The following is a 224,719-nucleotide window of genomic DNA, read 5'->3' on the forward strand; positions in this document are numbered from 1 at the left end:
TGCAGCAGTCCGGCCGCTTCGAGATCGGGCCCGAGCCGCTCGCCCGCATCCGCAGCGAGTTCGAGGCGACGGCGCTCAGCGAGAGCGAGATCGCCGCCGAGATCCGCCAGACCTGGACCGAGAGCGGCTACCTCGCCGATCCGCACACCGCCATCGGCATCGGCGCCGCCCGCCAGAAGCTCGCCCGCGACGCGGCAACGCCAACGATCGTGCTCGGCACCGCCCATCCGGCCAAGTTCCCGGCCGCCGTGAAAGCGGCCAGCGGCGTCGAGCCGGTGCTTCCGGCGCATCTCGCCGATCTGATGGAGCGCAAGGAGCGGGTTACGTTGCTGCCGAACGACCTCGCGGCGATCGAGACCTTCGTGCGCGAGCATGCCCGCGCCGTGCGGGGGGCCGCGGCGTGAGCGTGGCCGCGCCCGCCGAGCTGGCCGAGATCGTGGCTCCCGACGAAAGCCGCGGCGCGCATGATCCCGATGTCGGCCTGACCACCCTGCCCTCGGGTCTGCGGATCGTCTCGCAGCACATGGAGCATGCGGCGACCGTCTCGCTGGGCATCTGGATCGGGGCCGGCTCGCGCGACGAGCTGCCCCATGAGCATGGCCTCGCCCATCTTCTGGAGCATATGGCCTTCAAGGGCACGGCAAGGCGCAGCGCCTTGCAGATCGCCGAGGAGATCGAGAGCGTCGGCGGCGACCTCAACGCCGCGACCAGCGTGGAATACACCTGCTACACCGCCCGCGTGCTCGGCGCCGACCTTGCGCTCGCGGTCGACATCCTCGCCGACATCGTCACCGCGCCGGCCCTCACCGAGGAGGAGCTGAAGCGCGAGAAGGGCGTGATCCTGCAGGAGATCTCGGCGGTGCAGGATACGCCGGACGACCTCGTCTATGATCGCTTCCTGCAGGCCGCCTTCCCCGACCAGCCGATCGGCCGGCCGATCCTCGGCACGGCGAAGACGGTGAAGGGCTTCACGCCCGACGCCATCCGCGCCTATCTCGCCCGGAACTACCATGCCGGGAACATGGTGCTGGCCGCATCCGGCGCCGTCGACCATGACGAGCTCGTCGCGCTCGCCCGCAAGCATCTCTCCGCCCTGCCCGCGCGGCCGGCGGTGCCGCTCATCCGCGAGCCCGGCGAGTATCGCGGCGGCGAGGCGCGGATCGGCAGCGACGAGGAGCAGGTGCATCTCGTGCTCGGCCTGCCCGGCCTGCCCTTCGCGCAAGGAGCGCATTATCCGCTGCAGATCTTCGCTTCCGTGCTCGGCGGCGGGCTGTCCTCGCGGCTGTTCCAGGAGGTGCGCGAACAGCGCGGCCTCGCCTATGCCATCGACGCCTTCCATTGGCCCTTCTCCGATTGCGGCGTTTTCGGCATCGGCGCCGGCACCGCGCCGGAGGATGCCAACGAGCTGATTGAGGTCGCGCTCGGCTGCCTGCGGCAAGCGGCGGAAGACGTGACCGAGGTCGAGGTCGCCCGCGCCCGCGCCCAGATGAAGGTCGGGCTGCTGGCTTCGCTCGAGAGCCCGGGCGGCAAGCTCGAGCAGATGGCGCGGCAGGTGCTGCTGTTCGGCCGGGCGATCCCGCGCGAGGAGCTCGCGGCGCGGCTCGATGCGGTGACGCTGGCGGATGTGCGCAATGCCGGCCGCTCGCTGCTCGGCCACCAGCCGACCATCGCGGCGATCGGCCCCCTCCATGGATTGCCGCCGGCGAAGCGACTGCGCCAGGCGGCGCGAGCGGCGGACTGAGCGACGATGGCACTCTTCCGTTTCCCGAGCGAGCCGCAGAGCCGCCCGTTGATCCGGACGCCGAATCTCTACCTGCGCGCGCCCTCCATCGACGACTTCGCCACCTGGGCGGTGCTGCGCATGGAAAGCCGCGAATTCCTGGCGCCCTGGGAGCCGACCTGGAACGAGGACGACCTCACCCGCAACGCCTTCCGGCTGCGCGCCAAGCGCGCCGCGCGCGAGATCTCCACGGACGAGGCCTATTCGCTCTTCATCTTCGAGAGCCATAGCGAAACCCTGCTCGGCGGGCTGACGCTGGGGCTGATCCGGCGCGGCGTCGCGCAGGCCTGTACGCTCGGCTACTGGATGGGCCAGCGCCATGCCGGCAAAGGGCACATGACCGAGGCCGTGCGCGGGGCGCTGCGCTTCGCCTTTTCGGAGCTGGCGCTCCACCGCGTCGAGGCGGCCTGCCTGCCCAATAACGAGCCGTCGCGACGATTGCTGGAGCGTGTCGGCTTCCAGCCCGAAGGGCTGGCGCGGGCCTATCTCAAGATCAACGGCGCCTGGGCCGATCACCTGCTCTATGCCGCCCTTTCCAACGACCGCCTGCCGGGGGCAAGCCGTTGACCGCGGCAGTGGACGGCAGGCGCGCCCTGCCTTGCCCTCGCCACGAGCGGCCGATAGGACTTTTGCTTCAATATCGAACGATCATATCCCGCCTGGTAGCCGAGCGCAGCTTGTCCATCTCCGAGCGAATTCTCCGGATCGGCCTCGCCGTCGCCGGTCTGGCCTTGTGGTTCTGCTGCGCCGGCATCGGGCCGGCAAACGCCGTCGACGCCGTCCGCGTGCCGGTCGACGCGCCGGTCATCGACCTCACCCACATCGTCGAGCGCAACAAATCCGACGGCGACGTCATCCAGATCTCGACCGCGCCGGGGCCGGACGGCATCGTGCGCCGCATCGCGGTGAAGGCGCGCGAATCCGGCGCCAGGCCGGACTGGATCGTCTTCGCGCTGACCAATGATTCCGACGAGCAGATCGACCGGCTGCTGGTCGCGCCCTTCCACCGGCTGATCGGATCGGGCGTGGTCTGGCCCGATCTCGGCGACCGGCGCATCGAAGCGGTGACGGCGAGCCAGGGCCTCTCGCCCGACCGCGAGGCCAGCCCCGATGCCGATGTCTTCCTGATCACGCTCGATCCGGGAACGACCGTCACCTTCGTGGCCGAGCTGAAATCGCCCAACCTGCCGCAGCTCTATCTCTACGAGCCGGACGCCTATCGCCAGAAGACCAACGGGCTGACGCTCTACAAGGGCATCATCATCGGCATCGCCGGCCTGCTGGCGCTGTTCCTGACCATCATCTTCGTGGTCAAGGGCGCGGTGATCTTCCCGGCTGCGGCGGCGCTGGCCTGGGCGGTGCTGGCTTATGCCGGGCTCGATTTCGGCTTCTTCCAGCGGCTCTTCCCACTCACACCGGCCATCGAGCGGATCTACCGGGCCGGCGCCGAGGTGGTGCTGGCGGCGACGCTGCTCGTCTTCCTCTTCGCCTATCTCAACCTGTCGCGCTGGCATGTCCGCTACGGCCACGTCACCATCGTCTGGATCCTCGGCCTCGCAGGCCTCGTCGGGCTCGCCGTCTTCGACGCGCCGATGGCGGCCGGTATCGCGCGCATCTCGATCGCGGCCGTGGCTGCCGTCGGCTTCGTCCTCGTGGTGCATCTGGCGACCCATGGCTATGAGCGGGCGGTGATGCTGATCCCGACCTGGTTCCTGCTCGCCGTCTGGGTGACGGCGGCCGGCTTCACCGTGACCGGGCAGTTTCAACGCGATCTCGTCGCGCCCGCCTTGCTCGGCGGCCTCGTCCTGATCGTGCTGCTGATCGGCTTCACCGTGATCCAGCACGCCTTCGCCGGCGGCGCGATCTCGCACGGTCTGGTCTCCGACACCGAGCGGCGGGCGCTGGCGCTCTCGGGCTCGGGCGATCTCGTCTTCGACTGGGACGTCAGCGGCGACAAGATCTTCGTCTCGCCGCAGATCGAGGCCCTGCTCGGCCTGGCCAAGGGCTCGCTCGAAGGCTCGGCCGCCCGCTGGCTGGAACACATGCATGTCGCCGACCGCGACCGCTACCGCGTCACGCTCGACGCGGTGCTGGAACAGCGGCGCGGCAAGCTCAATCTCGACGTGCGCCTGCGCGCCGCGAACGGCACCTATCACTGGGTCAACATCAAGGCCCGTCCGGTGCTCGGCTCGGATGGCGAGGTCATCCGCGTCATCGGCACGCTGGCGGATGTCACCGACCAGCGCACGGCGCAGGAACGGATGCTGCACGACGCCGTGCACGACAACCTGACCGGCCTGCCCAACCGCAAGCTGTTCCAGGACCGGCTCGGGGCGATCTTCGGCTTCACCCGCGCCGACGACAATATCCGCCCGACCGTGCTGGTCATCGATGTCGATCGCTTCAAGCAGGTCAACGAATCGGTCGGCTTCTCGGCCGGCGACTCGATCCTGCTGACGCTGGCGCGCCGGCTCGGCCGGCTGCTCCGGGCGCAGGACACGCTGGCCCGCATCGGCGGCGACACCTTCGCGATGATCCTCGTCTCGGAGCGCGATCCCGAGCGCATCCTGGCGCTGGCCGAACTCGTGCGCCGCGCCGTCTCGACGCCGATCACCTATGCCGAGCGCGAGATCGTGCTGACGCCCTCGATCGGGCTCGCTTTGTTCGACGCCCCGTCCGCCGCGCGCAAGGACGACGCGCTGAAGAACGCCGAGCTCGCCATGGCCCATGCCAAGCGCCAGGGCGGCAACCGGATCGAGATCTTCGTCCCGGCGATGCGGACAGACCGCAACGACCGGCTCGCGCTCGAAAGCGACCTGCGCAAGGCGATCGAGCGCAACGAGATCCAGGTGATGTACCAGCCGATCGTCAGGCTGGAGGACCGGACCATCGCCGGCTTCGAGGCGCTGGTGCGCTGGGACCATCCGCGCGAAGGCCGGCTGATGCCGCAGGACTTCCTGGCCATCGCCGAGGAGACCGGGCTCATCGTCGATCTCGGCATCTACGTCATGGACAAGACCGCGCGCGAGCTCGAGGCCTGGCAGGCCGCGCTCGAGGTCGATCCGCCGATCTTCGCCAGCGTCAACGTGTCGAGCCGCCAGCTCCTGCGGCACGACCTGCTGCATGACGTGAAGACCGTGCTCGGGCGCCGGCGCGTGCTGCCCGGCACGCTCAAGCTCGAGATCACCGAGAGCCTCGTGATGGAGAACCCGGAATATGCGGCGCAGATGCTGCAGCGCATCCGCGATCTCGGCGCCGGCCTCTCGCTCGACGATTTCGGGACAGGCTATTCCTCGCTGTCCTATCTCCAGCGCTTCCCCTTCGACACGATCAAGATCGACCAGAGCTTCGTGCGGCAGATGGGCAATGGCCGCCCGCCCGTGATCCTGCGCTCGATCGTGCAGCTCGCCTCCGACCTCAACATGGATGTCGTCGCGGAAGGAGCCGAGAGCGAGTCCGACGCGATCGAGCTCTACCAGCTCGGCTGCCAGTATGCGCAGGGCTACATCTTCGGCCAGCCGATGACGGCGGCGGAAGCCCGCCGCCTGATGGGCGCGACGGCCGCAGCGACCGAAGCGGCGTAAAGCTGGAGCTGACGCCCCTCGGAAGAGACGACGAAGAAGCAGGGTCATCCCGGACGCAGCGAAGCGGAGATCCGGGATCCATGCCTGAGCATCAACCGGAAGAGTTCCGGCATGGATCCCGGGTCAAGCCCGGGATGGCTCCGTTGTTCCGTGGACTGCCAGGAGACGGTCAAGCCCGAGCATGACGCCGGACCTTCACGCGTGCCCGGCCTCGCGCGACAGGAAAGCCGGATCGATACCGATCTTGCCCAGCGCGCGCTGGTATTTCGTCTCGACGCTCTCGTCGAAGAGCAGCGCGGGATCGGCCTCGCAATGCAGCCAGCCATTGGACTGGATCTCGGCCTCGAGCTGCCCGGCCGCCCAGCCGGCATAGCCCAAGGCGAGCACCGCGCTCTCCGGCCCGGTGCCGACGGCGATGGCTCTGAGGATGTCGAGCGTCGCGGTGAGGCAGATGCCGTCGTCGATCGGCAAGGTCGCCGATTCCAGGAAGAAATCGGCGGTGTGCAGGACGAAGCCGCGCTTGGTCTCGACCGGGCCGCCGCGCAGCACCTGCATCTTCTCCGCCCGGCTCGGCAGGCGGATGATTTCCTCCGACGGGATCACGTCGAGCTGGACGAGAAGGTCCGGGAATTTCGTATCCGCAGCCGGCTTGTTGACGATGATGCCCATCGCCCCGTCCTCGGAATGGGCGCAGACATAGACGACGCTGCGGCTGAAGCGCGTGTCCGTCATGCCGGGCATCGCGATCAGGCACTGCCCGTCGAGATAGCTGCGGCTGCCGAGGCGCGTTTGGGGGCCGATCTTCATGCCGCCATGCTAGATCACTTCCCGCGCACGGGAAACGCCGATCGGGCATAAAAAGCCGGCATCGCGATTGCGCCCCATTCTTGGACGAAGATCCGGCCCCGGCGTGTCGTCGCAATCATGTGAGAGGCAGAGGTTTTGTTCGCTTTTCGGCTTGGCACTGGTTAAGGCAAAGCTGTGATCCGGATCCTTCCCCTGCTGGCCCTCGCCCTTCTCGCCTTCGGCACGGTCGCCCAGGCGCAGGACGCCACGACCGAAGCCGCCACGTCGCCCTGGTCGACTGGCGAGCATGCGAGGTTGCGTCTCATCGCCGGCCCGACCACGCCGACCGGCAAGCAGCGCGTCGGCGTCGAGATCGTGATGTCGCCGGGGTTCAAGACCTATTGGCGCACCCCCGGCGAGTTCGGCGTGCCGCCCGCCTTCGACTGGAGCGGATCGACCAATATCGGCGGGCTCGACGTGCGCTGGCCGGTGCCGGAGCGCTTCCAGGATTCCGCCGGCTACTCGATCGGCTATGTCGGCGAGGTCGTGATCCCGATCTCGGTCCAGCCGGTCGATCCGTCGCGGCCGGTCATGGTCGTGCTCAAGCTCGATTATGCGGTCTGCGAGAAGATCTGCATCCCCGCCAGGGGCGAGGCCAGCCTGTGGCTCGAACCGGGCGTGACGACCGTGACCTCGCCGCGCCTGGAGAGCTACGAAGCGCGCGTTCCCGTTCCGGTGAAGCCGGGGCCGCATAACGGCAAGCTCGCCCTCCTCGACGTCGGGCTCGACGACACCGTCGTCGATCCCGGTCTCAAGCTCGTGCTGCAGACGCCGCCCGGCGGCAAGGTCGAGGACATCTTCGTCGAAGGTCCCGGCATGTGGTCCTTCGGCAAAACCCATCTGACGCCGGAGGCCGACGGCACCGTCACGGCCAAGATCAGGATCAACGACCGGCCCAAGGGCGTCGCCGGGCCGATCCCGCTGATCTTCACCGTGCGCGGCTCGCCCAAGCCGGTGGAGACGCGGCTCGACCTCGACATCCCCGCCGCCAAGCCGTAAGCCCTGAACCGGGCGGCGTCGATGCCGCGGGCTTTCTGGAGAACAGGCGCATGACCATCAAGGTGGGTGACAAGCTTCCGCAGGCGACGTTCCGGATCATGACCGCAGACGGCCCCGCGGCTAGGACGACGGACGAGCTGTTCAAGGGCAAGAAGGTCGTTCTCTTCGCCGTGCCCGGCGCCTTCACCCCGACCTGCCATCGCAACCATCTGCCCGGCTATGTCGGCAAGGCGGCCGAAATCAAGGAGAAGGGCGTCGACGCCATCATGGTGACCTCGACCAACGACGTCTTCGTGATGGACGCCTGGTCGAAGGCCACCGGCGGCGCCGGCGTGATCGAGTTCCTCGCGGACGGCAACGCCGATTTCGCCAAGGAGATCGGCCTGTCGATGGACGGCTCGGGCTTCGGTCTCGGCACCCGCTCGCAGCGCTACTCGATGATCGTCGAGGACGGCGTGGTGAAGGCGCTCAATGTCGAGGAAGCCGCCGGCAAGGCCGAGGCCTCCGGCGCCGAGACGATGCTCGGCCAGCTCTGAGCGGTTTTACGACCGAAAATTATCGAGCCCGCACGATGCAATCGTGCGGGCTTTTTGTTGGGCGTCGGAGGTCAAGCCGTTCGGCGCGGCGAATGTCTGGGGCGGGATGGATGGCCGGGTTTCATGGAGCGCCGCTCGGATATCGCCATCGCACCAGGAACGGACCTCGGCTTTGGGCCCGAGGCCTTGCCGTAAACCCGGCTAACGGAGCTTGGCGATCCCAATTCCATCGAGTTTGGCGCGGTCCTTGATGGATTCCTCGCTACGGGTCATCGCTTTCGAAATCGCCTTCAGTGCCATGCCCTTCTTGGCGAGCAACTTTAGCTTCTCAAGTTCCTCATGTGTCCAGGGTTGGCGATGCCGTTCAAATCGCTCGGTCACAATGTGCTCCTGCTCTGCCGGGACATCTTCGACATTCGCGCCATCTATAGCAGCGATCGCGGCGAATTTGGTCGCAGGGATAGATGGTGCCGAATCCAGTGCCGCCAAGTCTGCGCCTCGCTTTCCCACAGCCGCACACCCTTCCGTTGATCCTTCCGATCTCGGCTTGTCATGAGACAAGGCACCAGGCAGGCGCTAGCTTCCTCCTTGGAGGAAGATGCCGATGCCTGAGATCACGATCCGCCCGCTTGCTGCCGCCGACCGCGCCGCCTGGACCCCGCTCTGGCATGGCTATCTGACCTTCTACAAATCGACGCTTCCCGCCGAACTCGACGACGTCACCTTCGGGCGATTGACCGGCGGCACGGAGCCGATGGGCGGCTTCATCGCCTTCCAGGGCGACAAGGCGCTGGGCATCACCCATTGGGTCATCCACCGCTCGACCTGGAGCGAACGGAACATCTGCTATCTGCAGGATCTCTTCACCGTTCCCGAGGCGCGCGGCACCGGCGTCGGCCGCAAGCTGATCGAGGCCGTGAACCAGATGGCCCGCGAGAAGAACTGCTTCCGCGTCTACTGGCAGACGCATGAAACCAATCTCCAGGCGCAGGAGCTCTACAACAAGGTCGCCGACAAATCGGGCTTCATCGTCTACCGGCAGCCGCTCGGCTGAGCGACGCCGCCGCTTGCAGGCGCGAGCATTTCGACTGCGCCGACGCAGAGCCATATTTGCGCCGGCGCAATCCCGATCTTCCACCGCTCGCCTATATGAGGGGCATGCTTTCCTGCGGCGCGTTGCGTAGCGTGTCGTCGGTCAATCCGCTCCCCGAACGCGGCATCGCCCGCGCTCCCTCAGAGGCGTGACGTCATGAAGAAGATCGGCTTCCTGTCCTTCGGCCACTGGACCCCCTCGCCCCAGTCGCAGACGCGCTCGGCCGGCGACACGCTGCTGCAATCGATCGATCTCGCCGTCGCAGCGGAGGAGCTCGGCGCGGACGGCGCCTATTTCCGCGTGCATCATTTCGCCCGGCAGCTCGCCTCCCCCTTCCCGCTGCTGGCGGCGGCCGGGGCGAAGACGAGCCGAATCGAGCTCGGCACCGCCGTGATCGACATGCGCTACGAGAACCCGCTCTACATGGCCGAGGATGCCGGCGCCGCCGATCTGATCGCCGGCGGGCGGCTCCAGCTCGGCATCAGCCGCGGCTCGCCGGAGCAGGTGATCGATGGCTTCCGCCATTTCGGCTACCAGCCCGCGGAAGGCCAGAGCGATGCCGATATGGGCCGCCGCCATGCCGAGGTCTTCCTCGACGTGCTGCGCGGCGAAGGCTTCGCTAAGCCCAATCCGCGCCCGATGTTCCCCAACCCGCCGGGGCTGCTCAGGCTCGAGCCGCATTCCGAGGGCTTGCGCGAGCGCATCTGGTGGGGCGCCGGTTCGAACGCCACCGCCATCTGGGCCGCCAAGCTCGGCATGAACCTGCAGAGCTCGACGCTGAAGAACGACGAGACCGGCGAGCCCTTCCACATCCAGCAGGCGAAGCAGATCCGCGCCTATCGCGAAGCCTGGAAGGAGGCCGGGCACAGCCGCACGCCGCGCGTCTCGGTAAGCCGCAGCATCTTCGCCCTGGTCGATGACCGCGACCGCGCCTATTTCGGCCGCGGCAATGAGGGCGACGATTCCATCGGCTTCATCGACGACACCACCCGCGCCATCTTCGGCCGCAGCTATGCGGCGGAGCCGGACAAGCTCGTCAAGGAGCTGGCACGGGACGAGGCGATCGCCGAGGCCGACACGCTGCTGCTCACCGTGCCGAACCAGCTCGGCGTCGATTACAACGCCCATGTGATCGAGGCGATCCTGAAGCATGTCGCGCCGCCGCTCGGCTGGCGCTGAGGCAAAAGCCACAGGCACCCCGCGCACGCACCTTCACCGCCCGCGCCGCCGCGTTCGTTCAAGAGTGAGGGCGTAGAACCGGCCGTTCGCAATGACGCCAGAACCAATCTTCGTGTGAAGCGTCATGATGCTTTCCTCGTGCGGGCGCCGATCAGCGGATCAGCGCCCTGACGCGGGACGAAACAAGGTCCGCCACCAGCACCATCGCCAGGATGACAAGGATGCAGGTCGCGGTGTCCTGGTACTTGAACAGCTTCATCGAGGAGACGAGCTCGAAGCCGATGCCGCCGGCACCGACCATGCCGAGGACCGTCGACTGCCGGACATTGGTCTCCAGCCGGTAGAAGATCGTCCCGAGCCAGGTCGGCAGGACCTGCGGCAGCACGCCGAAGAAGAAGGTCTTGAACGGGCCGACGCCAGCCGAACGGAAGGCCTCCAGCGGCCCCTCGTCGATATCCTCCATCGCCTCGGCGAAGAACTTGCCGAGCATGCCGGCGCCGTGGATGGCGAGCGCCAGGACGCCGGCGAAGGGGCCGAGACCGATGGCGGCGACGAAGATCAGCGCCAGGATGATCTCGTTGATGCCACGCAGGCAATTCAGCAGTTGCCGCGTCGCGTGGAAGATCGCCGGGCTCGGGCTGAGATTGCGCGCGGCGAAGAAGCAGATCGGCAGCGAGATGACGACGCCAAGCAGCGTGCCCCAGACCGCGACCTGCAGGCTCTCCAGCGCCGGTTTCCACAAGCGTTCGAGGAATTCCGGGTTGGGCGGCACCATCCGGACGAGGAAATCCCACATATAGGGGATGCCGTTCCAGAGGTTGCTGGCGTTGATCTGGGAGCCGACCGCGGCCCACCACAGGAAGACGAGGATAGCGAGCGCGATCGCGCCGACGCCCCACCAGCCGAAGCGACCCTGCGGCGGGCGAATGACGAGTTGCAGCGTTCCGAAGGACATGGGTCTAGCCTCCCGTCAGGCGATAGCAGGGGCGATGATCGGCGCCAGCACGGGCTGGCTCACCGGACGCGGCTTGAGCACGCGGCTGATGCCGGGATCTTCGAGGCCGGGATAGATCTGGTGGACGATCTCGGAGGTGAGGTGGTCGGGCGTATCGTCGAAGATCACCCGACCTCCGCTCAGGCCGACGATGCGCTCGCCGAACTCGACGGCGTAATCGACCTGGTGGAGGTTGCAGATCACGGCGATCCCCTCCGCCTTGCAGATCGCCTTGAGGTAACCGAGCACGATGCGCGAGGTCTTGGGATCGAGGCTCGCCACCGGTTCGTCGCAGAGAATCACCGCCGGCTGCTGCGCCAGCGCGCGGGCGATGCCGACGCGCTGCTGCTCGCCGCCGGAGAGCTGGTCGCCGCGCGCATTCGCCTTGTGGGCGAGCTCGACCCGCGCCAGGCAGTCCATCGCGATCGCGACGTCCTGCCGCGGGAAGAGCTGCAGCATGCTCAGGAAGGAGGACAGGCCGGCCATGCGGCCGACCAGCACGTTCTTCAGCACCGACAGGCGCTTCACCAGATTATGGTGCTGGAAGATCATCGCCACCCGGCGCTTGCCGGCTGCTCCGCGCTTGAGGTCGAGCACCTTGCCGTCGATGACGGTCCGCCCGGCATCGGGCTGCGCCAACCCGTTGATGCAGCGCAGCAGGGTCGACTTGCCGGCACCGCTGGGGCCGAGCACGACGAGGAACTCGCCGGCTTTGACGCTGAGGTCGATGCCCTGCAGCACCGGGCGGCCGGCATAGGACTTCTTCAGGCCTTCGATCTTGATCATGTCGCGTTCTCCGCCGGTCGCGTCCGCGACTACTTCATCTTGGTGAGATCGAGCTTCAGCACCTTCGCCGTCTCGCGAATGATGTCGTAGGCCTGATCGTTGGTCTCGACGAAGCGGTTGAGCTTGCCCTGGTCGGCCCAGGTGATGTCCCGGATGTTCAGGAAGGCGGATTTGATCTGCGCCTTCAGATCCTCGGGCAGGTTCTTGCGCCAGCAGGTCGGCGATTCCGGGATCGGGTCGGACTGCCAGACGACCTGGATGTCGGCCGGATCGACCAACTTCTTCTGCACGGCCGTATCGAAGATGCGGTCGGCGATCGTCGCCGCATCCACGCGCTTGTTGGCGACGGCGAGCGCATTGGCGTCGTGCGAACCGGTGAAGAGGACACGGCCGAAATCCTTCTCGGGATCGAAGCCCAGCTTCATCAATCCGGCCTTCGGGAAGAGATGCCCCGAGGTCGAGGAGGGATCGACGAAGGCGAAGGTGCGGCCCTTGAGGTCCTTGACCTCCTTGATGCCGCTATCCTTCCGCGTGATGATCAGGCTGCGATAGTAGCTGCGGCTGGATTTGGCCGTCTCGGCGGTCGCGAAGGCCTCGATCGCGGCGACCGTGGTGCCGAGCACATAGGAGAACGGGCCGAGATAGGCGACGTCGACATGGTTCGAGCGCATCGCTTCGATCACGCCGTTATAGTCCGAGGCGACGAAGCCCTGGACGGGGATGCCGAGGTTCTTCTGGAGGGCGTCAAGGAGCTGCTGGCTCGATTCCAGCATCGCCCGCGAATCCTCGGACGGGATCAGCCCGACGCGGACCTGTTTCGTCTCTGCTCGAACCAGAGCCGGCATCGCCAGCAGCGTGCCCCCGGCCAGCGAGCTCTTCAAAATCGTCCGACGCGTGATGGTCATGTCATCCTCCCAAGATGATCCGGCGATCTTTTGATCTGCCGGTGAACCGTTGCGGGCGCCGTTGCCCCTTGCTTGATCTCAGGCGGCCATGGCCGCCTGCCTTCCGATGAAGTTGCGACCGCGCTCGCCTTCGAGCGCCTTGCCGACGAGGCGGTTCCACTCGGGCGGCGAGACGCCGTAGGCGGTGGGGTCGGTCGGGACGCCGAGATTGCGCAGGAAGGCGCCGAGCCGCTCGGCGCCCGCTTCGAGGTCCGGGCCGAAGACGCGGCGCAGCGCGGCGTCGCATTGCGGCTCAGCGCCCATCGCCCAGCGCATCACGATCGGCAGCGAGAAGGAGCAGGCGATGCCGTGGATCGTGCCGCTCTTCAGCGTGATGTCGTAGGAGATATTGTGGGCGAGCGCGGTCTTGGTGTTGGAGAAGGCCAGCCCCGCCAGCAGGCTCGCCCGCATCTGCCGCGTCCGGAGTTCGACATCGTCGAGGCGCTCCAGCAGGCGCGGCAAGGTGTCGATGATCTCTCTGGCAGCCTCGACCGCATAATTGGCGGAGACCGGATTGCCATTGACGTTCCAGATGCTTTCCAAAGCATGCGAGAGCGCATCGAGCCCGGTCGCGAGCGTGAGGCCGCGCGGCGCGCCGACCGTCAGGGTGGGGTCGAGAACCGCCGTCTCCGGATAAAGCCGGGGATGGGCGAGCGAGTACTTGCTGCCATTGGCGGCGTCCCAGACCGTCGCCCAGGACGTGACCTCGCTGCCGGTGCCCGCCGTCGTCGGCACGGCGATGATCGGAAGGATCGCACTCTCGTCGAGCGGCTTCTTCTCGACGAGATGGCGGCGCACCGTCTCGAAATCGCCGCCGCTAGCCGCCAGCACTTTCGCGGCGTCGATCATCGAGCCGCCGCCGAGAGCAACGATCACCTCGGCCGGCTCGGCCGCTCCGAACTGCTGGCAAGACAGCGCGAGGTCGGCGCAGTCCGGGTTGGTCTCGATATTGGTGATCGACACGACAGGAGCACCGGCGACCGCCGTCAGGCGGGCGGAGAGTTCGCGGAAGATAGGCTGGTCATAGGTGACGAGGGCCCAGCGCCGGCTACCGATCAGGCTTGCGACCTCATCGAGCAGGCCGTTGCCGGACCGGATCTTCACGGGGTTCCAATACGCCCAGGTCATGCGTTTCCATCCTCGCGATGCGCCTTGCCGGCTTTGTTGCGAGGATGCTCTTCGAAGCCAGACCTTATGACAAATTGATTTTTTGATCAGATTGGATAGATTTTTGCTATGCGTTATACTCAGCTCAGATCATTCCATCTCGTGGCGGGCTCAGGCGGCTTCAACGCCGCCGCCGACGCCTTCCATATCAGCCAGCCGACCCTGACGGCGCAGGTCGGCGCGCTGGAGGAGGAGTTCGGCGTCGAGCTCTTCGTCAAGCGCGGCCGGCGGCGCGAGCTCAGCGATACCGGCCGGCAGCTTCTGGCCATCACCACCCGGCTTTTCGCCGAGGAAGCCGAGGTGCTCGCCTTCCTGACGGAAACGCGGGAATTGCGGACCGGGCGCCTTTCGATCAGCGCCGTCGGGCCGTTCCACGTCACGGAGATGCTGGCCGCCTTCAACCAGGCCTATCCGGAGATCGAGCTCGCCGTGAAGCTGGGGAACTCCGCCGAGGTCCTCGACGACCTCGCCAGTTACCGATGCGACGTGGCCGTCCTCGCCTATATCGACGAAGACGACCGCCTTCTGACCATGCCCTACAGGCGTCACCCCGTCGCCGTGTTCGTGCGCCGCGACCATCGCTTCGCCGAACGCGACACCATCCGGCTGACGGAGCTGGAGGGCGAGCCGATGATCGTGCGCGAACAGGGTTCGACAACGCGACGCGCCTTCGAGGATGCACTCTCCAGAACCGGCACGAAGCCGCGCTTGATGATGGAGATCGGCAGCCGCGAAGCCATTCGCGAGGCGGTGATCCATGGCCTCGGCATCAGCTATGTTTCCGAAGCCGAATTCGTGCCGGACGAGAACCTCAAACTGATCCGGATCGAAGGTGCCGAAGTCTACACTTACGCGCATGTGGTCGTGCTGAAACAGCGTGAATCCAGCCGGATCATCAAGGCGTTTCTCGATGTCGTGCAGAGCGCCCGCGACGCTTTCGACGCCGTCGCGGCCAAACAGTGACCATCGCGAAGGCGGAATGTTGGCTTCGGCTTCGTCGCATAAAGGACGGCCACGGAGACGCGGGCCCGCCCCAGGGCTTGCGAACCTCCGTTCTCGACGCCTCGCGACCTGTGAACGTTCTCGGTCTCGAACGGCCACTTTGGGCCGAACGAGACATTGATGGATTTCCTACCAACTGACGCGCAGGCCGGCCCGCCCGGTGATGCTGTGGCTGTCGGCGAAATGGGCCAGGCTGGTCTGGGCCTCGACCTCGCCATAGAGTGCATAGCGGCCCGTTTCGTATTTGGCGCCGAGGCCAAGCCCTCCCCAGAGCCGCTGCCCCCGGCTGGTCAACGGCGTGCCGGCGACCGTTACCGTCGTCCCGTCGAGGAATTCGTAATGCAGGTTGGCGATGCCGTAGAGCGAGGCATTGACCTGCCGCCCAGCGCTGTCGCGCCAGCTCTGCCGGTAATCCGCGGAGATGCCGAGCCGCCCGCGCAGGCTGTCGCCGTCGCCGAGCGCGACGCGGGCGCCGAATGGGTCGACGAAGCTGTCCGCATCGACATGTGAGTAAGTCAGTTGCGCCTGTGGCGTCAGCGACCAGGCACCTGACAGCGCGATGCGCTGCCCAATTTCCAGCCCCAGCGCATAGCCGAAGCCGCCCTTGCCCTTGGCGAGCTGACGCCCGGCCGTCGTGGAGGACAGGTCGCTGTCGAACCAGTTCAGCTTGGTCTGCGCATCGGCATAGAAGCCTGACGCGCCGTACCAGGTCAGCGCCCCGCCGAACCCGGTGCCGGAGGCCTTGATCTTGCCGCGCCCGAAGACCGACGAGATATCGGCCAGCGCTTCGCCATGATGCAGCGTCACGCCTCCGACGAGCGTGCCGGCATCGCCAGCGTAAACCTGCCCGTCGGCGCCGGCCTGCAGGCGCCAGCTATCGATCGCGTAGCTCGTGCCGGTGGTCGAGAAGCCCGGCGTGACGCGGCTGTGGGCTGCATCGATGCGGGCCCAGATCGCCCGGCCTGCCGCATTCGCCGTGTCGTCAGGCCGGCCGTCGAAGCGTTCGCCGACGCGCTGACGCAGCGTCTGCAGCTCGTTCAGGCTCTGCAGGACCTGGCCATAGGCTTCGTAGATGGGGGCTCCGGGCTGGTAGATCGGGCCGATCTCGGTCGGGCCGGTCGACGGTGAGGTAGGAGGCGGTGAAGTTGGAGGTGGTGAGGTGGGAGGCGGTGTCAGATAGGCGGAGCGCAGATACCAGTCGCCGTCGTTCGGTGTGCTGATGCCGTTCTTCTGCAGGGTGTAGGCGTAGGCGCCGGCGACGACGGCCGGCTGCCCCTGGAAGACATAGTTGCCCTGGAGCGTGAAGATGCCGTTCGAGGCCCCGCCGACATCGACGACCTTGATGCCCTCGATGGTCTGCGCGCCGGCACCACCCTGGTTCAGCACCGTGACGAGGGTCGAGCCTGCCGTGCTGCCGGTGATGACGAGGCGGTCGGACGGCGAGGCGTCGCCGCCGAGCACGGTCTCGATCTCGAGCCGGCCGCCATTGCCGAGATAGTTGCCGTTGATCGTCAGCGTGCCGATCGAATTGCCGGGCGCGATCGTGCCGCCCGGCTGGTTGATCGTGGAGCCGACCGTGCCGATGCCCTGCAAACGGCCGCCGATGACCTCCATCGTCCCGCCGAGGACGCCGTTCACGGCGAGCGTGCCCGCCAAGACGCTGCCGGCGCCGGTGTAGGTCGCGCCGCTGTTGCCGGTCAGCTCCAGCTTGCCTGCGCCATCCTTGATCAGCGCGCCCGCGCCGGTGAAGGTCGGGGAGATGCCGATATCATGGCCATCCGTGTCGATGACGAGGCCATTCGCGCCGATGGCGATGGTGCGGGTGTCGAAATTGTTGAAGAAGGTGGAATTGTTTCGCGTCGCGCGCAGGAGGCCGCCATCGAAGGTGGCGCTCGCGATCCCTGAGCCGCCCCGAATGCCGCCGGTTTCCAGAACGCCGCGATTGCTCGCCAAGCCCTGCACAAGCAGCGTCCCGCTGACTCCCGCGTTAACGCCGAGCAGAACACCGCCTTCGGCGCGAACCAGCCCGCCGTTCTCGACCGTCAGCGAACCGGCTCCGAAATTGCCGATGGTGAGGTTGAATGGCGACATCACCCATTTCGACCCCGCGCCTGTCACTGTGACCGTGCCGGTGTCATTGGCGCCGATATAGCCCTGGTTGCTGGTGACGACTGCGCCGGCTTCGATGCGCAAGGTGCCTGGGCCGAAGCTGCCGACGGTGAACTGTCCGATGGTGGTCCAGGTCGTGCCCACGCCGGTCAATACAGCGTCGCCGCGTGTATCACTGCCGATGACGCCGTCCGCGCTCGAAATGGTCGCACCGCCCTCGGCGCGCAAAGTTCCTGTCGAACCTACTGTGCCGTACTGGCCGACGGCCAGCCGGCCAGTGTTCTGCCAGGACGAGCCAAGCCCGCTAATCAAGGCGCTGCTGCCGCCACCGACGTTGCCGGCGGCGTTTGAAACCCGGCCGCCAGCCAGAATATTCAACGTTCCGGAACCGGAGTATCCGACATAAAGATCGCTGGCATTGGTCCATGTCGAGGCCGTGCCGTTGCTGCCGACGCCCGAAACCGTGACCGTGCCTTGGCTGCCGGAACTGTAACCGATGTAGCCGGCTAGGTTGCTGACCGCGCCGCCATTCATGATGCTCAGGGAGCCGGCCCCAGATTGGCCGACGACGAGGTCAAAATTGTTGGTCCAGCTGGATGCAATGCCGTTGCTGCCGACACCCGAGACCGTCACCGAGCCGTTGCTGTTCGTGCCATCGCCGATGGTGCCGTAATCATTGGTCACGGCGCCGCCAGCCGTGATGCTCAGGGAGCCGACACCAGATTGACCGACGACGAGGTCACCGTTGTTGGTCCAGCTGGATGCAATGCCGTTGCTGCCGACACCCGAGACAGTCACCGAGCCGTTGCTGTTCGTACCATCGCCGATGGTGCCGTAATCATTGGTCACGGCGCCGCCAGCCGTGATGTCGAGCTGGCCATCGCTGGTATTGCCGACCTGCAGGTCGCCAGTGATCATCCAGCTCGGTGCATCGGCAGGTTTAGGATTCAGATCGTTGTTGCCCGTGACCATTTGTGCGCGTGCCGGAAGGCCGGTGGCGCAGACCAGTGCGACGAGCGCTGTCGACAGCAGCAGGGCCTGGCGACAATCGCGAGCGGCAGCCACGCTCTTCATCGCTCGTCTCGTCAATGTTCAGCCCCCACCCGATGATGTCGCCCTTCGTCGAGATTCCCCGCACAGGCACGTGTTCACGCGGAGAATCATGCCGAGAGCGAATCGCTACCGCCGGTTGCAAAAGGCTAGCATTCAATGGTTAATCATAGTGGTAGGACGCTGCCTCTCCGGGACGGTTTTCGGTTCCAGAGAGCAACCGAACGACCTCACTTGGTGGTATAGCCACCGTTGACGAGAATCGTCTGCCCGGTCATCCACCAGCCATCCGAAACCAGAAAGCGGATGAAGGGCACGATGTCCTCGATGTCGGTCAGGCCTGTCTTGGTAAACTTCGACAGAGCTGCCGCCGCCTTGTGATAGGCTTGAGCATCAGCGGCTTCCGCCGGATAGAAGAACGGCGTGTCCATCGGGCCCGGGCCGATGGCGGTCACCGAGATGCCGCGCTCGCCGAACTCTTTCGAAGCTGCGCGGGTGAAGTGCTCGACCGGCGCCTTCGTGCCGGCATAGGCGGCATAGAAGGGGGTGTAGGCGCCGAGCAGCGAGGTCACGAGCGTGCAGATCTTGCCGTTGTCGTTGACGTGCTTGCCGGCCTCCTTGAGGAAGAAGAAGGCGGATTTCGAATTCACCGCAGTCATTTCGTCGTACTCGGCCTCGGTGATCTCGACGAAGGGCTTCTTCAGAACCTTGCCGACCGTATTGATGGCGATGTCCGGTTTACCGATGGCGGCGACGGTGTCGGCGAAGAGCTTCTCGACCGCGCCGGCCGTGGTCAGGTCGGACTGAAGGGCGACGGCCTTTGCACCGGCGGCCTTGATGGCTGCAACCGTCTCATCCGCCGCGGGTTTGGTCGCACTCGTGTTGTAGTGGATGGCTACGGCCTTCGCACCGTGCGCGGCAAGATCGCGGGCAAGCAGCCCGCCGAGGTTCTTCGCTCCCCCAGCAATGAGAACCGTCTTACCCTTGATGCCGTGATCGAGCATGTTCCGTCTCCACTGGTCGCAGCAGCCAAGGCGCGATCCTCGACGGAACTGAACGGGTTTTGGATACCTGACCAGAGCAGCGACAGTATCTGCTCCTGATGTCTCTTGACGGGATGCGTATTTTAAGCCGTGCGTCGGGCGCGGAAAGCTTCACGGCTTTCCGGCTTTCCGGCTTTCCGGCTCTTTCAAGGATCGATGCGAGTATCGGTCACCGCGAACCCGGCCTTGTCCAGGCCCTCCGCGATATGAGCGATGTAATCTTCCTGGAATTTGCGCCCGCGCCAATCGATATAGAATTCAGTGGCGTAGTTGGGCCTCAAATGGCGCAGGATTTGAAGATGCATCTCCGCTTTGGCTGTGGCGCCGAGCTGCCCGCAGATGGCGGCAAGCATAACGTGCAGGAAATAATATTTCTCATCAATGCTGAAATTTGAGGCAAGCTTAAAAGCGCCTTCGTAATCGCGCTTGCGATACAATTCCAGGATCGGGACGCCATATGCCATTGCAGGATGGTAATATCCGTGCGCGTTGGCTTGCCGCACAAGTTCGGCTCCCTCTTCATAGCGCCCCATGACATAGAGGCGATTGCCCAGCATCAATTGGTGTTCTCCGGATCCGGGATTCAAAGCTATGGCCTGCCGCCCCGCCCGCTCGAACTCCTCGAACTTCCCCATGGCGAACAGCACGGTCGAGCGCATGGTGTGCGCCAGAGCCGAGTGCGGTGCCGCGCGGATCGCTTGATCGGCCATGCCGAGAGCTTCTTGTAGTATCTTGCTGCTTTCAGTCAGTTTGGCGTAGAGCCCTCGAACCTCGTTCATGTGAATATAGGACAGCATCGCCCAAGCGTCCGAATAAAGCGGCTCTTTACTGACGGCGGACTCAAGACATTTTCGGATACTAATCTGCTCCGAATCCTCGAGCGTTGTCACATATGTAAAGGCGTGAACGACACAGCTATACGCATCCTGGTGCTTGTCGGGGTGGAGCTTGCGCTCATTCACATTGATGATGCCCCAGCGCTGCCCGATCTGCCTCGCGATGGCCTCGCCGACAGCCTTCTCCGCCGCCATCATCGAGGACGCTCCGGCGGATTCGATTTCCTCGCGCGACGCCAGAATGAGACCCGACCGGTGCTCGCTCAGCATCCAATGGCATCGCAGCACTCGATCCTCGACGTCGGCGGCAATGTCGAGGACATAGAGGCTGCCCGCCCCGCTGGGGCGCAGCGACGTGACGAGCTCCTCAAACGATTTGTGAGGCTCAAGACCGGCGATGCGCAGGCCGTGATAGGGAACGAGAGCCGCAACGACCGAGCGGATCATGCGAGACGATGCCTCGCCGGGGCCGCCGCCGGCCGCGGCCCTGACCACGATGATCGGGATCTTGTGCTCGGGGCCGCGCCGGGCTTCTTCCGGCCGCGCTTCCGCGGACATCGGCCGAAGTCCCGTCCTGACCAGGGTCTCGTTGCGGCCCGAAGACCCGCTCGCTTTCGCCTGGCGACGTTCGAAGCGCGGCACGTATCCGCCGACGGGCAGAAGAATCGCCACGCTCTCCGAGGCACCATCAACAGCGTAATAAAGGGCCAGCGCCGCGCGCAGGCGGGTTGCCTCGTTGCGAACGACGGCATCCTTGGCGGGGTCGAAATCGACGCCTCTGCCAAAGACGTCCACAGCGATCGTGTAGGCCTTCAGCTGGGCGCTTTTTCCTTCGATGGCCTTTTCGACGACATATCGGAGGAAGCGCGCGCCTCGTGCCGAAATCCGCGCGCCCGGCGCATTCAAGAGGTTGTCGAGCGCCGATGCGATTTCCCTCTCTTCAACGCCGTCGATGGGCATATCGCTGCTGGACCCACCCTGCCATGCACCCCGCGTGCGGGGAGCCGATTGCCACGGGGCGCAGTAATCTTTGCCTGACTGCGCGTTACTTCACTGCAGCATAGTGCTCCGCATTCAACAATTGTCCGCCCCTAAAATTTCCGAATATTTTGCTCAGGGTCCCAAATGCGCTCCAAATGGCGCGAGACCATTTCCGCCTTAAGGCGTGCAGCCTTATGCCCCAAGCTGAGGACAGCTTAGGGCTTATCTTCCACCGGGCTTGAACGGCGCCATGCCGGCGCGTGCCAGCGCGTCGGCGCGCTCGTTCATCTCGTCGCCGGCGTGGCCCTTGACCCATTTCCACTCGATCTTGTGGCGGCCCAACGCCGTTTCGAGGCGCTGCCAGAGCTCAGCGTTCTTGACCGGCTTGCGGTCGGCCGTCTTCCAGCCGTTCTTCTTCCAGCCATGTATCCAGCCGGTGATCCCCTGCCGCAGATACTGGCTGTCGGTGTGGAGCGCGACCGTGACGGGCCGCTTCAGCGCCTCCAGCGCAGCGATCGCCGCCATCAGCTCCATGCGGTTGTTGGTGGTCTGGGCCTCGCCGCCGGAGAGTTCCTTCTCGACGCCATTGAAGGTCAGGATCGCGCCCCAGCCGCCGGGGCCGGGATTGCCCGAGCAAGCGCCGTCCGTCCAGACTTCGACCGTATCGCTCATGGCAGGCCCCGCCGGTTTTTGGTCGCGCGAATGGGGCAAGCCCCAAGCGCGCCGGGGCCAGGGCTCCCGGAACAAGCGCCATCCGTCCAGACTTCGACCGTATCGCCGCTCACCGCTTAAGCCCGTATTCGCGCGCGTCGAGCACGCGCTGGTGGAAGACGAGCTTGCGGTCGTATTCGAGCGGATCGAGCGGCTTCACCAATGCATCGGGCGGCACGTTCAGCCAGTCGACGAGGCGGGTCAGCAGGAAGCGCAGCGCCGAGCCCCGGCAGAGCTGCGGCAGCGCCTCGACCTCCGCCTGCTCGAGCGGGCGGACGCTTTCATAGCCCGCCAGAAAGGCCTGCCCCTTGGTGAGGTTGAAGGAGCTGTCGGCCTCGAAGCACCAGGAGTTCAGGCAGATGGCAAGGTCGTAGGCGAAGGCATCGGTGCAGGCGAAATAGAAATCGATCAGCCCCGAGAGCCTGTCGCCGAGGAAGAAGACGTTGTTGGGAAAGAGATCGGCATGGATGACACCGCGCGGCAGGCCATTCGGCCAGCTCGCCTCATGCACCGCGATCTCGGCGGCGACGCGGCGCGCGAGGCCCGGCGAAACCTTGTCGGCCTCGGTGCCGGCCTGCTCGGCGAGCGGGCGCCAGCCCGGCACGGAGAGCGCATTGACGCGCTCCATGGCGAAGTCCGAGCCGGCGGCGTGGAGCTGCGCGAGGCCCCGGCCGAGCTCGTGGCAATGCGCGGCGGTCGGGCGGCGCACCGACAGCCCGTCGAGGAAGGTGACGATTGCCGCCGGGCGGCCAGCGAGACGCCCCAGCATCTCGCCGCGGCTGTCCTCGACCGGCTGCGGACAGATCAGTCCGCGCGCGGCGAGGTGCTGCATCAGCCCGAGGAAGAAGGGCAGATCGTCCGGGTTCACCCGCTTCTCGTAGAGGGTGAGGATATAGGCGCCTTGCGTGGTCCGGATCAGGTAGTTCGAGTTTTCGACGCCCTCGGCGATGCCCTTGGCGGACAGCAGCTCGCCAATGCCGTAGCGCGCCACGAAGGCAGCCATCTCGTCATCGGGCACTTCGGTATAGACGGCCAAGATCGGTCGCTTTCTGGTTGGATTTATTCGGCCGCGGCCGGTGCCGCATCGCCGCGCAATTCGCGCGGCAGCGGGAAGAACACGTCCTCGCTCGCCGTCGAGACCGTCTCGACGCGGACGTCGTAGCGCTCGGCGAAGGCGTCGATGATCTCCTCGACCAGCACCTCGGGCGCGCTGGCGCCGGCGGTGATGCCGAGGCTGCGGATATTCCCGAAGGCGGACCAGTCGATCTCGTCGGTGCGCAGGACGAGGCGCGCCACCGGGCAGCCGGCGCGCTCGGCGACCTCGCGCAGGCGCTGCGAATTCGAGGAATTGGGCGAGCCGACGACGATCAGCCCCTCGACCAGCGGCGCCACGCGCTTCACCGCCTCCTGGCGATTGGTCGTGGCGTAGCAGATGTCTTCCTTGTGCGGCGCGATCAGCTCCGGGAAGCGGAGTTGCAAGGCCTCGACGATCTCGCGGGTGTCGTCGACGGAGAGCGTCGTCTGGGTGACATAGGCCAGCGGCTTGCCCGGCAGAGGCTCGAGCGCGGCGACATCGGCGAGCGTCTCGATCAGCGTGATCGCGCCCTCGGGCAATTGCCCCATCGTGCCGATCACCTCCGGGTGGCCGGCATGGCCGACGAGCAGGATGTGGCGGCCCCGCTTGTGATGGACCTCGGCCTCGCGATGGACCTTGGTCACCAGCGGACAGGTCGCGTCGATGGCGAAGAGGTTGCGCGCCTTCGCCGCCGCCGGCACCGCCTTGGCGACGCCATGGGCGGAGAAGATCACCGGCCTCGTCTCGTCCGGCACCTCGTCGAGCTCGGCGACGAAGACTGCGCCCTTCCGCTTGAGGGATTCGACCACGTATTTGTTGTGCACGATCTCGTGGCGGACATAGACCGGCGCGCCATGCAGCGTCAGCGCCTTCTCGACCGCGTCGATGGCGCGCACGACGCCGGCGCAGAAGCCGCGCGGGGCACAGAGCAGAATGTCGAGCGGCGGCTTGGTCACGCGCGGGAAGATCTCCGGTCGGGTCAGCGTCTTCTTTCGGCGGGAAGACGGCGATGTCAAGGAAACGCGATGCAGGTTTGACATACAGGTTGATATAAACTTATTTTCCCGCACGCCCAACAGAAGCTCCTGCGAGGCGACCCGGCCTGCGCTGGCGATATCCGGCATCTGCCGGCGCAGCGCCCGATATCGCACTCGTCCACGCTTCGACCAAGGGCAGCCGCCGCCCGGCAGGAATGGGCGGCAACGACGAACAGGAGAAAACGCCATGACGATCCATGTCTCCGCCTTCCGCTGGGTGCCGCCCTTCGCCCAGGGCCATGTCCGCGATCTCAGGGTGCGCTGGGCGCTGGAAGAAGCCGGCCTGCCCTATCAGGCGGCGCTGATCGGCCCGGCCGACCAGAGTTCCGAGACCTATCGCGCCTGGCAGCCCTTCGGGCAGGTGCCGGCCTTCCGTGACGGCGAGGTCGAGCTGTTCGAATCCGGGGCGATCGTGCTCTATCTCTCGCGCCAGTCCCCGGCGCTGGCGCCGAAGGACGAGGCCGGCCGCGCCCGGGTCGCGACCTGGATCCTCGCGGCGCTCAACTCGCTCGAGCCGCATGTCGGCCAGCTTGCCCTCACCGATATCTTCCACAAGGGCGAGGCCTGGACGGTCGAGCGCCGGCCGCAGATCGTCGCGATGGTCGAGAAGCGCCTGCAGCAACTCGAGGCATGGCTCGACGGCAAGGACTATCTCGAAGGCCGCTTCACCGCCGGCGACCTCATCATGGCGAGCGTCCTGCGCGACGTGCCGGACGACATCCTGTCGCGTTTCCCGCGGCTTGAGGCCTACCGCGCCCGCTGCATCGCGCGGCCGGCCTTCGTGCGGGCGCTGGAGGCGCAGATGGCGCCCTTCCGCGAGAACGCTCCGGCCGCTTGAGGCCGCTACGCACCGAATGCATGGCGCGAGACAATTCCCCCTCGCGCTCTGCAAGGCGAGCGCCTAGATAAGGGCAGTCGGCCCCCCGAGCCGGCCGTGCCCCCTACAGCGTGAGCCGCCCATGGCCGATGCCGTTTCCCATGCGAGCTACCTGCCGCCGATCCTGACCTTCTGCACTGGTGCGGTGATTGCGGTGCCGCTGTTCCGCAAGCTCGGATTGTCGGCGGTGCTCGGCTATCTGGCGGCCGGCGTCGTGATCGGCCCCTCGCTGCTCGGTGTCATCAAGGATCCCGACGCCATCCGCGGCACGGCCGAGATCGGCGTGGTGCTGCTGCTGTTCCTGGTCGGCCTCGAGCTGCAACCCTCCCGCCTCTACTCGATGCGGCGGGACATTCTCGGTTCAGGACTGGCGCAGATGGCGGTGAGCGCGACCGTCATCGGCCTGGTCGGCTGGCGGTTCGGGCTTTCGGTCGGGGGCGCGATCGCGGTCGGCGTTGCGCTGGCGCTCTCGGCGACCTCCATCGCCCTGCAATTGCTGGAGGAGCGCGGCGACAGCAACGAGACCTATGGCCGGCGCACCTTCTCGATCCTGCTCTTCCAGGACATCGCGATCGCGCCGGTGCTGGCGTTGCTGCCCTTGCTCGCCACCACCGGCGCGGAATCCGGCAGTGCGATGCGGGCGCTGGCGAGCTTCGGCATCGCGATCGCGGCCGTCGTCGCGATCGTCTTCGCCGGCCGCTACCTGCTCAACCCGTTCTTCCGCATCCTCGCCAATAGCGGCGCCAAGGAGGTGATGACCGCGGCTGCCCTGCTCATCGTGCTAGGGGCAGCGCTGCTGATGGAGCATGTCGGGCTCTCCATGGCGATGGGCGCCTTCCTCGCCGGGCTGATGCTGGCCGACTCGCATTTCCGCCACGAGCTCGAAGCCGATATCGAACCGTTCCGCGGCGTGCTGCTCGGCCTGTTCTTCATGGCGGTCGGCATGTCGCTCGATCTCAAGCTGGTCGTCGAAAACGCATTGCTGCTCGCCATCGCGGCGCCGCTGCTCGTGCTATTCAAGATTGCCGTCGTCGCCTCGATCCTGCGGGCGTCCTGCTCGTCGACGCTGGAAGCCATCCGGGCCGGCGCCCTGCTCTCGCCGGCCGGTGAATTCGCCTTCGTGCTCCTGCCGCTCGGCGTGGCGCATGGGCTGCTCAACCCGCAGCAGGCGGCCATCGTCACCGCGCTCGCCGCGATCAGCATGCTGCTCGGCCCGATCGTCGCGAAGCTGATCGACAACGTCCTGCTCGCGCGCATCACGCCCGAGACGATGGACGAGGATTTCGACGGCGTCGGCGACAGCCAGGTGATGGTGATCGGCTTCGGCCGGTTCGGGCAGGTGGTGACGCAGGCGCTGCTGCTCCAGCACGTCAACATCACCGTCATCGATTCCGATGTGGAGCAGATCCGCGCCGCCGCGCGCTTCGGCTTCAAGGTCTATTACGGCGACGGGATGCGGCTCGACGTGCTGCGCGCCGCCGGCGCGGGCAAAGCCCGCGTCATCTGCATCTGCGTCGACGACAAGAACGCCGCCCTGCGCATCCTCGAAATGGTGAAGTCGGAGTTCCCCAATGTGCGGGTGCATGCCCGGGCCTTCGACCGCATCCATGCCATCGACCTGATGAAGGCGGATGTCGACTACCAGATGCGCGAGACCTTCGAATCGGCGCTGGGCTTCGGCCGCGTCACGCTGGAGGCGGTCGGGCTGACCCGCGACGAGGCCGATCTCGTGATCGACCATGTCCGCGACCGCGACGCGCAACGCATGGAAATCCAGTTCAACGAGGGCATTGCGGCCGCCCTCAACCGGGTCCCACGCGTGACGCCGGAGCCGCTGGTCAAGCCCAAGGGCAAGTCCAAGGCGCTCACGGCCGAGACGCAGGAGGTCATCGAGGATGGCGGGGCCGAGGTCGCTGTCGGCGGCGTCGGCGAACCGGAGCGCTGAGCGCCAGCCGGCGCCGCCGTCATGCCCGGGCTCGACCCGAGCATCTCAGGAAAGAAGGGCGCTTGCTCCTGTGAGAGGCGCCCTTTTCTGCAAGAGATTCCCAAGTCTACGCTTCGCTGCGCCCGAGAATGACGCGCCTCGTTCCCAAGGCGACTTGCCGGGGCCCCGCGCGCTGCTATCGTCGCGACAGAGCCAGCAACGGCCCGGGAGGCGTCCATGATGAACCTGTTCGAGATCATGCAATCGGCCCAGAATGGCCAAGCAATGCAGAATCTCGCCCGGCAATACGGGCTGAGCCAGCAGCAGACCCAGGCCGCGCTCGATGCGCTGCTGCCGGCTTTCTCCATGGGGCTGCAGCGCCAGACGCAGAATCCCTATGCCTTCGGCTCGCTGGCGCAGATGATGACCGCCTCGCCCTATGCGCGCTTCTTCGAGACCTCGGGCGGCAGCATCCCGCAAGGCGCGCAGATGGCCGGCAACGATGTGCTGGGCCAGCTCTTCGGTTCGACCGAGGTGAGCCAGGCGATTGCGGCGCAGGCTGCGGCGACGAGCGGCGTCAGCCAGGCCATCCTCAAGCAGATGCTGCCGGTGATCGCCTCGATCCTGATGGGCGGCCTGTTCAAATCCACCAACAACGAGGGGCTCGGCGGCATTCTCGGCCAGTTCGCCGAGATGATGCGCGGCCAGATGCCCGGCATGCAGCCGGCGCCGCAACCGCAGGCCCAGCCGCAGATGCCGGCCAATCCGATGGATGCGATCCTGCGCGGCATGTTCGGCCAGGGCGCGGGGGCAGGCCAGCCTCAGCCACAGCCGCAAGGAAACCCCGGCGCCGCGGCCAACGACCCGTTCGGCGGCATGCTCGGCCAGATCCTCGGCGGCATGTTCGGCGGCGCGGCCGCGCCCGAACCCGCCCCGCAGCAGCCATCTCAGCCCCGCAGCGCGCCGCAGCGCCCCGCGCCTGCCCCGGAGCCCGCGCCGGACGAGTCCGCGCCCTCCGCCTCCGCACCCGGGCCCGGTTCGATCGGCCTCGACGCGCTGAACCAGATGTTCGAGCATGGCCGGCAGATTCAGGACGACCACCAGAGCGCGCTGAAATCGATCCTCGACGCCATGCTCGGCGGCGGCCAGCGGCGCTGAAACGACAGACCGGACGCAGCAGCGTCCGGTCCTGCATTTCCCATCGGCGGTCTCAGACGAGCTTCCGCGGCTTGCGGGCGCTCAAGCCGGCCGGCGCTGCTGCCAGTTCTGGTCCGCCTGCACCATGACCGCGGCCATGCCGCGCAGCTCGGCCGCATCGTCGCGGGTGCGGAAGCTGGCGACGAGATCGTTGAGGCGCTGGATCTGGCTGGCCAGGGCCGTCGCCGAGGCGGCGCTCTGCTCGGCGAGCGCGGCGTTCTGCTGGGTCATCTCGTCCATATGGGCGACGGCCTGGCTCATCTCGTCGATGCCATTCGATTGCTCGGCCGCGGCCGAGGAGATGTCCGAGACCGTGGCGGACACCTTCTGCGAGGCTTCGACGATCCGCTCCAGGGCGGTGCCGGCCGAGCGCACGAGGCCGACGCCCTGCGCGACCTCCGCCCCGGATTCGGTGATGAGCGTCGTGATGCCCTTGGCGGCCTCGCTGGAGCGCTGGGCGAGCGTGCGCACTTCGGAGGCGACCACGGCGAAACCCCGGCCGGCATCGCCGGCACGCGCCGCCTCGACCGCCGCGTTGAGCGCCAGCAGATTGGTCTGGAAGGCGATCTCGTCGATGACGGTGGTGATGTCGGAGATCTTGCGCGAGGCGGTCTCGATTCGCGCCATGGCGTCCACGGCATCCTTGACGATGGCACCGCCCTTGCGCGCGACCTCCATCGCCTCGTCGGCGAGCGCGACCGCCTGCATCGAGGCCTGGGCCGAGGCTTTGACGGAAGCGGCGAGCTCCTCGGTCGTGGCGGCGGTCTCCTCCAGCGAGGAGGCCTGCTCCTCGGTGCGCTTGGAGAGGTCGTCGGCGCCGGTGTTGATCTCCTGGGCGGCGTTGCCGACATCGCCCGAGGTCGACTGGATGGTGCGGATCGTCTCCGCGAGATGGGCGACCGCCATGTTGAAATCGTCGCGCAGCTTCTCGTATTCGGCAGCGAGATCGGCCTCGATCCGGCAGGTGAGATCGCCGCGCGAAAGCCGGTCGAGCCCTTCGGCCAGCGCCTCCATCACCTTGGCCTGCTCGGCGGCGAGGAGCTCGTGCTCGCGGGCGCGGGCGGCGCGCTCCTGCTCGGCGAGGCGGCGCTGCGCCTCCGTCGCGTCGCGGCTCTCGGCCGTCTCCGCCTCGAGACGCCGGACCGCCAGCCCGTTCTCCTTGAAGACCTGCACGGCCCGCGCCATGGCGCCGACCTCGTCGTGCCGGTTCTGGCCGTCGATCTCGACCGTGTAATCGCCGGCGGCGAGATCGTCCATGCGCGCCTTGAGGGTGTCGAGCGGCCTGGTGATGGACTGCCGCGCGAGCAGAATCGCCCCGATCAGGCCGAGCAGGACCCCGGCGACGGAGAGCGCCAGCAGGATCAGGTTGAGCTGCTTCGCCTCCGCGTCAAGCGCCTGCCCGTCGGCTTGGGTCTGGCTCTTGATGTCGCCGTTGAGCTTGACCGCATCAGCGACGATGGCGCCGAAGGCGCGGTCCAGCTCCGACATCACCGACAGCGCCGCCAGATCCTCGTCGCGCGCGGCCTGGGCCAGCACGTCGTCGATCTTCGGCTTCAGCTCAGAAAGCGCCCGCGCGAGCTTGTCGAACTCGGCGTGGCGCTCGGGAAAGCTGATCTTGGCGTTGACGAGCTGCTGGAGCGCGAGATCGTAATCCTTGCGGACATCCGCGATGCTCGTGGTGTTCTGCTTCATGTATTCGGGATAGGCGATCGCCTTATACAGGTCGCGCAGCACATAGCTCGTCACGAGCGTCGACTGCGCCGAATCGAGGATCGCGGCGGAGCGCTGATCGATCAGATCGGAATAGCTCTTGTTGATGCGCTGATATTCGTGCCCGGCATAGATCGCAGTACCGATGCTGATCAGTCCGATCGCAATCAATGGAATGGCGATCTTGGTGCGAATCCTCAGATCCTTGAGGCGCAGAGAGAACTTCATGCCCGTGCCCACCCCGTCAGGCGGCCGGCCGGCCGCATCCGGCGGACACATTTCAGCCAAATGCATAAAATTGCGTTAGGACATGCCTCCGCTGCTCCGGCGCATAAAAAAGGGCGGAAGCACGAAGCTTCCGCCCACAGAGACGCTGACGCCAAGGGGTCAGGCGCAGCGTGCAACCATGAAATCTGCGTTCTTCGCCAGCACCGGCTCCGGCACGGTCGGCTGGGTGCCGGCATGACGGACGGCCTGCTCGCGCCGCGCCTTGGCGATATCGGCATTGGAGCGTGACCGCGCGGCCAGCACCGCGGAGGGATCGTTGAGCCAGGACGTCGCCAGCGCGCCGGCGATATCGGAGCGGACGAGGCCGATATCCTTGAGGCCGCGCTCATCAAGCTCGGCGAGGCGCATCACCTCGCGTCGATGGATCAGGGCGCGCAGGAGGAATACGGGCTTTTGGATTCCAGCGGCGGCGATGCGCACGACACCGGCCGGAACCGATGACAGCGTCTTCGTGGCAATGGTCATGAGCAGCATGACGGCCTCCAATGGAATGCGAGAACGGATCGACGTTCCCCTTCAGCCCGGACGCGCCAACTGGCTGAAATCCCGGAGAACGATTGAACGATAGCGAGACGCTGGCCATCAGCCAAACGAATGGTTATGATGCTTGACAGCACGGATATTGATGAACGCACGACGGGGGATCGCCATGGCCCATGTGCTCGACGCCGACCAGTTGAAGACCTTCGTCGCCATTGCCGACACCGGCTCCTTCACCCGCGCGGCGGAGATCGTGTTCAAGACGCAATCGGCCGTCTCGATGCAGATGAAGCGGCTGGAGGAGCGGGTCGGGCGGCCGCTCTTCGGGCGCGACGGACGCCACGCCAAGCTGACCGAGGATGGCGAGCGCCTGCTCGACTACGCCCGCCGGATCGTCAGGCTGAACCTGGAATGCGTCGCGACCTTCACCGATGCCGATCTGAAGGGGCGCATCCGGCTCGGCGTGCCCGACGATTATGCCGACCGCTACCTGCCCGAGATCCTCGCCCGCTTCGCGCGCTCGAACCCGCGCGCCGAGGTCACCGTCGTCTGCGAGCCGACGCCGATGCTGGCCGAGCGGATCGCCACCGGCGACATCGACCTCGCCATCATCACCCATGTCGAGAGCCGCGGCCAGGGCGAGATCATCCGCATCGAGCCGCTGCTCTGGGTCACCTCCGCCCGCCATACCGTGCATGAGGAAGACCCGCTGCCGCTGGCGCTGGGGCGGCCGACCTGCAACTGGCGGCAGGCGGCGGTCGATGCGCTGGAGGCCAAGGGCCGCCGGTTCCGCGTGCTCTATGCGAGCTGGAACTCGACGGCGGTCGGCGCCGCGGTGGTCGCAGGGCTCGCCGTCTCGGTGCTGCCGGAAAGCGCGGTGAGGCCGGGCATGCGGATTCTGGGACCGTCGGAGGGCTTCGCGACCTTGCCGTCCTGCAAGATCGGCCTGCTGCGCACGCGCTTCGACCCGTCCGTGCTCTCGAATGCGCTGGCCGAGCACATCATCCAGAGCCTCGACAATCTGGCGAGCTTCAAGACCGCGGCGGAGTGAGAGGAGCTTGCGCGACGCGAAGGGCGCGCAGGATCACGGAGAGGGAAAGGCGGCGGCGACCGACTGGAAGAAGCCGAGCACGGTCTGGCCGACTTGCGTCGCCCCGGCGACGATGGAGATTGAGATCAGGACGCCGATAAGGCCGTACTCGATCGCCGTCGCGCCGCGTTCGTCGCGCAGAAAAGCGTCAAGGTTGGGGCCGATCCGATTCATGACGATAGGTTATGGCGGCGAGCTGCGGCCAAATCGTTAATCCGGCCGCTGCAATGCGCCGAATATCGCTTTTTTCCGGCGCGTAAGGGCTTTACAGCGCCAGTTCCGTGAAGACCGGCTCGACCTTGCCACCCCATGAGCCGCGATAGCGCGCTTCCAGGCGCTGCGCGAGCGTCTGCCCGCTGGCCAGGATCTCCTGCAAGGGAGCGAGGTAGACGCTCTCGTCATCGCCAGCCGCGTCGCGGCGGGCCCGGCGGGCGAGGCCGGCACGCGACAATTCCAGCACGTCGCTCGCGATCTCGCCAAGCTTGCGCCCGGCGATGGAGGCATCCAGACCCAGCTTGGGCGCCGCATCGCGCAATCCCTGCCGCTGCTCGGCGCTCCAGCCCTTGACCAGATCCCAGGCGGCGTCGAGCGCGCCGCGGTCATAGAGCAACCCGACCCAGAAGGCGGGCAGCGCCGCCAGCATGTCGGCGGGGCCGGCATCGGCGCCGCGCATCTCGAGGAAGCGCTTCAGCCGGACCTCCGGGAACAGGGTCCCGAGATGGTTGACCCAGTCCGACATCGTGGCGCATTCGCCCGGCAGCTGTTTCAGCTTGCCCGCCATGAGGTCCCGGAAAGAGGCGCCGGCGACGTCGTGATAGGTCTCGCCGCGCTTGACGAAATACATGGGAACGTCGAGCGCCCAATCGACATAGGCCTCGTAGGACATGCCCTCGTCGAAGGCGAAGGCGAGCATGCCGGAGCGGTTATTGTCGGTATCGCGCCAGATCTCCGAGCGCATCGACTGGAAGCCGTTCAGCTTGCGCTCCAGGAAGGGCGAGGAGGCGAACAGGGCCGTCGCGAATGGCTGCAGCGCAAGCGAGACGCGCAGCTTGCGCACCATGTCGGCCTCGCTGGCGAAATCGAGATTGACCTGCACCGTGCAGGTCCGGAACATCATGTCGAGCCCCATCGTGCCGACCTTCGGCATATAGTTCGCCATGATCTTGTAGCGGCTCTTCGGCATCATCGGCGTCTGCGCCCGCGTCCAGAGCGGGGAGGCGCCGAGCGCGGCGAAGCCGATGCCGTGCGGTTCGGCGACCGCCTTGACGTCGGCGAGATGGGCAGCGAGCTCGGCCTGCGTCTGATGGATGGTCTCGAGCGGAGCGCCCGAGAGCTCGAACTGGCCGCCGGGCTCGAGCGAGATCGCCCCGCCCCCGTCGGGGCCGCCGAGACCGATGACGTTGCCGGCGTCGACGATCGGTTCCCAGCCGAGACGCTGCTGCATGCCTTCGAGCAAGGCGCGGATGCCGCCCGCCCCGGCACGGCCCTCATAAGGCACCGGAGCGAGGTCCTCCCGGTAAAACGGGAACTTCTCGTGCTCCGTCCCGATCCGGAAACGCGATTCCGGTTTCTCGCCGGCAGCGATCCAGGCAATCAGCTCCTCCTTGGAGCCGATCGGAGTCGAGTCGGACACATCGCGAGCCATGGGCGCTCCGGCAGAACAGGCAATAAAGCCAAGGCTCCCGGCGGCTGGGAGGCCGCGGGTTCAAGGCGTAGGGCGAACAGACATAGGCGAGAGCCCGGCGCGCGACAACGACCCGGACCTTGCATTCGTGAAAGGGCGGCAAGCGCTGGCGGCAGGTCCGGCGCCGGAACGCTCAGCGCCGCCCCGCCCAATCGCCGAGCACCGCCTGCACGACGGCGAGCGCCGCGACGGCGGCGGTATCGGCCCGCAGGATGCGCGGACCCAGCGAAATCGCCAGCGTCTGCGGGCGCGCGGCGATCAGCCGGCGCTCGGCCTCGTCGAAGCCGCCCTCCGGCCCGATCAGCACCGCGAGCGGGCCGGCGGCATGGGCCTGCAGTGCCGCAATCGGGCTGCCCTGCTCCAGCCCCTCATCGCAGAAGATCAGCAACCGGGCCGGGTCCAGCGCCGCGAGCGCGGCCTCGAGCGAGGTCTCGGCCTCGATGCGCGGCAGGCTGAGGATGCCACATTGCTCGGCGGCCTCGACGGCATTGGCCCGCATCCGGTCGAGGTTGAGCCGCGAGACCTGGGTGCGGCGGGTGATGACGGGCTGGAGCAGGCCCGCGCCCATCTCGACCGCCTTCTGCGCCATATAATCGAGCCGCGCATGCTTCAGCGGCGCGAAGAGATAATGCAGGTCCGAGGGCGGCGGCTGATCCTTCACCCGGCGGTCGAGAATCAGCCGCGCCGCCTTGCGCCCCTCCGGCGCGACGCGGGCCAGCCATTCGCCGTCGCGCCCGTTGAAGACGAGGACCGCCCCATCGGCCTTGAGCCGCAAGACGTTGAGCAGATAATTCGACTGATCCCGCTCCAGCGGCAGTTCACCGCCGGCAGCGAAAGCGGCATCGATGAAGAGCCGATGGCGTGCAAAATCGGGGATGGACATCGGCGAAGCCGCCTCCTGCATCTACAAATTTGTTGTGAGCAGCGCGAAAACCGCCACAATCCTCGCCTAACGGCAAGTGCTTCCTCCGAGATGGCAGATGGACTTGCAAGAGTCGTTGGCGTTAACAGCGCCTGCTGTTAAGGACATGTTCACAGATCGGCGCGACAGGCCGGCAAGCGGAGAAGGGAATCATGCGGCTCAGGACGGCTTCGGGATTGGCAGCGACATTGGGCCTCGCCATGGCATCGCTCGTGATCGCCTCCCCGGCCAGCGCGCAGGTTTCCGGCTGCGAGCCGCTGCAGAAGCTGCTGACGACGCGGCAGGCGATGGTGGCCAAGATCACCGCCGCGCAGAAGGCCAAGCGCAAGATGACGCCGCAGGAGGCATGCAGCACCTTCGGCTCGCTCGTGAACAACGGCAACGAGACGCTGAAATTCGCGTCCGCCAACCAGGACTGGTGCCAGATCCCGGCCACGTTCATCGAGGGGCTCAAGAACGACAACGCGCGAATCGGGACGTTTCGCGGCCAGGCCTGCAATGCGGTGAAGCAGCAGGCGGCGATGCAGCGGCGCGCGCAGCAGCAGGCCCAGAGCGCCAACCCCTTCGGCGGCGCGGATTCGATCACCAGCGGCGCCGGTGGCGGGCTGAAGGTCCCACAGGGCGCGCTCTAAGACGGAAGGCGGGCCGGCCATGGCGGACCCTGTCCACGCCGGTCCCACGCCGGGGCGCGACGCGCTCCATTCCGGCGCGTCCTTGCCGGATGCCCCCCTCCCCGACGCGCTGAGCGGTCACTGGGTCGACACGCGCGCGCCGCGCGCGATCAGGCCCTATCTCAAGCTCGCGCGGATCGAACGGCCGATCGGCTGGTGGCTCATTCTGCTTCCGTGCTGGTGGGCGGCCGGGCTGGCCGCGATCGCGGCGGGCCGGCCATATCCCAATCCCTGGCACTGCCTGCTCTTCCTGATCGGCGCCGTGCTGATGCGCGGAGCGGGCTGCACCTTCAACGACATCATCGATCGCAAGCTCGATGCCGAAGTCGCGCGCACGCGCGGCCGCCCGCTGCCCTCCGGGCAGGTCACGGTCGCGGCGGCAGTGCTGTTCATGGTCGCGCAGGCGCTCGCTGCCCTGCCGGTGCTGCTGCAGTTCAACCGCTTCACGGTCCTGCTAGGCATCGCCTCGCTCGCGATCGTGGCGATCTATCCGTTCATGAAGCGCATCACCAACATGCCGCAATTCGTGCTCGGCCTCGCCTTCTCCTGGGGCGCGCTGCTCGGCTGGAGCGCCGTGTTCGGCCGGCTCGACGCGCCGGCCTACCTCACCTATGCGGCCGCCATCGCCTGGACGGTCGGCTACGACACGATCTATGCGATGCAGGATATCGAGGACGACGCCATCGCCGGCATCAAATCGAGCGCGCGCTATTTCGGCGACCATACGCGCGAGGCCGTCGCGCTCTGCTTCGCCCTGACGGCTGTGCTCAGTGGCATCGCGATCTGGCTGGTCAATGGCGGGGCCTTCGCGTGGCTCGGCTTTGCCGCCTTCGTCGGCCATCTCGGCTGGCAGGTGACGCGGATCGAAGGAGCGAGCGCGGCGCAGGCGCTGATGCTGTTTCGCTCGAATCGGAATGCCGGGCTGCTGCTCGCCGCGGGGCTGGCGCTCGACGCGATCAGCCGGCACGCCTTCGCTTAATCGACCAAGCGCTCATTGGCGAGGACGACCGGCAGATCGGCCAGACGGCCGGGCTTGCGGCGCGTCAGGAAGCGCGGGCGACGCCCGTTCAGGAAGGCATGGCGGCGGCGGATCCGCACCGGCCCCAGCGCGACGCGGCCGATCTGCGGAAACGGCTCGCTCACCGTGCCGTCGACGGATTCGAGCAGCAGCGGCAAGCCGCTGCGGCGACCGCAATCGCGCCAGAGCGCGACGGCATCGGCCTGATCGACGCTGGCGATCACGATCGAGCGCCCGTCGCCGGCCGTCAAAGCGAGCTCGAAGCGCTCATCCTCGCCCGTCGGATTGGCGAGCCGCAGCGCAACGCCGCTCCACCCCGCCGAGGCGCGTAAAATCCGCACGGAGCCGACGCGCTCGATACCCGGCGCCGATGGCTGGCGCGGCATCGGGTTGCGGGGGACGATCGCTGTGGTGAACGGCCCACCGGAGAGATGCGGCACAAAACCGCTCTCTCCGGCGACCGGCGTGACGCTGGCCATCGGTAATAACGCCTTTCCTAATCCCTGCTGCAACGGAGTCCTCTGTCGGATGCGGGACTCTCGTGCTTGCCGGGTGAGGATGTGCCGCAGGCGTGTCCGAGCGCTTAAGGGGTTGGGTTAAAGGAGCGTGATTTCCGCTCTATCGGGGCCAGGATGGCCCCTTTTCTGCATGATGCTTGACGGAATCTTTCAACCCGATGGCGCATTTTCGGCTTGAAACCGCGGCATTCGCATTCGATAGGGAAGCCATGAGCGCATCCACGCTACCCATCGCCGCCGACCTCCTGAAGGCGGCGAGCGAGAGCTGCCTCGAAGCTGGAAGCCTCGCGCTGGATCTGTTCCGACCGGGAGAGCAGACCGCCGCGCGGACCTGGGCCAAGAGCGGCGGCTCACCGGTGACGGAAGCCGATATCGGCGTCGACACCTTCCTGCGCGTGCGCCTCTCGGCGCTGCTGCCCGAAGCCGCCTGGCTCTCCGAGGAAACGGTGGACGACGCGCTGCGCCTGACGCGCCGCTTCGTCTGGGTGGTCGACCCGATCGACGGCACGCGCGCCTATATGAGCGGCTCGCCGGACTGGGCCGTCTGCGTGGCGCTGCTCGACGAGGGCGTGCCGATCCTCGGCGTCGTGCATGCTCCGGCCTGCGCCGCAACCTATACTGCCATCGCCGGGAGCGGCGCGAAGCGCAATGGCGAAGCCATCCGGGCTTCGTCGGGCCGGACGCTCGCCGGCGCCAGGATCGCCGGGCCGAAGCCGATGCTCGACGCGCTGGCGCGGGTGCAGCCTTTCGAGGCGGTCGGCAAGATCCCCTCCCTCGCCTTGCGGCTCACCCGCATCGCCGACGGCACGATCGATGCCGGGTTGATCTCGCCCGATGCGCGCGACTGGGACCTCGCCGCGGCCGACCTCGTGCTGCGCGAGGCCGGCGGCCGGCTGAGCGGCGGCGATGGCGGGCCGGTGACCTATAACCGCCCCGTGCCGGTTCACGGCATGCTGGTCGCCAGTTCCGATGCGCTCGCGGCGCCCTTGCTCAATGCTCTCGAGCAATTGCGCGGTCAGCCGCAGCCGAGCTGAACTTTTTCATCGAAGACGCGGCCACCCGGCTCGCGCCCGCGCGCGGGATGGCTTATGGGGGCGCGGACCAATCCTGCTGGAGAGAACGATGAGCGCGGAACCGGACCAGAAGCAGCTTCTCCATCTCGTCTTCGGCGGCGAGCTCGACTCGCTCGACGGCGTCACCTTCAAGGACCTGTCGAAGCTCGACATCGTCGGTATTTTCCCGAACTACGCCAGTGCCCATATGGCCTGGAAGGCCAAGGCGCAGCAGACGGTCGACCAGGCGCAGACACGTTATTTCGTCGTGCATCTGCACCGCCTGCTCGATCCCGACGCGACCAAGGCCTGAGGCCGAGATACCGATTCCCGATTCCGCAACGGGCCGAAAGCCGAAAGCGTTTTTCGGCCCGGTGCATGAGACAAGAGGCAGATGGGTTTTTCGATCCTCAAGACACGCGTGGCGCAAGAAGCGCTCGGCCGGCTTCTGGCCGGCTATCTGCGCCTGGTGCGGCGCACGAACCGGATCGTATTCGAGCCTGCCGACATCTATGACCATGTCCGGCCGGAGCTGCCGGTCATCTATGCGATGTGGCACGGCCAGCACATCATGATCCCCTTCGCGCGGCCGGATTGGATGCCGGCGGCCTCGCTGGTTTCGCGCCATGGCGATGGCGGCTTCAACGCCGTGGCGCTGCGCGAACTCGGCATCGGCTCGATCCGCGGCTCGGGCGCGCGCGGCCGCCGGAAGGTGCGCGAGAAGGGCGGCGCCGGCGCCTTCCTCGCCATGGTGAAGCGGCTCGCAGCCGGCGTTTCGATGGTGCTGACGGCCGATATCCCGAAGCAGGCCCGCGTCGCCGGGCCTGGCATCGTGGCGCTGGCGCGCGCCTCCGGCCGGCCGATCCGCGCCGTCGCGGTGGTGACCAGCCGCCGCATCGATTTCAACAGCTGGGACCGTGCCTCGATCGGCCTGCCCTTCGGGCGCTGCGCCATCGTGGTGGGCGAACCGATCACGATCGCGCGCGATGCCGACGAGGCAACGCAGGAGGCGACGCGGCTCGCCGTGCAGGCCAGCCTCGACGCCGTCCATGCCCGCGCCTACGCGCTCGTCGGCAGCCGGGATCCCGGCGCCGGCCTGCGCGACGAGCAGGAAGCCCGGCGAACTCTGGCCGAGACGCCGGCATGAGCGGCAAGGGCGCCCTGATCCGAAGCTACCGGCTGGCGACCGCCCTGCTCGAACCGGCCGCGGCCGGACTGCTGCAATGGCGCCGCCGCCAGGGCAAGGAGGATGCGGAAAGGCTCTCCGAGCGGCGTGGCTACGCCACCGTCAAGCGTCCGAACCGCCCGCTGGTCTGGCTGCACGGGGCCAGCGTCGGCGAGACCGTGACGCTGCTGCCGCTGATCGCCAGGCTCCAGAAGCGCGGGCTCGCCGTGCTCGTGACCTCCGGCACGGTGACCTCGGCGCGGCTTCTCGCGGCGCGCCTGCCGGCCGGCGCCATCCACCAATATCTCCCGCTCGACGTGCCACGCTACATGCGTCGCTTCCTCGATCACTGGCAGCCGGAACTCTGCCTGATCTGCGAATCCGAGATCTGGCCGAACCTGCTGATCGAGGCGCAGCGCCGCAGCGTCCCGGTCGTGATGGTCAACGGGCGGATGTCGGAACGTTCCTTCGCGCGCTGGTACAAGCGGCCACGGGCGGCGCGCTTCCTGCTCTCCTGCTTCGAGGCGTGCCTGGCGCAGTCGCAGGCCGATGCGGAGCGGCTGGCGCAGCTCGGCGCGCCACGCGTCAGCGTCGCCGGCAACCTCAAATTCGACGTGCCCGCCCCGCCGGCCGACCCCGACACGCTCGCCATCCTCGACGGCATGACGACGGGGCGCCCGGTCTGGATCGCCGCCAGCACGCATCCGGGCGAGGACGAGCTCGTGCTCTCCGCCCATCTCGCGCTGAGATCCCACCTGCCGAAGCTGCTCACCATCGTCGCCCCGCGCCATCCGCAGCGCGGTGCCGAGATCGAGGCGCTGGCGCAGGCCAACGATGTCGGCGTCGCGCGCCGCGCCGCCGGCGAAAGCCCGGAACGCGATGTCGAATTCTACGTCGCCGATACGCTGAACGAGCTCGGCCTGCTCTACAGGCTCTCGCAGGTCGCCTTCCTCGGCGGCTCGCTGGTGGAAGGCATCGGCGGGCACAACCCGATCGAGCCGGCCAAGCTCGGCTGCGCGCTGCTGCACGGCCCTTACGTGCACAACAATGCCGAGATCTTCGCCGCCTTCGACAGCGACGGCGGTTCGCGCGAGGTCGCCGATGCGCAGGCGCTCGCCGGGGCGGTGCATCGCTGGCTGAGCGACCCGGCCAGCGCCCGGCAGGCGGCGCGCGCGGCGGCGCATACGGCGAGCGAGCTCGGCGGGGCGATCAACCGCACGCTGCAGGCCATCGAGCCGCTCCTGATGCGCGCCGCGCTCGGCCAGCGCGAGAGCGCGCCCTGATGTCTGGATCACAGGCGGGATCCAAGCGAAAAACCGGTTTCCACTTTTTCGCATCCCGCCTCAGTGCGCCGCGCTTCTGGTGGCGCGACCGGCCGGGGCTGCTGGCCCGGCTCTTCTCCCCGCTCGGGCTGGTCTATGGCGCGATCACGCTGCGGCGCATGCGCAAACCCGGCGCGGAAGCGGGCGTGCCGGTGATCTGCGTCGGCAATTTCATCGCTGGCGGCGCCGGCAAGACGCCGACCGCGATCGCGCTGGCCGGGCTGCTGCGCGCGCGCGGCGAGACGCCCTTCGTACTGATGCGCGGCTATGGCGGGAGCTTGCCCGGCCCGGTCGAGGTCGATCCCGCGCGGCATGGCCCCACCGAGGTCGGCGACGAGGCCGTGCTGATGGCAGGCCATGCCCGCACGGTCATCGCCCGCGACCGCATCGCCGGCGCGGCGCTGGCCCGTGCCCGTGGCGCGAGCGTGATCGTCATGGATGACGGCTTGCAGAATCCGGCGCTCGCCAAGCAGCTGCGACTGGCGGTCGTCGACGGCGCGAGCGGCGTCGGCAACGGCCTCAGCCTGCCGGCGGGGCCGCTGCGGGCACCGCTGGCGGGCCAGCTCGATTGTACCGATGCGGTGATCGTGATCGGACCGGGAGCGGCAGGCGCGCGCGTCGCCGAGGCGGCCGCAAGGCAGGGCAAGGCGGTCATCGCGGCGCGGCTCGAACCCGACGGGCAGATCGCCGGGACGCTGCGCGGACGGAAGGTCCTGGCGCTCACGGGCATCGGCCGGCCGGAGAAATTCCGGGCCACGCTGGAATCCATCGGCGCCATCATTGCGGTCGAACGGGCTTTCGGCGACCACCATGCCTATTCGGCAGCGGATGTCACGGGCGTTATCGCGCAAGCGCGGTCAGGCGACCTGCTTGTCGCCACCACCGAAAAGGACATGACCAAGTTGGCGGCGCTCTGGCCGCAGAGCGAAAGGCAGCGGCTCGTCGTGCTGCCCGTCAGGCTGGTCTTCGACGCGCCGGAGCGGATCGCAAAGCTATTGGAAACGCCCTCAGCCGCGGCCGGCGCGACGCAGCCTTAGCAGGGCCGCCTCGGGCGAGGCATAGGCTTCCTGCCACTCGACCGACCAGTAGCGCAGATCGTCCAGGCGGATCGGCGCGCCGGTGACGGCGCAGCGCACGAAGCCGCCCGGCTTGATCACGCGGAATTCGCCGTGACCGTAATCGACGACCGCTTCGGGAGCGGGAGTGGGAAGGCGCTCGCTGATATTCATCAAAATCGTATTAAATCATTGATTGCGAAACGGAAAGCCGGGATAATCACTGCGCGGTGTCATTTTCCGGTCGGCGATGTCCAGTGTCCTGCGCCTGTTGGCGCGTGTGGTGTGTCTCGTTCTGCTTGCAACCTCGGCGGTCCATGCCGGCGGCTATGAGCGTGTCTCCATCGCGATGGACGGCGGCCATCTCGACGGCGTTTTCTTCCGCCCGCCGGGGCCGGGGCCGTTTCCGGCGGTCGTCGCATTGCATGGTTGCGGCGGTCTGTGGCGCGAGCAAGGCAAGCTCTCGATACGCCATCTGGATTGGGGCGAACGGCTCTCCAATGCGGGCTTCGCCGTGCTGATGCCGGACAGCTATGGCTCGCGCGGGCTCGCCTCGCAATGCGGCGTGAAGGACCTCACCGTCCGGGCCGGGCGCGAGCGGGTCGCCGACACCATGGCCGCCCGCCTCTGGCTGCTGCAGCGCAACGACATCCGGCCCGGCCAGCTCTCCCTGATCGGCTGGTCCGGCGGTGGCTCGACGGTACTCACCGCCATCCGCAAGGACAGGCAGCCGGCAGACCAGATGCCGGATTTCACACGGGCGGTCGCTTTCTATCCGGGTTGCCGCATCCAGTCGGAATCGCCGAGCTTTGCCGTGCGGATGCCGCTGCTGATCCTGATGGGCGAGGCCGATGACTGGACGCCGGCCGCCCCTTGCGGCTACCTCGCCAAGGCGGCGCAGGCGCGCGGCGAGAAGGTCGAATTCGTGACCTATCCCGGCGCGGTCCATGATTTCGATCATCCCCGCCTCGAGGTGAAGGAGCGCGAGAACGTCGCCTTTTCCGCCAATGGCACCGGCAAGGTGATGGTCGGCACCAACCCGGCCGCGCGGGAGGATGCACTCAAGCGCGTCGACGCCTTCCTGAAGGCACCTTGATTCCCTTCAGCGAACCGCTCAACCCTCATGCTGAGGAGCCATTTCGCCGGAAATGGCTCCTCAGCATGAGGGCTCTAGGCTTTCCAACGGCCTGTCAGAACAAATCGCCCTGAGCGGATTTCGGCGGCTCCGATCGCGGCGCCTCCTTGCGCGCCGGACGGGGCTGCGGCCTCGGTGCGGTTCCGCCGCTCCCGGACACCACGGCGCCGAAGCGGCCGTCGCTGACCTCGACGGTCAAGGCCTGGCCCGCCTGCGCCTGGGTGACGCTGCGGATCAGTGCGCCGGCCTCGTCGCGGATCAGCGCATAGCCGCGGGCGAGCACCGCTTCGGGGCCGAGCGAACGGATCAGCGTCCAGAGCGAGTCGAGGCGGTCCTGCCGGCGATGCAGCCCCTGCGCGAAAGCGCGCGTGGCTCGGTCGGCGAGCAGGTTGCCGCGTTCGCGACGCTGGATCAGGCTCTGGCCGAAGGCGTTGCGCGCTCGCGCTTCGAGCGTCGCCAGCCGGTCGCGGGCATGGGCGATGCGGGTACGCTCGCTCGTGATCGCGTTGCCGCGCGCGGCGGCCAGCACGCGCGCGAAACCGTCGAGCTGGGCGCGCAGCCGGGCGAGCGCGATGCGCGGCGAGCGGGCCTCGAGCCGGCGCGCCAGACCTTGCAGGGCCTGTTCATGGGCGCGGGCGTTGCGGGCGAGCGCGGGAGCGAGCCGCGTGGCGGCGAGGTCGAGCCGCTGGCGCGGAGCGGAGAGCACCGCCTCCGGCCCCGGAAGCGCGCGCGCCAGGGCGCGCAAATCGCTGCGGCGCCGATCCGAGAGCCGGCGCATGGCGCCGCCATGCCGGCGGGCGAGGTCGGCGACCAGCGCCATCAATTCGGCGCGGACCGGCACGACCTTCTCGGCCGCGCCGGTCGGGGTGGGCGCACGCAGATCGGCGGCGAAATCGATCAGCGTCGTATCGGTCTCGTGACCGACGGCCGAGACCAGTGGGATGGTCGAGGCGGCGGCGGCGCGGACCACGGCCTCCTCGTTGAAGCCCATCAGGTCTTCGAGCGAGCCGCCGCCGCGCGCGACGATGATGACGTCGGGGCGCGGGATGCGTCCGCCTTCGGGGAGAGCGTTGAAGCCGGTAATGGCGTTGGCGACCTCGGCGGCGCTGGTCTCGCCCTGCACGCGCACCGGCCAGACCAGGACGTGGCGGGGAAAGCGGTCCTCCAGCCGGTGCAGGATGTCGCGGATGACCGCGCCGGTCGGCGAGGTGACGACGCCGATGACGCGCGGCAGATAGGGGATGAGCTGCTTGCGTTCCTCGGCGAAGAGGCCCTCGGCAGCGAGCCGCTTGCGCCGTTCCTCCAGCAGCGCCATCAGCGCGCCGATGCCGGCCGGCTCCAGCGAATCGATGACGATCTGGTAGCTCGACTTGCCGGCGAAGGTGGTGATCTTGCCGGTGGCGATGACCTCCAGCCCATCCTGCGGACGCGTCTTCAGCCGGCCGAAGACGCCTTTCCAGATCACCGCGTCGATCTTGGCGTTCGTGTCCTTCAGCGAGAAATAGACATGGCCCGAGGCGACCGGGCCGCGATAGCCGGAAATCTCGCCGCGCACGCGCACGAAGCCGAAGGAATCCTCGATGGTGCGCTTCAGCGCGCCGGAGAGGTCCGAGACGGTCCATTCGGGCGCATTGCCGGTGGGAACGGTCGATTCGCTGTTCATGGCCGGACCATAGCGGGCGGACCCGACGAGCAGAAGCGTTGCCGTCGCCGCGCCGGGCAGGTATTGCGCAAGGATCCTTTCGGCCGACCTCAGCCCTCATCCTGAGGAGCCGCGTCAGCGGCGTCTCGAAGGATGGTCCAGGGGGCGCTGGAGCATCTTTCGAGACGCGTTCCTCCGGAACGCTCCTCAGGATGAGGGCTCACAAACCCGCCAACGCGGATGGGAGCCAGCATGAAGATTCTTCTGATCGGTTCGGGGGGCCGCGAACACGCGCTCGCCTGGGCGATATCGGCCTCGCCGCTCTGCGAGCAGCTCTTCATCGCGCCGGGCAATCCCGGCACCGCGCAATGCGGCGAGAACGTCGCGGTCGATATCGCCGACCATGCCGCGGTCGTCGCTTTCTGCCATCTTCAGGCTATCGGCCTCGTCGTCGTCGGCCCGGAAGGGCCGCTGGTTGCCGGCATCGCCGACGATCTCAGGGCCGCCGGCATCAAGGTGTTCGGCCCCTCGAAGGCCGCCGCCCAGCTCGAGGGCTCGAAGGGCTTCACCAAGGAGCTCTGCGCCCAGTTCAATATCCCGACCGCCGCTTTCGGCCGCTTCACCAGCGCCGACACCGCCAAGGCCTATGCCGCCCGCCAGGGTGCGCCGATCGTGGTCAAGGCCGACGGCCTCGCCGCCGGCAAGGGCGTGGTGATGGCCGAGACGCTCGACCAGGCCAATGAAGCGATCGACATGATGTTCTCGGGCGGTCTCGGCAGCGCCGGCGCCGAGGTCGTCATTGAGGAATGGATGATCGGCGAGGAGGCGAGCTTCTTCGCCATCTGCGACGGCACCAATGCGCTGGCGCTGGCCTCGGCGCAGGACCACAAGCGCGTCGGCGACGGCGACACCGGGCCGAACACCGGCGGCATGGGCGCCTATTCGCCCGCTCCCGTGATGACGCCCGCCATGGAAGAGCGCGTCATGGCCGAGATCATCCGGCCGACGCTCGTCGGCATGGCCAAGCGCGGCATGCCGTTCCAGGGCGTGCTCTTCGCCGGGCTGATGATCACCGCCGAGGGGCCGAAGCTGATCGAATACAATGTCCGCTTCGGCGACCCCGAATGCGAGGTGCTGATGCCGCGCCTCAAGAGCGACATCGTGCCGGCCCTGCTCGCGGCCTGCGACGGCGTGCTCGGCTCCTTCGACCTGCGCTGGGCGGAAGAGGCGGCGCTGACCGTCGTGCTCGCGGCGAAGGGCTATCCCGGCAAGCCCGAGACCGGCAGCGTCATCCGCGGCGTCGAGAAGGCGGATGCGCTGGACGACGTCCTCGTCTTCCATGCCGGAACCACGCTCCGGGATGGTGATCTCGTCGCGCATGGCGGGCGCGTGCTCAATGTGGTCGGCCTCGGCAAGAGCGTGCGCGAGGCGCAGGCGAAAGCCTATCAGGCCGTCGACCTGATCGACTGGCCGGAGGGCTTCTGCCGCCGAGACATCGGCTGGCAGGCGGTGAAGCGCGAGCAAGGCTGACAAAACCGGGCACCCCGCGCGCCTCAATCTCGGCGATTGCTTCTCCTACGCTCTTGCCAAATCCTTGAACGCTCCCCTGCTTTACAAGGGAGAGGATTTCGGCCGGACGGACATCGTCTCCGCCGCCACGGCAAGGGCGCAGCCATGAGCAACATCGACAGCCTGTTTCCCGGTTTCAAGGCCCATTGGGTCGACGGTCCGGTCGGCAAGATCTTCGCCCGCGTCGGCGGTGAAGGGCCGCCGCTCGTGCTGATCCACGGTTTTCCGCAGACCCATGCCGAATGGCACAAGATCGCGCCGGAGCTGGCGAAGACGCATACCGTCGTCTGTCCTGACCTGCGCGGCTATGGCTGGTCGGCGGCACCGCATGGCGATGGCGGGGCAGCGACCTACACGAAGCGCGGCATGGGCGAGGATATCGTCGCCGTGATGCAGGCGCTCGGCTATCTGCGCTTCGGCGTGATCGGGCATGATCGCGGGGCGCGCGTCGCCTATCGCCTCGCGCTCGACCATCCCGGCCGGGTCGAGCGGCTCGCGCTGCTTGATATCCTGCCGACCGTCTCGATGTGGGAGGGCATGGACGCGGCGCGTGCCATGCAGGTCTATCACTGGACTTTCCTGGCCCAGCCCGAGCCGACGCCTGAAAATCTGCTCAAGGCCGATCCGGTCGGCTGGCTCGACCACACCATCGCGAGCTGGAGCCGGGCGAAGAAGCTCGACCTCTTCGACCCGCTGGCGCTGCGCTCCTACGCCGAATCCTTCAGCGACCCGACACGCATCCACGCGTCCTGCGAGGATTATCGCGCCGGCGCCACCACCGATATCGCGCATGACAAGGCCGATCTCGCCGCAGGCAAGCGCATCCTCTGCCCGACGCTGATCCTGTGGGGCGAGGCCGGCATCCCGGCCAAGGGCGCAAGCCCGCTCGAGATCTGGCACGAGACCTTCGCGCCGCAGGCCGAGGGGCAGGCCATCGACAGCGGTCATTTCCTGCCGGAGGAGAATCCGCAGGCGACGCTCGCCGCGCTGAAGCCGTTCCTCGCGCAGCCGCTTGCCTGAAACACCGGCAATGGCCAGATTCGGCTGATGTCGCCGCGCCACGCCGCCCATCGAACCGAAGCCGCGAAGCCTGCCGGCGAATTCGCGCTGGTACTCGGCGCCGGCGGCGCGCGGGGCTTGAGCCAGATTCCGGTCCTCGAAGCGCTCGACGAGCTCGGCGTGAAGCCTTCGCTGATCGCCGGCTGCTCGATCGGCGCGATCATCGGTGCCGCTTATGCGGCCGGCATCCCGGGCTCCGCCTTGCGCGAGCATGTGCTCGGCAGCTTCCGCGACCGGGCCCGGGTCGTGGCGAAGCTGCTCGATGCCCGCGTCGGCAAGCTCGCCGATCTGGTGCGCGGCCTCGGCAACCCCGCCCTGATCGATGGCGAACGCCTGCTCGACCTGTTCTGGCCGGAGGCGGTTCCCGACCGTTTCGATGAACTCGCCATCCCCTTCAGCGCGACGGCGGCCGACTACCACCGCCATGTCGAGGTGACGCTGTCGGAGGGGCCGCTGACGCCGGCGGTCGCCGCCTCGCTCGCCATTCCCGGGCTGGTGCGACCGGTCGCGCTCGGGGGGCATGTGCTGATCGATGGCGGGGCGATCAATCCCCTGCCCTATGAGCGCCTGATGGCGCCGGGCCGGATCGTGCTGGCGATCGATGTCAGCGCGGCGCCGCTTGCCACGAGCGACAGCCGCATTCCCGGTGCGATGGAGACGATCGTCGGCGCCTCGCAGATCCTGACCCGCACGCTGGTGCAGCGCATGGTCGAGCGGCAGCCGCCGGACATCCTGATCCGCAGCGGGCTCGACGGGATCGGCGGGCTCGACTTCTTCAAGGCGAAGGCGATCCTCGCCGCCGCCGAGCCGGTCAAGGACGAGGTCAAGCGAGCGCTGGAACGGGCTCTCGCCGCAGCGGGCTGACGGAAGGCTCGGGCGCATCGCAGCGGAAACCGGGCAAGGCGGCTTCGAGCATCGCGCGCCCCTCCTCCGTCAGCGTCACGGCGCGGCTGTCCTTGCGGCGGCGCGTCCAGCCCATCTCGAAGCAGCGGCAGGCCAGCGCAGCGGCGAGATGGCCGGCGAGATGCGGCCGGCGCTCGCTCCAGTCGAGGCAGGGGCGAAGCGCCGCGCGGCGGGTCTTGCCGCTCTGGCCGGGCTCGACGCCGAGCCGGGCGAAGACCGCCTTGCCCGAGGCTGTCAGCGCATAGCCTCCCTCGCTGGCAGCGAGATGGCCCCCCGTCATCAGCGCATCGTGGATGCCGATGCCGAGCCGGCCGGCGAAATGGTCGTAGCAGGTGCGGGCGAAGCTCAGTTCCGCGCCGACGCGGGACGGCAGGCGGCGCGTCGTTCCTTCCATATTCGCCAGCACCATCAGCCCTTCCAGCGCCGTCGCGACCTCCGGCCCGGCAAGGCGGTAATAGCGATGGCGCCCCTGTGCGGTGACGGCGAGCAGACCGCCCTGCATCAGCTTGGCGAGATGGCCGCTCGCCGTCTGCGGCGCGACGCCGGCGAGCCAGGCGAGTTCCTTCGCCGTCAGCGCCCGGCCATCCATCAGCGCGTGCAGCATGTTGGCGCGGGCCGGGTCGCCCATCAGATGGGCGATCTCCGCGAGATAGGGACCAGAGTAGGCATTTGGCGTGCTCATGGCACCATGATGCGCCGTTCGCGCGCTGCCGCAAGCCAGGACGCTACGGTCAGGGCCGTAGTATCGATCCGAGACAGACCTGCCTCGGAATGCCAGAAGCGGGACATGGACAACACGGCTCTCCTCCTCTTCGTCACCGCGACCTTCGTGCTCGCCGGCTTCGTCAAGGGCGTAATCGGGCTGGGGCTGCCGACCATCGCGGTCGGCATTCTCGGCGTCGTCATGGCTCCGGCCCAGGCCGCCGCGCTGCTGGTCGTCCCCAATCTCGTCACCAATGGCTGGCAGATCGCGACCGGGCCGAAGCTCGTCAAGACGCTGCGCAGGCTCTGGCCGATGCTCGCCACCATCTGCCTCGGCACCTGGGCCGGCGCCGGCCTGCTGCAGCAGCAGAAGGACGGCAGCGCGACGCTCTGGCTCGGCGCGGCGCTGATTCTCTACGCACTGGTCCTGGTCGGCCTCAAGGCGGCGAAGCTGCGGGTGCCGCCCGGCTGGGAGGTCTGGCTCGGGCCGGTCATCGGCTTCGTCACCGGCGTCGTCACGGCCGCGACCGGCGTCTTCGTTTTGCCGGCCGTGCCCTATCTGCAGGCGCTCGGCTTCGACAAGGACGAGCTGGTGCAGGCGCTCGGCATCTCCTTCATCGTCTCGACGCTGGCGCTCTCCTTCGGGCTGATCGGGGCCGGCGCGCTCAACGGCACCGTCGCCTGGCAATCGCTACTGGCCCTGCTGCCGGCCCTGCTCGGCATGGGCGCCGGCCAGTTCATCCGCAACCGCATCTCGCCCGCGACCTTCAAGATCTGCTTCTTCACAGGTTTGCTGGCGCTGGGCGCCTATCTCTGCTGGCGCAGTCTTGCCTGACGGCGCGGATCTTGCTTGGCTGTCCCTGCCGCTTCGCCTGCCGTTAACCGCTCGCTAACCCTATCAGCGCAGCCTCAACCCGAAGCGACAGGAGCATGCCCCGCTATGGATGCCTTCACCATGGTCATCATGGCCTGCGTCTCGGGAGAGCCGCACTGCACCACCTCACGCATCAGCGAGATGGACTTCACCACCGCGCAGGCCTGCGAGGCGCGCATCGACGACATCACGCGCACCATGACCAAGGAATTCGGCAAGCGCCCCGAGTTCAAGGGGCGGCAGGTGACCTATGACGTCTCCTGCATGGACCGCACCCAGCTCGCCCAGAAGTTCGGCATCACCTCGTCCGATACCTGAGCGGCGTTCAGCCATCCCATAGCCCGCATCCTTCGCGACGCCGCTGACGCGGCTCCTCAGGATGAGGGCTGGGCTGTTCCCAAGCCCTACCGCCGCTCGCGGAAGAACTCCCGCAGCAGCGCCGCCGCCTCGCTCTCGCGCAGGCCGCCATAGATTTCGGGCTGATGGTGGCAGGTCGGGCTCTCATAGAGCCTGACGCCGTTCTCGACGGCCCCGCCCTTGGGATCAGCCGCCCCGAAATAAAGCCGCCGGATGCGGGCAAACGAGATCGCCGCCGCGCACATCGGGCAAGGTTCGAGCGTGACGTAGAGATCGCAGCCGATCAGACGCTCGCTGCCGATCGCTTCGCAAGCCAGCCTGAGCGCCAGCATCTCGGCATGGGCGGTGGGGTCCTTCAGCTCCAGCGTGCGGTTGCCGGCGCGGGCCAGCACCGCGCCGTCGCGCATCACCACCGCGCCGACCGGCACCTCGCCACGCGCGGCGGCCGCGCGCGCCTCGTCGAAGGCCAGCGCCATGGCATCGGTCACGGAAGGTGCTTGCGACAGAGACATCGAAAAACCCCAGCTTTGGCGCTCGCGGCGAGGAAAAGCCTCTGCTACAAGCGCCGGTCATAGCGAATAAGCGAGCCAGGCCCTTCCCGCAAAGCGGATGTGCAAAGGCCGGGCTCAGGAGCAGTCATGAAAGACGACGACAACAGCAGAGGCCGCGGCCCCCGCAAGGGCGGCGGAGCCGGCGGCCGTGGCGACGGCAAAGGTTTCGGTGGCAAAGGTTTCGGCGGCAAGAGCTTCGGTGGCAAGGGCCCGGGAAGCAGGAGCCCGGCTGGCCGCAGCGGCGAGGGTCGCGCGCCGGCCCGCGACGGCGCCGAGCGCAAGAACTTTGGCGAAGCCGGCGAGCGCCGCTCGTTCCGCGGCCATTCGGAGGGGGCTGAGCGCCCTGCCCGCCGCTTCGACAAGCCGGCCGAGGGTCGCGCTCCGCGCGCCGAGCGCCCCGCAGGCGACAGGCCGGCGCGGTTCAGGCCCGAGGGTGGGGCCCGCCCCTTCCGCGAACGCACCGGCGAGGATCGCCCCCGTCGCAGCGAGCGCGACGGCGAACGTCACGCCGAACGCCCCTTCCGCGCGCGCGGCGAGGCGGGAGACCGGGCGGAGCGTCCGGCACGGGGCGGGTTCGGCCGCCCGCCGCGCCGCAACGAGACCGGCGACGGCGAAAGGCGCTTCGAGCGTCCGCGCCCGCAACGGGCAGAGCGCGAGCCCCATCGCGAGGACCGGCCACGCCGCCCGCGCGAGGAGGCGCCCACGGAAGGCAAGCTGATCGCGGCGCAGGAGCCGGAGCGGATCGCCAAGGTGATGGCGCGCGCCGGCGTCGCTTCGCGGCGCGACAGCGAGGCGATGATCGCCGAGGGCCGCGTCAGCGTGAACGGCACGGTGCTGGAAAGCCCCGCCCTCGACGTCAAGCCGACCGACGTCGTGCTGGTCGATGGCGAGCCGCTGCCGGCGCGCGAGCGCACCCGGCTCTGGCTCTACCACAAGCCGCGCGGCCTCGTGACCACCAACTTCGACCCGGAAGGCCGCCCGACCGTGTTCGAGGCGCTGCCGGAAGACCTGCCGCGCGTGCTCTCGATCGGCCGGCTCGACATCAACACCGAAGGGCTCCTGCTGCTCACCAATGATGGCGGGCTGGCACGGGTGCTGGAGCTGCCCGAGACCGGCTGGCTCCGGCGCTATCGCGTGCGCGCCTTCGGCGAAGTCACGCAGGACAAGCTCGACACGGTTCGGGACGGCGTCGAGATCGACGGCATCCATTATGGGCCGGTGATCGCCCGCTTCGAGCGCCAGCAGGGCTTCAACACCTGGCTGACCGTCGATCTGCGCGAGGGCAAGAACCGCGAGGTCAAGACCGTGCTCGAGCATCTCGGGCTCGCGGTGAACCGGCTGATCCGCATCTCCTTCGGGCCCTTCCAGCTCGGCGAGATCGCGGAAGGCGAGGTCGAGGAAATCCGCTCGCGCGTGCTGCAGGACCAGCTCGGGATCGAGCTCGCGGCCAAGGCCGGCGCCGATTTCGAGGCGCCGCGCCGCGACATGCTGCCGACCGCCCCGCCCCGCGCCCCGGCCGGGGACGATCGTCCCCGTCGACGCCGCGACGAAGCCCGCCGCGACGACGAGAGCCCACGCCAGCTCCCGCGCGGCGACAAGCCCTGGACCCGAACCGTCTGGCGCGACGCCGAGGCCGCGCCGCAGCGCGAGCGCAAGGCGCCGCCCCGGCGCGGCGCCGATCCGAAGCTGGAACGCGAGACCCGCGAGGCGACCGGCACGGTCGCTCGCAAGCGCGACAAGGCGATCGCCGACCCCAAGGGCCGGCGCGTGCTGGTCGAGCGCATCAGCGCCGCACCGCGCGAGGAAACCGCTCAACCGGAGAGCCGGCGCAGGCCGGACCGCAAGCCCCGCAACGAGCGCGGCAGCGAGGATCGCGCGCCGCGCTCCTTCGAGCGCAGCGGCGGCGACAGGCCGGCGCGGCGCCCGCGCGAGGATGCCGGCGGACGCGACCGCTCCGATGAGCGCCCCTGGCAGGACCGCGCGCCGCGCGGCGAACGCCCCGAGCGCGCGCCGCGTGACGGCACTGAGCGCCCTGCCCGCCGCTTCAGCGAACGGCCGGCCGGCGACAAGCCGCGCGGCCGCAGCTTCGGCGACAGGCCCGGTGGCGGCGAGAAGAGCTTCGGCGCCCGCTCCTCCGAACGCCCGGCCGGGCGCAGCAGCGGCGAGCGCGGCGGCGGCAAGCCGTTCGGCGCACGCCCGTTCGGCAGCAAGCCGGGCGGCGGCGGACGTCCTGGCGGCGGCAAGGGCCCGCGTCCCGGCGGCCCGCGAGGCAAGCGCGACTAAGCGATGCGGATCGTCGGCGGACGTCTCGGCGGCCGGCCATTGGCCGGCCCGAAACCGGGGATCGGCAGCATCAGGCCGACCTCGGACCGCCTACGCGAATCCCTCTTCAACGTGCTCGTCCATGCCTATGACGAGGCGGTCGAGGGTGCGCGCGTGCTCGACCTCTTCGCCGGCACGGGCGCGCTTGGCTTCGAGGCGCTCTCGCGCGGGGCGGGCTTCGCGCTGCTGGTCGATGACGGCACCGAAGCGCGCGGCCTGATCCGCGAAAACCAGATGGCGCTGGGGCTGGCCGGCTTCAGCCGGATCTTCCGCCGCGATGCGACGAAGCTCGGGCCGATCACCGGCATGGTGCCCTTCGGCCTCGTCTTCTGCGACCCGCCCTATCGCAAGGGGCTGGGCGAGAAGGCGCTGGCCTCGGCCCGCGATGGCGGCTGGCTGGAAAAGGACGCGCTCGTCGTGCTGGAAGAGGCCGCGGATGCCGAGCTTGTCTTGCCGGAGGGTTTCGAAGAGCTGGAGCGGCGAGCCTATGGCGAGACGCAGGTGGTGATGCTCCGGGCCTTGTAACCCGCGCGAAGCGCTGAGCGGGGATTGGCGGCGACTTTATCCCCGGCCCCGCTGACGTGCTTAAGCTCCGTATCCGTCGCGGAGATCACACGCACGGATGCCCCTTCTCTCATCGATACAAGACCGGGCGCGAGCCGCTCGGCTGCGCCAAAGCAGGATCGCCAGCAATCTCGCCGGTGAGCGCATGATACGTGCGCTCGCACGGCTGGGAACGCTCGTCGGAAAGGCGGGCTTCAACGAAGATCAGCCCCGCGTTCCCGGTGGCAATGGGCGCGACAGCGGACGATGGAGGTATGTCGAGGGCTACGCACAGAGCCGGCAGCCCGGCATCGGCGACAATGGCGGCCCGTCGCTCGATCCGCCCAAGGACCCAACGAAAGATCGGTCACCGAAGATCAAGGCCGCCAAGGCGCTGGCCAAGGCAATCGCGCGCCAGGCGCTGAGACGCGCCGGCCCGATCGGCGCCGTCGTCACGGCGATCGAAGCAGGGCACTGGCTCTATACGGAGTGGCCCTCGATCCGCTCCTACCAGGACCAGCCGAAATCGCTTGAAGAGCTCAAGGAACAGGCCGGTAAGAAGCGACCAGGCTATGACGACCATCATATCGTCGAGCAAGGCGCGGGCGGACGCGAAGGTTTTCCGCGCTCCGGCATCGACGGCGTCGACAACGTTGTCAGTATTCCGCGATACAAGCATCATGAGATCACGGGATGGTACAGTCGCCCCAATCTGGAATTCGGGATGCAAGCGCCGCGTGACTACCTTCTTGGTCGAGATTGGTCCGAGCATGTCCGGGTGGGTCACCAAGCGCTACGGCAGTTCAAGGTGCTGAAATGAGCCGAAAGCACGATCTCAAGTCGCTGTCGAATGCAGAAATCCTTCAACTCTTCGAGCAGCTCTGCATCGAGCAATATGACGCCATCGAAGGCAACGAGAACGCGCGAGCCAACCGCCTGATCACAAGTACTTTTGCCATGGAAAACGAGCTCAAGTCTCGCCCGGGTGACCAAAGGCGCATCCTCATGAAGCTGTTCGGCCACCCCAACATGCAGGTTCGCTTGGCTGCCGCACGTGCCAATCTCGCCGTGGATTACCTAGCCGCGCGACGTGAGCTTGAAGCCATCGTCGACGAGCAATGGTTTCCGCAGGCCGGCGACGCCGGCATGACACTTTGGAATCTCGACCGCGGCTTCTACCGCCCGACCTGACCCTCACCCCCGCCTTGCCGCCTCGATCGCCGCCACGTCGATCTTGCGCATGTCCATCATCGCGGTGAAGGCGCGCTTGGCTTCCTCGCCGCCGGCCGCCATGGCCTCGGTCAGCACGCGCGGCGTGATCTGCCAGTTGACGCCCCATTTGTCCTTGCACCAGCCGCAGGCGCTCTCCTGGCCGCCATTGCCGACGATGGCGTTCCAGTAGCGGTCGGTCTCGGCCTGGTCGTCCGTCGCGATCTGGAAGGAGAAGGCCTCGCTCTGCTTGAAGGCCGGCCCGCCATTGAGCCCGATGCAGGGGATGCCCGCGACGGTGAAATGGACGACCAGCACGTCGCCCGCCTTGCCGGAGGGGAAATCCGTCGGCGCACGATGCACGGCCTGCACGGCGCTGTCGGGAAAGGTCTCGGCGTAGAAGCGCGCCGCGGCTTCGGCATCCTTCTCGTACCAGACGCAGATCGTGTTCTTGGCGATGGCCATGGTTCGTCCCTTCGCGTTCGATTCGGTTCCGGCCGTCCACGGCCGGGGTGGCGTTCGGCCTCCCTCAGCATGCTCATGGAATGCGCAATCGCCCGCAGCGTTCCATGAGAAGCACGAAAGGTTGATATCATCATATTTACAACGGCGCTACCGCCGTCCGAACAGCCGCTCGATATCCGCCAGCTTGAGCTCGACATAGGTCGGCCGGCCGTGATTGCACTGGCCGGAATTGGGCGTGATTTCCATCTCGCGCAGCAGCGCGTCCATTTCCTCGGGGCGCATGCGCCGGCCGGCGCGGACGGAGTTGTGGCAGGCCATCGTCGCCAGCACATGGTCGAGCCGTCTTTCGAGCGAACCGGCCGTGCCGTGCTCGGCCAGCGCGTCGGCGACATCGCGGACGAGGCGCTGGAGATTGCCGCCGGCGAGCTGGCTGGGAGCCTCGCGGACCAGCACCGCGCCGGGGCCAAAGGGCTCGATGACGAGGCCGAGGCCTTCGAGCTCGCCAGCCGCCGTGTTGAGGCGGTCGGCATCGACCGGGTCGAGCTCGACCACCTCCGGCAGCAGCAGGGGCTGGCGGGCGATGCCGGAGCGGGCGCGCTCGGCCTTGAGCCGCTCATAGACCAGCCGCTCATGGGCCGCGTGCTGGTCGACGATGACGACGCCCTCGCGGGTCTGGGCGACGATATAGGTTTCGTGAAGCTGGGCCCGCGCCGCTCCGAGCGGCCGGTCGAGCGCATCCGCCGAGGGTTCGGCCAGATGCGCGCGGGCATCGGCCGAGGCCGCGGCGAAATCGGCGAAGCCGGCTTGCGGGGCTGAAAACGATGTCGGCTGCGGCGCGCTCCAGCCGGATGTCTCCGGGAAGGCCGGGCGCGGGATGGCGTTGCCGCTGCCACCCATCGAGAGCACCGCGCGGAAAGCGTCGAGCGTGCGGGCGCCGCCGGTCGTGGTGGCGCGGTGGCCGGCGGCGGCGAGCGCGGCCTTCAGCCCCGAGACGACGAGGCCGCGCACCAGGGCGGGATCGCGGAAGCGCACCTCGGTCTTGGCCGGGTGGACGTTGACGTCGACCGAGCGCGGATCGCAGCCGATATCGAGGAAGAGCACCGGGTGGCGGTCGGAGGGGACGACGTCGGCATAGGCGCCGCGCACCGCCGAGAGCAGGAGCTTGTCGCGCACCGGCCGGCCGTTGACGGAGAGGTGCACGCCGGCCGAGGTGCCGCGGTGGAAGGTCGGCAAGCCGGCGAAGCCGCTGATGCCGAAGCCTTCGCGCTCGGCTTCGATGCGCAAGGCGTTTTCCGGAAAGTCGCGGCCGAGCGCGCGGCCGAGGCGGCGCAGCAAACCCTCCTCGCCGATGGCTTCCGCCGGCCAGTCGAAATTCCCGGCATGCTCGCCTTCGAGCGAGAAGCGGATCTCGGGATGGGCGATGGCGAGGCGCCGCAGCATCTCGGAGACGGCCTGCGCCTCGGCCCGGTCGCTCTTCAGGAATTTGAGCCGTGCGGGGGTGAAGATGAAGAGGTCGCTGACCTCGATGCGCGTGCCGGGCGCGGCCGCGACGGGACGGACCACGCCCTTCTCGCCGGCCTCGACGACGAGGCCCGCGCCTTGCGGGGCATCGTGGCGGCGGGTCGCGATGGAGAGCCGCGCGACCGAGCCGATCGAGGGCAAGGCCTCGCCCCGGAAGCCAAGCGAGCGAATCGCGAAGAGGTCGCCATCCGGCAGTTTCGAGGTGGCGTGGCGCTCGACGGCGAGCGCGAGGTCGTCGGGCGTCATGCCGGCGCCGTCATCGACGACGCGGATCAATTCGCGCCCGCCGCCGGCGATGGTGACGGCGACCGAGCGCGCGCCGGCGTCGATGGCGTTTTCGACCAGCTCCTTCACGGCCGCAGCCGGGCGCTCGATCACCTCGCCGGCGGCGATGCGGTCGACGAGAACAGGGTCGAGGCGGCGAACGGTCATGATTTGCAGGCGATTCCAGCTCTGCCGCAGTCTAGCGCCGAACGGACCGCTCAGGCGAGCCCGACCGGCCGCCCGACCGCCTGGACCAGCAGATCCGGATGGCCGAACAGGCGCTGCGCCACCCGCTTCACATCGGCGAGGGTGACGGCGGCGAAGCGCTCGTTGCGGGTCGCGAGGAATTCCGGCGTGTCGCCGCGCAGGGCCAGATTCAGCAACTCGCCGGCGATCTTGGGCGAGGTGTCGAAGCGCAGCGGATAGGAGCCGATGATGTAGCGCTTGGCCTCCTCGACCTCGTGCTCCGTCGGTCCTTCGGTCGCGAGCTTCAGCATCTCCTCGCGGATCACGGTCATCGACTCGGCCGCGCGGTCGTTGCGGGTCGCGGTCCCGCCGACCAGCATGGCGCTCTCGCGCAGCGGCAGAAGGCTCGAGGAGACGCCATAGGCGAGGCCACGCTTTTCGCGCACCTCCATGAACAGGCGCGAGGTGAAGGCCGAGCCGCCGAGGATGTGGTTGAGCACGCTCGCGGAGACAAAGTCGGGATCGTGCCACATCAGGCCGGGTCCGACGAAGCGCAGCACGGTCTGCGGCACGTCGAGGTCGATGACATGGGTCTGGCCGAGGCCCTGGATCGGCAGCGGCTGCGCGATCTCCGGGCGCGGCTCGCCCTTCGGCAACGCACCGAACAGCGCGTCGAGCCGCCCGGCAAGCTCATCGGCGCCGATATCGCCGACGACGACGATCCTGAGTCCGCTCCGGTCGAGAAGCGTCGGGGTCAGGGCATGCAGCGCCGGGGCCTCCAGCCGTGAGACGCTGTCGATGTCGCCCTTCTCCGGGCGGCCATAGGCATGGCCGGGGAAGGCCGCCGCATAGAGCGCGTTGCGGCAGAGCGATTCCGGATTCTGCGCCTGGCGCTGCAGGCCGGCGATGACCTGCGCCTTGACGCGGGCAACCGCATCGGGATCGAAGCGCGGCTTGTTGAGCGCGAGGCCGAGCAGCTCGAAGGCGGTCTCGCGATGGCTGGAGAGCGTCTGGAGATAGCCGTGGAAATCGTCGCGGCGGGCGTCGAAGCCGAGATTGATCGCATGATCGGCCATGCGGCCCTGGAAGGCCTCGGCATCGAGATCGCCGGCGCCCTCGTCGAGCAGGCCGGAGACCAGATAGGCGCCGCCGGCGGCATCGGCCGGGTCGCGCGACGAGCCGCCGTCGAAGGCGAAATCGATGGCGATCAGCGGGAGGCTGTGTTCCTCGACCAGCCAGGCTTCGACGCCACCGGGCGAGCGCACGGTCTTGACGTCGATGGCGGGGCCGGCGGTGTTGAGCTTCGGAGTCGGAATGGGCGCGTTCATGGCGTTTCCTGTCGGCAGGGCTCGAAGCCCCACCCTTCTCGGCATCGGAGGAGCGACGTCAGGCCGGCAGCAGCAGGCCGGTGACGCTGCGGTCGGGCCTGAGATAGCGGCGCGCCGCCTCGACGACCGCCTCGCGCGGCACCGCCTCGATGCGCTGCGGCCAGGCGAGCACATCGGCGACGGTCTCGCCGACCGCCAGCGCCGAGCCGAAGATCCGGGCGAGCGAAGCCTGGTTGTCGCGGGCGAAGACCGTCTCGGCGACGAGGCGCGTGCGGGCGCGGGCAAGCTCCAGCTCGCTCGGACCGTCGGCGAGGAAGGCCGCGAGCGCGGTGTCGAGCCCGGCCTCCAGCACCGCCATCGCGACGCCCGGGCGCGGGCTCACCGAGAGCTGGAAGGCGGCGCGGTCGACCATCGAGCCCATGAAATAGGCGCTGGCGCCGGCCGCCAGCTCCTCCTCGACGCAGAGCCTGCGATAAAGCCGCGAGGTGGTGCCCCCGCCCAGGATCTCGGCGACGAGCTCGAGCGCGAAGACCTCCTCGGCATTGCCGCTGGTATAGGTGGGCGTCAGCCAGCCGCGGCGCAGGGAGGGCTGCTGCACGCGCGGATCGTTGAGCTGGACGCGGCGCGAGGCGCGCGGATCGGGCTCGATCGGGCGCTCACGCACGGGGGCAGCGCCCCGCGCGGCGATCCTGCCATAGGTCTCCTCCGCGAGGCGGCGCACCTCGGCGGCGTCGGTATCGCCGGCGACGACGAGGATCGCGTTCTCGGGCGTATAGAAGCGCTGGTAATAGGCGAAGGCGTCGTCGCGGTTCAGCCGCTCGATCTCGTGCTCCCAGCCGATGATCGGCGTGCCATAGGGATGATGGAAGAAGAGCGAGGCCGAGAATTCCTCGCCGAGCTGGGCGGCGGGGTCGGAATCGACACGCATGCGCCGCTCTTCCAGCACCACGTCGCGCTCGGGCGCCACCACGCTCTCGTCGAAGGAGAGACCGGTCATGCGGTCGGCCTCGTAATCCATCATCGCGCGCAGATGCTCCTTCGGCACGCGCTGGAAATAGGCGGTGTAGTCGTAGGAGGTGAAGGCGTTCTCCTGGCCGCCAAAGCCAGCGACGATCTTGGAGAACTCGCCCGCCGGCCAGCGCTGCGTGCCCTTGAACATCAGATGCTCGAGGAAATGCGCGATGCCGGACTTGCCCGCCGGATCATCGGCCGAGCCATTGCGGTACCAGACCATATGGGTGACCACCGGCGCGCGCCGATCCGTCACGACCACGACGTCGAGGCCGTTGCCGAGCCGGAAGGATTCGACGGGCTCGGCCAGCCCGGGCTGGCGCGCATGAATGTTCACCGGATGCCGTCTCCCCACTCGGACAGAAAAGGGCGGGCACGATGCGCCCGCCCTGAAAGGAACTTGGTCAGGCGATGCGGTTTCGGCAAGGGGTCCCCTGCCGATCCCGCAACTCGGCCTATTCGGGCTGGATTTGCATCACCGGGCCCTGGCCCGTCACGAACTCGCGCTGGCCGACGGCCTGCTTGTCCTCGACCGGGCCACCGCGGCCGGGGCCGAGCACGGCGGTGTCGGCAGGCCGGCGATACCCCATCGGCGGCTCGATGAGCGTGGTGCGCTGCGGCTCGCTGCCATAGGTGAGGTTGTCCTCGGCTGCCTGGTCGCGCCGCGCGGCAACCTCCTTGCCGACCCGGATCGGCTTGATCTGGTTGTCGTAGTTGCTGTTGTCGCCCTCACGGATCTCCGGCTGCTGCGGACCGCGCGCCGAGGTGCGGCCCTTGCGCAGTTCTTCCTGCGACAGCATCGGGTTGTTGCGCGCCTTCTCGGTCAGCACATAGGGGGTGACGTTCTTCGCGTTCCTGCGGCGCTCGACATCGGGATCGGTCGGCCAGGCGGCGTTGCGGGCGCTCCCGGCGTCCTGCGGACGCGGCAAGGCGGAGTTCGGCGGCACCACGAGCGGGGCGCGCTCGCGATAGTCGATGTCGTCGCCCGGCCCCTTGCCGCCGACGACACCTTCCAGCAGGTTCTTGAACAGCATGCCTTCCTGAGCGAGGGCAGGCTGGGCCGCAAGCACAAGCCCGCCGGCGAGCAGCAGATGCGTCACGCGGATGCGTTGCGCCATGTCATATCTCCCTTTGGACAATCTCACCCTCGCCTCAACCACAGACGAACGGCGAAAGGATGGCGAAATCGTCGTCAAGCCGTCTTTTCCGCAGCCGGCCGGAAGGACTCATACAGGAGACCCAGCACGCCGACAACGATCGCGACATCGGCGATGTTGAAGATATACCAGCTGAAATTGCCCCAGTGGAGATGCACGAAATCGACGACCGCCCCGTACCAGGCCCGGTCGAGCCCATTGCCGAGTGCGCCGCCGATGATCAGCGCCAGGCTGAAGACGGTGAAGCGGCTTTCAGTCCGCCACATCCAGCGCCAGAGCCAGATCGCGGCGACGAAGGAGATCGCCACCAGGAGCCAGCGTCCGAGATCCGTGCCCTGCTGGAAGAGCCCGTAGGAGATGCCGCGATTCCAGGCGAGCACGATCGTCAGGAACGGGGCGAGGTCGAACGGGCCGTTCTCCGCCAGCCCGACGCCGTAGAGCAGCCAGCATTTCAGGAGCTGATCCGAAATGAAGATGATCAGGACCGTGAGCAGGCCGAGGCGGCGGGCGGACGTCATCAGGCGCGCACCCCGAGTTCCTTGAGCGCCTTGGCGTCGCGCGGCGTCACCTCGGGATAGGCCGGATCGGCCGTCGCGGGATCGAAATACTTCCAGGAGCGGGCGCATTTGATGCCCTCGGCGCGATGCGGCACGACCGCGACGCCCGGCACCTCGGCGAGACGGAAGGCCTCCGCCGGCCCCTCCCCGCTCTCGATGCGGATGTCCGAGGTGATGCTGACTTCGGCGAGGTCGACGCCGGAGAGCGCCGCATAGAGATCGGCATCCGCAACGAAGACCTGCGGCGCAGCCTCCAGCGAGGAGCCGATGCGCTTGGCGGCGCGCTCCAGCTCCAGCGCGCCGGTGACGACGCGGCGGACGCGGCGGATCTTGGACCAGCGCTCGGCGAGTTCGGGATCGAGCCAGCCCGCCGGCGCCTCGGCGAAGAGCTCCAGATGCACCGAGCCGTCCTGCGCCTTGGTGTCGGGATAGCGCTCAAGCCAGGCTTCCTCGGCGGTGAAGACCAGGATCGGCGCGAGCCAGGTCGTCAGGCAGCGGAAAAGATGGTCGACCACGGTCAGCGCGCTGCGGCGGACATGGCTCGACCGGGGATCGCAGTAGAGCGCGTCCTTGCGCACGTCGAAATAGAAGGCCGAGAGCTCGGTGTTCATGAACTGCGAGAGCAGGAACACGACCTTCTTGTAGTCGTAGGTGCGGTAGGCTTCCTCGACCTGCGGGCCGAGCTCGGCGAGGCGGTGCAGCATCAGCCGCTCCAGCTCCGGCATGGTCTGCGGCTCGACGACGCGGATCTCCTCGCTGAAATGGGCGAGCGTGCCGAGCATCCAGCGCATGGTGTTGCGCAGCTTGCGATAGGTCTCGACGAAGGTCTTGAGGATCTCCTTGCCGATGCGCAGATCGTCGGAATAATCGGCCGCCGCGACCCACAGGCGCAGGATGTCGGCGCCGGAGTCCTTGATGATGTCCTGCGGCGCGGTGACGTTGCCCTTCGACTTCGACATCTTCTCGCCCTTCTCGTCCAGGCAGAAGCCATGGGTGAGGACAATGTCGAAGGGCGCGCGGCCGCGCGTGCCGCAGCTTTCCAGCAGGCTCGAATGGAACCAGCCGCGATGCTGGTCCGAGCCTTCAAGATACATCACCCGGTCCTTGCCGCCATCGACGATGCGATGGGTCTTGAGGTCGGCGCGCTTCTCCAGGGTGAAGGCATGGGTCGAGCCGGAATCGAACCAGACGTCGAGCACGTCGGTGACGCGCTCGTATTTCGCCGGATCGTAGCCGAAGGGCTTGAGGAAGCGGGCGCCGTCCGTGTCGGTGAACCAGGCGTCGGCGCCCTCGGCCTCGAAGGCCTCGGCGATGGCGGCGTTGACGGCCGGGTCGACAAGGATGTCCTTGCTCTCCTTCTCGACGAAGACGGTGATCGGCACGCCCCAGGCGCGCTGGCGCGAAACCACCCAGTCAGGCCGGTTGGCGATCATGCCGTTGATGCGGTTCTCGCCGGCGGCGGGCACCCATTCGGTCTGCTTGATCGCCTTCAGCGCGCGGTTGCGCAGCGTGTCGGCATTGCCGCCGGCAACCGGCTTCGGATCGGCCGCGTCCGGCACGCCGGCCTCGCCGATCGGCTTGTCCATGGCGATGAACCATTGCGGCGTGTTGCGGAAGATGACCGGCTTCTTCGAGCGCCAGCTATGCGGATACTGATGCTTCAGGCGGCCGCGCGCGACGATGTTGCCGGCCTCGACCAGCGCCTTGATGACGACATCGTTGGCGTTGCCCTTCTCGCCCTTGTCGGTGATGACCTGCGCGCCCTCGAAGCCCGGAGCCTCCTTGGTGAAACGGCCATCGGCGTCGACGGTGTAGGGGATGCGGGTCTCGATGCCGCGCTCGTGAAGCTGGCGGCCATTCGCGGTCCAGACATCGAAGTCCTCGCGGCCATGGCCCGGCGCGGTGTGGACGAAGCCCGTGCCGGCGTCGTCGGTAACGTGGTCGCCATCCAGGAGCGGGACATCGAAATCATAGCCGTGACCGCGCAGGGGATGGGCGGCGGTCAGACCGGCAAGCTGCTCGGCCGGGACATCCGCGACCAGCTCGAACGCCTCGACCTTGGCCGCCTTGAAGACGCTCTCGGCCAGGTTCTTGGCGAGGATGTAGGTCGCGCCGACCTTCGCCCAGTTGTTCTCGGCAGCCGCCGTGACCTTGTAGAGACCATAGGCGACCTTGTGGTGATAGGCGATCGCGCGGTTGCCGGGGATCGTCCAGGGCGTGGTCGTCCAGATGACAATCGCGGCGCCGGCAAGCGGCGCCGGCGCGTTCAGCACCGGAAAGGCTGCATAGACCGTATCGCTCGTATGCTCCTCATACTCGACCTCGGCCTCGGCGAGCGCGGTCTTCTCGACCACCGACCACATCACCGGCTTGGAGCCGCGATAGAGCTGGCCGGTCTCGGCGAACTTCATGATCTCGCGGGCGATCTGCGCCTCGGCCGGATAGGCCATCGTCAGATAGGGGTTGGCCCAGTCGCCCTCGACGCCGAGGCGCTTGAATTCCTCGCGCTGGATGTCGACCCATTTCTCGGCGAAGGCACGGCATTCCTTGCGGAACTCGACGACATCAACGTCGTCCTTGTTCAGGCCCTTGGCGCGATACTGCTCCTCGATCTTCCACTCGATCGGCAGGCCGTGGCAGTCCCAGCCCGGCACGTAGTTGGAATCATGACCGAGCATCTGCTGCGAGCGGGTGACGAGATCCTTCAGGACCTTGTTGAGCACGTGCCCGATATGGATGTTGCCATTGGCATAGGGCGGCCCGTCGTGGAGCACGAATCTGTCGCGCCCCTGCCCGGCTTCACGAAGCTTGCGATAGAGATCGATCCTCGCCCAGCGGGAGAGCAGCTCCGGCTCGCGCTGCGGCAGGCCCGCGCGCATCGGGAACTCGGTCTGGGGCAGGAACAGCGTCTGCGAATAATCGACGCTTGCGGCAGGCTGGGCGGTCTTCGTCTGTTCGGTCATGTTCCGGCTCGGGCCATCGGGACGGCGGGCCCTTCATCGGGCTCCGGCGCATCCTCGTTTGAAACGGGAAAAGCGGTCTTCAACCCGGACTGCGCAAGCGCCCGCGCCTTGGTTCAGCGCGAGGCGGCAGCCGGGCCCGTAATTCGCCGGGACAAATCGATCGACAGGGCGCGTTCAGCGAGCATGGGGGGCTTCTATAGCATCGGACCGAAAAGTGGAATCCACTTTTCGGAATCGATCCGATGCAATCGACATCCTGATCGAGCGCCTTTTTCGCGCCCTATTGGGCGCGCGGCGATCGAGCAGGCGGGGCTTACGGAAGGAAGGGCGGCGTTTTCGCCAAGATGTCGCGTGCGCGGGCGCTGTCGGCGTCCATCTGCGCGATCAGGGCCTCGAGCGAGTCGAATTTCGCTTCGCCGCGCAGCCAGTCGACGAAGGCGACATCGACCTGGCGGCCGTAGAGGTCGCCCGAGAAATCGAAGACGAAGGTCTCCAGCCGCGGCGCGCCGTCGTCGAAGGTCGGGCGGCGGCCGAAGCTCGCGACGCCGTCACGCCAGGTGCCGTCGATCCTTATCCGCACCGCGTAGATGCCGTGGCGGAGCTTGCAATCGCGGGCCAGATGCATGTTGGCGGTGGGGTAGCCGAGGTCGCGGCCGCGCTTGTCGCCATGGGAGACGAGGCCGCGCACGAACCAGGGATGGCCGAGGAATTCGGCGGCACGGGCGACATCGCCCTCCTCCAGCGCCACGCGAATCAGGGTCGAGGAGACAGGCTCGCCGTGCCAGGAATAGGGCGGGACGACCGTGACGGGGATGCCGGCGGCGAGTCCATGGGCCTGCAGCATCTCGGGCGAGCCGGTGCGGCCCTTGCCGAAATGGAAATCATAGCCGCAGACGAGGCCGGCAGCGCCGAGCCGGCCGACGAGCAGCTCATCGACGAAGCGCTCGGCCGGGATGGCCGCCGTATCGAGATCGAAGGGCAGGACAAAGGTCCGGGGAAGGCCGATCGCGGCGAGCAACTCGACCTTGAGCTGCGGCGGCGTCAGGCGGAAGACCGGCTGGTCCGGCCGGAAGACGCTGCGCGGATGCGGCTCGAAGGTGAAGGCGGCCGGCCGCGTGCCAAGGCCGTGTGCCATCGCGGCGGCGGTCCGCCCGAGTTCGGCATGGCCGCGATGCACGCCGTCGAAATTGCCCAGCGCGAGCACGGCGCCACGCAGGCTGCCGGGGAGCTGCTTGTCGAGGTCGAGGACCAGAGCCGCCGGCTCGTCGCGCGGCGCCGCCTCGGTTTCAGTTGTCATCGATCGCAAAAATCCAGCACCCGGCCGTAGCCGCGTCGTCACCGTCTTTGCGGCCAAGCCCGGTGGGCGTCAAGCGCGCGAACGAGATGTCGCCATGCCGGCAAGTCGCCCCGCAGGTCGTCGCCGCAGCTGCCGGCCGCCGCTCCCGTCAGCGCCTCGGCGTCGGCGGCATGGCCACCCAGGCCTCGCCTTCCATGACGGGCTTGCCGTCGACGAGGCACTCGCAGAACAGCCGGGCCCGGCGGCGCTCGGAGACAAGCTCGACCACCTCGACGCGGGCGGTCACCACATCGCCGATCCGCACCGGAGACAGGAAGGTCAGGGTCTGGGACAGATAGACCGCGCCCGGCCCCGGCAGCCGGGTTCCGAGCAAGGCCGAGATCAGGCTCGCGGTCAGCATGCCATGGGCGATGCGCTGGCCGAATTTGGTGCTGGCGGCGAATTGCTCGCAGAGATGGATCGGGTTGGCGTCGCCGGAAAGCTCCGCGAACAGCGCGATGTCGCGCTCCATCACGGTCCGCATCAGGCTTTCGCTCTGGCCGACCGCCAAATCCTCGAAGGCATGGACGGTGTAGAGCCCGCCCGGCACCGGCTGTACTGTCATGAGCTTTGTGCGACGCGGCGCAATCGCCGCCCCTTTCCCTGTGCGAATGCTAACCATCTCGCACTCGCAGCATTGCGGCAATTGGACTTTGGTGCCGGCTCCGCCGCCTCAAAAATGCCGGGTTGTCTGAGATCGGATTAACCGCTTCGCAACGCGCCCCGGCTATCACCGCTGAAACAGAGCTGTCTTCCCAAGGCAGCGCGTCGCCGGTATGTCCCGGCACGAAACCACTGTGCCGGAGCATTGCAATGGCGCTCGACCCGTCCATGCCGATCCTGGTCGTCGACGATTATCAGACCATGATCCGGATCATCCGCAACCTGCTGAAGCAGCTCGGCTTCGAGAATGTCGACGACGCCTCGGACGGCTCGGCCGCCATCGCGAAGATGCGGGACAAGCAATACGGGCTCGTCATCTCGGACTGGAACATGGAGCCGATGGGCGGCTTCGAGCTGCTGCAGCGCGTGCGCGAGGAGGCGAAGCTGGCGGAGACGCCCTTCATCATCGTCACCGCCGAATCGAAGACCGAGAACGTCATCGCCGCCAAGAAGGCCGGCGTCAGCAACTACATCGTCAAGCCGTTCAACGCCCAGACGCTGAAGACGAAGATCGAGTCCGTCTGCTCGGCGGCCTGACCCCCCGGTCTCTCGCGGCCCAGGCACGATGCCGGGGCCTCCCCGCTCGAAGCTTCGCTTCGCCTGGGAATGACGGCCCGTTTCACCAGACCAGGTGCGGAATGGCGTAGTCGGGCCGGTGCGTCTGCCGGCCGAACCAGCCGTGACGCTCCTCCCACGAAACCTGCATCAGATCCTGCGCATGGATGCCGGCCAGCACCATGATGCCGGCGGCGCCAAACGCGGCCGCTCCCGCGATATCGGTGCGGATCGCATCGCCGATGGCGCAGATCCGGTCGCGGGCGACGGCCCCGCCGCGCTTCTCCTCGGCGAGCCCGAGCGCGACCTCGTAGATCGGCCTATGCGGCTTGCCGGCATAGGTCACCGTGCCGCCGATCTCCTCATAGGCGAGCGCGACCGCCCCCGCGCAGGGGACGATATGGCCGCCGCGCTCGACGACCAGATCGGGATTGGCGCAGATCATGGGAAGATCGCGCGCCGCGAAACCCGCGAGCAGGTCGGCATAGGTCGCAGGCGTGTCGGCCTCGTCGTCGAAGAGGCCGGTGCAGAGCACATAGGAAGCCTGGTCGGGCCCGGTCTCCGGCGCATCGAGCCCGGCGATCAGCGGCAGGTCGCGGTCGGGCCCGAGCCGGAACATCGGCTGGCCGGCGCGCGCGCCGATCAGCGCGCGGCAGACATCGCCCGAGGTGACGATCGCATCCCAGGCGGCGCGCGGCACGCCGAAGCCGTCGAGCTGGCGGATGATCGCATCCCGCGGGCGCGGCGCATTGGTGATGAGGACGACGCTGGTGCCGCGTTCGCGCATCCGCGTCAGGGCCTCGATCGCTTCCGGAAAGGCGGCGACGCCGTTATGGACGACGCCCCAGACATCGCAGAAGCAGAGATCGAAACGATCGGCGATCTCGGAAAACCCCGAAAGGGCGGCAACCGGTTCGGAGCCCGTCATCGGCACAGTCATTCTCCTACGGATGAGGCGAGGTAGCGGCGCGCCACGCTCTAGACGGTATTCGCGCGGGGTGGAACCCTGCGTCCGCCATTCTTCGCGGTGCGTGGCGGCTCAGGCGCTGGCGCGGCGCAGCACGGCACGGAAGGGCAGCCGCTCAGGCCGCCGCGGCGCGTCCTCCGCCGGTGCGGCGGCAGGCTGCGGATAGCCCAGCACCTCGGCGGAGGGCCGGGGCGGCGGCGGCGCGGGTTCGGTCCGGGCAGCGGCTGCGGATTCGGGCGCAGGCTCGGCGAAGACCTCCGGCTTCACCGGGCGCGGCGGCGAAAAGGCATTGCCCTGCCCCATCGCGATACCGAGCTCGATCATGTCCGCCGCCATCGGATTGTCCTCGACGGTTTCCGCAACCAGCGTGATCGAGGCACGGGCGAGCATGGCGGCGAGATCGCCGGCCGCGATGTCGCTCGCGACGCGCCCTTCGGCATGAACCTGGAGGAGCGCCGCCCTGACCTTGATGAAACGCACGCCGCGATCGAACAGGGCCTGCGGATCGAAGCGCAGATCCGCGACCTGATCGAGCGCGAAGCGCACGCCGCTGGCCGACATCGCGCCGAGCAGGCCAAGGCTCGTCGGATCGAGCGCGCGGAAGACCGCCTGCGGCATCTCGATGACGAGGCGGCTGCTGTGCTCGCGATATTTGTCGAGGATGCGGGTCAACGCCGCCAGCGCCCGCGAAGCCCCCCAGGTCGCGGAGCTGAAGTTGCAGGTCACGAAGATGTCGCCGTCCCTCGAAGCGAGGTGACGGGCGATCGCCAGGGCTCGCGTGAGGACGAGCGCGTCCAGCGTCGGCCCGAAGCCGCGCTCCTCGACGATCTCCAGGAATTCATGCGGCAGCAGCAGCGTGTTCTCGTCGATGCGCAAGCCGACCACCGCCTCATAGCCACGGGTCCGGCGCTGCGGCAGCGAGACGATCGGCTGCAGATGCACCTCGATCCGCCCCTCGCGCAGGGCGGCGCTGATGATGCCCGCGCGCTCCGCCTCGGCCTCCTCCTGCGCGGCCCTGGCCGCCGCGGCACGCTCCGCTGCCAACTTTTCGGCGTGCTCGCGCCGCGCGGCCTCGGGGTCGATGCGGACCTCCGGTGCGGAGGCCCTGGCCGGCGCCGGTGCCTGCACGGGCGCCGCCGGCAGCTTCGCGAGCTTGTCGTCATGGTCGGCGAGCGTCGTCGCGACCTGGTGAATGAGATCACCGAGCAGGCCGACCTCGGCGGTCAGCTCGTTGATGGCAGCGCGGGCCGGCGCGGCATCGACGTCACGCATGGGCATCTGCTCGACACGCTGGGACAGCGCATCGATCCGGATGGCGTTGGTCGCGAGCCGGACCTTGACCTCGCCGAGCCCGGCCAGGAGCAATTCGCGCTGGCCCAGATTGCGTCGTTCCAGGGCCCAGAGGCTCGTCGCCAGCCCCGCACCGGCTGCGATCAGGCCCAATGCCGGCCCCAATGCTCCCGGCATCAGGATGGCGACGATGGCGCCAGCCGAAACACCGGTCACGGCACCGGCGAGGGGATGCAGGGCTTTCAGGCGCACAGGAGCCAAGGCAGCGCTCGCGCGTCGAGGGGTTGATCGGGGGTGGAAACGAATCACAACGCTGCGCGGTAGAGTACCTCCCGACAGGCAGACACGCGAGCGATACCGCTCGATTCATCGCCTCTCGCCCGGACTTCGCTCGAAAATGCTCTAGCGCCCGGCGATGCCGAGATCGCCGACGATCCGCTGTGTCACGTCCTCGCTGAAGCCCCTGCGCGCCAGATAAAGGCGAGGATCGCTTCCGAAGAGCGGAGAGCGCCTCGCAAGTTCGCTCAAGGCGAAGTCGCGCCGGGTGGAATCGCCGCTCATGCTCGCCTGCAAAGCCTGCCCCAGCAAACTGAACGGCGTGCCATCCGCTTCCAGAACCGCCGAATAGGTTTCCGACAGGCGCCTGGCGCCGGTCAGATAGGCCGCCAGGAAGGCATAGAAATCATACCAGGGGGGACGCCCGGCGCTGATCTCAATGGCGCGCTCCAACAAGGGCAGGCCCTCGGCGGGACGGTTGAGACGGACATAGAGCGAGCCGAGAGTGGCCATGATGTCCGGATCGTAGGGATTCCGATTCACGGCCTCGCGGCCGGCCCTGATCGCGTCGGCGGCACTGCCACGCAGGAACAGGATCTCCATCATCGCCTGCTGGGCACGGGCCCCGGAGGGCGCCAGCCTGATCGCGGTCAGGGTCGCCGCCATCGCCCGGTCGAGCGAGGCACTCCGGCCGGCATCGGGGGCCGCGGCATATTCGCCAGCCATGAGCAGCGCGAACTGCGCCCAGGCGGGATAAAATCCGGGGTCCCGCTCGACCAGCTGCTCCAGGCAGGTGCGGGCCGCGACCCGCTTCTCAGGCGTCATGAAGCGACGGTAATCGAAGGCCTGGAAGATGCACTGCATCGCCGGCGCGGATGAATTCTGCCGGAAATCGGCATGAATGACACCGAAAGGCTCGGCCAGCCGCGTTCCGACGCGCCGGGCGAGATCCACCAGATCCTGATCCTGCAACAATTCGCCGACAGGCCGGCTCGACGAGGCCGTCCAGACGATCCGGCCGTCCTTGGCGGCGCGCAGCCGGCCGAAGCCCTCCAGTGCCCCCTCGGTCGAGAGAATGCTGATCTCGAAGACGTAATCCACCCCTTCGGGCGGCGGCGCTCCGGGAGCCGGCGCCTTGATCACAAGGAGATCGTCGAAGCGCGCCGTCACGTCCACGAGCACTTCCGCGACACGGCGGACCGCCTCGGCGAGCTTGGGGTCGGTCGGCACGCGCGGGATGACGATCGCGACCGAGACGAGCTGGGCCGAGGGCGCGGTCGAACGGTCACGCGCCACCTCCGGCGGGGAGGTGTCCGCCGGGCGGCTGGTCTGCGTCACCAGATTGCTTTGCGGCGTCTCGCCGAACGGCTCCAGATACCAGACGAGAAGCGCGAGGAGCGCGCAGGCGAGCACCGCCAGGGCCACGAGGAGCCAGCGCCGGGCCGCCGCGTCCCGCTCAGCGATGTCCGCGCGCATATCCTGTCCGTCGACCGGGCCGCCCGGAGGAACGAACGGCTCCGGCCCGAGGCGATCGCCCGGCTCGACAAAGGCGAAGACCGGGGCATAGCCGCCGACCGGCATGGTCATCCGCACCGGATCGTCCTGTCCCTCTCCGGCATAGTACTGGGTCAAGGCGCGGCGCAGGCGGCCGGCCTCGACGCGCACGATCGGATCGGCCTGCGGATCGAAATCCGCCGGGCGGCCGAGTGCCTCGACGGCAATGGTGTAGCCCTTCAGCTCGGCGCGCCGGCCTTCGACCGCCCGCTCGACGACGAAGCTCAGGAAAGCGGAGAGTTGCGGCGCGGCGCTGAAGACATCCGACGCAAGGATGCGGGCGAGGCCAGCGCGAATCGACGCGACGGCCTGCTCATCCAGCCGTTCGTTGTCCTCGACACTATCGCCCATCGGGGTCCGTTCAGTTCATGCCCCAGAGGGTAAGCTACGCTATCGACGACCTAACGTCATCCGACAAATCGGGCTGCGGCAGCCATGTCGCGGCCCGCACTCATGCCTCGCTCGGCGGCGATTTACACCCTGCATCGACCTGCTAGGTTGAACGAACGTTAATCCACAGGATGCCCCGATGACCGCTGCCTCGTCGCCGATCGCCACGCCGAACGATCTCGAAGCCTATTGGATGCCGTTCACGGCGAACCGGTCGTTCAAGAAGAACCCGCGCATGGTCTCCCGCGCCGAGGGCATGTTCTACTACACGCCGGAGAACAAGCCGGTCATGGACGGCACGGCGGGCCTGTGGTGCTGCAATGCCGGCCATGCGCGCGAGCCGATCATCCAGGCGATCCAGGCCCAGGCGCGCGACCTCGACTACGCTCCCTCCTTCCAGTACGGCCATCCCAAGGTCTTCGCCGCCGCTGCCCGCATCGCGGCGCTGGCGCCGGGCGATCTCGACCATGTCTTCTTTGCCGGCTCGGGCTCGGAGGCCGCGGATTCGGCGCTCAAGATCGCGCTGGCCTATTGGAACGTCTCGGGCAAGGCCGCCAAGACCCGCCTCATCGGCCGCGAGCGCGGCTATCACGGCGTCGGCTTCGGCGGCATCTCGGTCGGCGGCATGTCGAACAACCGCAAGTTCTTCGGCTCGCTGCTCACCGGCGTCGACCATCTCGCCCATACCTATGACCGCGAGAAGCAGGCCTTCAGCAAGGGCGAGCCGGACTACGGCGCGCATTTCGCCGATGATCTTGAGCGCATCGTCGCGCTGCACGACGCCTCGACCATCGCCGCGGTGATCGTCGAGCCGATGGCGGGCTCGACGGGCGCGCTGCCGCCGCCGAAGGGTTATCTCAAGCGCCTGCGCGAGATCTGCGACAAGCACGGCATCCTCTTGATCTTCGACGAGGTCATCACGGGCTTCGGCCGCCTCGGCTTCGCCTTCGCGGCCGAGCGCTATGGCGTGATCCCCGACATGATCACCTTCGCCAAGGGCGTGACCTCCGGCACCGTGCCGATGGGCGGCGTGATCGTGCGCAAGCACATCTACGACGCCTTCATGGGCGGCCCGGACAATGTCATCGAGCTGTTCCACGGCTACACCTATTCCGGCCATCCGCTGGCGGCGGCCGCCGCGCTCGCCTCGCTCGACATCTATCGCGACGAGGGGCTGTTCGAGCGCGCCCGCGCCATGGAAGGCGCCTGGGCCGATGCGGTGATGAGCCTGAAGGGTGAGCCGAACGTCGTCGACATCCGCACGCTCGGCATGGTCGGCGCCGTCGATCTCGCGCCACGGGCGGAGGGCGCCGGCAAGCGCGGCTACGAGGCGATCGAGCGCGGCTTCCACGAGGAAGGGCTGATGATCCGCACCGCGGCCGACACCATCGCCTTCTCGCCGCCGCTGATCATCACGGAGTCGCAGGTCGAGGAGCTGATCGGCAAGCTGCGCCGGGTGATCCGGTCGGTCGCGAACTGAAGCGGCGAGCACGCGCGCCAGTATTTCCAGCGGCATAACGCCAAGGGCCGCCTCCCCGGGGAGGCGGCCCTTCACGCATCTGTCAGCGCGCGACGCGCCAGGCGACCAGCAGAGCGAGCAAGGCCGGCACGGCGAAGACCAGGACAAGGATCGGCAATTCCGCGCGCACGGAGTAGCCCGCCTTGGCGACGCCGACCCACATGTTGAGCAACGCCACGGCAAGCCAGACCGGCACGAAAAGCTTGGCAGCGAGAGCATAATCCGGCTCAGCCCCGCCCCACAGCTTTCCGAAGAGCAGGAACAGGCCCAGCAGCACCACGCCGCCGCCGATCACCATCGCCATATGCATATGCCTGCTCCTCACCGTCGAAAACAGATACAGATACTGCGAGCTTACGACGCCCGCACTCCAGCCGGGCGAAGGCAGGCAAAGCTCACCTGCGCTCAGCCGCGCCGCAGCTTGTTGTAGCGCGCAATCAGCCTGTCGCGCTTGAGCCGCGACAGGCGGTCGATCCAGAAGAGGCCATCGAGCTGGTCGATCTCGTGCTGATGGCAGACGGCGAGCAGCCCGTCCGCGTCCTCGACATGTTCGACGCCGTCGAGATCGCGGTAGCGCACGCGGACATGAGCATGGCGCTCCAGCTCGTCGGTCACACCCGGCATCGAGACGCTGCCCTCGACATGGCGGATGGTCTCGCGCGAGACATTGTCCAGCACGGGATTGACGTAGGTCCGGACATCGCCCGGCGTCAGCTCCAGCACCACCAGCCGCAAGAGCACGCCGACATGCGGCGCGGTGATGCCGATGCCGGGCGCCTCTCGCATCGTGTCGAGCAGGTCCGCCGCCAATTCCCGCAGGTCGGCATCGAAACGCGTGACGGACGCCGCCGCCACCCGCAGACGCGGGTCGGGAAAGTTCAGGATCGGCCTGGACGGCATATGCTCATTCCGACTTCTTGCGTGCAGTCGCGTTTCCGACCTTCCCGGAACCGGCGCCAACCAACAAACCGCTTCCCGATGTTATCGGGAAGCGCATCATGCGACCGAACGACGACAGCCGCTTCATCGGCCTGCGGCTGCATCAACGACACACTCACTTCGTCGTGTAGCCGCCGTTCACCAGGATCGTCTGGCCGGTCATCCACCAGCCGTCCGAGACGAGGAAGCGCAGCCAGGGCACGATGTCCTGAATGTCGGTCAGCCCCGTCTTCGAGAAGGGCGAGAGCGCCGCCGCGCTCTTGTGATAGGCGACCGCATCGGCGCCTTCCGCGGGATAGAAGAACGACGTATCCATCGGGCCCGGCCCGATCGCGGTCACCGAGATGCCGCGCGCGCCGAATTCCTTGGAAGCCGCGCGGGTATAGTGCTCCACCGGCGCCTTGGTACCGGCATAGCTCGCATAGAACGGCGTGAAGGCACCGAGCAGCGAGGTCACCAGCGTGCAGACCTTGCCGTTGTCGCTGACATGCTTGCCGGCTTCCTTGAGGAAGAAGAACGCCGTCTTCGAGTTGACCGCGCTCATCTCGTCGAACTCGGCCTCGCTGATCTCGACCATCGGCTTCTTCAGCACCTTGCCGACGGTATTCACGGCGATGTCGATCGCGCCCATCGCCGCCTTGGCGTCGGCAAAGAGCTTCTCCATCGCTGCCGCCGAGGTCAGGTCGGCCTGGAAAGCATAGGCTTGCGCGCCCGCAGCCTTGATCGCGGCCATCGTCTTCTCGGCTTCGGCCTTGGCCGGAGCGCTGTTGTAATGAATGGCGACGGCCTTTGCGCCCTGCGCCGCCAGGTCCTTCGCCAGCAGGCCGCCCAGATTCTTGGCGCCGCCGGCGATCAGAACCGTCTTACCCTTGATGCCGTGATCGGCCATCGCATGCTCCTGTTCGCTGCAATCGATGGCGACAAAATATCGTCCGAAAATCAGATATAAAGATTTTGATCAGGACATCACTGGTCAGAATTTCCGAACAATCTGGAGCGCCGATTTGGACCGCATCGACCTCTTCCGCATCTATGCCCGCGTCGTCGAGTGCGAGAGCTTCACCCAGGCGGCCAAGGCCCTCGGGCTGCCGCGCTCCTCGGTCTCGGCGGCGGTCGCGGCATTGGAGCAACGGATCGGCACAAGGCTGCTCCAGCGCACGACGCGGCGCGTCTCCGCCACGCAGGACGGCGCGGCCTTCTACGAGCATTGCGCCCGGCTCGTCGCCGATGTCGAGGAAACCGAGGCGCTGTTCCGTCACAGTGCCGCGCGCCCCGCCGGACGGCTCAGGATCGACGTGCCCGGCCGGATCGGGCGCCTGATCATCGCGCCCGCCCTGCCGGATTTCCTCATCCGCTATCCCGAGATCGACATCGATCTCAGCGTCACCGACCGGGCGAGCAATCTGATCGAGGACGGCATCGATTGCGTGCTGCGCGTCGGCGCGTTGAGCGATTCTGGTTTGATCGCGCGCTCGGTCGGGGAGTTGTCGCTGATCAATGTCGCCAGCCCCGGCTATCTCGCGGCACATGGCGTGCCCGGGCATCCCGGCGAACTCGATGGGCATAAGGCCGTCAACTACGCCTCGCCTTCGACGGGGCGGATCGAGCCTTGGGAATGGCTGGAGAATGGCACGCTGCACGACCGCGCCCTGCCCGGCCGCGTCACCGTCAACAGCGCGGAGGCCTATATCGCCTGCTGCCTCGCCGGGCTCGGCCTGATCCAGATCCCGGCCTATGACGTCGCCGAGCATCTCGCTGCGGGCGATCTCGTCGAGGTGATGCCCCGGCACCGGGCTGCGCCGATGCCGATGACCCTGCTCTACCCCCACCGCCGGCACCTGTCGCGCCGGCTGCAGGTCTTCGCGGACTGGCTCGTGGCGCTGCTGCGCACAAGGCTGGCGAACTGAGCGCTAAGGCTCAGGCCGCCTTCGTCTCGGCCGCGCCGTAGAAGCTCTCGCCGGTCTTGGCCATGCGCTTCAGCAGGCGGTTCGGCTTGAAGCGCTCGCCATGGCTCTTGGCCAGCTTCTCGCAGAGCTTCACGAAGGCGGCGGCGCCCATATTGTCGATATAGGACAGCGTGCCGCCGGTGAACGGCGCGAAGCCGAAGCCGATGATCGAGCCGACATCGGCCTCGCGCGGATCGGTGACGACGCCTTCCTCATAGGTCTTCGCGGCTTCCAGAGCCTGCGTCACCAGGAGGCGGTGCTTCAGCTCCTCCATATCGACTCTCTCGGGATCGAGGCGCTTGCCGACAAGATCGGCGAGGCCCGGCCAGAGCCGCTTCGGCCCGGCTTCCGGATAGTCGTAGAAGCCCTTGCGGTTCTTGCGGCCCAGCCGCCCATGCTTCTCGACCATGTCGGCGAGCAGCTTTTCCTGTGCCGGATCGACCGCGGCATCACCGAGCTGCGCCTTGGTCGCCTTCAGCACCTTCCAGGCGAGATCGACCGCGACCTCGTCATTGAGCGAGAGCGGACCGACCGGCATGCCGGCCTGCTTGCCGGCGGCCTCGATCATGGCCGGCGGCACGCCTTCCATCAGCATCAGGTGGCCTTCGCGGATATAGTTGCCGACGCAGCGATTGGCGTAGAAGCCGCGGGTGTCGTTGACGACGATCGGCGTCTTCTTGATGGCGCGGACGAAGTCCAGCGCCATGGCGAGAGCCTTCTTGCCGGTCTTCTTGGCCATGATGACCTCGACCAGCAGCATCTTCTCGACCGGCGAGAAGAAATGGATGCCGATGAAGTTCTTCGGCCGCTGGCTGGTCTCGGCTAGGCCGGTGATCGGCAGGGTCGAGGTGTTCGAGCCGAAGATGGTGCGCGGTCCGACGACCGCCTCGACCTTGGCGATGACCTCGGCCTTGACCTTCGGGTCCTCGAAGACGGCCTCGACGATCAGGTCGCAGCCCTTGAGATCGGCATAGTCGGCGGAAGCCTTGATGCGGCCGAGCAGTGCGTCGCGATCGGCGGTCTTGGCGCGGCCCTTCATGATCTGGTCGGAAACCAGCTTGTGCGAATAGGCCTTGCCCTTCTCGGCCGCCTCGACGTCCTTGTCGACCAGGACGACCTCCAGCCCCGCCTGCGCCGTCACGTAGGCGATGCCGGCGCCCATGAAGCCGGCGCCGATGACGCCGACCTTCTTGAGCTTGGACGGCGGCACGTCGGCCGGGCGGCGGGCGCCCTTGTTCAGCTCCTGCATCGAGACGAAGAGCGAGCGGATCATCGAGGCCGCCTCCTTCGTCCGGAGGATCTTGGCGAAGTAGCGGCTCTCAACCTTGAGGCCGAGATCGATCGGGAGCTGCAAGCCCTCATAGACCGCCGAGAGGATGGCGCGGGCGGCCGGGTAGTTGTCGTTGGTCTCGCGACGATAGATCGCGTTGGCCGGCGGCCAGATCTGCATGCCGGCCGGCGAATGCACCTTGTTGGAAGGCAGCTTGAAGCCCTTCTGGTCCCAGGGCTGGGTCGCCTGCGGGTTGGCCTTGAGCCAGTCCTTGGCGTTCTGGACGATGTCGGCGCGCGGGGCGACGGCATGGACGAGGCCGGAATTGCGCGCCGGCAGCGCCTTCACCTGCTCGCCCTTGAACATCATCTGGAGCGCGTCGCCGGTCTGCATCAGGCGCAAAACGCGCTGGGTGCCACCGGCGCCCGGAAACAGCCCAACCTTGATCTCGGGCAGGCCCACGCGGGTCGAGGCATCGTCCGAAACGACGCGATACTGGCAGGACAGCGAGAGCTCGAAGGCGCCGCCCAGGCAGACGCCATGGATCGCGGCGGCGAAGGGTTTTCCGCAGGTCTCGAGCTTGCGGTAGAGCAGCGAGAGCTTGCGGCTCTCGTCGAAGAAGCTCTGCATCGCGACGGCCTCGCCCTTCTCCTTGGCGAGCTTGACATACAGGTCGCGCAAGCCCTGGAGCATGGTGAGATCGGCGCCGCCGGAGAAGCTCTCCTTGCCGGAGGTGATGACGCAGCCCTTGATGGCTTCATCGCCCGCGACCTTGTCGACGATCTGGTTCAGCTCTTCCATCACCTCGGGGGTGATGACGTTCATCGAGCGGCCGGGCATGTCCCAGGTCGCGACGGCAATGCCGTCGGCGTCGGTCTCGAAGCGGAAATTGGTGAGGTTCATGATGTCTCTCCCTGCCCTTCCGCTCAGACGCGTTCGATGATGGTGGCGACGCCCATGCCGACGGCGACGCAGAGCGTCACCAGCGCGGTCTGCTTGTCCTGACGCTCCAGCTCGTCGAGCACGGTGCCCAGCACCATCGCGCCGGTCGCGCCGAGCGGGTGGCCCATGGCGATAGCGCCGCCATTGACGTTCAGGATCTCGTCGTCGATGTCGAGCGCCTGCTGGTAGCGCAGCACCACGGAGGAAAAGGCCTCGTTCAATTCGAAGAGGTCGATGTCCTTCATGGTCATGCCGGCCTTCTTCAGCACGAGCTGGGTCACGTCGATCGGACCGGTCAGCATCAGCGCGAGGTCGGAACCGACGGTCGCGAAGGCCTTGATGCGGGCGCGGGGCTTGAGGCCCGCCGCCTTGCCGGCCTTCTTCGAGCCGACGAGGACGGCAGCGGCACCATCGACGATGCCCGACGAGTTGCCGGCATGATGGACGTGGTTGATGAACTCGACGTCGGGATGCGCGGCGGTCCCGACCGCATCGAAGCCGCCCATCTCGCCCATCTGGACGAAAGAGGCCTTCAGCGCGGCCAATGCCTGCATGTTGGCGTCGGGGCGGATCGTCTCGTCATGGTCGAGGATGGTGAGGCCGTTGACGTCGGTGACGGGGATGACCGAGTTCTTGAAGCGGCCTTCCTTCCAGGCCTTGGCGGCGCGCTGGTGCGAGCGCACGGCGAAGGCATCGACATCATCGCGCGAGAAGCCGTATTTCGTCGCGATCAAATCGGCCGAGATGCCCTGCGGCATGAAATAGGTGTCGATGGCGACACTTGGGTCGACAGCGATGCCGAAGCCGGAGGCGCCCATGCCGACGCGGGACATGGATTCGACGCCGCCGCCAATCGCCATCTCCTTCTGGCCGGACATGACCTGCGCCGCGGCGAGATTCACCGCATCGAGGCCCGAGGCGCAGAAGCGGTTGATCTGCACGCCCGGCACTTCCTTGCCGTAGCCCGCCTTGAGCGCGACGGTGCGGGCGATGTCGGCCGCAGCCTCGCCGACCGGATCGACGCAACCCAAGACGACGTCCTCGACGAGGAGCGGATCGAGGTCGTTGCGCTCCTTGATGGCGCGCAGCGCCTGGGTGCCGAGCTCGATCGCCGTGACCTCGTGGAGCGAACCGTCGGCCTTGCCCTTGCCGCGCGGCGTGCGGACGTGGTCGTAGATGAATGCGTCTGCCATTTGGTGGCCTCCCGGGGCGCCGTCGGACGGCGCGTTCTGGTGCCGGACGTCATGGTCGGGCTTGACCCGACCATCTCGTCATCCAGCGGGTTCTGCAAGAGATGCCCGAGTCAAGCCCGGGCATGACGGCGTTTTCGTCAGAACTGCTCGACGCTCAGCGCCATGGTCGTGTCCGCGCCGGAGGTGATGCGCGCCAGATGGGCGGCAGTCTCGGGCAAGGTGCGCTCCATGAAGAAGCGGGCTGTGACGAGCTTGGCACTCATCCGCTCGTCGGCGCCGGCCTTGAGCTTCTCCTGCGCGGCCTTGGCCATCTTCACCCACATGTAGCCGAGCGAGACGAGGCCGAGCAGGTGCATGAAATCGCTGGCGCCGGCGCCGGCATTGTCCGGCTTGGCGAGTGCGTTGTTCATGAACCACATCGCCGCCTGCTGGAGATGGCCCAATGAAACCTGCAAAGGCCCGAGCAGGGGCTTCAGCGCCTCCTCCTCGGCGTTCTCCTTGAGGAAGCCGCCGACCTCGTTGAAGAAGGCCATGATGCCGCGGCCGCCATCGCGGCCGAGCTTGCGGCCGACGAGATCCATCGCCTGCACGCCGTTGGCGCCCTCGTAGATCATCGCGATGCGGGCATCGCGGACGAACTGCTCGACACCGGTCTCGGCGATGTAGCCGTGGCCGCCGAACATCTGCTGCGCCTTCACGGCGTTGTCGAAGCCGATATCGGTGAGCACGCCCTTGAGAACCGGGGTCATCAGGCCAAGCTGATCGTCGGCCGCCTGGCGCTCGGCCGCGTCGCCGGAGCGATGGGCGATGTCGGACTTCAGCGCGTTCCAGAGCACGAAAGCGCGGGCGGCCTCGTTGAAGGCCTTGATCGACATCAGCGTGCGGCGCACGTCCGGGTGGACGATGATCGGGTCGGCCGGCTTGGCGGGCTCCTTGGCGCCGGTCAGCGCGCGGCCCTGTAGACGCTCCTTGGCGTAGGCGACAGCGTTCTGATAGGCGACATCGGACTGGGCGAGCCCCTGGATCGCGACGCCGAGGCGGGCCTCGTTCATCATCACGAACATGGCGTTGAGGCCGCGATTCTCCTCGCCGACCAGCCAGCCCTGCGCCCCGTCGTAGTTCATCACGCAGGTGGCGTTGCCGTGGATGCCCATCTTGTGCTCGATCGAGCCGCAGGACACGCCGTTATTGGCGCCGACCGAGCCGTCCGCACCCAGCTTGTTGCGCGGCACGACAAAGAGCGAGATGCCCTTCACGCCGGCCGGCGCGCCCTCGATCCGGGCGAGCACGAGGTGGATGATGTTCCCGGTGATGTCCTGCTCGCCGGCCGAGATGAAGATCTTGGTGCCGGAGATGGCGTAGGAGCCGTCGCCATTCGGCACGGCCTTGGTCTTGAGCAGGCCGAGATCGGTGCCGCAATGCGGCTCGGTCAGGTTCATGGTGCCCGACCAGGTGCCGTCGATCATCTTCGGCAGATAAGTGCGCTTGATCTCGTCCGAGCCGTGGACATAGAGCGCGGCGATCGCGCCCATGGTCAGGCCCGGATACATGGCGAAGGCCATGTTCGCGGCCGAGGCATATTCGTTCATCACGGCGCCGAGTGTGTAGGGCAGGCCCTGGCCGCCATATTCCGGGTCCATGGCAAGGCCGATCCAGCCGCCGCCGGCATAGGCCTCATAAGCCTCCTTGAAGCCCTTCGGCGTGGTGACGCGGCCGTCTGGATGGCGGGTGCAGCCCTCCTGGTCGCCGGAATAGTTGATCGGCTGGAGCACTTCCTCGCAGAGCTTGGCGCCCTCGCCGAGCACGGCCTCGATCACGTCCGAGGACGCGTCGGCGAAGCCCGGCAGGTTGTTGTAGCGCTCGATATTGAAAACGTCGTTGAGCAGGAAAAGCGTATCGTCGACGGGCGCCTTGTAGACCGGCATCGTGGTCCTCCCTCACCTCGCGCGGCGGCGCTCATGGGTGCACCGCTTCAAGATAGTTCACATATAAACAATCTCACCCGGCATGCAATGGGTGTCCGGCGAATTTGTCCTCCCGCGCGTGACCGTTCGATGGCAAGGCAATAAAAAACCCCGGCAAAGCCGGGGTTCTGGGACAGAGCGTCGCGCATCCATCCGGAGACGGGAGGCGACCCGGCGCTTTTCGCCGGAAACCGGATCGGCCCGCGACGCGGCGCGGTCTCAGGCGGCGCTGAGCCGGGTGAGCGAGCCTTCGAGCTCCTTGATGGCGTCCTCGATCTCGGCACGCTGGCTGCGCAGCAGCTCGAGCTGCTCGACGATCTGATCGCGGCTGAGATGCAGGCCGCCGACCGAGGCCGACTTGCCCGCCGAGCCCGCCTTCTTCTCCTCATTGGCGAGCATGGCGCGAATCTCAACCAGGGTGAAGCCGAGCTGCTTGCCCTTGAGGATGAGCGCGAGCCGGGCACGATCACGCGCCGAATAGATGCGCGTCATGCCCGAGCGGGCCGGCGCAAGCAGGCCGCGGGATTCGTAGAAGCGCAGGGTTCGCAGCGTCACGCCGAAATCACGGGCGAGATCGCTGATGGTGAAGCCCCCGGCATCGGAATCCGCGACCGGGACATTGTCAGCGCGGGTCTCATGAATCGAGGAACCCGCCATAGCTGAGCTTTGGCGCGACATGAGCATTCATTCCTTGAAAGATGGACGGCGGCACCGGCACATATTGGCGGCATCGCCTTGCTGAGATGTCTTCTTACGGCACCCCCTCCCCTAGCGTCAGGTAATACGCCCCCAGGGTGGGGTAAGTTACGGTTATACGAACCCCGACAACGCGGCAGAAAAGCGGCGCTTCGGAAAAAATTAACGGATCGGTCGGAATTCTTAACCCGCTGTTTACCATGCCGGCGAAATCTCAGGGGCGCGGACCGGCGTTGCGACTTCGTCAACGTTCTTTTCACGGATCGCCGGATCGAGCGGAAGCGGCGGCGTCAGGGAGCTGCGCCTTCGTTAACAACGGGCCCTGGAGGCGAGCACAATCATGGCGAACAGCTTGCCCTGGAGCGTCAAGGGGGTCGACCCGAGGACGCGCGATGCGGCTAAGGCGGCGGCTCGCCGCGCCGGCATGACCTTGGGCGAATGGCTCGATCACAAGATTCGCGACGAGAGCGAGGAGGCGCAGCCGGCCATGGCCGCCACGGCGCCGCCGGAGCAGCTCGATATCGCCGCCCTCTCGGAGCGGCTCGCACGGCTCTCCCAGACGCAGACCGAAACCGCCGCGCGCGCACCGACCCCTCAGCCCTCGCGCAATGAGATCGACGTCCTGCTCCGCCAGGCGGCGGCGACCGAGAAGCTGACGCGCGAGACGAGCGCACGCACCGCCGGGGCGCTCGATTCGATCACGCGCTGGATCGAGAAGACCGAGGACCGCCTGTCCTCGGGCGAGCGGACGGCCGCCGAACGCCAGGAGCGGGCGACCAGCGTCATCGCCGAGGCCATCAAGTCGATCGGCGAGCGGATCGTCGAGATCGAGCGCCGCGCCGTCGAGCCCCGGCAGCAGGCCGGCGAGGATCGCTCTCCCCGGCTTGCGTTCAGTCGCGACGGACTCGCCGCCGCCGTCACCGATATCCGCACGCGCCAGCGCCTGCTCGATCGCGACGAGAGCGAGGCGCCTCGGCCGGCTCAAGCTTCGCAGGACCGCATCTCGGCGCTGCGCGAGGATCTGCGCGACCTCAGCGCGCGCCTCTCGCCGGATGCGCGGCGCGCGGCCGCGCCGCAGCAGCGGCCCGCGGCCCCCTTCGGCGGCGATCTCGCCCATACGATCGAGACCAAGATCGCCGCTCTCGGCGAGCGCCTCGACAGGCTCGCCGGCCGCGATCATTTCGAACCGGTACTGAAGCCGCTGGCCCGCCTCGAGGCGGAGGTTTCACGCCTGTCGCAAGATCGCTCGGGCGGTGGCTACCAGCATGTCCAGCGAGAGATCGCGCATCTGGCGAACAAGATCGACGCGCTCGCATCGGCTGGCGGCATCGATCCGACGCCGCTGGCGCGCGATATCGCCGAGCTGCGCGAGCTGGTCGCGCAGAACGGCAACGACCACCGGCTGGAAGAGCTCTCGCAGCAGATCGCCTCGCTCGGCTTCGAGATCAGCCGGCTGCGCGAGATCGAACCCGACATGCGCGAGATGCGCAACCTGTCCTCGGCCATCGAGGATGTGCGCAGCGCCGTGCTTTCGGGCCGCCCGCGCGAGTTCGAGCTGGGGCCGCTCTCGGCGCTGGCAGGCCAGATCGACCGGCTGTCGCAGCGTTTCGACGAAATCGCCGAGCGTCGCCCCGATAACCAGATCGACCATCGCCTCGACCTGCTCCAGCAGCATGTCGAGCGGCTCGCCGAGAACAGCCCGGTCGCCGTCACGCGCCAGATCGAAGCCCTGGCCGGGCGCATCGAGAGCCTCGCGGCCTCGAGCGAGCTTGTCCGCATGACCGAGGGCGCGGACGGGCGCGTGCCGGCCGCTCTCAAGCCGATCGAAGACATGCTGCGCCACCTCGCCGAGAAGATCGACGAAGCTGGCGCGCCTGAAGCGAATTCGGAGTCCTTCGAGGCGCTCGAGCAGCAGATCTCGGGGATCGCCGCCCGGCTCGACGAGGCGGCCGCGACCCGCCACGCCGAGAGCGGCATCGAGCGGACGCTGCAGGATCTGGTCGTGCATCTGCGCTCGATGCGGGAGGAAACGGCAGCCGAGCGCGCCGCGCTCGTGCAGGCCACCAGCGCGGTGACGCCGGGCAAGGGCATCGTCGAGCTCTCCGGTCTGGTTTCCGGCATGCGGGACACCCAGATTTCCTCGGAACGGCAGACGCATGACGCGCTCGGCGCCCTCAACCAGACGCTCGAAGCGATCATGGGCCGCCTGTCGAACCTCGAAGGCGAATTGCTGGCGGAGCGTCATGGCGCTTCCGGCCGGCCAGCCGCGCCGCGGGCCCAGGAGCCGGCGACGCGCCAGGAGCCGACCAGGCGCTTCTCGACGTCTCGCGAGCCGCTCGTCGCGGCTCCCGCCGCTCAGGACCGGCCGGTTGCCGGCGAGGCGCCGCAGCGCACCGAGCCGACCCTCGCCATGCCGAGCGCGGCCTTCGACCTGCCGCTCGAGCCGGGCTCCGGTCGCCCCCGCCCCGAGGCGACCGCCAATGCCGGCCAGGATGCGCAATCGGTTCGCCAGAGCCTGATCGCCGCCGCGCGCCGCTCGGCCAAGGCCGCCAGCGAAGCCGCCGCGACCGCGCCCACCACGGCGGCCGAACCCGCCGCGAAAAGCCCGGGCCGGCTGCGCGAGATCATGGAGAAGCGCAAGCGCCCCCTCCTGCTCGGCCTCGCCGCCGTGATCCTCGCGCTGGGAACCGCCCAGGTCGTCACCAGCTCGCTGGGCGGCAAGGATACGAAGACGGCCAGCAACGAGAGCCAGAACCTGCTCGCTCCCCCGGCCGCCCTGCCGGAAACAGCGGCGGCATTGTCGCCGCCAGCGCCGGCGGAACAGGCTCCCTCCAAGGACCAGTCCTCGCTCGCTCTCTCATCTCCCGCCGCGAATGCGGGCGGCGCCATCAACGCGGATGCGGGCAATGCCCCCGCCCCGGCTCCGGCCACCGTATCCGCCGCCACGGAACCGGCGCAGGCCACGCCGGAAACGGCCAGCGCCACGCTGCCTGCCTCCGAGCCGGTGCAGGCCGTGACCGGCCTCGGCGATCTTCCGACCGGGCTGGGCAGCGCCGGGCTGCGCAAGGCCGCGCTCGATGGCGACGCACGCGCCGTCTACGAGCTGGCGACACGCGCCGCCGACGGCCCCACCGGCTCGCGCGACCCCAAGCTCGCCCTACGCCTGTTCGAGCGGGCGGCCGTCGCGGGGCTCGCGCCGGCACAGTTCCGCCTCGGCAACATGTTCGAGAAGGGCGTGGGAGCTCCGCGCGACCTGCCCCTCGCCCGGATCTGGTATCAGCGCGCCGCCGAGCGCGGCAACGCCAAGGCGATGCACAACCTCGCGGTGCTCTATGCCGAGGGTGCCGCCGGCAAGCCGGATTATGCCACCGCGAACACCTGGTTTGCGAAAGCGGCCGAGCTCGGCGTGCGCGACAGCCAGTACAATCTCGCCGTGCTGCTCGGCCGCGGGCTCGGCGCGCCGGCCGACCTGGCGCAGTCCTATGTCTGGTTCGCGATCGCGGCCGTGCAGGGCGATGAGGACGCCGCCCGCAAGCGCGACGAAGTCGCCCAACGCCTGAAGCCGGAAGAGCTCGCCGCCGCCAAGGCCCGGGCGACGGGCTGGAAGCCGAAAGTGCTCGACACCGCCGCCAACGAAGTCACCCCGCCGCCGAAGGGCTGGGATGCCGGCCCGACAGCCTCGATGGCGAAGCCCGGCAAGCCGAGCCGGAGCTGAAAGCCCTGAAACACGTCATGCTTACGACGTGTTGACGCGGCAGGAAGAATGACCGTCTCTGGGACGGGCCGGTGGAAGGCCCGTCCTTCGTCGTTTCGACAATTTGCCTTAACCCGGACCGCGTAGCCTGGGATCATCGGCGCAAGCGACTGCTCAAGCGCCGTCCATGAGGGGTAGAAGTGCAGATTTACCTGCCGATCGCCGAGCTTCCGATCAGCGTGCTGATGGTGCTGGGCTTGAGCGGCGCGGTCGGCTTCATCTCCGGGCTGTTCGGCGTGGGCGGCGGCTTCCTGCTGACGCCGCTGCTGATCTTCCTCGACATTCCGCCGGCGGTCGCGGTGGCGACGGTGGCGGCGCAGGTCGCCGGCTCCTCGATGACCGGCGTCCTGACCTATTTCCGGCGCAAGGCGCTCGATCTCAAGCTCGGCGGCGTCCTGGTTTCCGGCGGCATCGTCGGCACCGTGCTGGGCGTGGCGTTCTTCAACGCGATGCGCCGCCTCGGCCAGCTCGAGCTGGTCATCACCCTGTCCTACGTCACGCTGTTCTCGATCATCGGCGGGCTGATGCTCTACGACGCCGTGCGCGCGATGCTGCGCGTCAGGGCCGGCAAGCCGGCGCGGCGCAAGCGGCGCGGCGGCATGCATCCCTGGTGGATGGGGCTGCCGTTCCGCCAGCGCTTCTACCGCTCCGGCCTGTATTGCAGCATCATCCCGATCGCGCTGCTCGCGGTCGTGATCGGCTTCATCGGCGCGGTGCTCGGCGTCGGCGGCGGCTTCATCCTCGTGCCGGCGCTGATCTATTTCTTCCGCATCCCGCCCTCCGTCGTGGTCGGCACCTCGCTCTTCCAGATCCTGGTGACGATGACCGGCGCGACATTGCTGCACGCCATTACCAACCAGTCGGTCGACATCATCCTCGCCGCCCTGCTGCTGGTCGGCGGCGTCGTCGGCGCCCAGTTCGGCGGCCGCGCCGCGCGCAACCTCAACGTCGAATCCTTCCGGCTGCTGCTCGCCCTGCTGATCCTCTCGGTCGGGCTGCGCTTCGCGATCGAGCTGTTCATTCCGCCGAGCGAGCCCTTCTCGGTCGTCGTGCCGGAGAGCGCGCGATGAGAGGGGCCTGCCTCCACGCCGCCACCTTGCTGACCGCCCTGCTGGCCCTCGCCATGCCCGCGCGGGCCGAGACGCTGATTGCGGCGATGTCGAGCCACCAGATCCAGATCACCTCGAACTATACCGGCAGCCAGCTCACCGTCTTCGGCCTCGTCGAGCGCGACGGGCGCAGCGTCGCCCGCGGCGACCCGCACGACATCATCATCACCGTGCGCGGGCCGCGCCGCATGCTGCTGGTGCGCCAGAAGGAACGGTTCGGCCCGATCTGGATCAACCGCACGCAGCGGCGCTTCCCCGAGAGCCCGGTCTTCCTGCTGGTCGCGACCAACCGGCCGATCAGCGAGATGATGAGCGCGGAAACGGCGAGGCGCGACCGGGTCGGCCTCGCCAATGCCGAACGCCCGGCGCAGAACTGGTTCGACGACAGCAGCGTGGCGACGTTCCGCGACAGCCTCGTGCGCATCATGCAGGGCAAGGACCTCTATGCCTATCAGCAACGGGGCGTGACCTTTCTCTCGAACTCCCTGTTCAGCGCGCCGATCGACGTCCCCGCGACGGCGCCGACCGGCTCCTATACCGTCGATGTCGTGCTCTATGCCGGCGGCGTGCCGCTGGCGCGCCAGCAGACGAATTTCGAGGTGATCAAGACCGGGGCCGAGCAGCGCCTCGCCTCCGGCGCCTATGACTGGCCGTGGCTCTACGGGCTCGCCACCATCCTGCTCGCGCTGTTCCTCGGCTGGGGCGCCAGCGTCGTCTTCCGGCGGGATTGAGGCTCTCTTTTTCGATCCGTCGCGGCCTTGAACCGGCTGGCCCCTCAGCCGAGAAGCGCGGAATAGGGCAGGAAGGGCTGGATGCTGCCTTCCTCGGCCAGCGCCGGATCCTCGGCCAGCTCGACGAGCCCGTCGGACTGGGTCAGCGAGGCCAGCGAGCCCGCCCCCTCGCCCGGATGCCTGCGGGCCAGCGGAACGGCATCCGCCCCGGGCTCGACCGAGACGCGCAGGAATTCGCGCCGCCCCGGCTTGCCCCGATGCGAAAAGCCGAGCCGCACCGGCAGACGCAGAAGCGGGTCGCACGCCGTGCCAGCCAGCCGCGCGATCATCGGCCGCGCGACGAAGGCGAAGGTGACGAAGACCGCGACCGGATTGCCGGGCAGGCCGAGGAAAGGCGTCTCCGCGATCGTGCCGACGGCGACCGGCTTGCCGGGCTTGATCGCGATCTGCCAGAAATCGAGCGAGCCCAGCGTCGCCAGCGCCGCCCTGACGTGATCCTCCTCCCCGACCGAGACCCCGCCCGAGGTGATGACGAGGTCGCAATCGCGCGCGGCTTCCTTCAGCCGTGCCGCCAGACCGTCGCGGTCGTCGCGCAGGATGCCGAGATCGACAGGCTCCGCGCCGGCGCGCGCCAGCAGGGCGCGCAGCATGGGCCGGTTGGCGTCGTAGATCGCGGCCGGAGGCAGTGTCCCGCCGGGCTCGGTCAATTCGTCGCCGGTCGAGAACAGCGCGACGCGCGGGCGGCGCCGGAGCGTGACACGTTCCAGCCCGAGCGCTGCCAGCAGGCCGAGATCCTGCGGGCGCAGACGGTGCCCAGCCGCGAATGCGCGAGCGCCCCGGGCGACATCCTCGCCGGCCGGCCGCAGATTGGCGCCGCGCCTCAGCCCCGGCGGCAGCAGGACCGCGTCGCCCTCGCGCCTCACATCCTCCTGCATGACGACCGTATCGGCACCTGGCGGGATAGGGGCGCCGGTGAAGATGCGCAGCGCGCCGCGTCCGAACTCCGATGGCGCCGTCTCGCCCGCGGCGACGCGGCCGAGCACCGGCAGGCGGGTTTCGGCATCGGGCGCGAGGTCGTCGAAACGCAGCGCGTAGCCATCGACGGCCGAATTGGCGAAGGGCGGCAGGGGCAAGCCGGCGAAAACATCCCGCGCCAGGACACGGCCATCGGCTTGCGACAAAGGCAGCGCCTGCGTGCCGGCGACCGGAGCGACCAGGGAAACCGCCCGCGCGCCGGCCTCGGCGAGCGTCATCGGCGCATGGCCCGGCCCGATGCCTTTCAGGCGCGCCATGGCCGTTCCCGCCGCTCGCGGCCACCCGCTTCCATCGGTCTCCGCCTCTCCCCGGCTTCGCGGCATCGTCCGGGACGTTGCCGCGTTATCCCTCCCCCTTCTCCCTTGCCATGCGGGGATGGGTCAAGCGCATGGCTGCGGCGCAGGTTGCCCCTGCCCGAAAAGCCATCATATGAGACATGACGACGACAACGACCCGAGCGGGCGCGACCATGGACACCATTGCGCTCGATCTGCGCGGCCTGAAATGCCCCCTGCCCGTGCTGCATGTGCGCAAGGCGCTCGATGCGGCGGTGGCCGGCAGCCTCCTCGTCGTGCAGTGCACCGATCCGATGGCGGCGATCGACCTGCCGAATCTGGCGCGCGAGACGGGCGATGCGATCGAGCGGCAGGATGGCGCGGGGCGCATCCTCGTCTTCCACATCCGCAAGGCAAGCTGAAGCCCCAAGCAAGGAACGGAGACTTCCGACGTGAGCCTTTCCCAAGCCGACATCCTGCGGGCGCTGGAACTGGTGAAACTGCCGGCGAGCGGGCAATCGCTCGCAGCGTCCGGCCGGGTCGCGAACATCCTGATCGATGGCGGCAAGGTGATCTTCGCCATCGGCATCGACGCGACCGAAGCTGCAGCGATGGAGCCAGTGCGCAAGGCGGCGGAAAGCGCGGTTAGCGGCCTGCCGGGCGTAACCCAGGTACTCGTCGGGCTGACCGCCGACAAGGCCGCGCCTTCCGCCGGGATGCAGGCCCGCCAGCAGGCGCACCGCCCCGCGCCCGGCGGGCCGCCGCCGAAGCCGGCCGGCGTGCCCGGCGTGAAGCAGATCATCGCCGTGGCGAGCGGCAAGGGCGGCGTCGGCAAGTCGACCACCGCCGCCAATCTCGCCGTGGCGCTTTCGACCCTGGGGCTCAAGGTCGGCGTGCTCGATTCCGACATCTACGGCCCCTCGATGCCGAAGCTCTTCGGCATCACCGGCAAGCCGCAGATCGTCTCCGGCCGCACGCTCGGCCCCATGGAGGCCTATGGGCTGAAGGTGATGTCGATCGGCTTCCTCGTCGACGAGGAGACGCCGATGATCTGGCGCGGGCCGATGGTGATCTCGGCGATCACGCAGATGCTGCGCGAGGTCGCATGGGGCGAGCTCGACGTGCTCGTCGTCGACATGCCGCCCGGCACCGGCGACGCCCAGCTCACCATGGCCCAGCAGGTGCCGCTGGCGGGGGCGGTCATCGTCTCGACGCCGCAGGACCTCGCCCTGCTCGACGCAAGGCGCGGCGTGGCGATGTTCAGGAAGGTCGCGGTGCCGATCCTCGGGCTCGTCGAGAACATGAGCTATTTCATCTGCCCGGAATGCGGGCACCGCTCCGACATCTTCGCCCATGGCGGCGCGCGGCACGAGGCGGAACGGCTCGGCATCCCCTTCCTCGGCGAAATCCCGCTCGCCATGCCGATCCGCGAAACCTCGGACGGCGGGCGTCCGATCGTCGCCAGTGACCCTTCGAGCGCCCATGCCAAGGCCTATATCGCCCTGGCGCGGCAGGTCCAGGCGGCCTTGGGTGGCGCGACACGGGCGGCACCGCGCATCGTCATCGAGTAGAGCCCAGGCTCCGGCCGCAGGAAGCGGCTTGCATGGACGCCACTTGACATGGCGGTGATCATGTTCTTCTTTTGTTCTATATCGAACCTAGGAGGCATGTGATGGCCATCCATCGCGCCCGGCATATCGGCATCGGCGTCGCGCGCCCGGCCGAGGAGGTCTATGCCTTCCTCGCCGATCCCGTGAATTTTCCGCGATGGGCCGAAGGGCTCGGCCACAGCTTCGTCCATGTCGAGGGCATGACCTGGCGGGCGGAGACGCCGATGGGGCCGATGCGCATCCTGTTCAGCGAGCCGAACCAGCACGGCGTGCTCGACCATGCCGTCATCCCCGATCACGGCGCCGCCATGCACAATCCGATGCGGGTCGTGCCCAATGGCGACGGTGCCGAGGTGGTGTTCACCCTGTTCCAGCGCGACGGCATGTCCGACGACGACATGGCGGCCGATGCGGGCATGATCGCGCGCGACCTGGCCGCGCTGAAGGCGCTGCTGGAGCGCGGAGGAGCCTGAGGCGCCATTGCGAGCTAACCCAGGCGCCGGAGGATGTCCTGCGCCTCGGCCAGATCGTTCGGCGTGTTGATGTTGAAGAAGGGATCGACCGGCTCCGCCTGCCATTCGGCGACGGCGACCCCATGCTTCGCCGTCCAGTGGCCGAGCCGGCGTTCGCCGCCCGCCAGCGCTGCCCGCAAATCCTCCCGCAGCGCCACCGGCCAGAGCCCGATGGCGTGGTGCTGCCGGCCGGCCGATGCGGCACAGGCGAGCGGCGTTCCGGCGGCTGCGCGCGCCGCATGCAGGCGGGCGACCAGATCGGCCGGAATGAAGGGGGTATCGGCCGCGACGCTGACGAGCCAGCCATCGTTCGGCCGATGCGCGACAAGCCAGTCCAGCCCGGCGAGGATGCCCGCAAGGGGGCCGGCGAAATCGGGCACGGAATCGGCCACCACCGGCAGGCCATGGGCGGCGAAGCGGGCGGGATCGCCATTGGCGTTGAGCAGCAGGCCGTAGCACTGGCCGCGCAAGCGCTCGACGACATGGTCGAGCACGGACCTCCCGGCCAGGAGCCTGAGCGGCTTGTCGCCGCCGCCCATGCGCCGGGCGAGGCCGCCAGCAAGGATAAGCCCGAGGGGAGGCGCAGGCGGGGCGCTGCTCATGACGGTGCACGCGAGGACGCCATCAGCCCGTGCCGATCAGGCCGCAAGCCGCATCGCATCCACCACCCAGCGCTCGATCTGCTCCTCATCGACCGCCAATTCGATCCAATCATCACCGACGAAAGCGCGCCAGGCCGGCAGGACATCATGGCGCACCGCGAGCAGGACGGGCAGGCCGGCCATGACCGCCTTCGCGATCTCGTCGCGCAGCCCCCCGCCCAGCGCCTCCTGCTTGCCGAACTTGTTGACGACGACGAGATCGGCCCGCTCCGTCAGCGCGCCCGAAAACGCCGCCGCGGCGGCGGCCAGCCCGGCCGCGTCGAGCCGGCAGCCCTCGGCGGAAGGTCCGAGATCCTGGCTGATCGGAAAGCGGGTGCCGTTGGCAAGGTCCTCGAGCGACATCGCCATGCAGCGGTCTTCGCAAGCCTCGTCATTATGCTGGATGACGCCGCCGAGCCGCAGGCCGCGGCGCCTCAGCCGCGCGACGACGCCTTGCATGAAGCCGTCGATTCCGAAATTGCTCGCATAGGGGATGGCGGCCAGCCGGATCATGGCCGATTCATCTCACGAAGCCCCCTGTCGCGCCAGTGGTTCGCGGTGGCCGGCGGACTCGCAAGATGCCGGCGCAGTGTTGCGCCGCACCTACAGTCGCGCGCGCCCTCTCTCGCTAGGGTAGCGACGGCTCAATCCGGGCGGCCGGGCTGGCCGAAGGCCTGTCATCGATCCGGGACGCATGAACCGACCTCCTTCCAAGGCCCAGCTCGACCCCGCTACCGACGCAGCGAGACTGCTGCGACGCATCGGCTTCGCGACGCTCGCACTCGTGCTGCCGCTGGCCGCGCTGGTTTCGCGCCGCGCCGCCGTGGTGCTGGTGCCGATCGGCATCGCGCTGCTGATCATCGCCGCGCTCGTGGAGGAGCCACGCCATTTCCTCGGCGGGCTGAAGGCGGCGCTGCTCAGCCGCCCCGGGCTCATCCTGCTCGGGCTGATCGCCTGGGCGGCGCTGTCGCTGATCTGGAGCCCCTATCCCGGCACCGCCGCCGAGAAGGCCGGCAACCTGGCGCTCGCCGTCGCGCTCGGCTTCGTCGGCCTGTCGGCGCTGCCCGAGCGAATGCGTGCCTCCAACCTCAATCTCGTGGCGCTCGGCACCAGCGTCGCCGGCGTCTTCGCGCTGGGCCTCATCATCGTCGCGGCACTGCGCCATGCGGCAGCGCCGCCCGGCGCGGTCGAGCGCGGCGTCTCGATCATCCTGATCATGGCCTGGCCGGCACTGGCCTGGCTCTTGTCGCGCGAGCGCGGCATGACCGCGCTCGGGCTCGCGCTCATCGTCGGCCTGCTGGCGCTGACCCGCTTCGAGGATGGCGAGACGGTGGCGATGATCTTCGGCGCCGTCGCCTTCGGCGCGGTCACGGCCAGCCGCGAAGGCGCGACCAAGGTCATCGCCGCGATCATCGCCGGGCTGATGCTGTTCGCGCCGCTCCTGCCCTTCCTGCTCGCGCCGCTCGTCTCGGCCCTGCCGGACAGCAGCAGCGACTTCGCCCAGATGCTGTCGATCTGGGCCGACGTCATCCGGCAATCGCCGGTGGAGCTGATCACGGGCCATGGCCTCGACACCGTCCTGCGCGGCCAGATGACCGGCGTCCTGCCGCAGCCGGCGCCGGTGACCCTGCTGTTCGAGACCTGGTACGAGCTCGGACTGGTGGGGGCCGCCACGGCCGCCGCCTGCCTCTATTTCGCGATCCGCGCCGCGGGGCGCATGTCCGGCGCCCTCTCGGCAGGCGGCGTCGCGGCCTTCACCACCGCCTTCGCGCTCGGCACCTTCGGCTTCGCGCCGCTGCTGCCCTGGTGGCTGATGACGCTGACCGCCGTCGTGCTGATGTTCGGCGCGATCGCGCGCGGCCAGTACCGCACGGACCGCCCGGCCGTACCGCTGCCGATGCGCGCCACGAACCATACGCGGCCGAAGGCTGGAGAGCCGCCGGCGTCCGCGACTTAAGATCACCACAGAGGCAAGCTTCGCGGCGCGGCTCACTGCCCGCGGGCAGCGACCAGCTTCAGCTTCGGCGTGTTGGCGACGTCGACGGGTATCTCATACGCCTCCTTCGTCGCGTAGCTGAGCATCTGGTGGAACAGCGGCAGGTAGATCGTCTGGTTGCGCAGCTTCTGCCAGAGTTGCGCGATGAGCCCGGCGCGCCGGCTCCGGTCGATTTCCCCGGAGATCCTGTCGATCAGCGCATCGGTTTCCGCATCGCTGTACCCCGTGGCGTTGTAGGTGCCGCGTTGCCCGTCGCGGCTGTGATAGAGCGACGAGAAAAGGTATTCGCTGTCATAGGTCAGCGTCCCCCAGCCGGCGAGGAAGACATCGGGACCGGGCGTGCGCCGCAGCGCCTGGGACTGCGCCGCCTGCGGCTGGGCGACGAGCGTGACCCGGATTCCGATCCGGGCCAGCATCGGAACCAAAGCGCGACAGGTCTCCTCGTCGTAGACGTAGCGATCGTTCGGGCAGTAGAGCGTGGTCGAGAAGCCCTCGGAATAACCGGCTTCGGCCAGAAGCTGTCGGGCCTCCGGGAGCGAGAAAGGCGGCGGCATGTCGAGCTCGCGCGTCCAGCCATCGACGAATGGCGGGATGATGATGCCGCTCGGCAGCGCCTCGCCGCGCATGACGGCACGCCGGATATAGTCGCGATCGATGGCGAGGTTCATCGCGCGCCGGACGCGCAGATCGGCGAAGGGGTTGCGGCCGCCGGCATCGGTCCCGCGTGGCGCCGGCGAGGCGACGTCGAAGCCGAGGAAGATCGTCCGGTTCTCGACACCCGTCGTGACGGTGAGGCCGGGCCGGGCGCGCAGGCGCGGCAGATCCTGAATCGGCACGTCCTGCAGGAAATCGACCGTACCGGCGAGCAGGGCCGCGACGCGCGCGCTCGCCTGCGGCACCGGCAGATAGGTCAATTCCGCGATGCCGAGCGGGACGCCGCCGCGATTCCAGTAAGCCTCGTTGCGCTTCAGCACGGTCCTGACGAGCGGCTGCCGCGACACCAGCACGAAGGCACCGGTGCCGTTGGCATGGGCATTTGCGAAATTGGCGTCGGAGATCGGGCTGTCCGGGATCGTGGCTGTCCCGTGCTGCTCCGCCCAGGCCTTGCTCATGATCAGGATCGCCGGCGTATTGGCGATGAAAACCGGATTGGGCCTGCGCGTCCTGAACCTGACCGTGGTGTCGTCGACCTTCTCGATATCGGCAACCGAAGCGAGATGGTCGCGAAAACCGGAATTCGGCTGTAGCGCGCGCCGATAGGAGAAGACGACATCATCCGCCGAGAAGCGGCTGCCATCCTGGAAAACCACGCCTTGGCGCAGCTTGAACTCCCAGATCGTCGGGTCCTCCGGCAGCATCCGCCAGGACACCGCCAGAAGCGGGCCGAGGCGCCCTGTCCGATCGCGCTCGGTGAGACCTTCATAGATGTTCTGGACGAGAGCCGTGGTCGGCCCCTCATTGGCGACATGGGGGTCGAGCGTCAGCGCATCGCTCGAGCGCGCCCAGACAAAGGCCTGCGCAGCGGCCGGCAGCAGCAAAGCCAGCAGCGCGAACAGAAGAGCAGCGGCACGGCTGCGCGACATCCCTCCCCCCTCAGGGTCCCGACCCTCATCCCGCCGCGCCCGGCATCCTGCGGCGAGGCCTCTTCTTGGCGATCCGGGCATCGGCACACGCCGACTGCCCGAAAACCGCTTGCTCGCGAGCCGCCTCCTGCGGCCCACCCGATCCTCAGCGCGACAGATCCGCGATCAAGCCCCGGACGAAGCGCTCCCCCGCCTCGAGCTGCTCCACCGCGATGAACTCGTCCGGCTGATGCGCCTGCGCGATATCGCCCGGACCGCACACCACCGTCGACCAGCCGGCGCCCTGGAAGAGCCCGCCCTCCGTACCATAGGCGACGACATGCCGGCCATTGTCACCGGTCAGGCGCCGGCAGAGTGCCTCTGCCGCCCCATCCGTCTCCGGCCCCATGGCCGGCGTGCTGGAGGTGATCTCGAGAGCGATGCCGGTCTCCGGAGCCACCGCCTTCATCCCGGCCTCGACCTCGGCGAGCTTTGCCCTGTAGCGCTCGGCATAGGCCTCCTGCAATTCGCCGGGAATGCAGCGCACCTCATGGGCGAACGTGCAATGCTCAGCGGCGATGTTGACCGCCGTCCCGCCCTGCACGACGCCGACATGCAGCGTCGAATAGGGCGGCTCGAAGCCGTTTCCGGCCGGGGTGCGCGCCTTGTTCTCGGCCATCGTGGTGTTGTGCCAATGGATCAGCTCGCCCGCCACCATCACCGCCGAGACGCCGACATCGATGCGGCTGGAATGCACCGCATGGCCGCGAATCGTCGTGCGCATGCGCAGGCCGCCCTTGTGGCCGGTCACGACCTTCATCATCGAAGGCTCGCCGACGATCACGGCCGAGGGCTTCAGCCCCTCCTGCTGCATCGACGCGATCATGACGCGCGCGCCGAGGCAGCCGACCTCCTCGTCATAGGACAGCGCGATGTGGATCGGCCGCTCGAGCGGCGCGGCCAGCATCTCCGGCACCAGGGCCAGCGCGAGCGCGTCGAACCCCTTCATGTCGCAGGCGCCCCGGCCATAGAGCCTGCCGTCGCGCTCGGTCAGCGTCCAGGGATCTGAGGTCCAGTCCTGCCCTGCGACCGGCACGACATCGGTGTGGCCGGAGAGAACGACACCGCCCTCGCGCCTGGGGCCGATGGTCGCGTAGAGATTGGCCTTCTGCCCGTCCGGGCTCGGCGCGAGCCGGCTCTCGACGCCGAGCGAGGCGAGGTAGTCCCGGCAGAAATGGATCAGGTCGAGATTGCTGCGTTGCGATTCCGTGTTGAACGAAACCAGCTTCGCCAGCATCTCTTTCGGCGTCATCGTCACGAAGGCTTCTCCCAAAATCCCGCCAGACGCAGGTTCCATGCCGACAGGCTAAAGCGGTTTTCGATCCGAGTGAAACCCGAACCCGCCATTGCGAGGAGCGAAGCCACGACGCAACGCAGGAGCGGTGGCGTTCGACGCCCTGGATGGCTTCGCTACATCCGCAATGACGATTCAGCCGGGTCGAAAATCGCTCCCGAGCTCACTGTGATTCCGGACAAGCCGCGGCACTGACCATGCTTGACGCAGGATGCCGCGACGGGCTCTCGTGTCGCCCTGACCCGACGAAGCAGCACAGGATTGCCGCCATCATGGATTTCGATGTCACCCTCGCCGATGTGCAGGCGGCCGCGACGCGCATCGCCGGCAAGGTGCGCCGCACGCCGACCTATCACAGCGCCGGGCTTTCGGCCCGGCTCGGCGTCGAGACCTGGGTGAAGGTGGAGAGCCTGCAGCTCGGCGGCTCCTTCAAGGTGCGTGGCTGCTACAACCGGTTGATGGGGTTGAGCGAGGCGGAGCTGAAGCGCGGGGTCGTCACCGTCTCGGGCGGCAACCATGCCATCGCGGTTTCGCTGGTCGCCCATGCCATGGGTGCGCGTGCGCTCGTCCTGATGCCGAAGGCGACGCCGGAGCTCAACATCGCGCTGACGCGGCAGGCCGGAGGCGAGGTCGAGCTCTGCGAGGATTCGGTCGCAGCCTTCGCCAAGGCCGAGGACTACGCCGCGCAGGGCATGGTCCATGTCCATTCCTATGACGATCCGGCCATCATCGCCGGGCACGGCACGCTCGGCCTCGAACTCGCCAGCGACGCCGGCGGCCGGCTCGACCATGTCTTCATCTCGGTCGGTGGCGGCGGCTTCTCGGCCGGTGTCGGCGCGGCACTGAAAGGCCTCGACCCGGCCGTCAGGCTGCACGGCGTCGAGACCGAGGGCGCGACGACGATGACCCAGGCGCTGGAAGCCGGCAAACCGGTGCCTATCCGCCCGACCTCGATCGCACGCACGCTCGGCGCGCCCTTCGCGACCGAGCGGACCATGGCCGCCGCCCGGCAGTTTCTGGAGGAGATCGTGCTGGTGCCGGATGCGGAAGCCGTGCGCGAGCTCGTCTGGGTGCTCCAGAACGGGCGCGTGCTGCTGGAACCGGCGGCCGCCTGCGTGGTCGCCGCGGCACTGGCCCGCAAGGACAGCTTCAGGCCGGGGGAACGCATCTGCCTCGTGCTCTGCGGCTCCAACGTCGCGCTGGAGGACATCGCCCGCTGGCGGACGGAATTCGGGGTCTAGCCTGCGAGGCGGCGCGGCTCTAGAAGCCGCCCCATGAGCCAGTCCCCTGTTCCGACATTGCAGACGCTGCGCCTCACGCTGCGCCCCATGACCGAGGCGGATTTTCCTGCCTATGCGGCGTTTCTGGCGTCGCCCCGCTCCAGGTGGATGGGCGGCCCGCTGACGACGCGAGAGGCCTGGGGCATGTTCTGCCACGACATCGCCTGCTGGCCGCTGTTCGGGCATGGCGCGCTGATGATCGCGCTGAGCGCGAACGGGGCCTGTATCGGGCAGGTCGGCATCAATGCCGGCCCGCTCTTCCCCGAGAAGGAGCTCGGCTGGCTGCTCTATGACGGCCATGAAGGGCAGGGCTATGCCACGGAGGCCGCGCGCGCCATGCTGGACTGGGCGGCACGAACCCTCCAGCTCTCAAGCCTCGTGAGCTATGTCGAGCCCGGCAACGCCGCCTCGATCGCCGTTGCCGAACGGCTCGGGGCGGTCCGCGATGCGCGCGCCGAAAGGCCCGACCCGGAGGATCTGGTCTATCGGCACGCGCTGAGCGCTCTATCCGGCTGAACGCCGATCAGCCGCCGTTGCGGGCGAGCCTCGCATAGGGACCGCGCTTGGCGGCGGAGGCATAGCGGCTGCGCTTGTGACCGTACCAGGACGCCTCGCGCTGGCCGACATCGGCGTGGACGAGACCATTCGAATACGTGCCGACGCCACCGACGCTTGCCAGCGAACGGGCGGCGGCGGCCGCCTTGCGCGACGAGACCGCCAGCGGACGGAAGTCGATGGCGCGGCCGAGATAATGCTGGGAATGCCGGGCGTGGCGTCCGCCGCAGGTCGAGGTGATCTGGATGGGGCCGATCTTGTCGACGAGCGCCGTGATCATGGACCGGGTTTCCGGCTTCAGGCAGCCCAGGCCTTTGACCTGCGGCTGGAAGGATATTTTCTGGATCGGCTCATCAGCCAGAGCGACAGCAGGCAAGAACGCGGACACGCACGCAAGCAACATCAATCGACGCATAATCAACCAAACATGAAGGGGGATGTGAGCCAATTCAGATCGGCAAATGCAAACGATCTGAGCGGAGATGATGGCTCACTATTGCCTGTAAAAGGCGAAATCATGGCTGGTGTGATTTTCTTCTATTGATCGTTTCATTCGCAATCGATGAACGGCTCCTCGGACCACAAGGGCACCCCTTCCAGCCGGCCGCTGCCATGCCATCCGTGCCCACCGCCTGCGCGCCGGCCGGCTTGGACAGGCACCGGGCGACTGGTCTAGCTTGCGCACGGCACCCGCTTTCTGCGTGGTTGCTCAATTCATCTCAGAGGATACGATGCCCAAGACCGACATCATCGCGACGCTGACCCCCGAAATCACCGCGATCCGCCGCGACATCCATCGCCATCCCGAGCTGATGTACGACGTTCACAGGACCGCCGGTCTCGTCGCCGACAAGCTGAAGGAATGGGGCGTCGACGAGGTCGTGACCGGCATCGGCCAGACCGGCGTCGTCGGCGTGATCAAGGGCAAGGGCCAGGGCTCGGGCAAGGTCATCGCCATGCGCGCCGACATGGATGCGCTGCCGATCCATGAGGAGACCAATCTCGAGCACCGCTCGACCGTGCCGGGCAAGATGCACGCCTGCGGCCATGACGGCCACACCGCGATGCTGCTCGGCGCCGCCAAATACCTGACGCAGACCCGCGATTTCGACGGGACCGCCGTACTGATCTTCCAGCCGGCCGAGGAAGGTGGCGCCGGCGCCAAGGCGATGATCGACGACGGGTTGATCACTCGTTTCGGCATTCAGGAAGTCTACGGCATGCACAACAAGCCGGGCGTCCCGGTCGGCAAGTTCGAGATCACCAAGGGCCCGGCCATGGCCGCGGCCGACCGCATCCACATCAAGATCGAGGGCCTGGGCGGGCATGCGGCCGCGCCGCATCGGGTCAACGACCCGATCGTCGCTTCCTGCGCCCTGGTCAGCGCGCTGCAGACCGTCGCCTCGCGCAATGCCGACCCGCTCGAGTCGATCGTCGTCTCGGTGACCGCACTCAATGCCGGCGAGGCCTTCAACGTCATCCCGCAGACGGCGGAGATCAAGGGCTCGGTGCGGACGCTGACGCCGCAGACCCGCGAGCTCGCGCAGAAGCGCATCACCGAGATCGTCGACGGCGTGATGAAGGCCTTCGGCATGAAATACGATCTCGAATACCATCTCGGCTATCCCGTCACCTTCAACCATCACGGCCAGACCGACTTCGTGACCAGCGTGACCAAGGAAGCCTTCGGCTCCGACGCGATCACCACCGACGTCCCGCCGACGATGGGCTCGGAAGACTTCTCCTTCATGCTGGAGGAACGGCCGGGCGCCTTCATCAATATCGGCAACGGGGACTCGGCCGGGCTGCATCACCCCGCCTACGAATTCAACGACAAGGCGATCCCGGTCGGCGTGAACTACTGGGCGAGCCTGATCGAAATCTCGATGCCGCAGCGCAGCTGAGCGCAGCGAAGTCGGCTTTCGCCGATTTCGGCACCCAAAACTGCCCATCTCGGACGCGCCGAGATGGGCCGGAGAAGCGGTATGAGCGATATCGATTGCCTGGTTGTCGGGGCCGGCGTCGTCGGCCTCGCGGTGGCCCGCGAGCTTGCGCTCGGCGGTCGCGAGGTCGTCATCGCCGAGGCGGCCGAGGGCATCGGCACCCAGACCTCGGCGCGCAATTCCGAGGTCATCCATGCCGGGATCTATTATCCGCCCGGCTCGCTGAAGGCCCGCGTCTGCGTGGAAGGCCGCAAGAAGCTCTACGCCTATCTCGAAGGGCGCGGCCTGCCGCACAAGGCCTGCGGCAAGCTGATCGTCGCGACCTCCGAAAGCCAGAAGCCGGCGCTGGAGACGATCATGGCGCGCGCGAAAGCCTCAGGCGTCGACACGCTGCGCTGGCTCAGCGGTGCTGAGGCGAAGGCGCTGGAGCCGGAGGTGCGTTGCGAGATCGCCCTGCTCTCGCCGGAGACCGGCGTCGTCGACAGCCATGCGCTGATGCTGTCACTGCTCGGCGAATGCGAGGCGGCCGGCGGTTCGCTCGCGCTCAACACGCCGATCACGGGGTGGCGGCGCGAGGCGAGCGGCTTCAGCGTCGATTTCGGCGGGGCGGAGCCTGCGACCTATACGGTGCGAACCGTGATCAACTCGGCCGGCCACGGCGCGCCGAAGCTCATCGGCATGCTCGCGGGCTTTCCGGCCGAGCATGTGCCGGTGCAGCACTATGCCAAGGGCAACTACTTCGCCCTGACCGGCAAGCAGCCCTTCACGCATCTGGTCTATCCGGTGCCGGAAGCAGCGGGCCTGGGCATCCACGCCACCATCGACATGGGCGGACGGGTGAAGTTCGGCCCCGATGTCGAATGGGTCGAAAGCGACCAGGACCTGGTCGTCGATCCCGGTCGCGGAGATAAGTTCTACACCGCGATCCGAACCTATTGGCCGGCACTGCCGGCCGGGGCGCTGGTTGCCGATTATGCCGGCATCCGGCCCAAGCTCCACGGACCGACCGAGCCGATGCCGGATTTCCGCATCGACGGGCCGGAGGTGCATGGCGTAGCGGAGCTGGTCAATCTGCTCGGCATCGAGAGCCCGGGGCTGACGAGCTCTCTCGCGATTGCGGAGATCGTGCGGGAGAAGCTGCGGTAACCTCGTCCCCCGCGTCCTTCTCCCCTCGGGGGAGCAGGTGGCAGCGCGAAGCGCTGACGGATGAGGGAATGCAGGCGCCGAACCGCCCTCATCCGCCTGCCGGCTCCTTCTCCCCCAAGGGGAGAAGGGCGCAGGGGAACGCGGGCGCGCCCTACCCCCTGAACTTGAGGAACGCTTCCTTCGCCTCGCGCGCCAGCGTCTCGATCCGCTTCCAGTCCCCCGCAGCGATGGCATCGGCCGGGACGAGCCAGGAGCCGCCGACGCAGATGACCTGCGGCAAGGCCAGATAATCGCCGAGGTTCTTCAGGCCGACACCACCGGTGGGGCAGAAGCTCATCTGCGGGAAGGGGCCGGAGAGAGCCTTGAGCGCCGGCGGGCCGCCGGCCTGCTCGGCCGGGAAGAATTTCGCGGTGGTGCGGCCGGCCGCGACGGCGCGCATGCAGTCGGAGGCCGTGGCGACGCCCGGCAGCCAGGGCAAACCAGCCTTGCGCAGGGCCTCGTCGACGCTCTCGCTGAAGCCGGGGCTGACGACGGCCTGCGCGCCGGCATCCTTCACCTGCGAAACCTGGGCGGGGGTCACGACCGTGCCGGCGACGGCAAGCGCCTTCGGCACCGATCTGGCGATGGCGGCGAGCGCCTCGATCGCGGCGGGACGGCGCAGCGTGACCTCGACGACATCGATGCCGCCGGCGACCAGCGCATGGGCGAGATCGACGGCGCGCCCCGCATCCTCGATCACGACGACGGGGATGACCCCGCAGCTCTTCAGCCGGGCAATCGCGGCAGCTTCGTCCATGGTCTCATCTTTCAATCGATTTGGAGGCGGCGGAAGGGCTCTACTCCTTCGCCCAATAGACGTCGAGCCCTTGCGGGCGGCCGAGCAGCATGTCCACCGGCAGCGGCGCGGCGCGGGTTCCGGCATCCTTCAGCACCGCCTCCTTGGCGGCGCCGGAGACGAGCAGGCTCACCCAGCCGGCCTCGATCAGGCGCTTGGGCGAGAGCGAGAGCCGCGGCGGCAGGCCGGGCGGCCGCGCCACGACGATGCCGCTGTCAGGCACGGCGTTGAAGATCGCCTCCCCGCCCGGAAAGAGCGAGGCGATGTGGCCGTCCGGCCCCATGCCGCTGACGACGAGATCGAGCGGCGGCAATTCGGCGAGCTCGGCGCAGAGCAACGCCGCGGCAGCCTCGATGTCGCTGCCATGGCCGTGAAAGGACAGGAAGCGGACACGGCCCTGCGTGAGCGGAGCGAATTGCTCGCGCAGCATCCGTTCGTTGGAAGCCGCGTCGTCAGCCGCGACGAAGCGCTCGTCGGTCGGCAGCAGCGTGACCTTCTCCCAGGGCAGATCCTGCCGGCCGAGCGCCGCGAGAAAGCGCGCCGGCGTGGTGCCGCCGGGCACGACCAGCGAGGCATGCTCCTTCCCGGCGAGCAATTCCTTCAGCCGGATCGCGACCGCCTCCGCCAGCGCCTCGGAGGCGTCGGCCAAGGCGGCGAAGCGATGCCAGGCGACGGGCCCCGCCGCCATCAGACGAGATCCGGATCGGCCCAGGAACGGCCATCGCGCTCGATCAGCCCGATCGCCTGCGACGGCCCCCAGGAGCCGGCGGCATAGCGATGTGGATGCGGGCTGTAGTCCTGCCAGCCGGCGATGATCGGATCGACCCAGCTCCAGGCCTGCTCGACCTCGTCGCGATGCATGAACAAGGTCTGGTCGCCGCGGATGACATCGGTCAGCAGGCGCTCATAGGCGTCGGGCGTGCGCTCGTCGAAGGCGGTGGAGTAGCGCAGGTCGAGCTGGCGCGGCACGATCTTGAGCCGACCGGAACCCGGCACCTTCATCATCAGCTGGAGCTGGACGCCGTCATTCGGCTGCAGGCGGATGAACAGGCGGTTGGCGTCGAGCCGGTCGCAGGTGCCGTTGCCGAAGATCGAATGCGGTACCGGCTTGAAGGTGACGGCGATCTCGGAATAGCGCTGCGCCATGCGCTTGCCCGTGCGCAGATAGATCGGCACGCCGGCCCAGCGCCAGTTATCGACCTCGCAGCGGATGGCGACGAAGGTCTCGGTGTTGGAGGCGTGGCCGAGCTCCTCGGCATAGCCCCTGACACGCTGGCCGTCGATCTGGCCCGGCCCGTACTGGCCACGCACCGTGAAGCGCTGGACATCGGGGCCGACGATGGGCCTGAGCGCCTTCAGCACCTTGATCTTCTCGTCGCGGACCGCGCCGGCCTCGAGCATGTTCGGCGGCTCGATGGCGAAGAGGGTGAGGAGCTGCATGAGATGGTTCTGCACCATGTCGCGCATATGCCCGGCCTTGTCGTAATAGCCGGCGCGGCTTTCGAGACCGACGGTCTCGGCCACGGTGATCTGGACATGGTCGATGTCGCGGCTCGACCATGACCGCTCGAACAGGGTGTTGGCAAAGCGCAGGACGAGCAGGTTCTGCACCGTCTCCTTGCCGAGATAATGGTCGATCCGGTAGGTCCGGCTTTCCGGCAGGATGCGCGCGACGGCGTCGTTGATCTGGCGGGCCGAGGCGAGGTCGCGGCCGAGCGGCTTCTCCAGGATGACGCGCGAGGTCGGCGTCAGGATATGGGCCTTGGCGAGGTTCTCGCAGATCGGGATGAAGAGGTCCGGCGGCGTCGAGAGATAGAAGGAGCGCACGCGCTCGCTGTCGCCCAGCGTGGTCTTCAGCGCCTTGTAGGTCTCCGGCTTCAGCGCATCGAGCAGCACCATGGTGAGCCTGCGCAGGAAGGTCGCGACCTGATCCTTCGGAAGGCCTTCCTCATGGAGCCGCTGGGCGATCTGCTTGGGCAGGCCCTCGACGTCCTCCTCCTTGCGGACGACGGCGAGGATGCGGCTGTCCTCCGGCAGCACGCCTTCGCGGTTGCGCTGGGCCAGCGCCGGAAAGAGCTTGCGCAGCGCCAGATCGCCGCCGGCACCGAAGATCACCAGATCGAAGGGCGGAACCGGCGTGCGCTCGGGAATGGTCTCGGGGCGAAGCCCCTGATCGGCAATGGCGTCCATGACACTCGAAACTCCGTACGGCTCACCAGATTCGATTAGCCGATCGCTGCGACCAGAGTGAGACGGTTCGGAGCGCTTGCAAAGGGGAAACAGCGGGCAGCGGCCATGCCATGCCGCCGGCCTGCAACAGCCCAAGCCTTGGGCAACCGCTCGCCGCCCTGCCGTTTCCACGGGCAGGATGGCGCTTTGCGCTGGGGACAAGCGCCGTTAACCTGAATCTGCGGCGGTCTGTCCGCGGACGACTAGCAGGTGCCGAGCCTTGGCCATCATCGCCGCGCTGAACCACGTCACCCATTACAGCTATGATCGCCCGGTCACGCTCGGGCCGCAGATCATCCGGCTGAGACCGGCGCCGCATTGCCGGGCGGCGATCAAGAGCTATTCGCTCAAGGTGACGCCGGCGCAGCATTTCGTGAACTGGCAGCAGGACCCGGCCGGCAACTGGCTGGCGCGTTTCGTCTTTCCGGAGCCGGTCAGCGAATTTCGCATCGAGGTCGACGTCGTCACCGAGCTTTCGGTGATCAATCCCTTCGACTTCTTCGTCGAGGCCGAGGCCGAGACTTTTCCGTTCTCCTATGCGCCGGAGCTGCGCGACGAGCTCGCGCCCTATCTGGCGACGGAGCCCGCCGGCCCGCTTCTGGAAGCTTTCCTTGCCGCGCTGCCGAGGGAGCCTACCAACACCGTCAATTTCGTCGTCGATCTCAATGCGCGGCTGCAGGGGATGATCACCTACGGCATCCGCATGGAGCCGGGCGTGCAGGAGCCCGAGCATACGCTGTCGATCGGCTCCGGCTCCTGCCGCGACACGAGCTGGCTCTTGGTCCAGGCATTGCGGCATCTCGGCCTCGCAGCGCGCTTCGTCTCCGGCTACCTGATCCAGATGAAGGCCGATATCGACCCGCTGGAAGGGCCGCGCGGCACCGACAAGGACTTCACCGACCTGCATGCCTGGGCCGAGGTCTATATTCCCGGCGCGGGCTGGATCGGGCTCGACCCGACCTCGGGCCTGCTCACCGGCGAGGGCCATCTGCCGCTGGCGGCGACCGCGCATTACCGCTCGGCCGCGCCGGTCTCCGGCGTGGCGAGCTATGCCGAGACCACCTTCGACTTCCAGATGAGCGTGGCGCGGGTGCACGAGGTGCCGCGCATCACCCTGCCCTTCTCCGACGAATCCTGGCAGGCGCTCGATGCTCTCGGCGAGACCGTCGAGGCCGATCTCAAGGCGCAGGATGTGCGGCTCACCATGGGCGGCGAGCCGACCTTCGTCTCGATCGACGACCAGACCGGGGCGGAATGGAACATCGCCGCAGTCGGGCCGACCAAGCGCGAGCGCGCCGATGTCTTGATCCGCCGCTTGCGCGAACGCTTCGCGCCGGGCGGGATGCTGCATTACGGACAGGGCAAATGGTATCCGGGCGAGAGCCTGCCGCGCTGGGCCTTCGCGCTCTACTGGCGCCGGGACGGCGAGCCGATCTGGCGCAATGCCGAGCTGATCGCCCGCGAGCCCGGTGCCAAGACCGGCGGCGATCGCGAGCTGGAGGCGGGCGCGACGATCCAGGACGCGGAGTCGCTGGCGCGCGGATTGTCCGAAAAGCTCGGCCTCGGAGCCGATTACGTCCTCCCCGCCTATGAGGATACCGGCCACTGGCTGCTCAAGGAGGCGCAGCTTCCCGACAATGTCGACCCGCTCGATTCCCGCCTCGCCGACCCGGAGGAGCGGGCGCGGATGGCGCAGGTTTTCCAGCTCGGCCTCGGCCATCCCCGCGGCTTCGTCATCCCGGTTCAGCGCTGGCAGGCGGCGGCGAATGACCGGCGCTGGCGCTCGGAGAAATGGCGGCTGCGGCGCGGCAAGCTCTTTCTCGTGCCCGGCGATTCGCCGGTCGGCTACCGGCTGCCGCTCGGTTCCCTGCCCGACATCCCCAAGGCCGAATATCCGCATATCCATCCGCAGGACCCGATGGAGCCGCGCGGTCCGCTGCCGCCGGCGGGCAGCTCGCAGGCCGCTCCGGCGCCCGGCGCCGGAACTCCGCCATCGCCGGCGGCTCCGACCAGCTTCGGCGCACCTCCCCCGCAATTGGCGGTTTCTGCCGATCCAGGCGGCACGAGCACGGCCCAGCAGCGTACCGAGCAGGAGATCGGCGGCGAGCATGTGCGCACCGCGCTCAGCCTCGAGATCCGCGACAATGTGCTCTGCGTCTTCCTGCCGCCGGTCGAGCGGCTGGAAGATTATCTCGACCTCGTCGCCTCGGTGGAGGCCACGGCCGAGGAAACCGGCCTGCCCGTGCATATCGAGGGCTATGCCCCGCCCTCCGATCCGCGCCTCGACGTCATCAAGGTCACGCCCGATCCCGGCGTGATCGAGGTCAACATCCATCCGGCGACGGACTGGCGCGAGGCGGTGGCGATCACGCAGGGCGTCTATGAGGAGGCGCGGCTGTCGCGGCTCTGCGCCGAGAAGTTCATGGTCGACGGGCGCCATACCGGAACCGGCGGCGGCAACCATGTCGTGCTCGGCGGCGTGACGCCGGCCGATTCACCCTTCCTGCGCCGGCCGGACCTGCTCAAGAGCATCGTGCTCTACTGGAACAGGCACCCGTCCCTCTCCTATCTGTTCTCCGGCCTGTTCATCGGCCCGACCAGCCAGGCCCCGCGCATCGACGAAGCCCGGCAGGACCAGCTCTACGAGCTGGAGATCGCCATGGCGCAGGTGCCGAAGCCCGGCGAGGCGCCGATCCCGCTCTGGCTGGTCGACCGCTTGTTCCGCAACCTTCTGGTCGACGTCTCCGGCAACACGCACCGCACCGAGATCTGCATCGACAAGCTCTATTCGCCGGACGGGCCGACCGGGCGGCTCGGCCTGCTGGAGTTTCGCGGCTTCGAGATGCCGCCGGATTCGCGGATGTCGCTGGCACAGCAACTGCTGCTGAGGGCCCTGATCGCCTGGTTCTGGCGCGAGCCGCAAGGCGGCAAGCTGGTGCGCTGGGGCACCGCGCTGCATGACCGTTTCATGCTGCCGGAGCTGGTCTGGCAGGATTTTCGCGATGTGCTCGCGGATCTCGACCGCGCCGGCTATCCCTTCGATCCCGTCTGGTTCGAGGCGCAGGCCGAGTTCCGCTTCCCGTTCTTCGGCAAGGTCGAGCATGGCGGCGTCGAGATCGAGATCCGGCAGGCGCTCGAGCCCTGGCATGTGCTCGGCGAGGAGGGCGCGGCCGGCGGCACGGTGCGCTATGTCGACTCCTCGGTCGAGCGGCTGCAGGTCAAGGCGAAGGGCTTCGTGCCCGGGCGGCATCTCGTCACCTGCAATGGAAGGCGCCTGCCGATGACGGAGACGGGAACCTCCGGCGAGGCGATCGCGGCGGTGCGGTTCAAGGCGTGGCAGCCGGCCTCCGGCCTGCATCCGGCGCTTCCCGTGAATGCGCCGCTGACCTTCGACATCGTCGACACCTGGGTCGGGCGCTCGCTCGGGGGCTGCGTCTACCATGTCGCCCATCCCGGCGGTCGCAATTACGAGACACCGCCTGTGAATTCCTACGAGGCGGAGGCAAGACGGCTCGCGCGTTTCGAGGCGATCGGTCATAGTCCCGGCACTCTGGCGATTCCGCCTGAGGAACGCAGCGCCGAATTTCCGCTCACGCTGGATCTGAGGCGCCCGCTTTGATTTGCGCGGTTTCTCTTCGTTCGGCTGAGTCCGGCCGAGCGAATGGCGCGCCGGCAGGGGTCTAGAGCTTTTGGCAGTGCAGGGCCGCATCCGGTCTGGACGCACCAAGGCGGAGCGGCGCGCGGCGCTGCTCGCCGGCTATCGCCCCCTGCCCGGCGCCCGTGACGAGTTCGTCGACGCCGAGGGCGCCGTCCGGCCGCATTGGGAACCCTTCCTGCAGGAATGGTGCGCGCTGTCGCAGGATGAGCTGCTGCAACGCTTCGGCCTGGCCGACCGGCATGTCCACGACACCGGCGTCTCCTATCGCGTCCATGGCGACATCGACGAACGCGACCCGAGCGCGGGCGAGCGCCCCTGGCCGCTGAGCCATGTGCCGCTCGTCATCCCCGGCGCGGAATGGCAGACGATCGCCGCCGGCGTGGCGCAGCGGGCGCAACTGCTCTCGACCCTGCTCGACGACATCTACGGGCCGGGCGAGATCGTCGCGAAGGATCTGCTCCCGGCCGCGGTCGTCAGCGGCAGCCCCGATTATCTGCGCCCCCTGCACGGCGCCCCGGGCGGCGGCACGCTGCAGCTCTACGCCGCCGATCTCGGCCGGGGCCCGGACGGGCGCTGGTGGGTTCTGCAGGATCGCGCCCAGGCGCCTTCGGGCACGGGCTATGCGCTGGAAAACCGGCTGGCGCTGACGCGCGCCTTTCCGGACATGTTCCGCAGCATGAACATCGAGCGGCTGGCGGCTTTCTTCCAGAGCTTCCGGGCCGGGCTGGTCGCGCGCTCGAAGCGGATCGAGCCGCGCATCTGCCTGCTGACGCCAGGCCCGCTCAACGAGAGCTATTTCGAACAGGCCTATCTCGCGCGCTATCTCGGCTTCCTCCTGGTGGAGGGCGGCGACCTGCTGATGCGGGAAGGGCGCGTGCATGTGCGCACCATCGCGGGCTTAAAGCGCGCCGATGTGATCTGGCGGCGCATCGACGGCGACTTCGCCGATCCGCTCGAGCTCAACGCGCAATCGGCGCTCGGCGTCGCCGGCCTCGTCGAGGCGGTGCGGGAGGGCAATGTCCATATCGCCAACGGCCTCGGCTCGGGCGTCGTCGAGGCCCGCGCGCTGATGGGCTTCCTGCCGGCAGTGGCCCGCCAGCTCCTCGGCGAGGAGCTGATCCTGCCCAATATCGCGACCTGGTGGTGCGGCCAGCGGCGCGAGCGCGAGGCCGTGCTCGACCGCCTCGACGAGATGAGCATCGCGCCAGCCTTCCGCAGCGCCGGCGGCGGGCTCGACACCGGCCCCGTGCTCGCCGGCGATCTGCCGGCAGCGGAGCGCGAGGCGCTGCGCGCCCGCATCGCCGCACGCGGCATGGACTATGTCGGGCAGGAGATCGTCCGGCTCTCGACCATGCCGGTGTTCCAGAACGGCCGGCTCGAACCGCACCCGATGACGCTGCGCGTCTTCGCCGCCGCGACCCCCGACGGCTGGAAGGTGATGCCCGGCGGCTTCTGCCGGATCTCGGACGAGCCGGATGCGCGCGCCGTCAGCCTGCGCAACGGCGTGCGCTCCAGCGACGTCTGGGTCACGGCCGATGCGCCGGTCGAGCCTCTCACGCTGCTGCCGACGCCGGACCGCATCGCCATCCGCCGCATCACCGGCACCTTGCCGAGCCGCGCGGCGGACAATCTGTTCTGGCTCGGACGTTACCTGGAGCGCTGCGAGGCGACCTTGCGCCTCGTGCGCGCCTTGCTCGGCCGGCTGATCGATTCCGATCCCGCTCCGGGACGCAGCGGGACCGTGCGCCGGCTGGGTGATCTGCTCGTGGCCTGGGGCTCGGCTCAGCGCGGCCGCAGCCAGAGCCCGGCGACGCAAGCCTATTCGGCGCTCTACAGCCTCGACGATTACGGCTCCGCAGCAGCCTCGGTGCGCGAGGCCCGGCGCACCGCCTCCGTGATCCGCGAGCGGCTCTCGGTCGATGCCTGGCGGCTGTTCGGCGATCTGCAGAGCCAGCTCACACCGAAGGAAGGGCGCAAGCCCTCGGAGGGCGAGGCCTACGAGATCGCAGACCGCGCCCTGAAGACGCTCGCGGCCTTCTCCGGTCTCAGCCAGGAGAACATGGTGCGCGGAGCGGGCTGGCGCTTCCTCGATATCGGCCGGCGGCTGGAACGCGGCGTCGGCACCTGCCGCTTCGCCCGGCAATTCGCCGAGAACGACGCCTCGGTCGACTCGCTCGACGCCTTGCTCGACCTGACGGATTCGCAGATCACCTACCGCTCGCGCTATCTGCTCGGCGCAAGCCTCCAGCCCGTGCTCGATCTGGTGATGCTCGATCCCTACAATCCGCGCTCGGTCGCCTTCCAGATCGAGCGGCTCGAGGCCGAGATCGCGGATCTGCCCTCCCTGACGGAGGACGGCATGCTGGAGGCGCCGCGCCGGCTCATCCTGCGGCTCGCCGCCGATTGCCGCACCGCCGAGGCCAGCCGGCTCGACCGCACCAGCATCCTGCTGTTCGAGCAGTTGCTGATGGGGATATCCAGCGCCATCGCCGACCGCTACTTCCTCCAGAACAGCGGCCCCGAAGGGTCGCGACTGACAGGCATCGCGTGATCTACGACGTCCGCCACGTCACCACCTACGGCTACAGCCGGCAGGTGCCCTTCGCGCGCTGCATCATGCGGCTGCTGCCGCGCGACGGCTCCGGCCAGAGCGTGCAGAAGAGCGAGCTCTCGGTCATGCCGCGCCCGGCCGAACGCAACGATGCGGCCTGCTTCTTCGGCAACCGGATGACGACGGTGACGATCACCAAGCCGCATCGCGAGCTGAAGGTCGAGATGCGGGCGCGCCTCTCCGTCGAGCGCTCTGCCCCGCCGCATCCCGGGCTGACGCGCGGCTGGGAGGAGGTCGCAGCGCTGGCGCTCGCCTCCGACAGTCTCGCGCCGGCGTCGCCGACGCATCACATCTATCCCAGCCGGCTGGTGCCCGAGGTCGGCGCCGTCGTCGCCTATGCGCGTACGAGCTTCGGCAAGGGACGGCCGGTGCTGGAAGCCGCGAGCGAATTGATGGCGCGGATCCGACACGACTTCACCTACGACCCCGCCGCAACGGAGGTCTCGACCCCGCTGGCGGACGCTTTCGCCCAGCGCCACGGCGTCTGCCAGGATTTCGCGCATATCATGATCGCCGGGCTCAGGGGCCTGGGCCTGCCCGCGGCCTATGTCAGCGGCTATATCCGCACCATTCCGCCGCCGGGCCAGAAGCGGCTCGAAGGCGCCGATGCCAGCCATGCCTGGGCGCTGCTCTGGTGCGGCCCCGAGACGGGCTGGGTGGGGCTGGACCCGACCAACGACCTGATCGTCGCCGACGACCACATCGTCACAGCCATCGGCCGCGACTATGCCGATGTCGCACCGCTCGACGGGGTGCTGATCGGGCCGGGCTCGCAGAAGATCGGCGTTGCGGTGGACGTGATCCCGGTCGGCTGAAGAGCGCTCAGGCCGCTTCCTCGGACGGGTGAGCCGGCGCCGGCATCCGCGCATGCGCCTCGCCCCAGGCCTTCAACGCCATGATGACCGGCTCGAGCGTGCGGCCCCTGGCCGAGAGGCTGTATTCGACGCGCGGCGGCACTTGCGGATAGACCACGCGGACGATCAGCCCGTCCGCCTCCAGCTCGCGCAACTGATTGGTCAGCATGCGCTGCGTCGCGCCCGGCATGCGGCGGCGGATTTCGTTGAAGCGCAAGGTGCCGGCCGTCAGCAGGTGATAGAGCGCGATGCCCTTCCACTTGCCGCCGATGAAGCCGAGCGCCGCCTCGACGGGGCAGCCCGGCGAACAGTAAGGCTCCTGGAAACGCGGCGGCATGACAGTATCCTTTTCGACACTATGGGCTGAATTTGTGCGTTCTTGCGCTATTTGCAGGTTAAGCTCATCTGGCCTCCATCGCAACGCAGGAGAGACGCCATGCGCGCCGTCGGATACCGCCAGTCACTGCCCATCACCGCGGAAGACAGCCTGATCGACCTCGACCTGCCGAAGCCGGCCGCCGGGGCGCGCGACCTGCTCGTCGCGGTCAAGGCCATCTCGGTCAACCCGGTCGATACCAAGGTGCGGATGCGCAGCCAGCCTGCGGCGGGCGAAAGCGCCGTGCTCGGCTGGGACGCGGCGGGGATCGTCGAGGCGGTCGGCTCCGAGGTCACCGGGTTCAAGCCGGGAGATGCCGTGTTCTATGCCGGCGCGATCAACCGTCCCGGCAGCAACGCCGAATTCCACCTCGTCGACGCGCGCATCGCCGGGCCGAAGCCCGCCTCGCTCGGCTTCGCGGAAGCCGCCGCGCTGCCGCTGACCGCGATCACCGCCTGGGAGATGCTGTTCGACCGGCTGAAGATCCGCGATGCGGTGCCGGGCGCCGCGAACGCGCTTGTGATCGTCGGCGGCGCCGGCGGCGTCGGCTCGATCGCGATCCAGCTCGCGCGCCGGCTGACCGACGTCACGGTGATCGCCACCGCCTCCCGCCCCGAGACGCAAGCCTGGGCCAAGGAGCTCGGCGCCCATCATGTCGTCGACCACACCAAGGCGCTGCCGGAGCAGATCGCCGCGCTCGGCCTCGGCGCGCCGGCCTTCGTCTTCTCGACGACGCATACCGACACCCATCTCGCCGGTATCGTCGAGCTGCTGGCACCACAGGGGCGGCTCGGCCTGATCGATGATCCCAAGACGCTCGACGTCACCCTGCTGAAGCGCAAGAGCCTCTCGCTGCATTGGGAGTTCATGTTCACCCGCCCTGTGTTCCAGACGGCCGATATCGCAGAGCAAGGCAGGCTGCTGGCGGAGGTCTCGCGTCTCGTCGACGCCGGCACGATCCGCACGACGCTCGGCGAGCATTTCGGCGCGATCAACGCGGCCAATCTGAAACGCGCTCACGCGCTGATCGAGAGCAACCGCGCGAAGGGCAAGATCGTGCTGGAAGGCTTCTGACGACGCCCTTATCCGGCGCCCGGCACATCACCTGCGGTTTCCGAAGTCTCGCGACTGGAGTCCGGCGGCAGGGAATGCTAGCGAGCCCCGGTCACGCCGGGGCCCGCCTGTTCATGTTCATCCTGAAACCGCTGGGCGACAAGCGCATCGGCCTGCTCTGGTCTTCGCAGCTCCTCTCCGCCACCGGTGCGGAATTCTACATGGTGGCGGTGATCTGGATCGCCTCCTCGCTGATCGGCCGCGACGCCGGCTATGTCTCGGCGTTGCAATCGGGCGCCCTGCTTTTCGGCAGCCTGTTCGCCGGAGCCCTCACCGATCGCTGGCGGCATGCGACGACGATGGTCGGGGTCAGCCTGTTCCGGGCCGCGCTTCTCCTGTTGCTGGCGGCGGCGAGCGCCTTCGGCTTCATGAGCCTGCCCCTGCTCGCAGTGACCGCGGGCGCCGTCGCGCTCGCCACCTCAGTCTATGACCCCGCCTTGCAGGCGACGCTGCCGATCCTGGCGCCCGGCACCTCGATCCGCCACGCCGTCAACGGGCTGTTCGACGCGACGCGGCGCATGGCGCGTATCCTCGGCCCCAGCCTGATCGCCCTCGTCAACGGCCTCGTGCCGATCGGCCAGTTCTTCGCCATCACGGCCGGCGGGTTCCTGCTCTCGGCCCTCGGCGTCCGGGCCGCCCTGAAGGGGGCGCCGTTGCCCGCCCCACCCGAGACGCGCCGCGGCCTGTCATCGGTGCTCGACGCGATCATGGGCGGGTCGCGTGCCGTGCGGCATCACCGCCTGATGCATTTCGGCCTCATCGCCGACTTTGTCGGCAACGTCACCTGGTCGATGGGCGTGCTGCTCGGCATGGCGCTTTATCTGCGCATGACGAGCGCCGAGCCGCTGACCGCCTACAGCCTGATGATGACCGCCTATGGCGCCGGCAATCTCGCCGCGAACCTCGTCCTCGCCGGGATCACGCCGAAGCGGCCGCTGCTGTGGCTCGTGATGTCGAAGCTCACCTTCGGGCTGGGCGTGCTGCTGATGCCCTTCGCGCCGAATACGGCGGCCTTGATGGCCTGCGCGGCGCTGGCCGCGGTCAACGGCCCGTTCGAAAATCTGGCGCTTCTGCACATCATCCAGCACGATTTCCCGCCGCAGCGGATCGCACAGGTCTACCGCCTGCAGATGTGCGCCGTGTTCGGCGGTTCGCTCATCGGCTATCTCGCCGCGCCGAGCCTGTTCGCCGCCTTCGGCCTCGCGCCCATGATCGCCACGCTCGGCGCCGTCACGCTGGCGACGGGGCTGGTCGGGCTGGCGCTGTCGCGCCTGCTGCACGGGCCCAGGCCGACATGAAAACGGCCCCGTCCGAAGACGGGGCCGTATCGTTCCTGCCTGATGCAGCCGGTCAGGCCAGCGTGTAGGCCGTCTTGACGGTGGTGTAGAACTCCTTGGCGTAGGCGCCCTGCTCGCGCGGGCCGTAGCTGGAGCCCTTCCGGCCGCCGAACGGCACGTGATAGTCGACGCCGGCGGTCGGCAGGTTGACCATCACCATGCCGGCTTCGCTGTTGCGCTTGAAATGCGTCGCATACTTCAACGAGGTCGTGCAGATGCCCGAGGAGAGGCCGAACTCGGTGTCGTTGGCCACAGTCAGCGCCTCTTCGTAATCCTTGACGCGGACGATGTTGGCGACCGGGCCGAAGACCTCCTCGCGCGAGATGCGCATGGCGTTGGTGGTCTCGGTGAACAGCGCCGGCTGAAGGTAGAAGCCGGGGGTGTCGCGCTTCAAGAGCTCGCCGCCGAAGGCGAGCTTGCCGCCCTCGTCCTTGGCGATCTGGATGTATTTCAGGTTCTGGTCGAGCTGGCTCTGGTCGACCACCGGGCCGATATGCGTGCCGGCCTTGAGCGCGTCGTCGACATTGAGCCCCTTCAGCCGCTCGATGCAGGCCTCGACGAACCTGTCGTGGATGCCGGCCTGGACGATCAGGCGCGAGGACGCGGTGCAGCGCTGGCCGGTGGAGAAGAAGGCGCCGTTCACGGCGACCTCGACGGCGACCTTCAGGTCGGCGTCATCCAGCACGACGAGCGGGTTCTTGCCACCCATCTCGAGCTGGACCTTCTTCATCGGGTTGCCCGCGATGCAGGCGGCCGCGACCTTGCGGCCGGTCGCGACCGAGCCGGTGAAGGAGATGGCGGTGACGTCCTTGTGCTCGAGCAGCGCCTGGCCGACGACCGAGCCGCGGCCCATGACGAGGTTGAGCACGCCCTTGGGCAGGCCGGCGCGCTGGATGATGTCGACCAGCGCCCAGGCCGAGCCCGGCACCAGATCGGCCGGCTTGATGACGACGCAATTGCCCCAGGCGAGCGCAGGCGCGATCTTCCAGGCCGGGATCGCGATCGGGAAGTTCCAGGGCGTGATCATGCCGACGATGCCGAGCGGGTCGCGGGTGATCTCGACGCCGACGCCGGGGCGCACCGACGGGACCATCTCGCCGGAGAGGCGCAGGCATTCACCGGCGAAGAAGGCGAAGACCTGGCCGGCACGGCCCGCCTCGCCGATGCCCTCGGCCAGCGTCTTGCCCTCCTCCCGCGAGAGCAGCCGGCCGAGCTCGTCCTTGCGGGCGAGGATCTCGTCGGAGGCCTTCTTCAGGATGTCGTAGCGCTCCTGCGGCGTGGTGCGACTCCAGGCCGGGAACGCAGCCTTGGCGGCGGCGACGGCGTTGTTCAGATCCTCGACCGAGCCTTGAGCGTACTCGCCGACGACGTCGTTGGTGTTCGAGGGGTTGATGTTGCGCGAGGCGTTGACGCCGCCAGCCCATTCGCCGGCGATCAGGTTCTTGAAGGGCGCGTTCATCTGCATCTCTCCCGGGGCAATGAATCCTCGCGGGCGGTGTTAGCGCCTTTGCCCCCGGAAGGCCAATGCCCCCGCGACTGCCTGCCACCCGCCTGCCGCAAGGCGATCGAAAACGGCGCGCCTGCCTACTTCTTCTCGATCGAGAGACCGTTCTTTCCGAGATTGATCTCGACCCCTTCGGGCCGCTTCTTTTCCTGGTAGAGCGAATAGCCGGTCACCGCGAGGGCAGCGACGAGAACGACGACGAGAATGGCGAGCAGATTGCGCGATGCGGGCATATGTTTTCCTGAAACGGGCGGCGGAGGCCGCGGCGCAGGGCAAACCCCTGTTGCGGCGCAAAGGTTCCCTCGCGATGGAACGTCGCCCTCCTCCAGGCGTTTCCATCGGCCGCGCAGCATGAGATAGTCGCGTGGTGCAGGAGCGAGCGATGCCGGACACGGAATTGCAGGAGCGGATCTGGGCGGCGCTCGACGCGCACCCGGTCTATATGGTGTCGCTGATCGCGGAGGACGGGCTGAGGACGCGGCCGATGTCGGGGCATCTCGACCGGGAGCATCACCGCCTGCTGTTCATCACGCATCGTCATACCGGGATCATCGGCGAGGCGCTGCGATCGCCTTCGGTCTCGATCGCGATCAGCCATGAGGATCGCAACTTCTACGCGGCCATCGCCTGCACGGCCTCCGAGCTGCCGAGCCGCGATCTGCTGCGGCAGATCTGGACGCCGATGGCGAGCGCCTGGTTCCCGAACGGCCCGGACGATCCGGACGCCACGCTGCTGGCGTTGACGCCGGTCTCGGCCGAGATCTGGGAGGGGCCGTCCAGCGGCGTGCTGGTGGCCTTCAAGCTCGCCACCGCCAAGATCCTGGGCCGGACGCCCGATCTCGGCGTCAACGCCACCATCGACATGCGCTGAACGGAGCTGCCGGACGATCCCGCCGGCGATAGTCAGCCCGGATCGGAGGCCGCCGCCCAGCGGCCGATCCAGGCCGTGGCGACGCTCGACCAGACGACGCCGAGAGACCAGCCGCCGAGCACGTCGGTCGGCCAGTGGACGCCGAGATAGATGCGGCTGAGGCCGATCAGCAGGATCATCACCCAGGCGAGGACAAGGCACAGCAGGGCGATGTCATCGCGCCGCGAGGCGATGCCGACACAACCGGCGATGCTCAGCATCGTCGCGGCCGAGAGGAAGGCGTGGCCGCTGGGGAAGCTCGCCGTGAAGGTCAGCGCGGTGTGGGCGACGATGTCGGGCCTCTCCCGGCCGATCGCGATCTTCAGGCCGTTGCTGACCAGGAGTGCCGTCAACACGCTCAGGACCAGCCCGGCCGCGAGGCGGCGATAACCGCAGAGCCACAGCGCCAGCGCCGCAGCCGTCGTGATGAAGAAGAGCCCGACGAAGCTGCCGAACGCCGTCATGTCCCGCACCGCCTCCTGGAACCAGGCCGGGCCGAGCGGCTGGGCTGGATTGCCCGGCTCGCGGAACAGCAGGATCAGGCTCCGGTCGAAGGCGAAGCCGTGGCCAGACGCGATGAAGCCGGCCAGCGCGACGAAGACCAGGCCGGCGAGGACGGGAACGACCAGCCGCGGACGTAGCGGAGAAGGAATCTGGCCGGGTACGGGGCGGGACATCGGGGCGTCGATTCTCATAAATTCAGGACCGTTGCCTCGTCGCATTGCCTTCACGCGAGCCGGTTGCCCGCCTCGCTCGACAAGGCTCTCGAGGAGCGAGCGGCAATGACGCGAAAGGCCCGCGGCAGCAAGCGGTATGTCAGGGAGCCGGACCGGCGCTCGACCTCGCCATCGAAGGTGACGTGGCCACGGCGCTTGTCGCGCCGCCGCAGCACCACCTCGTCCCCGGTGAAGGAGGTGAGGTTCCGTGAGAAGCGCCAACGACCGGAGACGACCGAGAGCGCCGCCTTGCTGCGGGAATAGAGGCCGCCGGCGTTCAGCACATGGACCTCGAAGATGCCGGCATCGAGCCGCTCGCGGCGCCATTCCGCGCCGTCGAAGCGGTTGACGGTGACCAGCACCGCATCCGCATCGACGACGAGATGCTCGCTGCCGATGCGGATATCGACCGAGATCGGCCGGGTGAACAGGATCGAGCGCGTCGCCGCGACGCCGAAGGCAGCGACGCGGCTGAAGGGAAAGCGCCGGCGCGCATATTCGCGCTCGCGCGCCATCAGGCTGAAGAAGCCCAGGCCGGAGATCGAATGAAACAGCCTGTCATTGACCCGGCCGACATCCATCTCGACCGGCTCACCCTCGCACAGCGCCGCGACCTGCTGCTCCAGCGGGCCCAACAATCCGAGATCGCGCCCCAGCACATTGACCGTCCCCATCGGCAGGATGCCGACGGGGCAGGCCGCCTGGATCAGCACCGGCAGGACGCGGTTGATCGTGCCGTCGCCCCCGGCGATGACCGGGACGGCGTCGCTGGTTTGGACCGCGAGCGCCAGGGCGTCGTCCAATTCGCGCGGCGCGACGAGCTTGACCTCGGCGGTCGAGCCATGCGCCGCGAAGGCGGCTGTCAGCCGCTCGGAAAAAGCGTGGGCTCCGACTTCGAGGACGGTGCCCGCGCGGGCGTTGACGATCACCGTATGACGCATCGCCCGGTCGAGATGGGGCGCCCGGAGCCGTTCGCAAGGCGCCTCGGACGGGAGCGATGCCTCAGGCCGCGGCAGGGCGGGCATCGAACTGCGGCGGCATCGCCGGTGCGAGCGGCATGGGCAGTTCTTCGATTTCCTCGGTGACGACCTCGAAGCGCTGCACCGTATGCGTGCCGAAGGAGCTGATCATCGCCACATCCGTCGCGTCCCGGCCGCGCGCGATCACGATGCGGCCGATGCGCGGCTCATTGTGACGGGCATCGAAAGTATGCCAGCGACCGCCGAGGAAGACCTCGAACCAGGCATTGAAATCCATCGGCGCCGGATTCGCCGGCACGCCGATATCGCCGAGATAGCCGTTGCAGTAGCGCGCCGGGATGTTCATGCAGCGGCACAGGGCGACCGCCAGATGGGCGAAGTCGCGGCAGACACCGACCCGCTCCTCGAAAGCCTCGGCAGCGGTGCGGGTGCTGCGCGCGAAATCGTAGCCGAAGGTCAGGTGGTTGTGGACGAAATCGGTGATCGCCTGCACCCGGGCCCAGCCTGGAGGAACCTGGCCGAACAGGCGCCAGGCCTGATCGCAGAGCCTGTCGGTCTCGCAGTAGCGGCTGCCCAGCAGGTAGACGAGCGCCTCGTCCGGCAGCCGCGCCGGCGGCGTCTCCTGCACCGAGGGGCTCTGACGGTCGGGCTCGCCGGAATCATGGATGACGCCCTCTGATTCAAGCCGGATGCCGCCGGCCGGCGCCACCAGCCGCCGGCAGATGTTTCCGAAGGCGTCCCGATGCTGGCTGACAGCGATCTCGATGGACGGATCGCGCAAGGCCGTCGCCCGCATCTCATCGGGTCGCATCAGGTCATGGCGGCGGGAAGGATGGACATCGAGCAGCGTCATGAGTGGCATGTCGTGCTCGCAGACAAGTTCTATCCGATACCCGTAACGGATCTGCATATCGCTCTCCCGATTGAAGGGCGGCCTGTTGCGGGCCATGCACCGCTGCGGCTCTGCTGACTGAACCCTCTCTGATCAGACGCGGAGCGGGGGTGCCTGGTTCCGGGCCCGGCCGGAAAAATACGGTCCCCAAAAAAGGAAGATGCGGGCCTTTCGGCCCGCATCCCGCCGCCACGGCGGTTCGGCTGGGGGGATAGCAACCGCCGCGACCTGCGCCTGGGCTGCCTCTACATCATCCAGTAGGGCATCGTGCCGTAGTAATCGTGGACACGCTTGCCGTAAGCCTTGTCCTCCCAGTCGGGCTCGCCCTCGCTGTCATACATCGGGGCGGCCTCGAGCTTTTCCTTGGTCAGAGGCACGACATAGCCGCCACGCTGGGGGTCGTAGTCGAGAACGCTCCACGGGATGGGGTGGTACTTCTCGCCGAGCCCCAGAAAGCCGCCGAACGACATGATGGCGTAGGCGACCTTGCCGGTCTGCTTGTCCAGCATGATGTCGTAGATCTCGCCCAGATGATCGCCCGACGTGTTGTAGACATCCGTCCCGGCGACGCGGGCTCCGGCGATCAGCGGATTCGAGCTGGCAGAAACATGGGTCATGGTCATTGTTCACTCCATCCGGTTAGGCCGCACCGCCTGCATTGAAGCGGGGCACGGCTCTCAAGCTCGCTGGGTCAACTCGTCTCCGAGATGAAGGTTCCGCCGATTCCGGCCTCTCCGCGATCGCCTTGCGCGGCCGGCTCGCGGGCACGGGGGCGTTCCTGAAACGGTCTTATTTTGCGCGCCTTTCTCGTGCCGTCTCCCGGTCGATGCCACCAGCGCCGGAACATTTTCGATGCCGGGCCGTTGGGGCTGCGAGCGACAAGCGAACTCGACAATGGGACTCGAGAGGAGGGACTCGAATGAAAAAGCTGATACTGATCGTCGCAATGGGCGCGGCCATTGGAGCGGGCGCCTGCACGCCCCGTGAGCAGAATGCCGGCACGGGCGCACTGATCGGCGCCGGGGCCGGCGCCATCATCGGCGGCGCGGCGACAGGCCGTGCGGGCGGTGCTCTGGCGGGCGCGGCGATCGGCGGCGCGAGCGGCGCCATCATCGGCGGCGCCGCGACTCCGCAACGCTGCTATGGCCGTGACGAGTGGGGCCGGCGCGTGGTCTACGACTGCTGATTTCGGTCCATCCCGGGACGGATACCCGTCTCATGAGACAAGGCCCGCCAGCCATGGCGGGCCTTTTTTATGACCGACGGCACCGACAAGGCCGCAGCGAATTCAACGCGTCCTAAACCTGGCCATAGGGGCCGAAACGCCCGACGAAGCGGTGCCTCGGCCCGGGATAGAGCAGGCGTACCGCTGTCACCGGCCGGTCCTGGTTCCAGGTCCGGCGCTCGACGAGCAGGCAGGGCTCGCCGACCGCGATCTCGAGCAAGACGGCCTCGTCGCCCTGCGCGCCAACGGCGCTGATCGCATGCTCGGCCTGCGACCAGAGGCTGTGCTTGAGCAGCCAGTCGCCCGGCGGCGTCTGCCCGAAATCCTCCTCCGCCAGCCCCGCCACGGAAGCCGCGTGGATGACGCGCTCCTCCAGCACATGCGGCTTGCCGCCGGCGCGATGCAGCACCACGAGATGGGTGACCTTGTCCGACCGCTTCAGGCCGAAACGCTCGGCGACCTCGGGGGCGGGCCGGCCATCGCTGCGCGAAAGAACGTCATGGGCATAAGCCTGTCCAAGCTGCTCCACCTCCTCCGGGATCGAGAGGATGTCGAGCATGGCGTGGCTGGCGGGCGGGCTCGCGACGACGGTGCCCGAGCGGCGCCGGCGGATGATCAAACCCTCGCGGGCGAGTTGCACGAGCGCGCGGTGCACCGTCATCCGCGAGGCGCCGAGCTGTTCCATCAGGGCGTGCTCCGGCGGCACGCCGGTGCCCGGCGGCCATTCGCCACTGACCACCAGATCGCGGATCGCGCGCCGGATCTGATCGTAGACCGGCCCGGTGCCGTCCAGCTTCACCGCATCGAGCCGGGTTTCCGTCATCCTGTCCCCTATGCGGCTGCGAGCAGGCGCCGCATCACGCCGGCAAAGCGCACGCGCACCGAATCGCGGGCGATGTGCCGTCCCTCGGCGACGACACTCCTGCCACCGACGACGACATCGCGCAAAGGCAGTGCGTTGGCCGCGAAGATCGCGCTGTCGACCGCCTCCGCGCCTGCCCGGCCGACAAGCGCCGGATGATCGGTGTCGAGCGTGATGAAATCGGCGCGGTGTCCGGGCGCGATCCGCCCGATGGCCCGGCCGCAGGCTTGAGCCCCTCCGGCGCAGGCCGCCTGCCAGAGCGCCAGGCCCGTCGAAGCCTCCTCCTCCGCGAACAGCGCACGGCGGCGGTCGCGCAGGCGCTGCGAATATTCGAGCTGGCGCAATTCGGAGCCGGCATCGATCTGGATGTTGGAATCGCTGCCGACGCCATAGGCGCCACCGGCTTGCGCGTAGCGGATGCCGTCGAAAATGCCGTCGCCGAGGCTGGATTCGGTGATCGGGCACAGGCCGGCCACCGCGCCGCTCAGGGCAATGCCGTCACGCTCGGTATCGGTCAGATGCGTCGCATGGATCAGGCACCAGCGCTGGTCGAGCGGGACCGTGTCCATCAGCAATTCGACCGGGCGCCTGCCGGTGATCTTCAGGCTGGCCTCGACCTCGGGCACCTGCTCGGCGACATGGATATGGACGGGATCGTTCGGGCGCAGCGACGAAACCCAACCGAGATCGTCGAGCGCGACCGCGCGCAGCGAATGCGGGGCGACGCCGAGCCGCGCGTCCGGCAGGTCGCGGATCGCGGCAGCGCTGCCTTCCAGCAGGCGCTGATAGGCGTCGCGCTCGTTGACGAAGCGGCGCTGGCCATGGACCGCGGGCGCCTGCCCGAAATTGCCGAAACGATAGAGCACCGGCAGCAGGGTCAGGCCGAGGCCGGTTTCCGCCGCGGCTGAGGCAATCGCCTGCCCCATCGCCGCGATATTCGCATAGGGGCGGCCGTCCTTGTCGTGGTGCAGGTAGTGGAATTCCGCAAGCGCGGTGAAGCCGCCCTCCAGCATCTCGACGAAAGCCTGCGCCGCGATGGCCTGCACGTCATCGGGGTCGAGACGGTCGAGGAAGCGATACATCACCTCGCGCCAGGTCCAGAAGGAATCCTCCGGCGCGCCGCGCCGCTCGGACAGTCCGGCCATGCCGCGCTGGAAGGCGTGGCTGTGCAGGTTCGGCATCCCCGGCAGCGCGATGCCGCGGAAATTCCGGCCACCCGGCTCCGCCGCCGCCCCGGCCTCGACAGCCGTGATCACGCCCTGCTCCAGTGTCAATTTCACATGGCTGGCAAAGCCTTCAGGCAAAAGAGCCACGGCCAGATGCAGGGTCTCGGTCACCGCTTCGCTCCATCGGTCATTTGCATATGCAATTACACACTTGCCATTTGCATATGCAATTAGATAGCATACTCGCAGCCAAAGGATAGCGGGAGGACGCGACGTGGCGAAGGCGCCGGGCGAAACGCTGGCTTGCGACAAGCTCTGGACGAATGTGCGGCTGGCGACGATGTCGCTCAAGGTCAGCACACCCTACGGCGCCATCGAGGATGGCGTGATCGCGGCTCGCGACGGGCGCATCGTCTACGCAGGTTCGCGCAGCGAGGCACCGGTTTTCGATGCCGCCGTTTCCATCGATTGCGCGGGCCGCTGGATCACGCCGGGCCTGATCGATTGCCACACCCACCTCGTCTATGGCGGCGACCGGGCGCACGAGTTCGAACTGCGCCTGCAGGGCGCGACCTATGAGGAGATCGCGCGGGCCGGCGGCGGCATCCTCTCCACCGTCAAGGCGACGCGCGAGGCGAGCGAGGATACGCTCTTCGCCTCCGCCGACCGGCGCCTCGCCGCGCTGATGGCGGAGGGCGTCACCACCGTCGAGATCAAATCCGGCTACGGGCTGGAGCATCAGGCCGAACTGAAGCAGCTGCGCGTCGCGCGTCGCATCGGCCGCGAACGGCCGGTCACCGTGCGCACCACCTTCCTCGGCGCCCATGCCGTGCCGCCGGAATATAAGGGCCGCTCGGGCGATTACACCGCGCTCGTCGCAGGTCCCATGCTCGATGCCGTCGCGGCGGAAGGGCTGGCCGACGCCGTCGACGTCTTCTGCGAGGGCATCGCCTTCTCGCCCGAGGAAACCGGCCAGGTCTTCAGCGCCGCCAAGGCCAAGGGCCTCGCGATCAAGGTGCATGCCGAGCAGCTCTCCAACCTGCATGGCGCCAAGCTCGCCGCCGAGATGGGAGCGCTCTCCGCCGACCATCTCGAATATCTCGACGAGGACGGCGTCATCGCCATGGCCAAGGCCGGCACGGTCGCCGTCGTGCTGCCCGGCGCCTTCTATTTCCTGCGCGAGACGCAGAAGCCGCCGATCGAACTGATGCGCAAGCATGGCGCCGCGATCGCGCTGGCGACCGATGCCAATCCCGGCTCTTCGCCGCTGACCTCGCCTTTGCTCGTGCTCAACATGGCCTGCACGCTCTTCCGGATGACGCCGGAGGAGGCGCTGGCCGGCCTCACCCGAAATGCCGCGACCGCGCTCGGACTTCAGGACGAAATCGGCACGCTCGAAGCCGGCAAACGCTGCGATCTCGCGATCTGGGACATCGAACGCCCGGCCGAGCTCGCCTATCGCATCGGCTTCAACCCGCTTCACACCCGCATCTGGAACGGACAATGACCACGGTTTCGCTGAACCCGGGCGCAGCCCGCCTCACCGACTGGCGCGCCGTCCTCGACGGCGCCACGGCCGGCCTCGCCGGCGACAGCGCCAGCTCCATCGCGTCGGGGCAGAAGATCGTCGAGGAAATCGTCGCCGCCGGCACGGTGACCTATGGCGTCAACACCGGCTTCGGCAAGCTCGCCAGCGTGCGCATCGCCGATGCCGACCTCGCCAAGCTGCAGAGCAACCTGATCCTCTCCCATGCGGTCGGCACCGGCCCCGCCCTGCCCGACGGCGTCGTCCGCCTGCTGCTGGCGATGAAGGCGGCAAGCCTGGCGCGCGGCGCCTCCGGCGTGCGGCCGGTGGTGATCGCGGCGCTGACCGGCGCGCTCAAGGCCGACGCCATGCCCGTCATCCCGGCCAAGGGTTCGGTCGGCGCCTCCGGCGACCTCGCCCCGCTCGCCCATATGACCGCGGCCCTGATGGGCTTCGGCGAGATCCGCCTGAAGGGCGAGACCCTGCCGGCGGCCGAGGCGCTGAAGCGCATCGGCCAGGCCCCGCTCGCGCTCGGCGCCAAGGAGGGCCTCGCGCTGATCAACGGCACGCAGGTCTCGACCACGCTCGCCATGACCGGCCTTGCGGCCATCGCCCGCGTCTTCGACGCCGCGCTCGTCGCCGGCGCGCTCTCGGTCGATGCGCTGAAGGGCTCCGACACGCCCTTCGACCCGCGCATCCAGACCCTGCGCGGGCAGCCCGGCCAGATCCGCGTCGCCAGAATCCTGCTCGAGCTGATCGCCGGCAGCGCGATCCGCGAGAGCCATCGCCATGGCGACAGCAAGGTGCAGGACCCGTATTCGCTGCGCTGCCAGCCGCAGGTCATGGGCGCGGTGCACGGCCTGCTCGGCAGCGTCGCGGCGACGCTCGGCATCGAGGCCAATGCCGTCACCGACAACCCGCTGGTGCTGGGGCCGGGCGAGATCGTCTCGGGCGGCAATTTCCACGCCGAGCCCGTCGCCTTCGCCGCCGACATGCTGGCGATGGGCGTCTGCGAGATCGGCAACCTCTCCGAGCGGCGCATGGCGCTGCTGGTCGACCCCGTCATGAGCGGGCTGCCGCCCTTCCTCGCCCGCGATGCCGGCTTGAACTCCGGTTTCATGATCGCGCAGGTGACGGCCGCGGCGCTTGCCTCCGAGAACAAGCAGAAGGCCTACCCCGCTTCGGTCGACACCATCCCCACCTCCGCCAACCAGGAGGACCATGTCTCGATGGCGACGCATGGTGCCTTCCGCCTGCTCGACATGGCCCGCAACGCCGCCAGCATCATCGGCGTCGAATTGATGGCGGCGGCGGAAGCGATCGAGCATCATCGCCCGCTCAAGACCAGCGCGCGGCTGGAACCGGTGCTCGCCCTGCTCCGCGACAAGATCGCGCCGCTGACCGAGGACCGTTACCTCGCCCCCGATCTCGCGGCAGCGACCGAGCTCGTGCTCTCAGGCGCCATCGGCAAGGCCGCCGGCCTCGACAGCTTTGCGGAGTTCGAGGCGTGACCACCAACATCGTCACCGTCACGCGGGGTTCCTCCCCGCTCATCCTCTCGATGCCGCATCCCGGGACCGCCCTGCCGCCGGAAATCGCGGAGGCGCTGAACCCGCGCGGCCGGCTGGTCGAGGATACCGACTGGCATATGCGCCGGCTCTACGGCTTCGCCGCGCCCTTCCAGCCCACCATCGTCGAGGCGCAGCTCTCGCGCTTCGTCATCGACCTCAACCGCGACCCGGCCGGCGTCTCGCTCTATCCGGGTCAGGCGACGACCGAGCTCGTGCCGAGCACGACCTTCGACGGCGCGCCGATCTGGCAGAATGCGCCGGATGCGAACGAGATCGAGCGGCGCAAGGTGGCCTATTTCCAGCCCTATCATCAGGCGCTGGCTGCCGAGATCGCGCGGGTGAAGGCCGAGCACGGCTATTGCGTGCTCTGGGACTGCCACTCGATCAAATCGGAGATCCCGCGCCTGTTCGAAGGCACACTGCCGACGCTGAATCTCGGCACGAATTCCGGCGAAAGCTGCGCACCCGGTGTCGAGCGGGCGGCCGTCGCCGCCATGGCCGGCCAGCCCTTCACGCAAATCCTCAACGGCCGCTTCAAGGGCGGCTGGATCACCCGCCATTACGGACGCCCCTTCGCGGGCGTCCATGCGCTGCAGATGGAGATCGCGCTCTCGGCCTATCTCACCGAGGAAGCCGCGCCCTGGGCCTTCGACGCGACGAAGGCCGCGAGCCTGCAGATTGCCTTGTTCGCCATCATCGAAGCCGCCCTCGGCGCGGCCGCTGCCCTCGAACGGAGCCGCTCATGACCCGCCTCGACAACACCCGCACCATCCGCGCCGCGACCGGCACCGAGCTCACCGCCAAGAGCTGGCTGACCGAGTCGCCTTTGCGCATGTTGATGAACAATCTCGACCCGGACGTCGCCGAGAATCCGCATGAGCTGGTCGTCTATGGCGGCATCGGCCGGGCCGCCCGCTCCTGGGAGGATTTCGACCGCATCGTCGCGGCGCTGCGCCAGCTCGAAGCCGACGAGACCCTGCTCGTCCAGTCCGGCAAGCCGGTCGGCGTGTTCCGCACGCATAAGGACGCGCCGCGCGTGCTGATCGCCAATTCCAACCTCGTGCCACACTGGGCGAACTGGGACCATTTCAACGAGCTCGATAAGAAGGGGCTCGCGATGTACGGCCAGATGACGGCCGGCTCCTGGATCTATATCGGCACACAGGGCATCGTGCAGGGCACCTACGAGACCTTCGTCGAGGCCGGTCGCCAGCACTATGGCGGCAACCTCAAGGGCAAATGGGTGCTGACCGGCGGCCTCGGCGGCATGGGCGGCGCGCAGCCGCTCGCCGCGGTGATGGCCGGCGCCTCCTGCCTTGCCGTCGAGTGCAACCCGGACTCGATCGATTTCCGCCTGCGCACCCGCTATCTCGACGAGAAGGCCGAGACGCTCGACGAGGCGCTGGAGATGATCGCCCGCTGGACCAAGAACGGCGAGGCGAAGTCGGTCGGCCTGCTCGGCAACTGCGCCGAGATCCTGCCCGAGATGGTCCGCCGCGGCATCCGCCCGGACATGATCACCGACCAGACCTCGGCCCATGACCCGATCAATGGCTACCTGCCCAAGGGCTGGACCATGGGCCAGTGGAAGCAGGCGCGCGAAGCCAATCCGAAATCCGTCGAGAAAGCGGCGCGCGCCTCGATGCGCGAGCATGTCGAGGCGATGATCGCCTTCCAGGAGATGGGCTTGCCCGTCTTCGACTACGGCAACAACATCCGCCAGGTCGCCAAGGATGAGGGGCTGGAGAACGCCTTCGCCTTCCCGGGCTTCGTGCCGGCCTATATCCGCCCGCTGTTCTGCCGTGGCATCGGCCCGTTCCGCTGGGCCGCCCTCTCGGGCGATCCGGAAGATATCTACAAGACCGACGCCAAGGTGAAGGAGCTGCTGCCCGACAACAAGCACCTGCATAACTGGCTCGACATGGCGCGCGAGCGCATCGCGTTCCAGGGCGTGCCGGCGCGCATCTGCTGGGTCGGCCTCGGCGACCGCCACCGACTCGGCCTCGCCTTCAACGAGATGGTCAAGAACGGTGAACTGAAGGCGCCGGTTGTGATCGGCCGCGACCATCTCGATTCCGGCTCGGTCGCCTCGCCGAACCGCGAGACCGAGGCGATGAAGGACGGCTCGGACGCGGTTTCCGACTGGCCGCTGCTCAACGCCCTGCTCAACACGGCGTCCGGCGCGACCTGGGTCTCGCTGCACCATGGCGGCGGCGTTGGCATAGGCTTCTCGCAGCATGCGGGCGTGGTGATCTGCGCGGATGGCACCGACGACGCGGCCGCCCGCCTCTCGCGCGTGCTCTGGAACGACCCGGCCACCGGCGTGATGCGCCATGCCGATGCCGGCTACGACATCGCGCTGGACTGCGCCCGCGAGAAGGGGCTCAATCTGCCGGGTATCCTGGGCTGAGCCCACCCGTCATTGCGAGCGCAGCGAAGCAATCCAAGGGCGGCAGCGCTCTACGTCCCCCTGGATTGCTTCGTCGCTTCGCTCCTCGCAATGACGGCGGTTGCGACGCGCTCACCTGTCAAGGATCACCTCATGCGCATCATCCGCGCCACCAATTGCAAGGTCATGCCGTGGAAGAACGGCGGCGGGACCACGACCGAAATCGCGGTCGCGCCTGAAGGCGCCTCGCTCGGTGATTTCGACTGGCGGATATCGATGGCGCATGTGGGCGCAGATGGTCCGTTCTCGTCCTTTCCCGGTATCGACCGGACGCTCTCGGTGCTGACCGGCAACGGCATCCGGCTGGCCTTCGGCGACGGCGAGACGGTTTCGCTCGACCGCGCGACGGCGCCGTTCTTTTTCGCCGCCGACCGGGCGGTGGATGGCGTTCTGGTCGACGGGGCGATCGACGATCTCAACGTGATGAGCCGGCGCGGCCGCTGGCGGCACCGGGTCGAGCGCTTGTCGGGTGAAGGTTCGCTCCTCGCGAGCGAAGGCCTGCTGGTGCTGGTCGCCCGCAAGGGCGACTGGCTGGTGAACGGCATGAGCTTAGCAGCCGGCGACAGCGCGATCCTCGACGCGCCGGGGCATGTCGAACTTGAGGTGAGCGGCAGTGAGGCAGAACTCTACGCCGTGTGGCTGACCGCATCATAGATAAGCGCGGGATCCCCTCTCCCGGATGGGAGAGGGGTAGGGGTGAGGGACCGCCGCTCATTATCGGAAGGCAACGGCACCGCTGCGGCTTTATCCGCAAGGGCAGGCCCTCATCCCTGCCCTTCTCCCACACGGGAGAAGGGTTCCCCGCGCCCTACCTGAACCTACGCCGCCTGGCGCGGCTGCGGGCCGACATAGACCGATTGCGGGCGGATCAGACGGCCTCCGGCGATCTGCTCCTTGGCATGGGCGAGCCAGCCCGTCGTCCGCCCCAGCGCGAAGACGCAGGTGAAGGAATCCGGCGTGAAGCCGAGCGCCTCCAGCAGGAGCGCGGTGTAGAACTCGACATTGGTCTCCAGCGTGCGGTTGGGCTTGCGCTCGCGCAGGATGGCGAGCGCCGCCTGCTCGACCGCCTCGGCCAGCGCGAGGCGCCCGCTATCGGCGCCGAGCCGGCGGATCGCGCCCTTCAACGCGTCAGCGCGCGGATCGCGGACGCGGTAGATCCGGTGGCCGAAGCCCATCAGCCGGTCGCCGCGGTCGAGCGCGGATTCCAGCCAGGTGCGGGCATTGGCGGGCGTGCCGATCGCATCGAGCATCTCGATGACCGGGCCAGGCGCGCCGCCATGGAGCGGCCCCTTCAACGCCCCGATGCCGGCCAGCACCGCCGAGACCAGCCCGGCGCGTGTCGAGGCGACGACGCGGGAGGCGAAGGTCGAGGCGTTGAGGCCGTGATCGGCGACCGTGACGAGGTAGGTGTCGAGCGCGGCCGCCTGCTGCTTGGTCGGCGCCTTGCCGGTCAGCATGCGCAGTGTGTCTGCGGCCTGCGACAGCGCCGGATCGGGTGCGACCGGCGCGAGCCCTTGCCGCAGACGCAGCGAGGCGGCCGTGAACACGGCCGGCGCCGCCAGCAGCCGCAGGACCGTGCCGGCGTCCTCACCATCGGGGATCAGCGCCGTCATCGCCCGGATCATCTCTACCGGTCCGAGCGTCACTGGGACGGCTGCCTTCTGAACGACCGTCTCGAACAAGTCCTGACGCGCCGCGCCGAGCGCCGCCGGCAGATCCTTCATCGCAGGCAGGTCCGGCACGAAGCCGTCAAGCATCAGCGCGGCCATTTCCTCGAAGGAGGTATGGCCGGCGAGTTCATCGAGGCTGTGGCCGCGCATCACCAGCCGGCCCGCCGCTCCATCGACTTCCGAGAGCACGGTATGGGCGGCAACGACATCTTCAAGGCCATCGGACATGGCGGTTCCCCTCAACATCTGAGGCCTTGAAGATTGATAGCTTCACCAGTAGAATCAATCTTGAACAATATAATCAATGTATTTTTCGATGACCGACTGGCTGACGGCGCAACAGGTGATGCAGCGGCTCGGGCTGAAGCCGCAGACGCTCTATGCCTATGTCAGCCGCGGGCTGATCGAGGCGCGCGGCGATGCGGGCGACTCGCGCCGTCGGCTCTACCGAGCCGAGGATGTGGCGCGGTTGGAGCATCGCAAGGCGCGGGGGCGGAAACCGGCGGCCATCGCAGAGGATGCGATCGCCTTCGGCGAGCCGATCCTGGCCTCGGGCATCGCCACGATCCAGCGCGGCAAGCTCTGGTATCGCGGGCAGGATGCGGAAAAGCTGGCCGAGATGGCGAAGCTGGAGGATGTCGCGCGGCTGCTCTGGGATTGCGGCTCGCAGCGCTTTCCGCCGCTGTTCACGATCGTGCCGGAGGCGCCGGCCCGGCAGCGCATGTTCGCGGTGATCGCCGCCCGCGCCGCCAGCGACCCGGCCATGGCCGGCCGGACGAAGAAGGCGCTTTATCTCGAGGCTGCCTCCGTCATCGACTCGCTCGTCGACGCCATCGCCGGGCGGCCGGGACAGGGGCCGATCCATCACCGGCTGGCGCTGGCCTGGGGCTGCGACGAACGCGGCGCCGATCTGATCCGCCGCGCACTCGTGCTGCTGGCCGACCACGAGCTCAACGCCTCGACCTTCTCCGTCCGGGTCGCGGCCTCGACGCGCGCTTCGCTGGCCGCCTGCATCTTGGCGGGGCTCGCGACGCTGTCCGGGCCGCTGCATGGCGGGATGACGCCGCGCGTCCTCGGACTGATGCGCGAGATCGCAAGCGAAGGCGTGGAAATGGCGGTCTCGGCGCGGCTGGCGACCGGCATGCCCCTGCCCGGCTTCGGCCATCCTCTTTACCCCGATGGCGATGCGCGGGCGCGGGCGCTGCTCACGGCCTTCTCGCTACCACCGGCCTATGAGGAGACGCGCCGGGCCGTCACGGCGCTGACCGGCGAGGAGCCGAATATCGATTTCGTACTGACGGCGATTGCGAGCGAACTCGGACTCGCCCCGGATGTATCCTTCCAGATCTTCGCCGCCGCGCGCTGCGCCGGCTGGATCGCGCATGCGCTGGAACAGGGCGAGACCGGACGATTGATCCGGCCTCGCGCCCGCTATGTCGGGCCGGAGCTGGGCTAGGCCGGCTCGGCAACCTTCGCCTGCGCAGGCTTGCGCCCAAGCTCGCCCTCGCGCTCTTCGATATAGCCGCGCGTGATCGGCAGGCCGTCGAGCTTTTTCGCGAGCTGGAACTGGAACACCACCAGATCGTCGTGCCGGAAGCTCGCTTCGGAGGCGGCGAGATAGAACTCCCACATCCGGGCGAAGCGCTCGTCATACATCGCCACCGCCTCGTCGCGCCGGGCGAGGAAGTTCTCGCGCCACACCTTCAGCGTCTCGGCATAATGCAGGCGCAGCACCTCGACATCGGTGATGACGAGCCCTTCCTTCTCGACTGCGGCCGAAACCTCCGACATGGCGGGGATATAGCCGCCCGGAAAGATGTATTTGGCGATGAAGGGGTTGGTCGCGCCCGGCGGCGAGCTGCGGCCGATCGTGTGGATCAGCGCGACACCATCATCGGTCAGCAATTCGCGGACCTTGCGGAAATAGTCGCGGTAATAGCCGACGCCGACATGCTCGAACATGCCGACCGAAACGATGCGGTCGAAGCTCTCGGTCAGGTGACGATAGTCCTGCAAGCGGAACTCGACGGGCAGGCCGGATTCTGCGCCCCGATGCTTCGCGATGGCGAGCTGCTCCTCCGAGAGCGTGATGCCGGTGACGGAGGCGCCGGTTTCGCCGGCGATCGAGAGCGCCATGCCGCCCCAGCCGCAACCGATATCGAGCACGCGCTGGCCCGGCTGCAGATCGAGCTTGCCCATGATGTGGCGCTTCTTGGCAAGCTGCGCCTCGGCAAGCGTCATCTCCGGCCGCGCGAAATAGGCGCAGGAGTACTGCATGTCCGGATCGAGGAAGAGCTTGAAGAAATCGCTCTTCAGATCGTAGTGGTGCGCGACATTCCGCTTCGCCAGTGTCGGCGTATTGTGCTGGTGGAAGCGGCGCACTGCCGTCCGCAGGCCGTCGAGCGTCTTGCCCCAGCCTTGCGGGCGCGCCTTGTGCACCGCGGTCACCAGCGCATCGAGCAGATCGTAGAGCGAGCCCTGCTCGACGACGACGCGCCCGTCCATCACCGCCTCGCCCAAAGCGAGCTCGGGATTGAGCGCGAGCTTGAGTTCCGTAGGCGTGTCAACAATCCGCATCCGCAATCGCGGTGCGCAACCTCGCCCGACGGATTGCAACGTTCCATCGGGGAAAACCACATCGATCCGCGGCTCGATCGCCAGCCGCGACAGCATTCTTGCAACCAGTGAACGCATTGGCCCCACCATTGGCAGTGCCCCCTTGTTGTTCAAAAGATGGCAAGCGAAATTGTCGCCGTAACTCCATTTGCGCGCAAGGCTGCCCCTCGCCTGCGTCATGACAGCGCAGGCAAAGCACACACATCACGCAAGGAAAGCATAGCCACCTCAACCGCTGGTAGTGCTCTCGCTCAGGGATCGGCCGCGATGACCTCAGCCCGGATCTCCTCGACGAGTCGCTCCTTCAGCGCGACGAATTCCGGCGTCGTCTTGATGGTGTACGGCCTTGGATGCGGCAGATCGACCGCGATATCGGCCTTGATCCGCCCTGGCCGCGCGCTCATCACCACGACGCGCGAGCCGACGAAGATCGCCTCCTCGATGTCGTGGGTGACGAAGAGCACCGTCTTCCGCTCGCGCTCCCAGATGCCGAGCAGCATTTCCTGCATCAGGGCGCGGGTCTGGTTGTCGAGCGCGCCGAAGGGCTCGTCGAGCAGGAGGATTTTCGGATCGTTGGCGAGCGCGCGGGCAATCGCCGTGCGCTGCTGCATGCCGCCCGAGAGCTGCTTCGGGAAGTGGTCCACGAAACTAGAAAGCCCGACGCGCACCGCCCAGTCGCGCGCGATCTTCATGCGCTCCGCGACCGGCACGCCCTTCTCGCGCAGGCCGAAGGCGATGTTCTGCTGCACCGTCAGCCAGGGGAAGAGCGTGTAACTCTGGAAGACGAAGCCGCGATCGGCGCCCGGCCCCGCGACGGGCGCGCCATCGAGCAGGATGCGGCCCTCGCTCGCCGTCTCCAGCCCGCCGATGATGCGCAGCAAGGTCGACTTGCCGCAGCCGGAGGGGCCGAGGATGGTGATGAAGTCATTGTCGGCCACATTGAGCGAGGTGGGCATCAGCGCCCGCGTCGGCTCGCCTCCGCGCTGCGCGGGGAAGACCTTGCCGACCTTGTCGATGACGAGCTTGCTCACAGCTTGGCCCACGGAAACAGGCGCTGGTTGACCGCCTTGAACAGGAAATCCGAGATCAGGCCGATCAACCCGATGACGATGATGCCGAAGATGATCTGCCCGGTGTTGAGCAGTGCCTGGCTGTCGGTGATCATGTGGCCGATGCCGGAGGACGAGCCGATCAATTCGGCGACGATGACATAGGTCCAGGCCCAGCCGAGAACGAGGCGGAAGATCTCGGCGATCTGCGGCGCCGCGTTCGGCAGCAGCACGCGGCGCACCACCGAGCGGTCGCTGGCGCCGAGCGTATAGGCGGCATCGACCAGATCGCGCCGGACCCCGCCGACCGCCACCGCGATCATCAGGATGAGCTGGAAGACCGAGCCGAGGAAGATGACGAGGAGCTTCTGCGTTTCGCCGATGCCGGCCCAGAGGATGAGCAGCGGAATGAAGGCCGAGGCCGGCAGATAGCGCGCGAAGGAGACGAAGGGTTCGAGGAACGCCTCGATCGGCTTGTAGGCGCCCATCAGGATGCCGAGCGGCAGCGCCACCACCGCCGCGATGACGAAGCCACCGACGACGCGCCAGATCGTCATCATGATGTCGAAGCTGAAGCCGTAGCGCGTCATCAGGCTCCAGCCCTCGCCGACCATGGTCAGCGGATCGGCCAGGAAGAGCCGCTGGACATAGCCGCCGAAGGTCGCGACCGACCAGAGCGCGACGAAGAGCGCGAAGAAGGCGAGGCCGTAGCCGACGCGCGCGCCGCCTGAGACGGGTCTGAGCGGTTTCATGGGGTTTCGGTTCCGGTCATGGCGCGCGCCAGATCTTTCCAGGGTTCGATCGACCAGAAGCCGGCGGCCGCGCCGGAGGTCGAGGGCAGGATGAAAATGCCCGAACCGGCGAAGGTGCCGGGCTGCAGGCCATAGGCAATTGAACCGGCAGCCGCTCCCAGCGCCGCCTGCGCCGCACGCTTTCCGTTGAAGGCGACATAACGCGGGCGATGGGCGGCGATCCGCGCACGCAGCCCTTCTGCATCGAAATGGGCGCCGCGCAAGGCCGAATCCGGCCCCGATGTCAGCTTGGCGACATCGGTGAGGCCGATGCCGTAGCGCGGCAGCTCCCGGAAACGCTCCGGGGCGAGCCGTTCCGGAATCAGCCCGATCTCGTGGATGACGCTCCAGAACTTGTTGCCCGGCCCGGCATAGTAGGCACCGCGCGCCGCCGAGACGGCGCCGGCCTGCGTGCCGCAGAAGACGACGCGCAGATCGGGTTCGAGCACGTCGGGCAACACCGGCGGCATTCGTTGTTCAGGGCGTGATGTCTTCCGCGATAACCGCGCCGTCATTCCGGGCTTGCCCCGGAATCCATCCTAGAGCGCCGAGCCCTCCGATGGATTCCGGATCTGCGCTGCTGCGCAGCTTGTCCGGAATGACGGTCGTGGTTCCGCTTCATCCTTCACTTGCCTTCGACGAACTTCGTATCGACCAGCGTGGCCAGATCGGGCTTGGCCTTGATCAGGCCGATCTCCAACAGCAGATCTGCGGCCTTGGCGTTGAAGGCCTGCCAGTCGCCGGCGAAGAACTTCCGGTTCCCCTCGGCATCCGACCAGCGCAGATAGGCCGCCGATTTGCCGAACTGCTCGCCGGTCTGCTTCACATCCGCGCCCATGATCTCATAGGCCTTGGCCTGATCGCTCTTGATCATCGCCACGGCCTCGAAATAGCTCTTGGTCAGCGCAGCCGCAGCCTTCTCGTCGGCGAGGAAGGCCGGGGTGCAGCCGAAGGTGTCCATCACCATCGGATAGTCGAGGGTGGTGGCGATGATCTTGCCAGCATCGGGCTTGTCGCGCACGGCCGAGAGATAGGGCTCATAGGTCAGCGCCGCGTCGTTCTGGCCGGCGATGAAGGCCTGCGCCGCCGGACCCGGCTCCATGTTGACGACATTCACATCCTTCACGGAGAGGCCGTTCTCCTTGAGCATCCAGGCCAGGGCGAAATAGGGCGAGGTACCCGGCGCCGAGGCCGCGACCGTCTTGCCCTTCAGATCCTTGATCGAGGCCGTGGTGTTGCGCGTCACCATGCCGTCGGCGCCGTAGCTCTTGTCGAGCTGGAAGATCTGCTTCGTCTTGATGCCGGCGGCGTCCCAGACCAGCCAGGTCTCGACCGTGGTCGCGGCGCACTGGATGTCGCCGGAGGCGATGGCGAGGTGGCGGTCCTTCTGCGGGATCTTCTTGATGGTCACGTCGAGACCGTTCTTGGCGAAGATGCCGGCCTCCTTGGCGAGCACCAGCGGCGCGAAGCCGGTCCAGCCGGAAATGCCGATCGCGACCTTCGTCTGCGCCTGGGCCGCACCCGCCGCCAGGAGAGTAGCGAGGCCGAAGCCGAGGCCGGCACTGACGCGCTTGAAGACTGCCATGGTGGAAACCCTTCCCCTGCTTTTTGACTGACCCGTCATCCACGACGCCAGAGCTCGCGGCCGGATGCAACCTTCGTTCCAAATCAGGTTAAATGCCTATGCAAAACCGTCAAGCCGCCGATCACAGCCGCTTGGGGAAGCCATGACATTCTCTCGTTTGACACAGGCTGCGCAATTTCCTCCCCTCACCGTCCGAGGCACATCGCCTCTGTTCTCTTCCAGCCTTCGAGGTTTCCGGGATGAATGGCGCCGACCGCCTTTGCGACACGCTGCTGGTCAACGATGTCGATGTCTGTTTCGCCAATCCCGGCACCTCGGAGATGCATTTCGTGGCGGCGCTCGACCGCAAGCCGCAGATGCGCTGCGTGCTCGGCCTGTTCGAGGGCGTGGTGACCGGCGCCGCCGATGGCTATGCCCGCATGGCCGACAAGCCGGCCGCCACCTTGCTGCATTGCGGGCCGGGCATGGCGAATGCGCTCGCCAACATGCACAATGCCAGGCGCGCCCGCACGCCGATGATCAACGTCGTCGGCGACCACGCCACCTACCACCTCGTCCATGATGCGCCGCTGACCAGCGACATCGAATCGCTGGCGCATCCGATGTCGCATTTCGTGCGCCGCATCGCTTCGGCCGAGGATGTCGGCCCGGCGATCGAGGAAGCCTATGTCGCCTCGCTGACGCTGCCCGGCGTCACCACCGTCATCCTGCCGGCCGATTGCGCCTGGAACAGCGTCGAGCCCGCCGCGCTGAAGCCGGTTAAGCTGCCGGCGCTGAAGAGCGTCGATGCCGCCACGATCCGCGACATCGCCGCTGGCCTGCGCCAGCATGGCGCGCGCGCCGCGATCATGCTGACGGGCCTCGCCTTGCGCGAGAAGCCGATGGAAATGGCCGCCCGCATCTGCGCCGCGACGGGTGCGCAGATCTTCGCCCAGATGTCGAACGGGCGCATCCAGCGCGGCGCCGGCCGCGTCGCGATCCCCAAGATCCATTATCCCATCGACAAGGCGCTCGAGCAGCTCAAGGACGTCGATTATCTCGTGCTGGTCGGCGCGCAGACTCCCGTCGGCTTCTTCGCCTATCCGGGCAAGCCGGGCCGGCTCGTCCATGACGGTTGCGAGGTCACGGCGCTGGCGCAGCCCGGCGACGATCTGCCTGCCGCGATCACCGCTCTCGCCGAGGAGATGGGCGCGACGAAGACGGCGCCGGCCTTCATCGCGCCGCCGCGCAAGGAGCAGCCCGGCCTGCCGACCGGCCCGCTCGATGCCGACAAGGTCTGCAGCATCGTTTCGACGCTGTTGCCGGAGAACTGCATCATCTGCGACGAGTCGGTCTCCTCCGGCCGGATGTTCTATTTCGACTGCCACAGCGCGCCGCAGCACGACTATATCCAGCTCACCGGCGGGGCGATCGGCGAAGGCATTCCGCTCGCCGTCGGTGCCGCGGTGGCCTGCCCCGACCGCAAGGTCATCGGCATGCAGGCCGACGGCTCCGGCATGTACACGGTACAGGGGCTATGGACGCAGGCGCGCGAGAATCTCGACATCGTCACCGTGATCTTCGCCAACCGGACCTACCAGATCCTGCATGGCGAGATGCGCGCCGTCGGCGTCAATGATTTCGGCCGCAACGCCACGCAGATGCTCAATATCGACGAGCCGGCGCTGGATTGGGTGATGATGGCCAAGGGCATGGGCGTGGAAGCCGCCCGCGCCACCACGGCCGAGGAGTTCACCAGCCTGTTCAAGGCCGCGCTGGCCAAGAAGGGGCCGTTCCTGATCGAGGCGGCGATCTGAGAGGCCGTTCGAGAAACACGCCCTTCACCCCCAACAACAGGTCTCGGGGTGGAGGGCCATCTTTGCGCGAGCCATGAGGAGGGGCTTCCCGTTTCGTCCGGTCACCATCAATCTGTCGCAGTGCCCCTGCCAGAGTTGCGGCTGATTTCGAGAAGGAGCGACCAGCATGAATCGGGACGAGATCCTCAAAGCGCCGTCGATGCCGGTCTTCAGCCCGAGCTACCCGCATCCGCCGAACCGCTTCATCAAGCGCGAATACCTCATCATCACCTATGAAACCGACCCGGAGGTGATCCGCGCGGCGCTGCCCGAGCCGCTCGAGCCCGCGCCCGGCAACCTCGTCTTCTACGAGTGGATGAAAATGCCGGATTCGTCCGGTTTCGGCGATTACGAGGAAAGCGGCACCGGCATCCGCGCGCTCTACAAGGACGAGCCCTGCAACTTCTCCGTCCAGATGTATCTCGACGACGAGCCGCCCATCACCGGAGGACGCGAGATCTGGGGCTTTCCCAAGAAATACGGCGTGCCGCGGCTCAAGGTCATGAAGGACACGCTGACCGGCACGCTGCACTATGATGGCGAGCGCGTGGCCATGGGCACGATGACCTACAAGCACCGCAGCCTCGAGAACCAGCTCGACAAGGTTCGCGACGGCATCGCCGGCCTGAACGTCAACCTGAAGCTGCTTCCCGATGTCGACGGCTCGCCGAAAATCGCGCAGCTCGTCGGCTATAACCTCACCGACATCACCGTGCATGGTGCCTGGGAGGGCGAGGCAAGGCTACACCTCATCCCTCACGTCAATTGCCGGGTCGCCGATTTTCCGGTGCGCCGGATCGTGAGCGCCCGCCACCAGGTCGTCGACTTCACCTTGCCCTATGGCCGGGTGCTGCACGACTACCTGGCGACGTGACGCCGGCGCTTGGTCCTCAGGCATCGGCTTTTCCCGAAAACCGCATGCCACTTTTCGGGCCGATGCTCTAGCGAGCGAACTCGCCCAGGAACGCGTCGAGGCAGTCGCCGATCGCCTCGATGGCATAGCCGCCCTCCTGCACGACCAGCGTCGGCAGGCCGAAGCCTTTCACCTGCCGACCGATCGTGCCGAAATCGCTCGCTTCCAGCTTCAGCACGCCGATCGGGTCGTCCTTATGGGCGTCGTAGCCGAGCGCCACGACCAGCACCTCAGCCCCGAAATCGCGGATCGCCTTGCCGGCGCGGTCGACCGCCGCCTGCATCTCCGCCCCGCCCGCGCCATGCGCCAGCGGCAGGTTGAGGTTGAAGCCCTCGCCCGGGCCATTGCCGCGCTCATCGTCATAGCCGGTGTAGAAGGGGTAGTAATTCGCCGGGTCGGCATGGACCGAAATCGTCAGCACATCGTCGCGGCGATAGAAGATCTGCTGCGTGCCGTCGCCGTGATGGGCATCGACATCGAGGATTGCGACCTTGCCGAATGTCGAGCGCAGGCGCTGGGCGGCAATCGCCGTGTTGTTGACGTAGCAGAAGCCCGAGGCGCGATCGGCGCGGGCATGATGGCCGGACGGACGGCACAGCGAATAAACCGCGCGCTCGCCGGCAAGGATCGCGTCGGCGCCGGACACGGCGGTCTCGGACGAGCGCAGGGTCGAATGCCAGCAATGCTCGCCGATCGGCACGGAGAGATCGCCGAGATACCAGCCGAGCTGGCCGATGAAGCCGGTCGGGCGGCAAGGCGGGCGGACATCTTCGTCCGGACGCCCGCTCCAATAAGGGAAGGTGTTCGGCCAGACCTCCGGACCGCGCTCCGACGGAAGCTCCTGCCAGCGCCGCCAGGCACTCTGCAGGAAATCGACGAAGCCCTCGTCATGGACCTTCAGGATCGGCTCGACGCCATGCTCCGCCGGCCGCTCCGGCGTGATGCCATGCTTCGCCAGTGCGCCGAGCAGCTTTTCCGTCCGTTCCGGCAGGTCCTTGGGCGCGACGACCTTGCCGAAGCGCATATATTGCTGGGGATCATGGAGCGCCTGGTCGGGGTGGTAGAAGGCACGCATCGGCTGGCAAATCCTCTAGGCTGAGCCGCCTCGACAGCGGCGGTCACGCCGCCATCGTAGCAAGCTGCCCGGGCATCGCCAGTCGTTCCGCGCCGGCCGCCCCTGCGTTGGGGACGAAACGCTCAAGCGCCCGCAGGCGAGATCAGTGCCGCGAATTCGCGCGCCAGCGTCGCGATGTCGTGGCGCTCCGGCCGGTACCAATCCGTCGAGCCGTTGAGGGCGCCGAGCAGGAAATTGCGCAGCACATCCGGCGCACGTTCCGCCGGCAGCGCGCCGGCCTGTTGCAGTTCCGCGATCAGGCGCCGCCAGACCTCCTCATAGGATCGGCGCACGGCGCGCACGCTCTCCGGCGCAGGCACAGCGCCGAAATTGAAGACCTTGATGCTGGCGCTGGTGTAGTCGCCATGGCCATGCAGCGCCGCCAGATGCCCGCGGATCGCCGCCTCCAGCCGCACGCTGGGAGCCGCGCCTTCCGTCTCAGCCAATGCGGCGACGACACCCTCATGCACAAAGCGGACGCCGTCATTCACCACAGCCTCGACGATCTCCTCCTTCGAGGCGAAGTGGTAGTAGAGGCTCGCCTTGCGGATGCCGACCGCCTCGGCGATCTCGCGCAAGGTCGTCTGGTGGTAGCCGCCATTGCGCAGCAGCCGCGCGGCGTGGTCGAGGATCTGGCGGCGCGAGCCGCCCTCGGCCCGGGTCGCGTCCTTGTCCGCCGCGACACTCACAGCCGCTTCGCGACCTCTTCGAGCATCACCTCGGTGGCGCCGCCGCCGATGGACTGGACGCGGGCGTCGCGGGTCATGCGCTCGATCGCGCTTTCGCGCATATAGCCCATCCCACCGTGGAACTGCAGGCAGTCATACATGACCTCGTTGACCAGCTCGCCGCAGTAGGCCTTCACCATCGAGACTTCGCGGGTGGCGTCGAAGCCCTGCGCATCCAGCCAGGCGGCGTGGTAGACGAGCTGGCGCCCGGCCTCGACCTTGCCGGCGAGCTCGGCGAGGCGCTGGCGGATCGCCTGCTTCTCCCAAAGCGGCGCGCCAAACGCTTTTCGCGTCTTCACATAGTCCAGCGTCAGGTCGATCGCAGCCTGCGACTCGCCGATCGCCATGGCGCCGATGACCGTGCGCTCGTTCTGGAAGTTGCTCATGATCGCGTAGAAGCCGCGCCCCTCCTGCCCGAGCAGGTTTTCGGCCGGCACGCGGCAATCGACGAAGGAGAGCTCGGCTGTATCCGAGGAGCGCCAGCCATGCTTGTCGAGCGCACGCGAGACCGTGAAGCCGGGCGTGCCCTTCTCGACGAGGAAGATGGAGACCGATTGCGAGGGCTTAGCCGCCGGGTCGGTCTTGGCTGCAACGCAGTAGAGATCGGCATGGACGCCGTTGGTGATGAACATCTTGGCGCCGTTGAGGATGTATTGATCGCCCTCGCGCCGCGCGGTGGTGCGGATGCCCTTCACGTCGGAGCCGGCGTCCGGCTCGGTGACGGCGACCGCGACAATCTTCTCGCCGGCGATGATGGCCGGGAGGTACTTGTCCCGCTGCGCCTTCGAGCCGGCATTGGCGATATGGACCGAGGCCATGTCGGTGTGAACCAACGCGGTGATGGCGACGCCTGAGAAGGTCGAGCGTCCCAGCTCCTCCGCCAGCACCACCGTCGCGAGCGTGTCCATCTCCGAGCCGCCATACTCCGCCGGGTAGCGGATGCCGAAGAAGCCGAGCGCGCCCATCTTTCTAAGCACCTCGCGCGGGACGAAGCCGTCCTCTTCCCATTTCAGCGCATGCGGCTTGATCTCGACCTCGACGAAGCGGCGGACCTGATCGCGCAGCGCCTCGTGCTCCTCGGTGAAATAGGGCGAACGACGGGCGCCTTCGCCTGCAAGTTTCTCGACGGCCGACATGGCTTCCTCCCTGCTTGACCGCAGCGCCGCGATCTGACTACCTACCGGACGGTAGGTGAATGTCACGGCGAGATCAAGACGCGGCATTCACCTTGGATCGACGGCCCCGTCATTCCGGGCAAGCCGCGACAGCGGCGCCGATCCGGAATCCATCGTAGCGCACAATGCCCTTCGATGGATTCCGGGCCTCCGCTTCGCTGCGCCCGGAATGACGGCGACCTTTGGAGGAGTGCGCCCGTGCCTGAAACAGCATCGCAAACCGCGACGCCCCCTCCCCCGCTCTCAGCCATGCTGGAGACGTTGCGCCAGCGTCACGGCCTCGTCGCGCAGGGCGGCGGCGAAAAGTTGCGCGCGCGGCATGAATCCCGCGGCAAGATCATGGTGCGCGAGCGCATCGACCTCTTGCTCGACCCGCAGACGCCCTTCCTCGAACTCTCGCCGCTCGCGGCCTACGGGCTCTATGGCAACGAGGTGCCGGGCGCCGGCATCGTCACCGGCATCGGCATCGTGCAGGGCCGCGCCTGCATGCTGATCGCCAATGACGCGACGGTGAAGGGCGGCTCCTTCTTCGCCGAGACGGTGCGGAAGCACCTGCGAGCACAGGAGATCGCCGGGGAGCATCGCCTGCCCTGCCTCTATCTGGTCGATTGCGGCGGCGCCTTCCTGCCGGAGCAGGACCGCGTTTTCCCGGATCGCGACCATTTCGGCGGCTCCTTCTACAACCAGTGCCGGATGTCGGCGGCGGGCATCCCGCAGATCTCGATCGTCTTCGGCGGCGCGACGGCCGGCGGCGCCTATATTCCGGCGCTCTCCGACCAGGTGATCATGGTCAAGGGCACCGGCCGTATCCATCTCGGCGGCCCGCCGATCGTGAAGGCGGCGATCCACGAGGTCGTCGATGGCGAGACGCTGGGCGGAGCGGAGATGCACACGCTGGTCTCCGGCGTCAGCGACCACCTCGTCCAGACCGAGATGGAGGGGTTGGCGAAGCTGCGCGAGATCGTCAGGGCGTTGGGTGAGATCGGCAAGGTCACGCCGCCGCCGCAGGCTCCCGTCGCGCCGAGGCTCGACCCGGCTGAACTCATCGACATCGTGCCGACCGATCTGCGCCGGCCCTATGACGTCCGCGAGGTGATCGCGCGCATGGTCGACGACAGCGCCTTCAGCGCCTTCAAGCCGGATTACGGCGCAACCCTCGTCACCGGCTTCGCCCATATCCACGGCTATCCCGTGGGCATCCTCGCCAATAACGGCGTGCTGTTCTCGGAAAGCGCCATCAAGGGCGCGCATTTCATCGAACTCTGCGACCAGCGCCAGATCCCGCTCCTGTTCCTGCAGAACATCACCGGCTTCATGGTCGGCACCGAGGCCGAGCGCGGCGGCATCGCCAAGCATTCGGCCAAGCTCGTCTATGCCGTCTCGAATGCGCGGGTGCCGAAATACACCGTGCTGATCGGCGGTTCCTATGGCGCCGGCAATTACGGCATGTGCGGTCGCGGCTTCAGGCCCCGCTTCCTGTTCTCCTGGCCCAATGCCCGCATCGCGACGATGAGCCCGGAGGTGGCGGCGACCGTGGTGACGGAGCTGCGCCGGCAATCGCTCAAGGGCTCGGGCGACGAAGCGGCCATCGCCGATCTCGACAGGCGCACCCGCGCCCAGTTCGAGGAGCAGAGCGATCCCTATTACGCCACGGCCCGGCTCTGGGACGACGGCATCATCGAACCCCAGCAAACCCGCGACGTGCTCGGCCTGTGCCTCGCGCTCTCGGCTGGCGAGACGCGCGATACCGGCCCGCGGCCGGTCTACCGGATGTGAGCGGCGCCATGTTCGACACAATCCTCATCGCCAATCGCGGCGAGATCGCCTGCCGCATCATCCGCACCTGCCGCAAGCTCGGCATCCGCACCGTCGCGGTCTATTCCGACGCCGACAGCGACGCACTGCATGTGCGGCTCGCCGACACGGCCGTCCCGATCGGCCCGGCCCCGGCGCGTGATTCCTATCTGCGCGCCGACCGCATTATCGATGCCGCTCTGAAAACCGGCGCGCAAGCGATCCATCCGGGCTATGGCTTCCTGTCCGAGCGGCTCGACCTGATTGCCGCCTGCGAGGCCAACGGCATCGCCTTCATCGGCCCCTCCGCCGGTGCCATCGCGGCGATGGGCGACAAGATCCGCTCCAAGCAGATCGCGCGCGACGCCGGCGTGCCGGGCGTGCCCGGCTATGACGGCGCCGAACAATCGCCCGAGACATTGAAGCGCGAGGCGCTGCGCATCGGCCTGCCCGTCATGGTCAAGGCCTCGGCCGGCGGCGGCGGCAAGGGCATCCGCAAGGTCGAGGCGGAGGCCGATCTCGACGCTGCCATCGCGACCGCGAGCCGCGAAGCGGAGTCCGCCTTCGGCGATGGGCGTTTGCTGATCGAGAAATTCGTGACACGGCCGCGCCATGTCGAGGTGCAGGTCGCCGGCGACAGGCGCGGCAACATCGTCCATCTCTTCGAGCGCGACTGCTCGGTGCAGCGCTCGAACCAGAAGCTGCTGGAAGAGGCGCCGGCCCCCAATCTCAAGCCGGAAGCCCGCGCGGCGCTGCACGGTCACGCCCTGAAGCTTGCCCGCGCTATTTCCTATGACAATCTCGGCACCGTGGAGTTTCTCGTCGATGCTGTGACGCAGGAGGTGTTCTTCCTCGAGATGAACACCCGGCTTCAGGTCGAGCATCCCGTGACCGAGGCGATCACAGGGCTCGATCTGGTCGAATGGCAGATCAGGATCGCCGCCGGCGAAACACTGCCGCGCCGGCAGGACGAGATCACCTGCACCGGCCGCGCCATCGAGGCGCGGCTGACAGCAGAGCGGGCCGAGGAAGGCTTCCGCCCCGACACCGGGACGATCGCGCTGTGGCGGGAGCCCGAGGGCGTGCGCATCGACAGCGGTGTCGAGACCGGCAGCACGGTCTCGCCCTTCTACGATTCGATGCTCGCCAAAATCATCGCCCATGGCCCGGATCGCGATGCGGCGCGGCGCCGCCTTGCCGACAGCCTCGACCATATGACGGTGCTCGGCCCGGCGACGATCCGCCCCTTCCTGGTCGATGCGCTGCGCCAGCCGGTCTTCGCGCGGGGCGAGGCGACGACCTTGTTCATTGGCGAGTCTTGGCCGGGCGGCTGGCGACCGGGCGCCGAAGACAGGCCGTCGCGCGACGCGCTGGCTGCCGCGATCTGGCTCGCCGGTTTCAAACCAACAATGGCAGGCCCCTGGGGAGCGCTGGCCGATTTCCGATTGCTCGGAACGGCCGGAAAGCCCGGCGCGAGCCATCTCGCACTGACCCATGGCGAGCACAGCAAGCGGATCAAGATCGAGAGCCTGGGCGACGTCTTCCGCGTCGTCACGCAAGATGGGGCCACGGAGGTCTCGGTCGCGGTCGGCGCCGATCCGACCCGATGGAGGGTGACGCTCGACGGCCAGCGCCTGACGGTCGATGCGGTCCGGGACGAGGCCGGCGTTTCCTTGCGCTGGGGGGCGTTCGAGGGGCGTATCGGCATCGCGCTCGCAGTCGCCGCGGAGGCGGCAGCGCGCGAGGCTTCCGGCGGCGCCGGCGACGCAGTGCGCGCGACCATGCCGGGAACCGTCGCCGCGATTCATGTCCGCGAGGGTGACAGCGTCGCGGCGGGACAGGTCGTCGCCGTGCTCGAATCGATGAAGCTCTTCATGGATCTCAAGAGCCCGGCGGCAGGGATCGTGGCGCGGGTCGCGGCCAAGCCGGGCATGACGGCGGCGGCGGGCGAGCTTTTGATCGCGCTTACGCCGGGCTGACGCCGCGAATGGAGGAGGGACGGCTCTCCCTCCTCCCGAAGCGCGGCTCAGTTGCAGCCGCAGCCATGGCCGAGCCCACCGAGCAGGCCGCCGACGATGCCGTTCTTGCTGACGATCGCCTTGACCGGCGCGACGATGCCGACCTTGTTGCCGCTGGCGATCGGGCTGCCGCTCAGCACGCTGACATTGTTCAGCGCATTGACCTGAATGCCGGAGACGGCCGCCGTCACAGGGGCCAGGACGCCACCCAGCAAGGAGCCACCGCCGCGGCCGCCGGCCATGGCGGGCGAGATGCCGAAAGCTGCAACCGTAGCGAGTACAAGCGCGTATTTCATATCACTCTCCCAGTTGTCGCTCCGGGGATCGAAGCGATGAAACACGTATAAGTTGCATTTTATCGGAGCGGCAACCTTATCCATTCATTAACCATACTTGCTAGCGTTAACATTGCACCACACAGCGATGTCGTGAATACAATAAATACTAATTTCTTTCACCAAGCCCACTTCATACGCCGATCATTACGTATAAATTCACTCATATACACTTTATTAAGCATAATCATCTATCTATACGTCGAAAATTGAGGGCGATATGAAAAATATTGCGCTGTTTTCGATGATAATCCTACACCTATCGGGCGCGGGAGCGGCCCTTAGCGCAGAGAACACTGTGCAAAGCGCGGAGAGTTCGGTCGCGATCGTCGGGCTGCGCGGCGGTTTCGACAGCAATCCCTCCGGCGTCGAAGGCGAGAAGGGCAGCCCCGTCGCCACCGTCTTTGCAACCTGGGATTATCTCAACGGCACGATCCAGGACGGCTACGGCCTCAACCTGGCGTTGGTGGAGACGCAGTACGACCCACGCAACCTCGCCGCGGCACGCAGCCACTCCCTGACCCTGAAGCACGGCATCACCCTCGGCGAAGCGACGGTGATCCAGTCCTCGCTGGCCGCCAGCGCGGAGCAGAGCTGGTCACGCCGCAAGAGCAGCCTCGCCTGGCGCGAGCGCATCGACCACGCACTCGGCCCCTTCCGCCTCTTCGCCAGCGGCGAGGCCCGCGTCACGGCGCTGAACGAGCGCAACGTGTTCAATCTCGGCGATTTCCTGCCCTCGGACGAGAACTTTACGACGCTGTCGGGGACGACCGGCATCGCCTGGAAAACCGGTCAGACCGAGATCGGCGTCTCGTTCAGCGCGGCGCAGGCCCGTTATGTCAACGGCATGGATTATATCGGCTTCCGTCGCGACCATAACCGGCTGCAGCCGAACCTGTTCTTCTCGACCATGATCGGCGAGGCGTCGCTGGAGGGTTCGGTGTCGCCGTTCCGCGCGAGCTTCCCGGACAAGGATTTCGAGACGGTCGACAGCCTGCTCTATACCGCCAAGCTCCGGCTGCCCTGGCAGCGCTTCACCCTCGAGCTCGGCTCCAGCCGCAGTGTCGAGGACACGACGCTGCCCTTCACGGTCATCGACCTGGTGACGGCGCATGAGGCGAAGCTGACCGCGAGGATCGACGAGCGCAATGCGGTGAGCCTGGTCGCCCGCCGCAAGACCGACGACTATGTCGGCCTCGATGCCCGCTCGGACCAGAAGGGCATCGGCCTCGAATATCAACGCGCACTGGGCGAGGGCCTGATCGCGACCGCCTCAGGCGGCTGGCGCCGGACGAAGGAGACGGGGCTGACCCCGGTCGATTCCTTCAACCTGCTGCTCGGACTGCAGAAGCAGATCGACCTGAGCCGGAGCACACCCCTCGCCAAGCCCGACCAGCCGACGAAGGCGGGAAGCTGACAGGCAATGGCGCCGCTTTTCCGCCGCCTTCCGATCAGCCCCTGTTCACCTCGACGCTGCTAGAACCGCCCACAGGACTTCGCCCACGCGTCTCGTGCGTGAAGCAGCGGAAAGGAAGCGCCATGTCGCGTCACAAGCTCGCCCTCTCGGTTTTGCTCGGTGCCGTGTTGCTCTCCGCCATTCCGGTCCGGGCACAGTATTACGAGCCCTACCGGCCGGCGCCGCCATCCTATGACGATGAGGATGAGGCGCCGGTCCGCCCCTATGGCTACGGCTATGGCCGGCGCTATTACCGCCCGGCCTACGGCAATCTCTGCGTCACCGGTCGCGGCGAATGCCCGACGCCGCCGCTGCCTTACGGGTCGAGCTGCGGCTGCTACATCCCCGGCTTCGGCAACAAGCGCGGCATCGTCCAGTAAACGGCGCCGCCGCCGTCAGGCCTTGCGGCGGCTCTCGCTGCCAAGGTAGCAGATGCCCTCGCCCGGCTTCGCCTTCGGGTTCGGGAAGATGATGAAGCCGTCGCGCGGCATGGTGACGACGGTGCCGTCGGCGCGGCGTGCGATCGGCGTGCCCTGGGCCACGCGGTCGCCCGTCTTCCAGGTGCCCTCCACGCGGTCGCCCTCGGCCTCGCAGATGACGAGATCGTCCATATGGACGACGGTGCGCCTCGCGGGGGCGGGCGCCGCCTCGTCGGTCAGCCCGAGATGGGCGAGCACGTTGCGGATCGCCCTGTAGCCGACCTCGACGGACGCCGGATCCTCGTGCCGGCCGCATTCCAGCGTCACGCCGTAGCCGCCCGCGAAACGCATGAACTCCGTCGTGCCGAAGCCTTCGGTCACGGCGAGGCGCGGCAGGTTCAATCGCTCGCGCGCTGCGATCAGCCGGACATAGATGTCGAGCCAGCCATGGATCATCAGATCGACGCCGAGGCTGGCGGCGAAAGCCATTTCGGCAGCCGCATGGCGGAAGGGTTCGAGCGCGCCGCGATTATCCTCCGGCCCGAAGAAGACGAAGGGCACGCCCTCGCCGCTGAAGGAATGCACGTCGAGCAGCATGTCGTGCTGGCGCAGGATGCCGGAGAGCCGGTTGCCGATCCGATCCTCGTTGTCGCCGGGCTGCGGCCGCTCGCGCAGGTCGCGGTTGAGGTTGCGATCTCCCTCGCGGGTGTTCTGGCGATAGGCCTTGGGATTGGCGACGGGCAGGAAGGTGACCTCGCCGCGCCGGATCGCGACACGGCCGGCGCGGCAATCCTCGATCACCCGGGCGATGGCGTTCGGCCCGCAGGTCTCGTTGCCATGGACGGCGCCGAGGACGAGGAGCTTCGGCCCCGCCTTCAGGCCATGGAAGCGGATGGTCTCGAGCGGCGGGTCGATGAGGTCTTGAGCGGTCATAGGTCTATCGTCAGGCTTTGCGAAGTTGTGAGTGCGGATCGAGGATGTCGCGCAGGCCGTCGCCTAGCAGGTTGAGGCCGAGCACGGTCAGAAAAATCGCGAGTCCCGGAAAGATCGAGATCCAGGGCGCCGTCGAGATCTGGTCGCGCGCGTCCGAGAGCATCGAGCCCCAGCTCGGGAAGGGCGGGCGGATGCCCAGGCCCAGGAAGGAGAGCGAGGCTTCCGCCAGCACCGCGCCGCCCATGCCGAGCGTGCCGATAACGATGATCGGCCCCGCCACGTTTGGCAGGATCTGCGTCAGCATGATCCGGAAGGTGCCGTAGCCCAATGAACGCGCCGCCTCGATATAACCGAGCGACTTGACCGAGAGGGTCGCGGCGCGGGTCAGCCGGCAGGTGAAGGACCAGTTGGTCAGGCCCAGCGCGATCAGCAGGCTGGTGAGGCCGGGGCTTAGGATCGCCATGATCGCCAGCGCAAAGACGAGCGAGGGGATGGCGAGCATCATATTGGTCAGACCATTGACGAAATCATCCCACCAGCCGCCCCAATAGCCAGCCGTCAGGCCGAAGGCGACGCCGATCATGGTGTTAATGAGCTGCGAGACGATGCCGACGGTCAGCGAGATGCGGGCGCCGTAGAGCACGCGGCTGTAGATATCCCGGCCCTGCGCATCGGTGCCGAACCAGAACTCCGACCCCGGCGGGATTTCGGCGTTCATCAGATTGGCGTCCATCACCGGGTCGGTATGGGCGAACCAGGGGGCGAGGACGCCGCCGACGACTACGGCTGCGAAGCAGGCGCCGCCGATCCAGAGATTGGCACGGAACTTCATGCGGGCCGCCTAGCTGTATTTGATGCGTGGATCGACGACCGCGCAGAGCACGTCGACAGCGATGTTCACGACGAGGAAGAACAGGACGATCGTCAGGATGCAGCCCTGCACCACCGGGATATCGCGCCAGGTGACGCTATCGACCAGCAGCGAGCCGAGGCCCGGCCAGGCGAAGAGCTTCTCGACCACGACGGCTTGCCCCAGCACCGAACCGAATTGCAGGCCGAGCGTGGTGAGCACGATGACGAGCGCGTTGCGCGCGACGTGCCAGCGCAGGACGCGATAGGAGCCCGCGCCCTTGGCGCGGGCGGTGCGGACGAAATCGGCATGCATCACCTCCAGCACCGCGGCGCGAGCCGTGCGCGCCAGCAGGGCCAGCGGCGCGACGCCGAGCGCGATCGCCGGCAGCACGATGTAGCGCGGATTGCCGTCGCCATAGCCGAAGCTCGGAAACCAGCCGAGCGTCAGCGCGAAGGCGTACATCAGCAGCAGGCCGAGCCAGAACAGCGGCAATGACAGCCCGGAGACGGCGAAGACCATCGAGAGCGTGTCGAGCCAGCTTCCGGGCTTCAGCGCCGCGAGAAAGCCCAGCGGTACGCCGATCAGGACGGCGAAGAGCATGGCCGCGAGCGCGAGCTGCAGGCTCGGCCAGAGCCGCTCACCGATGACGCCAGTCACGGGCTGGCGGGTGCGGAAGGAATCGCCGAGATCGAAGACCGCGAGCCCCCCGACATATTTCGCGAAGCGCAGCGGCAGCGGGTCGTTGAGCCCGAACTGCTCGTTCATGCGCGCGATGGTCTCGGCGTCGACATTGCTGCGCCCGTCAGCCATCTGGCTGGTGGCGAAATTGCCGGGGATGACGCTGAACAGCACGAAGATCAGCGCCGCGACCGCCAGCAGGATGGGGATGGCCTGCAGCAGCCGGCGGAAGACATAGGGCAACATGAGGGACTCCTGACCGCCGCAGCACGAAACCGGCCGAACCACTCCAACCGAAGCCGGTCGATGATCAAACCCGGCCAGTGTGCTGCCGACCGCGAAAACCAGATCGTCGTTCCGGGCTTGACCCGGAATCCATCATCGAGCGCAGCGCCTAAGGATGGATTCCGGATCGGCGTCGCTTCGCGGCTCATCCGGAATGACGGAGGTATTCCGCCACCCGGCCCATGGACCGGGTGGCGAGGCTCGCTTACTTCGCCGCCGGCGAGGAGGCGTCGACCCAGAGATCCTCATAGCGCTGGAGCGCGAGCTCCGTCGCATTGGGCTGGAGCCCGTGCAGCCAGGGCTGATAGGCCAGCACCGCCTTGTTGTAGTTGAAGAACCAGACCGGCGCCTCATCCTGCAGCATGGCGTTCGCCTTCTTCAGGATATCGAGCTGCTTGGCCGCGTCGGTCTCGGCGGAAGCCGCGTCGATCAGCTTGTCATAGGCCGGGTTCTTGAAGGCGGTGTAGTTGCAGGAGGAGCGCGGCGTCGCCGAATAGAAGCATTTGAGCTGGGTCAGCGCGTCCGGGCCCGAGGTGTTCGACCAGATATAGGCCTGGAAGTCGCCCTTCGCGACCACGCCGCCGAGCGCCGAGGTCTCGACCGGCTTGACCTTCACCTTGATGCCGACCTTGGCAAGCATCGGGATCGTCGCCTCGACGATCGGAATGCCCCAGCTCTCGTTGGGCGTCGCGGTCCATTCGAACTCGAAGCCGTCGGGATAGCCGGCCTCGACGAGCAGCTTCTTAGCCTTTTCGGGATCGTAGGCGTAGGGCTTGGCATCCTTGTCGAAAGCCGGCACGGAGAGCGGCAGCCAGCTCACGGCGCGATAGGCCTTGTCGCGGACCAGCCGCTTGATGATGAGGTCGCTGTCGATCGCGTAGTTGATCGCCTGGCGCACCCGCTTGTCGGAGAAGGGCTTGAACTCGGGGTTCATGCCCATGTTGCGGGTGAAGACCTCGGCGACCTCGAGCAGCCCCTTGGACAGGTTGGCATCGGCCTTGTAGGCGACGTATTGCGACGAGCCGAGGATCGAGACGTCGATCTCCTTGTTGCGGAAGGCGACGTCACGCGCGGCCGCCTCGCCCATCGGCACGATCACCAGCTTGTCGGCATAGGGCCGGCCGGTCTTGTAGTACTTCTCCCACTTCTCGAAGGCCATGCGCGAGCCGGGAACGTGCTCGACGAATTTGAAGGGCCCGAGCCCGATCGGCTTGTTGAAGAAGTTCGGGTCCTGCGCCTCCTTGGCGGGCAGGATCGCGGTGTTGGCGCTGTAGAACAGGAAGCCCGGATCGGTCTTGTCCGTCAGCGTCATCTCCAGGGTGAAGTCGTCGATCTTCTTCAGCCCCGAGATTTCCTTGGCCTCGCCCTTCTGAACCGCGGTCGCGCCCTTGATGCGGGCGACATAGCGGGCGCCGGGGTAGTTCTTCGAGCCGTCCATGATCCGGTTGTAGGACCAGATGATGTCGTCCGCCGTCATCTTGCGGCCGTTGTGGAAGAGCGCGTCGTCACGCAGCTTGAAGGTGTAGACCAGCCCGTCCGGCGAGACCGAGACGCTCTTGGCGAGCTCCAGTGCCGGCTTGCCCGCGCTCGCGTCCCAGCGATAGAGCATGCCGTGCAGGGCATAGCCGTAGATCTCGTCCTGGATCTGGTTCGAGACATGGCTGTCATTGCTGACGAAGGACGCGCCATAGGGCGCCGTGAAGCGGATCGTTCCGCCATGGCGCGGCTCCTGGGCCTGCGCCGCAAAGGCGGCAAGCGTCAGCGCGGTCGCGAAGGCAAATCTCTTCAACACCGAAAATCCTCCCGTTTTTGTATTTCTGCGCTCCGGCTGAAACCGAAGTCGTTGCTTCCAGATGGAACCTTAACGGCTCTGCGCCGCTTGTCTGCCCAAAAATTCGGCCGTCCCTTCACTGCCCCGCGCGCTCATAGACGATGCGGCCCTCGAGGATAGTGAGGTCGCAGCGCGTGTCACCGAGGATGTCGCCCGGGCTCGCCGTCAGCAGGTCGCGCGAGAACACCGCGACATCGGCGAGGTAACCCGGCGCGAGGCGGCCCTTCACATTCTCCTGCTTCTGCGAGAAGGCGCCATATTCGGTATAGGCCTGCAGCGCCTCCTCGATCGAGACGCGCTGGCGCTCATCCATCACCGTGCCCTTCCAGGTCTGGCGGGTGAGCATGGTGTGGAAATTCGGGAAGGGGTTGGGATCGCAGACCGGCCCGTCGCTGCCGGTGGCAGGCTTCAGGCCGAGGTCGAACCAGGTGCGGAACGGATAGCTCGGCAGCGCCCGCTCCGGCCCGAGCACCTTGATATAGGCGTCGCCGAAATCATGGATGAAGACCTGCTGCGGGCAGGGATAGATGCCGGCCTTGACCATGCGCTCATGCTGGGCCGGGGTCGAGAAGCCGCAATGCTCGATGCGGTGGCGCCGGTCCGGATCGGGATGGGCGGCAAGCGCCTTCTCATAGGCCGTGATGAGCTGCTCGATCGCGGCATCGCCAATGGCGTGGCAGGCGAGCTGGTAACCCTTCACATGCGCGTCGAGCACCATGCGCTCGAGCTCGTCATCGCTCCACATCCAGACGCCGGTGGTCTTGTCCTCGCCGAGATAGGGCTCGCTCATCCAGGCGGTGCGCCCGCCGGCCGAGCCATCGAGGAAGAGCTTGACGGCGCCGACCATCAGCATCTCGTCGCCGGTGCCGGAGATCAGGCCAGCCTCGTAGCATTGCGGCACGATCGAGCGGCCATCGTCGCCGAGCAGGGTCAACCAGGTCCGGACCGGCAGGCGCCCGTCGCGCTTGGCCCGGTGATAGGCCGCGATCTCGCCGAAGCCGCCCTTCTGGCCGACGGCGGCGTCCATGCAGCTGGTGATGCCGAGCGAGAGCAGATATCGCCCGCCGCGCTCGATCGCCGCGACCAGCTCGTCCTCGGTCGGCGCCGGGATCGCCGCCTGCACCGGCGCGCGGGCATTCTCGGCGAGCAAGCCGGTGAGACGACCGTTCTGCTGCTCGATCAGCCCGCCCTGCGGCGTCGGCGAGGTTTCGTCGATGCCGCCGAGCCTCAGCGCCTGCGAGTTGCAGATCGCGATATGGCCGCAGGTGCGCACCAGCATGACCGGGTTGTTCGGCGCGGCCCGGTCGAGCTCCTCGCGCCAGGGATGGCGTCCGGTGTCGAGCTTGGTCTGGTCGTAGCCGCGCGACAGGATCCATTCACCGGGCTTCGCCGTCGCGGCACGGGCCGCGATCGCACCGAGCAGGGCGTCCAGCGTCGGCGCGGCCTCGGGCTTGGAATTGACCCAGCCCATGGTCATGCCGAGCGAGATCAGGTGCAGATGGGAATCGTTGAGGCCCGGGGTCGCCAGCCGCCCTTTCAGGTCGATGACCTGCGTCTTCGGTCCCACCAGCGGCGCGATCTCGTCGTCGCGGCCCGCAGCCAGCACCCTGCCCTGCCAAATCGCCAGCGCCTCGACCACGCCCTCCTCGCGACCGCACCAGATCGGCCCGTTGCGCAATACGATATCGGCCTGAACAGCCATGATGTCCTCCTGTTGTCCCCCGGCTTTGCTGCCTTCGCGGCGCGCGCCGAGCATCAGATGTCGTCGAGCGGGAAGATCGGCCGGCATGCCGTGCGGGAGGGCCGCTCCTCGACATTGCGGATCGAGCGCGCGCTGGCGTCGCCTCCCGGCACTTCGCGAGTGATGGAAGCACCGAAGGTGCTCCTCTCATACATGCCTTCGGCAATCAGCCCGCGCCGCGTCATCGGCCTTCCGCTCCCTGCTCAATTTTTTTGACAGTTTTGGCGAGTTGCCGCGTCATCGCCACTGATTTGCGCGCATGCGCACCCTTGGGCGCAGCCGCTTGTTCCCCAGCGGTGAATATGCTGAACTCGATGGAATTATCTCGGGTGCCGATCGCAACATTTGGCGGCGGACATTCCCGAACTCGCCCGACATTTTGCTGACAACGGACCGGCCGCCGAGATGCGCTGCGGCAGGAAAAGGCTTGACAGCCTCGACGCCGGAAATCCGAACTAATTTCGCCTAAATATTTGAATATAATCAGAAATTTATTTTTCGACTTTTGTGGAACCCATCTCCCTGATTCGACGTTCCCGCCTCTGAACCTTCACGGCGGAGAGGGAGTATGGACGAAGACAGAATCAAGCGGATCGCCCGGGCGATGTGCCGGGCGGCCCGGATCGACCCCGACAAGCCTGCCGGCAACAAGGGGCCTTTCACCATGTCGATGCAGGCGCCGGGGCATGAGAGCCCCCAGCCGGCCTGGATGCTGTTCCGACAGGAGGCGGCGCGCTTCGCGGCACGCAACCGCGATATCGCGCAGACGCTCTGACCCAACCATAGCGGCCACTCGCAGGCATGCGGCGGTGGTCATACGAAGGCCCGGCACTCCCGACGGAGGCCGGGCCTTCTCTTTTGGACGCGGCGCAGATGCGCCACACCGTTCACGGCGCAGGCCGTGCACCAACTGCAGGGCGGTCCGACCACCCCAATGCCAGGAGCGACCGCTCCAGCGCCTCATAGACGCGGGGCTCGCGCATCTGCGCGACGTTGAAGCGCATGAAATCGCCGGCCGTCTGCGCCACGCTGAAGACGTTGCCCGGCGCCAGCACCACGCCATCCGCCAGCGCCAGGCGCGACAGCTCGGCCGAATCCACCCCCTCCGGCAGCCGGCACCAGAGATAGAAGCCGCCGCGCGGCATGAGCCAGGGCCGGATGCCCAGCGCCTCGAGCCGGGGCGCCACCGTCCGCCTGGCCTGCGCGAGCCGGCGCCTGACCTCCTCCATATGCTTGCGGTAGCCGCCGCCGGCCAGCACATCGGCGATCAGGCCGCCGGCCAGCGGGCTCGGACCGCCGAAGCTCGTGGCGATCTGCAGATCGACGAGCCCCTCGACCCAGTCGGGGCGTGCCGCGATATAGCCGCAGCGGACCGAGGCCGAGAGCGTCTTGGAAAAGCTGCCGATCCGGATGACCCGGTCGAGACCGTCGAGGACGGCGAGGCGTGGTGACGGATCGGGCTCGAAATCGGCGAAGATCTCGTCCTCGACGATCGCCATGTCCTGCGCGGCCGCGATGCTGAGAACGCGATAGGCAGCCTGCGGCGACAGGCTCGCGCCCGTCGGATTGTGGAGCGCCGCATTGGTGATGTAGAGGCGCGGCCGCTCGGCCGCCACGATCGCCTCGAAAGCCTGGATATCGGGGCCGGTCGGCGTGAAGGGAACGCTCAGGAGGCGCAGGCGATGCGCCCGCAGGAGCGCCCTGAAGTTGAAATAGCAGGGGTCGTCCACCAGCACGGTGTCACACGGCTGGAGCAGGAAGCGGCAGACGAGATCGACGGCCTGCGTCCCCGAGCCGGTCAGCAGGAGCTGCTCCGGCGAGAGCTGCAGCCCCTCCTCCGCGAGGCGCCCGAGCAGCAGCCGGCGCAGGGGCAGCGATCCGCGCGTGCTGCCATACTCGGCGAGCATCTCGTCGCCACCCCGCGCCAAACTCCGCAGGCCGCGCCGCAGCGCCTCGTTCGGCATCCAGTCCGGCGGCAGCCAGCCACAGCCCGGCTTGAGCGTATCGGGCCCGGCATCGAGCGACTGGCGCGAGACCCAGAACGGATCGACCGCCCGCGGCGTCGCCGGCTGCGCCAGGCTGAGCGGCGGCAGGCCGTGGCCGGTGAGATAGAAGCCGGAGCCGGGACGGGCGCGGATCAGCCCTTCTGCGGCGAGCCGGTCATAGGCCTCGACCACGGTCGAAGGCGAAACCTTCATTGCCGCGGCGCAGCGGCGGATCGAGGGCAGCCGGTCGCCCGGCGCGAGTTGCCGCGCAGCAGCCCTGGCCTTGATCGCGGCCATGACCTCTTCCGTGCGCGTCTGCTGGCGATTGTCCATCCCGCTCTTCCCGTATGGGTTTTGATACCAATACAGTTTTCGCAAATCGTATTGAATCGTTTCTGTCACGGAGCCGGCGGATCGTCTAAGCCTGCTGCGAAAGCGAGGCAGGATGAGTTTTGCGGGCAAGGGCTGGGGCAGCGGGCTCCTGGGTGTGCTGATCTTCAGCGGTTCGCTGCCTGCGACGCGCGTCGCCGTGGCCGGTTTCTCGCCGCTGTTCCTGACCTCGGCGCGCGCCGTCATCGCCGCGCTGCTCGGCGGGATGTTCCTCTCCCTGCTCCGCCAGAAGCCGCCGGCGCGCAGCGATCTGCTCCCCCTCCTCATCGTCGCGCTCGGCGTCGTCGTCGGCTTTCCGCTGCTGACGGCGCTGGCGCTGCAGCACATCACGGCGGCACGGTCGATCGTCTTCATCGGGCTTCTGCCGCTGGCCACGGCGATCTTCGGCGTGCTGCGCGGCGGCGAGCGCCCCAAGCCGGCTTTCTGGCTGTTCTCGATCCTCGGCAGCGCGACCGTCGCGGGCTTCGCGCTGATCCATAGCGATGGCGGCTCGCTGGCGGGCGATCTGCTGATGATCGCCGCGGTCCTGCTCTGCGGGCTCGGCTACGCCGAGGGCGCGACGCTCTCGCGTCGTCTCGGCGGCTGGCAGGTGATCTCCTGGGCCCTGCTGTTGTCCCTCCCGGCGATGGCGCTCGTCGCGCTCCTCTATTGGCCGGCCTCATGGAACGGCATCGGCATGCCCGCCTGGCTCGGGCTCGGCTATGTCTCGGTGTTCAGCATGCTGATCGGCTTCGTGTTCTGGTATCGCGGACTGGCGCTGGGCGGCATTGCCGGCGTCGGCCAGCTCCAGCTGCTCCAGCCGTTTTTCGGGCTGCTGCTGGCCGGGCTTCTGCTGCACGAACCCGTCGCCTGGAGCATGGTCGCTGCGACCGGCATCGTCGTTCTCTCCGTGGCCGGGGCGAAGCGCTTCGCCTGAAAACCGAAGCACCGGCATGTCGCTTGCTTGGGGGCGATGCTACTCTGCCGCCCGCTAGGACGTGCAGAACCTCTCGCCCGGGAGACCGCCATGCCGACACGCCGTTCCTTCCTCGCAGGTGCCGCCGCGAGCTTGACCCTCTCTGCCCCCAATATCGGCCGAGGCGCCGACCGGAGCGTGATCAAATTCGTGCCGCAGGGCGATCTCGCCGTCGTCGACCCGATCTGGACCACCGCGACCGTCACCCGCAACCACGCCTTCCTGGTCTACGACACGCTCTTCGGGCAGGACGAAAGCTACAAGGCCCAGCCGCAGATGGCCGAGGGAGCGCTTGCCGAGGCCGACGGCAAGACATGGACCATCAAGCTGCGGGAAGGACTGAAATTCCACGACGGCAGCGCCGTGTTGGCGCGCGACTGCGTGGCCAGCCTGAACCGCTGGGGCAAGCGCGACTCCTTCGGGCAGACGCTGATGGCGCTGACCGACGAACTCGCGGCGACGGACGATCGCACCCTGCGCTTCAGGCTGAAAAGGCCCTTTCCGCTGCTGCCCGACGCCCTGGCCAAGATGACTGCCTTCGTCCCGGCGATCATGCCGGAGCGGCTGGCCGTCACGGACGCCTTCACCCAGATCACCGAGGTGGTCGGCAGCGGCCCCTTCCGCTTCGTCGCATCGGAGCGGCAGTCGGGCCATCTCGCCGTCTACGAGAAATTCGCCGATTACCGGCCGCGCGGCGACGGCAGGCCCGGCCGGACGGCCGGCCCGAAGATCGTCCATGTCGACCGGGTCGAGTGGCACACGCTGGCCGATCCGGCGACGGCGGGAGCCGCGCTCCAGAGCGGCGAGATCGACTGGGTGGAACAGCCCCTGCCTGACCTCCTGCCCCTGCTCTCGGAGAATCCGCGGCTCGAGGTCGCGATCAAGGAGACCACGGGCGCGATCGCGATCATGCGGATGAACCATCTGCACCCGCCCTTCGACAATCCGGCGATCCGCCGCGCCATGCTGCTGGCGATCGACCAGAAGGAATTCATGGAAGCGGTCGGCGGCTCGGATACGAAGCTCTGGCGCACCGGCGTCGGGGTGTTTCCGCCGGACACGCCTTTCGCGAACGACGCCGGCATGGAGGTGCTGAACGGGCCGCGCGACATCGGCAAGGTCAAGCAGGCGCTGGCGGCGGCCGGCTACAACGGCGAGAAGGTCGTGCTGCTCGGCGTCTCCGATCTCGCCAATCTGAAGGCGGAATGCGAGGTCGCCGGCGAAATGCTGAAGCGCATCGGCATGAATGTCGATTACCAAGTGATGGACTGGGGCACGGTGGTAACCCGGCGCGCCAAGAAGGAACCGCCGTCGCAGGGCGGCTGGAACTGCTTCTTCACCGGCTGGGCCGGCATCGATATCCTCGACCCCGTCGGCCATATCTCGCTGCGCGGCAACGGCTCTGCCGCCTGGCCGGGCTGGCCCACGGCGCCGAAGATCGAGGCGTTGCGCGATGCCTGGATCGATGCGCCGGACACCGAGACGAAGAAGCGCCTCGCCGCGGAGATCCAGTTGCAGGTCTTCGAGGACGTGCCCTATGCGCCGCTTGGCCAGTATTTCCAGCCGACGGCGTACAGCCGCAAGCTGGAAGGCATTCTGGCGAGCTTCCCGACCTTCTGGAACGTCAGGCGAACCAGCTAAAGCACGGCTTTTCCCGAAAACCGCGTTCCGTTTTTCGGGTCGATGCTCAAGGCCGGAACCGTGAGTCTTCGCCCCGGCTCAGGGGATGACGCTCAGCATCATCATGGTCTGGAACATCATCGTGCCGATCTGGCTATGCGTGTCGCCGCGCATGGTGTGCACGTTGCGGAAAGCGGACTGCGGCAGGTAGAGCCAGCCGATGCGCTTGCCCCAAGGCGGCGGCGACTGGGTCACCATCCAGTTCACCGCGCCGGGCAAGCTCGGCGCGAGCTTGTGCGCATTTCTCATGAAGGCGCTGTCGAAATCGATCTGCTCGCGGATCAGGCCGCTCCCGCCGAGCATCTCGGCGAAGCGAGCGAGATGGTTGACGCCGGAACTGAAGCTCGAGGTCCCGACCTGCTGGGCCGAGCCGCGCGGCGTCGTCTGGCCGAGCGTGATCTGGATCGCGGCGAGAATGTCGTCGAGCGTCTCGACGCCGCGATCGGCGAAGAGATTGGTGCGGGGCTGGTTCGAGCGCGAGGCATTTGTCATGAAGGGCACGATCAGCGGCATCGTCTTCATCGCGGCCATCTGCAGCCCCTGCCCGGCGACATAACGCTTCACCGTCGGCCAGCGGCCCGTGAACGTCGGATAGCCGGCATCGTCGCTCGCCGAGATCGTGTCGGGATGGAAATAGATGTAGGCCCGCGAGAAATCGATCGTGCCGGCCGGGATGCAGGCACCGACCCAGAAGATCGCGCCGTTCTTCTCGATCTTGAACAGGAATTCGGAGATCGTCCCCTCGGCACTGCCCTCGACCAGCGCCGCATCGCGGGCGACCGGCGCGAAGAGGAACGGCATCACGCTGCTCGGCACGATCGCGGGAATGCTGAAGGAACCCGGCACGGTCGGCAGCGTCTGCTGGAAGCGCAGGACCTTGAGGTCGATGAAGCCGGGCTGGTCTGGTTTCGGCGGGGTCGGGGCCGGCGGCCCGGCCGCTGCGAGGGCATCAAGCTTGCGCAGGCTGCGACCACCCGGATCGACGACGCCATCGGCCAGGTTAAGCTCGCCGCGCTCCACCCAGAACGTCTGGAAGGCCAGGATCGCCGCGGCGAGTGTCGTGTTGCAGCGCTTGAAGGCTCCTGCCGGGGGTGGCGGCGACACGCCCTTCATGCCGGCGTTGCCGGGATCGATGCCCCAGAGCAGCCGGATTATCTTCTGCTGGTCGACGGGCGCATTGGCGACTTGCGTCACGCCGTCGCGCACGCCCACCGGCCCCGACAGGATCGTCATGGCTCCCCTCCCCAGCATCGCCGGGACAGTCACGCAAACCACCAGCACAAGTCCGGAACGACCCACTGGCAGGCCAGTCATCGGGCACCAAACCGGCCGGCGGAATCGTCATCCAATTTGATGAGGAGAGCGCCGATTTCGCGCGCCGCAGCGCCCCGGTTCTCTGAGACAGCCCGGGTCTCGGCGGCGTGGGCGCTTCGGCCTGCCGATCCCCCAACTTGAGCCGCTTCGTCGGCGAAGCCCTCCCGGAAGAGGCTTTGCTGTTCGACCGCACAGTAGGCGGACTTGCTCGCAGAAGGAGAGATCGGGAAATATATCTACAGAAAACCACTACGCCGGAGGACCATTTTCTTATTTTTATGACGATATTGATCGCCTGAAATTCCCGAATACCATCGGTCAGGTCGATTTATCTCACGAACAACATGGAGACTAGGCCATGGCCGATGCGATCGTGCGTTCATCGCCGCTCGACGTTCAGGCGGAAGCTTTGCTGGAAGGGCTCATCGCCGAATATGACGGCCGCTATGGCGCCAACAGCCGGCCAGGCGGAGCACGGTCCGAGATCCTGCGCTATCCGCCGGAGGCCTTCGCGCCGCCGCTGGGCGAGTTCCTGCTTCTGCGCCGGGACGGCGAGACCATCGCCGGGGGCGCATTCATGAGCCATGACGACGAAACCGTCGAACTGAAGCGTATCTGGACGCGAGACGATCTGCGACGGCAGGGCTTGGCGCGTCGCATCGTGCAGGCGTTGGAAGAGGCGGCTGCGGATCTCGGCTACACGAGAGCCTATCTCACGACGGGCTTTCGCCAGCCCGAAGCGACGAACCTCTATCTGTCGCTGGGTTATCGACCGCTCTTCGACGTGGCGGTCGACCCGGCACTGTATCGTTCCCTGCCGTTCGAGAAGCATATCGGCGCCAAGGCAGGTACGGCCGGGCAGACGCCCGTCCATCCGCCTGCGGCATCCCTGGAAGAGGCGACAGCCCGCGTCGCTGTGGTCAAGGCCCAGCAGGAGGCGCGCATCGCGGCCCGGTTGGCGGCGCATCGGGCCGTTGCGGCGTGATGCCGAGCCAGCGCTTGCAGTTCCTCTGGTACATTCCCAACGACGTGAAGTCCGGTCACCGCGGCGATATCGTCAGCCAGGACCATAACAGCCTCGACACATTGACTGGCCACGCCAAGGCCCTCGAAGAACATGGCTGGGCCGGCGCCCTCATCGGCACGGGCTGGGGCCGGCCCGATACCTTCACGCTCGCCACGGCATTGGCGGCACGAACCGAGCGTTTCGAGCCGCTGGTCGCGATCCGCCCGGGTTACTGGCGCCCGGCCCAGTTCGCGACCGCTGCCGCGACGCTCGACCATCTGTCGAATGGCCGCCTGCGCGTGAACATCGTGTCCGGCCTCGACGATCTCGCAGCCTATGGCGACAGCGAAGGCGATCAGGCCGCGCGCTATGCCCGCACCAAGGAGTTCATGCGCCTGGTCCGTCGACTCTGGACCGAGGACAAAGTGAGCCATGCCGGAGAGCATTTCCAGCTCGCCAACTCCACCGTGATGCCGCGGATCACGCCGCGTGAAGGCCGTCCCCATCCGCCGCTCTACTTCGGCGGCGCGTCCGCTGCGGCCGAGCATGTGGCGGCAAGCGAAGCGGATGTTCAGCTCTTTTGGGGCGAGCCGCGCGAGGCGCTGGCGGAACGCATCGAGCGTCTCAGGCGTCTGAGCCGGACCCTCGACCGAGACCTGCCGCCTCTGCAGTTCGGGCTGCGCATCACCACGCTGATCCGGGATACATCCGAGCAGGCCTGGGCCGATGCCGAGGCAAGGGTCGCAGCCATGGCCGCGGGCCAAAGCGGCTCCTGGCAGGATCATCGCCGCGCCGTCGCCGTGGGCCAGCAACGGCTCTTCGATCTGCACCTGCGCGGCGAGGTGCTCGACGACAATCTCTATACCGCGCCGGGACGTGTGGGCGGAGGCGGAGCCGGTACGACCTGGCTCGTCGGCTCGCCACTCGAGGTGGCCCGCTCGCTGAACCAATACCGCGATCTTGGCATCACCCATTTCATCCTGTCCGACACGCCCTACCTCAGCGAGATCGCGCGGCAGGGCCGCCAGTTGCTCCCGCTGCTAAGCGCTTCGGGGGCTGGAGGACTTTGAGAGGTCCAGTCGAAAAAACTGCTCGTCAGCCATCGTCCTTTGGCGGATTGGCCTCCGCGAGCCGCCATCTTTGGAATGCGGTTTCATTGACGGAAACGGTTCCGAAGGGAAAGATGACAGTATTGATCGCGCCTCGGTTCGGTCATTCGCGGGATTTGCTGGAGCAGCTTGCACCGCGTCAACAATGCTAAAAGCACCACGAGACGATCGTGGGCTCCGCAACGGAGTCTGACCCATGTCTGCCATCGCTGAACGATGCGGAATATCTCGTCGATCGCGCCGATGTCTGGCGTAAGAGCGTCTCGCCGCCACCACTGATCCATCGAACACCATAGACAGATTGCAGCGCCGGCTCCCCGGCGAAGGGGGATTCATGTTCCCAGCGACGCCGATACGGGCCTGCGACAAGACCGCTGAGCCCCTCCTCTTCCCCGCCATCGCCGAGCCCGCACCCGCCCTTTCCGGCTCTGCTCGTTGGCCGACGTCGCCTGGTCCGGCCAGGGCGCAATCTTCTCGGAGTCCATTATGACGGTCGTCTCGCTTGTGCCGAAGGCCCCCGGCCCGAAGGATCTTCCGAGGGTCATCGCCTCCTCCACCGCGCCGGCGCACCCGGCCCCAGCTGATCCCCAGCTTTTCCGCCAGGCGCTTCGCCAGCTCGCCGGCGGCGTCAGCGTCGTCACGACGGGCCGAGGCGCCGCGCGGACCGGCCTGGTGGCGACCTCCGTCTCCTCGCTGTCGGCCGAGCCGCCGACGTTGATGTTCGGGCTCAACCTGGCATCGTCCAGCTTTCCGGTGCTGCGGGCGCATGGCGCCTTTGCCGTGAATCTTCTCGCCGCCGACCAGAAGCCCATCGCCGACCGGTTTGCCGGCCGCGGCGGCGAGAAGGGGCTCGCCCGCTATGCCGAGGCAAGCTGGACGGAGGGCGCATCGGGTTCTGCCCTGCTCGACGGCGCGCTCGCCAATCTCGACTGCGAGATCGAGGAGCTAATCGAGCGGCATTCCCACGCCATCGTCATCGGCCGGATCCGCGAGATCAGGATCGGGAGCGAGTCGGCGGCGCTCCTCTACTGGCGCGGTGCCTATGAGCGCCTTGGCTGGCTGCCCGACGAGGCTGCGAGCGCACTCGGCCTGCGAGCCTATTGAGGAACGACGATGAGCTACCGCCTGAGCCTCCTCGACAAGAGCCCGATCCCGGAAGGCGAGAACGCCGCCGGCGCGCTGCAACGGACGGTCGCGCTGGCACAGACGGCCGAACGGCTCGGATACACGCGCTTCTGGGTCGCCGAGCATCACGGCTTTCCCGGTCTGGCGAGCTCCGCTCCCGAAGTGCTGATCGCCTATCTCGCCGCGCGCACGCGCAGCATCCGGATCGGCTCCGGCGGTGTCCTCTTGCCGCATTACAGCCCCTACAAGGTCGCGGAGATCTTCAATGTCCTGGCGTCGCTCGCTCCGGGGCGGGTCGATCTCGGCATCGGGCGCGCGCCCGGCGGGTTGCCGGCGTCGACACGGGCGCTGCGCGTCCTCCACGCATCCGGTCCCGCCCACGACTTCAGCGCACAGTTGAGCGAGCTCGATACGTTCCTGAGCGTCCACAGCGCGGAGGAAGGGGCAGCGCGCGCTCTGCCGCAGCCGCCCGTTTCACCCGAACGCTTCCTGCTGGGCGGCAGCCCGGACAGCGCCAGGCTGGCCGGGGAGCGCGGCTGGAATTTCGTCTTCGCCGGCCAGCATAATGGCGACGAGAAGACGATAGAGGCGAGCTTCGAAGCCTATGCCGGCGCGGGCGGCAAAGGGCCGGTCCTGCTGGCCGTGACGGCTCTCGCCGCGCCATCGGCGGACGAGGCGCGCAGCCTCACCGATGCGCTGAAGATCGTGCGCGTGACGCTCGACGATGGCCACAGCGTCAATCTCGGCTCGGAAGAGCAGGCGGCGGAATATGCCCGGCAGGCCGGCGCCGTCGCCTACCACACCGAAATCCGCAAGCCGCAGATCGTTTCCGGCACGGCCGAGCAGGTTCGCCGCGAGCTGGAGCGGCTGCAGGCACGCTTCGGCGTCCGTGAATTCATCATCGATACACCGCCCGCCGCCGCCGAGAAGCGGCTCGCGTCCGTGATGCTGCTGGCCGGCGAAGCGCCGGCGCTCGCAGCCTGATCATTCGGAAAGGACGAGATCCATGGCCAAGAGCACCGTGACTCCCCGCCTGACCTTCGGCGTGATGCTGCAGGGCGCCGGCAGCCACATGAATGCGTGGCGTCATCCGAGCAATCCGCCGGATGCCAGCGTCAATCTGGACTTCTTCATCCGCAATGCCCGGAAAGCGGAGGAGAACGGCATCGCCTTCGCCTTCATCGCCGACGGGCTCTACATCAGCGAGAAGTCGATCCCGCATTTCCTCAACCGCTTCGAGCCGCTGACGATTCTCTCGGCGCTGGCGGTCGCGACCCGGAAACTCGGCCTCGTCGGAACGGTCTCGACCTCCTATAGCGACCCGTTCACGATCGCCCGGCAATTCGCCTCGCTCGATCTGATCAGCGGTGGACGCGCGGGTTGGAACGCCGTGACATCCCCGTTGGAAGGATCGGGCCGCAATTACAGCCGGCCCCATCCCGAACATGCTTTGCGCTACGAGATCGCGCATGAATATCTCGATATCGCCAAGGGCCTGTGGGATTCCTGGGATGACGACGCCTTCCCGCGCGACCGCGAGACCGGCCGCTTCTTCGACCGCGAGAAGCTGCATACGCTCGGCTACAAGGGCCGCTTCTTCCAGGTCGAGGGGCCGCTGAACATCCAGCGCTCGCCGCAGGGGCAGCCCGTGCTGTTCCAGGCCGGCGCCTCCGAAGCAGGCATCGGACTGGCGGGCAAGCATGCAGATGCGGTCTTCGCCAACCATGTCCCGCTGGAGGAGGCCCAGGCGCTGTATCGCGCCATCAAGACCAGCGCGGTGGCGCAGGGCCGCAGCGCCGACGAGGTGAAGCTGTTTCCGGGCGCGGGTCCGATCGTCGGCCGCACCCCGGCCGAAGCCGAGGAGAAATATCGCGCGATCCGGGCGCTGATCTCGATCGAGGACGCGCTCGCCTATCTCGGCCGCTTCTTCGACCATCACGACTTCAGCGCCTATCCGCTCGATGCCCCCTTCCCGGATCTCGGCGATATCGGCAAGAACAGCTTCCGCTCGACCACGGACCGCATCAAGCGCAACGCGGTGCTCAAGCGACAGACGTTGCGCGAGGCGGCGCTGGAAGCCGCGACGCCGCGCACGGACCTGATCGGCTCGGCAGAGGAGGTTGCCGGCCGCCTCATCGAGCGCGTCGAGAAGCGGGCGGCCGACGGCTTCGTGCTCGGCTTCCCGGTCCTCGGAGAAGGTCTCGACGACTTCATCGCGCTTGTCATTCCCGTCCTGGAAGAGCGCGGCGTCTATGACCGCAGCCTGCCGGGCCAGACCTTGCGCGATCATCTCGGCCTGCCGCGTCGCGAGAGCCGCCATGCGCGCAATGCCCCCGCGCAAACCGTGCGCAGAGCGGGCTGAGATCGCCGCCACCGCTTGTGAGAAAGGCTCCGGAGATGGCCGATCAGTTCGTCTACACCACCCCGCTCGACCCGCGCGCGCAGCCGCTCGTCGAGCAGCTGACCTGGGAATACGCAACCCGCTACGGCAGCTATTTCGGCGACCCGCCCGGCGCCGAGATGAGCCGCTACCCCGCCGCGCTTTTCGCTCCGCCGGACGGTAATTTCGTGCTGCTCCTGCGGGATGGCCGGGCGGTCGCCGGCGGCGCCTTCAAGCGCTACGACTCCCATACCGCCGAGCTCAAGCGGGTCTGGACCGATGCCGCGCTGCGCCGCCAGGGATTGGCCCGCCGCATCGTCGAAGAGCTGGAACAGCAGGCGGTCCGCCAAGGCTACGACAAAATCTATCTGACCACCGGCTTCCGCCAACCCGAGGCCAAGGCGCTTTATCTGGGCGCCGGCTATACGGCCCTGTTCGACCTGACCGTCGACCCCGAGACCTATGGCATCCTGCCATTCGAGAAGGCACTTTCGGTCACGCCGTCGAGACGGGCCCCGCCATCGGAAAGCCACCGATCGCTCGACGCGGCCTGACGGCCGCACCAACACACCGCCTTCAGCCCGAAAGATCCGACATGACCCTCGCCAGCGACTTCGCGGGCCTGCCCTCGCACGCCCATCAGCCAGCGCCCGGGCGCGACTTCAGCCGCTACCGGATCGTGCCGGCCCGCTATCCCGGGCGGATCATCGGCACGGTCTTCGCAGGCGTCGTGATCTTCGCGATCCTGAATTCGGTGCTGTCGAATCCGCGCTGGGGCTGGGACGTCTTCGCCGAGTGGTTCTTTGCCGAGCCCGTGCTGGTCGGCCTCGGACGCACACTCCTGCTGACGCTGCTCGGCACGGTGTTCGGCTTCCTGCTCGGGACGCTGCTGGCGCTGGCGCGGGTCTCGGGCTCGCCGTTGCTGGCGTCCCTGTCCTGGGGCTATGTCTGGCTCTTCCGCTCGATCCCGCTGATCGTGCTGCTGCTGATCCTGAACAATCTCGGCTATCTCTACAGCACGATCTGGCTGGGCATCCCCTTCACCGATATCAGCTTCGGCTCCTGGCAGACGACGCAGCTCATCACGCCGTTCCTCGCCGCCGTGCTGGGGCTCACGCTCAACGCCGCCGCCTTCTCATCCGAGATCGTGCGCGGCGGCATCCTGTCCGTCGATCAGGGCCAGCACGAGGCCGCCGCCGCGCTCGGCCTGCCGAGACGCCGCCAGATCTCGCGCATCGTGCTGCCGCAGGCGATGCGCTCGATCCTGCCGACCGCCTTCAACGAGATCATCAGCCTCGCGAAGGGCACCAGCCAGGTCTACATCCTCGCCCTGCCGGAGCTGTTCTACACCATCCAGGTCATCTACCGGCGCAATCTCGAGGTGATCCCGCTGCTGATGGTGGCGACGGTCTGGTACCTCGTCATCCTCAGCGTCCTCTCCTTCTTCCAGCGCCATATCGAGCGCCACTACGCCCGCGGCGCGCTGCGCAACCCACCGCCATCGGCGATCGATGGCGCCCTGCGCTGGCTCGGCCGCGGCCGAGACAACACGAGCACCGCCTTCGCCGCGCCGGCACCGGTCGCCAGCCGGCAGGACGCGGCCTCGCTCGCGACGCTGTCGCCGCGTCGCGGCGGCGAGATCCGCATCAGCCACGTCTCGAAGAGCTTCGGCCCGCTCAAGGTGCTCGACGATGTCGGCCTCGCGCTGAAGCCGGGCAGCGTCACCGCCATCATCGGCCAGTCCGGCTCGGGCAAATCGACGCTGCTGCGCGCGATCAACCATCTGGAGCGGGTCGACGAAGGCTTCATCGCCATCGACGGCGAATTGATCGGCTACCGGCAGGACGGCGAGACGCTCTACGAACTGAAGGAGAAGGACATCCTGAAGCGCCGCATCGACGTCGGCATGGTCTTCCAGAACTTCAACCTCTTCCCCCATCTCACCGCGATCGAGAACATCGCCGAGGCGCCGGTGACGGTGCGTGGCCTCTCCCGCGAACAGGCGCTGGCCGAGGCGCGGGAGCTGCTTGCCCGCGTCGGCCTCGCCGACAAGGTCGATGCCTATCCGCGCCAGCTCTCCGGCGGCCAGCAGCAGCGCGTCGCCATCGCCCGCGCGCTCGCCTTGAAACCCAAGGTCCTGCTCTTCGACGAACCGACCTCGGCGCTGGACCCCGAGCTCGTCGGCGAGGTGCTCGACGTCATCAAGGAACTCGCCCGCTCCGGCACGACGCTCGTCATCGTCACCCATGAGATCGGCTTCGCCCGCGAGGTCGCCGATCAGGTCGTCTTCATGGAGGCCGGCCGCATCCTCGAGACCGGCGCGCCGGCCAAGGTGCTGGGCGAGCCCGACCATCCCCGCACCCGCGAATTCCTCGCCAAGGTGCTCTGACGCTCAAAGTTTTCGGACAAGGAACACGATCATGCTGACCAGACGCGCTTCGCTCGCCCTTTTCGCCGGTGCGGCTTCTTCCGCGCTCATCCCCGCCGGGGCCTTCGCCCAGCAGGCAATCGACCTCTCGCCCGAACAGCCGGGCCGTCCCCGCGCCCAGCGCGACGAGGAGGCGATCAGGCTCATCGCCGGGGATGCCAAATTCGCCAAGGACGGCGTCTTCACCGTCGGCAACAATACCGGGCGCTTTCCCTTCAGCGGTTTCGCGACCGACAACAGGACGGTCATCGGCGCGGAGGCGGAGATCGCGCAGCTTGTTGCCGACGCCCTCGGCCGCAAGCTCGAGATCGTCACCACGGCCTGGGCCGACTGGCCGCTCGGCGTGGTCTCGGGCAAGTTCGACGCGGTCATCTCCAACGTCACGGTCACCGAGCAGCGCAAGGAGAAGTTCGACTTCTCGACCTACCGCAAGGACCTGCTCGGCTTCTATGTGAAGAAGGGCAACGAGATCGTCATCCGCGAGCCGCGTGACGTGGCGGGGCTGAAGGTCATCGTCTCCTCCGGCACCAACCAGGAGCAGATCCTGCTTCGCTGGAACGAGGCCAACACCAAGGCCGGGCTGAAGCCGGTCGATATCCAGTATTACGACGACGACGTCGTTCTCTATCTCGCGCTCGAATCCGGCCGCGCCGATGCCTATCTCGGCCCCAATGCCCTGCTGAGCTTCAAGGCCGCGCAGGAAGGCAAGACGCGGCTCGCCGGGAATTTCAGCGGCGGCTGGCCAGAACTGGCCGAGATCGCCGTCACGACGCGCAAGGGCGCGGGCCTCGCCGACGCGATCACCCGCGCGCTCAACACCCAGATCGGGAACGGCAACTACGCCAAGGTGCTCGCCCGCTGGAACCTGACGGCCGAGGCGATCGCTCAATCGCGCACCAATCCGCCCGGCCTGCCGAAGGCTTGAGCCGCGGCCAGCACCCCATCGATCTTTCAGGACTGGAGTTCATCATGATTCCGCGACGGACACTCCTGTCGCTTCTCGTCGGCGCGCTCAGCACCACGAGCCTGCCCGCCTTCGCCCAGCAGGCGCCCTTCGATCTCGGCCCGGAGCAGCCCGGTCGTATCCGTGCCGAGAAGGACCCGGCGGCCGTCGCGCGCATCCCGAACAACTATGCCTTCGCCGAGCCCGGTGTGCTCACCATCGGGATCAGCCCCGGCGGGCCCCCGCTCGCGACCTATGCCACCGATGCGAAGACGGTGATCGGAGCCGATCCCGACTTCGCGCTGCTCATCGCCGGCAGCCTCGGCCTGAAGCTGAATCTCGTCCCCGTGGCCTGGGCCGATTGGCCGCTCGGCCTCGCCTCCGGGAAATACGACGCGGTCATCTCCAATGTCGGCGTCACCGAGCAGCGCAAGGAGAAGTTCGACTTCTCGACCTACCGGCAAGGGCTGCACGGCTTCTTCGTCAAGGCCGACAGCAGGATCGCCGGCATCAGGGAGCCGAAAGACGCCGCCGGTCTCACCATCGCCGTCGGCGGCGGCACCAATCAGGAGCGCATCCTCGTCGAGTGGAGCAAGCAGAACGTCGCGGCCGGCCTGAAGCCGATCGAACTCCAGCTTTTCGATGACGAGGCAGCGCGCCTCGTCTCCCTGCGCTCCGGCAGGTCGGACGTCATCGTCCAGCCCCACGCGCAACTCGTCTTCATCGCCGCGCGCGACAAGGACATCAGGCGCATCGGCACCTTGAGCGCCGGCTGGCCGCTGAAATCCGATGTCGCGATCGCAACCCGCAAGGGCAGCGGGCTCGTCGACGCGCTGACGCTCGCGACCAACAACCTGATCGCGAACGGCAAGTACGGGCAGGCACTCGCCCGCTGGGGGCTGGAGGAGGAAGCCCTGCCGCGTTCCGAGACCAACCCGCCCGGCCTGCCGAAATACTGAAAAGCCATGACGCAGCTCTCGATCCGCAACATCGCCTTCCTGACGCCCGGCAACTACGACGACGCCGATCCACGCACCGGCCTGGAGGAGACGCTCTCGCTGTTCGAATATGGCGAGGCGCTCGGTTTCGAGAGCGCCTGGGTGCGCCAGCGCCATCTCGAACCGGGTGTCTCCTCGGCGGCGGCCTTTCTCGCCGCCGCGACCCAGCGCACCCGGCGCATCGGCCTCGGCAGCGCCGTCATCCAGATGGGCTACGAGAACCCGTTCCGGCTGGCGGAGGATCTGTCACTGGTCGATGTGCTCTCCGGCGGGCGGCTGAACATCGGCCTGAGCGCCGGGGCGCCGCCCTTCGGCAAGCTGCTGGGAGAACGCCTCTTCGACGGCGACCCGGCGGCCATCGACTTCTCCCATGCCCGCGTCGCGCGCCTGGCGGCCAATATCGCGGGCGACTGGCTGGGCGAGCCGCAGGCGCGCATCACCTCGGCAGCCGGCGAGCATCGCCCCCGGCTGCGGCCGCACGCGCAAGGCTTGCGCCAGCGGCTCTGGTATGGCGGCGGCTCGCTGCGCTCCGCCCGCTGGGCGTCCGAGAACGGCTTTCATCTCCTCCTCGGCAATATCAACACCGGCGAGGAGACCGACGATTTCTTCGAGACACAGCGGCGCCATGTCGAGACCTTCCGCACGCATTGGCGCGGACCGGCCGAGCCGCGCATCGCCATCGGCCGGGTGATCGTGCCGCTCGACGGCGCCGATGCCGGGACGCGGCAGCGCTATCGTGACTATGCCGCCAGCCGCCAGGCGCGCACGCTGGTGCCGCAGGGCGAGCGGCGGACGCTGATCGCGCCGGACATCGTCGGGCCGGCCGCGGACATCGTCGAAAGACTGGAAGCCGATCCGGTGCTGCGACTGGTCGACACGCTGCGGCTGGAACTACCGTACAATTTCAGCCTCGCCGACCATCGCCAGATCCTGACGGATTTCGTCGAGCTGGTCGCACCGCGACTTGGTTGGCGCGGGCAACGAGCATCCGCAGCCGAGAGCGCGCCCGCGGGAGGCGCCCACCTATCAGACGCCGCCATCGCGTATCATCGCTCGGCGTGAGAGCTGAAAAACCCTTCCCGTGCGACAGCCTCACCGTCTTTCCGGAGGGGCTGGCATTTCGAAGCGCAGGGTCGGTCGGGGCCATCTGTTGGCCTCGAATGTCGTCTGCGAACGCCAAACACGAAAAGACCGACCGGTTGGGTCGGTTCGTGAACGTCAGCGAAGAGGAAAATGGTGCCGCTTGAGGGATTCGAACCCCCGACCCCCTCATTACGAATGAGGTGCTCTACCAGCTGAGCTAAAGCGGCAACGGGTGGCGCTGTACCAGCAGGGGGGCTGCTTGGCAAGCCGCAAGCGGTGCCATGCACAGCACCGAAGCCCCGGCGATTCTCCGGCGCGATCCCGCCTCCCTTCAATCCTTGCGCAGCTTCTCCGTCTCCGGCTTCTCCTGGCCGAGCGCGACGATGCCGCGGCGGATGGCGCGGGTACGGGTGAAGTGCTTGTGCAAGGTCTCGCCGTCGCCATAGCGGATGGCGCGGGTGAGCAAAGCGAGGTCTTCGTTGAAGCGGCCGAGCATCTCCAGCACCGCTTCCTTGTTGTGCAGGAAGACGTCGCGCCACATCGTCGGGTCGGAGGCGGCGATGCGGGTGAAATCGCGGAAGCCGCCAGCCGAGAACTTGATGACTTCCGACTGCGTCACCGCCTCCAGATCCTCGGCCGTGCCGACGATGTTGTAGGCGATGAGATGCGGCAGGTGGCTGGTGACGGCGAGCACGAGGTCATGATGCTGCGCGCTCATCACCTCGACCAGCGCACCCATCCCCTCCCAGAACTGGCGGGTTTTCGCGATGGCAGCCGCATCGGTACCTTCCGGCGGCGTCAGGATGCACCAGCGATTGAGGAAGAGGCTCGGGAAGCCGGCATCGGGGCCGGAATTCTCGGTGCCCGCCACCGGGTGGGCCGGCACGAAGGACACGCCCTCGGGCAGATGCGGCAGGACGGCGTCGACGACCGAGCCCTTGACCGAGCCGACATCGGAGACGATCGCGCCCGCTTTGAGCGAAGGCGCGATTTCGGCCGCCACCGAACCGCAGGCGCCGACCGGCACGCAGAGGATGATGTGATCGGCGCCATCAGCCGCCTCGGCCGCCGTATCAGCGACGGCATGGCCGAGATCGAGCTCGCGCGCCCGCTGGCGCACGGCCACGTCCTGGTCGGCCAGCACGATCGTGCCGGCGAGGTTCAGCTCCTTCGCCGCCCGCGCGATCGAGGAGCCGATCAGCCCGATGCCGATGATAGCGAGGCGGGTGAAGACCGGTGTGGCGCGGCGCGGCGCGAAGCTCTCCGCCATCGGCGTCAGGCCTTGCCCGCGAGGAAGTCTGCGAGCGCGGCGACGACGAGGCGGTTCGCCTCCTCGGAGCCGATGGTCATGCGCAGCGCGTCCGGCAAGCCATAGCCGCCGACGGCGCGCAGGATGAGACCGCGCCGGGTCAGGAAGGCGTCGGCCTCCTTGGCGGTCTTGCCCGGCGTCTTCGGGAAATGGATCAGGATGAAGTTGCCGACCGAGGGCGTGACCGCGAGGCCGAGCTTCTCGATCTCGGCGGTCGCCCAGGCGAGCCATTTGTCGTTGTGCTCGATCGCGGCCGCGACATGGGCCTCGTCGGCGACGGCGGCGGCACCGGCCTCGATGGCGGCTCCGTTGACGTTGAAGGGGCCGCGGATGCGCTCCAGCGCGTCGATGACATGGGCAGGCCCGTAGAGCCAGCCGATGCGCAGATTGGCGAGGCCGTAGATCTTCGAGAAGGTCCGCGTCATCACGACGTTCTCGCTCTCGGCGACAAGCTCGAGGCCCGACGCATAGTCGTTGCGCCGGACATATTCGGCATAGGCCGCGTCGAGCACCAGCAGGACATGCGGCGGCAGGCCGGCCTGCAGGCGCTTCACCTGATCGAAGGGCAGATAGGTGCCGGTCGGATTGTTGGGATTGGCGAGGAAGACGATCTTCGTCTTCGGCGTCACCGCCGCGAGGATGGCGTCGACATCGGCCGTATAATTCTTCTCGGACACGACGACCGGCTTGCCGCCGGCGGCAAGGATCGCGATGCGATAGACCAGGAAGCCGTACTGGCTGTAGATGCCCTCATCGCCCTCGCCCAGATAGGCCTTGGTGACGAGTTCGAGCAGTTCGTCGGAGCCATTGCCGCAGATGATCCGCTGGGGATCGAGGCCGTAGCGGCCGGCGATCGCCTGCTTGAGCCGGCTCGACGAGCCATCGGGGTAGAGCTCCAGCTTGGCGGCGACGCCCTCGAAGGCCGCGATCGCCTTCGGGCTCGGACCCAGCGGGGTCTCGTTGGAGGAGAGCTTGTGCAGCTTCACGCCGGCGGGCGCGGCGGATTTGCCGGGAACATAAGCCTCGATCTCGAGGACGCCGGGACGGGGCACGGGGCGGGAGGCGGTCATCTATCGGTCTTTCGGTTCGATCCTTCCCCGTCATTCCGGGCGACCGGAGGGAGACCCGGAATCCATCGGAGGGCGATGCACTCTACGATGGATCCCGGGTCTGCGCTGCGCTTGCCCGGGATGACGACGGCGGATCAGAGGCGATACGTGAGAGCGTTCACGAACGGGCGGATTTGACGGCGAAACGGGCGGCGTGGCTGCCGACCTCCGAGAAGTCGCTGAGACCAGCGGGTGCGAGCGCAGCCCGGATCGCCGCCTGATCGACCTCGCCGGAGGCGGCGACCAGCAGCGACAGATGCGAGCCGTCGGCAGCCGAGGCCGAGACCTCGGCCAGATGCTCTGCAAGACCGTGGCGCAGCGCCTCCGACCAGCGCTCGACACGGGCGGCATAGAGCACGATCTCGCGCACCGCGGCGTCCGCCAGCGGCTTGGCGATGCAGTAGACCGGCGTGCCGGCCGGATGGTCCGGGCGCTCGACGAAGGGCAGACGCGCGATGATCTTCGGCGCATCCGGCCCGATCAGGTCGCGCCACCAGATGCCGGCGCTGGCGCCCTGATCCATGCGGAAGATGCCGAGATCGCCGGCGGATTCGGCGACGGCGCGGATCACGGCGCGGGCGTCCTCATGCGGGACGAAAGGCACCGTGAAGCCGAAATGGAAGCGGGCGGAATCACGCATCGCCGGGTCGCCGCCCGAAACATCGGCATGGACCGAATAAGGCGCCTGCACATAGGTGAAGGTGGCGATGATGATGCGCCAGACGCTCTCGACGGTGTCGAGCGGCAGGAGGCCCTTATGGCTGAGCGCGAGCCGCTTCATGATGTCGGCCTCGCGGCCGGGGCGGAAGGCGGAACCGGAGGCCTGCGTCTTCTTGATCGAGATCAGCGTCTCGATGATCTGCGAACGCTCCATCAGCAGCGCATGCATCGTGCTGTCGATGCGGTCGATTTCGCTGCGCAGATCGGCAAGGGTGGTCGGGGCGGCTTCGGTCATGGCAACGCGCTTTCCGGCAAGGCCACGCTCCTTAGCGCTCCCGCCGCGCCTTGGCAAAGCCGGCTGCGCAGTCCCGCGTTGACAGAGGCGTCTCGACACGGCATCGCTAGAGTTCGATTTTCCGAACGCTTGGACCGGCAAGACAAATAACACTGCCGAAACGGACGATATGAGCGATCTCTCCCCCAGCCTCGCCGACCCGCTGAAGGAAGCCAACGAGCCTTCGAGCCCGGTCGCGCGCTTCGGGCCTGAAGCGCCGCTATTGATGGATTGCGGCGTCGTGCTCGACCATTGGCAGATCGCCTACCAGACCTATGGCGAGCTCAACGCCGAGAAATCCAACGCGGTGTTGGTCTGCCACGCCCTGACCGGCGACCAATATGTCGCGAGCCGCAACCCGATCACCGGCAAGGGCGGCTGGTGGACCGCGATGATCGGACCGGGCAAGCCGATCGATACCGACCGCTTCTTCGTGATCTGCGCCAATGTCGTTGGCGGCTGCACGGGCACGACCGGCCCGGCCTCGACCAATCCGGCGACGGGCAAGCCCTGGGGCCTGTCCTTCCCGGTCGTCACCATCCGCGACATGGTGCGGGCGCAGGCGGCATTGATCGACTCGCTCGGCATCGAGACGCTGTTCTGCGTCGCCGGCGGCTCGATGGGCGGCATGCAGGTGCTGCAATGGGCGGCGAGCTATCCGGGCCGTGTGTTCTCGGCGCTGCCGCTGGCGACCGGCGCCAAGCATTCGGCGCAGAACATCGCCTTCCACGAGGTCGGCCGGCAGGCGGTGATGGCCGACCCGGACTGGCGCCAGGGACGCTATCTCGAAGAAGGCACCCGGCCTTCCAAAGGATTGTCGGTCGCCCGGATGGGAGCGCATATCACCTATCTCTCCGAGCAGGCGCTGCACCGCAAATTCGGCCGCAAGCTGCAGGACAGGGAGGCGCCGACCTTCTCCTTCGATGCCGACTTTCAGGTCGAGAGCTATCTGCGCCATCAGGGCCTGAGCTTCGTCGAGCGCTTCGACGCCAATTCCTATCTCTACGTCACGCGGGCGATGGATTATTTCGACCTCGCCGACGACCATGACGGAGTTCTGGCGCGCGCCTTCGCGGGGACGAAGACGCGCTTCTGCGTGGCCTCCTTCACCTCGGACTGGCTGTTCCCTACGGCGGATTCCCGCGCCATCGTGCATGCGCTCAACGCGGCCGGCGCTTCGGTCTCCTTCGTCGAGCTGGAGAGCGACAAGGGCCACGACGCCTTCCTGCTGGAAGAGCCCAATCTGTTCGCCACGACGCGCGGCTTCATCGGCGCGGCGGCACGGGCGCGGGGACTCTGAGCATGACCCTCCCGGACAATCAGACGAACCGCATCGACCTCAAGCTCGTCGCCGAGATGGTGCAGCCCGGCACGCGCGTGCTCGATGTCGGCTGCGGCGACGGGGCGCTGCTGGCACTGCTCGCGGAGACCCGCAACGTCGATGCGCGCGGGATCGAGCTCTCGCGCGAGGGCGTGGCCGATTGCGTGGCGCGCGGGCTCTCGGTGATCCAGGGCGACGCCGACACCGATCTCGCCGACTACCCCAACGACTCGTTCGACTATGTCATCCTGTCCCAGACGATTCAGGCGACGCGCAATCCGCGCCTCGTGCTGGAGCAGATGCTCAGGATCGGCCGTCGCGCCATCGTTTCCTTCCCGAATTTCGGGCATTGGCGGATGCGCTCGCAGGTGTTCTTCCAGGGGCATATGCCGGTGACCGAGGCCCTGCCCTATAGCTGGTGGGACACGCCCAACATCCATTTCTGCACGATCCGCGATTTCGTCGCGCTCTGCGACCTGATCGGCGCGGAGAAGGAACGCGCGGTGGCGCTCGACGCCGCCGGCGGCAAGGTCGGCGTCAAGGCGCCGTGGTGGTTCTGGAACCTGTTCGGCGCCCAGGCGGTGTTTCTGCTGAAGCGGGGGTGAATCCTTCTCCTCACCGGTCTCGGGCTTGCCCCAGACCGGCTTCTGGAGAGCGTATGTCGGAAACATCCGACATACGCGGAGAAGGTGGCAGCGCGCAGCGCTGACGGATGAGGGCGACGCAACAGGCAAAGAAAAGGGCCGCTTGCGCGACCCTTCCCTCATCCGCCTGCTCCCCAGACACCTTCTCCCCGAGGGGAGAAGGGCGCTCGCGATTTCAGTTCAGCGCCACACCCACGGGCCGCTTCTCCTTAACGGCCGCGACATGGCCCAGCATCAGCGAGCCCGGACCGACGGTGATCGGCACCGTCTCGCCATCGACGATCTCGCCGGCCAGGATGGCTTCCGCCAGCGGATCCTGAACGAACTTCTGGATCACGCGCTTCAGCGGGCGCGCGCCATAGGCGGGGTCATAACCCTTGTCGGCCAGCCACTCGCGCGCCTCCTTCGAGAGCTCGAGCGTGATCTTGCGATCGGTCAGCAGCTTCTGCAGCCGGGCCATCTGGATATCGACGATGGCGTCCATGTCCTTCCGCCGCAGGCGATGGAACAGGATGATGTCGTCGATCCGGTTCAGGAACTCGGGCCGGAAGGCGTGGCGAACCACGCCCATCACCTCGTCGCGCACCGCATCACTGTCCTGCCCCTCGGGCTGGTTCACCAGGAACTCCGAACCGAGATTCGAGGTCATGATGATCAACACGTTGCGGAAATCGACCGTGCGGCCCTGGCCATCGGTCAGGCGGCCATCGTCGAGAACCTGCAGCAGGACGTTGAACACGTCCGGATGCGCCTTCTCGATCTCGTCGAAGAGCACGACCTGATAGGGCCGGCGGCGGACCGCCTCCGTCAGCGCCCCGCCCTCCTCATAGCCGACATAGCCGGGAGGCGCGCCGATCAGCCGGGCGACCGAGTGCTTCTCCATGTACTCGGACATGTCGATGCGCAGGAGCGCGGTGTCGTCGTCGAACAGGAAGGATGCCAGCGCCTTGGTCAGCTCCGTCTTGCCGACGCCGGTCGGGCCGAGGAACATGAAGGAGCCGATCGGACGGTTGGGATCCTGCAGGCCGGCCCGCGCACGACGGACCGCGGTCGAGACCGCCTCCACCGCCTCGCGCTGCCCGACGACGCGGGAGCCCAGAACCTCCTCCATGCGGAGCAGCTTCTCCCTCTCGCCTTCGAGCATGCGATCGACCGGCACGCCGGTCCAGCGGCTGACGACCTGCGCGACATGGTCAGGCGTCACCGCCTCCTCGACCATGCCGGCGCCCTCGCCCTTCTCCTCGACCTCGGCGAGTTGCTTCTCGAGCCCGGGGATCTCGCCATAGGCAAGCTCGCCCGCCCGCTGATACTCGCCCTTGCGCTGCGCCTGGGCGAGTTCGTTGCGGGCGTTGTCGAGCTTGGTTTTCAGCTCGGCGGCGTGGCCGAGCTTGTCCTTCTCGGCTTTCCACTTGGCCGTGATGGTGTCGGAGCGCGACTCCAGATCGGCCAGTTCGGATTCGAGCCGCTTCAGCCGCTCCTTCGAGCCGGCGTCGTTCTCCTTCTTGAGCGCCTCCTGCTCGATCTTGAGACGGACGATCTCGCGGTCGATCGAATCCAGCTCCTCGGGCTTGGAATCGACCTGCATGCGCAGGCGCGCCGAGGCCTCGTCGACAAGGTCGATCGCCTTGTCCGGCAGGAAGCGGTCGGTGATGTAGCGGTTCGACAGGGTCGCCGCCGAGACCAGCGCCGAATCCGTGATGCGGACGCGGTGATGCTGCTCGTATTTCTCCTTCAGGCCGCGCAGGATCGAGATGGTGTCCTCGACCGTCGGCTCGTCGACGAAGACCGGCTGGAAGCGCCGCGCCAGCGCCGCATCCTTCTCGACATATTTGCGATACTCGTCGAGCGTGGTCGCGCCGATGCAGTGCAGTTCGCCGCGCGCGAGCGCCGGCTTCAGCAGGTTCGACGCATCCATCGCGCCGTCGGTCTTGCCGGCGCCGACGAGGGTGTGCATCTCGTCGATGAACAGGATGATGCCGCCATCCGAGGACGAAACCTCGGTCAGCACCGCCTTCAGCCGCTCCTCGAACTCGCCGCGATATTTCGCGCCGGCGATGAGCGAGCCCATGTCGAGGGCAAGCAGTTCCTTGTCCTTCAGGCTCTCGGGCACGTCGCCATTGACGATGCGCAAGGCGAGGCCCTCGGCGATGGCGGTCTTGCCGACGCCGGGCTCACCGATCAGGACGGGATTGTTCTTAGTCCGGCGCGAGAGGACCTGGATGGTGCGGCGGATCTCCTCGTCGCGGCCGATCACCGGGTCGAGCTTGCCCTCGCGCGCCGCGGCCGTGAGGTCACGGGCATATTTCTTCAGCGCGTCATAGGCCTGCTCGGCCGAAGCGGAATCGGCGTTGCGGCCCTTGCGGATCGCCTCGATCGCGGCATTCAGCGCCTGCGGGGTGACGCCGGCCTTCGACAGCGCCTTGCCGGCTTCGGTGTCCTTCTCGATCGCGAGCGCGAGCAAAAGCCGCTCGACCGTGACGAAACTGTCGCCGGCCTTCTCGGCCGCCTTCTCGGCGGTGTCGAAGACGCGGGCGAGACCCGGCGTCAGGTTGAGGCCGCCCGAGCCGCCCGAGACCTTCGGCAGCTTCGCCAGCGCCTGGTCGACAAGCTGCAGCGCGAGGCGCGACTGGCCGCCGGCCCGGTCGATGAGACCCGCCGCCATGCCTTCGTTGTCGTCGAGCAACGCCTTGAGCAGATGCTCGGGGGTGAATTGCTGGTTGCCCTCGCGCAGCGCGATCGTCTGCGCCGCCTGGAGGAAGCCCTTCGCCCGATCCGTATATTTTTCAATGTTCATTCAGATCACTCCGCCCGCAGGCCGCGCCCCGTAGCGACGCAAGACCCGCTGCCTTTCATCAGGATAGGGCGCCGCGATGGGCCGCCCTTCGCCTCCCAAGATAGTGTGACATTGGCGCAACGGAAGAGGGGGCGATGCAATTGACCTCGGCCTCGCGCCAGGCGCAGATCGGGCATGGCCGGGACCAAGCGACAGCAGGCGATTCGTCGGGCGTTGAGAGCGCTGGCACCGGGCATCCCGCTTTCCGACGCAGAGGCGGTGATCACCCTGGCGGAGCGGCGCCACATGAAGGACCTGCCGCCTTCGACGGCACTGTGGCTCGCGCTCGGCAGCCATGTCCGCCACGTCCATACCGATTACGAGCGTCTGCTGGGCGAGGGCTATGACCGCGATGCCGCCCGCTTCTTCGTCGCCGACGAAACCGATGCGGTGCTGACCGGCTGGGGCTGCCAGCGTTCGGTCGCGGATGGAGAAGACGATGCGGACGCTTGATCGAAACGGATACAGAATTTGATCTGTCAGGGCGCCTGAAGGCGGCTATCGTCCGGCAGATTGCAACGGCCGGACAGATCATGCGCATCGAGACGCTTTACCGCTATCCCGTGAAGGGGCTTTCGCCGGAGCGCCTGTCGCAGGCCACCCTGCCGGCAGGCGGCTATTTTCCGGGCGATCGGCTCTTCGCCATCGAGAACGGCCCTTCGGGTTTCGACCCGGCCGAGCCGGTGCATCAGCCGAAGATCAAATACCTCATGCTGATGCGCAACGAATCGCTGGCGCGGCTGCGCACGCGCTACGACGATGCCAGCGGCGATCTCGTCATCCGGCACGAGGGCAAGGAGGCTTTGCGTGCCCCCATGGCCACCGAAGAGGGCCACGCCGCGCTCGCCCGCTTCTTCGAGAGTTTCATGCCGGACGAGCTGCGCGGGGAGCCGAAACTGCTGACGGCGCCCTCAACCTATCGCTTCACCGATTCCCGCTCCGGCTTCGTCTCGATCATCAACCTCGCCAGCGTCGCCGATCTCGAAGGGCGGCTCGGACGGCCGGTCGATCCGCTGCGCTTCCGCGGCAACCTGATGGTGAGCGGGCTTTCGGCCTGGGGGGAAAACGACCTCGTCGGCCGCGACCTCGCCGGGCCGGACGGCCTGAAGCTACAGGTCATCAAGCGGATCGAGCGTTGCGCCGCGACCAATGTCGACCCGGATACCGGCGCCCGCGACATGCAGATCCCGAAGGCGCTGATGAAGAATTACGGCCATGTCGATTGCGGCATCTATTGCCGCATCATTGCTGGCGGAACGCTGCGGGAAGGCGACGCCCTCATGCCGTCCGAGGCGCCCGCGGAACTCGGCATCGCCTGACCACCCCGGAGAGCACCGCAGACAAGAAAAAGGGCCCTTGCGGGCCCTTTTTTATCTCTGATGGTCCGATGCTCCGAACTTACTCGGCAGAACCGTCCGTCTCGGAACCCAGCGCGTCCATGACCTCGCGCGGCGACCGGCGACGGCGCACCCGCTTGGCCGGAGTGGCCTCCTCGGCCGTATCGCCGACCGGGGCGGGCTCAGCAGGTTCCGCAGCCACCGGCTCGACCGGCGCCACGGTGCGGACCGGGTTCGTCAGGAAAGACGGCAGCGCGCTGGCGACGTCTTCCCCCTCGGGCTCGGGCTGCCGCTCGCGACGCGGGCGGCGCTCGGCGCGCTGCGGACGCTCGAAGGAGCGCTCGGCCTGCGGCTGCTCGGCAGCGACGGGCGCCACCGGCTCCCCGACATTGCCAACCGGAATGTCGGAACGCGGTGCGTCGGGACGCGGCGTGTAACCGCCCTGCCCGGCTTCGCCGTTGCGATCGAAGCGGCGTTCGCCACGATCCTGCCGGTCGAAGCGACGCTCGTTGTTATTGTTGTTGTTGTTGTTATTGTTGTTGTTGAAGCGCTCGCGGCGGTTCTGACGGTCGAAGCGCTGGCCGCCACCTTGCGACTGGCCGTCGCCGGCTTCGCCCTCGGCGCGCTGGCCACCATGCCCGTTATAGCCGTTGCCGTTCATCTGGCCGTTCTGACCACGGAAATCCGGCTGCGGGCCCGTGCCCGGCTGGAAGGAGCCGTCGTCGTCCCCCTCCTCCTCCATATCGTCCTCGACATCGACGAAGGCGCGATTGGGCGGGAAGGTATGGCCGAATTGCTGCGTCATCTGCTCCTGCGCTGCGAGCAGGATGCGATAATAGTGTTCGGCGTGCTGGAAGTAGCCCTCGGCAGCAACGGTATCACCCGAAGATTGCGCATCGCGAGCGAGCTGCAAATACTTCTCGGCGACGTGCTGAGCCGTGCCGCGAACCTTTACGTCCGGCCCGTTCGACTCGTAGCTACGCTGCAAAGGGTTGGGAGATTTACGATTGCCGTTATTGTTGCCGTTATTGCTACGGCCGCGCATACGCCGGTTCTGACCTGGTCTCATTCGCGTCTGTCTCGCGCTTCTTTGTTCAAAGCAACCGTGGCGTCGTCATGCGCGTTTCGACACACAGCGGGTTGCGACGCCGTGTCGGGCTGAGTGGACCTGAAGGGGCCTTGCGCCGTTTCTGGTCTTCACGCGCTCTTATTCCAAAAGGGGATCCATCCCCATGGGCCGAGGGGCGCCGCAGCGCCTTCGGAGTCCAATCTGGCAGGTCAGTTACATCGCTTCAGGAACACGCCCGTAAACAATGCTGATCTTGAGCAAGGCCTGCCGATGAAAGGGGCCGCCCAAGGCTCCGGCTCTGACGCCGCCAGCTTCGGCTGAAAGCTGCATAACCGCTTTTGGCTGCTTCTCCAAGCGAAATCGACCAAAAGCCTGTGCATGATCAGGCGGGCGCAAAGATCAGGGCCCGCTCATGCCCTCCGAGATCGTAACGACTCGCCTGCAATTCAAGGCCCCCGCCTGCCATGATCGAAGCGATATCCTGCTTCTGGCCGGCGCCGATTTCGAGAACGATAAAGCCTCCGGGCGCCAGAAGGGCCGGCAGGCTGCGGGCGAAGCATCGGTAAGGATCGAGCCCATCAGGCCCGCCATCGAGGGCGAGGCGCGGATCGTGCTCGCGCACCTCGACCGACAGCGTCGCGATGTCGGAGGACGGGATATAGGGCGGGTTCGAGACGATCAGGTCGAAAGGGCCACCCAGCCCTTCGGTCCAACGGCCCTGGCGGAAGGAAACCCGCCCGGCGACGCCGTTCCCTGCGGCGTTGCCGGCGGCGGTTTCGCAGGCTTCCGCTGAGAGATCGATGCCGAGCCCCGTCGCGTTCCGGCACTCGCTGAGCAGCGCGACGAGAAGGCAGCCCGTGCCGGTGCCCAGATCCAGGATCGACAGCGTCTCGTCCCGGCGTCCGCCCAACCGGTCCAATGCCGCCTCGACGATGGTCTCGCTGTCCGGCCGCGGCTCCAGCGTCGCCGGCGAGAGGCGGAAGGTAAGCCCCCAGAATTCACGCTCGCCGAGGACCCGCCAGACCGGCTCACCGGCGATCCGCCGATGCAGGAAACCGGCGAGCACCGCGGCGGTGGCGGGGTCGAGCGAACGATCCGGGTCGAGATGGCGCGTCTCCAGGGCCCCTTCGAGCAGAAGGCGCGCCTCGAGCCCGGCCGGCTCGATGCCGGCATGACGCAGGGCCCGGACGACAAGACGCCGCGCCTCCCTCACGGTCGGCACGGCGCCCTCCCCTAACCCCTCGACGGCCGCTCGGGCCGCTCGGTCAGTCGGGTTCAGCTGTTGCCCTGCATCTTCTGGTCGACGCACAGCTTCATCTTGGTGCGGAGCGAAGCCTTGCTCTCGCGAGCGCCCCTCATCTCCGTCTGGCAGGCCTTGCGGGCTTGAGCCTGGGTCATCGCTCCCTGAAGGGCCGCCGGCTTGCCGGACGTCACCTTGCGCATGGTCTGCTCCTGCGCCTGTGAAGCGCCGGACATGGCCAGAGCCATCAACCCGGCCATCGCGATCGTCGATACGGTCTTCATCATGGGAGGTTCCCCCGTTTGCTGGTGTCGATGCATCAGCAACGCGAGAAGGAGAATTTGGTTTCATCGCCGTCATTTTCCGGCGATTCCTTCTTCCAGAAGCAGCTTCGCCTGATGCTCGGCCGTCAGCGCATCGATGATCTCGTCGAGCACGAGCCCCTGCATCATCTCGTCGAGCTTGTAGAGGGTCAGGTTGATGCGGTGGTCGGTGACGCGCCCCTGCGGGAAGTTGTAGGTGCGGATGCGCTCGGAGCGGTCGCCGGAGCCGACCTGCGAACGTCGATCGGCCGAACGTTCGGCATCGATCCGCATCCGCTCCATGTCGTAGAGCTTGGCCCGCAGCAATTCATAGGCGCGCGCCTTGTTCTTGTGCTGCGAGCGCTCATCCTGGACCAGGACCACCGTGTTCGTCGGGATATGGGTCAGGCGGACGGCGGATTCGGTCTTGTTGACGTGCTGGCCGCCGGCGCCGCCCGAGCGCAAGGTGTCGATGCGGATATCGGCCTCGTTGAGCGCGATGTCGACCTCGCTCGCCAGCGGCAGCGTGGCGACGGTCGCGGCGGAGGTGTGGATGCGCCCGCTCCCCTCGGTATCGGGCACGCGCTGCACGCGGTGGACGCCGGATTCGAATTTCAGCCGGGCATAGACGCCGCGGCCGTTGATCTCGGCGATGACCTCCTTGTAGCCGCCCATCGTGCCTTCGCTCTCCGACAGGATCTCGACGCTCCAGCCCTTCTGCGCGGCGTGGCGCTGGTACATGCGCAGCAGGTCGCCGGCGAAGAGCGACGCCTCGTCGCCGCCGGTCCCGGCGCGGATCTCGATGATGACGCCACGCTCGTCGGCCGCGTCCTTCGGCAGCAGCGCGATCAGGATCTCGCGGGAGCGCGTCTCGATCTCGGCGCGGGCGGCATCGCGCTCCTCATAGGCCAGTTCGCGAAACTCAGGATCGGTCGCGGGGTCGGCGATCAGAGCCTCGGCCTCGGCCAGCGTCTCCTGAGCCTGGCGCCACGAGGCGATGGCGGCCACGACGGGATCGAGTTCCGACAGCTCCTTGGCAAGTTCGACCGTGCGCACCGGATCGGTGGCATGGTTGATCTCCTCGGTTGCGGCGGCGTGGCGAGCCACGATGCCGTCGAGACGATCCTGCGGAAGCTGTACGGACATGAGGGAACTCTGAAAACGATCTGAAAAGCGGGTCTCGCGGCGGGAAGCGACGCTAGACCGGCACCTTGAACTCGGAGGCGAAGGCCGCCAGCTGCGGGCGCAAATTGACCGCGCCTTCGGGTGAGGCGAGCATCCATTCGAGCCGCTCCCGGAGCTTGCCGGCATCGAGCCCGCGCAGCATCGCCTTGACCGGGCCGACCGAGGCCGCCGACATCGAGAAGGCGCGATAGCCCAGCCCGATCAACGCCATGGTCTCCAGCGGCTTGCCGCCCATCTCCCCGCAGACCGTGACCGGGCAACGCGCCTCGCTCGCCGCATCGACGATGCTCCGCAGGGCGCGCAGGGCGCCCACGCTGAGCGGATCGAAGCGGTCGGCGACGCGCTTGTTCTCGCGGTCGGCGGCGAAGAGGAACTGCATCAGGTCGTTGGTGCCGATCGAGAGGAAATCCGCCTCGCGGGCGATCTCGGGCAGTTCGAACAGCAGCGACGGCACCTCGACCATCACGCCAACGCGCAGATCACGCGGCGGCGCGACGCCCTGCTTCTCCAGCATGGCCTGCTCGCGGTGCAGGATCATGCGGGCCCGCCGGAATTCCTCGGTCGTCGCGACCATGGGCAGCATGATCTTGAGATCGCGACCGGCGCCGGCCCGCAACATCGCGCGCAACTGCGCCCGCAGCAGCCGCGGCTTGTCGAGGCCGATGCGGATCGCGCGCCAGCCCAGCGCCGGGTTCTCCTCCTCGATCCGCTCCATATAGGGCAGCACCTTGTCGCCACCGATATCGAGGGTGCGGAAGGTGACCGGGCGATGCTCGGCCGCATCGAGCACCGCGGCATAGAGCGCCTGCTGCTCGGCGGTGGTCGGCATGTGCTGCGCCACCATGAACTGCAATTCGGTGCGGAACAGCCCGATGCCGGAGGCGGCCGTCGCCGTGATGTTCGGCATGTCGACGATCAGCCCGGCATTGATCTGCAAGGTGATGCCGAGACCGTCCCTGGTGACGGCCGGCATCTCCTTCAGCTTCTCGTATTGCTTCTGCTTGCGCGCCCTCAGCCGGGCCTTGTCCTTGTAGGCGTTCTCGACATCGGGCTGCGGGCGGATCTGCACCTCGCCGGCCTGGCCGTCGACGATGATGGCATCGCCGGCCTGGACCAGCGCCGTGGCGTTGACGACCTCGCCGACAGCGGGGATGCCGAGCGCGCGGGCGACGATGGCGATGTGGCTGGTCGGCCCGCCCTCCTCCAGCAGGAGCCCGCGCAGACGGGAGCGGTCATAGTCGAGCAGGGCCGCCGGCCCCATCGAGCGTGCCACGAGGATGGCGTTCTCCGGCAGGTCCTCGCGCGCGACACCGTTGGCCTTGCCCGTCAATGTCCGCAGCAGGCGGTTGGCCAGATCGTCGAGATCGTGCAGGCGCTCGCGCAGATAGGGGTCGGTCTGGCGCAGCATCTTGGCGCGGGTGTCGGACTGGACGCGCTCGACCGCCGCCTCGGCGGTGAGGCCGGTCAGCACCACCTCGCGCATGCGGCGCAGCCAGCCCTGGTCATGGGCGAACATGCGGAAGGTTTCGAGCACGTCGCGATGCTCGCCGGTATGGGCGACGTCGCCGCGCTCGATCAATTCGTCGATCGAGGCCCGCATCTCGCCGATCGCCGCCTCCAGCCGCGTCACCTCGGCGGCAGGGTTCTCGGCGATGAGGTTGCTGATCGCGACGCGCGGCTCGTGCATCACGGCATGGCCGAGGCCGACGCCATCCGCCAGCGAGACACCGACGCCATGGATCGGCCGGTCGAGGCCAATCGAGGCGCCGGGCGCGGCCAGCGACTTCAGCCCGCCGGCCGCGATCATCTCCGCCATGATCATGGCGGTGGTCTGCAGCGTCTCGATCTCCTCCTCGGAATAGATCCGAGAGGCGCGATTCTGGATGACGAGCACGCCCATCACGGCGCCGCCACGCAGGATCGGCACACCCAGGAAGGAGCGATAGACTTCTTCGCCCGTCTCGGGGCGGTAGGAGAAGGCCGGATGCGCCTGCGCATCCGACAGGGCGAGCGCTTCGGCCTCGCTCGCGATCAGGCCGACGAGGCCTTCGCCGGCCCGCATCGTGGTGAGGTGGACCGCCTCGCGATTGAGGCCTTCGGTGGCATAGAGCTCGAGGGAGCCGTCCTCGCGCAGGACGTAGACCGAGCAGACTTCGGCGACGAGATTGCCGGCGATCAGGACGACGAGCCTGTCCAGCCGCTCCTGCGGGCTGATCGACGCCGCCATGACCTCGCGGAGGCGGCGCAAAAGGACGCCCGGTCCTCCGAGAGCGCCTCGCATCGATCTCAGCCCTCCGCCGCCTCCTCAGCCATCGACGATACGATGCCTGTCCAGACCCTGAGTCGCCCACCCGGATCACTGCGCCTTCTAGCGACCAAAGGCCGCCTTCGGCAAGGGCCGGTTGCGCCGGGCGCGGCACGATCAGCGATTCAGGCCAGATTTTCGCGATCGGCCCGGCAGGCAAGTCAGCGGACGGGCGTGGAATGCCCCGCATCGCCCGGATGCGGGCTCGCCTTGTGCCCGGCGGCGACCGCCCGACTCTTCGTATCCGTACGCCCGGGAACAGCGGCCCCCTTGGCGCGGCTCGCGCGCCTCGTCGCCGAATCACCCTTGGTCCTGGTCCCGGTCTTCCGGGGCGGCTCGACGGCGCCGGTGGACAGTGGCACGCCGGTGAGCGCTTCCAGATAGCGCCGCCGCCACCAGTCGATGTCGGTCGTCTCGATGACATGGTAGAGCTGCTCGAAGCGGCGGATGCGCTCGCTCTTCGGCATCGCCAACGCGGTGCGGATCGCCTCCGCCACCTCATGGGTGTCGTAGGGGTTGACGATCAGCGCCTCACCCATCTGCTGCGCGGCCCCGGCAAAGCGCGACAGCACCAGCACACCGGGATCCGCCGGGTCCTGCGCCGCGACATATTCCTTCGCGACGAGGTTCATGCCATCCCGCATCGGCGTGACCAGCCCGACCTGCGCGCGGCGATAGAAGCCGGCGAGCGCGGTGCGGGAATAGGCCTTCTTCACCACGCGGATCGGCGTCCAGTCGAATTCGCCGAGCTGGGCGTTGAGCCGCCCCGCCACCTCGTCGGACATCCGGTCGAGCTCGGCATATTCCGGCACGTCGCTGCGCGACGGCGGGGCGATCTGCAGCAGGCTGACATTGCCACGCTGCTCCGGATGGCTGCGCAGGAACTGGCCGAAGGCCTCCAGGCGCTGGACGATGCCCTTCGAGTAGTCGAGCCGGTCGACGCCGATCACCAGCTTGCGTTCGCCGAGCGATTCCCGCGTGGCCCTGAGCGGCGTCACCGCCCGGCGCACCGAGGCCGCGGCCAGGCGCCGGAAAGCCTCGACATCGATGCCGATCGGGAAGGCCTGCATCAGGGTCTCGCGCGCGCCGAGGCGCACACGCCGCCCTTCCTGGCGAGCGCCGCACAAATCGACGAGGCCGCCGATCAGATTGCGGACGTCGAGCTCGGTCTGCATGCCGATGAGATCGTAGGCGGCGAGCGTCCGGACCAGCGTGGCGCTGAACGGCAGGGCGCCCAGCACATCGGCGGAAGGCCAGGGAATGTGATGGAAATAGCCGATCCGGTTGGTGACACCGCGCCGGCGCAGCTCCGCCGCCAGCGGAATCAGGTGGTAGTCGTGAATCCAGATGACGTCGTCCGGCTGGATCAGCCCGGCCAGTGCCCGGGCGAAGCGGCGGTTGACGCCGAGATAGCCCATATAGTCGCTGCGCTGGAACTCGGTCAGCCCGAGCCGGTAATGCATGATCGGCCAGAGCGCGCGGTTGGAGAAGCCGAGATAATAGCTTTGGCGTTCGGCCTCGGTCAGATCGGTGACCGCGTAGGTCACGTTGCCGCGCTGGACCTGGCGGGTGTCCTCGCCGACTGCGCCGCTCCAGCCGAACCAGAGGCCGCCATATTTTTCGAGCGCCTCCCTCAGCGCGACCGCCAAGCCGCCCGCCGTCGCTTTTTCATAACGATCGGGGATGGTGACGCGGTTGGAAACGACGACAAGACGCATGGGCGACGAGTTCTCCGAGGAAGGCCGCCCGATTTTTGCCATGGGCGGCAGGAACAGAACGCCGCGAAAGGCGTAATGTTTCCGAGGTGCAGGGCCGGCTGCGTGACGCAGCGATGGCGGCCTTGCGGTGAAATCGTGTCCTGCATGTTAAGCATCCAGTACAGCGGCACAACCCCAAGGACGATTTTTCGGCGGCGGCGCTCCGCAAATTGTGAAAGAAAGGATTAGCGGATCGACTGGCCGTTCTTCTGCCTCCTTCTCCGCTCAGATACAGAACGATGACGACCTTGATCGAACCCGAATCTATCCATGAAATCCACGACATCGCTCAGACCGGGCAGCAGATCGCACTCTTTCTGGATTTCGACGGCACGCTCGTCGAGATCGCGCCTTCGCCGGAGGACGTGAAGCTCGACCGTCGCGTCGCGCCCGCGCTCGAGGCGCTGCGCCTCAAGCTCGGCGGCGCGCTGGCGCTGGTCTCCGGGCGCCCGATCGCGTTCCTCGACGAGATGCTGACTCCCTATCAGTTCGACATCGCCGGGTTGCATGGCGCCCAAATCCGGATGGGCGGCGCGCTTCGGGCGCAATCGGACGCGCCGGACAGCCTGCATGAAGCGCTGCGCGAGCTCGTCCGCTTCGCCAACAGCCATGTCGGCATCATCGTCGAGGACAAGCGGATCTCGGTGGCGCTGCACTGGCGGCTTGCCCCCACGCTCAAGGACGAGGCGCTCGACCTGATGCGCCGCACCGCCGCGAAGATGGGGCCGGGCGTGCGCCTGCAGGAAGGCAAATCGGTCGCCGAGATCGTCCCTGCGAATGCCAGCAAGGGCGGCGCCATCGCCTGGCTGATGGCGACGCCGACCTATGCCGCGCGCCTGCCGGTCTTCATCGGCGACGACATCACCGACGAGGACGGCTTCAAGACGGTGAACGCGATGGGTGGCCTGTCGGTGCGGATCGGCGCCGACCGCGAAAGCCATGCCATGCATCGCCTCGCCTCGCCGACGGCCTTGCACCGTATCCTTCTCGAAGCCGCCGAGAACGGCCACCTTTCCGCCGCCAGCTTCACCCAGGGCTGATCGGAGAATGTCCGCGTGTCCGAAGCGCGGACATTCTCCAGCTCTTCATTTCATTGCATTTTCTTCATGCGAACCGGTATCCGCGTCGCTTGAAAATGCTCTTGGACCGACCTGACGAGGACCGACCTGACCATGACCGTCACGACCACGGCCGCGGGGCAACACTCCGCCTCGCTCGACCTCGGTGTCATCGGCAACTGCTCGATCGCCGCGCTCATCGACCGGCGCGCCCGCATCGTCTGGGGCTGCTTCCCGCGCTTCGACCGCGATCCGGTCTTCTGCTCCCTGATCGACAACGAGGCGGACGATGGCGACGCGGAGCCGAAGAAGGGCTTCTTCGGCATCGAGCTCGTCGGCATGACGCGCTGCGAGCAGAGCTATCTCGACAACACCGCGATCCTCTCCTCCGTGCTGTCCGACGACCAGGGCAACGCCATCGAAATCCTCGATTTCGCGCCGCGCTTCGTGCGCTATGAGCGCTTCTTCCGGCCGCCGCAGATCGTGCGGCGGGTGCGGCGGGTGTCGGGACGGCCGCGCATCCGCGTCATGGTGAAGCCCTGCCTCGGCCTCGGCGAGCAGCCGGACGAGATCACGCGCGGTTCCAACCATGTCCGTTTCGTCGGCGCCGACCAGACCATCCGGCTGACGACGAACGCCCCGCTCTCCTATGTCGTGGAAGGCACGCCTTTCGCCGTCGACCAAGCCTATTCCTTCTTCATCGGCTCTGACGAGGCGCTGCGCGCCGAGATCGAGACCACGTCGCGCGAATTCCTCGACAAGACCACCGACTATTGGCGCGACTGGGTGCGCTCGCTCTCGATCCCCTTCGAGTACCAGCGCGAAGTGATCCGGGCCGCGATCACGCTGAAGCTCTGCGCTTTTGAGGAGACGGGCGCCATCGTCGCGGCGCTGACGACTTCGATTCCCGAGGCCCCCGGCACCCAGCGCAACTGGGACTACCGCTATTGCTGGCTGCGCGACGCCTACTTCGTCGTGCATGCGCTGAACCGCCTCGGCACGACGCGCACGATGGAGGACTATCTCGGCTTCATCACCAACATCGTCGACTCGTTCTCGGAGAGCGGCGCGGAGCACCTGCCGCCGCTCTATCCGATCACGCGCGGCGGGACGCTGACGGAGTTCGAGGCAACCAGCCTCTCCGGCTATCGCGGACACCGGCCGGTGCGCTTCGGCAATGGTGCGGCCGGGCAGATCCAGAACGACGGCTACGGTGCCGTGGTGCTGGCGGCGACGCATTCCTTCTTCGACCGGCGCCTGATCCAGCCCGGCAAGGACACGCTGTTCGAACAGCTCGAACGCATGGGAGCGCTGGCACTTGCCGTCTTCGACAAGCCCGATGCCGGCCCCTGGGAGCTGCGCGAGAAGGAAGCGGTGCACTCCTTCTCCAGCGTGATGTGCTGGGCGGCCTGCGATCGGCTGGCCCGCATCGCCGGCACGCTCGGCCGGGCCGACCGCAAGGAATACTGGAAGGGCGAGGCCAAGCGGCTCAAGAGCTTCATCGCCGAGCGGATCTGGAACGAGCAGAAGGGCCATTTCGTCTCGACCTTCGATGGCGAGGAGCTCGACGCGACACTGCTGCTCCTGGCCGAGCTCGGCTTCGTCAAGCCTGACGACGCCCGCTTCGTTGCCACCGTCGAAGCGATCGGGCGCGATCTCACGCGCGGCGATCTCCTGCTGCGCTACGCCACGCAGGACGATTTCGGCTATATGCACACCGGCTTCCTGATCTGCGCCTTCTGGTATGTCGATGCGCTGAACGCGATCGGACGCAGCGAGGAAGCCAAGGCGCTGTTCGAGCGCATCCTGCAGCGGCGCAACAGCTTCGGCCTGCTCTCCGAGGATGCCGACCTCAAGACCGGCGAGCTCTGGGGCAACTTCCCGCAGACCTATTCGATGGTCGGCATGATCAACTCGGCGATGCGGCTCAGCCGCAACTGGGAAGAGGCCTTCTGAGACGGCCCGCTCCCGGGACGGTCAGCGCGGCGCGCCGAAGCGAAAGGCGACCGGGATCACCCCATAGACCATCGCCAGCACCATGGGCGGCACGGCCAGCGCCGTGATGCCCAATGTGGGCCAGCCGGCGGTGAAGGGCGCCAGCACCGCCAGCACCAGATTGATGGCGGCATAGGCGCCGACGGTCGCGACGACCAGGAAGCGCAGGCGCGAGGCAAGGCGGGACGCGAAGGATGCGGTCATCGGCTTCTCCACATAACGGAACGTTCCGTTTCTATTGACCTTGAATTAAACGGTCCGTTTCGTTATGTCAAGAGGCCAAGCAGACGAGGTCAGACAGATGGAACCGAAGCCGAAGCGCCGTGCCTCGATCGGCGCCCGGCGTAGCCCGGAGACGGAAGCTGCCGTCAAGGCGGCTGCACGGGAACTGCTGGCGGAAAAGGGCTATGCCGGCTTCTCGATCGAGGAGGTCGCGCGCCGCGCCGGCGCCGGCAAGCCGACGATCTATCGCTGGTGGCCGAACAAGGCGGAGCTGTTCATCGCGATCTACGGTGTCGAGAAGGACGCCGCCATCCCGGTGCCGGATACCGGGTCGCTGCGCGAGGACCTGCTGCGCTACACCAGGGATCTCTGGCGCTTCTGGCGCGAGGATGCGGCAGGGCGCGTCTTCCGCGGGCTGATCGCCGAAGCACAGACCAGCGAGACGGCACTCGCCGCACTGCGCTTCAAGTTCATGCCGGAACGCCTCGCCTCGCCGCGCAGGATGTTCGTGCGTGCGGCAGAGCGAGGGGATATCGCGACCGACGAAATCGACGACCGGCTCGAACTCTGGGTCGGCTTCAACTGGCTGCACGTGCTGACCGACCGGCTGAGCGAGGAGGAGCCCTCGCTCAGCCGTAAGATCAATCTGCTCTGCCGCTGAGCCTCACTCCACCTTCGCCGCTGCGCGCATCACCGCGAGCGCCAGCACCTGCGCCGCCGGCACGAGGCTTTCGATCTCGAGGAACTCGTCCGGGGTGTGCGCCATGCCGCCGATCGGCCCGACGCTGCAGAGCGTCGGAGTGCCCTGCGCGGCCGTGAAGCCGGAATCGGCGCAGCCGCCGGTGAATTCCGCGGTGACGCCGATGCCGAAGGCGGCCGCCGCCTCGCGATAGGTGTCGTAGAGCGCAGCCGATTCCGAGGAGCGCTCCAGCGGCAGGAACTCGCCCTTGATCGAGAGCACGGCGCTGGTGCCGGCAACCTCCGGCGCTTCGATGATCGCCTTGATCTTGCCGACCATCTCGTCGCGCTGGGCGGCGGTGACGTAGCGCAGGTCGATCTCGCACCAGGCACTCGGAGCGATGGTGTTGACGGTCTGGCCGCCGCCGATCAGGCCGACATTGACGGTGATGCCCTTCTCCAGATCGGTGAGGCCCTGGAGCTTCGGGATCTTGTGGCCGAGATCGACGATGGCCGAGGCGCCCTTCTCGTAATTCGCGCCGGAATGGGCGGGCTTGCCGGTGAATTCGGCCCGCATGAAGACGCCGCCCTTGCGGCCGCTGGTGACCGACTGCTTGTGGTCCCTGGCGAAATCGGTACCGGCCGGCAGGCGGCTGGGCTCGGCATTGAAGACGCAGCGCGACTCGCGTGCGGCAGCCTCGATCACCGGCCGCGAGGACGGCGAGCCGATCTCCTCGTCGCTGGTCGTCAGCATCAGCAGAGGCGCGGCGAGCCCGCCCAATTCGGCGAAGGCGGCAGCCACGAAGGCCTCGATGACGAGGCCGCCCTTCATGTCGGCGACGCCCGGCCCATAGGCGCGCGCGCCCTTGATGGTGAAGGGGCGGCGCGTCGGCTCGCCCTGCGGAAAGACGGTGTCGCGATGGCCGAGCAGCAGGACGGGGCGCTGGTCATTGGCCGTCGGGTTGGGCAGGCGCGCCTTGACGGCATCGCCGAAGCGGCTGTCCGGCACGATCTCGACATCGAGCCCGTTGGCCTGATGGAAGCGGGCGATCACCTGCCCGGCCCGGTCGACGCCGGCCTTGTCGTAGGAGCCAGAGTCGGTGTCGACGAGCTCGCGCAACAGCGCGACCATGCCTTCCTTGCGGCTCGCCAGCCACTCGGTGACCTTCTTCTCTTCGGGGCTCAAGACGCTCATCGACTCACTCGCAATCGTTCCGAACGGGACAATGCCGGCAGCTTATCGGCTGAGCCGCCCGCGGCAACGGCAAACCGCGGTGGAGAGCCCCTTCATGCGGCGCATGCCGGGACCGCCCGGCCGCCGATCAATCGGCCCATTCGGGGTCGGTCGTGAAGGCGATGGTGAGCCAGCGGTCGGGCGTGTCGTCGCCGATCGCCTCGCCGACCTCGTCGCGAATGCGATCCCACTCCTCCAGCTTCTGCGCCGCTCCGCCCTTCGGCACGATGAAGAAGAGCTCGATCTGCCTGCCCCTGCCGACGCGCGCGACATAGGAGCGGTAGGAGGCGAAGCCGTAACGGCGGACGAAATCCTCTGCGACGGCATCGACATGCTGCTTCAGGTCGGACGGGGTCACCAGCAGGATGTCGGCGAAAGCCTGCTTGATCGTGCCGATCGGAACGGGAATCACCGCGATGCAGACCAGAGCCAGCGCCACCGGATCGACATAGGGCAGCATCCAGGCGAGCTTCGTGCCCTGGATCGCATAGCCGAAGCCGAAGGCGACGAGCAGCGCGCCGCTCAAGGCACCGGACATCAGCCAGGCCTTGGCGTCGAGCGCGACGAAATTCGACTGAAGGGTGCGGTTGGCCCGCGCGCCATAGATCGCCATGGCGAAGGCGATCAGCATCGTCAGCGCCGCGTAGATGATGGCGTAGTCGAAGGCGAGAAGCCGACCGCCGGCCATGATGCTGCCGATGGCATTGATCAGGGCGTAGATCGCCGCCCCGGTCAGCAGGACGCCATTGAGGCCGAGCACCATCGGCTCCAGATGCCAGAAGCCCATGGTGAAATGCTTGACCAGCTTGCTGCCGGCGGCTCCGTCCGCCGTCGAGGAGACGATCAGGGTCGAGACCAGCAGCGCGACGATCGTCATGATCGCGTCGGTCAGGGCGTAGACGCCGTCGAAGACGATCGCGAAGGAACCGGAGAGAAGGCCGAAGACGATGCCTGCGGCCGCCAGCAGGAAGGTGACGGCGATCGAGAGGCGCAGAACGCTTTGCTCGGTCTTCACGACAAGCCCCTTCTTCCGGCCCATCTGTACCACGCCCAGGCTGCCGCACGCCATTTGGCGCCCTGGCGGCAATCGGCCTGCCCGATCAGACGAAGCCGAGCGCCCAGGCGGTGGCGTAGACGACCGTGCCCGCCGCCATCGGGACGAGCGGGTTCACCTTGGACCGGTAGGTGACGATCGCGGTCGCGGCGGTGACCGCATAACCGAAGACACCGGCATCGGCCGCGATTGCCGCGACAAGGCCGCTCGCCAGCATGAGGCCGAGCGCAATCGGCACCAGCGCCAGCGTGACGATCCTGACGATGCGATTGTCGCGATAGCGCTGCAGGCCGCGGCTGCAGACGAAGGTCAACACGGACGATGGCAGCAGGATCGCAAGGGTCGCGACGAGCAGGCCCGCCGTCCCGGCCATGTGCCAGCCGACGACGCTCGCCAGCATGACGTTCGGCCCCGGCGCCGCCTGCGCGATGGCGAAGAGTCGGGCGAAGGTCGGCGCATCCATCCAGGCGAGGACATCGACGAGCTGGCGGTGGATCTCCGGCACCACCGCATTGGCGCCGCCGATCGCCATCAGCGAGATCGCGCCGAAGGTGATGGCGAGCTGGCCGAGGACACCGCGCTCCATCAGACCCGCCTCGCGCTCAACGATGCCGCGACCAGGCCGAGCGGCACCAGCACCAGCAGGGCCGGCAGCATCGGCAGCCTGAGAATACCGACGGCGAGAAAGGCGGCAGCGGCCATGATCCAGGCCCAGCGGGCAAGCCCGGCGCGGGTGAGGAGCCGGGCGGCGGTGCCGAGGATGAGCCCGGCCGCGCTTGCCGCCGCCCCGGTCAGGGCGATCTGCGCCAGCGGATGGTTCGAAACCGCGTCGTAGATGTTCGCGATGGCGACGAGCACCAGCAGCGGCATGGCCATCAGGGCGACAAGGCACGTCAGGGCGCCGATCGGTCCCCGGAAGCGATCCCCCAGCATCACGGCCACGTTGACCGTGTTCGCGCCTGGAAGCGCCTGGCAGATGCCCATCAACTCGGCATAGCCGCGATCGTCGAGCCAGCCGCGTTCGGCGACGATGATATGGCGCGCAATGGGTCCGACGCCGCCGAAGCCCATCAGCCCGATCTTGAGGAAGCCCGTGAAGAGCGCCGGCAATCCCGGCCGTAGAGCGGACGTGGACGCGCTTGCGGACATGCAGCCCTCGTCAGCGGCGCGCTTCCATCGCCATGCGCAGGGCGAAACCGGCCAGCACCGTGCCCATCAGCCAGCGCTGCACCAGCGACCAGAAGGGCCGCGTCCGCAGGAACAGCGCGATGCTGCCCGCCGCCGTCGCGATCAGGGCGTTGACGCTGCCGCTGATGGCGATCTGGATGAAACCGAGCACCATGGACTGGCCGAGGACATCGCCCGCGGCCGGGTCGATGAATTGCGGCAGCAGCGCGAGATAGAACATCGCGATCTTCGGATTGAGCAGGCTGGTCAGGAAGCCCATGGCGAAGAGCTTGCGAGGGCCGTCATGCGGCAGGTCGCGGACATGGAAGGGCGAGCGGCCACCGGGGCGCACCGCCTGCCAGGCAAGCCAGAGCAGATAGGCGGCGCCGCCGAGCCTCAGCGCGTCATAGGCATAGGGCACAGCGAAAAGCAGGGCCGTGATGCCGAAGGCCGCGCAGAACATGTAGACGAAGAAGCCGAGGATAACGCCGCCGAGCGAAATCAGCCCCGCCGCCCTGCCCTGCGCGATCGAGCGCGAGATCAGGTAGATCATGTTGGGGCCTGGGGTCAGCACCATGCCGAGCGCGATCAGGGCGAAGGTGAGGAGTGTGGTCGTCTCGGGCATGGGCGGGCGCTCCGGCGGGGTCCAGCGCTTGGAGCATGGATCGCCAGAGCCAGCAATCGCCGCGGCTGCCGGAGCGGCCATGCACGCTTTCGATACCCCGGAAGCCCCCCGCGACGGAACCGGCGGGGCTTGCCGCCCGTTGTCGCCCGCAAGCGGATTGGGGGAAGACATGACGCTGTTCAGCCGGCTGCTCTACACCATCATCGCCTTCGCGCTGCTCGGCGCCGCGATTATCCTGATCGGCGTCGCGGTCTGGCGCACCGCGCATGGCTTCTGGACCGGCGATGGCGGTCTCGACACGATGCTCGACGCGATCGGTCTCATCATCATCGCGGTCGCCGTCTCCGATGTGGGCAAGTTCCTGTTCGAGGAGGAGGTGGTGGCCGACCGCGAGATGCGCCACCCTGCCGAGGCGCGGGGATCGCTGACCAAGTTCATGTCGATCATCATCGTGGCGCTGGCGCTGGAAGCGCTGGTGCTGATCGCCAAGACCACCCGCGAGACGCTGAGCGAGATCGTCTATCCCGGCCTTGTGATGCTGCTCGCGATCTTCGCGCTGGTCGGCCTCGGCCTGTTCCAGAAACTCAGCCAGCATGCGACGGCTTCGGTTCCGCCCGATCATGAGGAGCGGGACGAGCGGTCGAAGCAGCGTGCAATGACGCCCCTTTCGGCGGAGAAAGCCGGCTGAGATCCAAGGCGGATGGAGGGGCCAAAAAGGGCGCACCGCGCTTATGCCATAGCGGCACCGCACAACAGCGCCTCTTCATCGACCTGTCGCCGCGCAGCCTAGCGTGCTTCGTCGACCAGAAGGAGATCGGTGTCCTCCGGCCTGGCTCCGGCGGCCGTCAGCATCGCATGGATCTGGCCGCGATGGTGGGTCTGGTGATTGAACATATGAGCGATGACGAAGGCACGCGGCTTGCCGATCTCACGGCCGGCGCGACCGAAGTACCAGATCAGCGTGCCGCGCAGCCAATCAGCCTCGACCGCATCCGTCCAGGCGAGGATGGCAGCGTCCCGTTCGCGGCGCCGGGCGCAGAATGCGCTCCAGTCATCGACATAGATTACGGAGTCGCGGCCGCTGATCGGCGGCTTGGCGGAACCTGTCAGGCGGCTGAGCCAGGTCTCATCGCCCCAGAGGAGATGATTGAAGGTGCCGTGGATCGACTTGAAGAAGGCGCCGCGGTCTAGCCGGCGCTCCGCGTCGGTCAGCCCGTCGGCGGCCGCCATCAGGCTCTCGTTCTGCCAGGCATTGTAGCGGGCCATGGTCCGGACGAAGGCGGGATCGACCATCGCGGCCTCCTTCTCAGGCGATCTTGCTCAGATGATGTTGGCCTCGGCGAGGGGCCTGCCGGCAACGATGCGCTCATGGCCGAGATCGGCAAGATCGAGCGAGCGATAACGGCCATGCGCGATGTGCTCGGCGATGCCGCGCCCCACGGCCGGGGATTGCTGCAGGCCATGGCCGGAGAAGCCATTGGCGAGATAGAGGTTCGGCAGGCCGACCGCCGGGCCGACAATGGCGTTATGGTCGAGCCCGCACATGTCGTAGGGGCCGGCCCAGGCACGGCCGGGCTTGATCTGCTCGAAGGCCGGGATGCGATGGGCCAGCGGGGCCCAGACCGCCTCCTCGAAGAAGGGCCAGTCGACATCCTCCACGCCCGGATCGGTTTCGACCCATTCGACATCCTGCTCGGGCGTCAGCGGCGAGCAGCTGCCGATGAAGAGTTGCCCTTCGGCCGTGCGCTGACCTTCCGGCCGGCACCAGGCGCCGTTCGTGTCGATCAGGAGCGGACAATTCCCGACATCGCCCTTGCAGGTGAAGGTGAAGACATAGCGCTTCATCGATTTGACGGGGATCGCGATGCCTGCCGTCGCCGCCAGCCTGGCGCCATGGGTGCCGCTGGCATTGACGACCGCGCCGCAGGCGATGCGGCTGCCATCGGCGAGCTCGACGCCGGTGACGCGACCGCCCTCCGTGAGATAGCTGATGACCTCGCCCTGGCGATATTCGATGCCGAGGCTGCGCGCCTTCTTGCGAAAGGCTTGCAGCAAGGCCCAGCCGTCGAACCAGCCCTCGCCGCTGACGCCATAGGTGCCGCAAGCGAGGTCGGAGGTGTTCAGCCAGGGGAATTTGCTGCGCAGCATTTCTGCAGCATAAAGCGCGATATCGGCGCCTTCCTTCTGCTGAAGCCTTTGATTCGCTTCGAGAATCCCTTTCCCCTCCTCGCCGGCGAGGTAGAGGTATCCGCCCTCGTGGAGATCGATCGCCGGCACCTCGCCATCGACCGAGAGATGGGTGCCGATGCTGCGCAAAAACGCGATGCCGTAGAGCGAGACGCGGATGTTCACCGCGCTCGAGAATTGCTGGCGGATCGAGGCTGCCGAGAGCGCCGAGGCGGAGTAGCGGTAGGTCGGGTCCTTCTCGACGACAACGACCTTGCCGGAGAAGCCGGGATCGGCCGCAAGATGATAGGCGACTGAGGAGCCGATCGCGGCACCGCCGCAAATCACGACATCGGCGGTCTCGGAGACGGACGGCATGGCGGGCCTCGCGCGACGACTCCGCAGGGAGCCGGGTTGGTGAATTCCGCGCATGAATGACGTGGCTGGGAGCGCTTGTCGAGAGGGGCGCTATCCCACAGGCGCGCACTCCGCCAACAGCCAGTCGCGGAAAGCGGTGACGGCCGGCAGGTTCGCCTTCTCCTCGGGATAGACCAGATAATAGCCTTCCTGCCCGATCAGCGAACGGTCGATCGGGATGACGAGCGCGCCCGAGCGCAACTCCTCCTCGACGAGGAAGCGCGGCACGATGGCGAGGCCGAGCCCCGCGACCGCCGCCTGCGAGACCATGGCGAACTGCTCGAAGCGCGGCCCCACCAGCGCGCGCTGCGGCGGCAGGCCCTGCTGCTCCAGCCAGTTGGCCCAGGCACGCGGCCGCGTCGATTGCTGCAGCAGCGGCGCCTTCAGCATGTCGGCCGGCTCGGCGATCCCGAAGCGGGCGACGAGAGCGGGCGAGGCGACCGGCACGATCTCCTCCCCCATCAGCCGGTGCAGCCGCGCCCCCGGCCAGACCGGATCCCCGAAATGGACGGCGGCGTCGAGCGGCTCGCGGCTGAAATCGAAGGGCACGAGCTTGGTGGCGAAGTTGATGGTGATGCCGGGATGGGCTTCGGTGAAGCGTGGCAGGCGCGGGATCAGCCAGCGCGTGCCGAAGGTCGGCAGAATGGCGAGGTTGAGCACACCGGCCGCGCCCCTGAAGGCCATGGCGGATACGGTGGCGGCAGCGAGCCGCGACAGCCCTTCGCGAACCTCCGCGGCATAGGCCGCGCCGGCGGCGGTGAGGCTGACACGCTTCTTGACGCGCTCGAACAGGCTGACGCCGAGAGCCCCTTCGAGCTGGGCGACCTGCCGGCTGACGGCGCCCTGCGTCAGGCTCAGCTCCTCGGCGGCACGGGTGAAGCTGCCATGCCGGGCCGCCGCCTCGAAGGCAGCGAGCGCCGAGAGCGAGGGCACCGACAGACGGCCGGGAATGAGGACATCATCCATGACTAGAACTCACCAAGTGGTGAGAACATATCGATTGCCCCAAGGATAAGAAAGAGGGCATTCTCCCGGCCTCAAGCGCGGCGCCTTCGGTTTCCGCGCCCCTCTGCCATGCGCCCCGGGGCCTCTCCCCTGCGGCACTGCGACCGTTTTGGAAGACAAAGATGGCCACATCCCTGCCGAAAGACACGCTCGCCCTGCTCAAGCGCCTCGGCGTCTCCGAGAGCGCCTATGCGGATGCCGGCCTGTCGGCGCGCTCGCCAATCACCGGCGAGACCGTCGTGACCCTGCGCGAGACCTCCCCGGCCGAGGCCGAGGCCGCGATCGGCCGGGCCCAGTCCGCCTATCTCGCCTGGCGCAAGGTGCCGGCGCCGCGCCGCGGCGAGTTCGTCCGCCTGCTCGGCGAAGAGCTGCGCGCCGCCAAGGCCGATCTCGGCCTGCTGGTGACGCTCGAAGCCGGCAAGGTCACCTCCGAGGGCCTCGGCGAGGTCCAGGAGATGATCGATATCTGCGACTTCGCCGTCGGCCTCTCGCGCCAGCTCTACGGCCTGACCATCGCGACCGAGCGCCCGAACCATCGCATGATGGAGACCTGGCATCCGATCGGCGTCGTCGGCGTCATCTCGGCCTTCAACTTCCCGGTGGCGGTCTGGTCCTGGAACGCGGCGCTCGCCTTCGTCTGCGGCGACAGCGTCGTCTGGAAGCCTTCCGAGAAGACCCCGCTCACCGCGCTGGCCGTGCAGGCCATCGTCGAGAAGACGATGAAGCGCTTCGGCCCGGAAGCTCCGATCGGCCTGTCGGAAATCCTGATTGGCGGCCGCGAGATCGGCGACATCCTGGTCCAGGATCACCGCGTTCCGGTCGTCTCGGCCACCGGCTCGACCCGCATGGGCAAGGAAGTCGGCCAGAAGCTCGCCGCGCGCTTCGCCCGCGCCATCCTGGAGCTCGGCGGCAACAACGCCGCGATCGTCGCCCCCTCGGCCGATCTCGACATCGCGCTGCGCGGCATCGCCTTCGCGGCGATGGGCACCGCCGGCCAGCGCTGCACCACGCTGCGCCGCCTGATCGTGCATGAAAGCATCTATGATGCGCTCGTGCCGAAGCTCGCCAAGGTCTATGCCAGCGTGAAGATCGGCGATCCCCGCGAGGCCGGTGTGCTGGTCGGCCCGCTGGTCGACGAGGCTGCTTATCAGGGCATGCAGAAGGCACTCTCCGAGGCCAAGGCCGAAGGCGGCAAGGTCCATGGCGGCGAGAAGGTCGATGTCGGCGCTGGCGGCTTCTACGTCCGTCCGGCGCTGGTCGAGATGCCCAGGCAGTGCGGCCCGGTCGAGCGCGAGACCTTCGCCCCGATCCTCTATGTGATGAAGTACAAGTCCATCGACGAGGCGATCGCGATCCAGAACGCCGTCGGCGCCGGCCTGTCCTCCTCGATCTTCACGCTGAACATGCGCGAGGCCGAGCTCTTCGTCTCGGACGAGGGTTCGGATTGCGGCATCGCCAACGTCAATATCGGCCCCTCGGGCGCCGAGATCGGCGGGGCGTTCGGCGGCGAAAAGGAGACGGGCGGCGGCCGCGAGGCGGGCTCCGACGCCTGGAAGGCCTATATGCGCCGCGCCACCAACACGCTGAACTACGGCACCACCTTGCCGCTGGCACAGGGCGTCAGCTTCGACGTGGATGCGTGATCGGTAGAACTGAACAGCAACCGTCATTGCGAGCGTAGCGAAGCAATCCAGGAGCGGCAGCGCTCTACGTCCCCCTGGATTGCTTCGTCGCTCCGCTCCTCGCAATGACGGTTATTGAGAACAAGACGGGAGACGAACACCATGGCCGGCAGCCACAAGCTCGCGAAGTTCACCTGGGACGATGCCTATCTGCTCGACGAGCAGCTGAACGAGGACGAGCGGCTGATCCGCGACACGGCCCGCGCCTATGCGCAGGAGAAGCTCCAGCCGCGCGTGAACGAAGCCTATCTCGACGAGAAGACCGACCGTTCGATCTTCAACGAAATGGGCGAGCTCGGCCTGCTCGGCGTCACCGTCCCCGAGGAGTATGGCTGCGCCGGCGCCAACTACGTCTCCTACGGGCTCGTCGCCCGCGAGGTCGAGCGCATCGACTCCGGCTATCGCTCGATGATGTCGGTGCAGTCCTCGCTGGTGATGTACCCGATCTATGCCTATGGCAGCGAAGAGCAGCGCAAGAAGTACCTGCCGAAGCTGGGCTCGGGCGAATGGGTCGGCTGCTTCGGCCTGACCGAGCCGGATGCCGGCTCCGATCCCGGCGGCATGAAGACCCGCGCCGAGAAGGTCGCCGACGGCTACAGGCTGACGGGATCGAAGATGTGGATATCGAACTCGCCGATCGCCGACGTCTTCGTCGTCTGGGCGAAATCATCAGCGCATGACAACCAGATCCGCGGCTTCATCCTCGAGAAGGGCATGAAGGGCCTGTCCGCGCCGAAGATCGGCGGCAAGCTTTCGCTCCGCGCCTCGATCACCGGCGAGGTCGTCATGGACGGCGTCATCGTGCCGGAAGAGAACCTGCTGCCGAACGTCTCGGGCCTGTCGGGCCCGTTCGGCTGCCTCAACCGCGCCCGCTACGGCATCTCCTGGGGCGTGATGGGCGCCGCCGAGGATTGCTTCCACCGCGCCCGCCAGTACGGGCTCGACCGCAAGCAGTTCAACAAGCCCCTCGCCCAGACGCAGCTCTACCAGAAGAAGCTCGCGGACATGCTGACCGAGATCACGCTCGGCCTGCAGGGTAGCTTGCGCGTCGGGCGCCTGCTCGACGAGGGCAAGATGGCCCCGGAGATGATCTCGCTGGTGAAGCGCAACAATTGCGGCAAGGCGCTCGACATTGCCCGCCAGGCCCGCGACATGCATGGCGGCAACGGCATCCAGATCGAGTATCAGGTGATGCGCCACGCCGCGAACCTCGAGACGGTGAACACCTATGAGGGCACGCATGACGTCCACGCGCTGATCCTTGGCCGGGCGATCACCGGCCTGCAGGCGTTCTTCTGAGCCCTTCCGCCCCCCTCCGCGTCATCCCGGGCGACCGCAGGTCGACCCGGGATCCATTCCGGAACATCGCCGATCGGCGGTCAGGCATGGATCCCGGGTCTGCGCTTCGCTCCGGCCGGGATGACGGCGCGGACATACGATGATGTCTCAATCCCCTCCCCTCGCCGGCCTGCGCGTCCTCGAACTGGCGCGCATCCTCGCAGGTCCCTGGATCGGCCAGTTGTTGGCCGATCTCGGCGCCGATGTCGTCAAGGTCGAGGCACCCGAGGGCGACGACACCCGCAAATGGGGCCCGCCCTTCGTCGAGGGTGCCGAGGGCGAGAACCTCTCGGCCGCCTATTTCCACTCGGCCAATCGCGGCAAGCGCTCGATCACGGCCGATTTCCGCACGGCGGAAGGGCAGGCGCTGGTCAAGCGGCTCGCCGCCCATGCCGATGTGGTGGTCGAGAATTTCAAGGTCGGCGGCCTCGAAAAATACGGGCTCGACGCCGCTTCGCTCCGCAAGGAATTCCCGCGCCTCGTCTATTGCTCCGTCACCGGCTTCGGGCAGGACGGCCCCTATGCGCCGCGCGCCGGCTACGACTTCCTCGTCCAGGGCATGGGCGGGCCGATGTCGGTCACCGGCGAGCCCGCGGGCGCGCCGATGAAGGCGGGCTATGCCGTCGCCGACATCTTCACCGGCCTCTATGCCTCCAACGGCATCCTCGCGGCGCTGCGCCGTCGCGACCTCACCGGCGAGGGCGCGACGCTCGACATGGCGCTGCTCGACACGCAGATCGCCGTGCTCGGCAACCAGGCGATGAACTATCTGGTCGGCGGCCAGCCCCCGGCGCGGCTCGGCAACGCCCATCCCAACATCGTCCCCTATGACGTGTTTCCGGTCGCGGACGGCCACATCATCATCGCCACCGGCAATGACGGGCAATGGCGCAAGCTCTGCGAGGTTCTGGGCGAACCGACGCTGGCCGAGGAGCCCGACTACATCGACAACCGCTCGCGGGTGAAGAACCGCGTCGCTCTGACCGAGCGTTTGCACCGGCTTTGCCAGCGTTATGCCAAGCTCGACCTGCTGGCGGCGCTGGAGAAGGTCGGCGTCCCGGCCGGACCGATCAACGACATCGGCGAAGTCTTCGCCGATCCACAAGTGATCGCGCGCGGCGTCAAGGTCGATCTGCCGAGCGCAGCCGCGAAGGCAGGCCATATTCCAACCGTCGCCTCGCCCATCGTCATGGATGGCGTGCGGCAAGTGGCTGAGCGCACGAGCCCACGGCTCGGCGAGCATGCCGACGAGATTCTGAACGATCCGGCCTGGGGAGGGCCGCAGCATGGCTAATCGTACTGGCGGGCAGATCCTCGTCGACCAGCTCATCCTCCACGGCGCCACAGACGCCTTCTGCGTGCCGGGCGAGAGCTATCTCGCCGTGCTCGACGCGCTGCACGACGCCTCGATGAAGGTCACCATCTGCCGGGCCGAGGGCGGCGCCTGCATGATGGCCGAGGCCGCCGGCAAGCTGACCGGCAAGCCCGGCATCTGCTTCGTCACGCGCGGTCCCGGCGCCACCAACGCCTCGCCCGGCGTCCATATCGCCGATCAGGATTCGACGCCGCTCATCCTCTTCGTCGGCCAGATCGACCAGAGCATGCGTGAGCGCGAGGCCTTTCAGGAGCTCGACTACCGCGCCGTCTTCGGCACCATGACGAAATGGGCGACCGAGATCGACGATGCCGCGCGCATCCCCGAGATCATCAGCCGCGCCTTCCATATCGCGACCTCGGGCCGCCCCGGCCCGGTGGTGATCGCCTTGCCCGAGAACATGCTGACCGACATCGCCGATGTCGCCGACGCCGAGCCCTATCAGGTCACGGAAACGCACCCCTCCCTGACCCAGACCATCGAATTGCAGAAGCGGCTCTGGGCGGCGAAGAAGCCGATCGCGATTCTCGGCGGCTCGCGCTGGAATCCGCAGGCGATCGAGCGCTTCCAGCGCTTCGCCGAACGCTTCGACCTGCCCGTCGCGGTCTCCTTCCGCCGGCAGATGCTGTTCCCGGCCGATCATCCGAACTTCGCCGGCGATCTCGGCATCGGCCCGAACCCTAAGCTGCTCGCCCGCATCAAGGAGAGCGACCTCGTCCTGCTGGTCGGCGGCCGCCTCTCGGAGATGCCGAGCCAGTCCTATACGCTGTTCGGCATTCCCAATCCCGGACGCCCGCTCGTCCATGTCCATCCGGACCCGGAGGAGCTCGGCCGCGTCTACCGGCCGACGCAGGCGATCAACGCCACGCCGACCGCCTTCTGCGCGGCGCTGGAGACCGTGCATCCGCCGCAAACGATCCCCTGGGCCGGCGCGGCTGCCGAAGCCCATGAGGCCTATCTCGCCTGGAGCGAGCAGCCCGCGCCCGTCGCGGGCGCCTTCCATCCCGGCGAGATGGTGCGCTGGTTGAGGAGCCGCCTGCCCGACGACGCGATCCTGTGCAACGGCGCCGGTAACTATGCGACCTGGGTGCACCGCTTCCATCGCTTCAACAAGTTCGCGACGCAGCTCGCCCCGACCTCGGGCTCGATGGGCTATGGCGTCCCGGCCGCGATCGGCGCCAAGCGGATCTTCCCGGAGCGAACCGTCGTCGCCTTCGCCGGCGATGGCTGCTTCCTGATGAACGGGCAGGATTTCGCCACCGCCGTGCAATACGACCTGCCCGTCATCGTCGTGGTGGTCGATAACGGCATGTACGGCACAATCCGCATGCATCAGGAACGGGAATATCCCGGCCGCGTCTCCGCGACGACGCTGAAGAACCCGGATTTCGCCGCCTATGCCAAGGCCTTCGGCGGCCATGGCGAGCGCGTCGAGAAAACCGAGGACTTCGCCGCCGCCTTCGAGCGCGCCGTCGCCTCGGGCAAGCCCGCGATCATCCACTGCCTGCTCGACCCCGAGGCGATCACCCCGGCGAAGTCGCTCTCGACCATCCGGGCGGAAGCGCTGGCAGCGCAGGGCAAGGCCTGAGATGAAACAGCGGCCCGCCACGCGATGCGGGCCGCTCCTGGCGGCGATGCCCGGGCAAGTTGAACCGGCGCGGAGTACGCAACCGCGACCGGGAGAGATTCAAGGCGACAGGATCAGGTAACCTCCGCTTAAGCGCGCGTGTGCCGCGCATCAGCCATGTCATTGAATTTTCGCGTAGATGGGCTAACTTCCTCTCGGGGGAAAGGCTACCGCTCATGGCATTTCGCGCGATCTCGCTTGCCGGCCTGGCTACGATTCTGAGTATCACCGCCTTGCCGGCCCATGCCGCCGGGTTTTTCGACGATCTCGCGCGAGCCTTTTTGGGAGCCCCTCCACGGCCCCAGGCCGTGGAGCCGTACAACCCGCTCAGCGTCACAGTGAAGCCGCGGCGGCAGAAGAGCGTTCGCGCCAAGGCTGCACCGGTCGAGGCTCGGTCGACACCGAAACCACCGGTGGTGCAGCTCGATCCCTCGAGCGACCCATACTGGTATCTCAAGGATCCCACGATGCGGCGCGGCGATATCGTGGTGACCGATCGCGGCGTGCTTGTCTACCAGGGCAGGAACGCGGACGCGATGCGCCGGTCCGATTTCGCCGGCCTCGGCAGCGGCGATGCGAAGAGCTGGAAACGGAAGCTGCAAGCCGCCGCCGCCGGAGCGCGCACCATGTTCAGCCCCGGAGCGACCAGAGTCAGAACCATGACGGCGGAAACCGTCGAGGAACTCAAGATCGTCGAACCCTAGACATCATACAGCTCTGGAAGCTGTCGGGCATGCCGATCAGGGAGAGGCAACCTGATCGGCAACGGGTTTCAGGTGCCGTTACGACCAGCGCCGGCCGAACCACATCCGGCCAAGCAGGCCGTCGCGCCAGAGCAGCATATGGACGGCAACCGCCGCCACATGCACGACGCCGAGCCCGATGAGGATATTGCCGAACTGGTCGTGCAGCCACAGCATCCGCCGGTAGACGGCCGGGTCGGGGCCGATCGGATGCGGCACCGGAAACAGCCCGAAATAGAGCGTGGGTATCTGGATCGGCGCCGCCGCCGCCATCAGCAGGCCGGTGACCGGCAAGGCGATGATGCAGAGATAGAGCGCGGCATGGACGAGCGATGCGGCGCCGCGCAGCCAGGGATTGTCGTTCTCCGGGCCGGGCTGGCGCAGGGCGACGCGCAGGAGGAGCCGCAGCAGGACGAAGGCCGCGACCGTCAGCCCGACCGATTTATGAAGCTGGTAGAGCTCGAAGCGCGAGAGAAGGTCGCGCTTCTCGTCCAGCATGGGGCCGGAAACCCAGAACTGAAACAGGATCAGCAGGAAGGTCAGCCAGTGCAAGGCGACGCTGGCCGGATGCCAGCGCAGCGGCTCGCCCGGCGTTCCCTTCGCCGCGTTGTCTCCACGCAAACCGGTATCCACTTCGCTCGAAAATGCTTCGGGCTTCGCATTCATCGCGCCAGCCGGCCCTGGATCTCGATGTCGATCTGGTCGTCGACGATGTTGACGTCCCGGCCGATATCGTAGGTCGGCCGCAGGAAGCTGCCGCTGGCCCGGAAGGGCAAGGCTTCGCCGCGCCGGGCCTTGCCGATATCGCCGTTTATCATGGCGCGCACGGTGAAGGGATGCGTCATGCCCTTGATGGTGAGCCGGCCCCGAATTTCGAGGTCGTGCTCGCCCGTCCGCGTCACGCTGTCCGAGACGAAGGTCGCGGTGGGATAGGCCGCACTGTCCAGCATGCTCGCCCCGGCAATGAAGCCGTCGACCAGCGGCGAGCCCGCCTTGATCGAACCCGTTTCCAGCGTGACCCGGATGCGGCTTTTCTCGGGATGGTCGAAATCGATCGAGAAGGTGCCGTCATAGCGCTCGAAGCGGCCATTGGTGACGACCGTGCCGAAGCGGTGGCCGATGAAGCTGATCTGCGTCGCCGCGCGGTCGAAATTCCAGCTCGACTGGGCCTCGGCCGGCAGGCCGAACAGGAGGGCGCCGAAGGCGAGGACAGCTGGCTTGATCATGACGCACCGGAGGCGGCTTGCGAGAATCGCGAAGTATCGTCTTTTCCATGGAAAAAACGTGGCGAAGCGCGCCGCAACACGCAAAGGTGAAGCGGCGCCGCAATTCGCGACCGGCACCGCTCAAGCGCGTTTGGTGATGACCCCGTCGAAGGTGGAGCGGATGGCGCGGGCAAGCGCGATCGCAGCCCAGCCCTGGAAGATCAGCTCGATGGCGAGGAAGGTGCCGAGCACCCAGAGGCTCGAGGCCGGCCATTGCATCAGGATCATGCCGCCGAGGATCAAGGACAGCAGCCCCGAGAGCGCAACCCAGGTCCAATAGGGCAATTCCCGGTTCTGGAAAGCGACGATGAGGCGCAGCACGCCCGTGGCGACCAGAGCCGCGCCGGCCAGCAGGGTCAGCGATGCCGTCGCGAGCAGCGGGTTGGCGAAAGTCATCACGCCGACGGCGACGTAGAGCACGCCGATCAGGACATGCAGCAGGCGGCTCTTCCAGCCCTGATGGCGAAAGGCGTCGATCAGCACGATGATGCCGCCGACGAAGATCATCGCCCCGAACCAGATCGCGCTGGCGACGCTGAGCAGGGCGACCGCGCCGAGCCCGAGCACGCCGAGGACGATCAGGGCGATGCCGGCCGCCATCAGCCAGCGCCAGTTGCGCCTGAGCGGAATGAGATGCGTGCCGAGCGATGGCGGGCGATGCGGGGAGGTTTCGGACGGCGTGCTGATTTCAGAGGGATTGCTCATGGCGACCGGCTCCGTTTGCGGCAGGCGCCGAAGACCGGAACCGCCTGTCAGACGAAAGCCATGAGAAACCCGACGGGCCGGCGCGTCAATCGCAGCCGGCTCCATCCTCCAAAGATCGCGCCCGCCGGAGAGGCCGAGCACCGGCCCGGCCAGGCGCCGCAGCACTCATCGAGCGCGCGGAGCCACCGGGCTGCGCATGTCTCAGCCGAGCTTTTCGGCCACGAGCTTGCGCAGGCTGCGCAGGTCCTTGACGAAGCCGCGGATGCCCTCCGCCAGCTTCTCCGTCGCCATCGCATCCTCGTTCATGGCGAAACGGAAGGCCTTCTCGTCGAGGACGATGCGCTTCGCCATCTCCGAGGAAGTCTGCGGCGAGGCGGCAGGCGACAACCGGCGCGGCAGATCGCCGGTCGCGGCGGCGAGCTCGTCGAGCAGGCTAGGCCCGATGGTCAGCCGGTCGCAGCCGGCCAGCGCCTCGATCTCGCCGGTGTTGCGGAAGGAGGCGCCCATCACGACCGTCTTGATGCCGAAGGTTTTGTAATAGGCATAGATGCTCTTCACCGAGACGACGCCGGGGTCGGTCTCGGCCGTGTAGGGGCCGCCGCCAGCCTTGACGTGCCAGTCGAGGATGCGCCCGACAAAGGGCGAGATCAGGAAGGCCCCGGCATCGGCGGCCGCGACAGCCTGCGGCAAGGCGAAGAGCAGCGTCAGGTTGCAATCGATGCCCTCGCCCTGCAGCACCTTGGCGGCCTGCAGGCCCTCCCAGGTCGAGGCGATCTTGATCAGGATGCGCTCGCGCGCGACGCCGCGCTCCTTGTAGGCGGCGATGATGGCGCGCGCCTTGTCGATCGTGGCCTTGCCGTCGAATGAGAGATCGGCATCGACCTCGGTCGAGACGCGGCCGGGCACGATCTTCGTGAGTTCCGTGCCGAAGCTGACGGCGAGACGGTCGCAGACGGCCTGGACCGCCTTCTCGCCACCGCCCTGCTTCTTGCCCCAGGCGATCGCCTCTTCGACGAGATGGGCATAGGCCGGCGTCTCCGCCGCCTTGAACAGCAGCGTCGGATTGGTGGTGCAGTCGACGGGCTTGAGCCGGCGCACCGCTTCGATATCGCCGGTGTCGGCGACGACGGTGGTCATCTCGCGGAGCTGGTCGAGCTTGGAAGCCATGATCTGTTCCCGGTGTCCTGATCCTTGGGCGGTCACCCGCAATGTGGCGCCTCTGCCCTGCCATTGCGAGCCCGCCATGGCAATCCGACCATGCGCGCGGGTGACACGCAACCACCGGCCATTTACGACACGGTCTTCACGGAACTGTCACGCGCAGGGTCTACCGGCAGCGCCATCCCGCGGTTGCGGCCAGAGATGGAGAGTTACATGCAGCGCAAGGCATTGAGCGCGTTCACCATTGCCGCCGGCCTGATCGTCTCGGCGCTGGGCGCGCAGGCGCAGGGCGTGGAAGGCAAGCTGGTGCTCTATACGAGCCAGCCGAACACCGACGCTCAGCAGACCGTCGATGCCTTCAAGGCGAAGTACCCGAAGGTCGACATCTCCTTCGTCCGCGACGGCACGCCGCGCGTCCTGGCGAAGCTCAGGGCCGAGTTCGAGGCAGGCAGCCCGCAGGCCGACGTGCTGCTGATCGCCGATTCCGTGACCATGGAAGGGCTGAAGAAGGAAGGCCGGCTGGAGGCTTATGACAAGGCCGACGTCTCGGCCTATCCGGCGGGGATCCACGACCCGGCCAAGTTCTGGTTCGCGACCAAGCTGATCACCACCGGCATCGTCTACAACACCAAGGCCACGATGAAGCCGACGAGCTGGCTCGACCTCACCAGGCCGGAGGCGAAGAACCAGATCGCCATGCCGAGCCCGCTGAATTCGGGCGCCGCGCTGATCCACACGATCACGCTGACCGGCAATCTCAAGGATGGCTGGAAATACTACGAGTCGCTGAAGGAGAACGGCACGCTGGCCGCCGGCGCCAATGGCGACATCCTGCGCCAGGTCGCCACGGGCGAGAAGCTCTACGGCATGATCGTCGACTTCATGCCGATCCGCGAGAAGGCCAAGGGCGCGCCGGTCGAGTTCGTCTTCCCGAGCGAGGGCGTCTCCTCGGTCAGCGAACCGGTCGCGATCCTCAAGGGCACGAAGAACGAAGCCGCGGCTCGTGCCTTCATCGACTTCGCCCTGTCGAAGGAGGGGCAGCAAGTCGCGCTGAAGCAGGGTTATGTCCCGGCGCGTCCCGATGTCGCGCTGCCGGCCGGCTACCCGGCCCGCGACGCCATCAAGCTGATGCCCTTCGACGCCGGCAAGGCGCTGGCCGAGTCGGACGCCGCCCGCAAGCGCTTCGGCGCCATCTTCGAGTGAGCGCGGTTTCGCCTCACGGACATACGGCGCGATGACGCTGGTCCTGCGCCCATCACGCAAGCGGGAGCCCGTTCCGGCGCTCCCGCTTCCGCCTTTGCGCCTGCCTGCCGAGCTAGGGTTGCCGGCGCTCATCATCCTGATTGCGCTGCTGCTCGGCGGCCTGCCCTTCCTGCGGCTCGTGCTGGCGGCCTTCGCGCCGGGCTGGCAGTTCGCGCCGGAGACCGCCTTTGCCGCGATGACGGGCCGCTCGGCCATCACGGCTACGCTGCATACGCTCGACACCTCCTTCTTCTCGGCGCTGGGCGCGCTCGCGATCGGCACCGTCGTCGCACTGGCGCTCGGCGTCAGCGATGTCCGCGGCAAGCGCCCGCTGGCCTTCGCCTTCGTCTTCTCGATGATGATCGCGCCGCAGGTGGTGGCGCTCGCCTTCCTCAGCCTGCTCGCACCGAATTCGCAGGTGCTGATGCTGCTCGGATTGGCGCCGGCGCCGGGCACGGCGAACCCGCTGCTCGGACGCGGCGGCATCATCTTGGTCATGGCGCTGCATCATGCGCCGCTGGTCGCGATCACCCTCTGGACCGGCTTGCGCAGCATTCCGCATTCGCTGGTCGAGGCGGCGCAGATGGAAGGCGCGGGCCCGGCGACCATCACCGCGCGAATCATCGTGCCGGTGCTGCGGCCGCAATTCATCGCGGCCGGGCTGATCGCCTTCGTTGCCGGCGTCGGCAATTTCGGCATTCCGGCCCTGCTCGGCCTGCCGGTGAACTATCTCACTTTGCCGACACTGATCTACCGCCGGTTGTCGAGCTTCGGCCCGGAAAGCCTGCCGGAGACGGCGGCGCTCGCCCTGCTCGTCGGCGCCGTTGCGGCGCTCGGCATCCTCGCCGGCATGGCGGTCGCGCGCCGCCAGGGCGGCAAGGTCGAGATCGAAAGGCCGCTCGAGCCATTCTGGCTGCTCGGGCCGGCACGCCCCTTCGTCGCGGCAGGCCTGTGGCTGCTGCTGCTCGTCAAGCTCGGCCTGCCCTTCTTCGCCCTGCTGAGCGAGGCATTGACGCCCGCGCTCGGCGTTCCGCTGTCCTGGCAGACGCTGACCTTCGACAAATTCGCCGAGGTGCTGTTCCGGCAGGCCGTAACCATCCGCGCCTTCTGGAATTCCTTCTGGTTCGCGGCGGTCGCGGCAGTCCTGCTCTCGCTCACCTCGATCGCCTTCGCCTACGGGCTCGAGCGGCGCATCGGCAGGCTCCGGCGCCCGGTCGAGCTCATCGTCGAATTGCCCTATGCGCTGCCGGGCGTGGTGCTCGCCATCGCCTGCATCCTGATCTTCCTGAGGCCGCTGCCGCTGATCGGCGTCAGCATCTACGGCACGCCCTTCATCATCCTCTTCGCCTATCTCGCGCGCTTCCTGCCGCTGGCGCTGAAGGCGCCGCTGGCGGCGATGGCGCAGATCGAGGCGCATCATGAAGAGGCGGCGAAGCTCGACGGCGCCGGTCTCTGGCAGATGCTGCGCTTCATCGTCGCGCCGATCCTGGCGCCGGCCGCCGCCGTCTCCGCCCTGATGGTCTTCCTCGTCGCCTTCAACGAACTCACCGTCTCGGCGCTGCTCTGGTCGTCAGGCACCGAGACGCTCGGCGTCGTGCTGTTCAGCCTGAAGGAAGCCGGGCTCGCGGGCGAGGCCGCCGCGATCGCCATCAGCGCCTCCGCCGTGATCCTCGCCGCCATGCTGCTCCTCGACCTCCTCGGCCGGCATCTGCCGCGCAACGTGCTGCCCTGGAGAATCTGAAGCGCGACATCAACGTCACGACCGACCTGAGACCGCGGGCGGAACGTCACGGAAAATTAAGCCTGACAGCGCCGTAGATGGAGCATGAATGCTCCATCTACGGCGGCTCTTGCCGATGATAAACCCGGGAAAGACGAGCGCGGCATCCTCGTCATCGAAGATTCGCGGACATTCGCGATCGCCTTGCGTCAGTTCCTCGAGGCGGAGACCGGGCTGCCCGTCACGACCTGCGCCTCGCTCAAGGACCTCAGCGAGCTGATCGTCGCGGCACCCGGCGCCTATGCGATCGCGGTGGTCGACCTCAACCTGCCGGACGCGCCGCGCGGCGAAGCGCTCGACTGGACCGTCGCCCACGGCATCCCGACCGTCGTCTTCACCGCGACCTTCGATCTCGCCACGCGCGGACGGATCATGGAGCGGGAGGTCATCGACTACGTTCTGAAGGACAACGAGTTCGCCCTTCCGAACCTCGTCGGCACGGTGAAGCGCGCGCTCGACAACCGCAACACGCGCATCCTCGTCGTGGACGACACCCGCACCACCCGCAAGGTGCTCGCCCGCATGCTGTCGATCCAGCAATATGTCGTGGTCGAGGCCGGCTCGGGCGCGGAAGCGCTCGCCCTGCTCGACGCCCATCCTGACCTGGAGCTCGTCGTCAGCGACTATTACATGCCGGACATGGACGGCTTCGAGCTGGCTCGCAAAATCCGGCGGAGCCATCCCAATGTCCGCCTCATCGGGATCTCCTCCTCGACCGACCGGAAGACCTCCGCCGGCTTCCTCAAGGCCGGGGCGCATGACTTCGTCGCGCGCCCCTTCGTCCTCGAAGAGCTGCAATGCCGCATCGCCTCGAATGTCGAGACGCTGACGCAGCTCAAGCGGCTGCAGGAGCTGGCCGCACGGGACTATCTCACCAACCTGTTCAACCGGCGCCATTTCTTCGAGCAGGGGCCGGCCCTGGTCGAGACGGCCCGGCAGGCCGGGTTGCCGGCCTCGATCGCGCTGCTCGACATCGACCATTTCAAGCAGCTGAATGACCGCCACGGCCATGACGGCGGCGACAGGGTGCTCGATGCGGTTGCGCGGAACCTCAGCCGTCTGGCCGAGGGCGGCACCAATCTGCTGGCGCGCGTCGGCGGCGAGGAATTCGCGATCCTGTTCCGGGGCGCGGATCTCGCGGAAGCCCTGCGGCTCTCGGAAACGATCCGCGAGGAGATCGCCCGCGAAGCGCTGCTGCTGGGAGGCGAGACGTTGGCGCTCACCGTCTCGATCGGCGTCACCGAGATCGGCGCCTCCGAGCGTCTCGATGCCAGCCTCGGCCGGGCCGACCAGGCGCTCTATACGGCCAAGCAGGCCGGCCGGAACCGGGTCTGCGCCGCCGCTCAAAGAAGCTAGGGCAGGCTCGCGCGCAGCCGGCTACTCCGCCGCCGCGCGCGGCTCCTGTCTCGGCTCGCCCATCAGAAGCGCGCGCGACACCTTGGCTTCGCGCACGACGAAGTCGACGATGGCGCGGACACGGGCGACGTCCTTGAGGTCGGCATGGACGAGCAGCCAGAAGGAGCGGGTGATCTGCACCGTCTCGGGCAGCACCGGCACGAGCCGCGGGTCGTTCTCCGCCATGAAATGATGGATGACGCCGACGCCGGCACCGGCGACGACCGCGTTCATCTGGGCGATGACGCTCGAACTCTGGACATGGGCGCGCAGGCCTTTGGCGACCTCGTCGAGATAGTCGAGCTCGGGCGAGAAGATCAGGTCGTCGATATAGCCGATGATACGGTGCTCGAAGAGATCGTCCGGCTTCGTCACCGAAGGCATATCCTTGAGATAGCCCGGCGCGGCGTAGAGGCCGAGGCGATAATCGGCGAGCTTGCGCGCCACCACCTTGCCCTCCTTCGGCGGGGCGAGCGTGATCGCGACATCGGCCTCGCGCTTCGACAGCGAGAGCAGGCGGGGCATGGCGATGAGCTGGATCTCCAGCCCCGGATAGGATTTCGCGAAGGCCGCGAGGCGCGGCGCCAGGAAGGCGGTGCCGAAGCCGTCCGGCGCGCCGATCCTGACCGTGCCGGACAAGGCCATGTCGGCGCCGCCGATATCGCTCTGGATGGCGAGCGCCTCGGTCTCCATCGTCTCCGCCTTGGCGAGCAGCCGCTCGCCATGCGCCGTCAGCGTGTAGCCCTGCGGACGGCGCTCGAAGAGCTTCGCCTTCAGCGCCTCCTCCAGCGAGGTGATGCGGCGCGAGACGGTGGCATGGTCGGCGCCGAGCCGGCGCGCGGCGGCGGTCAGCCGGCCGGAGCGGGCCACCGCCAGAAAGAAGCGGAGATCGTCCCAGTCGAAGCGCTCCAAGCCTCCCTCCTCATATTTGTGTTTTTGCACGACAAGCGTTCCACGCCCGCTATAGCCGTGCGCAAACGAGAATGGTAGTGAGTTGTCACGATCACCACACCACCAATTCGTAGGGAGGGCGCCATGCGTCAGGTCGGACATTTCATCGGCGGCAAGCAGGTCGCCGGCACCTCGGGACGCAGCGCCGACATCTTCCAGCCGATGGATGGCAGCGTGATCGGCAAGGTCGCGCTCGCCTCTGCGGCCGAACTCGACGCGGCCGTCAGGAACGCGGCCGAAGCGCAGCCGAAATGGGCCGCGACCAATCCGCAGCGCCGCGCCCGCGTGCTGATGAAGTTCCTCGACCTGATCGCCCAGAACAACGAGGAGCTGGCCGAGCTGCTCGCCCGCGAGCATGGCAAGACCATTCCCGACGCCAAGGGCGACATCCAGCGCGGCGTCGAGGTCGTGGAATTCTCGCTCGGCGCGCCCAACCTGATGAAGGGCGAGTTCACCGACGGTGCCGGCCCCGGCATCGACATCTATTCGCTGCGCCAGCCGCTCGGCGTGGTCGCCGGCATCACCCCGTTCAACTTCCCGGCGATGATCCCGCTCTGGAAGCTCGGCCCCGCGATCGCCTGCGGCAACGCCTTCATCCTGAAGCCCTCGGAGCGCGATCCCGGCGTGCCGATGCGCCTCGCCGAACTCTTCATCGAGGCCGGCGGCCCTCCCGGCATCCTCAACGTCGTCAATGGCGACAAGGAAGCGGTCGACGCCATCCTCGACCATCCCGAGATCAAGGCCGTCGGCTTCGTCGGCTCGACCCCGATCGCGGAGTACATCTACGCCCGGGGCTGCGCGAACGGTAAGCGCGTGCAGTGCTTCGGCGGCGCCAAGAACCATATGGTCATCATGCCCGACGCCGATATGGACCAGGCCGTCGACGCGCTGATCGGCGCCGGCTACGGCTCGGCCGGCGAGCGCTGCATGGCGATCTCGGTCGCGGTGCCCGTCGGCAAGGCCACGGCCGACGAGCTGGTCAGGCGCCTGATCCCGCGCGTCGAGAGCCTCAAGGTCGGCCCCTCTACCGATGTCACCGCCGATTACGGCCCGGTCGTCACCAAGGCGGCGATGGAGAAGATCAAGAACTACGTCGATATCGGCGTCGAGGAAGGCGCCAAGCTGGTGGTCGATGGCCGCGGCTTCAAGATGCAGGGCTACGAGAACGGCTTCTATGTCGGCGGCTGCCTGTTCGACAACGTCACCAAGGACATGCGCATCTACAAGGAAGAGATCTTCGGGCCGGTGCTCGCAGTCGTCCGCGCCGACAGCTATGACGAGGCGCTGAAGCTCACCAACGACCACGAATACGGCAACGGCACTGCGATCTTCACCCGCGACGGCGACGCCGCGCGCGACTTCGCCTCGAAGGTGCAGGTCGGCATGATCGGCATCAACGTGCCGATCCCGGTGCCGCTGGCCTATTACACCTTCGGCGGCTGGAAGCGCTCGGCCTTCGGCGACCTCAACCAGCACGGCCCGGACTCGATCCGCTTCTACACCAAGACCAAGACGGTGACGGCGCGCTGGCCGAGCGGCATCAAGGACGGTGCGAGCTTCGTCATTCCGACGATGAATTGACGCGGCACCGGCGAGGGGGCCATGGAGCGAACGCTGCGGACCCTCGCAACGTCGCTTCCGGCCTCCGCTGGCGCGGCTCGACCTGCCATGAATGCTGCCGGCGCATCGCGATCTGCCGGCCGCCCTTCCCCATCCCGATCCGACGCGAACAGGCCCGGCCTTTCGTCGCGATTGCGCGCGCCTGCGCCGCGGGACTATCTCACTGATCAGGAGGGCCAGCCATGAACGCCTTCGCTCTCACCGAAGACCAGATCGCCATCCGCGACATGGCGCAGGAATTCGCCGCCGAGACACTCGCCCCCCACGCCATGCGCTGGGACGAGGAGAAGCATTTCCCGGTCGAGGAGATGCGCGCTGCCGCCGCGCTCGGCATGGGCGGCATCTATATCCAGGACGATGTCGGCGGCTCCGGCCTGACCCGGCTCGATGCGGCGCTGATCTTCGAGGCGCTCTCGACCGGCTGCCCGACGGTCGCAGCCTATATCTCGATCCACAACATGTGCGCCTGGATGATCGACCGCTACGGCTCCGACGAGCAGCGCCGGCGCCTCCTGCCGAAGCTCTGCACGATGGAGCATCTGGCGAGCTATTGCCTGACCGAGCCCGGCGCCGGCTCGGACGCGGCCGCTCTGAAGACCAAGGCGGCGCTCGACGGCGACCATTACGTGCTCGACGGGCAGAAGCAGTTCATCTCCGGCGCCGGGGTTTCCGACATCTATGTCGTGATGGCCCGCACCGGCGAGGCCGGCCCCGGGGGCATCTCGACCATCGTGGTCGAGAAGGACACGCCCGGCCTCTCCTTCGGCGCCAACGAGAAGAAGATGGGCTGGAACGCCCAGCCGACGCGGGCGGTGATCTTCGAGAATTGCCGCGTGCCGGTGGCGAACCGGCTCGGCCCGGAAGGCATCGGCTTCAAGATCGCCATGGCCGGCCTCGATGGCGGGCGGCTCAATATCGGCGCCTGCTCGATCGGCGGCGCGCAAGGAGCGCTCGACCGTTCGCTCGCCTATGCCAAGGAACGCAAGGCGTTCGGCTCGGCCATCGCCGATTTCCAGGCGCTGCAGTTCAAGCTCGCCGACATGGCGACCGAACTGGAGGCGGCCCGCAGCCTGCTCTGGCGCGCGGCGGCGGCGCTCGATGCCAAGACGCCGGATGCGACCAAGCTCTGCGCCATGGCCAAGCGCATCGCCACCGACACCGGTTTCGAGGTCGCCAATGACGCGCTGCAGATCCATGGCGGCTACGGTTATCTGGCCGATTACGGCATCGAGAAGATCGTCCGCGACCTGCGCGTCCACCAGATCCTCGAAGGCACCAACGAGGTGATGCGGATGATCGTTGCGCGCGGGCTGGTGGGACGCGCGAAGGGGAATTGACGCCTATGCGGCGAGCGGTCTCACGCGCTTCTCGATCTCGCGGCCGGCGGCCTGCCGGGCGAGGCGCAGATCGTAGTCGCTCTGCAAAGCCATCCACATCTCCGGCGATGTTCCGAAAAACTGCGCAAGACGCAACGCGGTGTCGGCCGTGATCGCCCGCTCGCCCTTGACGATGCCAGCGATGCGGCTCACCGGCGCGTCGATGTCACGCGCGAGCCGGTTCTGGCTGACGCCGAGCGGCTTCATGAACTCCTCCAGCAGGATTTCCCCGGGAGGAACCGCAGCCAACGGGCTCTCATCGGAAGCCTCGCCGACTCGTGGATCAATGGTAGTCGACGATCTCGACATCATGCGCCTCCCCATCCCTCCAGACAAAGCAGACCCGCCACTGATCGTTCACCCGGATCGAGTGCTGTCCCGCACGATCTCCGCGAAGAGCTTCCAGCCTGTTGCCCGGCGGAACACGCAAATCGTCCAGCTTCGCAGCGGCGTGGAGCATCAAAAGCTTCCGGCGGATGATGCGTTCAATTGCCGCGAAACGCTTGACCGGCCTGTCGTTGAACAGAAGCTCGGCTTCGCGCTGCGCGAACGATCGGATCATGAGACAACAGACTATTCCGCGATAAGTATTCCGTCAACAGGAATGGAAGGAAACGCGACATGACCAGCATCGCCTTCATCGGCCTCGGCAATATGGGCGGCCCGATGGCCGGGAACCTCGTCAAGGCGGGCCATAGCGTCAAGGCCTTCGATCTCGTCGAGGCATCGCGCCATGCCGCCGCAGAGCTCGGCGTCGGTATCGCAGCCTCCGCCAAGGAGGCCGTCGCGGATGCCGAGATCGTCGTCACCATGCTGCCGGCCGGCAAGCATGTGCTCTCGGTCTGGGCGGACATCCTGCCGGCGGTTAAGCCCGGTACACTGCTGATCGATTCCTCGACCATCGACGTCGACAGCGCCCGCAAGGCGCATGCGCTGGCGGCCGAGCGCGGCTGCCTCTCGCTCGATGCCCCGGTCTCGGGCGGCACGGGCGGCGCCAAGGGCGCGACGCTGACCTTCATGGTCGGCGGCACGGCGGAAGCGTTCGACAAGGGCGAGCCCATCCTCGCCAAGATGGGCCGCAAGATCGTGCATTGCGGCGGCGCCGGAAACGGGCAGGCCGCGAAGATCTGCAACAACATGATCCTCGGCATCTCGATGATCGGCGTCTCCGAGGCTTTCGTGCTGGCCGAGAAGCTCGGGCTTTCGCATCAGGCGCTGTTCGACGTCGCCTCGACCTCGTCCGGCCAGTGCTGGTCGCTCACGACCTATTGTCCGGTGCCGGGGCCGGTGCCGACCTCGCCCGCCAACAACGACTACAAGCCCGGCTTCGCCTCGGCGCTGATGCTGAAAGACCTGAAATTGTCGCAGGAAGCGGCACAGGCGGTGGGCGCTTCGACCCCGCTGGGCGCGGCAGCGGCGCAGCTCTTCGGCCTGCACAATGCCTGGGGCGAAGGCGGCACGGATTTCTCCGGGATCATCCATCTTTTGCGCGGTCGCGGAGAGGCGTGAGAGACGCTTGCGCGGCAGGGTGTCGCGGGTCTAGGACGGACCCATGAACGACACGCCCCTCCGCCGCGAACGCTCCTCTCTCACCGGCTTCGCGGTCAACCGGCTCGACCGGCGCGAGGATTTGCGGAACAAGCCGGATGCGGTGACCGCGCTGCGCCACCGTTCGGACACGCTGATCGCCGCCGTGGCGGGCGAGACGCCGATCCTCAACCGAATCGAGGGCGAGACGCTCTCGGTCTGGTTCAGCCATGGCGAGACCGAAATGCTCGGCCCGGCGCAGGAGGAGATCTTCCTCGGCATGGCCGAGGACGGCTCGCCGCGCTTCGGGCGGCTGCTCGACCGGGCCCTGGCCGAGACCCTGAAGGAGCGCCCCGAGCTCGTCGTGACGGATCTGCGCTCGGTCGCGTTGAAGCGGCTCGTTCCCGAGGACGAGGTCGGGCCGCTCGGCGAGGCCAAGGCCGTGCTCGACTGGCATGCGCGCCACCGCTTCTGCGCGCAGTGCGGCGGGCCGACCAAGGCGGCCGCGTCCGGCTGGCGGCGCGAATGCAGCGTCTGCGGGGCGATGCATTTCCCGCGCACCGACCCGGTCGTGATCATGCTGGTGACGCGTGGCGACAAATGCCTGCTGGCACGTCAGGCGCGCTTCGCGCCGGGCATGTATTCCTGCATCGCGGGCTTCGTCGAGCCGGGCGAAACGATGGAAGACGCGGTGCGCCGCGAGAGCTGGGAGGAAGCGGGACTAAGGGTCGGCCCGGTCCGCTACCTCGCCTCGCAGCCCTGGCCCTTCCCGTCCTCGATCATGCTCGGCTGCATCGCCGAGGCGTTGGGCGACGAGATCACCCTCGACATGACCGAGCTCGAGGAAGGCCGCTGGTTCCCGCGCGAGGAGGTGCTGCAGATGCTGAACGGCACCCATCCGGACGGCCTCGCCTGCCCGCAGCATATCGCCATCGCCAACACGCTGCTCCGGGCCTGGGCCCTGGAGGGCGAGCGGGTCTAGGGTCTCCGCATCCTAGCGTCGCGACGAACGAACAGCCTTTTCGGAGCCTTGATGTCGACGGACCCCGTCAACGCCTTCGTACCGGGCCCGCGAGCCCGGATTCCCGGCAAGCCGGGCCTGCCGCTCTCAGGCCTGACCTTCGCGGCCAAGGATCTGTTCGATGTCGCGGGGATACCGACCGGCGGCGGCAATCACGACTGGGCCCGGGCCAACCCCGTGCCCGAACGCCATGCCTGGGCCGTGCAGAGGCTGCTCGACGCCGGCGCCGAACTGGTCGGCAAGACGATCACGGACGAGGTGTCGCTCGGCATCCTCGGCGAGAGCGCCTTCGACGGGACGCCGCTCAACAGCGCCGCACCCGAGCGCGTGCCGGGCGGCTCCTCCTCCGGCTCGGCCGCTGCCGTCGCCGCCGGCCTGTGCGATACCGCGCTCGGAACCGATACGGGCGGCTCGATGCGCGTGCCGGCGAGCTTCTGCGGCCTCTATGGCATCCGGCCGACGCATGGCCGGCTCGACCTGACCGGGCTGATGCCGCAGGCGCCGAGCTCCGACACCGCCGGGTGGTTCGCACGCGACGCGGCGACCTTCGCGCGCGTCGGCACGGTGATGCTGGGCGAGGAACCAGGTCGTTTGCCGACGAAGCTCCTCATCGCCGTGGACGCCTTCGGCTTCGCCGACCCGGAGGTCGCCGCCGCCTTGCAGCCCATGGTCGAGCGGCTGGCGCGGATCGTCGGTTCGCCGCCGCGTGAAGAGATCATGGCGCCGCAGGGGCTCTCGGTCTGGGCGCGGGCCCAGCGCAGCTTGCAACCGGCCGAAGCCTGGCAGACCTTCAAGCCCTGGATCGAGCAGCACAATCCGCGCATGGCCTTCAGCGTCGCCGCCGGACTGATCGCCGGCTCGCAGATTCCGGCGAGCGAGCGCAACTGGGCCGCGCTGATGCGCGAGGAGGCCCGGGCGCGGCTGCGTTATCTCCTGCCGGCCGGAACGATCCTCTGTCTGCCGACGACGCCGTTCCCGGCGCCGCTGCGCGGCCTGTCCCTGCCGGAGCTTCAACCGCTGCGCGACCGCATCACCTGCCTCTGCGCACAAGGCGGCCTGGCGGGCCATCCGCAGGTCAGCCTGCCCGGTGCCATCGTCGACGGGGCGCCTGTCGGCCTGTCCATCATCGGCGGGCGCGGCAGCGATGCCAGCCTGATCGCCGTCGCCAAAGCCATGGAGAATGCGGCGTGACCGACCTGACCCCGAACCTGCCCGACGTGGTCGCCGAGATCAGCGCGCTCTTCGAGGCCTATGAACAGGCGCTGATCGATAAGAACGTGGACGTTCTCGACGCGACCTTCTGGAACAGCCCGCACACCATCCGCTACGCTCTCGGCGAGAACGGCTATGGCTTTTCCGAGATCCACACGCACCGCGTCGCCCGCCCGCCGGGACCGGGCATCAAGGAGAAGCGGATCAGGCTGGAAATCCTGACGCTCGGCCGCGACTTCGCCACCGTGAACCTGGAGTTCAAGGTCCGGGGCCGCGACGTCATCGGGCGCCAGAGCCAGAGCTGGGTGCGCTTTCCCGATCTGGGCTGGAAGGTCGTCTCCGCCCATGTCTCGACGATGGAGCCGCGCCCCTGGTGAGACGCATGGCGGCGTCATGAAGATGGCTTGAAGACCGCGTTTCCTGTGCCGATCGGAACTGCTGGAGGATCACCGATGTCATTCTACCGGGGCATGACCTGCACGAACGTCACCATCGGCGGAGACAAGGGCGATCCGATCACCGCCTATGTCGCGAAGCCCGAGGGGCCGGGGCCCTTTCCGGCCGTGGTGCTGATCCATCATCTGCCGGGCTGGAGCGAGATCTATATCGAGACGACGCGGCGCTTCGCGCATCACGGCTACATCGCGATCTGTGCCAATCTCTATGAGCGGGCCGGCGCCGGCAATCCGGACGATGTCGCGGCCAGGGTGCGCGCCGAGGGCGGCGTTCCCGACGCGCAGGTCATCGGCGACACCGAGGGCGCAGTGAAATGGGTGCGGGCGCTCAAGGAGCACAACGGCAAGGTCGGTCTCTTCGGCTCCTGCTCGGGCGGCCGGCACGCTTTCCTCTATGCCTGCCAGAAGCACGACGTCGACGCCTGCGCGGAGCTCTGGGGCGGGCGTGTCGTGATGGCGCCGGAGGATCTCAACGCCAAGACGCCGGTCTCGCCGATCACGCTGACCGAGGGCTTGTCCTGCCCGCTCATCGGCATCTTCGGCAACGAGGACCGCGCGCCGAGCCCAGAGCAGGTGAACCAGCACGAGGCGGAGCTGAAGAAGCACGGCAAGGCTTACGAGTTCCACCGCTATGACGGCGCCGGCCACGGCTTCTTCTACTGGAATCGCCCGATCTACCGGCCCGAGCAGGCGATGGACGCCTGGGGCAAGATCTTCGCGTTCTTCGGAAAGCATCTGTCGTAAGATATTCCCGCGTTTCTCCAAAAACGCGGGAATATCTTACCTTTTTGTTTTTCGCATTTTCTTCACGCGAACCGGTATCCACTTCGCTCGAAAATGCTCCTATCGGAGGCCCATCATGTGCACGTCGATTGTCGAGATCGTCCCGGTCGAGGGCATGGCCAAGCGCGGCGATGACTGGTTTTCGCTGACCCAGGCCGTCGTCGCCTATGACCATGCCCGCCACGCGCCGCTGGCGGATGTCGTCACGCTGGACTTCATCAACGCTTCGCTCGATGTCGGCGCGCGGGCCGGCGTCGAATTGACGCTCGAGACTGCGAAGGCGCTGCATGCGGCGCTGGGGCGGGCGATCGCCGAGGCGGAATTCGAGGAGGCAGAGGTGCGCGGCAAGGGCGCGCCGGCGAGTTTGGTCAGGGCGGCCTGAGGCGGTTGTTTCCGCCTGGTTTTTCCGCCGCTGCACTCAGGGCGGAGCGGTCGAGAGCCACCAGCTCCCTGCGTCGAGCCAGCAGCTGTCGTCGGGCTCTCCATCGAAGCGGATCGACTGCACGCTCTCGATATCGCCCCGCTGGAAGGCGGCCACCAGATCGCGGCCGAGCTCGGCGTTCTGCTCGGTCTGGCAGGCGATGAAACTCGCCCGCGAGATGAAACGAGCAGGCCAGGACGATCCATCATCCTGTGGTTTCTCCACGAGAAGCATTCCACCGTGCGTCGTCTCGGCCTGGAGCGGGAACAGCAGCCGGCCGCCCGGGTGCAAGGCTTCGAGCCAGTTGACGCTGGGGTGGCTGATCCCGGCATTCACATAGACGATGTCGGCCTTCGGGAGGGGATCGGTCGTCCCGGACCGCGCCATCACCTTCGCCTGCGGCCAAGGGCCGAGATTGCTCGTCGCCCTCTCGGCAAGCGCGGGGTCGATCTCGTAGGCGTAGACCCGACCTTCGGGGCCGGCGAGCGTGGCGAGGATCGCCGTGTAATAGCCGCTCCCCGCACCGATCTGCAGGACGGTTTCGCCCGGCAGGACGCCGACGCAGTCGAGGCAGCGCGCATGCAGGCTGGGCTCGCCGATATTGATGCCCCGCGCCGGATCGAGTGCGATCAGGACATCCTGATAAAGAAAGGCGGGATCGGCATCCGGCGTCTCGATATAGCCGGAGCGCTCGGGACCCCGCCTCCACGGGCTGGCGACGCGGATGAACCACGGCCCCGGCCCGGCGAAGGGCTCGCGGGGCACGGATGCGAAGGCGGCTTCGATGCGCGGATCGCGAACGGCGCCCGTATACGCCACGTAGCGCGCGAAGAAAGCCCGCAGCTTCGCAATCCGCTGCGCCTCGGCGGTTGCCGATCGCTCATCTGCCATGCTCGCCCCCAAATGCACCGCCACCTGACGGTATCGCTTCGGAGGCGCGGATCAATCGCCGCGTGGCGACAGCGACCGATCCGCTGCCACGCGGCCGCTACTCCGCCGGCTCTTCGATGGTCGAGCGGAAATCGCTCGCCGGATAGACGCCCATGATCTTCATCTCCTTGGAGAAATAGGAGAGTTCATCGAGCGCGCGCCGCAGCGCCGGGTCGTCCGGATGCCCCTCGACATCGGCGTAGAACATCGTGGCGGCGAACAGGCCGTCGACCATGTAGCTTTCCAGCTTGGTCATGTTGATGCCGTTGGTCGCGAAGCCGCCCATCGCCTTGTAGAGCGCGGCCGGGATGTTGCGGACGCGGAACATCAGCGTCGTCACGGTCTTGCCCGCGCCCTGGCGGGCATATTCCGGGTATTTCGAGAGCACGACGAAGCGGGTGGTGTTGTGCTTCTCGTCCTCGATGTCCTCCATCAGGATGTTGAGGCCGTAGACCTCCGCCGCGATGCGCGGGGCGATGGCGGCGCGCGTTACGTCGCCGGTCTCGGCCACCTGCCGGGCGGAACCCGCCGTATCGGCCGCGACCTCGGCCTTGAGGCCGAGCTTGCGGATGATCTTGCGGCACTGGCCGAGCGCATGGATATGGCTCTGCACCACCTTGACCGTCGCCAGCGTCGCGCCCTCGACGCCCATCAGATGGAAGCGGATCGGCAGGAAATGCTCGCCGATGATGTGCAGGCCCGAGCGCGGCAGCAGATGATGGATGTCGGCGACGCGGCCGGCGATCGAATTGTCGATCGGGATCATGCCATAGCGGGCCTTGCCGTCGCTGACGGCTGAGAGCGCGTCCTCGAAGGTGGGACAGGGCAGGAGTTCGCAATCCGGAAACACCTGGAGAGCCGCCTGAGAGGAGAAGGCTCCGGGCTCACCCTGGTAGGACACGACGAAGGACATGGGGTCTCTCAGGCTCCTCAGCTTCTTGTCTTCGCCGTTCCAGCGAAGCCGCGATGCGGCTTCGCTGGAACGGCTTTAGCGGGACTTCAGGATCGCG

The 224,719-nt window shown here is 67.5% G+C and carries 206 protein-coding genes and 1 tRNA gene (2 of these 207 cut by a window edge); 100 read left to right on the forward strand and 107 right to left on the reverse strand.

Going from position 1 to position 224,719, the window contains the following annotated elements:
• The 4 genes from thrC to AB6806_RS12135 form a co-directional block, all read left to right on the forward strand.
• On the forward strand, nt 1-404 hold the end of the coding sequence (gene thrC, locus AB6806_RS12120) for a threonine synthase (RefSeq protein ID WP_142020147.1). The gene continues 1,012 nt to the left of window position 1, outside the view; the window shows 404 of its 1,416 coding nt (coding positions 1,013-1,416); its start codon lies beyond the left edge, outside the window; its stop codon occupies nt 402-404.
• Between the two features lie 32 nt (nt 405-436).
• Nucleotides 437-1,741 (forward strand): M16 family metallopeptidase, encoded by a 1,305-nt coding sequence (locus AB6806_RS12125; protein WP_038362286.1) that lies wholly within the window; start codon nt 437-439, stop codon nt 1,739-1,741.
• Nucleotides 1,742-1,747: 6 nt separating this feature from the next.
• Nucleotides 1,748-2,347 (forward strand): GNAT family N-acetyltransferase, encoded by a 600-nt coding sequence (locus tag AB6806_RS12130; RefSeq protein WP_142020146.1) that lies wholly within the window; start codon nt 1,748-1,750, stop codon nt 2,345-2,347.
• 116 nt (nt 2,348-2,463) lie between these two features.
• The gene (locus tag AB6806_RS12135; protein WP_038362283.1) at nt 2,464-5,364 is read left to right on the forward strand and encodes an EAL domain-containing protein; all 2,901 of its coding nucleotides are present in this window, start codon (nt 2,464-2,466) and stop codon (nt 5,362-5,364) included.
• Nucleotides 5,365-5,559: 195 nt separating this feature from the next.
• On the opposite strand, the gene AB6806_RS12140 is transcribed toward AB6806_RS12135, so the two are convergent.
• On the reverse strand, nt 5,560-6,171 hold the full coding sequence (locus tag AB6806_RS12140; protein WP_191124411.1) for a YqgE/AlgH family protein: 612 nt from the start codon (nt 6,169-6,171) through the stop codon (nt 5,560-5,562).
• 174 nt (nt 6,172-6,345) lie between these two features.
• On the opposite strand from AB6806_RS12140, the gene AB6806_RS12145 reads away from it, so the two are divergent.
• Nucleotides 6,346-7,209, forward strand: coding sequence for a protein-disulfide reductase DsbD domain-containing protein (locus AB6806_RS12145; RefSeq protein WP_051987684.1), 864 nt, complete (start codon nt 6,346-6,348; stop codon nt 7,207-7,209).
• A gap of 50 nt (nt 7,210-7,259) precedes the next feature.
• A complete protein-coding gene (locus AB6806_RS12150; protein WP_038360910.1) occupies nt 7,260-7,745 on the forward strand; it encodes a peroxiredoxin in 486 nt (161 codons plus the stop codon).
• A gap of 201 nt (nt 7,746-7,946) precedes the next feature.
• Here the strand turns inward: AB6806_RS12150 and AB6806_RS12155 are convergent, their stop codons facing one another.
• Nucleotides 7,947-8,234 (reverse strand): hypothetical protein, encoded by a 288-nt coding sequence (locus AB6806_RS12155; protein ID WP_370954676.1) that lies wholly within the window; start codon nt 8,232-8,234, stop codon nt 7,947-7,949.
• Nucleotides 8,235-8,349: 115 nt separating this feature from the next.
• Between AB6806_RS12155 and AB6806_RS12160 the strand changes: the two genes are divergently transcribed.
• Nucleotides 8,350-8,799 (forward strand): GNAT family N-acetyltransferase, encoded by a 450-nt coding sequence (locus AB6806_RS12160; RefSeq protein WP_038360907.1) that lies wholly within the window; start codon nt 8,350-8,352, stop codon nt 8,797-8,799.
• A gap of 195 nt (nt 8,800-8,994) precedes the next feature.
• Complete coding sequence (locus AB6806_RS12165; RefSeq protein WP_133562249.1) at nt 8,995-10,017, forward strand: LLM class flavin-dependent oxidoreductase; 1,023 nt, start codon at nt 8,995-8,997, stop codon at nt 10,015-10,017.
• A 151-nt stretch (nt 10,018-10,168) separates the two neighbouring features.
• Here the strand turns inward: AB6806_RS12165 and phnE are convergent, their stop codons facing one another.
• The 4 genes from phnE to psrA all read right to left on the reverse strand — a co-directional run bounded on the left by phnE (nt 10,169) and on the right by psrA (nt 13,869).
• Nucleotides 10,169-10,972, reverse strand: coding sequence for a phosphonate ABC transporter, permease protein PhnE (gene phnE / locus AB6806_RS12170; RefSeq protein WP_133562251.1), 804 nt, complete (start codon nt 10,970-10,972; stop codon nt 10,169-10,171).
• A 15-nt stretch (nt 10,973-10,987) separates the two neighbouring features.
• Nucleotides 10,988-11,797: a phosphonate ABC transporter ATP-binding protein gene (phnC, locus tag AB6806_RS12175; protein WP_112762913.1), complete on the reverse strand. Its 810-nt coding sequence runs from the start codon at nt 11,795-11,797 to the stop codon at nt 10,988-10,990.
• 29 nt (nt 11,798-11,826) lie between these two features.
• Nucleotides 11,827-12,702, reverse strand: coding sequence for a phosphonate ABC transporter substrate-binding protein (gene phnD / locus AB6806_RS12180; protein WP_038360899.1), 876 nt, complete (start codon nt 12,700-12,702; stop codon nt 11,827-11,829).
• 78 nt (nt 12,703-12,780) lie between these two features.
• Entirely contained in the window at nt 12,781-13,869 is a 1,089-nt protein-coding gene (gene psrA / locus AB6806_RS12185; RefSeq protein ID WP_370954677.1) for an iron-containing alcohol dehydrogenase PsrA, read from the reverse strand.
• A gap of 108 nt (nt 13,870-13,977) precedes the next feature.
• Here psrA and AB6806_RS12190 point away from each other — a divergent pair, with 108 nt between their 5' ends.
• A complete protein-coding gene (locus AB6806_RS12190) occupies nt 13,978-14,871 on the forward strand; it encodes a LysR substrate-binding domain-containing protein (protein ID WP_133562254.1) in 894 nt (297 codons plus the stop codon).
• Nucleotides 14,872-15,039: 168 nt separating this feature from the next.
• On the opposite strand, the gene AB6806_RS12195 is transcribed toward AB6806_RS12190, so the two are convergent.
• The 6 genes from AB6806_RS12195 to ispH all read right to left on the reverse strand — a co-directional run bounded on the left by AB6806_RS12195 (nt 15,040) and on the right by ispH (nt 23,731).
• Nucleotides 15,040-18,093 carry an autotransporter outer membrane beta-barrel domain-containing protein gene (locus AB6806_RS12195; protein WP_370954678.1) on the reverse strand — a complete coding sequence of 1,018 codons (3,054 nt, stop codon included), beginning with the start codon at nt 18,091-18,093 and terminating at the stop codon, nt 15,040-15,042.
• Nucleotides 18,094-18,299: 206 nt separating this feature from the next.
• On the reverse strand, nt 18,300-19,073 hold the full coding sequence (locus AB6806_RS12200; protein WP_038360892.1) for an SDR family oxidoreductase: 774 nt from the start codon (nt 19,071-19,073) through the stop codon (nt 18,300-18,302).
• Nucleotides 19,074-19,258: 185 nt separating this feature from the next.
• Nucleotides 19,259-20,908: a tetratricopeptide repeat protein gene (locus AB6806_RS12205; protein ID WP_142020140.1), complete on the reverse strand. Its 1,650-nt coding sequence runs from the start codon at nt 20,906-20,908 to the stop codon at nt 19,259-19,261.
• A gap of 243 nt (nt 20,909-21,151) precedes the next feature.
• Nucleotides 21,152-21,601 (reverse strand): ribonuclease HI, encoded by a 450-nt coding sequence (gene rnhA, locus AB6806_RS12210; RefSeq protein ID WP_142020139.1) that lies wholly within the window; start codon nt 21,599-21,601, stop codon nt 21,152-21,154.
• A 109-nt stretch (nt 21,602-21,710) separates the two neighbouring features.
• On the reverse strand, nt 21,711-22,676 hold the full coding sequence (locus tag AB6806_RS12215) for a homoserine kinase (protein WP_142020138.1): 966 nt from the start codon (nt 22,674-22,676) through the stop codon (nt 21,711-21,713).
• 23 nt (nt 22,677-22,699) lie between these two features.
• Entirely contained in the window at nt 22,700-23,731 is a 1,032-nt protein-coding gene (ispH, locus tag AB6806_RS12220; RefSeq protein WP_370954679.1) for a 4-hydroxy-3-methylbut-2-enyl diphosphate reductase, read from the reverse strand.
• Nucleotides 23,732-23,939: 208 nt separating this feature from the next.
• Here ispH and AB6806_RS12225 point away from each other — a divergent pair, with 208 nt between their 5' ends.
• From AB6806_RS12225 to AB6806_RS12235, 3 genes are all read left to right on the forward strand, one after another.
• Nucleotides 23,940-24,590, forward strand: a complete 651-nt coding sequence (locus tag AB6806_RS12225) for a glutathione S-transferase family protein (RefSeq protein WP_142020136.1) — start codon at nt 23,940-23,942, stop codon at nt 24,588-24,590.
• Between the two features lie 121 nt (nt 24,591-24,711).
• Nucleotides 24,712-26,574: a monovalent cation:proton antiporter-2 (CPA2) family protein gene (locus AB6806_RS12230; RefSeq protein ID WP_142020135.1), complete on the forward strand. Its 1,863-nt coding sequence runs from the start codon at nt 24,712-24,714 to the stop codon at nt 26,572-26,574.
• 216 nt (nt 26,575-26,790) lie between these two features.
• Nucleotides 26,791-27,711: a DUF937 domain-containing protein gene (locus tag AB6806_RS12235; RefSeq protein ID WP_112762923.1), complete on the forward strand. Its 921-nt coding sequence runs from the start codon at nt 26,791-26,793 to the stop codon at nt 27,709-27,711.
• A gap of 81 nt (nt 27,712-27,792) precedes the next feature.
• On the opposite strand, the gene AB6806_RS12240 is transcribed toward AB6806_RS12235, so the two are convergent.
• Both AB6806_RS12240 and AB6806_RS12245 read right to left on the reverse strand, forming a co-directional pair.
• A complete protein-coding gene (locus AB6806_RS12240) occupies nt 27,793-29,688 on the reverse strand; it encodes a methyl-accepting chemotaxis protein (protein ID WP_142020134.1) in 1,896 nt (631 codons plus the stop codon).
• A 159-nt stretch (nt 29,689-29,847) separates the two neighbouring features.
• A complete protein-coding gene (locus AB6806_RS12245) occupies nt 29,848-30,222 on the reverse strand; it encodes a DUF1127 domain-containing protein (protein ID WP_133562269.1) in 375 nt (124 codons plus the stop codon).
• 175 nt (nt 30,223-30,397) lie between these two features.
• On the opposite strand from AB6806_RS12245, the gene AB6806_RS12250 reads away from it, so the two are divergent.
• On the forward strand, nt 30,398-31,279 hold the full coding sequence (locus AB6806_RS12250) for a LysR substrate-binding domain-containing protein (RefSeq protein ID WP_038360870.1): 882 nt from the start codon (nt 30,398-30,400) through the stop codon (nt 31,277-31,279).
• A 33-nt stretch (nt 31,280-31,312) separates the two neighbouring features.
• Here the strand turns inward: AB6806_RS12250 and AB6806_RS12255 are convergent, their stop codons facing one another.
• The 3 genes from AB6806_RS12255 to AB6806_RS12265 all read right to left on the reverse strand — a co-directional run bounded on the left by AB6806_RS12255 (nt 31,313) and on the right by AB6806_RS12265 (nt 33,885).
• On the reverse strand, nt 31,313-31,492 hold the full coding sequence (locus AB6806_RS12255) for a Flp family type IVb pilin (RefSeq protein WP_112762925.1): 180 nt from the start codon (nt 31,490-31,492) through the stop codon (nt 31,313-31,315).
• A gap of 91 nt (nt 31,493-31,583) precedes the next feature.
• Complete coding sequence (locus AB6806_RS12260; protein ID WP_142020133.1) at nt 31,584-32,963, reverse strand: glutamate--cysteine ligase; 1,380 nt, start codon at nt 32,961-32,963, stop codon at nt 31,584-31,586.
• A gap of 172 nt (nt 32,964-33,135) precedes the next feature.
• Nucleotides 33,136-33,885 (reverse strand): 16S rRNA (uracil(1498)-N(3))-methyltransferase, encoded by a 750-nt coding sequence (locus tag AB6806_RS12265; protein ID WP_133562275.1) that lies wholly within the window; start codon nt 33,883-33,885, stop codon nt 33,136-33,138.
• A gap of 191 nt (nt 33,886-34,076) precedes the next feature.
• Between AB6806_RS12265 and AB6806_RS12270 the strand changes: the two genes are divergently transcribed.
• Both AB6806_RS12270 and ubiA read left to right on the forward strand, forming a co-directional pair.
• The gene (locus AB6806_RS12270) at nt 34,077-34,556 is read left to right on the forward strand and encodes a hypothetical protein (protein ID WP_133562277.1); all 480 of its coding nucleotides are present in this window, start codon (nt 34,077-34,079) and stop codon (nt 34,554-34,556) included.
• A gap of 19 nt (nt 34,557-34,575) precedes the next feature.
• Complete coding sequence (gene ubiA / locus AB6806_RS12275) at nt 34,576-35,574, forward strand: 4-hydroxybenzoate octaprenyltransferase (RefSeq protein ID WP_142020132.1); 999 nt, start codon at nt 34,576-34,578, stop codon at nt 35,572-35,574.
• Here the strand turns inward: ubiA and AB6806_RS12280 are convergent.
• Nucleotides 35,571-36,092, reverse strand: a complete 522-nt coding sequence (locus AB6806_RS12280) for a DUF6101 family protein (protein WP_112762929.1) — start codon at nt 36,090-36,092, stop codon at nt 35,571-35,573. The two genes, ubiA and AB6806_RS12280, sit on opposite strands and share 4 nt — an antisense overlap.
• A 248-nt stretch (nt 36,093-36,340) precedes the next feature.
• Between AB6806_RS12280 and AB6806_RS12285 the strand changes: the two genes are divergently transcribed.
• From AB6806_RS12285 to lpxK, 5 genes are all read left to right on the forward strand, one after another.
• Nucleotides 36,341-37,165, forward strand: a complete 825-nt coding sequence (locus tag AB6806_RS12285) for a 3'(2'),5'-bisphosphate nucleotidase CysQ (RefSeq protein ID WP_112762930.1) — start codon at nt 36,341-36,343, stop codon at nt 37,163-37,165.
• 88 nt (nt 37,166-37,253) lie between these two features.
• A complete protein-coding gene (locus tag AB6806_RS12290; protein WP_038360861.1) occupies nt 37,254-37,496 on the forward strand; it encodes a DUF4170 domain-containing protein in 243 nt (80 codons plus the stop codon).
• Nucleotides 37,497-37,577: 81 nt separating this feature from the next.
• Nucleotides 37,578-38,330, forward strand: coding sequence for a lysophospholipid acyltransferase family protein (locus AB6806_RS12295; RefSeq protein WP_038360858.1), 753 nt, complete (start codon nt 37,578-37,580; stop codon nt 38,328-38,330).
• Nucleotides 38,327-39,631 carry a 3-deoxy-D-manno-octulosonic acid transferase gene (locus AB6806_RS12300; protein ID WP_112762932.1) on the forward strand — a complete coding sequence of 435 codons (1,305 nt, stop codon included), beginning with the start codon at nt 38,327-38,329 and terminating at the stop codon, nt 39,629-39,631. The genes AB6806_RS12295 and AB6806_RS12300 overlap by 4 nt, the downstream gene beginning before the upstream one ends.
• Nucleotides 39,631-40,707 (forward strand): tetraacyldisaccharide 4'-kinase, encoded by a 1,077-nt coding sequence (gene lpxK / locus AB6806_RS12305; protein WP_142020131.1) that lies wholly within the window; start codon nt 39,631-39,633, stop codon nt 40,705-40,707. Before AB6806_RS12300 ends, lpxK begins: the two co-directional genes overlap by 1 nt.
• On the opposite strand, the gene AB6806_RS12310 is transcribed toward lpxK, so the two are convergent.
• Nucleotides 40,678-40,899, reverse strand: coding sequence for a DUF2093 domain-containing protein (locus AB6806_RS12310; RefSeq protein WP_038360852.1), 222 nt, complete (start codon nt 40,897-40,899; stop codon nt 40,678-40,680). The two genes, lpxK and AB6806_RS12310, sit on opposite strands and share 30 nt — an antisense overlap.
• Nucleotides 40,900-40,975: 76 nt before the next feature.
• On the opposite strand from AB6806_RS12310, the gene AB6806_RS12315 reads away from it, so the two are divergent.
• On the forward strand, nt 40,976-41,821 hold the full coding sequence (locus tag AB6806_RS12315; RefSeq protein WP_142020130.1) for a dienelactone hydrolase family protein: 846 nt from the start codon (nt 40,976-40,978) through the stop codon (nt 41,819-41,821).
• Nucleotides 41,822-41,915: 94 nt separating this feature from the next.
• Here AB6806_RS12315 and xseA read toward each other — a convergent pair whose 3' ends face one another.
• A complete protein-coding gene (gene xseA, locus AB6806_RS12320) occupies nt 41,916-43,523 on the reverse strand; it encodes an exodeoxyribonuclease VII large subunit (protein ID WP_142020129.1) in 1,608 nt (535 codons plus the stop codon).
• A 231-nt stretch (nt 43,524-43,754) separates the two neighbouring features.
• On the opposite strand from xseA, the gene purD reads away from it, so the two are divergent.
• The 3 genes from purD to AB6806_RS12335 all read left to right on the forward strand — a co-directional run bounded on the left by purD (nt 43,755) and on the right by AB6806_RS12335 (nt 46,994).
• Entirely contained in the window at nt 43,755-45,032 is a 1,278-nt protein-coding gene (gene purD / locus AB6806_RS12325) for a phosphoribosylamine--glycine ligase (protein ID WP_370954680.1), read from the forward strand.
• 144 nt (nt 45,033-45,176) lie between these two features.
• Nucleotides 45,177-46,091, forward strand: coding sequence for an alpha/beta fold hydrolase (locus tag AB6806_RS12330; protein WP_142020125.1), 915 nt, complete (start codon nt 45,177-45,179; stop codon nt 46,089-46,091).
• A 27-nt stretch (nt 46,092-46,118) separates the two neighbouring features.
• The gene (locus tag AB6806_RS12335) at nt 46,119-46,994 is read left to right on the forward strand and encodes a patatin-like phospholipase family protein (protein WP_142020123.1); all 876 of its coding nucleotides are present in this window, start codon (nt 46,119-46,121) and stop codon (nt 46,992-46,994) included.
• Here AB6806_RS12335 and AB6806_RS12340 read toward each other — a convergent pair.
• A complete protein-coding gene (locus tag AB6806_RS12340; protein ID WP_142020121.1) occupies nt 46,954-47,715 on the reverse strand; it encodes an ArsR/SmtB family transcription factor in 762 nt (253 codons plus the stop codon). The two genes, AB6806_RS12335 and AB6806_RS12340, sit on opposite strands and share 41 nt — an antisense overlap.
• Before the next feature lie 105 nt (nt 47,716-47,820).
• Between AB6806_RS12340 and AB6806_RS12345 the strand changes: the two genes are divergently transcribed.
• Both AB6806_RS12345 and AB6806_RS12350 read left to right on the forward strand, forming a co-directional pair.
• Complete coding sequence (locus AB6806_RS12345; protein WP_370954681.1) at nt 47,821-48,570, forward strand: sulfite exporter TauE/SafE family protein; 750 nt, start codon at nt 47,821-47,823, stop codon at nt 48,568-48,570.
• A gap of 105 nt (nt 48,571-48,675) precedes the next feature.
• Nucleotides 48,676-48,927 (forward strand): hypothetical protein, encoded by a 252-nt coding sequence (locus tag AB6806_RS12350; RefSeq protein ID WP_038360843.1) that lies wholly within the window; start codon nt 48,676-48,678, stop codon nt 48,925-48,927.
• Nucleotides 48,928-49,013: 86 nt separating this feature from the next.
• Here AB6806_RS12350 and AB6806_RS12355 read toward each other — a convergent pair whose 3' ends face one another.
• Nucleotides 49,014-49,442, reverse strand: coding sequence for a nucleoside deaminase (locus AB6806_RS12355; protein WP_185747805.1), 429 nt, complete (start codon nt 49,440-49,442; stop codon nt 49,014-49,016).
• 162 nt (nt 49,443-49,604) lie between these two features.
• Between AB6806_RS12355 and AB6806_RS12360 the strand changes: the two genes are divergently transcribed.
• From AB6806_RS12360 to AB6806_RS12375, 4 genes are all read left to right on the forward strand, one after another.
• A complete protein-coding gene (locus AB6806_RS12360) occupies nt 49,605-51,800 on the forward strand; it encodes a pseudouridine synthase (RefSeq protein WP_142020117.1) in 2,196 nt (731 codons plus the stop codon).
• Nucleotides 51,801-51,803: 3 nt separating this feature from the next.
• The gene (gene rsmD / locus AB6806_RS12365) at nt 51,804-52,364 is read left to right on the forward strand and encodes a 16S rRNA (guanine(966)-N(2))-methyltransferase RsmD (RefSeq protein ID WP_142020116.1); all 561 of its coding nucleotides are present in this window, start codon (nt 51,804-51,806) and stop codon (nt 52,362-52,364) included.
• Nucleotides 52,365-52,548: 184 nt separating this feature from the next.
• A complete protein-coding gene (locus tag AB6806_RS12370; protein ID WP_142020115.1) occupies nt 52,549-53,202 on the forward strand; it encodes a hypothetical protein in 654 nt (217 codons plus the stop codon).
• Complete coding sequence (locus tag AB6806_RS12375; protein WP_142020113.1) at nt 53,199-53,573, forward strand: DUF2019 domain-containing protein; 375 nt, start codon at nt 53,199-53,201, stop codon at nt 53,571-53,573. Before AB6806_RS12370 ends, AB6806_RS12375 begins: the two co-directional genes overlap by 4 nt.
• A gap of 3 nt (nt 53,574-53,576) precedes the next feature.
• On the opposite strand, the gene AB6806_RS12380 is transcribed toward AB6806_RS12375, so the two are convergent.
• The 9 genes from AB6806_RS12380 to AB6806_RS12420 all read right to left on the reverse strand — a co-directional run bounded on the left by AB6806_RS12380 (nt 53,577) and on the right by AB6806_RS12420 (nt 64,944).
• Nucleotides 53,577-54,056: a VOC family protein gene (locus tag AB6806_RS12380; protein WP_038360837.1), complete on the reverse strand. Its 480-nt coding sequence runs from the start codon at nt 54,054-54,056 to the stop codon at nt 53,577-53,579.
• Between the two features lie 147 nt (nt 54,057-54,203).
• Nucleotides 54,204-56,009 carry a DNA mismatch repair endonuclease MutL gene (mutL, locus tag AB6806_RS12385; protein WP_142020111.1) on the reverse strand — a complete coding sequence of 602 codons (1,806 nt, stop codon included), beginning with the start codon at nt 56,007-56,009 and terminating at the stop codon, nt 54,204-54,206.
• A 50-nt stretch (nt 56,010-56,059) separates the two neighbouring features.
• Nucleotides 56,060-57,355, reverse strand: coding sequence for a M16 family metallopeptidase (locus tag AB6806_RS12390; RefSeq protein ID WP_142020109.1), 1,296 nt, complete (start codon nt 57,353-57,355; stop codon nt 56,060-56,062).
• 58 nt (nt 57,356-57,413) lie between these two features.
• On the reverse strand, nt 57,414-58,703 hold the full coding sequence (locus tag AB6806_RS12395) for a M16 family metallopeptidase (RefSeq protein WP_051987673.1): 1,290 nt from the start codon (nt 58,701-58,703) through the stop codon (nt 57,414-57,416).
• A 118-nt stretch (nt 58,704-58,821) separates the two neighbouring features.
• On the reverse strand, nt 58,822-59,484 hold the full coding sequence (locus AB6806_RS12400) for a hypothetical protein (protein ID WP_038360834.1): 663 nt from the start codon (nt 59,482-59,484) through the stop codon (nt 58,822-58,824).
• A 74-nt stretch (nt 59,485-59,558) separates the two neighbouring features.
• A complete protein-coding gene (gene lspA, locus AB6806_RS12405) occupies nt 59,559-60,041 on the reverse strand; it encodes a signal peptidase II (protein ID WP_370954682.1) in 483 nt (160 codons plus the stop codon).
• Nucleotides 60,041-63,043: an isoleucine--tRNA ligase gene (gene ileS, locus AB6806_RS12410; RefSeq protein ID WP_142020107.1), complete on the reverse strand. Its 3,003-nt coding sequence runs from the start codon at nt 63,041-63,043 to the stop codon at nt 60,041-60,043. Before ileS ends, lspA begins: the two co-directional genes overlap by 1 nt.
• A gap of 313 nt (nt 63,044-63,356) precedes the next feature.
• Nucleotides 63,357-64,340: a bifunctional riboflavin kinase/FAD synthetase gene (locus AB6806_RS12415; RefSeq protein WP_142020104.1), complete on the reverse strand. Its 984-nt coding sequence runs from the start codon at nt 64,338-64,340 to the stop codon at nt 63,357-63,359.
• 148 nt (nt 64,341-64,488) lie between these two features.
• Nucleotides 64,489-64,944, reverse strand: a complete 456-nt coding sequence (locus tag AB6806_RS12420) for a MaoC family dehydratase (protein ID WP_051987672.1) — start codon at nt 64,942-64,944, stop codon at nt 64,489-64,491.
• A gap of 248 nt (nt 64,945-65,192) precedes the next feature.
• Here AB6806_RS12420 and AB6806_RS12425 point away from each other — a divergent pair, with 248 nt between their 5' ends.
• Nucleotides 65,193-65,579, forward strand: coding sequence for a response regulator (locus tag AB6806_RS12425; RefSeq protein ID WP_038360830.1), 387 nt, complete (start codon nt 65,193-65,195; stop codon nt 65,577-65,579).
• A gap of 82 nt (nt 65,580-65,661) precedes the next feature.
• Here AB6806_RS12425 and AB6806_RS12430 read toward each other — a convergent pair whose 3' ends face one another.
• The 3 genes from AB6806_RS12430 to AB6806_RS12440 form a co-directional block, all read right to left on the reverse strand.
• A complete protein-coding gene (locus tag AB6806_RS12430; protein WP_142020102.1) occupies nt 65,662-66,525 on the reverse strand; it encodes a TIGR01459 family HAD-type hydrolase in 864 nt (287 codons plus the stop codon).
• A gap of 111 nt (nt 66,526-66,636) precedes the next feature.
• Complete coding sequence (locus AB6806_RS12435) at nt 66,637-68,106, reverse strand: EAL domain-containing protein (protein WP_370954824.1); 1,470 nt, start codon at nt 68,104-68,106, stop codon at nt 66,637-66,639.
• A 150-nt stretch (nt 68,107-68,256) separates the two neighbouring features.
• Nucleotides 68,257-70,035 (reverse strand): tetratricopeptide repeat protein, encoded by a 1,779-nt coding sequence (locus tag AB6806_RS12440; protein WP_142020097.1) that lies wholly within the window; start codon nt 70,033-70,035, stop codon nt 68,257-68,259.
• Nucleotides 70,036-70,213: 178 nt separating this feature from the next.
• On the opposite strand from AB6806_RS12440, the gene aptA reads away from it, so the two are divergent.
• Nucleotides 70,214-71,554, forward strand: coding sequence for an omega-aminotransferase AptA (gene aptA, locus AB6806_RS12445; RefSeq protein WP_112762951.1), 1,341 nt, complete (start codon nt 70,214-70,216; stop codon nt 71,552-71,554).
• 82 nt (nt 71,555-71,636) lie between these two features.
• On the opposite strand, the gene AB6806_RS12450 is transcribed toward aptA, so the two are convergent.
• From AB6806_RS12450 to AB6806_RS12460, 3 genes are all read right to left on the reverse strand, one after another.
• Complete coding sequence (locus tag AB6806_RS12450; protein ID WP_113253945.1) at nt 71,637-71,903, reverse strand: hypothetical protein; 267 nt, start codon at nt 71,901-71,903, stop codon at nt 71,637-71,639.
• A 95-nt stretch (nt 71,904-71,998) separates the two neighbouring features.
• Complete coding sequence (locus AB6806_RS12455; protein ID WP_142020095.1) at nt 71,999-72,493, reverse strand: peptide deformylase; 495 nt, start codon at nt 72,491-72,493, stop codon at nt 71,999-72,001.
• A 154-nt stretch (nt 72,494-72,647) separates the two neighbouring features.
• Nucleotides 72,648-73,421 (reverse strand): SDR family oxidoreductase, encoded by a 774-nt coding sequence (locus AB6806_RS12460; RefSeq protein ID WP_112762953.1) that lies wholly within the window; start codon nt 73,419-73,421, stop codon nt 72,648-72,650.
• Between the two features lie 115 nt (nt 73,422-73,536).
• Between AB6806_RS12460 and AB6806_RS12465 the strand changes: the two genes are divergently transcribed.
• Nucleotides 73,537-74,439 (forward strand): LysR family transcriptional regulator, encoded by a 903-nt coding sequence (locus AB6806_RS12465; protein ID WP_370954683.1) that lies wholly within the window; start codon nt 73,537-73,539, stop codon nt 74,437-74,439.
• 10 nt (nt 74,440-74,449) lie between these two features.
• On the opposite strand, the gene AB6806_RS12470 is transcribed toward AB6806_RS12465, so the two are convergent.
• The 4 genes from AB6806_RS12470 to AB6806_RS12485 form a co-directional block, all read right to left on the reverse strand.
• On the reverse strand, nt 74,450-76,651 hold the full coding sequence (locus AB6806_RS12470) for an FAD-dependent oxidoreductase (protein WP_370954684.1): 2,202 nt from the start codon (nt 76,649-76,651) through the stop codon (nt 74,450-74,452).
• Nucleotides 76,652-76,674: 23 nt separating this feature from the next.
• The gene (locus AB6806_RS12475) at nt 76,675-77,883 is read right to left on the reverse strand and encodes an acetyl-CoA C-acetyltransferase (RefSeq protein ID WP_370954685.1); all 1,209 of its coding nucleotides are present in this window, start codon (nt 77,881-77,883) and stop codon (nt 76,675-76,677) included.
• A gap of 137 nt (nt 77,884-78,020) precedes the next feature.
• On the reverse strand, nt 78,021-79,808 hold the full coding sequence (locus AB6806_RS12480; protein WP_370954686.1) for an acyl-CoA dehydrogenase C-terminal domain-containing protein: 1,788 nt from the start codon (nt 79,806-79,808) through the stop codon (nt 78,021-78,023).
• Between the two features lie 258 nt (nt 79,809-80,066).
• Nucleotides 80,067-80,525, reverse strand: a complete 459-nt coding sequence (locus tag AB6806_RS12485; protein WP_248311125.1) for a MerR family transcriptional regulator — start codon at nt 80,523-80,525, stop codon at nt 80,067-80,069.
• A 358-nt stretch (nt 80,526-80,883) separates the two neighbouring features.
• On the opposite strand from AB6806_RS12485, the gene AB6806_RS12490 reads away from it, so the two are divergent.
• From AB6806_RS12490 to AB6806_RS12500, 3 genes are all read left to right on the forward strand, one after another.
• Complete coding sequence (locus AB6806_RS12490; RefSeq protein ID WP_370954687.1) at nt 80,884-84,258, forward strand: SEL1-like repeat protein; 3,375 nt, start codon at nt 80,884-80,886, stop codon at nt 84,256-84,258.
• Nucleotides 84,259-84,437: 179 nt separating this feature from the next.
• On the forward strand, nt 84,438-85,367 hold the full coding sequence (locus AB6806_RS12495; RefSeq protein ID WP_038360816.1) for a sulfite exporter TauE/SafE family protein: 930 nt from the start codon (nt 84,438-84,440) through the stop codon (nt 85,365-85,367).
• The gene (locus tag AB6806_RS12500) at nt 85,364-86,137 is read left to right on the forward strand and encodes a TIGR02186 family protein (RefSeq protein ID WP_142020080.1); all 774 of its coding nucleotides are present in this window, start codon (nt 85,364-85,366) and stop codon (nt 86,135-86,137) included. Before AB6806_RS12495 ends, AB6806_RS12500 begins: the two co-directional genes overlap by 4 nt.
• Nucleotides 86,138-86,181: 44 nt before the next feature.
• Here the strand turns inward: AB6806_RS12500 and AB6806_RS12505 are convergent, their stop codons facing one another.
• Entirely contained in the window at nt 86,182-87,429 is a 1,248-nt protein-coding gene (locus AB6806_RS12505) for a molybdopterin molybdotransferase MoeA (protein ID WP_370954688.1), read from the reverse strand.
• Between the two features lie 179 nt (nt 87,430-87,608).
• Between AB6806_RS12505 and AB6806_RS12510 the strand changes: the two genes are divergently transcribed.
• The 3 genes from AB6806_RS12510 (at nt 87,609) to AB6806_RS12520 (ending at nt 89,530) form a co-directional block, all read left to right on the forward strand.
• Nucleotides 87,609-87,869, forward strand: coding sequence for a sulfurtransferase TusA family protein (locus AB6806_RS12510; RefSeq protein ID WP_051987671.1), 261 nt, complete (start codon nt 87,609-87,611; stop codon nt 87,867-87,869).
• A gap of 30 nt (nt 87,870-87,899) precedes the next feature.
• Nucleotides 87,900-89,018, forward strand: coding sequence for an Mrp/NBP35 family ATP-binding protein (locus AB6806_RS12515; protein ID WP_112762962.1), 1,119 nt, complete (start codon nt 87,900-87,902; stop codon nt 89,016-89,018).
• Nucleotides 89,019-89,119: 101 nt separating this feature from the next.
• Nucleotides 89,120-89,530, forward strand: a complete 411-nt coding sequence (locus AB6806_RS12520) for an SRPBCC family protein (RefSeq protein WP_038360811.1) — start codon at nt 89,120-89,122, stop codon at nt 89,528-89,530.
• Nucleotides 89,531-89,544: 14 nt separating this feature from the next.
• Here the strand turns inward: AB6806_RS12520 and mobA are convergent, their stop codons facing one another.
• Nucleotides 89,545-90,171 (reverse strand): molybdenum cofactor guanylyltransferase MobA, encoded by a 627-nt coding sequence (mobA, locus tag AB6806_RS12525; RefSeq protein WP_142020076.1) that lies wholly within the window; start codon nt 90,169-90,171, stop codon nt 89,545-89,547.
• Nucleotides 90,172-90,207: 36 nt separating this feature from the next.
• Nucleotides 90,208-90,723, reverse strand: coding sequence for a DUF2478 domain-containing protein (locus tag AB6806_RS12530; RefSeq protein WP_142020074.1), 516 nt, complete (start codon nt 90,721-90,723; stop codon nt 90,208-90,210).
• Nucleotides 90,724-90,904: 181 nt separating this feature from the next.
• Here AB6806_RS12530 and AB6806_RS12535 point away from each other — a divergent pair, with 181 nt between their 5' ends.
• A complete protein-coding gene (locus tag AB6806_RS12535; protein ID WP_133562331.1) occupies nt 90,905-92,167 on the forward strand; it encodes a peptide ABC transporter permease in 1,263 nt (420 codons plus the stop codon).
• 32 nt (nt 92,168-92,199) lie between these two features.
• On the opposite strand, the gene AB6806_RS12540 is transcribed toward AB6806_RS12535, so the two are convergent.
• Together AB6806_RS12540 and argE are read right to left on the reverse strand one after the other, a co-directional pair.
• Nucleotides 92,200-93,789 carry an ABC transporter substrate-binding protein gene (locus AB6806_RS12540; protein WP_370954689.1) on the reverse strand — a complete coding sequence of 530 codons (1,590 nt, stop codon included), beginning with the start codon at nt 93,787-93,789 and terminating at the stop codon, nt 92,200-92,202.
• A gap of 145 nt (nt 93,790-93,934) precedes the next feature.
• On the reverse strand, nt 93,935-95,080 hold the full coding sequence (gene argE / locus AB6806_RS12545; RefSeq protein WP_370954825.1) for an acetylornithine deacetylase: 1,146 nt from the start codon (nt 95,078-95,080) through the stop codon (nt 93,935-93,937).
• Between the two features lie 314 nt (nt 95,081-95,394).
• Here argE and AB6806_RS12550 point away from each other — a divergent pair, with 314 nt between their 5' ends.
• Both AB6806_RS12550 and AB6806_RS12555 read left to right on the forward strand, forming a co-directional pair.
• Entirely contained in the window at nt 95,395-96,363 is a 969-nt protein-coding gene (locus AB6806_RS12550; protein WP_370954690.1) for a threonine ammonia-lyase, read from the forward strand.
• A 33-nt stretch (nt 96,364-96,396) separates the two neighbouring features.
• A complete protein-coding gene (locus AB6806_RS12555; RefSeq protein WP_370954691.1) occupies nt 96,397-96,918 on the forward strand; it encodes a GNAT family N-acetyltransferase in 522 nt (173 codons plus the stop codon).
• A 7-nt stretch (nt 96,919-96,925) separates the two neighbouring features.
• Here AB6806_RS12555 and AB6806_RS12560 read toward each other — a convergent pair whose 3' ends face one another.
• Nucleotides 96,926-97,237, reverse strand: coding sequence for a peptidoglycan L,D-endopeptidase MepK (locus AB6806_RS12560; RefSeq protein ID WP_370954692.1), 312 nt, complete (start codon nt 97,235-97,237; stop codon nt 96,926-96,928).
• A 451-nt stretch (nt 97,238-97,688) separates the two neighbouring features.
• Here AB6806_RS12560 and AB6806_RS12565 point away from each other — a divergent pair, with 451 nt between their 5' ends.
• Together AB6806_RS12565 and AB6806_RS12570 are read left to right on the forward strand one after the other, a co-directional pair.
• Nucleotides 97,689-98,861 (forward strand): M20 aminoacylase family protein, encoded by a 1,173-nt coding sequence (locus AB6806_RS12565; RefSeq protein ID WP_142020065.1) that lies wholly within the window; start codon nt 97,689-97,691, stop codon nt 98,859-98,861.
• 81 nt (nt 98,862-98,942) lie between these two features.
• Nucleotides 98,943-100,046: an NAD(P)/FAD-dependent oxidoreductase gene (locus tag AB6806_RS12570; RefSeq protein WP_142020062.1), complete on the forward strand. Its 1,104-nt coding sequence runs from the start codon at nt 98,943-98,945 to the stop codon at nt 100,044-100,046.
• 151 nt (nt 100,047-100,197) lie between these two features.
• On the opposite strand, the gene eda is transcribed toward AB6806_RS12570, so the two are convergent.
• From eda to zwf, 3 genes are read right to left on the reverse strand one after another with little or no spacing between them, the layout of a single operon-like run.
• Nucleotides 100,198-100,842, reverse strand: coding sequence for a bifunctional 4-hydroxy-2-oxoglutarate aldolase/2-dehydro-3-deoxy-phosphogluconate aldolase (eda, locus tag AB6806_RS12575; RefSeq protein ID WP_142020060.1), 645 nt, complete (start codon nt 100,840-100,842; stop codon nt 100,198-100,200).
• Between the two features lie 40 nt (nt 100,843-100,882).
• The gene (pgl, locus tag AB6806_RS12580) at nt 100,883-101,569 is read right to left on the reverse strand and encodes a 6-phosphogluconolactonase (protein ID WP_370954693.1); all 687 of its coding nucleotides are present in this window, start codon (nt 101,567-101,569) and stop codon (nt 100,883-100,885) included.
• Nucleotides 101,569-103,071, reverse strand: a complete 1,503-nt coding sequence (zwf, locus tag AB6806_RS12585; RefSeq protein WP_370954694.1) for a glucose-6-phosphate dehydrogenase — start codon at nt 103,069-103,071, stop codon at nt 101,569-101,571. The genes pgl and zwf overlap by 1 nt, the downstream gene beginning before the upstream one ends.
• 259 nt (nt 103,072-103,330) lie before the next feature.
• On the opposite strand from zwf, the gene AB6806_RS12590 reads away from it, so the two are divergent.
• The 3 genes from AB6806_RS12590 (at nt 103,331) to AB6806_RS12600 (ending at nt 110,194) form a co-directional block, all read left to right on the forward strand.
• Nucleotides 103,331-106,729, forward strand: coding sequence for a transglutaminase family protein (locus tag AB6806_RS12590; RefSeq protein ID WP_038360803.1), 3,399 nt, complete (start codon nt 103,331-103,333; stop codon nt 106,727-106,729).
• 76 nt (nt 106,730-106,805) lie between these two features.
• Nucleotides 106,806-109,319, forward strand: coding sequence for a circularly permuted type 2 ATP-grasp protein (locus AB6806_RS12595; RefSeq protein WP_191124461.1), 2,514 nt, complete (start codon nt 106,806-106,808; stop codon nt 109,317-109,319).
• Nucleotides 109,316-110,194 (forward strand): transglutaminase family protein, encoded by an 879-nt coding sequence (locus AB6806_RS12600; RefSeq protein ID WP_370954695.1) that lies wholly within the window; start codon nt 109,316-109,318, stop codon nt 110,192-110,194. The genes AB6806_RS12595 and AB6806_RS12600 overlap by 4 nt, the downstream gene beginning before the upstream one ends.
• Before the next feature lie 7 nt (nt 110,195-110,201).
• Here AB6806_RS12600 and AB6806_RS12605 read toward each other — a convergent pair whose 3' ends face one another.
• Nucleotides 110,202-110,570 carry a winged helix-turn-helix transcriptional regulator gene (locus AB6806_RS12605; protein WP_370954696.1) on the reverse strand — a complete coding sequence of 123 codons (369 nt, stop codon included), beginning with the start codon at nt 110,568-110,570 and terminating at the stop codon, nt 110,202-110,204.
• A gap of 99 nt (nt 110,571-110,669) precedes the next feature.
• Between AB6806_RS12605 and AB6806_RS12610 the strand changes: the two genes are divergently transcribed.
• Entirely contained in the window at nt 110,670-111,683 is a 1,014-nt protein-coding gene (locus AB6806_RS12610; RefSeq protein WP_370954697.1) for a zinc-binding alcohol dehydrogenase family protein, read from the forward strand.
• Between the two features lie 74 nt (nt 111,684-111,757).
• A complete protein-coding gene (locus AB6806_RS12615; protein ID WP_370954698.1) occupies nt 111,758-113,020 on the forward strand; it encodes an MFS transporter in 1,263 nt (420 codons plus the stop codon).
• A 52-nt stretch (nt 113,021-113,072) separates the two neighbouring features.
• On the opposite strand, the gene AB6806_RS12620 is transcribed toward AB6806_RS12615, so the two are convergent.
• Together AB6806_RS12620 and AB6806_RS12625 are read right to left on the reverse strand one after the other, a co-directional pair.
• Nucleotides 113,073-114,518, reverse strand: a complete 1,446-nt coding sequence (locus tag AB6806_RS12620) for an aldehyde dehydrogenase family protein (RefSeq protein WP_133562359.1) — start codon at nt 114,516-114,518, stop codon at nt 113,073-113,075.
• Nucleotides 114,519-114,643: 125 nt separating this feature from the next.
• Nucleotides 114,644-114,796, reverse strand: a complete 153-nt coding sequence (locus tag AB6806_RS12625; RefSeq protein ID WP_166652960.1) for a hypothetical protein — start codon at nt 114,794-114,796, stop codon at nt 114,644-114,646.
• A gap of 149 nt (nt 114,797-114,945) precedes the next feature.
• On the opposite strand from AB6806_RS12625, the gene AB6806_RS12630 reads away from it, so the two are divergent.
• The gene (locus AB6806_RS12630) at nt 114,946-115,434 is read left to right on the forward strand and encodes a pyridoxamine 5'-phosphate oxidase family protein (protein WP_133562361.1); all 489 of its coding nucleotides are present in this window, start codon (nt 114,946-114,948) and stop codon (nt 115,432-115,434) included.
• 32 nt (nt 115,435-115,466) lie between these two features.
• Here AB6806_RS12630 and AB6806_RS12635 read toward each other — a convergent pair whose 3' ends face one another.
• The 4 genes from AB6806_RS12635 to AB6806_RS12650 form a co-directional block, all read right to left on the reverse strand.
• The gene (locus tag AB6806_RS12635; protein WP_191124465.1) at nt 115,467-116,150 is read right to left on the reverse strand and encodes a phosphatase PAP2 family protein; all 684 of its coding nucleotides are present in this window, start codon (nt 116,148-116,150) and stop codon (nt 115,467-115,469) included.
• 50 nt (nt 116,151-116,200) lie between these two features.
• Nucleotides 116,201-117,130, reverse strand: a complete 930-nt coding sequence (locus AB6806_RS12640; RefSeq protein WP_370954699.1) for a diacylglycerol/lipid kinase family protein — start codon at nt 117,128-117,130, stop codon at nt 116,201-116,203.
• A gap of 61 nt (nt 117,131-117,191) precedes the next feature.
• Nucleotides 117,192-118,079: a transglutaminase-like domain-containing protein gene (locus AB6806_RS12645; protein WP_370954700.1), complete on the reverse strand. Its 888-nt coding sequence runs from the start codon at nt 118,077-118,079 to the stop codon at nt 117,192-117,194.
• 227 nt (nt 118,080-118,306) lie between these two features.
• Nucleotides 118,307-118,684 (reverse strand): PRC-barrel domain-containing protein, encoded by a 378-nt coding sequence (locus AB6806_RS12650; RefSeq protein ID WP_081925263.1) that lies wholly within the window; start codon nt 118,682-118,684, stop codon nt 118,307-118,309.
• A gap of 296 nt (nt 118,685-118,980) precedes the next feature.
• Between AB6806_RS12650 and AB6806_RS12655 the strand changes: the two genes are divergently transcribed.
• Nucleotides 118,981-119,247 (forward strand): glycine zipper domain-containing protein, encoded by a 267-nt coding sequence (locus AB6806_RS12655; RefSeq protein WP_038360784.1) that lies wholly within the window; start codon nt 118,981-118,983, stop codon nt 119,245-119,247.
• A gap of 112 nt (nt 119,248-119,359) precedes the next feature.
• Here AB6806_RS12655 and AB6806_RS12660 read toward each other — a convergent pair whose 3' ends face one another.
• Nucleotides 119,360-120,109, reverse strand: a complete 750-nt coding sequence (locus AB6806_RS12660) for a UTRA domain-containing protein (RefSeq protein WP_370954701.1) — start codon at nt 120,107-120,109, stop codon at nt 119,360-119,362.
• An 8-nt stretch (nt 120,110-120,117) separates the two neighbouring features.
• Nucleotides 120,118-121,485 carry a formimidoylglutamate deiminase gene (locus tag AB6806_RS12665; protein WP_370954702.1) on the reverse strand — a complete coding sequence of 456 codons (1,368 nt, stop codon included), beginning with the start codon at nt 121,483-121,485 and terminating at the stop codon, nt 120,118-120,120.
• Between the two features lie 127 nt (nt 121,486-121,612).
• Here AB6806_RS12665 and hutI point away from each other — a divergent pair, with 127 nt between their 5' ends.
• The 5 genes from hutI (at nt 121,613) to AB6806_RS12690 (ending at nt 127,513) form a co-directional block, all read left to right on the forward strand.
• Entirely contained in the window at nt 121,613-122,821 is a 1,209-nt protein-coding gene (hutI, locus tag AB6806_RS12670) for an imidazolonepropionase (protein ID WP_370954826.1), read from the forward strand.
• On the forward strand, nt 122,818-124,350 hold the full coding sequence (hutH, locus tag AB6806_RS12675) for a histidine ammonia-lyase (protein ID WP_112762983.1): 1,533 nt from the start codon (nt 122,818-122,820) through the stop codon (nt 124,348-124,350). Before hutI ends, hutH begins: the two co-directional genes overlap by 4 nt.
• The gene (gene hutG, locus AB6806_RS12680) at nt 124,347-125,156 is read left to right on the forward strand and encodes an N-formylglutamate deformylase (protein ID WP_210245550.1); all 810 of its coding nucleotides are present in this window, start codon (nt 124,347-124,349) and stop codon (nt 125,154-125,156) included. The genes hutH and hutG overlap by 4 nt, the downstream gene beginning before the upstream one ends.
• Nucleotides 125,153-126,820 carry a urocanate hydratase gene (gene hutU / locus AB6806_RS12685; protein ID WP_370954703.1) on the forward strand — a complete coding sequence of 556 codons (1,668 nt, stop codon included), beginning with the start codon at nt 125,153-125,155 and terminating at the stop codon, nt 126,818-126,820. Before hutG ends, hutU begins: the two co-directional genes overlap by 4 nt.
• A 132-nt stretch (nt 126,821-126,952) precedes the next feature.
• Nucleotides 126,953-127,513, forward strand: a complete 561-nt coding sequence (locus AB6806_RS12690; protein ID WP_142020039.1) for a HutD/Ves family protein — start codon at nt 126,953-126,955, stop codon at nt 127,511-127,513.
• Between the two features lie 164 nt (nt 127,514-127,677).
• Here the strand turns inward: AB6806_RS12690 and AB6806_RS12695 are convergent, their stop codons facing one another.
• A complete protein-coding gene (locus AB6806_RS12695; protein WP_142020037.1) occupies nt 127,678-128,757 on the reverse strand; it encodes a citrate synthase/methylcitrate synthase in 1,080 nt (359 codons plus the stop codon).
• A gap of 88 nt (nt 128,758-128,845) precedes the next feature.
• Between AB6806_RS12695 and AB6806_RS12700 the strand changes: the two genes are divergently transcribed.
• Entirely contained in the window at nt 128,846-129,985 is a 1,140-nt protein-coding gene (locus AB6806_RS12700) for a citrate synthase family protein (RefSeq protein WP_370954704.1), read from the forward strand.
• On the opposite strand, the gene AB6806_RS12705 is transcribed toward AB6806_RS12700, so the two are convergent.
• The 5 genes from AB6806_RS12705 to AB6806_RS12725 form a co-directional block, all read right to left on the reverse strand.
• A complete protein-coding gene (locus AB6806_RS12705) occupies nt 129,982-131,235 on the reverse strand; it encodes a class I SAM-dependent methyltransferase (RefSeq protein ID WP_465247210.1) in 1,254 nt (417 codons plus the stop codon). The genes AB6806_RS12700 and AB6806_RS12705 overlap by 4 nt on opposite strands.
• A 161-nt stretch (nt 131,236-131,396) precedes the next feature.
• Nucleotides 131,397-132,176 carry an ABC transporter ATP-binding protein gene (locus AB6806_RS12710; RefSeq protein WP_185747771.1) on the reverse strand — a complete coding sequence of 260 codons (780 nt, stop codon included), beginning with the start codon at nt 132,174-132,176 and terminating at the stop codon, nt 131,397-131,399.
• Nucleotides 132,173-132,946, reverse strand: a complete 774-nt coding sequence (locus tag AB6806_RS12715; RefSeq protein WP_038360769.1) for an ABC transporter permease — start codon at nt 132,944-132,946, stop codon at nt 132,173-132,175. Before AB6806_RS12715 ends, AB6806_RS12710 begins: the two co-directional genes overlap by 4 nt.
• Nucleotides 132,943-133,455, reverse strand: a complete 513-nt coding sequence (locus tag AB6806_RS12720; RefSeq protein WP_142020029.1) for a mismatch-specific DNA-glycosylase — start codon at nt 133,453-133,455, stop codon at nt 132,943-132,945. The genes AB6806_RS12715 and AB6806_RS12720 overlap by 4 nt, the downstream gene beginning before the upstream one ends.
• 155 nt (nt 133,456-133,610) lie before the next feature.
• Complete coding sequence (locus AB6806_RS12725) at nt 133,611-134,570, reverse strand: ABC transporter substrate-binding protein (RefSeq protein ID WP_210245549.1); 960 nt, start codon at nt 134,568-134,570, stop codon at nt 133,611-133,613.
• A gap of 239 nt (nt 134,571-134,809) precedes the next feature.
• On the opposite strand from AB6806_RS12725, the gene AB6806_RS12730 reads away from it, so the two are divergent.
• Entirely contained in the window at nt 134,810-136,366 is a 1,557-nt protein-coding gene (locus tag AB6806_RS12730; protein WP_370954706.1) for an acetolactate synthase large subunit, read from the forward strand.
• A gap of 166 nt (nt 136,367-136,532) precedes the next feature.
• Complete coding sequence (locus AB6806_RS12735) at nt 136,533-137,279, forward strand: acetoacetate decarboxylase (protein ID WP_038360763.1); 747 nt, start codon at nt 136,533-136,535, stop codon at nt 137,277-137,279.
• Nucleotides 137,280-137,346: 67 nt separating this feature from the next.
• Here AB6806_RS12735 and AB6806_RS12740 read toward each other — a convergent pair whose 3' ends face one another.
• The 3 genes from AB6806_RS12740 to AB6806_RS12750 form a co-directional block, all read right to left on the reverse strand.
• A complete protein-coding gene (locus AB6806_RS12740; RefSeq protein ID WP_370954707.1) occupies nt 137,347-138,393 on the reverse strand; it encodes a histone deacetylase family protein in 1,047 nt (348 codons plus the stop codon).
• A gap of 122 nt (nt 138,394-138,515) precedes the next feature.
• Nucleotides 138,516-139,121 carry a TetR/AcrR family transcriptional regulator gene (locus AB6806_RS12745; RefSeq protein WP_370954708.1) on the reverse strand — a complete coding sequence of 202 codons (606 nt, stop codon included), beginning with the start codon at nt 139,119-139,121 and terminating at the stop codon, nt 138,516-138,518.
• Nucleotides 139,118-140,296 (reverse strand): acyl-CoA dehydrogenase family protein, encoded by a 1,179-nt coding sequence (locus AB6806_RS12750; RefSeq protein WP_370954709.1) that lies wholly within the window; start codon nt 140,294-140,296, stop codon nt 139,118-139,120. The genes AB6806_RS12745 and AB6806_RS12750 overlap by 4 nt, the downstream gene beginning before the upstream one ends.
• A gap of 288 nt (nt 140,297-140,584) precedes the next feature.
• Between AB6806_RS12750 and AB6806_RS12755 the strand changes: the two genes are divergently transcribed.
• A complete protein-coding gene (locus tag AB6806_RS12755) occupies nt 140,585-142,111 on the forward strand; it encodes an acyl-CoA carboxylase subunit beta (protein ID WP_370954827.1) in 1,527 nt (508 codons plus the stop codon).
• Between the two features lie 8 nt (nt 142,112-142,119).
• Nucleotides 142,120-144,108, forward strand: coding sequence for an ATP-binding protein (locus AB6806_RS12760; RefSeq protein ID WP_142020015.1), 1,989 nt, complete (start codon nt 142,120-142,122; stop codon nt 144,106-144,108).
• A 47-nt stretch (nt 144,109-144,155) separates the two neighbouring features.
• Here AB6806_RS12760 and AB6806_RS12765 read toward each other — a convergent pair whose 3' ends face one another.
• Nucleotides 144,156-144,443 carry a hypothetical protein gene (locus AB6806_RS12765; RefSeq protein WP_038360749.1) on the reverse strand — a complete coding sequence of 96 codons (288 nt, stop codon included), beginning with the start codon at nt 144,441-144,443 and terminating at the stop codon, nt 144,156-144,158.
• Between the two features lie 337 nt (nt 144,444-144,780).
• Between AB6806_RS12765 and AB6806_RS12770 the strand changes: the two genes are divergently transcribed.
• Both AB6806_RS12770 and AB6806_RS12775 read left to right on the forward strand, forming a co-directional pair.
• Complete coding sequence (locus AB6806_RS12770) at nt 144,781-145,899, forward strand: porin family protein (protein WP_142020013.1); 1,119 nt, start codon at nt 144,781-144,783, stop codon at nt 145,897-145,899.
• Between the two features lie 122 nt (nt 145,900-146,021).
• Nucleotides 146,022-146,318 carry a hypothetical protein gene (locus AB6806_RS12775; protein ID WP_051987658.1) on the forward strand — a complete coding sequence of 99 codons (297 nt, stop codon included), beginning with the start codon at nt 146,022-146,024 and terminating at the stop codon, nt 146,316-146,318.
• Between the two features lie 15 nt (nt 146,319-146,333).
• Here the strand turns inward: AB6806_RS12775 and AB6806_RS12780 are convergent, their stop codons facing one another.
• The 6 genes from AB6806_RS12780 to AB6806_RS12805 all read right to left on the reverse strand — a co-directional run bounded on the left by AB6806_RS12780 (nt 146,334) and on the right by AB6806_RS12805 (nt 152,863).
• Nucleotides 146,334-147,290, reverse strand: coding sequence for a succinylglutamate desuccinylase/aspartoacylase family protein (locus tag AB6806_RS12780; protein WP_142020011.1), 957 nt, complete (start codon nt 147,288-147,290; stop codon nt 146,334-146,336).
• A gap of 10 nt (nt 147,291-147,300) precedes the next feature.
• A complete protein-coding gene (locus AB6806_RS12785; protein ID WP_038360741.1) occupies nt 147,301-148,122 on the reverse strand; it encodes an ABC transporter permease in 822 nt (273 codons plus the stop codon).
• Between the two features lie 9 nt (nt 148,123-148,131).
• Nucleotides 148,132-149,067, reverse strand: coding sequence for an ABC transporter permease (locus AB6806_RS12790; RefSeq protein WP_038360738.1), 936 nt, complete (start codon nt 149,065-149,067; stop codon nt 148,132-148,134).
• 244 nt (nt 149,068-149,311) lie between these two features.
• Complete coding sequence (locus tag AB6806_RS12795; protein WP_370954828.1) at nt 149,312-150,895, reverse strand: ABC transporter substrate-binding protein; 1,584 nt, start codon at nt 150,893-150,895, stop codon at nt 149,312-149,314.
• Between the two features lie 118 nt (nt 150,896-151,013).
• A complete protein-coding gene (locus tag AB6806_RS12800) occupies nt 151,014-152,639 on the reverse strand; it encodes an amidohydrolase (protein ID WP_370954710.1) in 1,626 nt (541 codons plus the stop codon).
• Between the two features lie 53 nt (nt 152,640-152,692).
• Nucleotides 152,693-152,863, reverse strand: coding sequence for a hypothetical protein (locus AB6806_RS12805; RefSeq protein ID WP_191124485.1), 171 nt, complete (start codon nt 152,861-152,863; stop codon nt 152,693-152,695).
• 383 nt (nt 152,864-153,246) lie between these two features.
• Between AB6806_RS12805 and AB6806_RS12810 the strand changes: the two genes are divergently transcribed.
• Nucleotides 153,247-153,453, forward strand: coding sequence for a hypothetical protein (locus tag AB6806_RS12810; RefSeq protein WP_038360733.1), 207 nt, complete (start codon nt 153,247-153,249; stop codon nt 153,451-153,453).
• Nucleotides 153,454-153,565: 112 nt separating this feature from the next.
• On the opposite strand, the gene AB6806_RS12815 is transcribed toward AB6806_RS12810, so the two are convergent.
• Entirely contained in the window at nt 153,566-154,996 is a 1,431-nt protein-coding gene (locus tag AB6806_RS12815) for an aminotransferase-like domain-containing protein (protein WP_370954711.1), read from the reverse strand.
• 112 nt (nt 154,997-155,108) lie between these two features.
• On the opposite strand from AB6806_RS12815, the gene AB6806_RS12820 reads away from it, so the two are divergent.
• Both AB6806_RS12820 and AB6806_RS12825 read left to right on the forward strand, forming a co-directional pair.
• Nucleotides 155,109-155,969 (forward strand): DMT family transporter, encoded by an 861-nt coding sequence (locus AB6806_RS12820; protein WP_113254176.1) that lies wholly within the window; start codon nt 155,109-155,111, stop codon nt 155,967-155,969.
• 90 nt (nt 155,970-156,059) lie between these two features.
• Nucleotides 156,060-157,649 (forward strand): ABC transporter substrate-binding protein, encoded by a 1,590-nt coding sequence (locus tag AB6806_RS12825; RefSeq protein ID WP_370954712.1) that lies wholly within the window; start codon nt 156,060-156,062, stop codon nt 157,647-157,649.
• Between the two features lie 78 nt (nt 157,650-157,727).
• Here AB6806_RS12825 and AB6806_RS12830 read toward each other — a convergent pair whose 3' ends face one another.
• Nucleotides 157,728-158,921, reverse strand: coding sequence for a hypothetical protein (locus tag AB6806_RS12830; protein ID WP_370954713.1), 1,194 nt, complete (start codon nt 158,919-158,921; stop codon nt 157,728-157,730).
• A 439-nt stretch (nt 158,922-159,360) separates the two neighbouring features.
• Between AB6806_RS12830 and AB6806_RS12835 the strand changes: the two genes are divergently transcribed.
• The 10 genes from AB6806_RS12835 to AB6806_RS12880 all read left to right on the forward strand — a co-directional run bounded on the left by AB6806_RS12835 (nt 159,361) and on the right by AB6806_RS12880 (nt 170,053).
• Nucleotides 159,361-159,987 carry a GNAT family N-acetyltransferase gene (locus AB6806_RS12835; protein WP_191124490.1) on the forward strand — a complete coding sequence of 209 codons (627 nt, stop codon included), beginning with the start codon at nt 159,361-159,363 and terminating at the stop codon, nt 159,985-159,987.
• Nucleotides 159,987-161,078 carry an LLM class flavin-dependent oxidoreductase gene (locus tag AB6806_RS12840; RefSeq protein WP_370954714.1) on the forward strand — a complete coding sequence of 364 codons (1,092 nt, stop codon included), beginning with the start codon at nt 159,987-159,989 and terminating at the stop codon, nt 161,076-161,078. Before AB6806_RS12835 ends, AB6806_RS12840 begins: the two co-directional genes overlap by 1 nt.
• A gap of 525 nt (nt 161,079-161,603) precedes the next feature.
• On the forward strand, nt 161,604-162,221 hold the full coding sequence (locus AB6806_RS12845; protein WP_142019995.1) for a flavin reductase family protein: 618 nt from the start codon (nt 161,604-161,606) through the stop codon (nt 162,219-162,221).
• Nucleotides 162,222-162,230: 9 nt separating this feature from the next.
• Nucleotides 162,231-163,226 carry an LLM class flavin-dependent oxidoreductase gene (locus AB6806_RS12850; RefSeq protein WP_370954715.1) on the forward strand — a complete coding sequence of 332 codons (996 nt, stop codon included), beginning with the start codon at nt 162,231-162,233 and terminating at the stop codon, nt 163,224-163,226.
• Nucleotides 163,227-163,248: 22 nt separating this feature from the next.
• Nucleotides 163,249-164,604 carry an LLM class flavin-dependent oxidoreductase gene (locus AB6806_RS12855; protein WP_370954716.1) on the forward strand — a complete coding sequence of 452 codons (1,356 nt, stop codon included), beginning with the start codon at nt 163,249-163,251 and terminating at the stop codon, nt 164,602-164,604.
• 35 nt (nt 164,605-164,639) lie between these two features.
• The gene (locus AB6806_RS12860; protein ID WP_038360707.1) at nt 164,640-165,176 is read left to right on the forward strand and encodes a GNAT family N-acetyltransferase; all 537 of its coding nucleotides are present in this window, start codon (nt 164,640-164,642) and stop codon (nt 165,174-165,176) included.
• A 41-nt stretch (nt 165,177-165,217) separates the two neighbouring features.
• Nucleotides 165,218-167,011, forward strand: a complete 1,794-nt coding sequence (locus tag AB6806_RS12865) for an amino acid ABC transporter permease/ATP-binding protein (protein WP_133562428.1) — start codon at nt 165,218-165,220, stop codon at nt 167,009-167,011.
• A 31-nt stretch (nt 167,012-167,042) separates the two neighbouring features.
• Complete coding sequence (locus AB6806_RS12870; protein ID WP_142019989.1) at nt 167,043-167,975, forward strand: ABC transporter substrate-binding protein; 933 nt, start codon at nt 167,043-167,045, stop codon at nt 167,973-167,975.
• 44 nt (nt 167,976-168,019) lie between these two features.
• Entirely contained in the window at nt 168,020-168,952 is a 933-nt protein-coding gene (locus AB6806_RS12875) for an ABC transporter substrate-binding protein (protein ID WP_142019985.1), read from the forward strand.
• Between the two features lie 6 nt (nt 168,953-168,958).
• Nucleotides 168,959-170,053 (forward strand): LLM class flavin-dependent oxidoreductase, encoded by a 1,095-nt coding sequence (locus AB6806_RS12880; protein ID WP_142019983.1) that lies wholly within the window; start codon nt 168,959-168,961, stop codon nt 170,051-170,053.
• Nucleotides 170,054-170,225: 172 nt separating this feature from the next.
• Here AB6806_RS12880 and AB6806_RS12885 read toward each other — a convergent pair.
• From AB6806_RS12885 to AB6806_RS12900, 4 genes are all read right to left on the reverse strand, one after another.
• Nucleotides 170,226-170,301: transfer RNA gene (locus tag AB6806_RS12885), tRNA-Thr, on the reverse strand.
• 104 nt (nt 170,302-170,405) lie between these two features.
• Nucleotides 170,406-171,344, reverse strand: coding sequence for a prephenate/arogenate dehydrogenase family protein (locus AB6806_RS12890; RefSeq protein WP_142019975.1), 939 nt, complete (start codon nt 171,342-171,344; stop codon nt 170,406-170,408).
• 5 nt (nt 171,345-171,349) lie between these two features.
• Nucleotides 171,350-172,453 (reverse strand): histidinol-phosphate transaminase, encoded by a 1,104-nt coding sequence (hisC, locus tag AB6806_RS12895; protein WP_142019972.1) that lies wholly within the window; start codon nt 172,451-172,453, stop codon nt 171,350-171,352.
• A 157-nt stretch (nt 172,454-172,610) separates the two neighbouring features.
• Nucleotides 172,611-173,447: a chorismate mutase gene (locus tag AB6806_RS12900; protein ID WP_038360693.1), complete on the reverse strand. Its 837-nt coding sequence runs from the start codon at nt 173,445-173,447 to the stop codon at nt 172,611-172,613.
• A 169-nt stretch (nt 173,448-173,616) separates the two neighbouring features.
• Here AB6806_RS12900 and metX point away from each other — a divergent pair, with 169 nt between their 5' ends.
• The gene (gene metX, locus AB6806_RS12905; RefSeq protein ID WP_142019970.1) at nt 173,617-174,786 is read left to right on the forward strand and encodes a homoserine O-acetyltransferase MetX; all 1,170 of its coding nucleotides are present in this window, start codon (nt 173,617-173,619) and stop codon (nt 174,784-174,786) included.
• A gap of 2 nt (nt 174,787-174,788) precedes the next feature.
• Nucleotides 174,789-175,412: a methionine biosynthesis protein MetW gene (gene metW, locus AB6806_RS12910; protein WP_142019968.1), complete on the forward strand. Its 624-nt coding sequence runs from the start codon at nt 174,789-174,791 to the stop codon at nt 175,410-175,412.
• Between the two features lie 214 nt (nt 175,413-175,626).
• Here the strand turns inward: metW and clpB are convergent, their stop codons facing one another.
• Entirely contained in the window at nt 175,627-178,245 is a 2,619-nt protein-coding gene (gene clpB / locus AB6806_RS12915; protein ID WP_142019966.1) for an ATP-dependent chaperone ClpB, read from the reverse strand.
• 174 nt (nt 178,246-178,419) lie between these two features.
• Here clpB and AB6806_RS12920 point away from each other — a divergent pair, with 174 nt between their 5' ends.
• Both AB6806_RS12920 and AB6806_RS12925 read left to right on the forward strand, forming a co-directional pair.
• Complete coding sequence (locus AB6806_RS12920) at nt 178,420-178,737, forward strand: DUF2293 domain-containing protein (protein ID WP_370954717.1); 318 nt, start codon at nt 178,420-178,422, stop codon at nt 178,735-178,737.
• An 80-nt stretch (nt 178,738-178,817) separates the two neighbouring features.
• The gene (locus AB6806_RS12925) at nt 178,818-179,603 is read left to right on the forward strand and encodes an MOSC domain-containing protein (protein ID WP_370954718.1); all 786 of its coding nucleotides are present in this window, start codon (nt 178,818-178,820) and stop codon (nt 179,601-179,603) included.
• Nucleotides 179,604-179,682: 79 nt separating this feature from the next.
• Here AB6806_RS12925 and AB6806_RS12930 read toward each other — a convergent pair whose 3' ends face one another.
• The 6 genes from AB6806_RS12930 to AB6806_RS12955 form a co-directional block, all read right to left on the reverse strand.
• Nucleotides 179,683-180,666, reverse strand: coding sequence for a DUF4167 domain-containing protein (locus AB6806_RS12930; RefSeq protein ID WP_370954719.1), 984 nt, complete (start codon nt 180,664-180,666; stop codon nt 179,683-179,685).
• A 406-nt stretch (nt 180,667-181,072) separates the two neighbouring features.
• Nucleotides 181,073-181,912 (reverse strand): peptide chain release factor N(5)-glutamine methyltransferase, encoded by an 840-nt coding sequence (prmC, locus tag AB6806_RS12935; protein ID WP_370954720.1) that lies wholly within the window; start codon nt 181,910-181,912, stop codon nt 181,073-181,075.
• A gap of 53 nt (nt 181,913-181,965) precedes the next feature.
• Complete coding sequence (locus AB6806_RS12940) at nt 181,966-182,217, reverse strand: hypothetical protein (RefSeq protein ID WP_038360676.1); 252 nt, start codon at nt 182,215-182,217, stop codon at nt 181,966-181,968.
• 69 nt (nt 182,218-182,286) lie between these two features.
• A complete protein-coding gene (gene prfA, locus AB6806_RS12945) occupies nt 182,287-183,378 on the reverse strand; it encodes a peptide chain release factor 1 (protein WP_112763017.1) in 1,092 nt (363 codons plus the stop codon).
• Nucleotides 183,379-183,430: 52 nt separating this feature from the next.
• On the reverse strand, nt 183,431-185,698 hold the full coding sequence (ptsP, locus tag AB6806_RS12950; RefSeq protein WP_038360671.1) for a phosphoenolpyruvate--protein phosphotransferase: 2,268 nt from the start codon (nt 185,696-185,698) through the stop codon (nt 183,431-183,433).
• A gap of 185 nt (nt 185,699-185,883) precedes the next feature.
• On the reverse strand, nt 185,884-187,440 hold the full coding sequence (locus AB6806_RS12955) for an alpha,alpha-trehalose-phosphate synthase (UDP-forming) (RefSeq protein WP_112763018.1): 1,557 nt from the start codon (nt 187,438-187,440) through the stop codon (nt 185,884-185,886).
• Nucleotides 187,441-187,718: 278 nt separating this feature from the next.
• Here AB6806_RS12955 and otsB point away from each other — a divergent pair, with 278 nt between their 5' ends.
• Nucleotides 187,719-188,519, forward strand: coding sequence for a trehalose-phosphatase (gene otsB / locus AB6806_RS12960; RefSeq protein WP_370954721.1), 801 nt, complete (start codon nt 187,719-187,721; stop codon nt 188,517-188,519).
• Between the two features lie 132 nt (nt 188,520-188,651).
• On the forward strand, nt 188,652-190,493 hold the full coding sequence (locus AB6806_RS12965; RefSeq protein ID WP_370954722.1) for a glycoside hydrolase family 15 protein: 1,842 nt from the start codon (nt 188,652-188,654) through the stop codon (nt 190,491-190,493).
• Nucleotides 190,494-190,514: 21 nt separating this feature from the next.
• Here AB6806_RS12965 and AB6806_RS12970 read toward each other — a convergent pair whose 3' ends face one another.
• On the reverse strand, nt 190,515-190,736 hold the full coding sequence (locus AB6806_RS12970; RefSeq protein ID WP_038360666.1) for a putative antibiotic biosynthesis monooxygenase: 222 nt from the start codon (nt 190,734-190,736) through the stop codon (nt 190,515-190,517).
• A 97-nt stretch (nt 190,737-190,833) separates the two neighbouring features.
• On the opposite strand from AB6806_RS12970, the gene AB6806_RS12975 reads away from it, so the two are divergent.
• A complete protein-coding gene (locus AB6806_RS12975) occupies nt 190,834-191,415 on the forward strand; it encodes a TetR/AcrR family transcriptional regulator (RefSeq protein WP_370954723.1) in 582 nt (193 codons plus the stop codon).
• 3 nt (nt 191,416-191,418) lie between these two features.
• Here AB6806_RS12975 and AB6806_RS12980 read toward each other — a convergent pair whose 3' ends face one another.
• The 5 genes from AB6806_RS12980 to AB6806_RS13000 form a co-directional block, all read right to left on the reverse strand.
• Nucleotides 191,419-192,627 (reverse strand): M20 family metallopeptidase, encoded by a 1,209-nt coding sequence (locus AB6806_RS12980; RefSeq protein WP_370954724.1) that lies wholly within the window; start codon nt 192,625-192,627, stop codon nt 191,419-191,421.
• Between the two features lie 127 nt (nt 192,628-192,754).
• On the reverse strand, nt 192,755-193,681 hold the full coding sequence (locus AB6806_RS12985; RefSeq protein ID WP_038362191.1) for a cation diffusion facilitator family transporter: 927 nt from the start codon (nt 193,679-193,681) through the stop codon (nt 192,755-192,757).
• Between the two features lie 85 nt (nt 193,682-193,766).
• On the reverse strand, nt 193,767-194,306 hold the full coding sequence (locus tag AB6806_RS12990) for a chromate transporter (RefSeq protein ID WP_112763024.1): 540 nt from the start codon (nt 194,304-194,306) through the stop codon (nt 193,767-193,769).
• On the reverse strand, nt 194,306-194,869 hold the full coding sequence (locus AB6806_RS12995; RefSeq protein ID WP_038360655.1) for a chromate transporter: 564 nt from the start codon (nt 194,867-194,869) through the stop codon (nt 194,306-194,308). Before AB6806_RS12995 ends, AB6806_RS12990 begins: the two co-directional genes overlap by 1 nt.
• Before the next feature lie 10 nt (nt 194,870-194,879).
• Nucleotides 194,880-195,512 (reverse strand): LysE family translocator, encoded by a 633-nt coding sequence (locus AB6806_RS13000; RefSeq protein ID WP_038360652.1) that lies wholly within the window; start codon nt 195,510-195,512, stop codon nt 194,880-194,882.
• Between the two features lie 169 nt (nt 195,513-195,681).
• Between AB6806_RS13000 and AB6806_RS13005 the strand changes: the two genes are divergently transcribed.
• On the forward strand, nt 195,682-196,200 hold the full coding sequence (locus AB6806_RS13005; RefSeq protein ID WP_038360649.1) for a hypothetical protein: 519 nt from the start codon (nt 195,682-195,684) through the stop codon (nt 196,198-196,200).
• A gap of 98 nt (nt 196,201-196,298) precedes the next feature.
• Here AB6806_RS13005 and AB6806_RS13010 read toward each other — a convergent pair whose 3' ends face one another.
• From AB6806_RS13010 to AB6806_RS13020, 3 genes are all read right to left on the reverse strand, one after another.
• The gene (locus AB6806_RS13010) at nt 196,299-196,805 is read right to left on the reverse strand and encodes a DinB family protein (protein ID WP_370954725.1); all 507 of its coding nucleotides are present in this window, start codon (nt 196,803-196,805) and stop codon (nt 196,299-196,301) included.
• A gap of 27 nt (nt 196,806-196,832) precedes the next feature.
• Nucleotides 196,833-198,056 carry an NAD(P)/FAD-dependent oxidoreductase gene (locus AB6806_RS13015; protein WP_191124508.1) on the reverse strand — a complete coding sequence of 408 codons (1,224 nt, stop codon included), beginning with the start codon at nt 198,054-198,056 and terminating at the stop codon, nt 196,833-196,835.
• A 90-nt stretch (nt 198,057-198,146) separates the two neighbouring features.
• Nucleotides 198,147-199,061, reverse strand: coding sequence for a LysR family transcriptional regulator (locus AB6806_RS13020; RefSeq protein ID WP_038360641.1), 915 nt, complete (start codon nt 199,059-199,061; stop codon nt 198,147-198,149).
• A 161-nt stretch (nt 199,062-199,222) separates the two neighbouring features.
• Here AB6806_RS13020 and amaB point away from each other — a divergent pair, with 161 nt between their 5' ends.
• From amaB to AB6806_RS13045, 5 genes are all read left to right on the forward strand, one after another.
• Nucleotides 199,223-200,743 (forward strand): L-piperidine-6-carboxylate dehydrogenase, encoded by a 1,521-nt coding sequence (gene amaB / locus AB6806_RS13025; RefSeq protein WP_142019943.1) that lies wholly within the window; start codon nt 199,223-199,225, stop codon nt 200,741-200,743.
• Between the two features lie 141 nt (nt 200,744-200,884).
• On the forward strand, nt 200,885-202,081 hold the full coding sequence (locus AB6806_RS13030) for an acyl-CoA dehydrogenase (RefSeq protein WP_112763029.1): 1,197 nt from the start codon (nt 200,885-200,887) through the stop codon (nt 202,079-202,081).
• Between the two features lie 139 nt (nt 202,082-202,220).
• Nucleotides 202,221-203,414: a CaiB/BaiF CoA transferase family protein gene (locus AB6806_RS13035; protein ID WP_370954726.1), complete on the forward strand. Its 1,194-nt coding sequence runs from the start codon at nt 202,221-202,223 to the stop codon at nt 203,412-203,414.
• Entirely contained in the window at nt 203,407-205,083 is a 1,677-nt protein-coding gene (locus tag AB6806_RS13040) for a thiamine pyrophosphate-binding protein (protein WP_113254202.1), read from the forward strand. The genes AB6806_RS13035 and AB6806_RS13040 overlap by 8 nt, the downstream gene beginning before the upstream one ends.
• Nucleotides 205,084-205,298: 215 nt before the next feature.
• The gene (locus AB6806_RS13045; RefSeq protein ID WP_142019940.1) at nt 205,299-205,826 is read left to right on the forward strand and encodes a hypothetical protein; all 528 of its coding nucleotides are present in this window, start codon (nt 205,299-205,301) and stop codon (nt 205,824-205,826) included.
• Between the two features lie 78 nt (nt 205,827-205,904).
• Here AB6806_RS13045 and AB6806_RS13050 read toward each other — a convergent pair whose 3' ends face one another.
• From AB6806_RS13050 to tal, 4 genes are all read right to left on the reverse strand, one after another.
• Nucleotides 205,905-206,486 carry a cytochrome b gene (locus AB6806_RS13050; RefSeq protein WP_185747768.1) on the reverse strand — a complete coding sequence of 194 codons (582 nt, stop codon included), beginning with the start codon at nt 206,484-206,486 and terminating at the stop codon, nt 205,905-205,907.
• A 41-nt stretch (nt 206,487-206,527) separates the two neighbouring features.
• Nucleotides 206,528-207,091, reverse strand: coding sequence for a YceI family protein (locus AB6806_RS13055; protein WP_142019936.1), 564 nt, complete (start codon nt 207,089-207,091; stop codon nt 206,528-206,530).
• A gap of 120 nt (nt 207,092-207,211) precedes the next feature.
• A complete protein-coding gene (locus AB6806_RS13060; RefSeq protein WP_142019934.1) occupies nt 207,212-207,835 on the reverse strand; it encodes an HdeD family acid-resistance protein in 624 nt (207 codons plus the stop codon).
• 201 nt (nt 207,836-208,036) lie between these two features.
• The gene (gene tal, locus AB6806_RS13065) at nt 208,037-209,002 is read right to left on the reverse strand and encodes a transaldolase (protein ID WP_142019932.1); all 966 of its coding nucleotides are present in this window, start codon (nt 209,000-209,002) and stop codon (nt 208,037-208,039) included.
• A gap of 207 nt (nt 209,003-209,209) precedes the next feature.
• Between tal and AB6806_RS13070 the strand changes: the two genes are divergently transcribed.
• From AB6806_RS13070 to AB6806_RS13080, 3 genes are all read left to right on the forward strand, one after another.
• Nucleotides 209,210-210,199, forward strand: coding sequence for an ABC transporter substrate-binding protein (locus tag AB6806_RS13070; protein WP_370954727.1), 990 nt, complete (start codon nt 209,210-209,212; stop codon nt 210,197-210,199).
• Between the two features lie 31 nt (nt 210,200-210,230).
• Nucleotides 210,231-211,979 carry an ABC transporter permease gene (locus tag AB6806_RS13075; RefSeq protein WP_370954728.1) on the forward strand — a complete coding sequence of 583 codons (1,749 nt, stop codon included), beginning with the start codon at nt 210,231-210,233 and terminating at the stop codon, nt 211,977-211,979.
• Nucleotides 211,980-212,063: 84 nt separating this feature from the next.
• Nucleotides 212,064-213,374, forward strand: coding sequence for a GGDEF domain-containing response regulator (locus tag AB6806_RS13080; RefSeq protein ID WP_051987655.1), 1,311 nt, complete (start codon nt 212,064-212,066; stop codon nt 213,372-213,374).
• A 21-nt stretch (nt 213,375-213,395) separates the two neighbouring features.
• Here the strand turns inward: AB6806_RS13080 and AB6806_RS13085 are convergent, their stop codons facing one another.
• A complete protein-coding gene (locus AB6806_RS13085) occupies nt 213,396-214,325 on the reverse strand; it encodes a LysR family transcriptional regulator (protein WP_142019926.1) in 930 nt (309 codons plus the stop codon).
• Nucleotides 214,326-214,448: 123 nt separating this feature from the next.
• On the opposite strand from AB6806_RS13085, the gene AB6806_RS13090 reads away from it, so the two are divergent.
• Together AB6806_RS13090 and AB6806_RS13095 are read left to right on the forward strand one after the other, a co-directional pair.
• The gene (locus AB6806_RS13090) at nt 214,449-215,945 is read left to right on the forward strand and encodes a CoA-acylating methylmalonate-semialdehyde dehydrogenase (RefSeq protein ID WP_142019924.1); all 1,497 of its coding nucleotides are present in this window, start codon (nt 214,449-214,451) and stop codon (nt 215,943-215,945) included.
• A gap of 221 nt (nt 215,946-216,166) precedes the next feature.
• Nucleotides 216,167-217,321, forward strand: a complete 1,155-nt coding sequence (locus AB6806_RS13095) for an isobutyryl-CoA dehydrogenase (protein WP_370954729.1) — start codon at nt 216,167-216,169, stop codon at nt 217,319-217,321.
• Nucleotides 217,322-217,324: 3 nt separating this feature from the next.
• On the opposite strand, the gene AB6806_RS13100 is transcribed toward AB6806_RS13095, so the two are convergent.
• A complete protein-coding gene (locus AB6806_RS13100) occupies nt 217,325-217,669 on the reverse strand; it encodes a HigA family addiction module antitoxin (RefSeq protein WP_210245562.1) in 345 nt (114 codons plus the stop codon).
• Nucleotides 217,644-217,922: a type II toxin-antitoxin system RelE/ParE family toxin gene (locus AB6806_RS13105; protein ID WP_113254214.1), complete on the reverse strand. Its 279-nt coding sequence runs from the start codon at nt 217,920-217,922 to the stop codon at nt 217,644-217,646. The genes AB6806_RS13100 and AB6806_RS13105 overlap by 26 nt, the downstream gene beginning before the upstream one ends.
• A 59-nt stretch (nt 217,923-217,981) precedes the next feature.
• On the opposite strand from AB6806_RS13105, the gene mmsB reads away from it, so the two are divergent.
• From mmsB to AB6806_RS13135, 6 genes are all read left to right on the forward strand, one after another.
• Entirely contained in the window at nt 217,982-218,869 is an 888-nt protein-coding gene (mmsB, locus tag AB6806_RS13110) for a 3-hydroxyisobutyrate dehydrogenase (RefSeq protein WP_038360605.1), read from the forward strand.
• A 43-nt stretch (nt 218,870-218,912) separates the two neighbouring features.
• A complete protein-coding gene (gene nudC / locus AB6806_RS13115; protein ID WP_038360602.1) occupies nt 218,913-219,869 on the forward strand; it encodes an NAD(+) diphosphatase in 957 nt (318 codons plus the stop codon).
• Between the two features lie 51 nt (nt 219,870-219,920).
• Complete coding sequence (locus AB6806_RS13120; RefSeq protein ID WP_370954730.1) at nt 219,921-221,099, forward strand: amidase; 1,179 nt, start codon at nt 219,921-219,923, stop codon at nt 221,097-221,099.
• Nucleotides 221,096-221,497 carry an oxalurate catabolism protein HpxZ gene (hpxZ, locus tag AB6806_RS13125; RefSeq protein WP_370954731.1) on the forward strand — a complete coding sequence of 134 codons (402 nt, stop codon included), beginning with the start codon at nt 221,096-221,098 and terminating at the stop codon, nt 221,495-221,497. The genes AB6806_RS13120 and hpxZ overlap by 4 nt, the downstream gene beginning before the upstream one ends.
• Nucleotides 221,498-221,572: 75 nt before the next feature.
• Nucleotides 221,573-222,319, forward strand: a complete 747-nt coding sequence (locus tag AB6806_RS13130) for a dienelactone hydrolase family protein (protein ID WP_370954732.1) — start codon at nt 221,573-221,575, stop codon at nt 222,317-222,319.
• A gap of 115 nt (nt 222,320-222,434) precedes the next feature.
• Nucleotides 222,435-222,740 (forward strand): DUF6295 family protein, encoded by a 306-nt coding sequence (locus AB6806_RS13135; protein WP_133562488.1) that lies wholly within the window; start codon nt 222,435-222,437, stop codon nt 222,738-222,740.
• 36 nt (nt 222,741-222,776) lie between these two features.
• Here AB6806_RS13135 and AB6806_RS13140 read toward each other — a convergent pair whose 3' ends face one another.
• From AB6806_RS13140 to AB6806_RS13150, 3 genes are all read right to left on the reverse strand, one after another.
• Entirely contained in the window at nt 222,777-223,670 is an 894-nt protein-coding gene (locus AB6806_RS13140; protein WP_370954733.1) for a protein-L-isoaspartate O-methyltransferase family protein, read from the reverse strand.
• A gap of 97 nt (nt 223,671-223,767) precedes the next feature.
• On the reverse strand, nt 223,768-224,622 hold the full coding sequence (locus tag AB6806_RS13145; protein ID WP_038360590.1) for a prephenate dehydratase: 855 nt from the start codon (nt 224,620-224,622) through the stop codon (nt 223,768-223,770).
• A gap of 75 nt (nt 224,623-224,697) precedes the next feature.
• Nucleotides 224,698-224,719, reverse strand: the 3' portion of a protein-coding gene (locus AB6806_RS13150; protein WP_038360587.1) for a 3-deoxy-manno-octulosonate cytidylyltransferase. It continues 713 nt past the right edge of the window; the window shows 22 of its 735 coding nt (coding positions 714-735); its start codon lies off the right edge, out of view; the stop codon is at nt 224,698-224,700.

Source organism: Allobosea sp. RCC_152_1 (assembly GCF_041360765.1).
GTDB lineage: Bacteria > Pseudomonadota > Alphaproteobacteria > Rhizobiales > Beijerinckiaceae > Allobosea > Allobosea spartocytisi.

What these genes read in the sequence shown, in the direction of transcription:
- AB6806_RS13120 (WP_370954730.1), top strand. Translation starts at nt 219,921, where the DNA reads ATGTCGACGGACCCCGTCAACGCCTTCGTACCGGGCCCGCGAGCCCGG.
- AB6806_RS12460 (WP_112762953.1), bottom strand. Translation starts at nt 73,421, where the DNA reads ATGGCCGATCACGGCATCAAGGGTAAGACGGTTCTGATCGCCGGCGGC.
- AB6806_RS12240 (WP_142020134.1), bottom strand. Translation starts at nt 29,688, where the DNA reads ATGAAGTTCTCTCTGCGCCTCAAGGATCTGAGGATTCGCACCAAGATC.
- AB6806_RS12840 (WP_370954714.1), top strand. Translation starts at nt 159,987, where the DNA reads ATGCCGAGCCAGCGCTTGCAGTTCCTCTGGTACATTCCCAACGACGTG.
- AB6806_RS12380 (WP_038360837.1), bottom strand. Translation starts at nt 54,056, where the DNA reads ATGGCCATCGCCAAGAACACGATCTGCGTCTGGTACGAGAAGGATGCC.
- AB6806_RS12780 (WP_142020011.1), bottom strand. Translation starts at nt 147,290, where the DNA reads ATGACCGCTCAAGACCTCATCGACCCGCCGCTCGAGACCATCCGCTTC.
- AB6806_RS12475 (WP_370954685.1), bottom strand. Translation starts at nt 77,883, where the DNA reads ATGGCAGACGCATTCATCTACGACCACGTCCGCACGCCGCGCGGCAAG.
- eda (WP_142020060.1), bottom strand. Translation starts at nt 100,842, where the DNA reads ATGGACGAAGCTGCCGCGATTGCCCGGCTGAAGAGCTGCGGGGTCATC.
- zwf (WP_370954694.1), bottom strand. Translation starts at nt 103,071, where the DNA reads ATGGACGCCATTGCCGATCAGGGGCTTCGCCCCGAGACCATTCCCGAG.
- AB6806_RS12900 (WP_038360693.1), bottom strand. Translation starts at nt 173,447, where the DNA reads ATGACCGAAGCCGCCCCGACCACCCTTGCCGATCTGCGCAGCGAAATC.
- AB6806_RS12570 (WP_142020062.1), top strand. Translation starts at nt 98,943, where the DNA reads ATGAGCGATATCGATTGCCTGGTTGTCGGGGCCGGCGTCGTCGGCCTC.
- pgl (WP_370954693.1), bottom strand. Translation starts at nt 101,569, where the DNA reads ATGGCGGCGGGGCCCGTCGCCTGGCATCGCTTCGCCGCCTTGGCCGAC.
- AB6806_RS12805 (WP_191124485.1), bottom strand. Translation starts at nt 152,863, where the DNA reads ATGACGCGGCGCGGGCTGATTGCCGAAGGCATGTATGAGAGGAGCACC.
- AB6806_RS12260 (WP_142020133.1), bottom strand. Translation starts at nt 32,963, where the DNA reads ATGGCTCGCGATGTGTCCGACTCGACTCCGATCGGCTCCAAGGAGGAG.
- AB6806_RS12765 (WP_038360749.1), bottom strand. Translation starts at nt 144,443, where the DNA reads ATGAAATACGCGCTTGTACTCGCTACGGTTGCAGCTTTCGGCATCTCG.
- AB6806_RS12375 (WP_142020113.1), top strand. Translation starts at nt 53,199, where the DNA reads ATGAGCCGAAAGCACGATCTCAAGTCGCTGTCGAATGCAGAAATCCTT.
- AB6806_RS12130 (WP_142020146.1), top strand. Translation starts at nt 1,748, where the DNA reads ATGGCACTCTTCCGTTTCCCGAGCGAGCCGCAGAGCCGCCCGTTGATC.
- AB6806_RS13090 (WP_142019924.1), top strand. Translation starts at nt 214,449, where the DNA reads ATGCGTCAGGTCGGACATTTCATCGGCGGCAAGCAGGTCGCCGGCACC.
- AB6806_RS12420 (WP_051987672.1), bottom strand. Translation starts at nt 64,944, where the DNA reads ATGACAGTACAGCCGGTGCCGGGCGGGCTCTACACCGTCCATGCCTTC.
- AB6806_RS12610 (WP_370954697.1), top strand. Translation starts at nt 110,670, where the DNA reads ATGCGCGCCGTCGGATACCGCCAGTCACTGCCCATCACCGCGGAAGAC.
- aptA (WP_112762951.1), top strand. Translation starts at nt 70,214, where the DNA reads ATGACCGCTGCCTCGTCGCCGATCGCCACGCCGAACGATCTCGAAGCC.
- AB6806_RS12870 (WP_142019989.1), top strand. Translation starts at nt 167,043, where the DNA reads ATGCTGACCAGACGCGCTTCGCTCGCCCTTTTCGCCGGTGCGGCTTCT.
- AB6806_RS12550 (WP_370954690.1), top strand. Translation starts at nt 95,395, where the DNA reads ATGGATTTCGATGTCACCCTCGCCGATGTGCAGGCGGCCGCGACGCGC.
- AB6806_RS12520 (WP_038360811.1), top strand. Translation starts at nt 89,120, where the DNA reads ATGGCCATCCATCGCGCCCGGCATATCGGCATCGGCGTCGCGCGCCCG.
- AB6806_RS12255 (WP_112762925.1), bottom strand. Translation starts at nt 31,492, where the DNA reads ATGAATCGGATCGGCCCCAACCTTGACGCTTTTCTGCGCGACGAACGC.
- AB6806_RS12880 (WP_142019983.1), top strand. Translation starts at nt 168,959, where the DNA reads ATGACGCAGCTCTCGATCCGCAACATCGCCTTCCTGACGCCCGGCAAC.
- AB6806_RS12200 (WP_038360892.1), bottom strand. Translation starts at nt 19,073, where the DNA reads ATGCTCGATCACGGCATCAAGGGTAAGACGGTTCTCATTGCTGGGGGA.
- AB6806_RS12810 (WP_038360733.1), top strand. Translation starts at nt 153,247, where the DNA reads ATGGACGAAGACAGAATCAAGCGGATCGCCCGGGCGATGTGCCGGGCG.
- AB6806_RS13040 (WP_113254202.1), top strand. Translation starts at nt 203,407, where the DNA reads ATGGCTAATCGTACTGGCGGGCAGATCCTCGTCGACCAGCTCATCCTC.
- AB6806_RS12815 (WP_370954711.1), bottom strand. Translation starts at nt 154,996, where the DNA reads ATGGACAATCGCCAGCAGACGCGCACGGAAGAGGTCATGGCCGCGATC.
- AB6806_RS12645 (WP_370954700.1), bottom strand. Translation starts at nt 118,079, where the DNA reads ATGCAGATCCGTTACGGGTATCGGATAGAACTTGTCTGCGAGCACGAC.
- ileS (WP_142020107.1), bottom strand. Translation starts at nt 63,043, where the DNA reads ATGACCGAACAGACGAAGACCGCCCAGCCTGCCGCAAGCGTCGATTAT.
- AB6806_RS12995 (WP_038360655.1), bottom strand. Translation starts at nt 194,869, where the DNA reads ATGTCCGCAAGCGCGTCCACGTCCGCTCTACGGCCGGGATTGCCGGCG.
- xseA (WP_142020129.1), bottom strand. Translation starts at nt 43,523, where the DNA reads ATGAACAGCGAATCGACCGTTCCCACCGGCAATGCGCCCGAATGGACC.
- AB6806_RS12505 (WP_370954688.1), bottom strand. Translation starts at nt 87,429, where the DNA reads ATGGCGCGCCTGAAAGGCATCGGGCCGGGCCATGCGCCGATGACGCTC.
- AB6806_RS12925 (WP_370954718.1), top strand. Translation starts at nt 178,818, where the DNA reads ATGCGCATCGAGACGCTTTACCGCTATCCCGTGAAGGGGCTTTCGCCG.
- AB6806_RS12775 (WP_051987658.1), top strand. Translation starts at nt 146,022, where the DNA reads ATGTCGCGTCACAAGCTCGCCCTCTCGGTTTTGCTCGGTGCCGTGTTG.
- hutH (WP_112762983.1), top strand. Translation starts at nt 122,818, where the DNA reads ATGACCACGGTTTCGCTGAACCCGGGCGCAGCCCGCCTCACCGACTGG.
- metW (WP_142019968.1), top strand. Translation starts at nt 174,789, where the DNA reads ATGACCCTCCCGGACAATCAGACGAACCGCATCGACCTCAAGCTCGTC.
- AB6806_RS12490 (WP_370954687.1), top strand. Translation starts at nt 80,884, where the DNA reads ATGGCGAACAGCTTGCCCTGGAGCGTCAAGGGGGTCGACCCGAGGACG.
- rnhA (WP_142020139.1), bottom strand. Translation starts at nt 21,601, where the DNA reads ATGAGCGATACGGTCGAAGTCTGGACGGACGGCGCTTGCTCGGGCAAT.
- amaB (WP_142019943.1), top strand. Translation starts at nt 199,223, where the DNA reads ATGGCCACATCCCTGCCGAAAGACACGCTCGCCCTGCTCAAGCGCCTC.
- AB6806_RS12625 (WP_166652960.1), bottom strand. Translation starts at nt 114,796, where the DNA reads ATGCCCGCATCGCGCAATCTGCTCGCCATTCTCGTCGTCGTTCTCGTC.
- AB6806_RS12315 (WP_142020130.1), top strand. Translation starts at nt 40,976, where the DNA reads ATGTCCAGTGTCCTGCGCCTGTTGGCGCGTGTGGTGTGTCTCGTTCTG.
- AB6806_RS12735 (WP_038360763.1), top strand. Translation starts at nt 136,533, where the DNA reads ATGAATCGGGACGAGATCCTCAAAGCGCCGTCGATGCCGGTCTTCAGC.
- AB6806_RS13140 (WP_370954733.1), bottom strand. Translation starts at nt 223,670, where the DNA reads ATGGCAGATGAGCGATCGGCAACCGCCGAGGCGCAGCGGATTGCGAAG.
- AB6806_RS12535 (WP_133562331.1), top strand. Translation starts at nt 90,905, where the DNA reads ATGAACCGACCTCCTTCCAAGGCCCAGCTCGACCCCGCTACCGACGCA.
- AB6806_RS12165 (WP_133562249.1), top strand. Translation starts at nt 8,995, where the DNA reads ATGAAGAAGATCGGCTTCCTGTCCTTCGGCCACTGGACCCCCTCGCCC.
- AB6806_RS12820 (WP_113254176.1), top strand. Translation starts at nt 155,109, where the DNA reads ATGAGTTTTGCGGGCAAGGGCTGGGGCAGCGGGCTCCTGGGTGTGCTG.
- AB6806_RS12790 (WP_038360738.1), bottom strand. Translation starts at nt 149,067, where the DNA reads ATGTTGCCCTATGTCTTCCGCCGGCTGCTGCAGGCCATCCCCATCCTG.
- AB6806_RS13060 (WP_142019934.1), bottom strand. Translation starts at nt 207,835, where the DNA reads ATGAGCAATCCCTCTGAAATCAGCACGCCGTCCGAAACCTCCCCGCAT.
- AB6806_RS13130 (WP_370954732.1), top strand. Translation starts at nt 221,573, where the DNA reads ATGTCATTCTACCGGGGCATGACCTGCACGAACGTCACCATCGGCGGA.
- AB6806_RS12565 (WP_142020065.1), top strand. Translation starts at nt 97,689, where the DNA reads ATGCCCAAGACCGACATCATCGCGACGCTGACCCCCGAAATCACCGCG.
- clpB (WP_142019966.1), bottom strand. Translation starts at nt 178,245, where the DNA reads ATGAACATTGAAAAATATACGGATCGGGCGAAGGGCTTCCTCCAGGCG.
- AB6806_RS12355 (WP_185747805.1), bottom strand. Translation starts at nt 49,442, where the DNA reads ATGGCGCTGGCCTTCGACGAGGCGCGCGCGGCCGCCGCGCGTGGCGAG.
- AB6806_RS12455 (WP_142020095.1), bottom strand. Translation starts at nt 72,493, where the DNA reads ATGCCGTCCAGGCCGATCCTGAACTTTCCCGACCCGCGTCTGCGGGTG.
- AB6806_RS12470 (WP_370954684.1), bottom strand. Translation starts at nt 76,651, where the DNA reads ATGAACCTCACCAATTTCCGCTTCGAGACCGACGCCGACGGCATTGCC.
- AB6806_RS12415 (WP_142020104.1), bottom strand. Translation starts at nt 64,340, where the DNA reads ATGACAACTGAAACCGAGGCGGCGCCGCGCGACGAGCCGGCGGCTCTG.
- tal (WP_142019932.1), bottom strand. Translation starts at nt 209,002, where the DNA reads ATGGCTTCCAAGCTCGACCAGCTCCGCGAGATGACCACCGTCGTCGCC.
- AB6806_RS13080 (WP_051987655.1), top strand. Translation starts at nt 212,064, where the DNA reads ATGAATGCTCCATCTACGGCGGCTCTTGCCGATGATAAACCCGGGAAA.
- AB6806_RS12330 (WP_142020125.1), top strand. Translation starts at nt 45,177, where the DNA reads ATGAGCAACATCGACAGCCTGTTTCCCGGTTTCAAGGCCCATTGGGTC.
- nudC (WP_038360602.1), top strand. Translation starts at nt 218,913, where the DNA reads ATGAACGACACGCCCCTCCGCCGCGAACGCTCCTCTCTCACCGGCTTC.
- AB6806_RS13030 (WP_112763029.1), top strand. Translation starts at nt 200,885, where the DNA reads ATGGCCGGCAGCCACAAGCTCGCGAAGTTCACCTGGGACGATGCCTAT.
- AB6806_RS13070 (WP_370954727.1), top strand. Translation starts at nt 209,210, where the DNA reads ATGCAGCGCAAGGCATTGAGCGCGTTCACCATTGCCGCCGGCCTGATC.
- AB6806_RS12150 (WP_038360910.1), top strand. Translation starts at nt 7,260, where the DNA reads ATGACCATCAAGGTGGGTGACAAGCTTCCGCAGGCGACGTTCCGGATC.
- AB6806_RS12650 (WP_081925263.1), bottom strand. Translation starts at nt 118,684, where the DNA reads ATGACCATGACCCATGTTTCTGCCAGCTCGAATCCGCTGATCGCCGGA.
- AB6806_RS12560 (WP_370954692.1), bottom strand. Translation starts at nt 97,237, where the DNA reads ATGATCACGGCGCTCGTCGACAAGATCGGCCCCATCCAGATCACCTCG.
- AB6806_RS12310 (WP_038360852.1), bottom strand. Translation starts at nt 40,899, where the DNA reads ATGAATATCAGCGAGCGCCTTCCCACTCCCGCTCCCGAAGCGGTCGTC.
- AB6806_RS12295 (WP_038360858.1), top strand. Translation starts at nt 37,578, where the DNA reads ATGGGTTTTTCGATCCTCAAGACACGCGTGGCGCAAGAAGCGCTCGGC.
- AB6806_RS12230 (WP_142020135.1), top strand. Translation starts at nt 24,712, where the DNA reads ATGGCCGATGCCGTTTCCCATGCGAGCTACCTGCCGCCGATCCTGACC.
- mutL (WP_142020111.1), bottom strand. Translation starts at nt 56,009, where the DNA reads ATGACCGTTCGCCGCCTCGACCCTGTTCTCGTCGACCGCATCGCCGCC.
- AB6806_RS12760 (WP_142020015.1), top strand. Translation starts at nt 142,120, where the DNA reads ATGTTCGACACAATCCTCATCGCCAATCGCGGCGAGATCGCCTGCCGC.
- AB6806_RS12345 (WP_370954681.1), top strand. Translation starts at nt 47,821, where the DNA reads ATGGACAACACGGCTCTCCTCCTCTTCGTCACCGCGACCTTCGTGCTC.
- AB6806_RS12865 (WP_133562428.1), top strand. Translation starts at nt 165,218, where the DNA reads ATGACCCTCGCCAGCGACTTCGCGGGCCTGCCCTCGCACGCCCATCAG.
- AB6806_RS13000 (WP_038360652.1), bottom strand. Translation starts at nt 195,512, where the DNA reads ATGCCCGAGACGACCACACTCCTCACCTTCGCCCTGATCGCGCTCGGC.
- AB6806_RS12830 (WP_370954713.1), bottom strand. Translation starts at nt 158,921, where the DNA reads ATGACGATCCTGTCGGGGCCGGTGGGCGTGCGCGACGGCGTGACGCAA.
- AB6806_RS12640 (WP_370954699.1), bottom strand. Translation starts at nt 117,130, where the DNA reads ATGCGTCATACGGTGATCGTCAACGCCCGCGCGGGCACCGTCCTCGAA.
- AB6806_RS12850 (WP_370954715.1), top strand. Translation starts at nt 162,231, where the DNA reads ATGAGCTACCGCCTGAGCCTCCTCGACAAGAGCCCGATCCCGGAAGGC.
- AB6806_RS12755 (WP_370954827.1), top strand. Translation starts at nt 140,585, where the DNA reads ATGCTGGAGACGTTGCGCCAGCGTCACGGCCTCGTCGCGCAGGGCGGC.
- AB6806_RS12440 (WP_142020097.1), bottom strand. Translation starts at nt 70,035, where the DNA reads ATGGGCGATAGTGTCGAGGACAACGAACGGCTGGATGAGCAGGCCGTC.
- AB6806_RS12195 (WP_370954678.1), bottom strand. Translation starts at nt 18,093, where the DNA reads ATGAAGAGCGTGGCTGCCGCTCGCGATTGTCGCCAGGCCCTGCTGCTG.
- AB6806_RS13075 (WP_370954728.1), top strand. Translation starts at nt 210,231, where the DNA reads ATGACGCTGGTCCTGCGCCCATCACGCAAGCGGGAGCCCGTTCCGGCG.
- AB6806_RS13105 (WP_113254214.1), bottom strand. Translation starts at nt 217,922, where the DNA reads ATGATCCGATCGTTCGCGCAGCGCGAAGCCGAGCTTCTGTTCAACGAC.
- AB6806_RS12450 (WP_113253945.1), bottom strand. Translation starts at nt 71,903, where the DNA reads ATGCATATGGCGATGGTGATCGGCGGCGGCGTGGTGCTGCTGGGCCTG.
- AB6806_RS12540 (WP_370954689.1), bottom strand. Translation starts at nt 93,789, where the DNA reads ATGTCGCGCAGCCGTGCCGCTGCTCTTCTGTTCGCGCTGCTGGCTTTG.
- AB6806_RS12720 (WP_142020029.1), bottom strand. Translation starts at nt 133,455, where the DNA reads ATGCCGCCGGTGTTGCCCGACGTGCTCGAACCCGATCTGCGCGTCGTC.
- argE (WP_370954825.1), bottom strand. Translation starts at nt 95,080, where the DNA reads ATGACGCCGAAAGAGATGCTGGCGAAGCTGGTTTCGTTCAACACGGAA.
- mmsB (WP_038360605.1), top strand. Translation starts at nt 217,982, where the DNA reads ATGACCAGCATCGCCTTCATCGGCCTCGGCAATATGGGCGGCCCGATG.
- AB6806_RS12705 (WP_465247210.1), bottom strand. Translation starts at nt 131,235, where the DNA reads ATGGTGGGGCCAATGCGTTCACTGGTTGCAAGAATGCTGTCGCGGCTG.
- prfA (WP_112763017.1), bottom strand. Translation starts at nt 183,378, where the DNA reads ATGTCCGTACAGCTTCCGCAGGATCGTCTCGACGGCATCGTGGCTCGC.
- AB6806_RS12245 (WP_133562269.1), bottom strand. Translation starts at nt 30,222, where the DNA reads ATGCTGCTCATGACCATTGCCACGAAGACGCTGTCATCGGTTCCGGCC.
- AB6806_RS12875 (WP_142019985.1), top strand. Translation starts at nt 168,020, where the DNA reads ATGATTCCGCGACGGACACTCCTGTCGCTTCTCGTCGGCGCGCTCAGC.
- purD (WP_370954680.1), top strand. Translation starts at nt 43,755, where the DNA reads ATGAAGATTCTTCTGATCGGTTCGGGGGGCCGCGAACACGCGCTCGCC.
- AB6806_RS12555 (WP_370954691.1), top strand. Translation starts at nt 96,397, where the DNA reads ATGAGCCAGTCCCCTGTTCCGACATTGCAGACGCTGCGCCTCACGCTG.
- AB6806_RS12500 (WP_142020080.1), top strand. Translation starts at nt 85,364, where the DNA reads ATGAGAGGGGCCTGCCTCCACGCCGCCACCTTGCTGACCGCCCTGCTG.
- AB6806_RS13100 (WP_210245562.1), bottom strand. Translation starts at nt 217,669, where the DNA reads ATGTCGAGATCGTCGACTACCATTGATCCACGAGTCGGCGAGGCTTCC.
- AB6806_RS12350 (WP_038360843.1), top strand. Translation starts at nt 48,676, where the DNA reads ATGGATGCCTTCACCATGGTCATCATGGCCTGCGTCTCGGGAGAGCCG.
- AB6806_RS12730 (WP_370954706.1), top strand. Translation starts at nt 134,810, where the DNA reads ATGAATGGCGCCGACCGCCTTTGCGACACGCTGCTGGTCAACGATGTC.
- AB6806_RS12740 (WP_370954707.1), bottom strand. Translation starts at nt 138,393, where the DNA reads ATGCGTGCCTTCTACCACCCCGACCAGGCGCTCCATGATCCCCAGCAA.
- AB6806_RS12285 (WP_112762930.1), top strand. Translation starts at nt 36,341, where the DNA reads ATGAGCGCATCCACGCTACCCATCGCCGCCGACCTCCTGAAGGCGGCG.
- phnE (WP_133562251.1), bottom strand. Translation starts at nt 10,972, where the DNA reads ATGTCCTTCGGAACGCTGCAACTCGTCATTCGCCCGCCGCAGGGTCGC.
- AB6806_RS12845 (WP_142019995.1), top strand. Translation starts at nt 161,604, where the DNA reads ATGACGGTCGTCTCGCTTGTGCCGAAGGCCCCCGGCCCGAAGGATCTT.
- AB6806_RS12715 (WP_038360769.1), bottom strand. Translation starts at nt 132,946, where the DNA reads ATGAAACCGCTCAGACCCGTCTCAGGCGGCGCGCGCGTCGGCTACGGC.
- mobA (WP_142020076.1), bottom strand. Translation starts at nt 90,171, where the DNA reads ATGAGCAGCGCCCCGCCTGCGCCTCCCCTCGGGCTTATCCTTGCTGGC.
- AB6806_RS12630 (WP_133562361.1), top strand. Translation starts at nt 114,946, where the DNA reads ATGCCGGACACGGAATTGCAGGAGCGGATCTGGGCGGCGCTCGACGCG.
- AB6806_RS12480 (WP_370954686.1), bottom strand. Translation starts at nt 79,808, where the DNA reads ATGCCGGTCTACAAGGCGCCCGTCGACGATACGCTTTTCCTGCTCAAC.
- metX (WP_142019970.1), top strand. Translation starts at nt 173,617, where the DNA reads ATGAGCGATCTCTCCCCCAGCCTCGCCGACCCGCTGAAGGAAGCCAAC.
- lspA (WP_370954682.1), bottom strand. Translation starts at nt 60,041, where the DNA reads ATGACGTCCGCCCGCCGCCTCGGCCTGCTCACGGTCCTGATCATCTTC.
- AB6806_RS12635 (WP_191124465.1), bottom strand. Translation starts at nt 116,150, where the DNA reads ATGTCCCGCCCCGTACCCGGCCAGATTCCTTCTCCGCTACGTCCGCGG.
- AB6806_RS12785 (WP_038360741.1), bottom strand. Translation starts at nt 148,122, where the DNA reads ATGAAGTTCCGTGCCAATCTCTGGATCGGCGGCGCCTGCTTCGCAGCC.
- AB6806_RS12605 (WP_370954696.1), bottom strand. Translation starts at nt 110,570, where the DNA reads ATGCCGCCGCGTTTCCAGGAGCCTTACTGTTCGCCGGGCTGCCCCGTC.
- AB6806_RS13135 (WP_133562488.1), top strand. Translation starts at nt 222,435, where the DNA reads ATGTGCACGTCGATTGTCGAGATCGTCCCGGTCGAGGGCATGGCCAAG.
- AB6806_RS12890 (WP_142019975.1), bottom strand. Translation starts at nt 171,344, where the DNA reads ATGGCGGAGAGCTTCGCGCCGCGCCGCGCCACACCGGTCTTCACCCGC.
- AB6806_RS12390 (WP_142020109.1), bottom strand. Translation starts at nt 57,355, where the DNA reads ATGAACGCGCCCATTCCGACTCCGAAGCTCAACACCGCCGGCCCCGCC.
- ptsP (WP_038360671.1), bottom strand. Translation starts at nt 185,698, where the DNA reads ATGCGAGGCGCTCTCGGAGGACCGGGCGTCCTTTTGCGCCGCCTCCGC.
- AB6806_RS12655 (WP_038360784.1), top strand. Translation starts at nt 118,981, where the DNA reads ATGAAAAAGCTGATACTGATCGTCGCAATGGGCGCGGCCATTGGAGCG.
- AB6806_RS12970 (WP_038360666.1), bottom strand. Translation starts at nt 190,736, where the DNA reads ATGACCGCATCCTTCGCGTCCCGCCTTGCCTCGCGCCTGCGCTTCCTG.
- AB6806_RS12825 (WP_370954712.1), top strand. Translation starts at nt 156,060, where the DNA reads ATGCCGACACGCCGTTCCTTCCTCGCAGGTGCCGCCGCGAGCTTGACC.
- AB6806_RS12965 (WP_370954722.1), top strand. Translation starts at nt 188,652, where the DNA reads ATGACCGTCACGACCACGGCCGCGGGGCAACACTCCGCCTCGCTCGAC.
- AB6806_RS12235 (WP_112762923.1), top strand. Translation starts at nt 26,791, where the DNA reads ATGATGAACCTGTTCGAGATCATGCAATCGGCCCAGAATGGCCAAGCA.
- AB6806_RS12360 (WP_142020117.1), top strand. Translation starts at nt 49,605, where the DNA reads ATGAAAGACGACGACAACAGCAGAGGCCGCGGCCCCCGCAAGGGCGGC.
- AB6806_RS12300 (WP_112762932.1), top strand. Translation starts at nt 38,327, where the DNA reads ATGAGCGGCAAGGGCGCCCTGATCCGAAGCTACCGGCTGGCGACCGCC.
- hutU (WP_370954703.1), top strand. Translation starts at nt 125,153, where the DNA reads ATGACCCGCCTCGACAACACCCGCACCATCCGCGCCGCGACCGGCACC.
- AB6806_RS13055 (WP_142019936.1), bottom strand. Translation starts at nt 207,091, where the DNA reads ATGATCAAGCCAGCTGTCCTCGCCTTCGGCGCCCTCCTGTTCGGCCTG.
- AB6806_RS12615 (WP_370954698.1), top strand. Translation starts at nt 111,758, where the DNA reads ATGCTAGCGAGCCCCGGTCACGCCGGGGCCCGCCTGTTCATGTTCATC.
- AB6806_RS12250 (WP_038360870.1), top strand. Translation starts at nt 30,398, where the DNA reads ATGGCCCATGTGCTCGACGCCGACCAGTTGAAGACCTTCGTCGCCATT.
- otsB (WP_370954721.1), top strand. Translation starts at nt 187,719, where the DNA reads ATGACGACCTTGATCGAACCCGAATCTATCCATGAAATCCACGACATC.
- AB6806_RS12750 (WP_370954709.1), bottom strand. Translation starts at nt 140,296, where the DNA reads ATGTCGGCCGTCGAGAAACTTGCAGGCGAAGGCGCCCGTCGTTCGCCC.
- AB6806_RS13020 (WP_038360641.1), bottom strand. Translation starts at nt 199,061, where the DNA reads ATGGATGATGTCCTCATTCCCGGCCGTCTGTCGGTGCCCTCGCTCTCG.
- AB6806_RS12930 (WP_370954719.1), bottom strand. Translation starts at nt 180,666, where the DNA reads ATGCGCGGCCGTAGCAATAACGGCAACAATAACGGCAATCGTAAATCT.
- AB6806_RS12335 (WP_142020123.1), top strand. Translation starts at nt 46,119, where the DNA reads ATGTCGCCGCGCCACGCCGCCCATCGAACCGAAGCCGCGAAGCCTGCC.
- AB6806_RS12510 (WP_051987671.1), top strand. Translation starts at nt 87,609, where the DNA reads ATGACGACGACAACGACCCGAGCGGGCGCGACCATGGACACCATTGCG.
- AB6806_RS12205 (WP_142020140.1), bottom strand. Translation starts at nt 20,908, where the DNA reads ATGCCCATCGACGGCGTTGAAGAGAGGGAAATCGCATCGGCGCTCGAC.
- AB6806_RS12835 (WP_191124490.1), top strand. Translation starts at nt 159,361, where the DNA reads ATGGCCGATGCGATCGTGCGTTCATCGCCGCTCGACGTTCAGGCGGAA.
- AB6806_RS12370 (WP_142020115.1), top strand. Translation starts at nt 52,549, where the DNA reads ATGATACGTGCGCTCGCACGGCTGGGAACGCTCGTCGGAAAGGCGGGC.
- AB6806_RS13005 (WP_038360649.1), top strand. Translation starts at nt 195,682, where the DNA reads ATGACGCTGTTCAGCCGGCTGCTCTACACCATCATCGCCTTCGCGCTG.
- AB6806_RS12280 (WP_112762929.1), bottom strand. Translation starts at nt 36,092, where the DNA reads ATGGCCAGCGTCACGCCGGTCGCCGGAGAGAGCGGTTTTGTGCCGCAT.
- AB6806_RS12920 (WP_370954717.1), top strand. Translation starts at nt 178,420, where the DNA reads ATGGCCGGGACCAAGCGACAGCAGGCGATTCGTCGGGCGTTGAGAGCG.
- phnC (WP_112762913.1), bottom strand. Translation starts at nt 11,797, where the DNA reads ATGATCAAGATCGAAGGCCTGAAGAAGTCCTATGCCGGCCGCCCGGTG.
- AB6806_RS12620 (WP_133562359.1), bottom strand. Translation starts at nt 114,518, where the DNA reads ATGAACGCGCCCTTCAAGAACCTGATCGCCGGCGAATGGGCTGGCGGC.
- AB6806_RS12940 (WP_038360676.1), bottom strand. Translation starts at nt 182,217, where the DNA reads ATGATGAAGACCGTATCGACGATCGCGATGGCCGGGTTGATGGCTCTG.
- AB6806_RS12955 (WP_112763018.1), bottom strand. Translation starts at nt 187,440, where the DNA reads ATGCGTCTTGTCGTCGTTTCCAACCGCGTCACCATCCCCGATCGTTAT.
- AB6806_RS12700 (WP_370954704.1), top strand. Translation starts at nt 128,846, where the DNA reads ATGACCGACTGGCTGACGGCGCAACAGGTGATGCAGCGGCTCGGGCTG.
- AB6806_RS13145 (WP_038360590.1), bottom strand. Translation starts at nt 224,622, where the DNA reads ATGTCCTTCGTCGTGTCCTACCAGGGTGAGCCCGGAGCCTTCTCCTCT.
- AB6806_RS13010 (WP_370954725.1), bottom strand. Translation starts at nt 196,805, where the DNA reads ATGGTCGATCCCGCCTTCGTCCGGACCATGGCCCGCTACAATGCCTGG.
- AB6806_RS12695 (WP_142020037.1), bottom strand. Translation starts at nt 128,757, where the DNA reads ATGTCCGATGGCCTTGAAGATGTCGTTGCCGCCCATACCGTGCTCTCG.
- ubiA (WP_142020132.1), top strand. Translation starts at nt 34,576, where the DNA reads ATGGCGGACCCTGTCCACGCCGGTCCCACGCCGGGGCGCGACGCGCTC.
- hisC (WP_142019972.1), bottom strand. Translation starts at nt 172,453, where the DNA reads ATGACCGCCTCCCGCCCCGTGCCCCGTCCCGGCGTCCTCGAGATCGAG.
- AB6806_RS12190 (WP_133562254.1), top strand. Translation starts at nt 13,978, where the DNA reads ATGCGTTATACTCAGCTCAGATCATTCCATCTCGTGGCGGGCTCAGGC.
- AB6806_RS12975 (WP_370954723.1), top strand. Translation starts at nt 190,834, where the DNA reads ATGGAACCGAAGCCGAAGCGCCGTGCCTCGATCGGCGCCCGGCGTAGC.
- AB6806_RS12855 (WP_370954716.1), top strand. Translation starts at nt 163,249, where the DNA reads ATGGCCAAGAGCACCGTGACTCCCCGCCTGACCTTCGGCGTGATGCTG.
- AB6806_RS12530 (WP_142020074.1), bottom strand. Translation starts at nt 90,723, where the DNA reads ATGATCCGGCTGGCCGCCATCCCCTATGCGAGCAATTTCGGAATCGAC.
- AB6806_RS12485 (WP_248311125.1), bottom strand. Translation starts at nt 80,525, where the DNA reads ATGTCGCGCCAAAGCTCAGCTATGGCGGGTTCCTCGATTCATGAGACC.
- AB6806_RS13045 (WP_142019940.1), top strand. Translation starts at nt 205,299, where the DNA reads ATGGCATTTCGCGCGATCTCGCTTGCCGGCCTGGCTACGATTCTGAGT.
- AB6806_RS13035 (WP_370954726.1), top strand. Translation starts at nt 202,221, where the DNA reads ATGATGTCTCAATCCCCTCCCCTCGCCGGCCTGCGCGTCCTCGAACTG.
- AB6806_RS12225 (WP_142020136.1), top strand. Translation starts at nt 23,940, where the DNA reads ATGACGATCCATGTCTCCGCCTTCCGCTGGGTGCCGCCCTTCGCCCAG.
- AB6806_RS12290 (WP_038360861.1), top strand. Translation starts at nt 37,254, where the DNA reads ATGAGCGCGGAACCGGACCAGAAGCAGCTTCTCCATCTCGTCTTCGGC.
- AB6806_RS12660 (WP_370954701.1), bottom strand. Translation starts at nt 120,109, where the DNA reads ATGACGGAAACCCGGCTCGATGCGGTGAAGCTGGACGGCACCGGGCCG.
- AB6806_RS12725 (WP_210245549.1), bottom strand. Translation starts at nt 134,570, where the DNA reads ATGGCAGTCTTCAAGCGCGTCAGTGCCGGCCTCGGCTTCGGCCTCGCT.
- lpxK (WP_142020131.1), top strand. Translation starts at nt 39,631, where the DNA reads ATGTCTGGATCACAGGCGGGATCCAAGCGAAAAACCGGTTTCCACTTT.
- AB6806_RS12400 (WP_038360834.1), bottom strand. Translation starts at nt 59,484, where the DNA reads ATGGCGCAACGCATCCGCGTGACGCATCTGCTGCTCGCCGGCGGGCTT.
- AB6806_RS13095 (WP_370954729.1), top strand. Translation starts at nt 216,167, where the DNA reads ATGAACGCCTTCGCTCTCACCGAAGACCAGATCGCCATCCGCGACATG.
- AB6806_RS12425 (WP_038360830.1), top strand. Translation starts at nt 65,193, where the DNA reads ATGGCGCTCGACCCGTCCATGCCGATCCTGGTCGTCGACGATTATCAG.
- AB6806_RS12800 (WP_370954710.1), bottom strand. Translation starts at nt 152,639, where the DNA reads ATGGCTGTTCAGGCCGATATCGTATTGCGCAACGGGCCGATCTGGTGC.
- AB6806_RS12340 (WP_142020121.1), bottom strand. Translation starts at nt 47,715, where the DNA reads ATGAGCACGCCAAATGCCTACTCTGGTCCCTATCTCGCGGAGATCGCC.
- phnD (WP_038360899.1), bottom strand. Translation starts at nt 12,702, where the DNA reads ATGACCATCACGCGTCGGACGATTTTGAAGAGCTCGCTGGCCGGGGGC.
- AB6806_RS13015 (WP_191124508.1), bottom strand. Translation starts at nt 198,056, where the DNA reads ATGCCGTCCGTCTCCGAGACCGCCGATGTCGTGATTTGCGGCGGTGCC.
- AB6806_RS12265 (WP_133562275.1), bottom strand. Translation starts at nt 33,885, where the DNA reads ATGTCCATCCCCGATTTTGCACGCCATCGGCTCTTCATCGATGCCGCT.
- AB6806_RS12160 (WP_038360907.1), top strand. Translation starts at nt 8,350, where the DNA reads ATGCCTGAGATCACGATCCGCCCGCTTGCTGCCGCCGACCGCGCCGCC.
- AB6806_RS12980 (WP_370954724.1), bottom strand. Translation starts at nt 192,627, where the DNA reads ATGAGCGTCTTGAGCCCCGAAGAGAAGAAGGTCACCGAGTGGCTGGCG.
- AB6806_RS12860 (WP_038360707.1), top strand. Translation starts at nt 164,640, where the DNA reads ATGGCCGATCAGTTCGTCTACACCACCCCGCTCGACCCGCGCGCGCAG.
- AB6806_RS12690 (WP_142020039.1), top strand. Translation starts at nt 126,953, where the DNA reads ATGCGCATCATCCGCGCCACCAATTGCAAGGTCATGCCGTGGAAGAAC.
- psrA (WP_370954677.1), bottom strand. Translation starts at nt 13,869, where the DNA reads ATGACCTGGGCGTATTGGAACCCCGTGAAGATCCGGTCCGGCAACGGC.
- rsmD (WP_142020116.1), top strand. Translation starts at nt 51,804, where the DNA reads ATGCGGATCGTCGGCGGACGTCTCGGCGGCCGGCCATTGGCCGGCCCG.
- AB6806_RS12270 (WP_133562277.1), top strand. Translation starts at nt 34,077, where the DNA reads ATGCGGCTCAGGACGGCTTCGGGATTGGCAGCGACATTGGGCCTCGCC.
- AB6806_RS12430 (WP_142020102.1), bottom strand. Translation starts at nt 66,525, where the DNA reads ATGACGGGCTCCGAACCGGTTGCCGCCCTTTCGGGGTTTTCCGAGATC.
- AB6806_RS12140 (WP_191124411.1), bottom strand. Translation starts at nt 6,171, where the DNA reads ATGAAGATCGGCCCCCAAACGCGCCTCGGCAGCCGCAGCTATCTCGAC.
- AB6806_RS12990 (WP_112763024.1), bottom strand. Translation starts at nt 194,306, where the DNA reads ATGGAGCGCGGTGTCCTCGGCCAGCTCGCCATCACCTTCGGCGCGATC.